This is a genomic window from Lederbergia citrisecunda (assembly GCF_018343695.1).
GTDB classification, from domain to species: Bacteria; Bacillota; Bacilli; order Bacillales; family Bacillaceae_C; genus Lederbergia; species Lederbergia citrisecunda.
On sequence record NZ_JAGYPJ010000001.1, the window covers coordinates 4,221,641 to 4,452,326 of the forward strand.

The 230,686-nt window shown below is 38.1% G+C and carries 195 protein-coding genes, 1 pseudogene, 2 riboswitches and 2 other annotated features (1 of these 200 only partly in view); of the genes and pseudogenes, 150 read left to right on the top strand and 46 right to left on the bottom strand.

Annotated elements, in window-relative coordinates:
* Positions 1 to 652 precede the first annotated feature (652 nt).
* Positions 653 to 2,548, top strand: a complete 1,896-nt coding sequence (locus KHA93_RS20725) for a family 43 glycosylhydrolase (protein ID WP_213112454.1) — start codon at positions 653 to 655, stop codon at positions 2,546 to 2,548.
* 47 nt (positions 2,549 to 2,595) lie between these two features.
* Here KHA93_RS20725 and KHA93_RS20730 read toward each other — a convergent pair whose 3' ends face one another.
* Positions 2,596 to 3,615: a YeiH family protein gene (locus KHA93_RS20730; RefSeq protein WP_213112455.1), complete on the bottom strand. Its 1,020-nt coding sequence runs from the start codon at positions 3,613 to 3,615 to the stop codon at positions 2,596 to 2,598.
* 114 nt (positions 3,616 to 3,729) lie between these two features.
* Between KHA93_RS20730 and KHA93_RS20735 the strand changes: the two genes are divergently transcribed.
* The 17 genes from KHA93_RS20735 to proS all read left to right on the top strand — a co-directional run bounded on the left by KHA93_RS20735 (position 3,730) and on the right by proS (position 23,483).
* A complete protein-coding gene (locus KHA93_RS20735; RefSeq protein WP_213113062.1) occupies positions 3,730 to 4,653 on the top strand; it encodes a LysR family transcriptional regulator in 924 nt (307 codons plus the stop codon).
* Between the two features lie 343 nt (positions 4,654 to 4,996).
* Positions 4,997 to 5,539 carry a helix-turn-helix domain-containing protein gene (locus tag KHA93_RS20740; protein WP_213112456.1) on the top strand — a complete coding sequence of 181 codons (543 nt, stop codon included), beginning with the start codon at positions 4,997 to 4,999 and terminating at the stop codon, positions 5,537 to 5,539.
* A gap of 41 nt (positions 5,540 to 5,580) precedes the next feature.
* Positions 5,581 to 6,684, top strand: a complete 1,104-nt coding sequence (locus tag KHA93_RS20745) for an ABC transporter ATP-binding protein (protein ID WP_213112457.1) — start codon at positions 5,581 to 5,583, stop codon at positions 6,682 to 6,684.
* Complete coding sequence (locus KHA93_RS20750; protein ID WP_213112458.1) at positions 6,674 to 7,480, top strand: ABC transporter permease; 807 nt, start codon at positions 6,674 to 6,676, stop codon at positions 7,478 to 7,480. Before KHA93_RS20745 ends, KHA93_RS20750 begins: the two co-directional genes overlap by 11 nt.
* Positions 7,477 to 8,283 carry an ABC transporter permease gene (locus tag KHA93_RS20755; protein ID WP_213112459.1) on the top strand — a complete coding sequence of 269 codons (807 nt, stop codon included), beginning with the start codon at positions 7,477 to 7,479 and terminating at the stop codon, positions 8,281 to 8,283. Before KHA93_RS20750 ends, KHA93_RS20755 begins: the two co-directional genes overlap by 4 nt.
* A complete protein-coding gene (locus KHA93_RS20760) occupies positions 8,280 to 9,353 on the top strand; it encodes an ABC transporter substrate-binding protein (RefSeq protein WP_213112460.1) in 1,074 nt (357 codons plus the stop codon). Before KHA93_RS20755 ends, KHA93_RS20760 begins: the two co-directional genes overlap by 4 nt.
* Positions 9,354 to 9,749: 396 nt before the next feature.
* The gene (locus tag KHA93_RS20765; RefSeq protein WP_213112461.1) at positions 9,750 to 9,917 is read left to right on the top strand and encodes a hypothetical protein; all 168 of its coding nucleotides are present in this window, start codon (positions 9,750 to 9,752) and stop codon (positions 9,915 to 9,917) included.
* Positions 9,918 to 10,255: 338 nt separating this feature from the next.
* Positions 10,256 to 11,155 (top strand): branched-chain-amino-acid transaminase, encoded by a 900-nt coding sequence (gene ilvE, locus KHA93_RS20770; RefSeq protein ID WP_213112462.1) that lies wholly within the window; start codon positions 10,256 to 10,258, stop codon positions 11,153 to 11,155.
* 19 nt (positions 11,156 to 11,174) lie between these two features.
* Positions 11,175 to 12,839 carry a dihydroxy-acid dehydratase gene (gene ilvD, locus KHA93_RS20775; RefSeq protein ID WP_213112463.1) on the top strand — a complete coding sequence of 555 codons (1,665 nt, stop codon included), beginning with the start codon at positions 11,175 to 11,177 and terminating at the stop codon, positions 12,837 to 12,839.
* A gap of 39 nt (positions 12,840 to 12,878) precedes the next feature.
* Positions 12,879 to 13,127: a binding site (T-box leader), on the top strand.
* Between the two features lie 238 nt (positions 13,128 to 13,365).
* Positions 13,366 to 15,090 carry an acetolactate synthase large subunit gene (gene ilvB / locus KHA93_RS20780; protein WP_213113063.1) on the top strand — a complete coding sequence of 575 codons (1,725 nt, stop codon included), beginning with the start codon at positions 13,366 to 13,368 and terminating at the stop codon, positions 15,088 to 15,090.
* Positions 15,087 to 15,605, top strand: a complete 519-nt coding sequence (gene ilvN / locus KHA93_RS20785) for an acetolactate synthase small subunit (RefSeq protein WP_213112464.1) — start codon at positions 15,087 to 15,089, stop codon at positions 15,603 to 15,605. The genes ilvB and ilvN overlap by 4 nt, the downstream gene beginning before the upstream one ends.
* A 17-nt stretch (positions 15,606 to 15,622) precedes the next feature.
* Positions 15,623 to 16,657: a ketol-acid reductoisomerase gene (gene ilvC / locus KHA93_RS20790; RefSeq protein ID WP_213112465.1), complete on the top strand. Its 1,035-nt coding sequence runs from the start codon at positions 15,623 to 15,625 to the stop codon at positions 16,655 to 16,657.
* Positions 16,644 to 18,185, top strand: coding sequence for a 2-isopropylmalate synthase (locus tag KHA93_RS20795; RefSeq protein WP_213112466.1), 1,542 nt, complete (start codon positions 16,644 to 16,646; stop codon positions 18,183 to 18,185). The genes ilvC and KHA93_RS20795 overlap by 14 nt, the downstream gene beginning before the upstream one ends.
* 24 nt (positions 18,186 to 18,209) lie before the next feature.
* Positions 18,210 to 19,274 (top strand): 3-isopropylmalate dehydrogenase, encoded by a 1,065-nt coding sequence (leuB, locus tag KHA93_RS20800; protein WP_213112467.1) that lies wholly within the window; start codon positions 18,210 to 18,212, stop codon positions 19,272 to 19,274.
* A gap of 11 nt (positions 19,275 to 19,285) precedes the next feature.
* Entirely contained in the window at positions 19,286 to 20,701 is a 1,416-nt protein-coding gene (gene leuC, locus KHA93_RS20805) for a 3-isopropylmalate dehydratase large subunit (protein ID WP_213112468.1), read from the top strand.
* Positions 20,698 to 21,276 carry a 3-isopropylmalate dehydratase small subunit gene (leuD, locus tag KHA93_RS20810; protein ID WP_213112469.1) on the top strand — a complete coding sequence of 193 codons (579 nt, stop codon included), beginning with the start codon at positions 20,698 to 20,700 and terminating at the stop codon, positions 21,274 to 21,276. The genes leuC and leuD overlap by 4 nt, the downstream gene beginning before the upstream one ends.
* Positions 21,277 to 21,568: 292 nt before the next feature.
* Positions 21,569 to 21,786, top strand: a binding site (T-box leader).
* Between the two features lie 260 nt (positions 21,787 to 22,046).
* Positions 22,047 to 23,483, top strand: coding sequence for a proline--tRNA ligase (gene proS, locus KHA93_RS20815; protein WP_213112470.1), 1,437 nt, complete (start codon positions 22,047 to 22,049; stop codon positions 23,481 to 23,483).
* A gap of 195 nt (positions 23,484 to 23,678) precedes the next feature.
* Here the strand turns inward: proS and KHA93_RS20820 are convergent, their stop codons facing one another.
* From KHA93_RS20820 to KHA93_RS20830, 3 genes are read right to left on the bottom strand one after another with little or no spacing between them, the layout of a single operon-like run.
* Positions 23,679 to 24,362: a hypothetical protein gene (locus KHA93_RS20820; RefSeq protein WP_213112471.1), complete on the bottom strand. Its 684-nt coding sequence runs from the start codon at positions 24,360 to 24,362 to the stop codon at positions 23,679 to 23,681.
* Positions 24,359 to 25,243 (bottom strand): ABC transporter ATP-binding protein, encoded by an 885-nt coding sequence (locus KHA93_RS20825; protein ID WP_213112472.1) that lies wholly within the window; start codon positions 25,241 to 25,243, stop codon positions 24,359 to 24,361. The genes KHA93_RS20820 and KHA93_RS20825 overlap by 4 nt, the downstream gene beginning before the upstream one ends.
* Positions 25,240 to 25,611, bottom strand: a complete 372-nt coding sequence (locus KHA93_RS20830; RefSeq protein WP_213112473.1) for a GntR family transcriptional regulator — start codon at positions 25,609 to 25,611, stop codon at positions 25,240 to 25,242. The genes KHA93_RS20825 and KHA93_RS20830 overlap by 4 nt, the downstream gene beginning before the upstream one ends.
* 140 nt (positions 25,612 to 25,751) lie before the next feature.
* Here KHA93_RS20830 and KHA93_RS20835 point away from each other — a divergent pair, with 140 nt between their 5' ends.
* The 6 genes from KHA93_RS20835 (at position 25,752) to KHA93_RS20860 (ending at position 33,420) form a co-directional block, all read left to right on the top strand.
* A complete protein-coding gene (locus KHA93_RS20835; protein WP_213112474.1) occupies positions 25,752 to 26,531 on the top strand; it encodes an AAC(3) family N-acetyltransferase in 780 nt (259 codons plus the stop codon).
* A 274-nt stretch (positions 26,532 to 26,805) separates the two neighbouring features.
* Positions 26,806 to 28,197: a VanZ family protein gene (locus KHA93_RS20840; RefSeq protein ID WP_213112475.1), complete on the top strand. Its 1,392-nt coding sequence runs from the start codon at positions 26,806 to 26,808 to the stop codon at positions 28,195 to 28,197.
* 140 nt (positions 28,198 to 28,337) lie between these two features.
* Entirely contained in the window at positions 28,338 to 30,545 is a 2,208-nt protein-coding gene (locus KHA93_RS20845) for an MMPL family transporter (protein ID WP_213112476.1), read from the top strand.
* A gap of 37 nt (positions 30,546 to 30,582) precedes the next feature.
* Positions 30,583 to 31,320 (top strand): cytochrome c oxidase assembly protein, encoded by a 738-nt coding sequence (locus KHA93_RS20850; RefSeq protein WP_213112477.1) that lies wholly within the window; start codon positions 30,583 to 30,585, stop codon positions 31,318 to 31,320.
* A gap of 49 nt (positions 31,321 to 31,369) precedes the next feature.
* Positions 31,370 to 32,050, top strand: coding sequence for a response regulator transcription factor (locus tag KHA93_RS20855; protein WP_213112478.1), 681 nt, complete (start codon positions 31,370 to 31,372; stop codon positions 32,048 to 32,050).
* Complete coding sequence (locus KHA93_RS20860) at positions 32,047 to 33,420, top strand: sensor histidine kinase (RefSeq protein WP_213112479.1); 1,374 nt, start codon at positions 32,047 to 32,049, stop codon at positions 33,418 to 33,420. The genes KHA93_RS20855 and KHA93_RS20860 overlap by 4 nt, the downstream gene beginning before the upstream one ends.
* A 49-nt stretch (positions 33,421 to 33,469) precedes the next feature.
* Here the strand turns inward: KHA93_RS20860 and KHA93_RS20865 are convergent, their stop codons facing one another.
* Positions 33,470 to 33,931: a hypothetical protein gene (locus tag KHA93_RS20865; protein ID WP_213112480.1), complete on the bottom strand. Its 462-nt coding sequence runs from the start codon at positions 33,929 to 33,931 to the stop codon at positions 33,470 to 33,472.
* A gap of 356 nt (positions 33,932 to 34,287) precedes the next feature.
* Between KHA93_RS20865 and KHA93_RS20870 the strand changes: the two genes are divergently transcribed.
* From KHA93_RS20870 to KHA93_RS20900, 7 genes are all read left to right on the top strand, one after another.
* Positions 34,288 to 35,676 (top strand): TldD/PmbA family protein, encoded by a 1,389-nt coding sequence (locus tag KHA93_RS20870; RefSeq protein WP_213112481.1) that lies wholly within the window; start codon positions 34,288 to 34,290, stop codon positions 35,674 to 35,676.
* Positions 35,677 to 35,679: 3 nt separating this feature from the next.
* The gene (locus KHA93_RS20875; protein ID WP_213112482.1) at positions 35,680 to 37,023 is read left to right on the top strand and encodes a TldD/PmbA family protein; all 1,344 of its coding nucleotides are present in this window, start codon (positions 35,680 to 35,682) and stop codon (positions 37,021 to 37,023) included.
* 226 nt (positions 37,024 to 37,249) lie between these two features.
* Entirely contained in the window at positions 37,250 to 38,776 is a 1,527-nt protein-coding gene (locus KHA93_RS20880; RefSeq protein ID WP_213112483.1) for a glycoside hydrolase family 31 protein, read from the top strand.
* Between the two features lie 397 nt (positions 38,777 to 39,173).
* Positions 39,174 to 39,938 carry a helix-turn-helix domain-containing protein gene (locus tag KHA93_RS20885; RefSeq protein WP_233711614.1) on the top strand — a complete coding sequence of 255 codons (765 nt, stop codon included), beginning with the start codon at positions 39,174 to 39,176 and terminating at the stop codon, positions 39,936 to 39,938.
* A gap of 109 nt (positions 39,939 to 40,047) precedes the next feature.
* Entirely contained in the window at positions 40,048 to 40,857 is an 810-nt protein-coding gene (locus KHA93_RS20890; RefSeq protein ID WP_213112485.1) for a VOC family protein, read from the top strand.
* A 171-nt stretch (positions 40,858 to 41,028) separates the two neighbouring features.
* Positions 41,029 to 42,384 (top strand): MATE family efflux transporter, encoded by a 1,356-nt coding sequence (locus KHA93_RS20895; protein WP_213112486.1) that lies wholly within the window; start codon positions 41,029 to 41,031, stop codon positions 42,382 to 42,384.
* Positions 42,385 to 43,024: 640 nt separating this feature from the next.
* Positions 43,025 to 43,720 carry a thermonuclease family protein gene (locus KHA93_RS20900; RefSeq protein WP_213112487.1) on the top strand — a complete coding sequence of 232 codons (696 nt, stop codon included), beginning with the start codon at positions 43,025 to 43,027 and terminating at the stop codon, positions 43,718 to 43,720.
* Positions 43,721 to 44,143: 423 nt separating this feature from the next.
* Here KHA93_RS20900 and KHA93_RS20905 read toward each other — a convergent pair whose 3' ends face one another.
* Both KHA93_RS20905 and KHA93_RS20910 read right to left on the bottom strand, forming a co-directional pair.
* The gene (locus KHA93_RS20905) at positions 44,144 to 44,689 is read right to left on the bottom strand and encodes a TetR/AcrR family transcriptional regulator (protein ID WP_213112488.1); all 546 of its coding nucleotides are present in this window, start codon (positions 44,687 to 44,689) and stop codon (positions 44,144 to 44,146) included.
* Between the two features lie 144 nt (positions 44,690 to 44,833).
* A complete protein-coding gene (locus KHA93_RS20910; RefSeq protein ID WP_213112489.1) occupies positions 44,834 to 45,751 on the bottom strand; it encodes an AraC family transcriptional regulator in 918 nt (305 codons plus the stop codon).
* A 294-nt stretch (positions 45,752 to 46,045) separates the two neighbouring features.
* Here KHA93_RS20910 and KHA93_RS20915 point away from each other — a divergent pair.
* The 4 genes and pseudogenes from KHA93_RS20915 (at position 46,046) to KHA93_RS20930 (ending at position 50,570) form a co-directional block, all read left to right on the top strand.
* Positions 46,046 to 46,965 (top strand): annotated as a pseudogene (locus tag KHA93_RS20915) (aldo/keto reductase).
* A gap of 24 nt (positions 46,966 to 46,989) precedes the next feature.
* Entirely contained in the window at positions 46,990 to 48,180 is a 1,191-nt protein-coding gene (locus KHA93_RS20920) for an MFS transporter (protein WP_349772326.1), read from the top strand.
* Between the two features lie 58 nt (positions 48,181 to 48,238).
* Entirely contained in the window at positions 48,239 to 49,219 is a 981-nt protein-coding gene (locus tag KHA93_RS20925) for an aldo/keto reductase (protein ID WP_213112491.1), read from the top strand.
* A 130-nt stretch (positions 49,220 to 49,349) separates the two neighbouring features.
* Positions 49,350 to 50,570 carry a sugar efflux transporter gene (locus tag KHA93_RS20930; RefSeq protein WP_213112492.1) on the top strand — a complete coding sequence of 407 codons (1,221 nt, stop codon included), beginning with the start codon at positions 49,350 to 49,352 and terminating at the stop codon, positions 50,568 to 50,570.
* 86 nt (positions 50,571 to 50,656) lie between these two features.
* On the opposite strand, the gene KHA93_RS20935 is transcribed toward KHA93_RS20930, so the two are convergent.
* A complete protein-coding gene (locus KHA93_RS20935; RefSeq protein ID WP_213112493.1) occupies positions 50,657 to 51,853 on the bottom strand; it encodes a helix-turn-helix domain-containing protein in 1,197 nt (398 codons plus the stop codon).
* 299 nt (positions 51,854 to 52,152) lie between these two features.
* On the opposite strand from KHA93_RS20935, the gene KHA93_RS20940 reads away from it, so the two are divergent.
* The 5 genes from KHA93_RS20940 (at position 52,153) to KHA93_RS20960 (ending at position 57,251) form a co-directional block, all read left to right on the top strand.
* Entirely contained in the window at positions 52,153 to 54,441 is a 2,289-nt protein-coding gene (locus tag KHA93_RS20940; RefSeq protein WP_213112494.1) for a beta-glucosidase family protein, read from the top strand.
* A gap of 211 nt (positions 54,442 to 54,652) precedes the next feature.
* Positions 54,653 to 55,468: a formate/nitrite transporter family protein gene (locus KHA93_RS20945; protein WP_213113064.1), complete on the top strand. Its 816-nt coding sequence runs from the start codon at positions 54,653 to 54,655 to the stop codon at positions 55,466 to 55,468.
* A gap of 94 nt (positions 55,469 to 55,562) precedes the next feature.
* Positions 55,563 to 55,841, top strand: a complete 279-nt coding sequence (locus KHA93_RS20950) for a hypothetical protein (RefSeq protein WP_213112495.1) — start codon at positions 55,563 to 55,565, stop codon at positions 55,839 to 55,841.
* Positions 55,842 to 55,915: 74 nt separating this feature from the next.
* Positions 55,916 to 56,632 carry a membrane protein insertase YidC gene (yidC, locus tag KHA93_RS20955; RefSeq protein WP_213113065.1) on the top strand — a complete coding sequence of 239 codons (717 nt, stop codon included), beginning with the start codon at positions 55,916 to 55,918 and terminating at the stop codon, positions 56,630 to 56,632.
* A gap of 211 nt (positions 56,633 to 56,843) precedes the next feature.
* Positions 56,844 to 57,251, top strand: coding sequence for a VOC family protein (locus KHA93_RS20960; protein ID WP_213113066.1), 408 nt, complete (start codon positions 56,844 to 56,846; stop codon positions 57,249 to 57,251).
* Between the two features lie 161 nt (positions 57,252 to 57,412).
* Here the strand turns inward: KHA93_RS20960 and KHA93_RS20965 are convergent, their stop codons facing one another.
* The 3 genes from KHA93_RS20965 to KHA93_RS20975 all read right to left on the bottom strand — a co-directional run bounded on the left by KHA93_RS20965 (position 57,413) and on the right by KHA93_RS20975 (position 60,878).
* A complete protein-coding gene (locus tag KHA93_RS20965) occupies positions 57,413 to 58,330 on the bottom strand; it encodes a DUF3895 domain-containing protein (RefSeq protein ID WP_213112496.1) in 918 nt (305 codons plus the stop codon).
* 80 nt (positions 58,331 to 58,410) lie between these two features.
* A complete protein-coding gene (gene ilvA, locus KHA93_RS20970; RefSeq protein WP_213112497.1) occupies positions 58,411 to 59,679 on the bottom strand; it encodes a threonine ammonia-lyase IlvA in 1,269 nt (422 codons plus the stop codon).
* Positions 59,680 to 60,209: 530 nt separating this feature from the next.
* Positions 60,210 to 60,878, bottom strand: a complete 669-nt coding sequence (locus KHA93_RS20975; protein WP_213112498.1) for an SIMPL domain-containing protein — start codon at positions 60,876 to 60,878, stop codon at positions 60,210 to 60,212.
* Between the two features lie 302 nt (positions 60,879 to 61,180).
* Here KHA93_RS20975 and ertB point away from each other — a divergent pair, with 302 nt between their 5' ends.
* The 15 genes from ertB (at position 61,181) to KHA93_RS21050 (ending at position 79,367) form a co-directional block, all read left to right on the top strand.
* Positions 61,181 to 62,839, top strand: coding sequence for a thiourocanate hydratase (ertB, locus tag KHA93_RS20980; protein ID WP_213112499.1), 1,659 nt, complete (start codon positions 61,181 to 61,183; stop codon positions 62,837 to 62,839).
* 33 nt (positions 62,840 to 62,872) lie between these two features.
* The gene (ertC, locus tag KHA93_RS20985) at positions 62,873 to 63,964 is read left to right on the top strand and encodes a thiohydantoin desulfurase (protein ID WP_233711254.1); all 1,092 of its coding nucleotides are present in this window, start codon (positions 62,873 to 62,875) and stop codon (positions 63,962 to 63,964) included.
* Between the two features lie 205 nt (positions 63,965 to 64,169).
* Positions 64,170 to 64,817, top strand: coding sequence for an ABC transporter permease (locus tag KHA93_RS20990; RefSeq protein ID WP_213112500.1), 648 nt, complete (start codon positions 64,170 to 64,172; stop codon positions 64,815 to 64,817).
* A 31-nt stretch (positions 64,818 to 64,848) separates the two neighbouring features.
* Entirely contained in the window at positions 64,849 to 65,736 is an 888-nt protein-coding gene (locus KHA93_RS20995) for a glycine betaine ABC transporter substrate-binding protein (RefSeq protein ID WP_213112501.1), read from the top strand.
* Between the two features lie 79 nt (positions 65,737 to 65,815).
* Positions 65,816 to 66,790 (top strand): ABC transporter ATP-binding protein, encoded by a 975-nt coding sequence (locus KHA93_RS21000; RefSeq protein WP_349772366.1) that lies wholly within the window; start codon positions 65,816 to 65,818, stop codon positions 66,788 to 66,790.
* Between the two features lie 291 nt (positions 66,791 to 67,081).
* On the top strand, positions 67,082 to 67,723 hold the full coding sequence (locus tag KHA93_RS21005) for an ABC transporter permease (protein ID WP_213113069.1): 642 nt from the start codon (positions 67,082 to 67,084) through the stop codon (positions 67,721 to 67,723).
* Positions 67,704 to 68,504 (top strand): IclR family transcriptional regulator, encoded by an 801-nt coding sequence (locus KHA93_RS21010; RefSeq protein WP_349772327.1) that lies wholly within the window; start codon positions 67,704 to 67,706, stop codon positions 68,502 to 68,504. The genes KHA93_RS21005 and KHA93_RS21010 overlap by 20 nt, the downstream gene beginning before the upstream one ends.
* Positions 68,505 to 68,846: 342 nt before the next feature.
* Positions 68,847 to 70,226: a dihydroorotase gene (locus KHA93_RS21015; protein ID WP_213112502.1), complete on the top strand. Its 1,380-nt coding sequence runs from the start codon at positions 68,847 to 68,849 to the stop codon at positions 70,224 to 70,226.
* Between the two features lie 5 nt (positions 70,227 to 70,231).
* The gene (gene ertE, locus KHA93_RS21020) at positions 70,232 to 71,485 is read left to right on the top strand and encodes an N-carbamyl-l-glutamate amidohydrolase ErtE (protein ID WP_233711256.1); all 1,254 of its coding nucleotides are present in this window, start codon (positions 70,232 to 70,234) and stop codon (positions 71,483 to 71,485) included.
* Positions 71,486 to 71,523: 38 nt separating this feature from the next.
* The gene (locus KHA93_RS21025; protein ID WP_213112503.1) at positions 71,524 to 73,122 is read left to right on the top strand and encodes an HAL/PAL/TAL family ammonia-lyase; all 1,599 of its coding nucleotides are present in this window, start codon (positions 71,524 to 71,526) and stop codon (positions 73,120 to 73,122) included.
* A gap of 203 nt (positions 73,123 to 73,325) precedes the next feature.
* Positions 73,326 to 75,512, top strand: a complete 2,187-nt coding sequence (locus KHA93_RS23760) for a BglG family transcription antiterminator (protein ID WP_213112504.1) — start codon at positions 73,326 to 73,328, stop codon at positions 75,510 to 75,512.
* A 15-nt stretch (positions 75,513 to 75,527) separates the two neighbouring features.
* Positions 75,528 to 76,259, top strand: coding sequence for a sugar isomerase domain-containing protein (locus KHA93_RS21035; RefSeq protein ID WP_213112505.1), 732 nt, complete (start codon positions 75,528 to 75,530; stop codon positions 76,257 to 76,259).
* Positions 76,260 to 76,274: 15 nt separating this feature from the next.
* Positions 76,275 to 76,550 (top strand): PTS sugar transporter subunit IIB, encoded by a 276-nt coding sequence (locus tag KHA93_RS21040; RefSeq protein WP_213112506.1) that lies wholly within the window; start codon positions 76,275 to 76,277, stop codon positions 76,548 to 76,550.
* Between the two features lie 10 nt (positions 76,551 to 76,560).
* Positions 76,561 to 77,928, top strand: coding sequence for a PTS ascorbate transporter subunit IIC (gene ulaA / locus KHA93_RS21045; RefSeq protein ID WP_213112507.1), 1,368 nt, complete (start codon positions 76,561 to 76,563; stop codon positions 77,926 to 77,928).
* Positions 77,929 to 78,005: 77 nt separating this feature from the next.
* Entirely contained in the window at positions 78,006 to 79,367 is a 1,362-nt protein-coding gene (locus KHA93_RS21050; protein WP_213112508.1) for a hypothetical protein, read from the top strand.
* Between the two features lie 53 nt (positions 79,368 to 79,420).
* Here the strand turns inward: KHA93_RS21050 and KHA93_RS21055 are convergent, their stop codons facing one another.
* The 6 genes from KHA93_RS21055 to KHA93_RS21080 form a co-directional block, all read right to left on the bottom strand.
* Positions 79,421 to 80,533, bottom strand: coding sequence for a GerAB/ArcD/ProY family transporter (locus tag KHA93_RS21055; RefSeq protein WP_213112509.1), 1,113 nt, complete (start codon positions 80,531 to 80,533; stop codon positions 79,421 to 79,423).
* 79 nt (positions 80,534 to 80,612) lie between these two features.
* On the bottom strand, positions 80,613 to 81,734 hold the full coding sequence (locus KHA93_RS21060) for a GerAB/ArcD/ProY family transporter (protein WP_213112510.1): 1,122 nt from the start codon (positions 81,732 to 81,734) through the stop codon (positions 80,613 to 80,615).
* 36 nt (positions 81,735 to 81,770) lie between these two features.
* Positions 81,771 to 81,995 carry a hypothetical protein gene (locus tag KHA93_RS21065; RefSeq protein WP_213112511.1) on the bottom strand — a complete coding sequence of 75 codons (225 nt, stop codon included), beginning with the start codon at positions 81,993 to 81,995 and terminating at the stop codon, positions 81,771 to 81,773.
* A gap of 2 nt (positions 81,996 to 81,997) precedes the next feature.
* Positions 81,998 to 83,206 (bottom strand): Ger(x)C family spore germination protein, encoded by a 1,209-nt coding sequence (locus KHA93_RS21070; protein ID WP_213112512.1) that lies wholly within the window; start codon positions 83,204 to 83,206, stop codon positions 81,998 to 82,000.
* A complete protein-coding gene (locus tag KHA93_RS21075) occupies positions 83,203 to 84,792 on the bottom strand; it encodes a spore germination protein (RefSeq protein WP_432806357.1) in 1,590 nt (529 codons plus the stop codon). The genes KHA93_RS21070 and KHA93_RS21075 overlap by 4 nt, the downstream gene beginning before the upstream one ends.
* A gap of 47 nt (positions 84,793 to 84,839) precedes the next feature.
* Positions 84,840 to 85,580 carry a YqjF family protein gene (locus KHA93_RS21080; protein WP_213112513.1) on the bottom strand — a complete coding sequence of 247 codons (741 nt, stop codon included), beginning with the start codon at positions 85,578 to 85,580 and terminating at the stop codon, positions 84,840 to 84,842.
* 317 nt (positions 85,581 to 85,897) lie between these two features.
* On the opposite strand from KHA93_RS21080, the gene KHA93_RS21085 reads away from it, so the two are divergent.
* Positions 85,898 to 87,310: an FMN-binding glutamate synthase family protein gene (locus tag KHA93_RS21085; RefSeq protein WP_213112514.1), complete on the top strand. Its 1,413-nt coding sequence runs from the start codon at positions 85,898 to 85,900 to the stop codon at positions 87,308 to 87,310.
* 11 nt (positions 87,311 to 87,321) lie between these two features.
* Here KHA93_RS21085 and KHA93_RS21090 read toward each other — a convergent pair whose 3' ends face one another.
* From KHA93_RS21090 to KHA93_RS21100, 3 genes are all read right to left on the bottom strand, one after another.
* Positions 87,322 to 88,521 carry an MFS transporter gene (locus KHA93_RS21090; RefSeq protein ID WP_213112515.1) on the bottom strand — a complete coding sequence of 400 codons (1,200 nt, stop codon included), beginning with the start codon at positions 88,519 to 88,521 and terminating at the stop codon, positions 87,322 to 87,324.
* Between the two features lie 343 nt (positions 88,522 to 88,864).
* Positions 88,865 to 89,545, bottom strand: coding sequence for an HAD family hydrolase (locus KHA93_RS21095; protein ID WP_213112516.1), 681 nt, complete (start codon positions 89,543 to 89,545; stop codon positions 88,865 to 88,867).
* A gap of 44 nt (positions 89,546 to 89,589) precedes the next feature.
* Positions 89,590 to 90,732: a cation:proton antiporter gene (locus KHA93_RS21100; RefSeq protein WP_213113073.1), complete on the bottom strand. Its 1,143-nt coding sequence runs from the start codon at positions 90,730 to 90,732 to the stop codon at positions 89,590 to 89,592.
* 181 nt (positions 90,733 to 90,913) lie between these two features.
* Between KHA93_RS21100 and KHA93_RS21105 the strand changes: the two genes are divergently transcribed.
* Positions 90,914 to 92,284, top strand: coding sequence for an RsmF rRNA methyltransferase first C-terminal domain-containing protein (locus tag KHA93_RS21105; protein ID WP_213112517.1), 1,371 nt, complete (start codon positions 90,914 to 90,916; stop codon positions 92,282 to 92,284).
* A gap of 106 nt (positions 92,285 to 92,390) precedes the next feature.
* Here the strand turns inward: KHA93_RS21105 and pcp are convergent, their stop codons facing one another.
* Positions 92,391 to 93,038 carry a pyroglutamyl-peptidase I gene (gene pcp / locus KHA93_RS21110; RefSeq protein ID WP_213112518.1) on the bottom strand — a complete coding sequence of 216 codons (648 nt, stop codon included), beginning with the start codon at positions 93,036 to 93,038 and terminating at the stop codon, positions 92,391 to 92,393.
* An 85-nt stretch (positions 93,039 to 93,123) separates the two neighbouring features.
* Here pcp and KHA93_RS21115 point away from each other — a divergent pair, with 85 nt between their 5' ends.
* The 30 genes from KHA93_RS21115 (at position 93,124) to KHA93_RS21260 (ending at position 138,103) form a co-directional block, all read left to right on the top strand.
* Complete coding sequence (locus KHA93_RS21115) at positions 93,124 to 93,345, top strand: gamma-type small acid-soluble spore protein (RefSeq protein ID WP_213112519.1); 222 nt, start codon at positions 93,124 to 93,126, stop codon at positions 93,343 to 93,345.
* Between the two features lie 449 nt (positions 93,346 to 93,794).
* A complete protein-coding gene (locus KHA93_RS21120; protein ID WP_213112520.1) occupies positions 93,795 to 96,647 on the top strand; it encodes a WD40/YVTN/BNR-like repeat-containing protein in 2,853 nt (950 codons plus the stop codon).
* A gap of 156 nt (positions 96,648 to 96,803) precedes the next feature.
* Entirely contained in the window at positions 96,804 to 99,728 is a 2,925-nt protein-coding gene (locus KHA93_RS21125; RefSeq protein ID WP_213112521.1) for a sialidase family protein, read from the top strand.
* A 197-nt stretch (positions 99,729 to 99,925) separates the two neighbouring features.
* On the top strand, positions 99,926 to 103,981 hold the full coding sequence (locus KHA93_RS21130; RefSeq protein WP_213112522.1) for a cadherin-like beta sandwich domain-containing protein: 4,056 nt from the start codon (positions 99,926 to 99,928) through the stop codon (positions 103,979 to 103,981).
* 153 nt (positions 103,982 to 104,134) lie between these two features.
* Positions 104,135 to 105,655: a purple acid phosphatase family protein gene (locus KHA93_RS21135; protein WP_213112523.1), complete on the top strand. Its 1,521-nt coding sequence runs from the start codon at positions 104,135 to 104,137 to the stop codon at positions 105,653 to 105,655.
* A 552-nt stretch (positions 105,656 to 106,207) separates the two neighbouring features.
* Complete coding sequence (locus tag KHA93_RS21140) at positions 106,208 to 109,201, top strand: WD40/YVTN/BNR-like repeat-containing protein (protein ID WP_213112524.1); 2,994 nt, start codon at positions 106,208 to 106,210, stop codon at positions 109,199 to 109,201.
* A gap of 227 nt (positions 109,202 to 109,428) precedes the next feature.
* A complete protein-coding gene (locus KHA93_RS21145; protein ID WP_213112525.1) occupies positions 109,429 to 111,450 on the top strand; it encodes a metallophosphoesterase in 2,022 nt (673 codons plus the stop codon).
* Between the two features lie 96 nt (positions 111,451 to 111,546).
* Positions 111,547 to 113,187 (top strand): cadherin-like beta sandwich domain-containing protein, encoded by a 1,641-nt coding sequence (locus KHA93_RS21150; protein WP_213112526.1) that lies wholly within the window; start codon positions 111,547 to 111,549, stop codon positions 113,185 to 113,187.
* A gap of 223 nt (positions 113,188 to 113,410) precedes the next feature.
* The gene (locus KHA93_RS21155; protein WP_213112527.1) at positions 113,411 to 114,190 is read left to right on the top strand and encodes an IclR family transcriptional regulator; all 780 of its coding nucleotides are present in this window, start codon (positions 113,411 to 113,413) and stop codon (positions 114,188 to 114,190) included.
* A 217-nt stretch (positions 114,191 to 114,407) separates the two neighbouring features.
* Positions 114,408 to 116,294 carry a beta-N-acetylhexosaminidase gene (locus tag KHA93_RS21160; RefSeq protein WP_213112528.1) on the top strand — a complete coding sequence of 629 codons (1,887 nt, stop codon included), beginning with the start codon at positions 114,408 to 114,410 and terminating at the stop codon, positions 116,292 to 116,294.
* Between the two features lie 53 nt (positions 116,295 to 116,347).
* Positions 116,348 to 118,351, top strand: coding sequence for an alpha/beta hydrolase family protein (locus KHA93_RS21165; RefSeq protein ID WP_213112529.1), 2,004 nt, complete (start codon positions 116,348 to 116,350; stop codon positions 118,349 to 118,351).
* Positions 118,352 to 118,374: 23 nt separating this feature from the next.
* A complete protein-coding gene (locus tag KHA93_RS21170) occupies positions 118,375 to 119,682 on the top strand; it encodes a Gfo/Idh/MocA family protein (protein ID WP_213113074.1) in 1,308 nt (435 codons plus the stop codon).
* 64 nt (positions 119,683 to 119,746) lie between these two features.
* Positions 119,747 to 121,354, top strand: a complete 1,608-nt coding sequence (locus tag KHA93_RS21175; protein ID WP_213112530.1) for an extracellular solute-binding protein — start codon at positions 119,747 to 119,749, stop codon at positions 121,352 to 121,354.
* 249 nt (positions 121,355 to 121,603) lie between these two features.
* Entirely contained in the window at positions 121,604 to 123,193 is a 1,590-nt protein-coding gene (locus tag KHA93_RS21180) for an extracellular solute-binding protein (protein WP_213112531.1), read from the top strand.
* 211 nt (positions 123,194 to 123,404) lie between these two features.
* Positions 123,405 to 124,259, top strand: a complete 855-nt coding sequence (locus tag KHA93_RS21185; protein ID WP_213113075.1) for an ABC transporter permease — start codon at positions 123,405 to 123,407, stop codon at positions 124,257 to 124,259.
* Between the two features lie 23 nt (positions 124,260 to 124,282).
* On the top strand, positions 124,283 to 125,167 hold the full coding sequence (locus KHA93_RS21190) for a carbohydrate ABC transporter permease (RefSeq protein WP_213112532.1): 885 nt from the start codon (positions 124,283 to 124,285) through the stop codon (positions 125,165 to 125,167).
* 30 nt (positions 125,168 to 125,197) lie between these two features.
* Positions 125,198 to 126,544: an alpha-galactosidase gene (melA, locus tag KHA93_RS21195; RefSeq protein ID WP_213112533.1), complete on the top strand. Its 1,347-nt coding sequence runs from the start codon at positions 125,198 to 125,200 to the stop codon at positions 126,542 to 126,544.
* Entirely contained in the window at positions 126,541 to 127,545 is a 1,005-nt protein-coding gene (locus tag KHA93_RS21200; RefSeq protein ID WP_349772328.1) for a galactitol-1-phosphate 5-dehydrogenase, read from the top strand. The genes melA and KHA93_RS21200 overlap by 4 nt, the downstream gene beginning before the upstream one ends.
* Before the next feature lie 22 nt (positions 127,546 to 127,567).
* Positions 127,568 to 128,428, top strand: coding sequence for a fumarylacetoacetate hydrolase family protein (locus tag KHA93_RS21205; protein ID WP_213112534.1), 861 nt, complete (start codon positions 127,568 to 127,570; stop codon positions 128,426 to 128,428).
* Positions 128,429 to 128,583: 155 nt separating this feature from the next.
* Entirely contained in the window at positions 128,584 to 129,876 is a 1,293-nt protein-coding gene (locus KHA93_RS21210) for a M20/M25/M40 family metallo-hydrolase (RefSeq protein ID WP_213112535.1), read from the top strand.
* 220 nt (positions 129,877 to 130,096) lie between these two features.
* Positions 130,097 to 130,480, top strand: a complete 384-nt coding sequence (locus KHA93_RS21215) for a Rid family detoxifying hydrolase (protein ID WP_213112536.1) — start codon at positions 130,097 to 130,099, stop codon at positions 130,478 to 130,480.
* Between the two features lie 11 nt (positions 130,481 to 130,491).
* The gene (locus tag KHA93_RS21220; protein ID WP_213112537.1) at positions 130,492 to 131,595 is read left to right on the top strand and encodes an alanine racemase; all 1,104 of its coding nucleotides are present in this window, start codon (positions 130,492 to 130,494) and stop codon (positions 131,593 to 131,595) included.
* Between the two features lie 37 nt (positions 131,596 to 131,632).
* On the top strand, positions 131,633 to 132,523 hold the full coding sequence (locus tag KHA93_RS21225; RefSeq protein ID WP_213112538.1) for a dihydrodipicolinate synthase family protein: 891 nt from the start codon (positions 131,633 to 131,635) through the stop codon (positions 132,521 to 132,523).
* A 95-nt stretch (positions 132,524 to 132,618) separates the two neighbouring features.
* Positions 132,619 to 133,371 (top strand): SDR family NAD(P)-dependent oxidoreductase, encoded by a 753-nt coding sequence (locus KHA93_RS21230; protein WP_213112539.1) that lies wholly within the window; start codon positions 132,619 to 132,621, stop codon positions 133,369 to 133,371.
* Between the two features lie 21 nt (positions 133,372 to 133,392).
* Positions 133,393 to 134,058, top strand: a complete 666-nt coding sequence (locus tag KHA93_RS21235) for a cyclase family protein (RefSeq protein WP_213112540.1) — start codon at positions 133,393 to 133,395, stop codon at positions 134,056 to 134,058.
* Between the two features lie 15 nt (positions 134,059 to 134,073).
* Positions 134,074 to 134,724, top strand: a complete 651-nt coding sequence (locus tag KHA93_RS21240; RefSeq protein WP_213112541.1) for a histidine phosphatase family protein — start codon at positions 134,074 to 134,076, stop codon at positions 134,722 to 134,724.
* 16 nt (positions 134,725 to 134,740) lie between these two features.
* On the top strand, positions 134,741 to 135,382 hold the full coding sequence (locus tag KHA93_RS21245; protein ID WP_213112542.1) for a histidine phosphatase family protein: 642 nt from the start codon (positions 134,741 to 134,743) through the stop codon (positions 135,380 to 135,382).
* A 15-nt stretch (positions 135,383 to 135,397) separates the two neighbouring features.
* Positions 135,398 to 136,477, top strand: coding sequence for a hypothetical protein (locus KHA93_RS21250; protein ID WP_213112543.1), 1,080 nt, complete (start codon positions 135,398 to 135,400; stop codon positions 136,475 to 136,477).
* A 214-nt stretch (positions 136,478 to 136,691) separates the two neighbouring features.
* Positions 136,692 to 137,642 (top strand): GNAT family N-acetyltransferase, encoded by a 951-nt coding sequence (locus tag KHA93_RS21255; RefSeq protein WP_213112544.1) that lies wholly within the window; start codon positions 136,692 to 136,694, stop codon positions 137,640 to 137,642.
* 94 nt (positions 137,643 to 137,736) lie between these two features.
* Positions 137,737 to 137,842: riboswitch (SAM riboswitch) on the top strand.
* A gap of 63 nt (positions 137,843 to 137,905) precedes the next feature.
* Entirely contained in the window at positions 137,906 to 138,103 is a 198-nt protein-coding gene (locus KHA93_RS21260) for a hypothetical protein (protein WP_213112545.1), read from the top strand.
* A gap of 83 nt (positions 138,104 to 138,186) precedes the next feature.
* Here the strand turns inward: KHA93_RS21260 and phnE (KHA93_RS21265) are convergent, their stop codons facing one another.
* The 4 genes from phnE (KHA93_RS21265) to KHA93_RS21280 all read right to left on the bottom strand — a co-directional run bounded on the left by phnE (KHA93_RS21265) (position 138,187) and on the right by KHA93_RS21280 (position 141,558).
* On the bottom strand, positions 138,187 to 138,990 hold the full coding sequence (phnE, locus tag KHA93_RS21265; protein WP_213112546.1) for a phosphonate ABC transporter, permease protein PhnE: 804 nt from the start codon (positions 138,988 to 138,990) through the stop codon (positions 138,187 to 138,189).
* Positions 138,987 to 139,778 (bottom strand): phosphonate ABC transporter, permease protein PhnE, encoded by a 792-nt coding sequence (phnE, locus tag KHA93_RS21270; RefSeq protein ID WP_213112547.1) that lies wholly within the window; start codon positions 139,776 to 139,778, stop codon positions 138,987 to 138,989. The genes phnE (KHA93_RS21265) and phnE (KHA93_RS21270) overlap by 4 nt, the downstream gene beginning before the upstream one ends.
* The gene (gene phnC, locus KHA93_RS21275) at positions 139,775 to 140,545 is read right to left on the bottom strand and encodes a phosphonate ABC transporter ATP-binding protein (RefSeq protein WP_213112548.1); all 771 of its coding nucleotides are present in this window, start codon (positions 140,543 to 140,545) and stop codon (positions 139,775 to 139,777) included. Before phnC ends, phnE (KHA93_RS21270) begins: the two co-directional genes overlap by 4 nt.
* Positions 140,546 to 140,640: 95 nt before the next feature.
* A complete protein-coding gene (locus tag KHA93_RS21280) occupies positions 140,641 to 141,558 on the bottom strand; it encodes a phosphate/phosphite/phosphonate ABC transporter substrate-binding protein (RefSeq protein WP_213112549.1) in 918 nt (305 codons plus the stop codon).
* 353 nt (positions 141,559 to 141,911) lie between these two features.
* Here KHA93_RS21280 and KHA93_RS21285 point away from each other — a divergent pair, with 353 nt between their 5' ends.
* The 4 genes from KHA93_RS21285 to KHA93_RS21300 all read left to right on the top strand — a co-directional run bounded on the left by KHA93_RS21285 (position 141,912) and on the right by KHA93_RS21300 (position 146,805).
* Complete coding sequence (locus KHA93_RS21285; RefSeq protein WP_213112550.1) at positions 141,912 to 143,498, top strand: bifunctional metallophosphatase/5'-nucleotidase; 1,587 nt, start codon at positions 141,912 to 141,914, stop codon at positions 143,496 to 143,498.
* 328 nt (positions 143,499 to 143,826) lie between these two features.
* Positions 143,827 to 144,315 carry a DUF4871 domain-containing protein gene (locus KHA93_RS21290; RefSeq protein ID WP_349772367.1) on the top strand — a complete coding sequence of 163 codons (489 nt, stop codon included), beginning with the start codon at positions 143,827 to 143,829 and terminating at the stop codon, positions 144,313 to 144,315.
* Positions 144,316 to 144,396: 81 nt separating this feature from the next.
* Positions 144,397 to 145,473 carry an NAD(P)H-dependent flavin oxidoreductase gene (locus KHA93_RS21295; protein WP_213112552.1) on the top strand — a complete coding sequence of 359 codons (1,077 nt, stop codon included), beginning with the start codon at positions 144,397 to 144,399 and terminating at the stop codon, positions 145,471 to 145,473.
* A gap of 57 nt (positions 145,474 to 145,530) precedes the next feature.
* Entirely contained in the window at positions 145,531 to 146,805 is a 1,275-nt protein-coding gene (locus tag KHA93_RS21300) for an AAA family ATPase (RefSeq protein ID WP_233711262.1), read from the top strand.
* A 21-nt stretch (positions 146,806 to 146,826) separates the two neighbouring features.
* On the opposite strand, the gene KHA93_RS21305 is transcribed toward KHA93_RS21300, so the two are convergent.
* The gene (locus KHA93_RS21305; protein ID WP_213112553.1) at positions 146,827 to 147,381 is read right to left on the bottom strand and encodes a GNAT family N-acetyltransferase; all 555 of its coding nucleotides are present in this window, start codon (positions 147,379 to 147,381) and stop codon (positions 146,827 to 146,829) included.
* A gap of 190 nt (positions 147,382 to 147,571) precedes the next feature.
* Positions 147,572 to 147,874, bottom strand: coding sequence for a hypothetical protein (locus tag KHA93_RS21310; RefSeq protein WP_213112554.1), 303 nt, complete (start codon positions 147,872 to 147,874; stop codon positions 147,572 to 147,574).
* A gap of 123 nt (positions 147,875 to 147,997) precedes the next feature.
* Here KHA93_RS21310 and KHA93_RS23400 point away from each other — a divergent pair, with 123 nt between their 5' ends.
* Complete coding sequence (locus KHA93_RS23400; protein WP_233711263.1) at positions 147,998 to 148,237, top strand: hypothetical protein; 240 nt, start codon at positions 147,998 to 148,000, stop codon at positions 148,235 to 148,237.
* Positions 148,188 to 148,919 carry a hypothetical protein gene (locus KHA93_RS21315; RefSeq protein ID WP_233711264.1) on the top strand — a complete coding sequence of 244 codons (732 nt, stop codon included), beginning with the start codon at positions 148,188 to 148,190 and terminating at the stop codon, positions 148,917 to 148,919. The genes KHA93_RS23400 and KHA93_RS21315 overlap by 50 nt, the downstream gene beginning before the upstream one ends.
* Positions 148,920 to 148,960: 41 nt before the next feature.
* On the opposite strand, the gene KHA93_RS21320 is transcribed toward KHA93_RS21315, so the two are convergent.
* Positions 148,961 to 149,428 (bottom strand): DUF2269 family protein, encoded by a 468-nt coding sequence (locus KHA93_RS21320; RefSeq protein WP_213112555.1) that lies wholly within the window; start codon positions 149,426 to 149,428, stop codon positions 148,961 to 148,963.
* 217 nt (positions 149,429 to 149,645) lie between these two features.
* On the opposite strand from KHA93_RS21320, the gene KHA93_RS21325 reads away from it, so the two are divergent.
* The 5 genes from KHA93_RS21325 to KHA93_RS21345 all read left to right on the top strand — a co-directional run bounded on the left by KHA93_RS21325 (position 149,646) and on the right by KHA93_RS21345 (position 152,497).
* Positions 149,646 to 150,509 (top strand): gamma-glutamylcyclotransferase family protein, encoded by an 864-nt coding sequence (locus tag KHA93_RS21325; RefSeq protein ID WP_213112556.1) that lies wholly within the window; start codon positions 149,646 to 149,648, stop codon positions 150,507 to 150,509.
* 219 nt (positions 150,510 to 150,728) lie between these two features.
* A complete protein-coding gene (gene lepB / locus KHA93_RS21330; RefSeq protein WP_213112557.1) occupies positions 150,729 to 151,352 on the top strand; it encodes a signal peptidase I in 624 nt (207 codons plus the stop codon).
* Between the two features lie 448 nt (positions 151,353 to 151,800).
* Positions 151,801 to 152,019, top strand: coding sequence for a DUF1659 domain-containing protein (locus KHA93_RS21335; RefSeq protein WP_213112558.1), 219 nt, complete (start codon positions 151,801 to 151,803; stop codon positions 152,017 to 152,019).
* Positions 152,020 to 152,054: 35 nt separating this feature from the next.
* On the top strand, positions 152,055 to 152,279 hold the full coding sequence (locus tag KHA93_RS21340) for a DUF2922 domain-containing protein (RefSeq protein WP_213112559.1): 225 nt from the start codon (positions 152,055 to 152,057) through the stop codon (positions 152,277 to 152,279).
* A 50-nt stretch (positions 152,280 to 152,329) separates the two neighbouring features.
* On the top strand, positions 152,330 to 152,497 hold the full coding sequence (locus tag KHA93_RS21345) for a YvrJ family protein (RefSeq protein WP_233711266.1): 168 nt from the start codon (positions 152,330 to 152,332) through the stop codon (positions 152,495 to 152,497).
* Between the two features lie 163 nt (positions 152,498 to 152,660).
* Here KHA93_RS21345 and KHA93_RS21350 read toward each other — a convergent pair whose 3' ends face one another.
* Together KHA93_RS21350 and KHA93_RS21355 are read right to left on the bottom strand one after the other, a co-directional pair.
* Positions 152,661 to 153,122 carry a VOC family protein gene (locus KHA93_RS21350; protein ID WP_213112560.1) on the bottom strand — a complete coding sequence of 154 codons (462 nt, stop codon included), beginning with the start codon at positions 153,120 to 153,122 and terminating at the stop codon, positions 152,661 to 152,663.
* A gap of 784 nt (positions 153,123 to 153,906) precedes the next feature.
* Positions 153,907 to 154,233, bottom strand: coding sequence for a nucleoside triphosphate pyrophosphohydrolase (locus KHA93_RS21355; protein ID WP_213112561.1), 327 nt, complete (start codon positions 154,231 to 154,233; stop codon positions 153,907 to 153,909).
* 171 nt (positions 154,234 to 154,404) lie between these two features.
* Here KHA93_RS21355 and KHA93_RS21360 point away from each other — a divergent pair, with 171 nt between their 5' ends.
* From KHA93_RS21360 to clpP, 9 genes are all read left to right on the top strand, one after another.
* On the top strand, positions 154,405 to 154,686 hold the full coding sequence (locus tag KHA93_RS21360) for a hypothetical protein (protein WP_213112562.1): 282 nt from the start codon (positions 154,405 to 154,407) through the stop codon (positions 154,684 to 154,686).
* A gap of 22 nt (positions 154,687 to 154,708) precedes the next feature.
* Positions 154,709 to 155,110 carry a (deoxy)nucleoside triphosphate pyrophosphohydrolase gene (locus KHA93_RS21365; RefSeq protein ID WP_213112563.1) on the top strand — a complete coding sequence of 134 codons (402 nt, stop codon included), beginning with the start codon at positions 154,709 to 154,711 and terminating at the stop codon, positions 155,108 to 155,110.
* A 31-nt stretch (positions 155,111 to 155,141) separates the two neighbouring features.
* Complete coding sequence (locus KHA93_RS21370) at positions 155,142 to 155,672, top strand: tubby C-terminal domain-like protein (protein ID WP_213112564.1); 531 nt, start codon at positions 155,142 to 155,144, stop codon at positions 155,670 to 155,672.
* A 491-nt stretch (positions 155,673 to 156,163) separates the two neighbouring features.
* Positions 156,164 to 157,927 (top strand): family 43 glycosylhydrolase, encoded by a 1,764-nt coding sequence (locus KHA93_RS23765; RefSeq protein ID WP_213112565.1) that lies wholly within the window; start codon positions 156,164 to 156,166, stop codon positions 157,925 to 157,927.
* A 500-nt stretch (positions 157,928 to 158,427) separates the two neighbouring features.
* Positions 158,428 to 159,726 carry a phytoene desaturase family protein gene (locus KHA93_RS21380; protein WP_213112566.1) on the top strand — a complete coding sequence of 433 codons (1,299 nt, stop codon included), beginning with the start codon at positions 158,428 to 158,430 and terminating at the stop codon, positions 159,724 to 159,726.
* A 5-nt stretch (positions 159,727 to 159,731) separates the two neighbouring features.
* Entirely contained in the window at positions 159,732 to 160,607 is an 876-nt protein-coding gene (locus KHA93_RS21385) for an RNA polymerase sigma-70 factor (RefSeq protein WP_213112567.1), read from the top strand.
* Between the two features lie 44 nt (positions 160,608 to 160,651).
* Positions 160,652 to 161,839, top strand: coding sequence for a DHH family phosphoesterase (locus tag KHA93_RS21390; RefSeq protein WP_213112568.1), 1,188 nt, complete (start codon positions 160,652 to 160,654; stop codon positions 161,837 to 161,839).
* Between the two features lie 281 nt (positions 161,840 to 162,120).
* Positions 162,121 to 162,849, top strand: coding sequence for a sigma factor-like helix-turn-helix DNA-binding protein (locus tag KHA93_RS21395; RefSeq protein WP_213112569.1), 729 nt, complete (start codon positions 162,121 to 162,123; stop codon positions 162,847 to 162,849).
* A 24-nt stretch (positions 162,850 to 162,873) separates the two neighbouring features.
* On the top strand, positions 162,874 to 163,458 hold the full coding sequence (clpP, locus tag KHA93_RS21400) for an ATP-dependent Clp endopeptidase proteolytic subunit ClpP (RefSeq protein WP_213112570.1): 585 nt from the start codon (positions 162,874 to 162,876) through the stop codon (positions 163,456 to 163,458).
* A 305-nt stretch (positions 163,459 to 163,763) separates the two neighbouring features.
* Here clpP and sspO read toward each other — a convergent pair whose 3' ends face one another.
* Positions 163,764 to 163,916: a small acid-soluble spore protein SspO gene (gene sspO / locus KHA93_RS21405; RefSeq protein WP_213112571.1), complete on the bottom strand. Its 153-nt coding sequence runs from the start codon at positions 163,914 to 163,916 to the stop codon at positions 163,764 to 163,766.
* 89 nt (positions 163,917 to 164,005) lie between these two features.
* On the opposite strand from sspO, the gene KHA93_RS21410 reads away from it, so the two are divergent.
* Entirely contained in the window at positions 164,006 to 164,896 is an 891-nt protein-coding gene (locus KHA93_RS21410; RefSeq protein WP_213112572.1) for a sugar phosphate isomerase/epimerase family protein, read from the top strand.
* 178 nt (positions 164,897 to 165,074) lie between these two features.
* Here the strand turns inward: KHA93_RS21410 and KHA93_RS21415 are convergent, their stop codons facing one another.
* Positions 165,075 to 166,121, bottom strand: coding sequence for a P-loop NTPase family protein (locus KHA93_RS21415; protein ID WP_213112573.1), 1,047 nt, complete (start codon positions 166,119 to 166,121; stop codon positions 165,075 to 165,077).
* A 760-nt stretch (positions 166,122 to 166,881) separates the two neighbouring features.
* Between KHA93_RS21415 and KHA93_RS21420 the strand changes: the two genes are divergently transcribed.
* The 6 genes from KHA93_RS21420 (at position 166,882) to KHA93_RS21445 (ending at position 174,135) form a co-directional block, all read left to right on the top strand.
* On the top strand, positions 166,882 to 167,469 hold the full coding sequence (locus tag KHA93_RS21420; protein ID WP_213112574.1) for a TetR/AcrR family transcriptional regulator: 588 nt from the start codon (positions 166,882 to 166,884) through the stop codon (positions 167,467 to 167,469).
* Between the two features lie 26 nt (positions 167,470 to 167,495).
* The gene (locus tag KHA93_RS21425) at positions 167,496 to 169,436 is read left to right on the top strand and encodes a serine hydrolase domain-containing protein (RefSeq protein ID WP_213112575.1); all 1,941 of its coding nucleotides are present in this window, start codon (positions 167,496 to 167,498) and stop codon (positions 169,434 to 169,436) included.
* A gap of 246 nt (positions 169,437 to 169,682) precedes the next feature.
* A complete protein-coding gene (locus tag KHA93_RS21430) occupies positions 169,683 to 170,747 on the top strand; it encodes a serine hydrolase domain-containing protein (protein WP_233711268.1) in 1,065 nt (354 codons plus the stop codon).
* A 141-nt stretch (positions 170,748 to 170,888) separates the two neighbouring features.
* Positions 170,889 to 172,766 carry a serine hydrolase domain-containing protein gene (locus KHA93_RS21435; protein WP_213112576.1) on the top strand — a complete coding sequence of 626 codons (1,878 nt, stop codon included), beginning with the start codon at positions 170,889 to 170,891 and terminating at the stop codon, positions 172,764 to 172,766.
* 183 nt (positions 172,767 to 172,949) lie between these two features.
* Positions 172,950 to 173,309 (top strand): YciI family protein, encoded by a 360-nt coding sequence (locus KHA93_RS21440; RefSeq protein ID WP_213112577.1) that lies wholly within the window; start codon positions 172,950 to 172,952, stop codon positions 173,307 to 173,309.
* A gap of 130 nt (positions 173,310 to 173,439) precedes the next feature.
* Entirely contained in the window at positions 173,440 to 174,135 is a 696-nt protein-coding gene (locus tag KHA93_RS21445) for an SGNH/GDSL hydrolase family protein (RefSeq protein ID WP_213112578.1), read from the top strand.
* Between the two features lie 195 nt (positions 174,136 to 174,330).
* On the opposite strand, the gene KHA93_RS21450 is transcribed toward KHA93_RS21445, so the two are convergent.
* The gene (locus KHA93_RS21450; protein ID WP_213112579.1) at positions 174,331 to 174,510 is read right to left on the bottom strand and encodes an H-type small acid-soluble spore protein; all 180 of its coding nucleotides are present in this window, start codon (positions 174,508 to 174,510) and stop codon (positions 174,331 to 174,333) included.
* 18 nt (positions 174,511 to 174,528) lie between these two features.
* Positions 174,529 to 174,714 carry an H-type small acid-soluble spore protein gene (locus KHA93_RS21455; RefSeq protein ID WP_213112580.1) on the bottom strand — a complete coding sequence of 62 codons (186 nt, stop codon included), beginning with the start codon at positions 174,712 to 174,714 and terminating at the stop codon, positions 174,529 to 174,531.
* Positions 174,715 to 174,879: 165 nt separating this feature from the next.
* On the opposite strand from KHA93_RS21455, the gene KHA93_RS21460 reads away from it, so the two are divergent.
* On the top strand, positions 174,880 to 175,338 hold the full coding sequence (locus tag KHA93_RS21460) for a YoqH family protein (RefSeq protein ID WP_213112581.1): 459 nt from the start codon (positions 174,880 to 174,882) through the stop codon (positions 175,336 to 175,338).
* Between the two features lie 41 nt (positions 175,339 to 175,379).
* Here KHA93_RS21460 and KHA93_RS21465 read toward each other — a convergent pair whose 3' ends face one another.
* Complete coding sequence (locus tag KHA93_RS21465) at positions 175,380 to 176,918, bottom strand: solute symporter family protein (RefSeq protein ID WP_213112582.1); 1,539 nt, start codon at positions 176,916 to 176,918, stop codon at positions 175,380 to 175,382.
* The gene (locus tag KHA93_RS21470) at positions 176,915 to 177,262 is read right to left on the bottom strand and encodes a DUF485 domain-containing protein (RefSeq protein ID WP_213112583.1); all 348 of its coding nucleotides are present in this window, start codon (positions 177,260 to 177,262) and stop codon (positions 176,915 to 176,917) included. The genes KHA93_RS21465 and KHA93_RS21470 overlap by 4 nt, the downstream gene beginning before the upstream one ends.
* A gap of 373 nt (positions 177,263 to 177,635) precedes the next feature.
* Between KHA93_RS21470 and KHA93_RS21475 the strand changes: the two genes are divergently transcribed.
* The 16 genes from KHA93_RS21475 to KHA93_RS21550 all read left to right on the top strand — a co-directional run bounded on the left by KHA93_RS21475 (position 177,636) and on the right by KHA93_RS21550 (position 197,589).
* Positions 177,636 to 180,611, top strand: coding sequence for a chitobiase/beta-hexosaminidase C-terminal domain-containing protein (locus tag KHA93_RS21475; RefSeq protein ID WP_213112584.1), 2,976 nt, complete (start codon positions 177,636 to 177,638; stop codon positions 180,609 to 180,611).
* A 237-nt stretch (positions 180,612 to 180,848) separates the two neighbouring features.
* Positions 180,849 to 182,045, top strand: coding sequence for an NAD(P)/FAD-dependent oxidoreductase (locus KHA93_RS21480; RefSeq protein WP_233711270.1), 1,197 nt, complete (start codon positions 180,849 to 180,851; stop codon positions 182,043 to 182,045).
* A 55-nt stretch (positions 182,046 to 182,100) separates the two neighbouring features.
* The gene (gene sigJ / locus KHA93_RS21485; RefSeq protein ID WP_213112585.1) at positions 182,101 to 182,964 is read left to right on the top strand and encodes an RNA polymerase sigma factor SigJ; all 864 of its coding nucleotides are present in this window, start codon (positions 182,101 to 182,103) and stop codon (positions 182,962 to 182,964) included.
* Positions 182,965 to 183,337: 373 nt separating this feature from the next.
* Positions 183,338 to 184,534 (top strand): NAD(P)/FAD-dependent oxidoreductase, encoded by a 1,197-nt coding sequence (locus tag KHA93_RS21490; protein ID WP_213113081.1) that lies wholly within the window; start codon positions 183,338 to 183,340, stop codon positions 184,532 to 184,534.
* A 55-nt stretch (positions 184,535 to 184,589) separates the two neighbouring features.
* Positions 184,590 to 185,453, top strand: a complete 864-nt coding sequence (gene sigJ, locus KHA93_RS21495) for an RNA polymerase sigma factor SigJ (RefSeq protein WP_213112586.1) — start codon at positions 184,590 to 184,592, stop codon at positions 185,451 to 185,453.
* A 463-nt stretch (positions 185,454 to 185,916) separates the two neighbouring features.
* The gene (locus KHA93_RS21500; protein ID WP_213112587.1) at positions 185,917 to 187,197 is read left to right on the top strand and encodes an SH3 domain-containing protein; all 1,281 of its coding nucleotides are present in this window, start codon (positions 185,917 to 185,919) and stop codon (positions 187,195 to 187,197) included.
* 168 nt (positions 187,198 to 187,365) lie between these two features.
* Complete coding sequence (locus KHA93_RS21505) at positions 187,366 to 189,327, top strand: PrsW family glutamic-type intramembrane protease (RefSeq protein WP_213112588.1); 1,962 nt, start codon at positions 187,366 to 187,368, stop codon at positions 189,325 to 189,327.
* A gap of 68 nt (positions 189,328 to 189,395) precedes the next feature.
* Positions 189,396 to 190,094: a hypothetical protein gene (locus KHA93_RS21510; protein WP_213112589.1), complete on the top strand. Its 699-nt coding sequence runs from the start codon at positions 189,396 to 189,398 to the stop codon at positions 190,092 to 190,094.
* A 98-nt stretch (positions 190,095 to 190,192) separates the two neighbouring features.
* The gene (locus KHA93_RS21515; RefSeq protein WP_213112590.1) at positions 190,193 to 190,681 is read left to right on the top strand and encodes a DUF3995 domain-containing protein; all 489 of its coding nucleotides are present in this window, start codon (positions 190,193 to 190,195) and stop codon (positions 190,679 to 190,681) included.
* 17 nt (positions 190,682 to 190,698) lie between these two features.
* A complete protein-coding gene (locus KHA93_RS21520; RefSeq protein ID WP_213112591.1) occupies positions 190,699 to 191,082 on the top strand; it encodes a hypothetical protein in 384 nt (127 codons plus the stop codon).
* 145 nt (positions 191,083 to 191,227) lie between these two features.
* Positions 191,228 to 191,336: riboswitch (TPP riboswitch) on the top strand.
* 282 nt (positions 191,337 to 191,618) lie between these two features.
* On the top strand, positions 191,619 to 192,218 hold the full coding sequence (locus tag KHA93_RS21525; RefSeq protein WP_432806331.1) for a YkoF family thiamine/hydroxymethylpyrimidine-binding protein: 600 nt from the start codon (positions 191,619 to 191,621) through the stop codon (positions 192,216 to 192,218).
* Between the two features lie 187 nt (positions 192,219 to 192,405).
* Positions 192,406 to 192,984, top strand: a complete 579-nt coding sequence (locus KHA93_RS21530; protein ID WP_213112593.1) for an ECF transporter S component — start codon at positions 192,406 to 192,408, stop codon at positions 192,982 to 192,984.
* Positions 192,981 to 194,630: an ABC transporter ATP-binding protein gene (locus tag KHA93_RS21535; RefSeq protein WP_213112594.1), complete on the top strand. Its 1,650-nt coding sequence runs from the start codon at positions 192,981 to 192,983 to the stop codon at positions 194,628 to 194,630. The genes KHA93_RS21530 and KHA93_RS21535 overlap by 4 nt, the downstream gene beginning before the upstream one ends.
* Positions 194,602 to 195,393: an energy-coupling factor transporter transmembrane component T family protein gene (locus tag KHA93_RS21540; RefSeq protein ID WP_213112595.1), complete on the top strand. Its 792-nt coding sequence runs from the start codon at positions 194,602 to 194,604 to the stop codon at positions 195,391 to 195,393. Before KHA93_RS21535 ends, KHA93_RS21540 begins: the two co-directional genes overlap by 29 nt.
* Positions 195,394 to 195,630: 237 nt before the next feature.
* Positions 195,631 to 196,119, top strand: coding sequence for a DinB family protein (locus tag KHA93_RS21545; RefSeq protein ID WP_213112596.1), 489 nt, complete (start codon positions 195,631 to 195,633; stop codon positions 196,117 to 196,119).
* A 255-nt stretch (positions 196,120 to 196,374) separates the two neighbouring features.
* Positions 196,375 to 197,589 (top strand): MFS transporter, encoded by a 1,215-nt coding sequence (locus tag KHA93_RS21550; protein WP_213112597.1) that lies wholly within the window; start codon positions 196,375 to 196,377, stop codon positions 197,587 to 197,589.
* Positions 197,590 to 197,733: 144 nt separating this feature from the next.
* Here KHA93_RS21550 and KHA93_RS21555 read toward each other — a convergent pair whose 3' ends face one another.
* Complete coding sequence (locus KHA93_RS21555; RefSeq protein WP_213112598.1) at positions 197,734 to 198,240, bottom strand: VOC family protein; 507 nt, start codon at positions 198,238 to 198,240, stop codon at positions 197,734 to 197,736.
* A gap of 519 nt (positions 198,241 to 198,759) precedes the next feature.
* Here KHA93_RS21555 and KHA93_RS21560 point away from each other — a divergent pair.
* A complete protein-coding gene (locus tag KHA93_RS21560; RefSeq protein ID WP_213112599.1) occupies positions 198,760 to 199,506 on the top strand; it encodes a hypothetical protein in 747 nt (248 codons plus the stop codon).
* 76 nt (positions 199,507 to 199,582) lie between these two features.
* On the opposite strand, the gene KHA93_RS21565 is transcribed toward KHA93_RS21560, so the two are convergent.
* The gene (locus KHA93_RS21565; RefSeq protein WP_213112600.1) at positions 199,583 to 199,738 is read right to left on the bottom strand and encodes a hypothetical protein; all 156 of its coding nucleotides are present in this window, start codon (positions 199,736 to 199,738) and stop codon (positions 199,583 to 199,585) included.
* A gap of 594 nt (positions 199,739 to 200,332) precedes the next feature.
* Here KHA93_RS21565 and KHA93_RS21570 point away from each other — a divergent pair.
* The 3 genes from KHA93_RS21570 to KHA93_RS21580 all read left to right on the top strand — a co-directional run bounded on the left by KHA93_RS21570 (position 200,333) and on the right by KHA93_RS21580 (position 203,532).
* Positions 200,333 to 201,328, top strand: a complete 996-nt coding sequence (locus tag KHA93_RS21570) for an ABC transporter substrate-binding protein (RefSeq protein WP_213112601.1) — start codon at positions 200,333 to 200,335, stop codon at positions 201,326 to 201,328.
* A 117-nt stretch (positions 201,329 to 201,445) separates the two neighbouring features.
* Positions 201,446 to 202,309 (top strand): ABC transporter permease, encoded by an 864-nt coding sequence (locus KHA93_RS21575; protein ID WP_349772329.1) that lies wholly within the window; start codon positions 201,446 to 201,448, stop codon positions 202,307 to 202,309.
* Positions 202,306 to 203,532 carry a quaternary amine ABC transporter ATP-binding protein gene (locus KHA93_RS21580; RefSeq protein WP_213112602.1) on the top strand — a complete coding sequence of 409 codons (1,227 nt, stop codon included), beginning with the start codon at positions 202,306 to 202,308 and terminating at the stop codon, positions 203,530 to 203,532. The genes KHA93_RS21575 and KHA93_RS21580 overlap by 4 nt, the downstream gene beginning before the upstream one ends.
* Before the next feature lie 298 nt (positions 203,533 to 203,830).
* On the opposite strand, the gene KHA93_RS21585 is transcribed toward KHA93_RS21580, so the two are convergent.
* The 5 genes from KHA93_RS21585 to KHA93_RS21605 form a co-directional block, all read right to left on the bottom strand.
* Positions 203,831 to 204,427, bottom strand: a complete 597-nt coding sequence (locus tag KHA93_RS21585; RefSeq protein WP_213112603.1) for an AAA family ATPase — start codon at positions 204,425 to 204,427, stop codon at positions 203,831 to 203,833.
* A 50-nt stretch (positions 204,428 to 204,477) separates the two neighbouring features.
* Positions 204,478 to 206,442 (bottom strand): LTA synthase family protein, encoded by a 1,965-nt coding sequence (locus KHA93_RS21590; RefSeq protein WP_213112604.1) that lies wholly within the window; start codon positions 206,440 to 206,442, stop codon positions 204,478 to 204,480.
* A 641-nt stretch (positions 206,443 to 207,083) separates the two neighbouring features.
* Complete coding sequence (locus KHA93_RS21595; protein ID WP_213113105.1) at positions 207,084 to 207,290, bottom strand: hypothetical protein; 207 nt, start codon at positions 207,288 to 207,290, stop codon at positions 207,084 to 207,086.
* A 59-nt stretch (positions 207,291 to 207,349) separates the two neighbouring features.
* The gene (locus tag KHA93_RS21600; protein WP_213112605.1) at positions 207,350 to 208,069 is read right to left on the bottom strand and encodes a FadR/GntR family transcriptional regulator; all 720 of its coding nucleotides are present in this window, start codon (positions 208,067 to 208,069) and stop codon (positions 207,350 to 207,352) included.
* Complete coding sequence (locus KHA93_RS21605) at positions 208,057 to 208,746, bottom strand: FadR/GntR family transcriptional regulator (protein WP_213112606.1); 690 nt, start codon at positions 208,744 to 208,746, stop codon at positions 208,057 to 208,059. Before KHA93_RS21605 ends, KHA93_RS21600 begins: the two co-directional genes overlap by 13 nt.
* A 595-nt stretch (positions 208,747 to 209,341) precedes the next feature.
* Between KHA93_RS21605 and KHA93_RS21610 the strand changes: the two genes are divergently transcribed.
* The 10 genes from KHA93_RS21610 (at position 209,342) to KHA93_RS21655 (ending at position 221,397) form a co-directional block, all read left to right on the top strand.
* Positions 209,342 to 210,256, top strand: coding sequence for a dihydrodipicolinate synthase family protein (locus KHA93_RS21610; RefSeq protein WP_213112607.1), 915 nt, complete (start codon positions 209,342 to 209,344; stop codon positions 210,254 to 210,256).
* A gap of 32 nt (positions 210,257 to 210,288) precedes the next feature.
* Positions 210,289 to 211,245: an ABC transporter permease gene (locus KHA93_RS21615; RefSeq protein ID WP_213112608.1), complete on the top strand. Its 957-nt coding sequence runs from the start codon at positions 210,289 to 210,291 to the stop codon at positions 211,243 to 211,245.
* A 17-nt stretch (positions 211,246 to 211,262) separates the two neighbouring features.
* Positions 211,263 to 212,144 carry a carbohydrate ABC transporter permease gene (locus KHA93_RS21620; protein ID WP_213112609.1) on the top strand — a complete coding sequence of 294 codons (882 nt, stop codon included), beginning with the start codon at positions 211,263 to 211,265 and terminating at the stop codon, positions 212,142 to 212,144.
* Between the two features lie 24 nt (positions 212,145 to 212,168).
* A complete protein-coding gene (locus tag KHA93_RS21625; RefSeq protein WP_213112610.1) occupies positions 212,169 to 213,875 on the top strand; it encodes a type 2 periplasmic-binding domain-containing protein in 1,707 nt (568 codons plus the stop codon).
* A gap of 239 nt (positions 213,876 to 214,114) precedes the next feature.
* Complete coding sequence (locus KHA93_RS21630) at positions 214,115 to 215,455, top strand: sialidase family protein (protein ID WP_213112611.1); 1,341 nt, start codon at positions 214,115 to 214,117, stop codon at positions 215,453 to 215,455.
* Between the two features lie 77 nt (positions 215,456 to 215,532).
* The gene (locus KHA93_RS21635) at positions 215,533 to 216,522 is read left to right on the top strand and encodes an SGNH/GDSL hydrolase family protein (RefSeq protein ID WP_213112612.1); all 990 of its coding nucleotides are present in this window, start codon (positions 215,533 to 215,535) and stop codon (positions 216,520 to 216,522) included.
* A gap of 205 nt (positions 216,523 to 216,727) precedes the next feature.
* Positions 216,728 to 217,414 carry an N-acetylmannosamine-6-phosphate 2-epimerase gene (locus KHA93_RS21640; RefSeq protein WP_213112613.1) on the top strand — a complete coding sequence of 229 codons (687 nt, stop codon included), beginning with the start codon at positions 216,728 to 216,730 and terminating at the stop codon, positions 217,412 to 217,414.
* The gene (locus KHA93_RS21645) at positions 217,411 to 218,289 is read left to right on the top strand and encodes an ROK family protein (protein WP_213112614.1); all 879 of its coding nucleotides are present in this window, start codon (positions 217,411 to 217,413) and stop codon (positions 218,287 to 218,289) included. Before KHA93_RS21640 ends, KHA93_RS21645 begins: the two co-directional genes overlap by 4 nt.
* Before the next feature lie 203 nt (positions 218,290 to 218,492).
* Entirely contained in the window at positions 218,493 to 219,671 is a 1,179-nt protein-coding gene (locus KHA93_RS21650) for a Gfo/Idh/MocA family protein (protein WP_213112615.1), read from the top strand.
* A complete protein-coding gene (locus KHA93_RS21655) occupies positions 219,652 to 221,397 on the top strand; it encodes a glycoside hydrolase family 35 protein (protein WP_213112616.1) in 1,746 nt (581 codons plus the stop codon). The genes KHA93_RS21650 and KHA93_RS21655 overlap by 20 nt, the downstream gene beginning before the upstream one ends.
* A 136-nt stretch (positions 221,398 to 221,533) precedes the next feature.
* On the opposite strand, the gene KHA93_RS21660 is transcribed toward KHA93_RS21655, so the two are convergent.
* From KHA93_RS21660 to KHA93_RS21670, 3 genes are read right to left on the bottom strand one after another with little or no spacing between them, the layout of a single operon-like run.
* Entirely contained in the window at positions 221,534 to 223,186 is a 1,653-nt protein-coding gene (locus KHA93_RS21660) for a b(o/a)3-type cytochrome-c oxidase subunit 1 (protein WP_213112617.1), read from the bottom strand.
* Positions 223,183 to 223,656 (bottom strand): cytochrome c oxidase subunit II, encoded by a 474-nt coding sequence (locus KHA93_RS21665; RefSeq protein ID WP_213112618.1) that lies wholly within the window; start codon positions 223,654 to 223,656, stop codon positions 223,183 to 223,185. The genes KHA93_RS21660 and KHA93_RS21665 overlap by 4 nt, the downstream gene beginning before the upstream one ends.
* Positions 223,657 to 223,677: 21 nt before the next feature.
* A complete protein-coding gene (locus tag KHA93_RS21670) occupies positions 223,678 to 223,800 on the bottom strand; it encodes a cytochrome C oxidase subunit II (protein ID WP_213112619.1) in 123 nt (40 codons plus the stop codon).
* Positions 223,801 to 224,327: 527 nt separating this feature from the next.
* On the opposite strand from KHA93_RS21670, the gene KHA93_RS21675 reads away from it, so the two are divergent.
* The 5 genes from KHA93_RS21675 to KHA93_RS21695 all read left to right on the top strand — a co-directional run.
* The gene (locus KHA93_RS21675) at positions 224,328 to 225,311 is read left to right on the top strand and encodes a sugar-binding protein (protein ID WP_213112620.1); all 984 of its coding nucleotides are present in this window, start codon (positions 224,328 to 224,330) and stop codon (positions 225,309 to 225,311) included.
* Positions 225,304 to 226,731, top strand: a complete 1,428-nt coding sequence (locus tag KHA93_RS21680) for a sensor histidine kinase (RefSeq protein ID WP_213112621.1) — start codon at positions 225,304 to 225,306, stop codon at positions 226,729 to 226,731. The genes KHA93_RS21675 and KHA93_RS21680 overlap by 8 nt, the downstream gene beginning before the upstream one ends.
* Entirely contained in the window at positions 226,731 to 228,287 is a 1,557-nt protein-coding gene (locus KHA93_RS21685; RefSeq protein WP_213112622.1) for a response regulator, read from the top strand. Before KHA93_RS21680 ends, KHA93_RS21685 begins: the two co-directional genes overlap by 1 nt.
* Before the next feature lie 231 nt (positions 228,288 to 228,518).
* A complete protein-coding gene (locus tag KHA93_RS21690) occupies positions 228,519 to 229,796 on the top strand; it encodes an ABC transporter substrate-binding protein (protein WP_213113083.1) in 1,278 nt (425 codons plus the stop codon).
* 108 nt (positions 229,797 to 229,904) lie between these two features.
* Positions 229,905 to 230,686: the 5' portion of a carbohydrate ABC transporter permease gene (locus tag KHA93_RS21695; protein WP_432806358.1), read on the top strand. 166 nt of this gene lie beyond the right edge of the window; the window shows 782 of its 948 coding nt (coding positions 1–782); its start codon is at positions 229,905 to 229,907; its stop codon lies off the right edge, out of view.

The following is a 230,686-nucleotide window of genomic DNA, read 5'->3' on the forward strand; positions in this document are numbered from 1 at the left end:
CACAGGATGTGGGTCCGTCGACGTCGCCACAGGACGTGGCGATTTTAGTCGACGTTCCTTTTTCGGACTTCGACTGAGATAAAGGAAACACGCGAAACGAAGTGGAGCGATGTTGACTTATCGTAGGCGCTGAAGCTGGACACCAAAAACGGCACTTCCCATTTTAAGGGGGTGCCGTTTTTCAGTTTAAGAAATTGCAGCTCATCTTGCCCCAACCAGTGATTTTAATGTGCAGTAGGTCACGATAGAAAGTTCAATGTTCACTCAATCCATTATTTAAGACTTAAAGATAACGATGAATCGTTCATAGTGTTATGGATTCTTAGTCACAATAAGTAATTCAATATTATCGCTATCTCAAGGTCATATTGGCCATTTCATCTAACTAATACTAATAGTTACAGGTTTACTGTATACCAAGGGTGTGTCATTAATTACACCTTTTAAAAGTCCAACACTTCGCAAACAAGTTTTACTACAAAATCTAGTTCTAAAGTGACACTAATCACCATTTTCATGATGCATTCCCTAGGTATAAATGATTGTTTTTTTTATCCCTTCACAATCCTAAAGGATTTAGTGGAAATCCACAGAAGTATTAATGAAAAAAGCTCTCGTAATCCTGTGGGTAAAGGACAAATTTTTAGAAGGGATGATGAAAAAGATGATTGGTAGGTTGATTGTCGTTTTGATAGCAGTTGTATTATTATTCTCCATTACTATAAATTTCACTGGATCCACTTTTGCTTCAAATGGCCCATTAGAAACTTCTAACAAGAATAGCCCTCCCGCTGTTAACAAGAAAGAACCCTTTGCAATATTTGAAAATCCTGTTTTGGGAGATGGGGCAGATCCTTGGGTTGTGAAACATTCTGATGGATATTATTATTACACCCATACTACAGGTAGAGATATTACCATATGGAAGTCGAAAACATTAACTGGTTTAGCGAACGCTCCCAAAAAGGTTGTTTATACACCTAGCGATAATGGTCCACATAGTCAAAGCATATGGGCGCCAGAGCTTCATTTTATTGATGGCAAATGGTACATCTATTTTGCTGCTTCAGGAAACACCGGCAGTCATCGTATGTATGTCCTACAATCTGAAGGCTCAGATCCATTTGGTTCTTATTCATTTCCAGAGAGAACGGAATATGGGAAAATTTCAGACCCTACGGATAAATGGGCTATTGATGGAACGGTATTGGAATATAAAAATAAACTATATTTTATTTGGTCGGGATGGGAAGGCGATGTTAATGTAAGCCAGCATCTATATATCGCACCAATGTCGAACCCATGGACAATAAGCGGGGAACGAGTAGAAATCTCCAGACCAGAGCTTACATGGGAGAAAAACGGTTTTCCACTGATTAATGAAGGACCGCAAGTCTTGAAAAATAAGCAAGGTAAAGTATTTATTATTTATTCGGCTAGTGGCAGTTGGACGAATGATTATTGCTTAGGGATGTTAAGTTTCGGGGGGAAGAATCCGCTTGATGCTTCCTCTTGGACGAAAAATCCAACACCAGTTTTCGAAACAAATACAGAGGCGGATGTATATGGACCAGGTCATAGTAGCTTTGTAAAATCACCAGACGGCAAGGAAGATTGGATTGTTTACCATGCAGCCAAATTCAAAGATGGAGGCTGGACTAGAAATGTAAGAATGCAGAAGTTTTCATGGAACAAGGATGGATCTCCTAACTTCGGCAAACCAGTTGGAACCCAAACCCTATTACGTGTGCCATCCGGAGAAACAGAAGGAGCATTCACACCAAGTTTACCTGGAGAGGTTTATCAATACGAGGCTGAAGATGCAACAGTTAATAATGCAATAATTCATGTTAATACAAGTGCATCTCGCCATAAAAAGGTAGGACATATTGATTTTAGTGACAGTTATGTAGAATTTAATGTAGATGTACCATCGGGAGATTATACATTGGTCGTAAGGTATGGAAATGGAATGGGGCAGCAATCGACGCACCATGTTACTGTAAATGGTGAATCATATGGAGAAATAGCATATGAGAGTTATGGATGGGAAAATTGGAAGGATGCTAGCCTAAATATTCATCTAAATTCGGAACAAAACACAATTAGGATTTCTAAAGGGCATTTATATGCTGAAATTGATTATATTCAATTGATCCCAAAAGAAACCAATGTTTATCAATACGAAGCGGAATTTGCAAATCTTCATAAAGCAAATATTATAAATGATTCTGCTTCATCAAATGGCCAAAAGATAGGCGGTATGGATGAGAATGGCAGCTTCGCCCGATTTGAAATCAATGTACCAAGTTCAGGCACATACGAAATGAAGATTAAGTATGTAAACGGTACAGCTGCTATAAGCTCCCATAAGTTGACTGTAAATGATGATGTTATTGGAACCATATCTTATGAAAATATGGGTTGGAATAATTGGCAGTATGCAACCGTAGTAGTGCCATTTAAAAAGGGTAAAAATACGATTATGTTAAAGAAGGATACTGGCTATGCTGACATCGACTTTTTTACCATTGAGAGAATAGAATAAGAAATTAAACACGGCACTTCCAATTTTATGAGAGTGCCGTTTTGCATTTATATGATAAAGAATACCAATACCGATAAAGCCAATGATGTAATAACCATGGCGATGAGAGGTTTTAACGCTTTTGATTTTAAATCTGCGAGGCTAACGTTTAATCCAAGGCCAACCATAGCAGCTGTCAATAACCAACTAGTGACCGATGAAACAAAGCTTTTTACTCCTTCAGGATATGGAACAGCATGTCCTAAAACATAGCTTCCGATAATGCTCATAATAATAAAACCGATTAAAAACCAAGGAAATTCAATTTTAGTATCTGTACTATCTCCTGTAGACTTTCTTTTCATCCAATACATAAAAAGAAAGCAAAGGGGTATAAGCAAGAATACGCGACCTAATTTTGCAAGCAAACCAATGGCCAATGCATCTTCACCGCCAACATCTGCGGCAAGTATGACTTGGGCGATTTCATGAAGACTCATTCCCGACCAAATGCCGAATTCGATATCTGTAAGAGGTAGAATCGGGCGTATGAGAGTATAGGCTATCGCGAATACAGTTCCAACGAGAGCGATGATCCCCACGCTTATTGCTGTGTCCTCATCTTTAGATTTAATTATTGGTGCGACGGCGGCAATTGCTGCAGCACCACAAACCCCAGTTCCGACACCAAGCAATAATGAAATAGTCGGATTTGCCTTCAAACGCTTAGCTAGCCAAACTGTTGCGAAAATCGCGAAAATAATGACGCCGACATCACGAACAAGCAAGCCAAGTCCATCTTGAAGAACGACCGCAATATCCAATTTTAAACCATATAAAATGATAGCTGCCCGTAATAATTTTTTTGATGAGAAAGCAATACCTGGGCGAATCGCTTCAGGGTAACCGAAGATTTGCCGAAAAATAATGGCGATAATGATTGCACATGCGAGCTGTCCTACCATATTGAAACCTGGAACTTTTGCTAGCCAAAAGCCGAGAAATGCAATCAAAAATGTAAAGGCAATTCCACCTGCCATTGAAGTGCCAGCTGATTGCGGTTTTTTCCTTTCTAGTTGTTTTTCCATAAACTAACCTCCAAAAATAATGTCCTATTACAGAATAATACTTATTATCGTATAAGGAAAATAAATCATTATAATAGTAATGATAAGTAAATGCTTATAGTAGGTGATGAAAAGATGGAACAACAATTGGAAGTATTCGTAAAAGTCGCGGAAAAGGAGAGTTTTTCGCGAGCAGCTGAAGAACTACACATGACTCAGCCAGCTGTTAGTCAATACATTCAACAATTTGAGCGGGAAATGGGGACAAAGCTATTAGAACGGAGTAATAAGTACGTCCGATTAAATAAAGCGGGTGAAATCGTTTATCATCATGCAAAAGAAATCATTGGCCTCTATACAAAAATGCAACGTTTAGTTGATGATGTTACGAATAAAACAAGCGGACCCTTATCAATTGGTGCCAGCTACACATTTGGTGAGTATGTACTCCCACATATCATAGCGCTTACTCTTGAAAAATATCCGCTTGTTAAACCAACAATCACAATTGGAAACACAAAAGAAATTGCGGAACTTGTTACAAGTCACCAATTAGATATCGGTATTATTGAAGGTGGATTAAAAAACGCGAAATTAAACATCGAGCCTTTTTCTAAGGATGAAATGTATGTTTTTATTTCTTCAAAACATCAATTGGCTAGTAGGAATGGGGAGATACAAGTTTCTGAACTAGAAGATGAAACATGGATTGTTAGGGAAAATGGTTCCGGAACGCGCGAAGCCAGCGATGAAGTCTTCCGTATATTTAATTTAGCTCCTCCAAAAATAATGGAGTTTGGAAGCAACCAACTTATTAAAGAATCCGTTGAAGCTAGTCTTGGAATAAGTTTACTATCTCATTGGGCTATACGGAAGGAAGTTGAGATTGGGACACTTAAAATATTAAAGATAAAAGGCTTGCCCTACACTCGACAGTTTTCTGCGATTGTCCAAACCCCTTTCCATACAAAAGCGATGGATAGTTTTCTTAACTTATTAAGGGAAGAGGAACTTCTTTACAACATTGGAAATAAAGGTCCTCAACATTTTCAATCCTAAAGAGCTTACTAAGTTCATTGGTGTCGCTCAGTTGATTAGAGCGAAAGGTGGGAGACTCCTGCGGGAAAAACGGGTAACGGGATATCCCACAGGCGCTGAGCGCCGAGGAGGCTCTTCGAACCGCATGGAACGGAAATCAGCACCAATGCCAGTACAGCATTAAGCGAGCACCTGGAGAGGAAATCAATAAACAAAATTGGCATAACAAAATAGGAAAAAAGTATTGAAGTATCTACATATTTAGGTATAATAATGTGAGGTTTAAAGTAAACTTAAAGTTTGGTATAACTAAACTTTATTCACTTATAGTTTACTAATATTAAACACGATTGAGGTCATATTGATGCTAATCGGAAACAAAATTAAGAATTTACGATTGAAGAAAGGGTTGACGCAAGAGGAGTTAGGGGAACGCACTGATTTAAGTAAAGGCTATATTTCACAGTTAGAAAGAGATTTAAGCTCTCCTTCAATCGATACTTTCTTTAACATACTAGAAGTGCTTGGCTGCACTCCAAAACAGTTTTTTGACGAAGAAGAGCGGGAACAAAAAGTAGTGTATACGGAAGAAGATCAAACAGAATACAAAGATGATGAAAAGGGATATGAGATTAAATGGTTAGTTCCAGAATCCAATGAAATGGAAATGGAACCAATCTGGCTTACGTTAGAAGAAAATGGAGAGTTCAAGCAATTTGAACCTTCTTTGTCGGAAACCTTCGCATACGTAATAAAGGGGCATATCATGATTCAATTAGGCAAACATACGTATTATGCAAAAGCTGGTGAATCTATATATTTTCATTCATCTCATCAACATCAAATAAGCAACATGCATAAAGGGATATCGGAACTGATTTTAGTTGCGACTGATTCGTATTTGTAAACATAGGTCGCAATAATGTTACGAAAAATGGAGGGACAACAATGACTGAAAATACTATTATTCGTTTTGAAAATGTATCAAAACAATATGATGATGAATTAGTTTTGGACGATGTAAGCTTTGAAATTGAGCGTGGAAAATTTTATACCCTTCTTGGTCCCTCTGGCTGCGGGAAGACGACGATTCTCCGTTTGATTGCTGGATTCATCGAACCTTCAAAAGGGGCAATCTATTTTAATGGGAAAAAAGTAAATAAAATTCCAGCTAACGAACGCCAAGTAAATACAGTATTTCAAGATTACGCCTTATTTCCACATTTAAATGTTTTTGAAAATGTGGCATTTGGTTTGCGAATAAAAAAGAAGAAAAAGACAGAAATTGAGCAAAAAGTCACGGAAGCTCTTAAGTTCGTAAACTTGGCTGGATATGAAAATCGTGAGATCAATGAAATGTCTGGAGGCCAGCGTCAACGTGTTGCGATTGCGCGTGCAATTGTAAATGAACCTGAAGTGATATTACTTGACGAGCCGCTATCTGCACTCGACTTGAAATTAAGAACCGAAATGCAATACGAGCTCCGTGAATTGCAGCAAAGACTTGGTATTACGTTTATTTTTGTCACACATGACCAGGAAGAAGCACTTGCGATGTCTGACGAAATTTTTGTCATTAATAAAGGGAAAATTCAACAAAGTGGTACCCCAATTGATATTTACGATGAGCCGATCAACCGTTTTGTCGCAGATTTTATAGGTGAATCAAATATTATCCCTGGAAAAATGATTAAAGATTTCCTAGTTGAGTTTAATGGCAAACAATATGAATGTGTCGATCAAGGATTTAATCCAAATGAGTCAATTGAAATAGTCATTAGGCCTGAAGATTTGGAGATTACGTCAAGAGATTCGGATAATCTGCATGTTAGAGTAGATTCTCAGTTATTCCGAGGTGTGCATTACGAAATCTGTTGCTACGACGAAGCTGGAAATGAGTGGCTTGTCCATTCTACTAAAAAAGCAGCAGCTGGGGATGAAGTAGGACTTCGATTTGATCCCGAAGCTATACATGTTATGCGTTTTGGAGAAACAGAAGAAGAATTTGATAAACGCTTGGAAGCGTATGATGAGGTAAGCCATGCAAAATAAGATGCGCAACTTTTATCTCGTTCCATACGTTTTATGGATTGCATTATTCGTAGTGACCCCTATTTTGCTCGTGGTTTATTATTCTTTTTTCGATATTGAGGGTAATTTTACAGTAACCAACTATCAAAAGTTTTTCACACCAGTATATTTAAAAATGACACTTAGTTCTTTTTGGTATGCCTTTTTAATAACAGCTTTTTCAATCATAGTAGCTTATCCTACAGCTTATTTCCTTACGAAAGCAAAGCATAGACAACTATGGTTACTGCTTATCATATTGCCTTCTTGGATCAATTTACTCTTAAAAGCCTATGCATTCCTTGGAATTTTCGGAGCATATGGACCTGCTAATATGTTCTTAGATGCAATTGGGATCGGTTCAAAACAAATATTATTTACTGACTTTAGCTTTATATTTGTTTCTGTATATATATTTATTCCATTCATGATTCTTCCGATCTACAATGCCCTTGAAAAGATGAATCCGTCTTTAGTCGATGCTGCAAGTGATCTAGGAGCTTCTACATGGACAACTTTTAGAAGGGTTATTTTTCCGCTAACCTTGGATGGAGTTAAATCAGGTTGTCAAGCAGTATTTATTCCGGCTCTTTCCTTGTTTATGATTACGAGACTAATCTCTGGGAATCGAGTCATTACTCTAGGTACAGCAATTGAACAACATTTCCTTGTTACACAAGATTGGGGAATGGGCGCGACCATTGCAGTATTCTTAATTATCGCAATGGCGATTATCATGATTTTAACTGGCAATAGAAAACGGGGTGATCTCATATGAATGGGAAAAGCAAATTTGCACGCATATATTTGGTTATTGTTTTTTTCATTTTGTATGCCCCGATCCTTTATTTAATGTATTATTCGTTTAATAGTGGTGGGACAATGCGTGACTTTGAAGGCTTTACGCTTGAGTGGTACTCGGAAGTTTTCCAAGATACGAGGCTTATTATCATTGCCTTAAATACGTTAATCATTGCATTACTATCAGCAGCCATATCAACGATTCTTGGCGTTGTCGGGGCACTTGCGATTACGTATGTAAAGAAACTACGGTATAAAAATACACTTCAAACATTGAATAACGTCTTGATTGTTAGCCCAGACGTTATAATCGGGGCTTCTTTCCTAATTATGTTTACGATGATTGGGATTAAGCTAGGTTTTACATCCGTCTTATTATCCCATATTGCATTTAGTGTACCAATTGTTGTCATTATGGTGTTGCCTAAACTTCAAGAAATGAGATCTTCCCTCATTGACGCTGCGCGGGATCTTGGTGCTACGAACTGGGATATATTATCAAAGGTTATTTTACCTTATATTACACCTGGTATTTTTGCAGGCTTTTTTATGGCTTTAACCTATTCGCTAGATGATTTTGCCGTTACGTTTTTTGTAACAGGTAATGGTTTTTCAACGTTATCAGTCGAAATATATTCACGTGCTCGACAAGGTATTTCATTAGAAATTAATGCATTATCAACACTGATCTTTTTAGTGACTCTTGTACTAGTCATTGGATATTATTTCGTTAATCAGCGCAACGTGAGACCTCAAGCTGCGGGGGTGAGGAAATCATGAGTAAATTAGTACGTTTGTTTTCTCTTATCTTTATTATTTCCTTTGCCTTAATGTACCTGACTTCTAACATGAATTCTTCTCAAGGATATACGAGTGGAAATGTTCTGAATGTCTATAATTGGGGAGATTATATTGATCCGGATTTAATTAAGAAGTTCGAGAAAGAAACAGGAATGAAAGTGATTTACGAAACGTTTGATTCTAATGAAGCAATGATGACAAAAATATCACAAGGCGGTACATCTTATGATATTTCAGTCCCTTCGGAATATGCGATTAGCAAAATGAAAGAGGAAGGTTTACTTCTTCCACTAGATCATAGTAAATTGCCCAACTTGAAATATATTGATAAGCGATTTATGGATTTATCCTTTGATCCAAAAAATCAATATTCCATACCATATTTTTGGGGTACAGTTGGAATCGTCTATAATCCGAAAATGCTTGGTGGGAAAAAGATTACGAGCTGGAATGATTTATGGGATCCAGATTTAAAAAATCAAATCTTTCTTGTCGATGGTGCCCGTGAGGTAATCGGAATGGGTCTGAACAGTTTGCATTATTCATTAAATGAGACGAATGAAGAACGTCTATTGGAAGCAAGAAGTAAACTCGATAAGCTTACTCCAAATATTAAGGCGATCATTGGAGATGAGATAAAATTACTCGTAGCCAATGAAGAAGCTGCTATCGGAGTAACGTGGTCTGGAGAAGCGGCTGACATAATGAGCGAAAACGAAGACTTGGATTATGTTGTGCCAGAGGAAGGGTCAAATTTGTGGTTTGATAATATGGTCATCCCGAAATCAGCTCAAAATGTGGAAGGTGCCCATAAATTTATTAATTTCATGCTAGATCCTGAAAATGCCGCTCAAAATGCTGAATATATTGGATATTCAACCCCAAATGCTAAAGCATTAGAATATATGCCAGAAGAAATAACAAGTGATCAGCGTTTTTATCCTTCTCCAGAGTTAACTGAAAGACTTGAAGTGTATGATAACTTAGGAAAGAAAATGTTGGCTCACTATAATGATCTATTTTTGGAATTTAAAATGTATCGTAAATAATGATTTTTAGTTGTCTAGCTCCAGGCGCCTTCCGCTTTTCCAACCTCGCCGTGTTTCCTTTATCTCAGTCGAAGGCCAAGAGAGGAACGTCGACTAAAACCGCCACGTCCTGTGGCACCGTCGACGGACCCGCATCCTGCGGGCCTGTACGTCGATGAGCAAGGCGCTTACGCTTTTCTAAGGGCTGCCGAATCTATGGGCAGCCTACCTTTATTTATGGACTAATAGTATACTGGATTCATGTAGGCGGAAAAAATGGAAATGGGTAAAGAAATTATGGGTATGCTTCATGAGATAAAGATATATTGAATGGCATAACACGATTTTAAAAGAGCACAGCCAAAAATTGGACATGCATAGTGACACATTATAAGTGGGCTAAGAAATGGACAAGAAATGCTAAAAGCTGAGTTAAGCGAAATGCGGCTTCAAAATGCAAAAGAGTTTGGAGAAATTAAAGAACAAATGAAAGACATGGGAGATAGCAACGATTTCCTCAAAGATGACACATGGCATATTAAAAAAGATATCCTACGAATAAAAAAAACAATGGGAATGTCATGAATATACTTACCATTAGAACACCTACACATAAAAGCCTCAGAAACCTCATAAAAATGAATTCCGTATTAAAACAGCTACGTATTATTTTTCTTAAAAAGGTAGATAAGCTCGTAGCTGTTTTTTATTATTTTTTGATTTTAAAAATTCATAAATAGTACAAATTTTTGAAACCTTGGTGCAAAAACAATGAAAACGGATACAAAATAAATGGACTTTTTCCAACTGATAAAACATTCTGAAAATGTACTTGACCTTTCTGCAATACCGCGGTATCATTGGAACAATTTAATAAATCTAAACAACCTGAAAATAATTACTACAGAGAGGGGCGAATAGCGATGAGTGAACAATTGATCTTCCTTGACGGCAAATTCGTGAAAAAAGAAGATGCTGTCGTGTCAGTGTATGATCATGGATTTCTCTATGGAGATGGTATCTTTGAGGGAATTCGTGCATACTCTGGGAATGTGTTTCGCTTAGACGAGCACTTAACAAGACTTTATGACTCAGCGAAATCAATCATGTTAACCATTCCATACACGAAAGAGGAGATGGCTCATATTGTTGCCGAAACACTCCGCAAAAATGATTTAACAAATGGATATGTTCGCCTCGTTGTTTCACGTGGGGTTGGTGACTTAGGTTTAAGTCCATACTCCTGTAAAAATGCAACAGTGCTTGTCATTGCTGAACCGTTACGTATTTATTCAAAAGAATTATATGAAACAGGTCTTGATATCGTAACAGTTGCGACGAGACGGAATCGTTCAGATGTATTAAATCCAATGGTAAAATCTTTAAACTACTTAAATAATGTTCTTGTAAAAATAGAAGCAACACTTGCTGGAGTTCCTGAAGCATTAATGCTTAATGATCAAGGGTATGTAGCGGAAGGATCAGCGGACAACATCTTTATCATAAGAGATAAAAAAATACTGACACCTCCGGGACATGTCGGTGCACTTGTTGGTATTACAAGAAATGCCATTATAGATATAGCACGTGTAAAAGGTTATGAAGTAGAGGAAGCTGTTTTTACACGCCATGATGTATATACAGCTGATGAAGTCTTTTTAACTGGAACTGCTGCGGAAGTTATAGCGGTTAAAACAGTTGATGGACGCATTATTGGCGACGGGAAGCCAGGTCCTATCACGAATGAGTTGCTCGAAAGCTTTCGTGAACTGACACTCACAGACGGATACAAATTATACGATGAGTTACATGTAGCGAATTAATGAAACAGGAGATGTCATAATGAGAAGCGATATGATAAAGAAGGGGATTGATCGTGCCCCACACCGCAGCTTATTATATGCCACAGGTGTAAAAACAAGAGATTTAGAGAAACCTTTTATTGGTGTATGTAATTCATATATTGATATTATTCCTGGCCACAAACACCTTAGAGAATTTGCAGATGTTGTAAAAGAAGCTATTTGGGAAGCCGGTGGAGTTCCGTTTGAATTTAACACTATCGGAGTAGATGACGGAATCGCAATGGGCCACATCGGTATGCGATACTCTTTACCAAGTAGAGAGCTTATCGCCGACGCAGCAGAGACCGTGATTAATGCACACTGGTTTGATGGCGTATTTTACATCCCTAACTGTGACAAAATCACACCGGGTATGTTGATGGCTGCGTATAGAACGAATGTCCCATCGATTTTTGTTTCAGGTGGTCCAATGGAAGGTGGAGTTTCTTCTGAAGGTGAGCCTTTAACATTGACTTCTGTTTTTGAAGGGGTCGGAGCTTATCATGCGGGGAAAATGTCTGCTGAAAAACTTCTAGATATCGAACAAAACGCTTGCCCGACTTGTGGGTCATGTTCAGGAATGTTTACAGCAAACTCTATGAACTCATTGATGGAAATGCTTGGTGTAGCCTTACCTGGAAATGGTACAATTGTAGCAACTTCAAATGAGCGTCACAGATTAATTAAAGAAGCTGCTCATCATTTAGTTAGAATGGTAAAAGAAAACATTAAGCCTCGTGATTTAATTAGCGAACAAACAATTGATGATGCATTTGCACTAGATATGGCTATGGGTGGATCAACAAATACAGTTCTTCACACATTAGCTATTGCGCATGAAGCAGATATCGAATACGATTTATCTCGTATAAACGAAGTAGCAAAACGCGTTCCTTACTTATCAAAAATTGCTCCTGCATCAGACTATACGATGCAAGATGTACATGATGCTGGTGGAGTCAGTGCCATTATACGTGAATTATGTGAAATGGGTGCAATTGAGAGGGATAGAATGACGGTAACTGGTAAAACTGTCTATGAAAATGTAAAAGACCATGTTATTACAAATCCAAAAGTTATAAGGCCAAGTGAAGATCCATATAGCCCAGTCGGCGGACTTTCAATACTATTTGGAAACATAGCTCCAGACGGAGGAGTCATTAAAGTAGGTGCGGTTGACCCGTCCATCAAAACATTCCTTGGTAAAGCAATTGTTTTCGAATCTCAAGAAGATGCTCAACAAGGAATCAACGATGGTACTGTAAAAGAAGGTCACGTAGTAGTTATCCGTTATGAAGGACCTAAAGGCGGACCGGGAATGCCGGAAATGCTCGCACCAACAGCAGCGATTGCAGGTAGAGGTCTTGGAACAAAGGTTGCCCTTATCACAGACGGTCGTTTTTCAGGAGCGTCGAGAGGTATTTCAATCGGACATATTTCTCCGGAAGCAGCAGAAGGCGGTCCTATCGCTCTTGTTGAGGATGGAGATGAAATCTTCATCGATTTAACAAATCGTACGATTGAATTGAAAGTTTCAGATGATGTTTTAGCTGAGCGTAAAGCGAATTTAAAACCATTTGAGCCAAAAATTAAAAAGGGTTATCTAGCTAGATACTCTAAGCTCGTTACATCTGCCAGCACAGGCGGAGTAATGAAAATATGACAAAAAATTGAATTCATGATATAACTGAATGAACAATCGACAAAAGCCATGAAGAGGTAAAAATAAATGGAGTTCTGTATTACCAGAGAGCCGGAACTGCTGGAAACCGGCATTACAGCCATTTGTGACATCGCCTTGGAGCGGGAACCCGGAAAGTAAATTGCGAGTAGGGGTTCACGGGGATAAAATAAAGTTCCCGTTATCAATGAGTGACATAAAGTCGCTCCAGAGTCAGTGATTTACACTGAAAAGTAGGGTGGTACCATGAAAAGTTTTTTCATCCCTGCATAAAAGGTTCTCCTTTTTTGTGGGCTGAAAAGGCTTTTTTTATTTTTTATCGAAAAGCGCAAGCGCCTTTTCATCGACGTAGGGAAGAGTCCTAAAGTCCACTAGTCGATAGGCGCTGTAGCTAGTCAAAGAAAAACTGTTATTTTATAGATTTAATGCATTAAATGATTGAAATGCGATATGTTTTAAAAAAATAAAAAATGAAAGGAAGGCGCTAGAGGTGAGTATGGGTATCCCGATGGGAGCGAGTGATCAAACATCTGACACGGCAACTAAAGTACAAGTGAAAACAGGGGCAGACCTTTTTATCGAGGCTCTTCAAAAAGAGAACGTTGAGATTATGTTCGGTTATCCTGGAGGAGCTGCACTGCCAATATATGATGCATTGCACAAAAATCCAATTAAGCATGTATTGACTAGACACGAACAAGGCGCTATACATGCTGCGGAAGGCTATGCAAGGGTAACGGGAAAACCAGGAGTTGTTATTGCAACCTCTGGACCTGGCGCTACTAACTTAGTAACTGGAATCGCGGATGCCATGATGGATTCATTGCCACTCGTTGTGTTTACTGGTCAGGTTGCTAGCTCAGCACTTGGAACAGATGCTTTCCAAGAATCCGATATTGTTGGTATTACAATGCCAATTACAAAACATAATTATCAAATAAAAAAGATTGAAGACCTAGGAAGAATCATAAAAGAAGCTTTTTATATAGCGTCTACAGGACGTCCGGGACCGGTTCTAATTGATATTCCAAAAGATATTGCTTCACAAGAAGTAACAGAGGTATTTCCTGATGCTACAATAAATCTACCAGGCTACCAACCAACAACAAAGCCAAATTATTTGCAACTGCAAAAACTTGTAAGTGTTATAGCTAATGCGAAAAAGCCACTAATTCTTGCAGGTGCCGGGGTACAATTCGCAAAAGCGTCAGATTATTTAAAAGAATTCGTAGAAAAAACTGGTTTTCCAATAACAAACACACTTCTTGGATTAGGTACAATCCCTGGGGATCATCCACAATTTTTAGGAATGGCGGGAATGCACGGAACTTATACATCCAATATGGCCATTACGGATTGCGATTTGCTAATTAATATTGGAGCTCGTTTCGATGACCGACTAACTGGTAATTTGAAGCATTTTGCTCCAAATGCAACAGTTGCTCATATTGACATTGACCCAGCTGAGATTGGCAAAAATGTTCCAACTGCAATTCCAATTGTTGGAGATGCGAAGATTGTTTTGGAAGAGTTACTGAATATGGAATTAACGATTCCGGATATCTCAGAGTGGACGGATGTAATACAAGAAAGTAAAGAAAAATATCCGTATAAAACTCCAGCTTCACCAGAAGATTCTCTTTCTTCACCACACGTTATAAAAATGATTCACGACATTACTGGTGGAGATGCCATTGTTACCACAGACGTTGGTCAGCATCAAATGTGGGCAGCACAATATTACGGATTAAATGGTCCGAATAATTGGGTTACTTCAGGTGGACTTGGAACGATGGGCTTTGGATTCCCTTCAGCGATTGGAGCACAATTAGCTGATCCTAGTAAAACTGTTGTAGCAGTTACGGGAGATGGCGGTTTCCAAATGACATTGCAAGAACTTTCTGTCATAAAAGAGCTGAACCTTCCTGTAAAAATTGTAATCCTTAATAACAAGTGTCTTGGAATGGTTCGACAATGGCAACAAACGTTTTATGAAGAACGTTATTCACATTCCTTAATTCCAAACCAGCCGGATTTTATAAAGCTTGCTGAAGCTTATGGAATTAAAGGATATATAGCTACTACAGAGGAAGAAGCAAAAGCTGTATTTGAAGAAGCCTTCAGTATCCCAGAGCCTGTATTAATCGATTGCCGAGTAATCCAAACTGAAAATGTTTATCCGATGGTTGCTCCAGGCAAAGGGCTTCATGAAATGATAGGGGTGGGAGAATGAAACGAGTTGTTACTGTAACAGTCAACAATAACCCTGGTGTATTAAATCGTATTACTGGATTATTTGCTAAAAGGCAATTTAATATCGAAAGCATTACAGTCGGCCCTACTAGCAATCCAGCCATTTCTAAAATGACCTTCATCGTTCCGATGGAAGATCCAGCAAAAATGGAGCAATTGTTAAAGCAGCTGCAAAAACAAATCGATGTAATAAAAGTATCGGATATTACCGATAAATCGATTGTTACTCGCGAATTGGCACTTATTAAAGTGCAGAGCCCACCAGCATTGAGAAGCGAGGTTTATAGCATTATTGAACCTTTTAGGGCAACTGTTATTGATATGGGGAAAAATAATATTACCGTGCAAGTAACAGGAGAACCAGATAAGGTTGACGCGTTTATTGAGTTGTTAAAGCCATATGGCATTAAAGATATATCGAGAACAGGTGTAACCGCATTTGTTCGAGAGCATCAAAAAACAGAAACACAACAACTATCAATTTTACAACTTTAAGAGGAGATGGAGAAAAAATGGCAAAAGTATATTACAATAACGAAATCAATGAACAAGAATTACAAGGAAAGAAAATCGCAATCTTAGGATATGGATCACAAGGTCATGCACATGCAAGCAATTTAAAAGATAGCGGTTTTGACGTTATTGTTGGTGTAAGACCAGGTAAATCATTTGATCAAGCGGTTGAAGATGGACATGACGTATATTCTGTTAAAGAAGCTAGTGCTCAAGCTGATATCATCATGATCTTGCTTCCAGACGAAAGACAAACAGCTGTGTATGAAAACGAAGTGAAACCAGAACTTTCAGCTGGTAAATCGTTAGTATTTGCTCATGGTTTTAATGTTCATTTTAATCAAATTGTTCCTCCTTCTGATGTGGACGTATTCCTTGTTGCTCCAAAAGGACCAGGACATCTAGTGCGTCGTACATTTGAACAAGGTGCAGGTGTACCAGCATTGTTTGCCATTTACCAAGATGCAACTGGTAAAGCAAGAGAAACTGCATTAGCATATTCAAAAGGAATTGGAAGTGCACGTGCCGGCGTATTGGAAACTACATTCCAAGAAGAAACGGAAACAGATCTATTCGGAGAGCAAGCAGTACTATGTGGTGGAACAACTGCTCTTGTAAAAGCAGGATTCGAAACACTTGTAGAAGCTGGTTACCAACCAGAGGTTGCGTACTTCGAGTGTTTGCATGAACTTAAATTAATCGTTGACCTAATGTACGAAGATGGTCTAGCTGGAATGCGCTATTCCATTTCTGATACAGCACAATGGGGAGACTTCGTTTCTGGACCACGTGTTGTAAATGCAGATACAAAAGCTCGTATGAAAGATATTTTGGATGATATCCAAACAGGAAAATTTGCAAAAGGTTGGTTGCTTGAAAATCAATTAAATCGTCCAGAATTTAATGCAATTAACCGTCGTGAAAGCGAGCATTTAATTGAGAAAGTAGGTCAAGAGCTTCGCGAAATGATGCCATTTGTAAAAGCGGGTAAGAAGAAAGCCGCTAAGGAAGTGGTTGCAAGTGCGAAAAATTGACATTTTTGATACAACGTTACGTGATGGAGAGCAATCGGCAGGAGTTAACCTAAATACGGCCGAAAAACTCGAGATCGCGAAACAGCTTGAAAAATTCGGAGTGGATGTTATGGAGGCGGGGTTTCCCGCCGCCTCTCCGGGTGATTTAGATGCTGTTAAAAAAATTGCCTCCACTATTAAAGACTCATCTGTCACAGGCCTGGCGCGTTCAGTCAAATCAGATATTGATCATGCATGGGAAGCGTTGAAAGTGGCGGAATGCCCTAGGCTCCACGTTTTCATTGCTACTTCTCCAATACACATGACGTATAAATTAAAACAAACTCCTGAACAGGTAGTACAAACAACCATTGATACAATTAAATATGCGAAACAATTTTTTCCTATTGTTCAATGGTCAGCTGAAGACGCGTTCCGATCAGATCGAGCTTTCCTTGCTCAAATCGTAGAGCAAGCCATAAAAGCTGGAGCATCTGTAATCAATATCCCAGATACGGTAGGTTACGCCACCCCGCAAGAATACGGAGCATTATTCAAATATTTAAAAGAGAATGTTCCGAATATTGAGGAAGCTAAACTTTCAGCTCATTGTCATAATGACCTTGGAATGGCAGTTGCCAATACTCTGGCTGCAATCCAAAACGGTGCTGATCAAATTGAAGGTACTATCAATGGGATTGGCGAAAGAGCCGGAAATGTCGCTTTGGAAGAAGTTGGAGTCGCCTTATATACGAGAAAAGATTTTTATCAAATCGGAACAAACTTAACGTTGAATGAAATAAAACGTACAAGCCAACTAGTGAGTAAATTAACAGGAATGGCTGTTCAAGCGAATAAAGCGGTTGTAGGTAAAAATGCTTTTGCTCACGAATCAGGCATTCATCAAGACGGCGTGTTAAAAGAACCAACAACGTATGAAATTATTACTCCAGAACTTATCGGAGAAACTTCTAATAATTTAGTGCTAGGCAAACATTCAGGGAGACACGCTTTCCAAGATCGTGCTAAATCTATGGGTTTTGAACTAGATAGTGAATCTTTGAATCAAGCATTTATACAATTTAAGAAACTAGCCGATCGCAAGAAAGAAATTACAGATGAGGATTTATGGACTATTTTAACGAATGAACAGTTGAAAGATTCAGAGACTGCTGTATACGAACTTGAAACTGTCGGCGTTCAATATAAATCAGCGCAAGATCCATTTGCTACTGTAAGAGTAAAAACGCCTGCAGGAAAAATCGTGGAAGAAACAACAAGTGGAGCAGGAAGCGTGGAAGCTATTTTCAATGCGCTTGAGAAGATAGTTGAAGGGAAAGTCCATGTATTGGATTACCGAGTTTCATCCATTGGAAAAGGCAGAGACGCTCTTGCCGAAGCAGTCATTAACTTAACGTTTAACGAAGATGATCTTGTCGGAAGAGATTCTGCACAGGATGTATTAGAGGCGTCAGCTAAGGCATATTTAAATGCGGTGAATCGTATATTGCTTCAATCGCAAATGAAGCAATTATTGATAACAGTTTAGGAATTTTTGGGGAGGAAGATGGGTTTGAAGAAACGAGTAGCGGTATTACGAGGTGACGGAATAGGTAAAGAAGTAACAGATGCTGCCATATCTGTATTAGAAGCGATTGGGCGTCGTTTTCATCATGAATTTGAATGGGTATACGGTTTACTTGGTGGAGAAGCCATTGACACAGTTGGCCAGCCATTACCTGATGAAACAATCCGAATTTGTGAAGAAAGTGATGCGATTATTCTCGGAGCAGTCGGCGGACCAAAATGGGATAATCATCCGTCTCATCTTCGACCTGAAAAAGGGCTTCTTCAAATTCGTAAACACTTTGAATTAAGTGTAAATCTTCGGCCGGTTCAAGCATTCAAAAGCCTGCTCTCTGTTTCTCCTTTGAAGGAAGAAGTTGCTGAAGGTGTAGATATGATGATTGTCAGGGAACTAACTGGTGGTTTATATTTCGGTGAGCCAAGTTTCCATGATAATGATAAGGCTGTTGACACTTTAGTTTATGGTCGTGATGAAATCGAGCGCGTTGTCGTTCACGCATTTGAATTGGCAAAGCAGCGCAGGAACAAAGTGACTTCAGTTGATAAAGCAAATGTACTTGAATCAAGCAAACTATGGAGAAAAATAGTAGAAGAAGTTGCTGCTAGATACCCAGAAGTAGAGTACGATCATATGCTTGTTGATGCTGCGGCGATGAAACTAATCACGTATCCATCTGCATTCGATGTTATTGTAACTGAAAATATGTTTGGAGATATTTTAAGTGACGAAGCTTCTGTTATTACAGGATCATTAGGCATGTTGCCTTCTGCTAGTCTTCGTGTGGATGGCTTTGGATTATACGAACCAATCCATGGGTCAGCACCAGATATAGCCGGGAAAAATATCGCCAATCCAATTGGAGCCATTTTATCAACAGCCATGATGCTTCGTAGTTCATTTAGTATGTTGGAAGAAGCGAATACATTAGAGACAGCTGTTAAAAATGTTCTAGAAGCAGGTTTCTGTACAAGTGAATTCAAAAATATCGGTAGACAAATTTTATCTACAACTGAAATGACAGAAAAAATCATTAGTGAAATAGAACGGTGAGGTGAAGAAAGATGGGCAAAACAATCATTGAAAAGATTTGGGAGAAGCACGTCGTTCATCGAGAAGAAGGGAAACCAGATTTGCTATATATCGATCTTCATCTCGTGCATGAAGTAACTTCTCCGCAAGCGTTTGAAGGCTTGCGAATGAATGGAAGAAAAGTACGTAGACCAGATTTAACATTTGCTACGATGGATCATAACGTACCAACTCGTTTGAATGAAGCAATTACAGATCCAATTTCCGAAAAGCAAATGACGACGCTTGAAAAAAACTGTGTCGAATTTGGCGTTCCTTTAGCTGGAATGGGTCATCCAGATCAAGGGATTGTTCACGTTATTGGGCCTGAATTAGGATTAACTCAGCCTGGTAAAACGATTGTTTGTGGAGATAGCCATACATCCACACATGGTGCATTTGGTGCATTGGCGTTCGGGATAGGTACGAGTGAAGTGGAGCACGTTCTTTCAACTCAAACTTTGTGGCAGGCAAAACCGAAAACGATGCAAGTACAAGTGAACGGTGAACTAGGTAAAGGGGTAACTTCAAAAGACTTAATTTTGGCGATTATTGCAAAATACGGTATCAACGTTGGAACAGGCCATATTTTTGAATATACAGGCGAAGCCATCAGAAAATTAACGATGGAACAACGGATGACGGTTTGCAATATGTCCATTGAAGCTGGTGCAAAAGCTGGATTAATCAGTCCTGACGAAACAACATTTGCTTATTTGGAAGGCCGCACTCATGTTCCTGCTAGTGAAGAATTTGAAAAATTAAAAGCAGAATGGCTAGAGCTTGCAACTGATCCAGATGCTACGTATGATGCTGTCATTGAAATTGATGCTTCTGAAATAGAACCCGTCGTAACATGGGGTACAAACCCTGGGATGGGCGTTGGTGTAAATGGATCTGTTCCACGACCTGAAGATGGAAAAACGGATGCGGAAAAAGCGGAAATTGAAAAAGCACTTGAATATATGGGACTTGAAGGCGGAACAAAAATGACAGATATTGAAATTCAATATGTGTTCATCGGTTCTTGTACGAATTCTCGAATTGAAGACCTTCGTGCGGCTTCTGAAATTGTTACTGGTAAGAAAGTGAAAAGTTCCGTGAATGCAATTGTCGTGCCTGGATCACATTCAGTTAAGAGACAAGCGGAAGCGGAAGGGTTAGATAAAATTTTTATTGATGCTGGATTCGAATGGCGTGAATCTGGATGCAGTATGTGTCTTGCAATGAACGCTGACCAAGTTCCTGCAGGTATGAGATGTGCCTCTACATCAAATCGTAACTTTGAAGGTCGCCAAGGAAATGGCTCTCGTACACACTTAGTAAGCCCTGCAATGGCAGCAGCTGCAGCGATTGCTGGACGTTTCGTCGACGTTCGTACATTTTCACAAGAGGAGGCGCTTGTATGAAGCCGATTAAAGAAGTAACGAGCGTACTTGCGCCGTTAGATCGTTCGAATGTAGATACAGACCAAATCATCCCTAAGCAATTTTTAAAAAGAATTGAGCGTACTGGTTTCGGGAAATATTTGTTCTATCATTGGCGTTATGATGATAATGGAGTAGAAAGAGCGGACTTCGAGTTGAATAAACCTGAGTACGCAGGCAGTGAAATTTTAATCGCAAGGGAAAACTTTGGCTGTGGTTCTTCCCGTGAACATGCTCCTTGGGCACTGGACGATTATGGATTTCGTGTCATTATCGCGATAAACTTTGCCGATATCTTTTATAACAACAGCTTTAAAAACGGACTTCTTCCGATACAGCTTTCCGAAGCGGAAGTGGAAGATTTATTGAAGAAGTCGCAAGAAAAGCCATTGAAAATCACCGTTTCACTTGAAACCGAAACGATTGTTACGGAAGATGGCGACACGTATTCATTTAAAGTCGACCCATACCGCCGTCAAGTGTTATTAAACGGTTGGGACGATATTGCATTAACACTGTTACATGAAGATAAAATTTCAGCGTATGAGAATCGCTGAAGGTAAAATTAAGCTACTCATTCCCTATCTAATCTTGATTTTGAGGGAGTGAGTGGCTTATTTTTAGATTATAATAAAGTTGTTAAAAATATCAGACGTGTTATTCCGTTGGTAAGGATTACACTAACAGGCAAGTTAATTCAATAAGCAAAAATTAAAGTATTTCTTTTTATTATTATAAGAAGGAGTAAATACTTAAAGGTTTCCATCACTTTTATTTGCTCATTTATTTTGTCTGTGTTACAGAAATAGTTGAATTACTTTTAGCAAGTTGATATATTAATTTCTAAATATGTAATCAATGACGTGATCAAGTAAATAAGGATTGTGAAACAGAAAATATAGCCTTGGCTGAAAGCTATATCACCTCTTCTTATTGAACCCTACCACTGAGATGTTAGATAAAAACTGACCGAGTCGTTTCGTTACAAACGTTTAGAGGACTTAATATTTATTATTAATGTCGAACTAAGGTGGTACCACGTCTATTAGCGTAAAGGCGTCCTTTTTTGAGGACTCTTTATGCTTTTTTTATTTTGGCTGTTTCGTAAAAATTTGTTGTTTTTGTAAAAGCCCAAAAGCCGGCTTTTACCCCCTAAAAGGTGAATTTAGCGGTTCTTATGAAGGACGAAGCTATTTTCTCAGCGGAATGACCACGTTTTGAGTTCCAATTTATTTTTATTATTAAAATTAATAAACAATAGCAACAATGTTTAAGAAAAGAGCGTTTATTTTTTAAAGTTATTTCATTTTCTCAGGAGGAAAAGACGATGTCTCAAAAAACAAATGATTTTTCAAAATGGTATATTGATACGATTCAAAAAGCTGATTTAATGGATTATACTCCAGTTCGTGGTTGTATTGCATTTAAGCCAGATGGCTATGAATTATGGGAACATATTCAAGAAGAGATGGATAAACGGTTTAAAGAAACCGGTCATCGTAATGCATACTTCCCAATGTTAATTCCCGAATCCTTCTTACAAAAGGAAAAGGATCATATTGAAGGGTTCTCACCGGAGCTTCCATGGGTAACAGAAGCTGCAGGAGAGAAATTAGAAGAACGTTTAGCACTTCGTCCAACTTCAGAAACAATGATTGGACATTTGTATTCAAACTGGATTAAAAGTTATCGAGATCTCCCGGTTTTAATTAATCAATGGGCAAATGTATTCCGTTGGGAAAAGAAAACTCTTCCATTTATACGTACCTCTGAATTTTTATGGCAAGAAGGTCATACTGCTCATGTGGACGAAGAAGATGCGCGTAAGGAAACAATGCAAATGCTAACTATTTATAAAGAAGTCGTAGAAGGATTACTTGCGATTCCAGTTTATGATGGACAAAAGACACCATTAGAACGCTTTGCTGGTGCGGTTGATACATTCTCCATTGAAGCAATGATGAAAGATGGAAAAGCCGTGCAAGCAGGCACTTCACACTACTTAGGTACAAAATTTTCGGAAGCATTTGATATAAAATATCTAACAAAAGATAATAAACACGCATATGTTCATACAACGTCTTGGGGAACGTCCACACGTTTAATTGGTTCGGTCATCATGGTTCATGGTGATGAACAAGGTCTTGTCTTACCACCAAAAATAGCACCGACTCAAGTTATTTTGATTCCAGTAGGTCCATGGAAAAAGAACCATGCAATTATGGAGAAATTAGATGAAATCTTTGCAGCTTTAAAAGAGAAAGGAATTCGTGTTCGTCTTGATGATTCTGATCAATCACCAGGCTATAAATTTAATGAATGGGAGTTAAAAGGTGTACCTGTACGTATTGAACTTGGTCCACGTGATTTAGAAAATAATCAAGTTTTAATGAAAGCCCGTGATGAAGTGGAAAAAGTTTCTGTACCTTTAGAATCAATTATTGAAGGTATAAAAAAAGAACTTGAAACAATGCAAACTCGTCTATTCGAAAAAGCAAAAACTTTCCGTACGAAAAATTCGCACACTCATATCAATACGATGGAACAGTTAAACCAACATCTAGCAGAATCCGAACAAAATGGAACAATTCCTGGTTGGATATTAGCTGGTTGGTGCGGAGACGATGCTTGTGAAGAAAATGTAAAAGAAAAAACAAAATTCACAACACAAAACATTCCATTTAACCCACCGATAACAAAGCAGACATGCGTTTATTGTAGTAAAGAAGCAAAACATACGGTTTGGTTTGCTCGCGCTTACTAATCTACGATTGTTAACTATTATACTTAAACTATCGGGTGTTTTAGTTCCACAAGGAATTAAACATAGCATAAAATAAGAGCAGTGGTGAAAAGGAACCACTGCTCTTATCACTATTTCGATAAAAATTTAATATTTGCTATTTTGGACATAGAAAACGACTTGCGATACATCGATCTAGCATCGCAAGTCGTTTTTTTATACCGTTGCTCTTCTCAAGAAAAGGTACGAAAAGACAACGTAAAACAAGGTAGGGATAATGAGCCAATATGCAAGTTGGACGGCAGTGTGTTCAATAATCCAATGAATGATATCCATCCAATGTTCATAATAGGTGATGAGTAGTGCTGCGATACTTGCAATCAATAAGGAAGATATAGTTGCATAAGCCATTCCTTTTTTTCCAAAACGGCGGGCAAAGCTAGAAATCATCAACCCAAGGAAAAATAGATTAATCAACAGGATGAAATAGATGGCGATTTGTTCTAATAGTGTTCCATTATTTAAATATGGAAAGTGGAAGAAATGAAATTTTCCACCCCAGCCATTTGTCCAATTTTCTACTATTGAACAAATCAATAATAGCACTCCATAGGAGAAGTTCATAATAGCCCCCATGACAACGGTACCGAAAAAGTAATCGGTTCTTCTAACAGACATGCTAACTGCATATGAAAATGTTTGTGTTACAACTAATATTCCCGCTACTAACATGTATACAAAGATATATGATACTCCACCTGTATAATACATTTCTTTTGGAGTAATGAATAGACTAACAATTAAATTAACTATAAAAATTGAAAAAAGTATGATATTCGGAATTAAAAACCAACCCCATTTGTCGCGAACATGCATTTTTAAAACACTTCGAATATTCATTTCGCCATCACTCCTTGTTTATCGGAATTCCCTTTCGTTAAATGAACAATTAATTGCTGCAAGGAAACCGGGGATATTTCAAGTCCCGGAATATGGACTTTATCATTTGCGCGACCTATTACAGTTGCTGAAAGCAACCCGCCAAATGGTTCGCGATGGATTACTTCTTTTCCAGTAATAAATGACTCTACTTTTGCTGTTTGCCCTGTTACTGTAAAAGCCTTTCCTCTTAAATTCTCAGCATCCTCATCGATAATTAAGCTTCCCTTGTCAACTACTAAAATGTGTTCTAACAAATTACTAACTTCATCAATGAGATGAGTAGATAATATGACAGTCCGAGGATGTTCCGTGTAATCCTCCATTAAACGGTTATAAAATAATTCACGAGAAACAGCATCCAGCCCTAAATACGGTTCATCAAAAATAGTTAACGGAGCTCTGCTTGCAAGCCCAATAACGATTCCAAGCGCGGAGTGCATTCCTCGGGAAAGCCCCTTATTTTTCTTCTTTAAAGGAAGATTGAAATCCTTTACCAATGAATAGGCATACTTCTCATCCCAATTTGGAAAAAACGACTTTGACACTTCCAAAATATCACGAACAGTAAAATTATCAGGATATTTCTGACTTTCTTTAATGAAACAAATTTGATTCAATATTTTAGAATTTTCATAAGGCTCCTCACCGAAAACCAATAATTCCCCGCTAGTTGGAAAAATCTGTGCCGTGATCATTTTCATTAACGTTGTTTTACCGGCACCATTTCTACCGAGAAGGCCATATATTTTATTTTCCTCAATTGAAAAGCTAATATCTTGGATTGCTTTATGGTCATCGTACAGCTTATTTAACCGACTTATTTTTATTACTTCTTTCATCGTCTTCCCTCTCCTTTCCGAATCATATCCATTAATTGTTCCGTCGTAATTCCTAATTTTTCAGCTTCCTGAATCATCGTCACTATAAATTGCTCGAAAAATTGTTCCTTTCGCTTCTCAATGACTTTTATACGTGCACCTTCAGCAACAAACATTCCGATCCCTCGCTTTTTATATAAGATGCCTTCATCCACAAGTAAATTTACTCCTTTAGCAGCTGTGGCAGGATTAATTTTATAAAAGTGAGCGAACTGATTCGTAGATGGAACTTGAGATTCTTCTGGCAAGCCGCCTTCGATAATGTCATCTTCGATACGTTCTGCAATTTGGATGAAGATTGGCCTTCCATCATCAATTAAGTGCTTCATTTGGTTCACCACCATGTTGGTTAGTTACTTATGTAATTAACCATATAGCGATTAGAAATTATTGTCAACAGTTTTTGGAAATCTTTTCATAATTGGGCGCAAATAATATAATGGGGAAAACGACAATTTGGGGTGGGGACATGCTTACAAAAAAGCAATTAATAGAAGATTTTAAAAGAGTTGGAATAAAAGAGGGCATGGTTCTTGTCGTACATACATCACTACGAAATATAGGCTACATCGAGGGCGGCCCGGAAGTGGTTATTGAAAGTTTACTAGAGATTTTAGGGGATGAAGGGACACTCGTCATGCCATCAATGACAAGTGGAGATGAGTTATTTGATCCAAAAACGACACCTACAGAGGGTATGGGGATTGTTGCTGAAACATTTTGGAGAATGCCTAGTGTCCTAAGAAGTGTTCATCCTAATAGTGCCTTTGCGGCTTACGGGAAGTATGCAAGTGAAATTGTTGCTGAACATCCAATCGATCAACCAGAAGGAATTAAAAGTCCGATCGGTAAGGTGTATCAGCTTGATGGAAGGATACTTCTGCTTGGTGTTTCCCATGATTCCAATACGACGATCCATTTGGCGGAATCTTTAAATGATGTACCATATAGAACTTATTCTACAGTGTTAATTTCTAACAACGGAAAGATTGAGAAAATAGAAGTTCCGATTATCAATCATTGCTGTCAAAATTTCAAAAAAATGGAATCACTCCTTAAAGAAGAGGGTTATCTTACTGTGGGAACAATTGGAAACGGTGTATGTCAGTTCATGAAAGCGAGAGATGTCGTTGAGGTGGCAAGCACGCAGTTAAAGAAAAATCCGTATTACTTTTTATGTGAAGATGAATGCGAAGAGTGTACAGAGGCTAGGGAGTATGTGATTTCTCAAAACGGAAAGAAAGTGTAGAAATTTTAGGTCATAATGTTGAGGGATAATAAAGGTGATACTAAATAGTTGTATTAAAAATTCTCTCCTCTTATTTCTTTAAAGGGCCATATTCTTGAAAAATATAGTGAAATAAAAATAATAAACCTGTTCCATAATCGGGCGCTTATCCGCAGTATGGGTGAGCGTCTTTGTTTGCAGAATAAATATTGAGTAGAATCACAGTTTTTGAAATAATTAGTTTTATAATACATCACTAGGGAGCTATCCACGAAATTCATGAAGGAGATAAAAAATGAGATTACAAGAAATTATGAGTATAGTTAAGGAGTATTTTTTACTAGCATTAATAGCAGTAATGGTTTTAGGTTTTATTTTCTTTTTAGGGTATTTCATTGTGTATAGAAAACTCCTTGGAGGGAAGAGAAGACTTTCCAGAAAGCATTTACTATTGGGTGGATTGTTTACTGGATATGTAATCATGGTTATTGGGGTAACCTTTTTGAACAGAGATTCATCTTATCCGGGTGGGATTAATGTATCTTTTCTTAGTTCGTATAGAGAAGCTTGGTATAGTTTTAGTGTAAGGAATTGGCAGTTCGTGTATTTAAATATATTCATGTTTGTGCCATTCGGTATTCTTTTCCCGTTATTGCATACACGGTTTCAAAAAACAGTATGGACAATTGGGATAGCAGCTCTATTTACACTTTCCATTGAATGTGTCCAACTGATAACAGGATACGGTGTTTTTGAAGTTGACGATTTAATTAATAATCTACTTGGCGCCATCATTGGATATGGCATCATCATGGGCTCCATTACAATCAGAAAAAAGGGAATCAAACGATCCTTTGTTTACTTCTCACCTTTATTGCTAGTTGTTATCCTATCCGGTAGCATGTTTGCATACTACTATTTGAAGGATTTTGGGAATCTCTCCATCATGCCAAATTATAAAATCAATATGGAAAATACAACAATAACTATTGATGTACAGCTTGATGATCATAGGAGAAAGGTTCCGGTTTATAAGGCACCAGGCTATACAAAGGGTTCTGCTGATGAATTTGTCACAGATTTTTTTAAAAGAATGAATATCGACGCAATGAATAAGGAGGTTATTTCCTATCCGGATGAAGGTGTTTATTGGATTAGAGATGAGATATCTTATAATATATGGTTCCGATTCTTAGATGGTAGTTACAGCTATAGCGATTTTTCAAGCTTTGACGAGGATAAAGAGCTAAAAGATGTAGATGAAGAAACCTTAAAAGAAAACTTAGCAAAATTCGGCATAGATGTTCCACAAGACTCGCTTTTTCAAAAAGTCGATACTGGTATTTATGAGTGGACGTTAGATAAAAAGGTAATAGAAAATCAGCTAATAGATGGTTCTTTAACTGTAGATTATTATAACGATGATACAGTGAAGAGACTTGATAATCATTTAATAACATATAACAAAGTAAAAGATGTTCAAATAAAAAGCGAACAAGAAGCATATAAGGAAATTTTAGATGGAAAATTTAAATATTACCCTGAAAATAATATGATAGAAACCTTACATATCGATAAAGTAGAAGTAAGCTACTATTTAGATTCCAAAGGATATTATCAACCTGTGTATGCTTTCCATAGTACCGTAGATGGAAGAGAGATGACTATCTTCATTTCGGGACTCTAGAAATCTATATTGCCAGTCTCCGCATCCCTAAAAGTACGTAGACGGGCAAAACGCCATGCTAAAAGAAATCTGCTATTCATATTCCGTTCATATTCATTTCCTACAATGAGCGTGACCTTAAATTGTAGGAGATGAATGATATGCTTCGACCATTTAGAAAGCTAGTAAAATTCGCAAGCAGCCCAAGGGGAGCAAAAATCACCCTAGTTTCATGGCTTCTTGTGGTTTTGTTATTCAGTTTATTTGCGCCAGGTGCAAAAGAATTTGCTGTGAATAGCAAGGAAGCGAGTGTAGGAGGAGACAGACCTTCCGAAATTGCCGATCATGTATTGAAAGAGCAATTTTCCAATAATGACGGTATGCCGGCTCTTCTTGTTTTTCATCGGGATGGAAAAATCACAAATGAAGATCGTGTGAAAATAGCTAAACTAAGCGAGTGGCTAGCCTCCGATGAAAAACCTAAACACATTATAAGCGCATTACCTTTTCATCAATTTCCGGAAAATGTTCAAGATGAGATGTTTTCCGATGACGGATCGACTCTCCTTTTTAACCTTTCATTGGAGTCTGATTTAGATTCAGACATTACCCTTAAAACCTTAGATCAGGTAAGGGAAAAAGTCGATGCGATTGGTCTAGAGGGAATACAGTTTGAAATCACTGGCCCTGCAGGAATATCAGCCGATACAATATCTTTATTTAAAAATGCAGACATCGTATTGATGCTTGCAACTATAGGATTAATTTTTATTATCTTAATCCTCATTTATCGCTCTCCCTTGCTTGCGATTACACCACTTTTAATTGCTGGAATTGTATATGGAGTGGTAGACCGTGTTTTAGGGTTAGCTGGAAAATACGATTGGTTCACAGTAGATCGTTCTTCGATATCAATTATGCTCGTGTTGTTATTTGCTGTTTTAACTGATTACAGCTTGTTCGTTTTTTCGAGATATCGTGAGGAATTAAAAAAGCAGGAATCTAAATACACTGCAATGGGGGAAGCCATCTATCACGTTTCCGAGCCTATCGTATTTAGTGGCGGAACTGTATTTCTTGCCATGCTAACGCTATTTGTTACAATATTCCAACCATATAATCATTTCGCGCCTGTTTTTTCTGTTGCGGTATTGGTGATTCTGTTTGCAGGATTAACTTTAATACCGAGCATTTTCGCCTTAATGGGTCGAAAAGCGTTTTGGCCATTTGTTCCAAAGGTTGAAAGTGCAAATAAGGCAAAGGGAGGAATTTGGAATAAAATCAGCCATCTTGTCATGAAGCGACCAGCAGTCCTAGCTGGAATTTTGCTCATCGTTTTACTAGTTGGTGCCTTTAACTTTTCATCAATGAAGTACTCTTTTAACCTATTAAAATCATTTCCAGAAGATATGCCTTCAAGGCAAGGATATGAGCTTCTAGAGAAAAACTATCCTGCTGGGCAATTAGCTCCTGTGGATATCGTGCTACAATCAAGCAAAGAATTTGCATTAAATGATGAGTTTTTCACAAACGTAAACAGTCTTGTTGAAAAACTAGAAGATCAAAAAGGAGTTAGTTCTGTTACTCCTGTTATAAAGGATCAGACTAATCTGCCTAGAAACTTTTTATCTAAATCGGAAAAAGCGGTTCGTATCCAGTTGGTTTTGAACGATAATCCATATGATGCAGCAGCACTCGACACTGTTCAAAAGCTGCGAGATTCAGCAGATACATTTTTAAAAGACAGTGGTTTTTCGACAAAAGATGTAAAGATGCATATCGCAGGACAAACAGCACAACAAGCTGATGTAAGGCAAATGAACAATCGAGACATGATTGTATTGTTCTCGCTTGTAACGATATTACTCACTTTTGTCCTAGGCTTTCAAACACAATCCGTGCTAATGCCAATCTTAATGATGTCGACAATACTGTTATCTTATTTTTCGTCACTCGGTTTTAGTTGGTGGATTTTCCATCATTTGATGGGCTTTGAGGCGATTAGCTATCGACTCCCAGTGTATACATTTGTATTTATGGTTGCACTCGGAATCGATTATAATATCATGCTCGTCTCTCGAATTCGTGAAGAGGCACAAAGCCTTCCTTGGAAAGAGGCTGTTGGAAAAGGTGTTGCGTTAACAGGTGGGGTTATTTCCTCGGCAGGACTGATTTTAGCTGCAACATTTGCGGTCTTAATGACTCAACCATTACAAGAGCTATTTTTATTTGGATTTACGATGGCGATGGGGATTTTGCTTGATACATTTATAATTCGTGGAATTTTCTTGCCGTCCATCTTGATTTTGACACATAAGGACAAGAAGCGAATGAAATTTAAAGAAATAAACATTAATGCTGAATCATAAAATGAATAAATTCGTGCTCATCTAAAGGAGGGGGAGCATGTTCAATAGTATATTGCTTGAAGGACAACTAGAGTGGAATTTCTCATTATTATTCATTCTCGCAATCATTGCTATTTTATATGCTCTCTCACTTAAGCATTTTACGAATATAAAAATCTACGATGTAAGACCGGTACTTTTTTTCATTAGTATCAGCTTGTTTTTCCTTGTAATCGGGAGTCCATTGTCTGTTATCAGCCATCTCTCTTTTAGTTTTCATATGATGCAAATGAGCATTCTTTATTTTATAGTGCCTCCATTATTGTTACTTGGAATCCCAGAAAAATTCATAAAATACAATTTTCAATCTCTCGCTAGTTTTGCTCTCGTCTCATTCGCAGTCTTGTTTTTTCTCTATCATATGCCGTTTGTATTACAAACCCTCTACCAATTCTCCTTTTTACACAGAGGGTATACGTCATTGCTATTTGTTCTGGCTGTCTTCATGTGGTGGCCGATTGTAATGAGGAGAAATAAACGTTTTGCTTTATTAAGTGGTCTACTTTTAACTCCAGCTTGCTTATTGTTTATTATAAATGGCATCATGGGAGGAATATCGAACCCTTTTTTACAAGGGCTTTCATTGAATCTTTGTTTACCAGAACATATGAATGTGGCGGATTTACTCCCTATTTCAATCAATCCGAGATTTGATCAGATTGCAGGTGGAATTGTCATGATGGGGTTGCATAAATTTGGACTCATGCTTATATCCAACATTAGTCATCACCTTTGAATTCTTTACTAATAATCATGTACATTAAAAAGAAAAAGGATGTCCTGTCATGCATACACATATTTTAATCGTAGATGATGATCCGCATATTCGAGAATTGTTGCGGCTATATTTACTGAAGGAGCGTTTCGCGGTTGTAGAAGCTGCAGATGGAAATGAAGGCTCCAAGCTACTTGAAACGGAACAAATTCACTTGGCCATTGTTGATGTGATGATGCCTGGTAAAAATGGCTGGGAATTATGTGAGGAAATCCGTGAATATTACGATATTCCTGTGATTTTACTTACAGCTAGGGGCGAAATGGAAGATAAGGCCAAAGGCTTTTTATCTGGTACAGATGACTACGTTGTAAAACCATTTGAACCAGAAGAACTCCTTTTCCGGATTCGCGCCTTGCTTCGTAGATATCAAATAGTATCTGATAATATTATTACGATGAATAATACGGTGATTGACCGTAATAATTACGAAGTGAAAGTTAAAGGCCAGAGCTTTGTATTGCCTCTTAAGGAATTTCAATTACTCGCCCAGCTTGCAAGCCAACCAGACCGGATGTATACGAGGGACCAACTTATACAGCTAATATGGGGAACTGATTTTGAAGGTGATAGTAGGACAGTCGATGTTCACATTAAAAGACTTCGTGAGCGTTTTCGTGATGTAACGGATGATTTTCAGATTATCACTGTCCGCGGTCTAGGCTATAAATTAGAGGTTAAAGGCGTATGAAAACTCTTTATGTAAGAATCATTTTAACCTTTATGTTGGTCGCGCTAGTTAGCGGTATCATTGCATTTTTATTTTCGAATCTTTATTATCACGCGAAGCTTAAAGAATATAATGAGGAAAAAATAAAAGAAATTGCAAATGAAATTGTATATCTATATGAAAACTCTAACGGAATGGACATTCATGAATTTTTAACGAGTGTAGCGAATATGAATTTTCAACTATATTTGGTTGATCAAAATATGGTTGGGCAGCAATTCGGGGATCCATTTCGTCAATATGAGTTGGATGAGTCGATCATTCAATCTGTTTTAGACGGACATACGTACCACGGGATTAGTAAATTTAAGAGTAATCTTTTTGTCACAGGCTTTTTCAAAGATGACTTAAAAAACAGTATTGGTGTTCCAGTTAAAGTAGATGGAGTGAACGAGGCGTTATTTGTCCGTCCTAATGTAGAAAAACAGTTTGGAGAAATGCGGATTATTTTTAGCTTAATATTGGGATTAACGTTTTTCATTAGTATGGTTTTAATTGTTGTTTTCGCCACTTTTCTTGTTCGACCTATTAAAAGATTAACGAAAGCGACGAGGAAAATTGCAAGTGGAAACTATGAATTTACTCTCGATAGTCATCGTTCAGATGAAATCGGTGCATTGGCAAAGGATTTCGAGCGGATGGCAAAATCACTAAAAAAATTGGATGAGATGCGGCAAGAATTCGTTTCGAATGTATCGCATGAAATCCAATCACCACTCACGTCTATAAAAGGATTTACAAAAGCAATTCGTTCAAAGATGGTGAGTGAAGAAGAAGCCGATCATTACTTAGCGATCATCGAAAAAGAGACAAGCAGGCTATCCTCTCTTAGTAAACAACTGTTAATGCTGTCCTCTCTCGATAAAGAGGTGAAGGCTGTCAATAAATCTTCATTTCGTCTTGATGAGCAAATTAGGGAAGTCGTATTGCTCACAGAATGGGAATGGAGTAAGAAAAGCATAAAGATTGAATTAGATCTTCCTGAACTTGTAATTAAGGCAGATAAACAATTACTTTTTCAAGTATGGATGAACTTGCTTACAAATAGTATTAAATTCACAGAAGAGGATGGTTCGATTTATATCAATGCAACAGTGGATGAAGATATTATTGTAACCGTTCGTGATACGGGAATCGGAATATCGGAAGAAGAGTTGTCACAAATATTTGACCGATTTTATATGGGAGACAAATCTAGAAATCGAACAAAATCAGGTAGTGGTCTAGGGTTATCCGTCGTGAAAAAGATAGTCGATCTTCATGAAGGATCCATTAGTGTGACAAGTGAGATTGGAAGCGGCACGGAATTTTCGGTAAGATTGCCAAGATAGCAATAAAAAACGAAAGACTTCATGATCGAGGTCTTTCGTTTTATTATATTTAAAACCTAAAGCTCACAACAAAGATGACAGCTAAAACTAATAAAACTGAAATCAGCATCATCGTAATGTACGTATTGATACTACCTGGATGAATGATGACACTTCCTTCTTTTTCAAGTGTGTTGAATTTTTTGACGACCCTGCGCCCAAAGATACTGACGGCAATAATCGTAAAGAGGACTGTCACTCCGCCAATTCGTTCCATAAATTCTAAATAAAATGGTTTTGGTGTATCTCCAAAATTCATTGAGATAATCATAAATATCCCACTAAGTAATACGAAAAAGGCGCTCGGATGAACGAGAGTATTTACCACTCTTGTCATTTTTTTAACGATTGTTGATAATTCCTTTGATCCAAGATGTTTTTTCATCATGATCAATATTATGGTCACGGCCAAAAGGGATCCAACCCAAATCGAAATCCCTGCGAAGTGTAAGAATAACCAATATTTAAACATTCATATCTCCTCCTCAATAAGAGTATAGGAATCTTATATGAACTACAGATGAACGGTTGTTTACAAAATTAGTTCGATTCGATAATGATGGAGGGAAGATTTTTAATATGTACGGATAATTGAATATCGCTTCAGAACATGGCCACCAGGCATATTGGAGATTCCAATCGGACACGCCACCGTCATTTCAATGTTCATCGGGTACATTTGGAATTAGAATTAAGGAGCGTTGCGCGAGAAGTATTGATCAGCCTTCAAAATAAATGAGAAAGTTTTATCTCATAAGGTAAAAAATTCAAATTATTATAGTAAACTATTAATAAGTATTGAAAACTTGCAAGGAGGGAAAGAGCTACATGTTAAGTAAATCAGTAGTAGAAGATGTTATATCCGCTGCATTATCAACTGGTGGTGATTTTGCTGAAGTGTTTGTAGAAGACCGATTTTCAAATTCGCTAGTTCTACAAGACGGAAAAATTGAAAAGAGCAATTCCGGTCGGGATGCTGGGGTTGGAATTCGTGTCTTTAGCGGTCTGCAAAGTGTTTACGCGTATACGACTGACTTCTCGAAAGAAGGACTTATTAAAGCCGCTAAAAATGCAGCTCATGCGATAAAGAGTGAAGTTAGGCATATTCCAGCTGTGCTTCAACAGGAAGCAATAGAGCCATTACATAAAATCATTCAAATGCCACAATCGGTTGAAAATGCTCGCAAAGTAGCGGTCATGAAAAAAACATACGATATAGCAAAAAACTATCATTCCAGTATTGCGCAAGCGACCGTTAGCCTACTTGATCATGAACAAAATGTTTTAATCGCCAATTCCGAAGGGAAATTTGTAGAAGATAAACGGGTAAGAAGCCGTCTTGCCATTCAAGCAATCGCTTCTGATGGAACGCAGATGCAGCCAGGATTCTATGGCCCAGGGGCTTACAAAGGGTTTGAATTTTTCGAAGGACTGGATCTTGAGCATTATGCCGGAGAAGCCGCACGAATTGCTGTTACGATGCTTCATGCTGAAGAGTGTCCTAGTGGGAAATTCCCTGTCATTATCGATAACGAATTCGGTGGCGTTATTTTTCACGAAGCATGCGGACACGGATTGGAAGCGACGTCTGTTGCGAAAAATAATTCAGTTTTTGCAAATCGGATTGGAGAGAAAGTGGCACCTGATATTGTCACCTATATCGATGATGGAACACTTGCTAATGAGTGGGGTTCTCTTAATATTGATGACGAAGGGGAAAGAGCTCGTAAAAATGTTCTCATTGAAAATGGTATTTTAAAGGGGTACTTGATCGATAAATTCAATGGACGTCGCATGGGTATGGAAGCTACAGGTTCCAGCAGACGTGAGTCTTATCGATTTAATCCAACGTCTAGAATGACCAACACATTTATTGCACCTGGAAAGTCTACTCCTGAAGAAATTATTTCTTCTACGGAGCACGGTCTTTACGCGAAATATATGGGCGGTGGTTCGGTAAATACCGCAACGGGAGACTATAACTTTGCGATCATGGAAGCGTATCTAGTGGAAAATGGAAAGATTGGTGCACCTGTAAAAGGAGCCACATTAATTGGAAATGGACCGAAAACCCTACAGCTAGTTGATATGGTCGGCAATAATTTGGCTCATGGAGCTGGTATGTGTGGATCTGTAAGTGGAAGTCTTCCAGTTAATGTTGGCCAGCCAATGATTCGTGTCAGTGAAATAACCGTTGGCGGTACGAAGGGAGAGTAAATCATGAAGATTGAAAAGTTCCAGGAAAGACTGTTGGAAAATGGGCTTGCACTCGGTTTTGAAGACATGGAAATATTCTATGAAAAATCAAGACGGTTTGCTTGTGATGTATATAAAGGTGAACTAGATCACTATGAAATGGCTGAAGATGGCGGGTTATCGTTTAGAGGAAAATTCGATGGAAAAATGGGATACGCCTATACGGAAAAAATTGACCAAGATTCGATTTCATTTTTACTTGAAAGAGCAAAAGCTAATGCTGAAGTGATTGAAGAGGAAGAACAGGACGATATTTTTGAAGGCAGTGAAGAATATGAAGAAAAAGATTTTTATTCAGAAAGCCTAGATGAAGTGTCGATTCCTGATAAAATTGAATTTTTAAAGCAAGTTGAGCATAAAGTATCCAGCTATGATCCACGAATCGCTTCCCTTAATTATTGTAAACTGATCGAGCAATCAAAGGAGAGGCTGCTTGCCAACAGTAAAGGCTTAGTACTTCATGACCGCATGAATTATCTTGGTGTCGTATTGTCTGTAGTTGTAAAACAGGAGGATGAAACGAAAAGTGGATTTACAGTTAAGATAACAAGAGATTTTTCTAAGCTGAATGTAGATGAAATTGCAAAAGAAGCTGCAGAAGAAGCACTTTCATATTTAGGGGAACAATCCATTCCAAGTAAAAGGTACCCAATCATCTTACGTAAAGATGCAGCGGCAGATCTTCTTGATACATTCACCTCTGTATTTTCTGCAGAAGTTGCTCAAAAAGGTCGTTCACTCTTAAAAGACAAAGTTGGGGAAACAATTGCGGCTGAAAAGGTGTCAATCGTTGATGATCCTTTTTATGAAGAAGGCTTTTCAAGTCGTAACTTTGATGGAGAAGGTGTTGCATCAAAATTATGTACAGTTATTAAAAATGGTACATTAAATACACTACTACACAACCGGAAAACGGCGAAAAAGGCTGGGGTGGAAACGACGGGGCATGCCTACAAGGCTTCATATAAAGGAACACTTGTTATTTCCCCATCGAATTTTTATATTCAGCCAGGTGAAAAAGCTTATGATGAATTAATCGGATCCCAAAGCGAAGCGATAATCGTGACAAAACTATCTGGCTTACATTCTGGAACCGATACTGTTTCTGGTGATTTCTCTGTTGCCGCTAATGGTTTTTATGTGAAGGACGGAAAAGTTGAAACACCTGTTAAACAAATGACGATTGCCGGAAACTTTTTCGAGCTGCTCAAGAAAATCCAAGAAATTGGTTCAGATTTATATGTATCGTCGAGCGGGATTGGTTCACCTTCCTTGTTGTTGAAGGACTTGTCTGTGACGGTGGAATAAAAACAAGATACTTAGATTTTTTACAAATAAGGATACGAAATCGTATAGTTTTCGTATCCTTATTTGCGGTTAATTTAGTATCAAATAGATTTTTTAAAAATAATAGTCTTATTATGAACCTAATCTTGATTTAAAGCTTTATGAGAAATTGTTTATCCATATGTCTAATGGCATTTGTTCATGGGACAATATTTCCTGAAAGTATGTAAAGACTAGGAGTGAAGTTATGAATAAGCAGATTAGTATAGAATTGCTAGAAAATGAATATTGGTGGGGAGGGACAGTCTCTGATGGAGTTTCAATGCCATTTGGGGAAAAAAAGTTTAAAAGAAAGCTGAATCCAGTCAATACTCCAAACCAAGCAAACCCAATTCTTCTATCAAATAAGGGAAGATATATTTGGTCTGAACAACCATTTGATTTTGAATTTACGGAAGGACTTTTGAAAATTTATAACTGTTCAGGTGAGATAATGAAAGCTGAGGGTTATCAGGATTTAAGAGAAGCCTACGCTGCTGCGCAAATATATTTCCCACCTGACGGCAATATACCTGAACCATTAATGTTTACTGCACCTCAATATAATACATGGATTGAGTTGATGTACGATCAAGAGGAGGAAAAAATTCTTGAATATGCCGAAGCGATTATTAATAACGGCATGTCTCCTGGAATTTTAATGATAGACGATAATTGGCAAGAGGATTATGGTGTATGGCAATTCCATCCGCAACGTTTTAAAAATCCGAAAAAAATGGTGGATAGACTACATGAGCTTGGCTTCAAGGTAATGTTGTGGACTTGTCCTTTTGTTAGTCCTGATAGTTCTACCTACCGCTACTTAGCTAAAGAAGGCCTCTTAATCAAAAACAAGGAAGGAAGCCCTGCGATTCGAGAATGGTGGAACGGTTACAGTGCTATTCTTGATCTCACCAATCCTGATACAATCGCTTGGTATAAAGAGCAGCTCGATACTTTGATGAATGAATATCAAATTGACGGTTTTAAATTTGATGCTGGTGATTCAGTGTATTATCGGAATGATGATCTATGTGCAGAATCTATACATGCCAATGAACATGCAGAGTATTTTGCAAGATTTGGTCTCCAATATTCTCTAAATGAATTTCGGGCTTGTTGGAAAATGGCGGGTAAAGCAATCGGACAAAGATTATGTGATAAAGCACATAGTTGGGGCGAAGGCGGTTTGGGATCATTGATTCCAAACGGACTAGCCCAAGGCTTAATGGGCTATTCATTTACCTGCCCAGATATGATTGGTGGAGGGGAATATCAAAACTTTCTAGCCAACTCTGAAAACTTGGATCAAGAGTTATTTGTTCGATATGCCCAATGTTCTGCATTGTTCCCGATGATGCAATTTTCAGCAGCACCTTGGCGTGTATTAGATCAAGAACATTTCCAATACTGTTTAGAAGCCGCCAATCTTCATCATCAATTTGGCGAAGAAATTCTAGCCTTGGCAAATCATGCAGCGGAGACTGGTGAGCCAATGATTCGCTATATGGAATATAGTTTTCCAAATCAAGGATTAACGAATATAAAAGATCAATTTATGCTCGGAAACGATATATTAGTTGCTCCTGTTGTTAAGAAGGGAATGACAAAGCGACTTATTCATTTTCCAGTAGGTTCATGGAAAGGTGATGATGGTAGTGTTGTGGAAGGACCATGTGAAAGGGAGGTTGACGCCCCACTTTCTAGATTGCCTTGGTATCGAAAGATGTCATAAGAAGTATTGCATTATAATACAATCCGAAATTTATGATAGAAAGAAATTTAGCAAGAACCACGCTCAAGTGACTGGGTCTCCATAAGGGGGGCAATTTCCGTTAGGCGGGATCAATTCCTGTTCAGGAGGGTTCTATTCCCGTTCAGGTGGAATCAATTACCGTTCAATTGGGTCCAATTCCCGTTCAGCGGGTTCTATTGCGTAGATGTTTCTAAAACATTGAAAAGGCAATTCCTAAGTCAATAAGACTATGGAATGCCCTTTTTATTTATTTTTTAAATGATAATAGCCATCTTTTATTTTTATTGATCTTCTTTTATAGTAGCATTTATAATAACTAAATATTTCGAACGTTTATTGAAGTGGATGCAATAGAAGGAAGGTGGCGTTCCGATTGATGACAATTAAAGAGTTTTCTCAAAAATCTGGTCTTCCTCCAAGTACGCTTCGTTATTATGAAGCCAATGGGTTATTAGTACCTAATGCACGTTTAGATAATGGTTATCGAGTTTACACAGAGTCACAAATAGAGGAAGCAAGGCTCATAAATAGTTTGCGTCAGGCGGGGGTTAGTATTTCACACATTGTTGAGTTTTTATCTGCAACAGCTAGTAAACGTGAAAAGCTTCTTCATGAATGGCGTAGGGAGGTTGCTACCAAGTTGCTTTCCATACAAGTGGCTAATCAATTTTTAAACGGATTTGAGATGGAAAAGAATAGAGTCCATCTTATTAATTGGGAAACCTCAGTCTATATAGCGTGGTTTTCGGTAAAGGTTCCGAGAGGGATTATGCCGTTTAGACATGCGATTAAAGAAAAGCTACAAAAATTACAAGATATGAAAATTAATATCTTATCTGGAAGTTATGTAAGAGTAGATGATGTCATTGGTGGAGAGCTGATTGGAGACGTTGGGTTCATTGTGATGGAGAAGAATGCACAGAAGCTGTACCCTCTTGATGAAAATATAAAAGTGGAGCATTATCCCGCTACATTATTTGTATCTATGGAAATTGCCGCTGAAGGTAGATTAAGTTGTAAACCAATCTATCATCAAATAAAAAAATTTGGATTTGAACCAAATGGCAAGCAATTACTTCGATACATGCCAGACCACAACGATTCCTATTTACTCATGGTTCCGGTCGTACAAATAAAATAAAAGTCCTAAAATCAGTTGACCTTAAAGCTACTTGAACCTTTACACTATAGTTAAACAGCATGATACATAAGGAAATGTCTTGGCAAATAACAAAAGGGAGTGATGGGTAATGAATGGCTTCAAAAGGTTTGACGGCGGTGTCATTAAAATTAGCGGTGATCGGAAAAAAGCAACGGAATGGTATTGTCAGCATTTTGGGTTAAAAGTTGGTTGGGATTCTCCGGAAGAAGGGATGACGGTTCTTTGTTATCCAAGTGGCTTTGCCATGACATTGGAAAATATGAGTCCTAAAGAAAAACTAGAAAGTGAGAGCAATATCCGGTTTTGCTTTGAAACGGCCGATATAATAGAAGCACATACATATTTGGTCAATAATGGAATAGAAACGTCTAGTATTTATACAAATATCGCTGGGATCTCTACATTTGATTTTTACGACTTAGAAGGAACAAAGCTTTGCGCAGTGGAGGCAAGGCCACAGTTAGTAGCTTCTGTTCCTCATTCTAGATTTCTATTTTTCTATTTACATATAGGAGTGAGGGACGTTTCAAATTCAGTAGAATGGTATAAAAACCATTTAAAACTAAAAGTAGTAGAGGAAAATCCAACGAAAAAATATGCTATTTTAGAATGTGGGGAACAGGAGGAGTTTGCTGGGAACATTTTGTACCCTTGGCCGATCTATCTTGAAGAGATATCTGACGAGCATTTTAGTAAAAGAAAAGACTCTAAGACATTGCCTTATTTTGTACCGGAGACGGTGGAAGACTTTAGAGACGCATACAAATACTTCAAAGCAAATAATATTGAGACTTCAGAATTAGTTGGAGATCTTGATAATATTCATTTACAAGTAAGTGATTTTCATATATATGATCCTGACGGGAATAGGTTGAATTTCTGGATTTATGGTGAATGAATGTAAAAAAGCGAGTTGCCAGTTTTAAAAAGGCAGCTCGCTCGTTTTTTTATCCTAAGTTAAGTATATCACACAAATAATAAAATTTTCAGACTGTTTTTATAAAAATTTGACCATTAAAATAAGAGCACATGTTAAAAAATGGATGTGTAGACCACAGAGGAGGGTTTTATGGAAAGTAAAAAGGCTCAAACGTTAACTTTATTTGCCCTTGCTTGGCCGATTTTGATTGAAATCATGATGTTGAGATTAATGGGAATTGCCGATACGTTTATGCTAAGTCATTATTCGGACAATGCTGTTGCGGCCGTCGGCTTTTCCGATCAAATCCTTTCGATGACCATTATGCTTTGTAGCATGGTGACCATTGGTACAACGATTTTGGTCTCGCGATACGTGGGGGCAAAAGACGATCATAGTGTATCAGAAATTACTCGAGTTTCCATTTCGCTGAATTTCTTGTTTGGTTTAATAATCAGTCTGATTTTAATCTTATTTGCTTCGGATATTTTACGAATAATGGGGTTGCCTGCTGAACTAATGAAAGATGCGACCATCTATATGGTCATTATCGGTGGATTTACTTTTATTCAATCATTGATGCTAACGGTATCAGCGGTCATTAAAGGACACGGTCTAACAAAGCAAGTCATGTACGTTATGACGGGAGCCAACATCCTCAATATAATCGGAAACTATTTATTTATTTTTGGTCCATTCGGCATTCCAGTCCTTGGAGTAAAAGGTGTGGCGATTGCAACAGTTGCAAGTCGTTTCATCGGTACAATTGTCCTTTTCGTCATATTAAAAAAATGGATTGGCGAGTCCATTCCATTAACCAAACTTTTCCGTTTACAAAAACAACATGTTAAAAATCTTCTTAAAATTGGAGTTCCTTCATCAGTCGACTCAATCGCATGGAACTTACAAATGGTTGTCATCACTATTTTTATTGCCATGATTGGCACTACGGCATTAACTACTAATGTATATACGACCAATTTAAGAGCATTTATCACAATGTTTTCAGGCGCTCTCGGCCAAGGTACGTTAATTCTCATTTCCCGAAAAATTGGTGCGAGAAAAATGGAAGATGCATATGCGCAAAGTATGCACATTTATAAAATAGCTGCTTTAGTAGCGTTTTGTGTAGCAGGGATATTTTTTCTGTTTTCCAAGCCTCTTCTTAAAATCTTTACAAACAGCCCAGACATCTTAGTACTCGGATCTACTATCATTCTATTAACTTTATTACTTGAACCTGGTCGCGCTTTTAATCTTGTATTTAATAATTCGCTAAAAGCTGCTGGGGACGTAAATTTCCCTGTATTAATCGCTATTTTGGGAATGTGGTTCATAAGTGTTCCTATTGCTTATATACTCGGCATTCATTTAGGATTAGGGTTAATTGGCGTATGGATAGGTTTTGTTGTGGATGAATGGGTGAGGGGAATTATCTTAATGAGACGATGGCGATCGAGAGTATGGGAAGATAAAGCAGAAGAATTGGAAGCAGCAAAGTCATAATTCATCCAGTCGGCAGGCGGTGTTACTATAACACCGCCTAATACGTTGTAAAATACTGTAACTTCTGCATGTATAAACCACTCTTTGAATAGTAGTAAGCGGATTTTGATACTCCTCAGGTCTAGAGTAAACTCTCCATCTCTAATATGCCATTGACGATCCAATACTCGTCCATCTCTTTGGCAAGACGGGAGTCGGCTTTCGCTGCAATCTTAACATTCGTTTCTAAGGTTGTAATCATCCATATTTCGCTGGTTGGGACTCCCACGGCGGCTTTCCGTGCCACTCCATTTTTGTCCTCACTTTCATCCCACCCATAAAGGAGGTACTATCGTACCGTAGTGGGCTTTCTCATTAGGAAAATCTGTATATAGTGAACCTCTCTTTCGTAAGAGACTCCTTTGGCAATGGCTTATTCTCATGATAGTAGATGGTTCCTATATAAAGGCTTAAGAATAATAGAAGGCATGCTATTAATATCCCTTATTAATACTTTTTCAATATACGACTTCCCCTCTCTAGTATTCGTGTTATTCCCGAATAATCATTTTGAAAAATAAAGAAGGGGCTTATATTGTTTTATTTACTGTGGATTGTTACTATGATTAATTGGATAATAGTGATAAAGAGAGGTTTATTTATGTCTAGATTTTTATCTTCCATATTAATCTTTTTTTTAATTTTTACTATGGTAGGATGCTCCCCAAAAACTAACAATAGGGTTCAAGTTACGTTGGCAAAGCCAATCGATGGCGATACGATTGCCGTAATGTATAATGGCAGTGAGCAAAAGGTAAGATTTCTACTAGTGGATAGTCCTGAAACATCACATCCCCGTCTAGGTGAACAACCTTTTGGACAAGAAGCGAAAGAATTTACAAGTAGTTTAGTAGAAAACGCTAAAAAAATTGAGTTAGAATTTGATATCGGACCGAATCTGGATAAATATGGGCGATTGTTAGCCTATGTGTATGTGGATGGAAAAATGATTCAAGAGGAATTGCTAAAGAAAGGTCTTGCAAGAGTAGCATACATATACCCGCCGAATACACGCTATGTTGATCAATTTGATGCTATTCAAAAGAAGGCGCAAAAAGAAGAGGTGGGGATTTGGGAAATTGAGAACTATGCCCAAGAGGACGGTTTTCACCCTGAAATAATGGATTCCAGTTCAAAAACGAGTGATTCTAAAGAGTGTCTAATCAAAGGAAACATCGGTCGTGAAAAAATTTATCATACCCCCGACTCTCCGTGGTATGAAAAAACAAAGGCAGAAGTGATGTTTTGTACAGAAAAGGAAGCGGTGAAGGCGGGATTTCGTCCTCCTAAACGATAAGCTTGATTGCCTTGTGGTTTAGATAGAATTAAAGATACTAAACCACAAGGACTGTTATTTAAATAGTGTAAATATTTACTTGGGAATAGATTAGAAAGGTTATATCTGTTTGATAATTTGTTAAAATATACGTCTTCTAAATCAGAACACGAAGAAGAAAGCGATTGCGAAAAATGGGATGAATACTACTGTAAATGCAGAACGTAAAAAGACTCCACGTGACGAGAATCCGATATATTAAGAAAAGTTTATCTTTACCACGTCAAAACGCGGGTATCATAAAATAAATCCGCGTTTTGCTTGGTGTAGCCCTTAGTGTTTCTATTTTGGAGCAGTGTGTGCTTATTCCTTCTGTTTTTTTAAATAAATAGACTAAGACAACTAAGCAAGCTAACAATGATCAAAATAATAATCGATTCAGGATTATAGATTCCTTTCAAATAAAATCCCCACTTGTTCTGCCATAACATTAGGTGGATAAGGCATTTCATTCTTGACCCACCACTCCACTATCCCAACATATGATGTAACTAAAAATTGAAGAATAATCTCTTTATTTAATCCTCGATTATTTCCCATATGAACTTTGATTTCATTTTGAAATTCTTCCGTTAGAAACTCGAGGAACCGGTTATGAAAATAAGGCTCTCCTTTACTTGCTAACATCGTCGAGAAGAATAAATAATTACTCTCGATGTATTCAAACCAGATTTGATTTGCGTCTATATAATCCAATTCTGCAATGGATTCGCAAAATTCCTGCATTTCGTTCATATGCTCCTCAATAAGCTTTTCTAGCAGATCAAATTTATCTATGTAATGAGAATAGATCGTGCCTCGACTTACATTTGCTCTATCGGAAATATCTTGTATCGTAATCTCATCAAAGTTTTTTTCGGATATCAACTCAATAACTGAATTTTTAATCGCTTCTTGTGATTTTAGTCTTCTTCTATCAAGCTTAGACATTTAAAAAGTTTTCACATCCTCAATATAATAGTTTGTGTAACAATGAACAAAGTGATTTGTTACAAGCCGCAAAAGCTATTTTCTTCGCTCTTGTGGCTTTTAAACGAAACTACTTTTACTGAGTACCTCTTTATATGAAGTACTTCAGGCGTTTAATCTTTGGTCAAATTTCTCCTTAAGGCGCTTGATATCTTCTCTAGGTGGATAACCAAACATGCGGGAATATTCACGGCTGAATTGAGATGGACTTTCATAACCTACTCGGAATGCGACATCGGCAGCATCTGTTGACTCAGATAATAAAAGGCGTCGTGCTTCCTGCAGTCTCAGTTGTTTTTGGAACTGTAGAGGGCTCATGGCAGTTACCTCTTTAAAGTGCCTATGCAGCGAAGAAACACTCATGCTAGCTATTTCCGCCAGATACTCAATGCGTATTGGTTTATCATAGTTATTTTTGATTTGTTCTATAACGTCTCCAATTCGATGGGTATAACTTTCTTCTATTGCAATCTGTCCCAATCTAACCCCATACGGTCCTTGTAGAATCCTATAAAGAATTTCTTTCGTAAATAGAGGAGCTAGTATGGTGATATCTTTAGGATTGTCTAGCAAACGAACTAACCTGATGACCGCATCCAAAATGGAAGACTCTATTTTACTGACAAACATACCTCGCTTCGTTTTTTCCTTCGTACTAACATCAATTTCGGTATCACTTATTATTTCTAATATTTGACTCGGAGTAAATTCAAGTTTGATACATAAATACGGAGCGTCCGAAGCTGCCTTGATTACTTTGCCAGTAACGGGCAAGTCAACCGATGAAACGAGGTAATCGCCGGGACTATACGTAAAGCGTTCCTGCCCAAGAAATACTTCCTTTGCTCCTTGCAGGATAATGCATATGGAAGGTTTATAAACCCCGTGTTTTGGTTCAGTAACATTAGATTCACGTATGAAAAATAGTGATGGAATAGCTGTTGAATGAACACCATCTTGCCCAGAATAATGCTCGATTATAGCAGTAAGCTCGTTGTGCTCTTTATATATATATTTAGACATGTCAACCTCCTTGTTTGTTCAATCTTGGTGATTCCATTATAATGTATATTTTTTTGTTGAGTAAGTGCTGTGAGAGAATTAGGCAATCAATTGGGAGGAATGCGATATCTGTCACTTTTTCCTATCTGTCATAATAATGAGGCGGGCAACTCTGTAAAAGTAAGAATTGAAAATGCTTTCTTTCTATCTATAACGATAGGAAATTGCAATTATAGGAAAGTGAGGAACAATCAAATGTAATATGTGAAATTTGGAAATAACAGTTTGGATGTATCTCGGCTTTGCCTTGGATGTATGAGCTTTGGTGTACCAGAGAGAGGAATTGCACCATGGTCGCTTAATGAAGAGGAAAGCCGGCCAATCATTAAAAAAGCACTTGAGTCAGGAATCAATTTTTTTGATACAGCAAATATTTACTCAGACGGCACAAGTGAGGAAATTGTCGGACGTGCTCTAAAGGATTATGCAAATCGAGAGAAATCGTTCTAGCGACAAAAGTTTATTTTCGTATGCATGACGGACAAAATGGTGCCGGGCTTTTACGCAAAGCAATTATGAGCGAAATTGATAAAAGTCTTAAAAGACTCGGAACGGATTATGTAGATCTATACCAAATTCACCGCTGGGATTACACAACCCCTATTGAAGAAACGATGGAAGCGTTGCACGATGTGGTGAAGGCTAGAAAGGTAAGATACATTGGTGCTTCTTCGATGTATGCATGGCAGTTTCTAAAAGCATTGCACGTAGCAGAGAAAAACGGATGGACTCGATTTGTTTCAATGCAGAATCAAATCAATCTTTTATATCGTGAAGAAGAAAGGGAAATGCTACCTCTTTGTAAGGAAGAAAAAATTGCTGTGATTCCATGGAGTCCGCTTGCAAAAGGTAGATTAACTCGTGATTGGGAGGAAAGAACGCATCGATCCGAAAATGATGAAACCGCGAAAAGGTTTTACGATCCTACAGCCAAGGCAGATGGCAAAGTAGTAGAACTAGTCGCAGAAGTGGCAGAAAAACATGCTGTGCCAAGAGCTCAAATTGCGCTTGCGTGGGTATAACAGAAGGAGCCAATTACTTCTCCAATCGTTGGTACGACGAAAATTTCTCATCTTGATGATGCAGTTACGGCACTTTCTATTTCACTATCGCCAGATGAAATTGCGTATTTGGAAGAACCTTATGTACCCCATTCTATCGTTGGTTTTGAGTAATGATAGTTTAAAAGAAATCAAAACTTGAGATTTTCACCTGAGGAGGATGGCACCATGGAACGACTATGGACGAAGTCATTTATTCTAATGGCAGTCGCAATGCTTTTTCTATTCACGGGATTTTATATGTTGTACCCAACGTTGCCGCTATATATTAAACACATAGGTGGAAATGAATCGCACGTCGGTTTAGCTATGGGTATGTTTATGCTGTCAGCTGTTATTCTTCGCCCGATTATCGGTGGATTACTGGACCGTTTCGGTAGGCGTTCATTTATCGTTTGGGGGCTCCTTTTATTCGCTGTAGTGATGTATATGTATGAATGGACCTCAGTAATTGTCATTTTGATGGCGCTTAGAATATTGCACGGGATGAGCTGGGGTGTTACCACAACTTCCATGCTTACGGCGATTACGGATATGATTCCATCCACCCGGCGTGGAGAAGGGCTGGGATGGTCCGGGATGGCCATGACACTGGCTATGGCAATCGGCCCGTTTTTCGGTATTTGGATTTCGGAAAACCTATCCTATCACGCTCTATTTCTATTCGCTACAATTTTTTCGATTGTGGCGTTGTTGTTGACTTTTGGAGCAAAAATGCCTTTTCAGCCGCAGTCAGGTTCTAGAAAAATTGAAATTTTCGAAAAATCGGTCTTGCCTGTCACGGCATCGGTCTTTTTTCTATTTATTGCCTATGGCAGTATTACGACCTTTGTACCGCTATTCGCAGCCTCGATTCATGTTAATTCCGGTACATTCTTTCTTGTCTATGCAGCAACACTTTTTCTCGCTCGTCCCATTGCTGGCAAATTATCGGATCGATACGGTGAAACATTTATTATCGTACCTGCACTTGCCATTACAATTTTGGCTTTGGTTTCCTTAGGTTTTTCTACTGGATATTTCGGCGTGCTCGTTTCAGCTGTTCTATTTGGTATTGGTTTCGGTTCCGCTCAGCCTGCTCTTCAGGCAGCAACAATCAGGCTTGTTCGACCAGAACGTATTGGGGTAGCTAATGCTTCTTTTGGGACTGCTACCGATCTTGGAATTGGGCTAGGTGCAATTATGTTGGGTTGGGTTTCACAATACTCGAGTTATCAGGCGTTATTCACGGTTAGTGCCGTGGCCGTATCTGTATCTCTATTTCTATTTTCTTTTTTTGTTATACGTTTGTTGAAAAGGAATAGTTTGCAAGTTAGCAAATCGGGTTAAAAATGATTTTTTCTATAATTATTAAAAAATTCAAACATAGGAAAGTGGGGATTATCAAATGGAATATGTAAAACTCGGAAATACTGGTTTAGATGTATCTCGAATTTGTCTTGGCACAATGGGATTTGGTGATGTAAATAGTGGATTTCATCAGTGGGTGCTTGATGAGGAAAATAGTCGCCCTGTTATTAAAAAAGCACTTGAAATGGGTATCAACTTTTTTGATACTGCAAATGTATATTCGAATGGAACAAGTGAGGAATACCTTGGTCGTGCTTTAAAGGATTATGCCAATCGAGATGAAATTGTACTCGCGACAAAAGTTCATTTCCGTATGCATGACGGCCCAAATGGGGCGGGGCTTTCTCGAAAGGCGATCATGAGTGAAATTGATAAAAGTCTCAAGAGACTGGGAACGGATTATGTTGATCTCTACCAGATTCACCGTTGGGATTACGATACACCAATTGAAGAAACAATGGAAGCGTTGCATGATGTCGTAAAGGCTGGTAAGGCAAGATACATTGGAGCATCTGCCATGTATGCTTGGCAGTTTCTAAAAGCTTTGCATGTAGCCGAGAAAAATGGATGGACTCGGTTTGTATCAATGCAGAATCATTACAACCTCATGTACCGTGAAGAAGAGAGGGAAATGCTGCCGCTCTGTAAAGAAGAAAAAATTGGCGTAATCCCTTACAGTCCACTAGCATCAGGAAGATTGACAAGGGATTGGAAGGAATCAACACAACGTTCGGAAACGGACCGAGCTCAAAAAGCTAAATACGATGCGACGGCTGACGCCGATCGATTTGTTATTGAACGTGTGGCGGAAATAGCAGAAAAACGCGGAGTTCCTCGTGTTCATATCGCCCTTGCATGGTTGTTGCATAAAGAACCGGTAACAGCTCCTATTGTAGGTGCGACAAAAATATCACATCTTGAAAATGCGGTAGAGGCACTATCAGTTAAGCTTACTGCCGAAGAAATTGCGTTCCTAGAGGAGCCGTATGTACCGCATCCCATCATCGGGTTTAGTTAATAATAATCCAACGATATTTTGTATGTTGCATATTTAATGTAAGGAAACAGAGATACCGTTAATTTTCATTTCGGTATTTCTGTTTTTATATTAAATGAAAAAATAAGAGATCTTCTAAGGAGGACAAAAGTTGTTTATACGATTTAAAAATCTGTTTTCCATTAAAGGCTATAGCGTATTAGTTATTTGTATGCTGATGATTGGTATTGGTATTTCTATTACATCGCCATACATTCCTCTGTTTTTAACAAAAGATTTTGGAATGAGTGCGGGAGCTTTTGGAATCTTCATGGCGATCAGCTCATTAAGCGGAGTGGTCGTGAACTCGCTTATTGCTAAACATTCGGATAATGGAATGGATCGAAAATGGATTGTTATTTTTGCCGCAATTTCTGCTTCGTTAGGGTATGCTTCATATCTTGTATTCAATAACTTTTTTATTCTACTGATCGTTGTCACCCTTTTTAATGGATTAGCTGCACCAGTCATGCCGCAAATCTATGCATATGCACATGAATCGGCAAATGCAAGCAAGTCCGAAGACAAGACTTTTGCGATGTCTACATTACGTTCTCTTATTTCTCTTGGATTCCTGATAGGACCTTTATGTGGAACATTAATACTTGGACTCGCTGGATACAAGGGAATCTTTCTTGGAACATCCATCCTTTATATTACAGTTGCGTCTCTTGTATTCCTATTTTTACATAGACGGAAAGCGGCTAAAAGCAATGCGAAAAAGAAGAAAAGCAAAGGTACCCCTTGGATCAAAAACAGGCAGATTAGGCTACCTCTTATCGCCTTTTTATTCCTGTTTGCTATCAATACAATTCATTTGATCATTACGCCTTTGTTTATTGTGAATGAACTGCATGGGACGTATAAGGATGTCGGATTGGTTGTTAGTATTTGTGCTGGTTTGGAAATTCCGATTATGCTTGGACTTGGTGCACTAGGAAAAAAGATATCAAATCATACACTGATGATTTATGGCTGCGTTATCTTGGTAATCTATTACACCATTTTAAGTGTAGCGACACATGCTTGGCAGTTGATCCCGGCACAGCTTCTTCAGGCAACGTTTGTAGCAATCGTTATGGGCAACGGACTAAGTTATTTTACAGAGCGACTACCTAATTCACCAGGACTTGCTACAACCATCTATTCCAACGGATCTACGATTGGAAGGTTAGTAGGAAGTCTTGGCGGAGGATTCATTGCACAGATTTTAGGATTTCGTCATGTTTATTGGGTGTGTCTGTTACTTGCGGTTCTTGCGTTCTTTATATTATGGAGATCAAGACCTCATGAGGAAATGGAGGTACAGGTAACGCGTACTAGGTCGGTTTAGTCTCCAATCATTACTGATAAAATCGAATTGCAAATATGGAAGAAAAAATACAAAAGCCATGATTATCGCAATCATGGCTTTCTCCATCAATCAATCTCGGCAATTGAATGCTTTTCACGATACTGCTTCGGTGTCATCCCACTATATTTCTTAAACACTTTTGAAAAATGGCTTTGGTCATAAAAATTTAGCAAGGAATAGATTTCCGTAATGGAATAATCCGTTAAAGCGAGTAACTTCTCGGCTTCTTCCACTTTGGAACGGAGAATATATTCGTTTAGGCTGGTTCCAACTTCCTTTTTAAACAACTGAGACAAATAACTGGCATTCATTTTGACGAGGCTTGAGAGCTTTCCGAGTGTAATGTCTTCATATAAGTGTTTTTGAATATATCTTTGACATACAAGTATCGGTTTGGAATAGATGTGATTTTTATACTTCGAAACCCGTTTTGTGAAATCTAGAATGGCATCATTTCTCAATTGTAAAATCGCATTTATATCATTTAACTCTTCAAGCCTCTGAATATACATATCACTTACAGTATACGCCTCTTCAGACGGAACTCCTCCATCAAGGACGGCCCTTGTGGCGAGAGTGATGGCAGCAATAAATAAATTTTTCTCACTTCTAATCACGCTTTTTTTCGATAGAGTCCCAAACCTACCATTGTGTGGTGGAATCGTTGTCGCTTGTAGTAATCCTTCAATATTTCCTTCTTTAATGAACTGTAAAAGTCTTTTCTCGTAAAAATATGAGTAATGAAAGGACATTTCCTGCTTTGTCTTTGAAATTAATACATCGAGGTTCTCGATAGAGTGGCTTGGCATCACGTCATCAGTTTCAAGTTTTTGTTCATATATAAAATAATAGAGAAGAGATCCGACATATTTTAATCTCTCTTTTATCATAACTGGAACAGAATGCAGGTAATCAAACAGTTCTTGCTTTTTATGAAACTGGATTTGGAAGTCGTTCATAATCCCATTGATCATTTCAAAGGATATTGACTTCTCTAATGTAGGTCCCAAAAGAATCGCACCTGTATCCATTTTTAGATGAAAATAATTTTCCGCTAGAGGGGAAGAGGTTATAATGCAAGATTCCTCTTTAGTAGAAAAGATCTCTAACCTTCTGATCGGATCTTCATACAGAGGGTGTTTTTTTATATTCGAAGCGAATTGTAACACTACTTCAACTTCCTCATTGATAAAATAAATAGGAACTCCAACCGATTCAAACAGAAGTTTGCAAAAGTATTCGATTTCTTCGAGTTTCTTCATGTAAAAACTCCCTTTGTAACCTGCATACTGGTGAAACACGGTCCGTATAGTTAGTAACGAATATTTATAAACTTTGTAAAGCCTTCGCGATTCCTAAATAATTATGAAAAATGAATGGAACGGATAAACATAGCAGGAATAGTTGTCTTAATGGAGTAATCCGTACTTTATGTAAAACACTTAATGTAACCGTTTAAATTTATATAAAAATTGTACCTAAAATATAAAAATAATACAATAAACCAACTCATTTTTAAAATAGATTCATAGATAAATATACGAAATAGGAGGCGTCAAACATGGAAAGAGATATTAAAAAGCTCATTTCAGAAATGACATTGGAAGAAAAAGCTGGATTATGCTCAGGACAAGACTTTTGGACAACGAAAGCTATTGAACGTTTAGGAATCCCTTCAATCATGATGACGGATGGTCCCCACGGATTGAGAAAGCAAATGTCATCCTCCAATGTGGATAATTTGGGGATTTTTAATAGTGTTCCGTCCACATGTTTTCCTTCTGCTGTCGGCCTTGCAAGTACTTGGGATCGCAATTTAATTCATGAAGTCGGAGTTGCATTAGGAAAAGAGTGTCAAGCAGAAGACGTAGCTATTTTGTTGGGACCTGGTGTGAACATTAAACGATCTCCTCTATGCGGAAGGAATTTCGAATATTTTTCAGAAGATCCATACTTAACATCAGAGCTCGCTTCTAGCCATATTGATGGTGTTCAAAGTCAAGGAGTGGGGACATCCTTAAAGCATTTTGCAGCTAATAACCAAGAACATCGCCGGATTACTTCCAATTCTGTTGTAGATGAACGAACTCTTCGAGAGATTTATCTGGCTAGCTTCGAAAACGTTGTGAAAAAATCACAGCCTTGGACAGTGATGTGCTCCTACAATAAAGTGAATGGTGTGTACGCTTCTGAAAATAAACGCTTATTGACAGAGATTTTAAAAGAAGAGTGGGGCCACGAAGGCTTTGTCGTTTCCGACTGGGGTGCGGTAAACGAAAGGGAAGCTGGAGTTGAAGCGGGTCTTGAGCTTGAAATGCCATCTTCAGGTGGAGTGGGAGATCGGAGAGTTATAGAAGCAGTGCAAAACGGTACGTTGTCTGAAGAATCGTTGGATAAAGCAGTGGAACGCTATTTAAATGTGCTTTTTAAAGCAGTTGATAGCAAAAAAGAAAATGCAACATACAACCAAGATGAACATCATCGATTGGCAAGAAAAGTTTCAAGTGAATCCATCGTTCTTTTAAAAAATGAAACAGGAATTCTTCCACTTAAAAAAGAGGGGGCAATTGCAGTCATTGGTGCATTTGCACAAAGTCCACGATTCCAAGGTGGAGGAAGCTCCCATGTTACACCAACAAAGCTTGATCAACCAATAGAAGAAATTCAAAAATTGGCACCTCAAGCTATTATCACTTTTGCTGAAGGTTATAAGCTTGATTCTACGGAAATTGATGAAGCGTTGATGAGTGAAGCAAAAATGGTTGCGAGTGAGGCAGATGTAGCTGTTCTATTTGTGGGACTCCCTGATAGCTTTGAATCAGAAGGATATGACAGAACTCATTTAAGCATACCTGAAAATCACCAAAAACTAATTGAAGCTGTTGTAGAAATCCAAAAAAATGTAGTAGTTGTCTTAAGTAATGGATCTCCTATCGAAATGCCATGGCATGATCGTGTTAGCGCTGTTCTAGAAGGATATTTAGGAGGACAAGCGTTTGGTGGTGGAATTGCAGATGTCTTATTTGGTGAAGCGAATCCTTCAGGTAAATTAGCTGAAACATTCCCATTGGAATTAAGCCATAATCCATCCTACTTAAACTTCCCTGGTGAAGGAGATATGGTTGAATACAAAGAAGGTATTTTTGTCGGATATCGCTATTATGAAAAGAAAAACATTCAACCGCTTTTCCCATTCGGATTTGGGCTTAGCTATACAACGTTTGAATATACAGATGTCACTTTAAGCTCTGATAAAATTCTAGATACTGAAACGGTCGATGTTCATATTAAGGTAAAAAATACAGGATCTATAGCTGGAAAAGAAATCATTCAAGTGTATGTACGTGATAACGGTGATAAAGTGATTCGTCCTGAAAAAGAATTAAAAGGATTTGCAAAAGTTGATCTTGAACCGGGAGAGGAAAAGGAGATCACGATTACATTAGATAAGCGTTCATTTGCTTACTATAACCTGGAATTAAAGGATTGGCACGTTCAAAGTGGTGATTTTGATATTTTAGTAGGAGGATCATCAGATCGTATCGCCCATGTGAAAACGGTCCACGTAGATTCTACAACCGTTATCAGAAAAAAAGCACATCGTAATACGACATTGGGAGAGTTAATGGAGGATCCTGCAACAGCAGCGATTGTTCAACAAATTATGACGAAAATGGCTGAGCAAAGTGGAATCGCTAGTGCTATGCAAGAAGAACCAAATGATATGATGCTTGCTATGATGAAATACATGCCGCTACGCACTCTTGTTAACTTTAGCGGAGGTGGATTTACAGAAGAAATGATGGAAGGCCTACTCGCACAAATCAATTCAACACAACTAATGAAATAATTGGAAAAAACATTCATTATAAAGTAAAATTAAGTTAGATAAGAATAGGGGAGTTTCTCAAGCAGGGGGCTCTCCTAATTAACAACCTCATTTGTGAAAAAGTACACAAACGAGAAATGTAATATACACAAATTATCTTTATATCTGCTAGTAAATATGTGAAGTTTTTAACAAATTTCGTTTTTAGAAAGGACGAGTGAAATTGGCGGCCATGGAAAGGAATGCACTTGAAACGTTAAGGAATAAGGCACAAGGGTCCGCTCTTATGGTACAAAATCGCCCATATGAATATTTGATTAGGGCGATGCTTGCTGGAATCTACCTCGGGTTTGCGACCATTTTCTGCTTGAAAACAGTTAATGGCATGTACATGAACGAAGAGCCATTGGCTGGTTTTGTTGCAGCTATACTATTCGGTGTGGCTCTTGTCATGATTGTGTACGGAGGTGCCGAACTCTTTACTGGGAATACAATGTATTTTGCAATATCTACCTTAAGAGGATATACATCAGTTAAAATGACCATTTGTGTGTGGACGATTTGTTTTATTGGAAATGCATTAGGAGGATTGTTTTTTGCGTTGCTAATGGCGCCAACTGGAATTATTCAAGAACTCGGGATGGAAAATTGGTTATTTACACTAGTTGAAGGGAAAATGAACCATACAGCAATTGAAATCTTTTTCAGGGCCATTTTATGTAATTGGATGGTATGTATGGCAATCTTTTTACCAAAAACATTGAAAAATGAATTTGCACAAATCTTTACACTCATGTTGCTTGTATCTGTATTTTTTGTATCAAGCTTTGAACACGTTATTGCTAATTTAGTATCATTTTCGCTCGTATTAGTCATTCCTCACCCTGAAACCATTACAATTGGTAAAGCCATTCATAATTTAATTCCTGCCACAATCGGAAATATCATTGGTGGTGCTTTATTTATGGGTGCGCTATACACATGGTTAAATACAAAAAAGTCAACGGACACGAAAGTTACAAGATTAAGTACAAAAAGATCAATGTAAAAATAAATATGGTAAATGCATGTAGTTTAATAAAAATCTTTTACATTCGTTAAAAATACGACTATACTTTCTGTATTGATAAGAAATAGGTGGTATGATGTTTGAACTTCTTTTTCAAGATTCATATACAGAATGGGTAGTTCCATTAACGCTAGCCATTACATGGCTTCTTAGCTGGCAAATATTTTTATTGTCCCATCCTGTTCAAGCAAATAGGAAAGGGAAAATAGATACAGCTTTTCATATAAATCATTTTTCGATTCCAGTTCCTCCAAAAGAGTGTCTTGTTTTCAATATAACTCGATTTATAAAAACAGTTAAAAGAAAAGAAGCTCCGGACGATATGGAAGGGCCACATCTTCTATTTTTATAGACAAATTCTAAAATAGAAGGGTGAAATCATTGAAAAAAAACACAGCAGTATTTTCAATCATTATCTTTGCATCTATGTTCCTTGGGGGATGTTCGGGTGTACAAAACCAAACAGGGTTCTTTTACAACACATTCGTTCGTCCATTTGCGTTTCTTATTCATGAAATCGGATCTTTCTTTGGCGGTAACTTCGGTCTGGCCATCATCATAATTACGCTTCTCATTCGATTGGTGCTTATGCCGTTTATGTTAAAAACATATAAGAATCAACAATTGATGAAAGTCAATATGGAAAAAATGAAGCCGGAAATGGAAGAAATTCAAAAGCGTACGAAAGAAGCAAAAACGCCTGAAGAAAAGCAAAAAGCTCAGCAAGAAATGATGCAATTATATCAAAAGCACAATGTTAACCCGCTCAATATGGGATGTTTACCAATGCTGATCCAAATGCCGATATTAATGGGGCTTTATTACGCGATTCGTGGTTCAGAAGAAATTGCGACCCATTCATTTTTATGGTTTGATTTAGGTCAAAGGGATATACCATTAATGCTCATTGCGGGCGTGGTATACTTTATTCAATCAAAAGTTTCCATGGCGACCGTACCTGAAGCACAGAAAAAGCAAATGCAAATGTTTTCCTTTCTTTCTCCGGCCATGATCATGTTCATTTCATTTTCCGCTCCTGCAGCTTTGCCTTTATATTGGGTAGTTGGTGGAACGTTCTTAATCATTCAGACATGGATTGGGCATAAATATTATAGGCAGCATCCGGAAAAAGCAAAAGAATAGATGGAAAAGATAGCCTTCGATAAGGGGGCTATTTTTTTGCACTTAGGGACATGATGAATCCAGGTGAGTTTTTTTATTTCTTTTTACTTAATGGCAGGTATGCTTTGTAGATAAGCAGAATTTATGATCATAAGGTAAAAGGAATTCGAAGGAAATATTGATTTTTGGCTTTAATTTTATTAAATATTAATAAGAAAGAGGGGAACTAATGATGGCAAAACAATTTTGGATTAATCTCCCGGTAAAAGATGTCGCTAAATCAAAAGAGTTTTTTACAAAGCTTGGATTCACTTGTAGTACAAAACATGGAAACTTTGCAGAATTAATCATAGGTGATAACAATGTCCAAGTAATGTTATTTCCAGAAAGTACATTCATGAATTTTACAAGTAATGAAATAACAGACACGGCAAAATCGACCGAGGTATTGTTCTCTATTGATGCCGAGAGCAGAGAAGAGGTAGATGAAATGGCTCGAAAGGCAGAGGACGCAGGTGGAACCATTTTTGGTAAACCTGGAGAAAGTCAAGAATGGATGTATGGGTGTGGTTTCGCTGATTTGGATGGACATCGTTGGAACGTGCTGTATATGGACATGGACAAAATGCCTAAAGCATAGCAATCTGAATCAAATAATCATTAATTATTATAGACTTTACTTTTTTTCAGTTTATCTCGCAATTAAGATGAAGGACAGGAACCTCTCAATTTTCCGATTCCTGTCCCAATTATCTATAATCTTCCAATTAGGGGAGCAAGTTTTGAGACAAATGTTCCCTATTATTTACGGTAATACCGATCATCACTCCCGAGTATTTTTCCTCGTTTTAACACATCTCGTGCAACAAGTGACTCCAAAAACATGCAAACGGGTCCATAGATTTTTGGTTTTCCAGTAATATATCTTTCCATATTCGCATAACCGTGCTTTATCAATAATTCACAAATGATTCTTGTACTGGATACACCGCTTTCCAAAAACTCTAGTGTTTTGTCTTTGCTAAATGATTCTGGATCTTTGCGAAAAGTATCCTGGAAAATGTAATCTTCAATATCAAAATTTGTTTGAGAGTGTGTAGCGTGGGTTTCCGTATTATCGAATGTTCGCTGTTCTCTCGATTGTTCCATGTGTTCTCGAATAAGATGTTTAAGTACTTCAATTTGTTTATCCAGTAAAGGGAGGCCTATATCCAAAAATGTCTGGAACGCTATTGGCATCTCGAAATTATCTGGTAAATAGGGGATTTCTTCTCTAAGATCCCAATGGTTTTGAAATTTAAATAGAAGTTCATCCATTTCATAATCTACAACGTTAAAACCTTTTCTAATTTCATTGATAATTTCAGATGAAAAACCTGTATGTTCTTTAAAATGTTCAATTCCAAATCTTCTAGTCTCATTCGTAACTTTATGTTTGACGATGTACTGATGTCGGAGTGGTCTTCCACATTCGCAAGGAGTCTCCGGATTTACGAATCCATTGTCGATATATTCTTCTAAAATCCACTCATCGAGCAACATTTCAACTTCTTCCATTTCAGCATGTTCAGGAATGACGATTCCTTTATCAACAGCAAGTACATTGGCAAAAGCTGTTTTTTTACCTCTTTTAACATGATGTTCAATGAAATCTTTCTGTTCAGGGGTAAGGGAGTTAAGGATGGAGTCTTTTTCGTTTCTCGACAAAACTATTTTCATTTGTATCCTCCGTTTCCTAAGAACAAAAATGTATGAAAAAAAACGAGGTGATAACCTCGTTCGTTCATTATAGACAAAGTTCAAATCAAGAGATGGAACAAAGTGCTATCTTTATTTACTTCGGTAAAAGGAAACCCTTTTTGACGCATACGCTCGATTAGACCTTCATAGTCTTCTTTTCGTTTCAATTCAATCCCAACAAGTCCGGGACCACTTTCTTTGTTGTTTTTCTTTGTATACTCAAATGTAGTGATGTCGTCATCAGGACCGAGTACACCGTCTAAGAATTCACGCAAGGCACCTGCGCGTTGTGGGAAATTGATAATGAAATAATAGAGAAGTCCTTCGTAAATCAAGGATTTTTCTTTAATTTCCTGCATTCTGCCAATATCATTATTTCCACCGCTGATTACACAAATAACGGACTTTCCTTTAATTTCTTCCTTGTAAAAGTCAAGTGCGGCAATAGGCAAGGCACCAGCAGGTTCAGCAATAATTGCGTGTTGATTATATAAATCAAGGATAGTCGTACATACTTTTCCTTCCGGAACAGGAATGATATCGTCTACATATTGTTGGCAAATTTCAAACGTTTTTTGACCAGCGCATTTTACAGCAGCACCATCAACAAACTTATCGATGGATTCGAGTGGAGCAACATGGTTATTCTGTATTGCTGTCTTCATGCATTGGGCCCCTTCTGGTTCTACCCCAATGATCCGCGTATGTGGAGATACATTTTTAATATACGTGCTTAAACCGGAAACTAATCCGCCTCCGCCAATGCCTGCAAATACAAAATCAACCGGCTCTTCAATATCATTCATAATCTCAACGGCAACAGTTCCTTGTCCGGCAATGATATCAAGATCATCAAAAGGATGTATGAAAATTTTATTTTCCTTATTGGCGTATTCCATTGCACTTTCGGATGAGTCATCAAATGTGTCGCCAACTAATATGATTTCTACAAAATCACGACCAAACATTCTAACTTGATCAATTTTTTGTTTTGGTGTCGTTTGTGGCATAAATATTTTTCCGGAAATACGGAGTTGAGAGCATGCAAAAGCAACACCTTGAGCGTGATTGCCTGCACTCGCACAGACAATTCCTTTTTCTCGTGCTTCATTTTCAATTGACTTAATCTTATAGTAAGCACCACGTAATTTAAACGAACGTACGTGTTGCAAATCTTCTCTTTTTACGTAAACGTGACAGCCATATTTTTCAGATAAACGCTCATTTTTTTGCAAAGGGGTATGTGCTACCACATCTTTTAAGCGCTGATATGCTATGAGAATATCTTCCACATGTACTGTCTTTGATTTTTCTTTCGTCGGATTCATCGCGCTATACACTTCCTTCGCTAACTTTTGAATATTTGTACATTATACCATGTTCAAAGCGTAATGAACATACGAATATTCACAATATTTCGTGAAAGCGTTGTCAATTGTAAATATTTCTTGTATGTATTGTGAACAGAGAATATGGTGATTTCCGCACCAATCAACTAAAAAATTTTGAAATGAAGGGGGTGTAACCAATCTGGATACTATTTATGGACAATTTTCAAATTTTAAAACAGGGTTTGTCCAATAAAGATGTATTGGTGGAAAAACCATTAGGTTCACAGTGAACTTTGTCCATTATAGATGCTATGAAGGACAAACCGACAAGTAGCAAGGAAGTTTTGTCCAATATAGATGTTATGATGGACAAACTCCATGTTAGAACAGTAGGTTTTGTCCAATATAGATACTTTGATAGACAAACCGACAGGTGGCACCGGATGTTTTGTCTATGATAAATGCTTTGAAAGAAATCACCAACTAGAGAGCTTTGTACCATCGGAAATGGTTTGCCCGAAAAAGTGTCAATGAAATTGAAATTCAGCGTTTACCGTACTAGTTATTTCCATTGTCCCAGGCTGGATGGGAGTTGTGGCAGCACTTTTAACAAAAGCCGTGGTCTCTAAAGGAATCGGTCCACCTTGCTTCTTTGGGTTTTCTACTATTAGAGTAGGGGTTTTATTTAATTGAACCTTTAACGTGTTAGCAATCGTCTCGGCCTTTTCAATTGCATTGGTCAATGCCAGCGACAACGCTTTTTTGTAGTATTGGTCATAATTGGATATTTCAAACTTCATTCCTGAAATCGTATTAGCACCATGTTGGACAGCCGTATCGACGACTAAACCGGTGTTCTCAATCTGGAGTTCACTTATTTGCAGTAAATGTTCAACTTTATAGGTTCGAAATTCCTGTTTTCCCTCAACATAATCATATTGTGGATAAATGGAGTAATCTTTCGTCTGGATTTGTTTATCGGTTATTCCCATTTTATTTAATGCTTTTTTAATTTCAGAAATAATCTTTGTATTTTCTTCTTGTGCTGGACGTAATTCTTTATTCTCTGTTGAAGCCCCTAACGTAACATTAGCATAATCAGGTTGAACAGTAATTTTTCCTTCACCTATTACCTTAATAAGATCCCTCGTCTTTTCAGAGCCCGCTCCAAGTTCTCGATAAGATTGATAATGCAAATTTCTCCCTACTTTCATTTGTTTAGTAATATGGACGAAAAAAAGATGAGAAAGATACAGCGCTTAATAAAAAAATTTTGATTATGAATAGTAGATGATTCACTTAGGTATTATGTACTGATTAATTTGACACTATTACTCAGTGATGCTAGCATGTTAAGAAATAAATACAACTAATCCTATCGGAATTATAAAAAGTTTTATAGATTATGAGTTTGCGTGTTGACTGTTTACATAATTTTATGTAGAATTCGAATAAACTGATAATATATTATCATTTATTAATAACTAATTATCTATATATGATAATAGGAGGGGTGAAATTGGAGCAGATAACAGCATTTCGTGGTACACAATTAAGATGCAAAGGATGGCGTCAAGAAGCCTTGCTCCGTATGCTTGAAAATGTTTTAGAAAACGGAGAAAACCAAAAAGAATTGGTTGTATACGCTGCACTCGGGAAGGCAGCGAGAAATTGGGATGCTTATCACGGTATTGTTGAAGCCCTTAGAAATATTGAAGAAGATGAGACTTTAGTCATACAATCAGGAAAACCGATTGGAATCCTGAAAACGCACGCATTTGCGCCTCTTGTTATCATGGCCAACTGCAATATAGTTGGTAAATGGGCTACTAGTGATTATTTTTATGAATTACAGGAAAAAGGTCTCATTATGTGGGGAGGATTAACAGCCGCTGCTTGGCAATACATCGGTTCTCAAGGAGTTATTCAAGGGACATATGAAATATTTGCTGCGATTGCTGAGAAGCATTTCAACGGTAGTTTAGCTGGTAAATTTATTTTAACTGCGGGACTAGGTGGAATGGGAGGCGCACAACCTTTAGCAGGTGTGATGGTGGATGCTGCAATTCTTGTAGTTGAGATGGATGAAGCACGAGTGGATAAGAGAATTTCGGATGGTTATTTACAAAAGAAAACTCATGATCTTGATGAGGCATTAGCCTGGATTGAAGAAGCAGCTTCAAAAGGAGAGAGTGTAAGTGTTGGCTTAGTAGGGAATGCTGCTGATATTTATCCAGAGCTTGTAAAAAGAGACATCACCCCGGATATTGTAACAGATCAAACCTCTGCGCATGATTTGTTATATGGTTACATTCCGTCCAACTATACACTTGACGACGTTAAACGGGTTCGTGACATCCATCCTAACAAATTAGAACAAGATGCCCGGGCGTCCATTGCTTTGGAAGTTGCAGCAATGCTTACATTTAAAAATCGCGGGGCTATTGTTTTTGATAATGGGAATAACATTAGGACCCAAGCATATGAATATGGAGTTAAAAATGCTTTTGAGATTGATATTTTTACAGAAGCATATTTAAGACCACTTTTCAGCAGGGCAATTGGTCCATTTCGTTGGGTGGCATTAACTGGTGATGAAAATGATATTCATACGATTGATAAATACATAATAGATCATTTTAAAGATAATAAAATAGCTTCGAATTGGATTTCATTGGCGAATAAATATGTACCTTTTCAAGGGCTGCCTGCACGAATAGGCTGGTTTGGACATGGAGAGAGAACTCAACTTGCTTTAGCTGTAAATGAAATGGTGAGAAATGGCACTTTAAGTGGCCCAATTGCATTCTCTAGAGATCACTTAGATGCAGGGGCGATGACCCATCCAAACATTATGACTGAACGAATGAAGGACGGAAGTGATGCAATTTCTGATTGGCCACTTCTAAATGCGATGTTAAGTTGTTCGTCCATGGCGGATTTAGCTACTATTCACTCTGGTGGTGGAGGGTATTCAGGGTATATGACAAGTGCCGGAATTACACTTGTGGCAGATGGTACGGTTGAAGCTGATATTCGTTTGAAACATGCGTTAGATAACGATACGAGCCTAGGTGTCCTAAGATACGCAGATGCGGGATATGAAGAATCACTGGATGAAATTGAGAAAAAAGGAATTCGGCGAATTGAATTGTAAATTTTGAATATGAAGAGAGAGAGGAGAAATTATATGCGTGTGCTTACGATGGATGATGTTAAAGCTGCTGTTGCAGGAGGTTCAGTTTATGCATCTGGAGGCGGTGGATGGGTAGATCACGGATTGGAAATTGGTGGTGCTGCCGCTACGATTGGGCAACCAAAATTAGTTTCTGTCGATGAACTCCCCGATGATGCGATCATTATTACATGTACAGCCATTGGCGCCCCTGCCGGTAAGACAGACTGGCAAATGTTAGGTGTAGATTATATTAAAGCGGTTAAATTACTTATGGAGAATTACGAAGGAAAAGTCGTGGGGGTCATGACACCGCAAAACGGGATGTCTAGTTCCATCAATGGCTGGTTACCTGCTGCCATGCTCGACTTGGTCGTTGTCGATGCAACGGGTGATATTCGTGCTCACCCAACTGGGAAGATGGGGCAAATGGGAGTGGCTGCAGATCCAAAATTTGAAACAATCCAAGTGGTTGTAGGGGGAAAAAAGGAAACAGGATCATATATCGAACTTGTCGTAAAAGGAACGCCAGCCAAAACCTCCAATGTTTTGCGTACCGCGTCTGATATGTCAGGTGGGTTTATTGCCTCTGCAAGACTACCTCTACCGGCGAGCTATATTAAAAAGCATGCAGCTATTGGTGGTATATCCATCGCCATTGATCTTGGAAAAGCCATAATCGAAGCTGAGCCAAAAGGAGCGGAAGCGGTAATTCAAACCATATGTGAACATACAAAAGGTGAGATTTTGGGGAGAGGGAAAGTAATATCAACTAGTGTTGAATACTCCGGGGCCTTTGATATTGGGCAAGTGGTTGTCGACGTGGAAGACAAATCTTTAACTATGCATGTGATGAATGAATTTATGGCAGTGGATGACTCATTAGGTAATCGTCTGACAACGTATCCAGATGTCATTACAGCAATTTCAACCGAAACAGGTAAACCGTTGAGTGCCGGGGCTCTAGAGCCTGGTATGGAAATTGCAGTATTCCGTATTCATAAAAACTATATTCCACTAAGCTCTAGTGTTAAGGATGCATCAGTATATCCTGAGGTTGAAGCTGCTTTAGGTATTCAAATAGCAGACTACGCATTAAGTGAGTAAGTCTATCAAGCTAGTAAAAAAGTTATGTGTTGATTGAAGCGGAAGGCACGAGACTCCTGCGGGAAAAACAGTAAACGTGAGACACCGTAGCTAGACAACAAGTTAAGCGCCGAGGAGGCTCACGAACTGCCCTCAGATAGCGAGTGTTCGGAGCGCAAATCAACATTCAAATTTAGTAAAGCCAAAATAAGGAAGGAGGAATCGGATGGAGTTATTAATGAAAGCATATGATTATTTAATCGAAAACCATGTGCGATTTTTAGAGGAGCTTCAAGTTCATATTTTATTAAGTTTGTCTGCTCTATGCCTTGGTTTAGTCATATGTGTTCCATTAGGTATATGGTGTGCAAAAAATCCAAAAGTTGCAGCACCCATCATGAATACGATCAATTCGATTCGAGTCATTCCGAGTTTAGCAATTCTTGTTATTATGCTTCCCATAATTGGAACCGGTTTTTGGCCAGCATTAGTAGCATTGACTGTACTCGCATGCCCTCCGATTCTCATTAATACTTTTCTAGGGTTTCGAGGAATTGATCCTGCCATACTTGAATCGGCCCATGGGATGGGAATGGGTCCGAAAGCAGTTCTTAGAAAAATTGAATTTCCACTTGCGATGCCACTAATGATTGCAGGTGCTAAAACAGCCAGTGTCGAAGTTCTCGCCAGTGCTTCACTTGCAGCTTTTATTGGGGGAGGAGGACTTGGAACCTTTATCATAAACGGTTTGAGCATGTATAAGTTTCAAGTTTTACTCGTTGGAGCTATACCAATCGCACTCTTAACCATTTTTTCTGAAGTGATATTTTCATTTATTGAAAGAATGACAACAAGGTATCAAAGAGATTTATAGATTGATTTATTTAAATTTAGGGGGAATTAAATTGAAAAGAAAATCATTTCTTATTTTGTCGATTGTGCTTGTTTTATCCTTGCTTCTAAGTGCATGTAGTGGTTCTTCAAAAATTAAGGTAGGGTCCAAGAACTTTACTGAGTCATTAATTTTAGGAGAAATGTATTCATTGGCTTTGGAGGATGCTGGTTTTAAAGTAGAACGAAAACTAAATCTAAATGGTACCCTTGTGGCACATGAAGCCCTTAAAAGTGGAGATATTGATGTGTACCCTGAGTATACGGGCACTGGGCTTTTAAACATTATGGAAGAAGAGCCAATCTCTGATCCACAGCAAGTATATGATATGGTCTCAGATTTTTATAAAGAGAAATTTAATCTTGTATGGTTGACACCATCGAATGCTAACAATACCCAAGCGATCGCTGTTTCTAAAAAAGCTTCTGATGAATATGGAATCAAAACACTTTCAGACCTTCAAAAACATGCAGGAAACATTGATTTTGCAGCTGTCCCAGAATTTGAGGAACGTGAAGACGGGTTACTCGGAATGAATAGAGTGTATGGTGATTTTAAGTTTAAAAGCATAAAGCTTTATGACTATGGTGTAAAATACCGCGCCGTATTAAACGATGAAGTGCAAGGTACAGTGGCTTTTGGAACTGATGGTGATTTAACGAACCCTGATCTTGTTCTTTTGGAAGATGATAAGCACTTGTGGCCGCCTTATTTCGTTGCTCCTGTTATCCGTCAAGAAACATTAGATAAGGATGAGAAGATCAGACAGAAGTTAGATGAAATATCTGCAAAGCTAGATAATGAAACGATGCAGAAACTAAATGCCGAGGTGGATTTAAATCAGCGTGAATATGCCGATGTAGCAAAAGAATTTTTGAAAAATGAAGGAATTATTAAGTAAGATAGGAAAATGAATAATGACATAATTACTTTTCCCGATATAATGTCGGGAAAAGTCTATTTATTCGACAGAATTGAAGGTGAATGGTTTGACGAAGAACGCCATTGTTTTCGAAGATGTAACTAAACAGTTTCCAAATGCGCCAAAACCTTCGGTGAATTCTACGAATCTCACAATAGAGGAAGGTAGCTTTGTCACCATTCTTGGTGCATCTGGTTGTGGAAAAACAACATTGCTGAAGATGGTTAACCGTATTTATGATATGACTTCCGGTAGGATATTGGTTCATGGGCAGGATATTACAAAGATGCCTGTAACGGAACTTAGACGGAATATAGGCTACGTCATACAGCAAATTGGTTTATTTCCTCATATGACGATAGCTGAAAATATTGCAACTGTACCGAAAGAGTTAGGATGGGAATCGAAGAAGATTGAAGAGAGAATTGATTTTTTACTTGAATTGGTTCAGTTGCCTCCTAAAGACTATCGAAACCGTTACCCAAGGCAGCTATCTGGTGGTCAGCAGCAGAGGATTGGGTTGGCGCGTGCATTAGCTGGTAATCCGTCTATCATGTTAATGGACGAACCATTTGGAGCCATTGATGCTATTACTAGAAGTACTTTGCAGGATGAAATGATACGAATTCAACGGAAACTCAATAAAACGATTTTGTTTGTTACTCATGATATTGATGAAGCACTGAAATTAGGCGATAAAATTGTGATTATGAATGAAGGTGTCATTCAACAATTCGACACTCCTTTAAATATAATTACGAATCCGGCCAATTCATTTGTTAGTCAACTTGTACACTCAGATGATATTGTGCAGCATCTTAGTCTGTTAAGAGCAGACCATGTAATGGCACCTCTTATAGATGAACCAGAATTTGACGAGATAAAGGTGAAGCGTGCCGAGAATTTAAAAAATGTGTTAACACATATCTTACAAGGACATGGCGATTCTGTCGTTGTAACAGATGATGAAGAAACCCCAATAGGAAGAATTACATTGACCGGTTTAAAAAGCTATATTGCAGGGATTGGTTGATGATCGATTCTGCTTCTTAAAGAGGATGTTAAAAAAATCCGGTAAAAATGACACTATCAAATTCTTCGTAGGCTTGTTTCTCCGCTCCTTGAAACTGCGCCACCTAGTAATTCCGACGTACAGGATGTACTAGTGCGGGCGGTGCGACAGGACGTAGCAGCTTGAGCCCGCCGACGCACAGGACGCGTACTAGTGTCGGTGTTGCTGACAGGACGTCAGCGTTTTTAGCCGACTTGGTCATTTTTATCCTACTTTTTGAACACGCACTTAAAGCGGAGGTGAGGCTTGAACATGTTTTCATTTTTAATTAACTATTACGATCGTATATTAATCTTATTTTTTCAACATCTTATGCTTACGGTTGTCTCTTTAAGCTTAGCGTTGTTGATCGCATTACCAATTGGAGTATTCTTATCAAGATATAAAAGAATTTCCGTTCCGGTGTTATCGATTCTTGGAATTATTTATTCCATCCCAAGCTTAGCGATGTTTGCGTTCCTTATACCATTTGTGGGATTAGGGTTAAAACCTGCGATTATCGCCTTAATTGCCTATAGCCAACTAATCCTCGTTCGTAATGTGATGGTAGGTTTTCAATCCATTGATCCTTCTATTATTGAGGCCGGAAAAGGGATGGGATTAGGGCCATTTCGATTATTTTGGAAAATTGAACTTCCACTTGCTTTACCTGTCATTTTAGGTGGTGTCCGGATTGCTACCATTTCTATTATAGGTATTGCAACGATTGCAGCATGGATTAATGCTGGTGGACTGGGAGTCATTTTATTCGAAGGACTGTACCAAAATCATACTCCTAAAATGATTTGGGGCACTATTTTTGTATCCTTGCTTGCCATTATTTCCAATCAGTTATTATTACGTTTAGAGAAGAGATCAGCGTTGAAAGTAAGAGGTGAACTCGCAGCTAAATAAACTGATCATTTTACATCAAGTGAGGGAGATAGAAGTGACCGTTAACAAAAATCAGACTATCGAGAGAGCATTAGACATTATTTTTTCACTATCTGATGCAGAGAAGAATTTGACAGTAGGAGAAATTGCAGCGAAAGTCGCGATTCCGGAAAGTACTGCATATCGACTCATTCAAACATTAGAACAATATGGGATGGTCGAAAGGCAATCAGTAGGACAAATTAGATTAGGTGTCCGTGTTTTAGAGTTGGCCAGAAGCTTACAGCAGCAAATGGATCGTGAATTAATCAGCATCTCTCGACCGATTATGGAACAATTAACTGAAAAGGTTAATGAGACTTCGATTCTTTGTGTGAGATCAGCATCACAAGTAATATGTGTGCAAAGTGTTGAAACACATAGGATGCTGCGCTTATCAGTGGAAATTGGAAAAATAATGCCGCTCGATCGTGGAGCTTCCGGGAAAGCCATTTTAGCTTTTGAACAAAAGCAAACAATGGATCAGCTAATCAAAACAATACCAGATGATAAGGTAAGAAAAAGCATAGATAAAGAAATTGAAATAATAAGAGAGCAAGGCTATTGTTTAACTTTTGGCGAAGTAGATACAAATATTTTTGGATTGGCTGTTCCGATTTGTGATATCAACAAGCGTGTAATGGCTTCTTTGACAGTAGCTGGACCGACTGAGCGTTGGGATCAGGAAAACGGTGAGGAATTTATCAAAACAGTCGTTTCTTCAGCGAATGAGATTACGAAGAAACTAGGCTCTATTTCCTAGATGAGGATGTTCAAAAAGTCCGGTAAAAATGACACATCTATCTGTGTTTCTAGTTGGCTTGTTCTCCGCTGCTTGGAAAAGAGAATCTTCTACGTCGCCCACATTTTGTGGGCAACGCAGAAGTCAGCACACACGAGCAAGTCCGCTGCTCAAAACTGCGCCGCCCCGAACTTCCGACGTACAGTGCGTACTAGTGCGGGCGATGCGACAGGACGTCGCTGCTCGAGCCCGCCGACGCACAGGATTGCTAGTGTCGGCATTGCTGACAGGATGTTAGCGAAATTAGCCGACTTGGTCCTTTTTATCTGCCTTTTTGAACACGCAATAGATGGAGGAGAATGAATGGAAACACTTCATAATGATTTGCTTGTGAAAGGTAATGTAGTTTTGCCTGATCGCATTGTTTATGATGCAACAATAGCTATATCAAATGGAAAAATAAGCGCCATTTATGAAAAGAACAGTGAGTTGCCTGAAAAAGAAATAGTAGATGCTACTGGGTCTTATATCCTTCCCGGTGCAATTGATGCGCATGTTCATTGTTTTAGTTCTCTTGAAGAAGGCTTTACAAATGCTGGGTTATCCGCTGCAGCGGGGGGAGTTACGACAATAATTGAAATGCCTTATGATGCGACAGGCATGGTTTGCAATGAAAAAATGTTTCTAGAAAAAGTAGAGCGTTTGGAAAAGGAGTCCATTGTCGATACAGCTCTTTTAGCAACCATTCAAAAAGAAAATGGATTAGATGAAATCACAAAACTCGCTGAAGCTGGTGCATGTGGATTTAAAGTATCGATGTTTAATACAGACTCGTTCCGCTTTCCAAGAATTGATGAAGGTCAATTGCTTGATGCCTTTTCAGTCATTGCGCAAACGGGTTGTCCCGTTGGTGTTCATGCTGAAAATGATGATATTGTTAGACGTTATATTCATAAATATGAACATCAAGGCAAAGAGGATCCACGTACACATGCATATAGTCGTCCGAAGGTGGCGGAATCTGTTGCAGCTTTAACGGCGATGGAGTTGGCTTTTTATACAGGAGTAAAATTGCATTTATATCATAGTACTTTTCAACGTGTATTCGATTTGGTCGACTTTTATCGTTCTCAAGGTGTTCAAGTGACGGCAGAAACATGTACACACTATTTAACGTTAAGTGAAGACGATATGTTAGAGCTTGGTGCTAGAGGAAAAATAAACCCACCGCTCCGTAGTAAAGATGACATAGAAGATCTATGGAATCTACTTGCCCAAGGAAGAATTGATATGGTGACTTCGGACCATGCGCCTTGGACACTCGATCGAAAAGCAAATGAAGATATTTTTAAAAATGCTTCAGGAGCACCTGGGGTTGAAACCTTATTGCCCATCATGTATAGCGAAGGTGTCGCTACAGGCAAAATTACGATTTTCGATCTAGTCAGAATCCTTTCCGAAAATCCAGCCTATACATTTGGTTTGGATCATTGCAAAGGTCGTATAGAAGTTGGAATGGATGCAGATTTTGTGATACTAGATCCGAACAGGTCATATACGCTTGATGAAACTACTTTGCATTCTACTGCGCAATGGAGTCCATATCATAATCGTAAAATGGAAGGGAAAATCACTCATACTTATGTTCGTGGACAACAAGTTTATAGAGAAGAAGGACAGCTGTTAGGTACACCTGGTACGGGGCGATTCGTAAAATCTATGCATAAAGTAACTAAGGGGTGAATGGTTTGAAGAACGAATTTCACTTACATCCCAACAAGGAAAGAATTCAGAATTATATAGAAACACTAGCGTCTATGGTAGATCCGTCGAAACCAGGCTGGACGAGAAGACCGTTTACACCATGGTATCAGGAAGGACGATCATGGCTAGAACAACAGATGGAGCAATCTGGATTGCAAGTTAGTACGGATGCTGGCGGTAATTTAATTGGAAAAATTGAAGGCAGCAAAGCGCATCTAAAACCAATCATGATTGGATCACACACAGATACAGTCATAGGTGGCGGCAGGTTTGATGGTATTATTGGTGTCATTGCCGGCATTGAAATTGCCCGTCGCTTACAAGAAACAGGAACGACCCTGAATCATTCTCTGGAAATTGTGGACTTTACCGCTGAAGAACCGAGCGAGTTCGGTATATCTACAATTGGAAGTCGAGCGATGGTTGGAAATTTGTCTCCTGAGATGTTAAAACGTACGGACCCAACCGGATTAGTGTTGGAAGATGGAATACGAATGATTGGTGGAAATCCAGACAAGATTGAAGAACTTGCCCGAAGAAAAGGGGACGTCAGCTTATATTTGGAATTACATATTGAACAAGGTCCTGTTTTGGAGCAGAACAAAAAGCAACTCGGAGTTGTAACGGGTATAGTCGGTATCCATCGTTACCGGGTCACAGTAGAAGGGAAACCAAATCATGCAGGAACGACTCCGATGGATATGCGATTTGATGCATTAACAGGGGCGTCGGAACTAGTATTGGAACTAGAAAGATTATGTAAGGAATCTTATTCTGATCCTGTAGTAGGGACTGTTGGGAAATTCATCAATGAACCAAATGGTGCAAATGTCATTCCAGGGCTTGTAACATTTGAGTTAGAAGTTAGATCGATAGATTCGAAGATTATAGAAATGATAATGAAAAAATTTGCTGATTTTTCTAACCGTGTTGCGACTGAGCGTTCACTCTGCATCACCTTGGATAATCTATCAAAGTCTGATGCTATTCGAGTACTTCCTGATATACAAGAAATAGTTGCAGATGCTTGTGGAATAGTTGGAGAATCGCAATATTTACCGAGCGGTGCCGGCCATGATGCCAATCAACTCGCAACCATTGCACCGGTAGGAATGATTTTTGTTCCTAGTCGGGACGGAAGAAGTCATTGTCCTGAAGAGTGGACTGATTTTGAAGACGTCACTAGGGGTGTAGAGGCTTTAGCTAGGGCAATAATGAATTTTGATCATAGTATATAACATATTTAGTAACTTTAATTGATAGAAGGTGAAAGCCGGTGACTTTCGAAACTAAGAACATCATTATTGACGGGTATTCCTTATCATTTGAGAATATCGTAGAGTTTATACAATATCCAAACATAAAAGTCACTTTGTCAGCGGCTGCAATAGAGAGAGTAAAACATTATCGTGCTGCTGTTGACCAATGGTTGCTTGAAGATAAGAAGGCCATCTATGGGGTAACAACTGGGTTGGGGAAGTTGAAGGATTATGTCATTGATGAACATGACCAAAATGCGTTTCAACAAAATATTTTTCTTTCCCACGCTGTTGGACTCGGTCCTGATTTCCCTGAACCTGTCGTTCGACTAGCCATGCTATTAAGGGCAAATGTACTTGCTCGTGGTCATTCCGGAGTAAGAGTGGAGATGATTGAGCGTCTGCTATTATTGTTGAACAAAGGTGTAATTCCGTGTGTTCCGCAAATTGGATCTTTAGGTGTAGGGGATTTACAGCCAATGGCACATATCGGTTTATGTATGGTTGGAGCTCCGGAAGGAAGGGCTAGATACAATGGGGAAGAAGGAAAAAGTAATACTCTTTTAGAAAAGGCCAATATCGTTCCAGTTCAATTTAATTTGAAAGCAAAAGAAGCTCTGGCATTAATCGATGGAAGTACGATGGTATTGGCATCATCTTTATTTGCATATTATCAAACCGAGCAGCTTTGTCGAACTGCGGATATGGCTGCTGCTATGACGATTGAAGCAACAAGAGGAGAATTGGATGCGCTTGATCCACGTATTCATGAAGCTAATAATCTTTATACTGAGCAGGAAACAGCCCGGATAATATATGAGTTTTTAAAAGGTTCTCAGTGGTGCACAGCAGAAGGAAGACAGCGTTTAGGAGAATTTTCACCTAGAGTTCAAGATGCTGTAAGCATTCGCTCAACCGCCCAAGTTCACGGAGCTATTAAAGATGTTTTACTTTATGTGAAATCAATTTTGGTAAGAGAGATGAACGCTTCGAAAGATAATCCGCTTATTTTTTCAGATGGAGCTAAGTTTGAGAGTTTAAGTGGAGGGAACTATCATGGTGCCCACCTTTCATATGCACTAGACTTTATGGGGATTGTCATTACTGACATGGCCATTATATCGGAAAGAAGATCGGCACGTTTACTTGACCCCATTATGAGTTATGGTTTGCCTGCTAATTTAATTGCTGTAGCCGGGCTAAACACAGGATTTGCGCTTGTTCACGCAAATGCGACTGCTATAGTTAGCGAGATGAGAATATTAGCTACCCCTGCGAGCGTAGGGTCAGTGCCTTCCAAAGGAAACCAAGAAGACCATAATAGTATGGCGATGACTGGAGTTCGCAAGCTTATGAAAATGATTGATCATGCTCAACAAGTTTTATCAATCGAACTTCTTTTATCTGCTCAAGCCATTGATTTAATTACTGAAAATATGGATGGTTTAGCAATGGGGAAAGGAACCAATTCTCTCCATCAATGGATTAGGCAGTCAATTAATCCGATGTGGGAAGACCGATATATTTTAAGAGACTTACAAAAAATGATTGGTTTAGTGGAAAGTGGAGAAATATTAGATCAATTTCCACCTATAAAATTATTTCCAATTCAATAGAAAAAATGAAAAGCATTCAGTGCAATTTTGCCAAGAATGCTTTTTGTTATATAGAGTGGTTTGTATGACTAAAATCATTATTTAGTGCTAACTTGAATTATTATCGTCACCTCTTATGTTTTTGAGTGAAAAAATTAACGGTAATTACTGGTTGTTTATTTCATGTTCTTTGCATTAGACTTTAAATAATAGGAACAAAGGATGTGATTATCATTAAACGGCGTGTCGTCCATCTACTACAATTCCTTATAAAACAAAATAAATGTTTACCAACTCACAAAATAGCCTCTATTTTTAATGTCAATATACGTACTATTCAGCAGGATATAGCGGATTTAAATGACTTGTTTAAAGAACATAAGTGGAATGCCTCAATTATCCGCACAGAAGGTTCAAAGGTCTTTTTAAAAGTGGCTGACAAAGAAAAAATACAAATGACTAAGTTTGTACATGAACAAAATCCATTAGTGAAAGTTTATAGTCCTGAGGAACGTCGTTACTTAATTTTGATGCACTTATTTAAGAAGGATGAACCTATAATCATTAAAGAAATGGAGATTGAATTTTTTGTTAGTGAATCCACAATCTTACGAGATTTAAATCATGTGCAAAAATGGATTGAACAAAAAGGGTTAGTTTTGATTCGTAAGCAAAATTATGGCATTCAAATAGTCGGTTCAGAAATTCTTTGGAGATTAGCGACTTTTGATCTAATAAAGGAATATTTGATTACAGTAAATCGAATAAGCTTGCCCTACTTATTTGTGCACCTTCAATATAATTATCCTGCCATTGACTACATAAATAATAATTACTTCATTATATTAGATTGGTTGTTAGGGGAAGAAGACTTTTACTTACTTAACCAACTGATCCGTAATATCCTACCACTTGAAAACTATAGAGTTACTGATGATACAATAGCCTCTCTTGTCATTCATATTGCCATTATTATTTATAGAAATAAAAGAAGGAAAATGATTAGGATTAATGACGAACATCTTAATTATATTTCTAGTTTATCTGCATATAGAACTGCCGAAGAAATATTCGGAGTTTTGCAACAAAAACTTAAGGAAATTAACTTTTCTGACGAGGAGATATCATATCTTGCTATGCACATAGCAAGTTCTCGATTTATGAATCCAGTGGAAAGACTATACTTTGAATCTAAATCAGAAACTGAAAAGATTGTAGAAAGTTTTGTAAGGACACTAGAAGTTTTTACTCGACTTGATTTAAGAAGCGATCAACAATTTATGATTGGTTTATACAGTCATATTAAGCCTATGTTAGAGAGATTAAAGTTTGGTATCCCTATCCAAAATGAATTATTAAGGGAAGTTCAGGAAAAGTACCCTGAAATATATACCGCTACAAAGTTAGCAGTACTTTCAGTAGAATCCTTCCTACCTTCGTTAGTACCAGAAGATGAAATAGGTTATTTAACATTGCATGTAAGTGCAGTACTTGAACGTATGCAAAGTGTAAAACATGTTCAAAAGAAACGAGTCATATTAGTCTGTGGTCACGGAATTGGAACTTCAAACCTCTTACAAATTCAACTAGCACGAGAATTCGCGGAAATAGTGGTTGTGGGAAATAAAAATTTTTACGAGGCTCAATATCTAGATCCTAATGAAGTTGACTTAATCATTTCAACGATTGAAATTAATCATCCAATAATACCTACTATATGTATTAATCCAATTCTAAACGGGCCTGAAATTGATAGATTGCGTCTTGAAATTAACAAAAGTGGTCACTCCTCTACTCATTGGGAGTTTGTTATTGAGGAGATTGTTCAAGAAGCCAAGAAAAGTGGTCTTGAAAATCCATCTGACTTTCGCGAAAGCATCAGGAATATTTTTTATCAACATATATATACAAAACCAATGCAGGGGATGAAAAAGTTGAAGGAGGATATAAGACCAATGCTACAAGATTTACTAAATGAAAATACAATACAGGTTCATAAAGATTGTAAGGATTGGGAAGAAGCTGTATATATTGCTGGAAAAATATTATTAGAAGAGAAATGTATTGAAGAAAGATATATTAATGCAATGGTGGAAGTTATAAAGAATCATGGTCCGTATGTTGTGATTGCTCCAGGTGTTGCCCTTTTGCATGCGCGTCCTGAAGACGGGGTTTCGAAAGTATGTATGAGTTTAATAGTTTGTCAAGGAGGTGTTTCTTTTGGAAATGAAGAGAAGGATCCTGTACACCTTGTCTTTGCCTTCGGTGCTGTGGATAATACTATGCATTTAAGAGCATTATCTCAAATGATGACCCTGTTAAATGATGAAGAAGCAATACTGAACTTAAAAAATGCACTGTCTGTTGAAGATGCTGTGTCCACTTTAAGTAAAAGTATTGGAATTTCATAAAAAGAGGTGTTTATTATGTTAGCAATTAATTTTATTGAAAAAGTAGAGGAATTAATAGAACAAACAAGACAGCAATTGCCAATGATTGAAAAAGGAGCTCAACTGGTCGCTAATTCTATTAAAAATGATGGAATTTTGCATGTATTCGGTTGTGGGCATTCTCAAATGTATGCAGAAGAAATTTTTTATAGAGCTGGTGGTTTAGTTCCTGTCAATCCTATTTTAGAACCTAGCCTTTCTCTTCGACCTTCTGCTCCCAAGAGTACATGGTTTGAGAGATTAGAAGGATACGCATCAATAATATGGGGTAATCAGGAAACTCGTTCGGAGGAAGTTGTTTTGATCGCATCCACTTCAGGACGTAATGCGGTACCTATTGAAATGGCTTTAGAGGCTAAAAAGAGAGGATTATTTGTAATTGCACTTACATCAAAGGCTTTTTCAGATGGAGTAGAATCTCGTCATCCGAGCGGCAAAAAATTAATCGATATTGCAGATGTGATACTCGACGGAAATGCACCAAAAGGTGATGCTGTAATGGAACTGTCAGATATCCAGACTAAATTTGGACCAGTTTCTTCTATAGTTGGTTTTACACTCATTCAAGCACTTATTGTGGAGGTGGTAAATAAACTTGCTCAGGACGGAGTGACTCCACCCATATGGGTAAGTTCTAACGTGGATGGAGGTGATGAAATTAACCGTGAACATATTAAAAAGTATAAAAAGAGAATTTCATGTTTATAGGGGAGGAGGTCAATTATGAAAATTGTAACCGTTTGCGGAATGGGATTTGGCACTAGCTTAATGGTGAAAATGACAATCGATGATATCCTGAGTGAAATCGGATACAAAGCAGAAGTGGAAGCATCAGATATAGGGTCAATAATGGGTAAGGAAGTGGACTTAATAGTAACTGCTTCTGATATGGAGAGTCAGATTTCTGGAGTGAATGCTGATGTCATATACCTGAAGTTTATGACCAACAAACAAGAGATAAGAGAAAAGCTATTGGAGTACTTGAATAATAAAAATTAGGGGTGAGAAGGTGTTAAATGTAATTATTGAATTATTAACTACACCTGCGATAACTCTAGGGTTAGTAGCACTTGCAGGATTACTAGTTCAGAAAAAGTCTTTTTCCGACACGATAAGAGGGACACTAAAAACGATACTTGGCCTACTTATTTTGACTGCGGGTGCAGGAGTTATTGTAAGTTATTTAACTCCGTTTAGTGATATGTTTACAAAAGGATTTGGATTAACTGGTGTTGTGCCTTTTGATGAGGCAGTGATAGGTGCTCTTTCTGAAAAAGTTCCTGTTATTGCTCGAACTACTTCAATAATATTAGCTCTTGGATTTTTAATCAATGTATTATTAGCTCGCTTTACTCCCTATAAGTATATTTTTTTAACAGGCCATATGATGTGGATTATGGCAGGTGGATTGTCGTGGGCTTTTTATGATCTAGGAGTAACTGAATGGGAAACAATCATGTATGGATCTATTATTCAAGGAATGACACTAACAATTCTCCCTGCAATAGCGCAACCAATAATGAAGAAAGTGACGGGGACAGATGATTTAGCATATGGTCACTTAACTACAACAGGTGTAGTTTTATCCGCTTGGATTGGAAAAACTGTAGGAAACCCCCAAAAAAATAGTGAAGACGTAAATTTACCAAAGGGTATGGATTTCTTCAGGGATACTGCAATATCTATTTCAATTGTAATGCTTGTAATTTATATCGTAACCGCTATAGCTGCAGGACCCACCTTCATGCAAACATTAAGTGGTGATCAAGGCTGGCTTACTTTTACAATTATACAAGGTTTAGGATTCGCTGCAGGTGTCTTAATATTACTCCAAGGAGTTAGGATGTTTTTAGGAGAAATTGTTCCTGCATTTCGTGGAATAGCACTGAAGCTAGTACCTGGTGCAAAACCGGCACTAGATTGTCCTATCGTGTTTCCTTATGCGCCAACTGCATTAATGCTAGGTTTTCTTTTTGCAATTGTAGGTATGGTTGTAGGAATGCTTGTATCTAATGTATTTAACACTGTAATTCCTCTACCATCTATTATTGGAGGGTTTTTCACAGGCGGTGTTGCAGGGATATTTGGAAATGCTCTTGGTGGACGAAGAGGTGCGATGGTATCAGGATTTATATATGGATTAGTCTTAACAATTCCTGTAGCTTTATTTTATCCTTTATTCGGATTAGAAACTTATGGTGTAACAGGTATCGCTTTTCTAGTACCAGATGGAATTATTGTGTTAACCATTGTTAGTCTTTTTGTTAAAGCAGGTCTTAAAATACTACTCTTTATACCACTAATTGCACTTCTTGCTTATGGATTCTGGCATTCTTATAAAACAAACATTAAACCACCTCATACGAAAGCTGGATAATTAAACATTTCTATACAACTAAACAATTAAGTCTTTAGGTTTCATAGAGTTGAACTTTAATAGAAGGAAGTGTAGAAATGCTGCGAAATAAAGCGTTAAAACTGATCCTTGTTTCAAGTTTGGCAATTGTGATACCTATTGGTTATGGTATTGGCAGCCCAAATACAATATATAAAGTCTTTGCAAAGAATACAAATATTGATCTAGCCGATACAAAAAAAATCAATAGCGATGAAAAATCAAAAAAAGAGAAGAAACCTAAAAAGGAAAAGAAAGAAAAAGAGATAAAGTGGAAATTAATTTATCATGAAAAATTCAATAAACCTTTTAACGAACCTGAAGAGTGGATTGAAGATACTTATGGTGAAGATAGTCCTTACCATGTCGGTCCATTTGATGAAGATGGTGAATTTTTCATGGAAAAGGGTGGCCAGGATTTTATCGATGGTCTTAATCAGTTTAGATCTTTCCGTAAATCCTACAAGTATGGAAAAAATGATTGGTTAACGATTGAACTATATGGTAGAGACTCTGATAAGGATGGAGTTCCTGAGACTGGAGGAACTTTTATCAATGATAAAGGCAAGGCGAAACTTATATCAACACGTCACTATGATGGAGGTATTATCCGTTCAACAAATCCTTTGCCTGAAAAATATAGAGTAGAAGTAACAGTATCAAATATTAACTTTGGGGGAGAAAAGGACGGTAGTTGGGAGCATAATGGAAAGTTTAATGGTTATGATGGCGATGAGGTAGCCGATCCATGGCGTTTTTCAGATAGAAGTACAACGCCAGTTCCTGCAGTAAATGAAAATGGAGTATATTTTTTATCCATTACGGATTACCCTAACCCTGCTCCACATAATAATGTTTTTATACACCATCACCGTAAAGTCGTTATGGATACCGACAATAATAATTATGATGGGTCATCTTGGTCCAAAGTTTGGAACCCCAATACAGGTAAGGCAGAGGAAGATGGATCACATTATATTAGTATGATATGGCTACAAGGAAACGATTTTGGAAGTAACTGGACAGGAAATGAATTTTCCTCATATACACCAGATGGCTTTAAAAATGGACCAATCTTCGTTGATAAGTATCTCGATAATGAAGAATATGTTTTTGCAATTGAGAGGGATGGGGAAAGTTATACAATGTCAGTGTCAGGTAATTTTTACTATGGTGGTCAAACAACTTACAAAGCTTCAAGGAAATTTAGAGAAGATCCTTTGACATGGCACTATAATCAAACACCAGAAGAATACACTGAACCACATTATAATCAATTGAAAACGTTTAACGGAAAAACTTATGAAACTTGGCCAGAAGGTTCTGCTTACCCGGATTATTTCTTTTTTGGTGACCCACATATAAATTATTATGAAGGTACTGCTTTATTTGACGATGTAAAGTTATATTTACCAAAATAAATAAAGATACACCAGCTTTAAATTACTAGCTGGTGTATCTTTATTCTTAGATTTCAACCAGTTCGTGTTTTAGATTTCGTCTTCTTTTTCTTCCTATTCCTAAACAATGCAATAATCAGCAAGATGAGAGGAAGGATGGTTTGAATAAAGATTGCATTTGGTGGAAAAGCGACGATTTCTGTCACGGAAAATTCCATGGCATTAGGGATGGACCAGAAACTGAATTCTACAAGTAAAATCCCGATTGGCCATATGATGGGCTTATAATCAGAAAGGTTAAGCCACTGTGCTGTTCCTAAAACAATGGCATAATAAAACACGGAAATTTTAATAAAAGCACCAACTATCCATACAGCCATAATTACGGATTCCAAGTTTTCGAAGAAATCGGCATAGCTAATATATCTTCCTACGTTCATTAACGGGTATATCTTAGAGGCGGTCGTAATTCCAAGTACAAATAGAACTGTGAGATTTACCATTACTAAAGTGACCATGATGGAAAAAACATTAAATAAACTGTATTTTAATCTCTTTTTGTCATCTTTTACAAAAGGAAGAAGAAAAATAATAAGAAAAAATTCCGAAAACCATCCACCAAGTACAATGGAACCTTTAAGAGGTGGTCCAATACCCTTTTCTAATATAGGGAGCATATTTCCTACATCAAAATTAGGAGTTAATAGGATAATTAAAAAGAAGATTGGAAGTACAAAAAGAGGAAAGAACAATTGCGCTAGTCTGCCTAATACTTCTATGCCTGCCCGAACAGCTATGGCGCAAAGAAGTACCATTGTTCCCGTAATTACAACCATTGGGGTTTTAAACAAGAAAGATCCGACGATAAATTCACTATAATCCCTAATAATTTCCCCGGTCGTTTGTATATAGAAAAATAAGATGATAAAACTAATTATTTTACCTAGAATCTTACCAGTTATTTTTTCAACGAATTGGATGACCGTTTCCTTTGGATATAGCTTATAGAGCTTATAAGCAACTAGAACCGTTACAAAGCCGATTAAAGAAGAAAAAATAGGTGAAATCCATAAGTCATGTGGAGCGTATATTGCTGTAAAGCTAGGAACTGAAAGGATAGCGGTAGCAACGATGGTTGGATACATAAGCATAGCCATCTGAAGTGAGGAAATTCTTCCTTTTTCCATTACCATTTCTCCTTCCTGTTTAAAAAAAATTGTAGGATGACTTATTTTTTTCTTGAACTTTTCTAAGGTTTTAAGCCATTTATGTGCTCTTGCTAGTGTTAGATGTTGTTTTCGTCTTCTTTTTCTTCCTATTCCTAAACAATGCAATTAGCAGTAAAAAGAAAGGAAGAATCGTTTGCATAGAAATTGCAAGGGGTACATAAACGATGGTGTCAATCATGTAAGTCTTCATTGAGCTTGGGAGGGACCAGAAGCTAAATTCTATAATTAATATCGCGATTGGCCATATGATGAGCTTGTAATCAGAAAGATTCAGCCACTGTGCTGTTCCTAATACAACGGCATAGTAAGCAACAGATATTTTAATAAAAGCACCGACAATCCATACGGCCATAATAACGGATTCTAAGTTTTCGAAGAAATCAGCGTAGCTAATATAACGTCCACCGTTCATTAACGGGTATACTTTAGACGCAGTTGTTATTCCGAGTACAAAAAGAACTGTTAGATTCACCAAAACTAACGTAACCATGATAACAAGGACATTCGTAAAACTGTGTTTTAATATCTTTTTTTCATCTTTCAAAAAGGGAAGAAAAAAAATCATAAGAAAAAATTCCGAAAACCAACCACCCAGTACGATGGAACCTTTAAGTGGAGGGCCAATGCCATGTTCTAAAATTGGAAATATATTCCCTACATCATAATTAGGAATTAATAATAGAAATAATATGAAAAGAGGTATTACAAACAACGGAAAAAACAATTGTGCTAGTCTTCCCAAAACTTCCACACCCGCATGGACAGTTGTTGCACAAAGCAGAACCATCGTCCCAATGATTACAACCATCGGTGTTTTAAACAAGAAAGATCCAACGATGAATTCACTGTATTCTCTTATTATTTCTCCAGTAGTCATTATGTAAAAAAACAAAATAAAAAAACCGGTTATTTTCCCAGGGATCTTTCCGATTATTTTTTCTACGGATTGGATGATCGTTTCTTTCGGATAAAGTTTATAAAGTTTATATGCAGTGAATACCGTGACGAAGCCGACTACGGAAGAAAAAATGGGTGACATCCATAAGTCGTGTGGAGCATAGTTTGCTGTAATGCTTGGAACTGAAAGGATAGCGGTGGCTACGATTGTTGGATATATAAGCATAGCCATTTGAAGAGACGAAATCCTTCCTTTCTCCATCACCATTTCTCCTTCCGTTTTAAAAATTTAAAAGACTCATTTTTTCATGAATTTTCCAAATGTCGGGTCTAGAAGTTTTTTAAGTATTGAATTTGGTCCCTCAATGTATTGCAAGTCAAATAAAGATAATCCCAAAGCAATGAAAAGTAGAATTAAAAACGCCCATTTGTCTTTCTTCGGAGTTTGTTTCATTTTCGGCCATTTGATTAGGAGAATAGCAGTAATGATTCCTGCTACTCCAAAGAAAGCACCCCATTTCACTATTATTCACTCTTCTTTCTTCCAGCTGTATTATTTATATAGCCCTGTCTTTTTACATGTGCTTCCACATCAATCACAACTTCTACCTCAGAAAATTTATTACTCCAGTGTTTTTCTACACTTCTCCATTCTTTTGGATATTTCCGATAGAACTTTTGGGCAAAATCCGTAATGTCCGCGTTATACTTATCTTGTAACAGATCCATGGCTAATTTTACTCGTTCATGAATTTTCTTTCTGTACGCTTTTTCGATTCTGTTGACTGTTTTTGAACTAGTAATTTCAAAATCCGTTGTATTTAGCACTATAGATCCTTCAGTTTTTATTTTGACGATCATTTTCCAGTTATTATTGTGGATTTTAGGAATCATGTTAATCTCAGCTGATACTGGATTTAAAGAAATTTCTCCGTCGTGATTTTCAACTTGAAGGGTAACTGTGTAATCCTTTAATTCATCCCGGAGCCATAGTAGTCCTCTCGTTTCCCTTTCTGACATTTTTCCAATCATTTTGTCATTTTTAAACACGGCAGTCCCGTATATATGAGCAACTTTCTTGGTTTGTTCATCCATTTCCCTATCTTGTGATATTTGTAAGTATGGGATGGCAGCTGCATTGGATTTTCCTGTCAACATCTCATCTAAATCTTGTAAAGTAACTTTAATGCCAGTCGTTAAGCTTGCTTGTTCCTTAATTCCTTCTGAAGAAAAACGTTCTAGGATAGCCGGCATTTCAAGGACATTTTTTGCTTTCTTCGCCACAAACATTAAAGCCCTTTCTCTTGGTTCAGGTTGGCGTAGCAGATAGTCGATATGATTTTGTATCCCATCTTTAGCTAAATCTTCACCAAAGATGAATACCTTACATTGTCCCCAAAAAAGTTTACGTGAAAGTTTTCCTTGAACCTTTGATAATGCATCTGCAATGTTATCTCCTTTCTGGGATGTATTAAATGTTACTGGCCCGGAACTTCCTGGCCCTCCCTGACCTCCGGCAGAAAAGGATTTTGGTATAAAAATCTGCAATGAGAGTTCTATTTGTCCATCTTCGTCTTTGTCTAGGGCTGTTGCTGTTATAATGGCTTGATCATTGATTTCAACTTTATCCCAACAGCCTGTTAATAAAACGAGTATTGCGAAATAACTAATTGAATGTAATATTATTCTCATATCCTTCAATCCTTTACGGATTTTCTCACAATACGAATTCAAGAATCTCCTCCCTTATTAGGGCCAGGTTTCAGATTTGGCGATTGCCGATATTTATTATAGTTTCCTGTAAAATGTGGACGCGTATCCATCATCCAAAAAGGAGATCTCCATAATACAGATTTCACCTCTCTTTTTTGTATCGGGGCAAGAGGTGAAAGGTAAGGGACTCCAAGTGAACGGAGACTGCATAGATGAATAGCAATTGCAATAATCCCCAACATAATTCCGAGCAAACCCAACGTTCCCCCTAGTAAAATGATTGGAAAACGGAGCATTCTAATGGCAATTCCAGCAATATATCTAGGAATTAGAAAGGAAGCAATCCCTGTAATGGCTACCACTATAACCATGGGAGTTGATACTAATCCAGCTTGAACAGCAGCCTGTCCAATTACGAGTGCTCCAACAATACTAATAGCTGAACCAATCTGTTTCGGTAAACGAATCCCTGCCTCACGTAACGCTTCAAAAGTTATTTCCATTAAGAAAACTTCGACCAACGCAGGGAAAGGGACTGTTTCTCTTGCGGCAGCAATGCTGAACAACAAAGTTCCCGGAATCATCTCTTGGTGAAAAGTAGTAATAGCTACATATACAGAGGGAAGAAAAAGAGAGATTCCTGCAAACGTATAGCGAAGCCAACGGATTAATGTACTAATCATATATCTTTGATAATAATCCTCTTGTGTTTGCATCAAAGAGAAGAACGTAATAGGAGCAATTATTGTAAATGGGGTGCCTTCAACTAAAATGCCAACACGCCCCTCCAATAAATTAGCGCATACTACATCAGGTCTTTCTGTTGAGAGAAACTGAGGGAAAGGTGAAAATGGGTTATCTTCTATTAGTTCCTCAATGTATTCACTCTCTAGAATCCCGTCTATGTTAATTCGATTTAGTCGATTTTTAACTTCTGTAATTAATGTTTTATCAACAAGCCCTTCTACATAGGTAATTGCCACTGTCGTCTTTGTATATGTACCGATTTTCATAGTTTGAATTTTTAGTGCTGGACTTTTAATAATGCGTCTTATTAAAGATGTATTAATGCCGAGAGATTCAACAAAACCTTCCCGTGGCCCCTTAATGGAAGACTCACCTTCAGGTTCCTCTATACTACGTTTTTCCCATTTAGCTAAACCTAAAGAAAACGCATAATTTTCCCCATCAATAAGAAGAATGGGGTTGCCGCTAGAAATGGATTCAATACAGTCAGCAAACAATTGTACTTTTTTTATTTTGCTGACAGCTAGTTTATTGTAAAGCAGTTCTTCAATTGGCTGTTGTTGATTAGCTTGATTTTTCATCAGTGGGGTCAATACGTATTCTTCAATCCCCTCTAGATCAGAAAGACCATCAATATATATAATTATGGCAAGTTTTTTTTCAAAAAGAAGAAAGGAGCGGAATACAACGTCAAAGCAGTTATCATAGATGGAACGAAACTTTTCAATGTTTTCATCCATATTATTTTGAAGAACATCCTGCGGCTTGGAAGGTTGCTGTTTTTCTTTTTTTGATGCTTTAAATAATTTATTTACATTGCGAATCAAGCAAATCCCCCCATATCGATAAATCATTTCCATTTTTATCATTCTTCATAAAGGGATTTTTATGCAGGGATGAAAAAAATTCACAATTTCTTTATGTTCCAGATAAGTGCTTCAACACCTTGGGAAAAGTGAAGAATAGGCTTCTCATCCTCAAGGTGAAAGCTAAAAGGTTTAAAAAGATCATTTTTTTTTATGACAGCATCTGCCTTTTGTAATGGCCATGGATGATGATGGATGTCCAAACAATACATATTGGAGCGTTGATCGTTACTAAAAAAGCAATATCGCTCAGATAGCCAATGGTCGATTGTATCACTATTTGGGTGAAAAATATTTGATTGAGGAGTAAAAGATCCTTTACACACAATAGGGGTATTCGAACTTCCCATTCTTAGACTTTCATAATGAAAAGTGTCCACGTTTTTTTGAATGGATATCTTTGCAGGATGATATGGTACGTTAAGCCATCTCTTTGCAAGAGTATAGGAAGTCCAGTCGTCAACATCTAAGGACAAAAAATAAATTCCTGGTTTATTGTCGCATTTTACGTAGGTTCGTAGATTGATTTCTGGAAATGCAGGACGAAAGGAAACAGGCGGAAATCCACGTAAATATATGCCATCTATGTTAAAAATAATTACACCTAACCAAGCAAAACCATCATATGTATCAACTTCAATAGAGGAAGGGATGTATGGTTGTAATAGTTCGGGTTGGATGGGCCAATGCATGAAAAATACATTGCTCCATTTTTGCCGCATAATCCATTTCTTTGATGGTATTGGGTAGGGACGATGGTTCGTTTCTTGTAAGACATACATAAAGATGAACTCCTTTTTTCTCGTTGAGGAACTTTAATTGGCAGTTTTGTGCGATTAATATGAGACGGTCTCTAACTAGCGCAAGTAAGTGTCGACTATCATAACACCTTGTACTCTACGATTAGTCAACGTCAATTCATCTGTGGTTCAACGTATTTCATTTATCGTAAGTCTAAGGCCATGAAAATTATACGTTGTTGTATAGGTGCTGATACTTTTGATATTATTCTTTCTCTCACGTTCGTTTTCATACAATGTAGACATATTTTTCCCTTTACCGGAAATAATAGGAGAAATAACATTGTGGGGAAAAAACGATGAATACCATTTTACTGTTTGTGATATTAGGACTAGTTACGATCATGTTTTTGTTTTTTCTTTTTATGCTTTTCGGTTGGCGCTGGTTTATGAAAAAAATGGTCGGGAAAATCGGGAAAATCATTTTATCCGATAGCTACCAAGAAAATATTATTGAAATGATTCCAGGATTTCGACATATCGGCATCCAAAATATACTTGAAAACAACTTGCGTTCGGCATCGGGAGATTTACTTCACCGCCCTTTAGGATCTTCAAAAAAATGGCCTCAATTTGATGCGATTACATTTATACCAGCACAGACGTCACCATTTGCGGTTGATGGGGAAGAAGAGGTCGATTTGAAAGTAACGATTGGTCCGAATGCAAAAAAGCCGATGGACATAAAAATTCCACTTATGATCAGTGGAATGGGCTATGGGGTTGCGTTAAGTGAAGAGGTGCGCCTTTCACTGGCAGAAGCAGCAAGCAATGTCGGAACAGCTATTAATTCCGGCGAAGGCGGCGTTATGCCGGAAGAACTAGAGAAAGCAGGGAAGTACATATTACAATTTGGGAAAACAGAATGGTCTAAAGAAGAAGATTTAATTAAGCAAGCCGATATGGTTGAAATTAAACTAGGTCAAGGCGCTATGATGGCGATGGGATTGAAGATTTCCCCAGAAAACTTAACTGGGAATTCCCGTAAAGTGATGGGATTGAAGGAAAATGAAACAGCAGTCATTCATGAGCATTTTTTCGAAAACCAGACATTAAAGGATATTAAGGAACTTGTGGATGAGCTCCGAAAAATAACTGGTGGAGTCCCGATTGGAGCGAAAATGGGAGCCGGTGGAAAAATTGAAGAAGACATCGACCATTTGATTGAGATGGGTGTCGATTTCATTGCGATTGATGGGGCACAAGCAGCTACACTCGGCGCGGCGCCTATTATATCGGATGATTTTGGGATTCCAACAATACATGCCGTCATTCGGGCAGTAAATCATTTAGAAAAAAGAAAAATGAAAGGGAAAATTAGTTTAATTGTGTCAGGAGGATTGTTTGTTCCAGGACATTTTTTAAAAGTGTTGGCGTTAGGCGCAGATGCTGTCTATGTGGGATCAGCTATTTTGTTCGCTGTAGCACACGATCAAGTTTTTCATTCGGTTCCTTTTGAACCACCAACACAAGTTGTGTGGAATGAAGGGAAATTCAAGGATGAGTTTAAAATAGAAGATGGGGTGAAAGCGGCAGAAAAATTCCTGACAGCTTGTACGGAAGAAATCAAAACGGCCTTAAGGGCAATGGGGAAAAGATCTTTAAAAGAATTATCGAAGAAAGACTTAGTTTCTTATGATGAAGCGGTTGCCAAATATGTTGGTGTCCCGTTTTCATTTGAGCCATGGACGGATAAAACGAAAAATAAATAATAAGCCAGCTCTCAAGCTGGCTTACCTACGCTACTTTTCATTAAAATATATAAATATAAAAGAATGGAGCATAGTACAGATATAGCAGCTACGATATAAATTGAGCTGTAACCCAACCAATGACCGATTTGTCCAAAAACGATAGCCCCAATTCCGACGCCTAAATCGAAGAATGAGAAAAATGTAGCATTCGCCATCCCTCGTCGATTTGGAAGTGATTCTTTAACAGACCAAGCCTGTAGAGCCGGTTGCACTGTTCCAAATCCTAATCCGTACAGAACGGCAGCAGTGTAAAGAATCATACTGTTTGGAAGCCAAGAAAGTAGCAGCATAGATATAAGAATTAACAATGTCCCAGGGATAAATACTGCTTTATGTCCTCTTTCGTCGTACAATTTTCCAGCAAAAGTACGTGTAAGCATTAATGCTGCCGCATAAAGCAGAAAGTACCATTGAATTCCTTCAATACCTTTTTGAGTTGAATAAAGGGGCAAAAAGGAAGCAATCCCTCCGAATGTTACTGTAATGAAGAATAACAATAATGATGGAGGCAGTGCACTTTTTTCGTAAAAGTCCCATTTTTTAACTTGTGGAGCAGCTTTAGCTTCCACTTGTTTATAGCGTATTTTTGATGAAAGCAAAATGGCCAATATTCCAAGAGCCGCGCATATTAAAAATAATTGTGTGTAAGAAATTACGCCTACTAAAGCGAGACCTAAGGATGGTCCAAAGGCAAGTGCTATATTCCCCGAAAGTCCATAAAACCCCATACCTTCTCCACGCTTATTTGCTGGTATTAGGTCAGTGGCAATCGTACCGGAAGCGGTCGTTGAAAAGCCCCAACCTAATCCTTGGATAATTCTCATAATAAATAAGAAAAGTAGACTTTTTACAAACCCGAAAGAACCAACTGAAAATACGAAAATCCCCAATCCTGTTAAAAATACAAACCCTCTTCCTTTCGTTTCCAATGCGTGTCCAGCACTGGGGCGAATGAGAAGAGCAGAAAAAGTGAAGATTCCAACAACGATGCCTATAAGTTGATCATTCCCACCAAGCTTTTCAACAAACAATGGAAGAGTGGGTAATGTCATTTGAAATCCAAGAAAAACGAAAAAATTTGACAGACATATCAAAATAAAATCTCGTGTCCATATTTTATCGGAACTCACACTCTGACGAGGAGCTTCCTTGATGAGTGGATTACCCAATACTATCTCCTCCTAATATTTAGACTCCCGAAACATAATTATTATTCTACACGAATTTACTTGAAAATTCTAACTGTAGATTGTTTATTTCTTTTATTTTTCATGATTTGGCAAGTAAATATACATTTTAGAACTTCTATTCTGCACAGGTAATTCTATTGGTGTTCGGGAAGCTTCTTCTGTCTTAGGAGCATGTTCAATTGGCGTTAGAGCGGCCTCTATTGACGTTGAAGTAGATACAATTGCCGTTCAAGAGGTTTCTATTGTCGTTGAAGTATGTTCTATTGCCGTTGGAGTATGTTCTATATATCATTCAAGCAAATTCAAAGAAGAGCAATCGATATTATGATTGCTCCATGAGTTTAGCTGTCCAAGTATCTTTATTTAAATATTGATCACAATCAAATTCAGCATAAGACTGAATCAATTTCGCATTTTCGTGGAAGGTTAAGGATTTTGTAACGTCATTTGGGATGATGAGACAGTTGATTCCAGCACGAATAGCTGCCAAAGAACCATTTACTGAATCTTCAACTGCGATCGCTTCGTCTGGCTCGATTCCTAAAGCTTCAATAGTTTTAATATATAGAGCTGGATTCGGTTTTACTTCTTCGACATCCTCTGCGGAACGAATAATCGGAAAATATTCCGTCAGGTTGTACTTGTCAAGAAATCCAACAATCCATTCACGGCGAGAACTGCTAGCGATGGCAAGCTTAAGGCCATTATCCTGAATGCGATGTAAAGTATCCAAAAATCCATCCCTTAATGGAAGATCGTCTTTAATTTTTAAATAGTGTTCATGAGTTTTCTCTTTAAAATGAAGACGATCCATTGGCTCATCTAGTGTTTGATCAATTAAATCGAATAAGGAGCCATTCGTAGTCCCTACAATTTTTACGAATTCCTCTAACGTTAAATCGAAATGATAATCTTCTTTTAATACAGTCCGATAAATGTCAAACCAAGGGGTTTCGGTATCAATGATCGTTCCATCAAAATCGAATATAACAGCTTTAATCAATTTATTTCTCCTTTACAATGATTTTCTTCTTTAAGTGTAACACATCAACCTTTCGCAGAGTCATTTGTCTTAAAAATCATTTTCATCATTGGAGGGGTTACGATCGTTGTCACTAAAATGACGACTACGACTACAGCAAACATATCTTCAGTTAATAACATGGCATCGAGACCAATGGATGCCAGTATCAATGCTACTTCACCACGTGAAATCATAGCGGAACCGATTCCTAACGAACTTCTCCAACCAAAGCCGGACAATTTCGCACCCAATGCGGCACCAACTAATTTTGTTAAAATTGCTATGATACTAAGCAAAACAATTAATCCTAAATTTTTTGTAATTCCATTGAATTGGGCCATTACACCAATTGAGGTGAAAAAGATAGGCACAAAAATGGAATAACTGATCGTTTCTACTTTTTCAAAAATCTCCTGCTTAAATTTGGTTACACTAATAGAAACTCCAGCAATATAAGCTCCTATGATAGCAGCAACGCCAGTATATTCTGCAAAATACGCAAACACAAAACAAATGATAAGAGCGGAAGAAATGACGGTTTCGGTTACTTTTAATTTTGAAAATTTATTTAAGAACCATGGAACAACCTTCCAGCCGACAAGAATGGCACCTGCAAAAAATAATACTTTCTTCAAAATAACCATCGATATATTTACGTCTCCACCCGCAAAACTCATTAGGAATGCCAGCGCTATAATGACAACAACGTCATCAATGACGGCTGCACCTAAAATCGTTGTTCCTTCTCGGCTTTTCAGCTTATTCATTTCTTTAAGCGCTTGTACAGAAATACTAACACTTGTTGCAGATAGTAGGAGACCTAAAAACAAAGATTCAAATACATCAAGACCTAGAGCGAAGCCAGCCGCATATCCAAGTGCAAGTGGGGCGATGATACCACCAAATCCTACGAACGTAGCTGCTTTTCCAGTTCGTTTAAATTCATCAATATCTGTTTCTAAGCCCGCAATAAACATAAGTAGAATAACACCAATTTGGCTAAGTGCTTGTAATGTATCGGTTTCATTTACTAAACCTAATACAGAAGGACCTAATACAATTCCAATAAGGAGCTTTCCTAATACGGCAGGTTGCCCCAGTCTTACACTTATACTACCTGCCACTTTGGAGGCTACTAAAATAATCGCAAGTTGAAGAATTAATATCATATTATTTCCACCTTCCTTTTTTAAAAAAACAAAAGGAGCCTGTCAACCAAGGGACATAGTAATCCCTTGGTGACAGACTCCTCCAAGAACATTTATATTTGTTTAAGAAAATCATAACATATTTTTTAGGTAATATGTTATTTTTTTAGAAAGTAACTTTGTATTTGAGGTGAAGACCATGAATTTACCTTCAGATTTTCTAGTGAAAATGAAGGATCTATTAAAAGATGAGTATGAAGATTTTTATAAAAGTTATCAAGATCCAAAGAAGCAAGGATTACGTGTAAATACGTTAAAAGTTTCGATAGATCATTTCATAGAAATAAGCCCATTTGCTTTAGATAAAATCCCTTGGGTAAAGGAAGGTTTTTTCTATAAAGATGAAGAACGACCGGGGAAGCACCCTTATCATGAGGCTGGGTTGTATTACATACAGGAGCCGAGTGCCATGGCGGTGGGAGAGATGTTAGATGCACAACCTGGGGAGAAGGTGCTGGATTTATGTGCGGCTCCTGGTGGGAAAACAACGCATATCGCTGCAAAAATGAACCAAAGAGGATTCCTGCTTGCTAATGAAATTCATCCGGCACGTGCTAAAATTCTTTCGCAAAACATTGAACGGATGGGGATTAAAAATTGCGTTGTTACGAATGAAACGCCTGCACGATTAGCAGAAAGATTTCCAGCATATTTTGATCGAATTTTAGTCGATGCCCCGTGTTCAGGGGAGGGAATGTTTCGAAAAGATCCGAATGCTTGCGCTGAATGGAGCATGGAAAATGTTGCTTTATGCGTAAGTCGCCAACTTGATATTTTGAAGCATGCTGGAAATATGCTAAAACTAGGGGGAAGGCTCGTCTATTCCACTTGCACATTTTCGCCAGAAGAAAATGAAGGGGTTATCAGTCATTTTTTGAAGGAAGATTCAAGGTTTAAGATTGAAAGTGTTGTGGCCTATGAAGGTTTTGGAGAAGGGCGGGAGGACTGGGTTTCGGAAGGCGCTTTAGACATCGATAAAACGTTTCGTCTTTGGCCACATAAGTTACAGGGAGAAGGTCATTTTATCGCTGTTTTAACAAAAGTAGACGGAGATGAAGGATTTAAGAGGAAATACGTTGACGTTCTAAAGGATCAAAAGCTGTTAAAGGATTATGTTCAGTTTGCAAAAGAAACCTTTATCGAATCTCCAAAAGGTGATTTTATTTTGTTTGGCGACTCATTATATATGCTTCCGGGCGGCACACTCTCTTTGAAAAATTTGAAAGTGCTTCGTCCTGGATGGCATTTAGGGACGAATAAAAAGAACCGATTCGAACCATCCCACGCGCTAGCTTTGTCTTTAAAGGGAGAAGAAGTAAGGCATACTTGGTGTGTAGGTAAGGATTCTAATGAAATTGAATCCTATTTAAGAGGAGAATCCTTAGCGGTAAAAGGCTCAAAAGGATGGTACTTAGTAGAAGTGGACGGCTTCTCTGTTGGTTGGGGAAAGCTGGCAGGAGATGTATTGAAAAATCATTACCCGAAAGGTTTGAGGTGGGTAGGGAAGTAAAAAAGGTCTACAAGTTAGGATCGGTATTAAAGTATTGTTTTCGTTTATAGAGGTAGCAAATTTATAAGAAAAGGAGAGGTTCTATCACTTGAACCTCTCCTAAAATCTAATGTGTCGTCCCACCGATTTCGCGAATATCTTCTTTTTCCTTAGCCGCAATAACAGCAGCCGTTTTAAGGCCTTCCACGATTACTTCGAGGCTTAAACTAGGAGCGTTATTTTCAAGCGTTTGTTCCGGTATGAATGGAATATGGATAAATCCTCCTCGAATATTCGGTGCATTTTGTTCTAAATAATGCATAACTCCATAAAACAGATGATTGCATACGAATGTTCCCGCGGAATTAGAAACTGCTGCTGGAACTCCTGCTTTTTTCATTTCATGAACGATACGCTTAATAGGTAATGTCGTCCAATAAGCAGCTGGGCTATCTTCTTCAATAGGTTCATCTATCGGCTGGTTGCCTTGATTATCAGGAATCCGTGCATCGTCCATATTAATGGCGACACGTTCAGGAGTGACTTGAGTCCGACCGCCGGCTTGTCCAACACATATAACAACGTCAGGTTGGTGCTGCTTTATGGCATTATTGACGACTTTAATGGATTCATGAAACACAGTTGGCACTTCCTGTGCAATAATTTCTATATCTTCAATGAATGTACCATCTAATTGCTTAACTGCTTCAAGGGCGGGATTTATTTTTTCTCCACCAAATGGATCGAAGCCTGTGATTAAAACTTTTTTCCCCATTGTTCTCCCTCCGGATGATTAAACTAAGACTAAATCTCATTATATGGGAGAACATATTCTCAAACAACAATGAGGGGTGTCTAATATGAAGGAGAACTACAAAAGTAACCATCAAGATACATTCACTGTCGCTGGAACAAACATTGATGCTATAAAAAGGGCCAACGAGCGTTCAGGCATGTCTTATAATGAAGTAAAGGAATTACTCGCGAAAACAACTGGAGGACGTGGAACTTGGATTTACAGTGATACCAATATAGAAGAAGTTAAAAGGAAAAATCAGCAATCAAATCAAAGTGAAGAATAATATTAAAAGATGAATTTATAATAGTTCCTTAGGATACATTTCGACCGTTTATCTCATTAAATTAATTCTCCTATATTCTTCTCTGACATAATTATCAATGCTAAAAGCCCTTGATTGAAAAAGACAATCGAGGGCTTTTAGTTTTTTAAAGAAAAGGCTGAAGTTGTTTATTCTACAGAAAATAAATTCCAAATACCGATGAATAGGAATAAAGACCCTTGTTCGTTATTGCGCATTCGTGATATTTTTAAATATAGTTCTATATACAGAAAATATAGTCATCATACAAAACTTAAAATTGAATGCGTTTACATTTTATTTTTACAACATTGCCTATTCATAGAGGGGAGTGGTAGAAAATCATGAGCAAATATTGAAGTGCCGAGTTGGATTTGTATTTATGAACGTCGGGTCCTATCACAACTAAATAAAGGGTGGAGGGGAATTTGATGAGAACAAAGCGGTTTAGGGTTTCTGCTTTTCTACTTATTTTCGGCCTTATTTTTCAATTAATAGCAAGCTTTCCGGCAACTCCTTCTTCAGCACAATCAATTGAAGGTCAGGAACAAGATAAATGGAAGATGATTGAGCCTGGAGCGGGTGGAGCATTCATGACAATCGGAGCAGGTCCTACTGGAATTGCAGTAGCCGCAGGCGATTTGTCTGGTGTGTACATCAGCTATGACAACGGTAAAACATGGCATAATCGGGGACAAGCTGAGGGGATAACTCATAATGCTCATTTAAGTATGGTTGGATTTGATTCAGAAGATGAAAATCTTATTTATGTTGGTTCACAGTATGTGATGTACAAAAGTGATGATAAAGGCTATACATTTCATCCAATTTTGTCAAAGGATTGGAATAATTCAACAAAGACTGGAACATTTGAAGTTGTAAGGGGTTCAAAGGACGGTTATAAAGACCCGACTTCTTCTGCAAATAGGCTTTATTGGACGGCTATGACTTTTTCCAAATCGAATCCTAACATTGGATATGCGACAGCTCATAGCACTTATAATTCGGTGGATGCGATGATATTTAAGACAACGGATAGAGGAGAAACATGGGTTCCAGTTAAGGCTTTTGTCAATGAGGGAAGTGGCAATAGCTTAGTCATTAACGCGGACAAAAGAATCTTAAAAATCATTGTTGACTATCAGAATCCAGATAATGTGTATTTCCTTACTCAGGACGATCACTTTACATGGGGGAAACCTCAAACGGCGATTTATAAGTCGACTGATGGTGGAATGACGTGGCGTGTTCTAAATGGTGGGACAGATAACCTTGTAACTTATAGTGAAATTGATGAAGAAATGCCTAAGTTTGATGAAAATGGTTTACGGGTTGTTGAAAATGGTAGAGCCGCATCATACTCGGAAGGCTCTACTTTCAGTGAACCTGTGTTACAAAGACATGTAATGGACTTCGAGATAGACCCAGTGAATCCTAATGTTCTATATGCTACAAAAGGAGTGTACTGGGATTCTTCGATGTCAGGGTCTGGTACTTATAAAAGTACGGACGGTGGAGCAACTTGGGAGAAAATCAACGGTCAAATCGGTTTAATCAAAACAAAAGCGGTTAATAACGATGCAAGCAAGACCATTGTAAGATGTATCGTCATTGGTGGCTGGGAGGGTAATGATGAAGCTTCATTAGATGTAGAAAATAGAAATTACCCTCAAGTTTGGGAATCTGCTGATGCGGGAGACAATTGGGAAAAAGTAGCCGGTGCGACGAATTTTGAGTACGGTGCCATTATGCATTGGTACGATGCAAATGGCGGTTTCTCGAGAACTGTTGCCACATCTATGGCTGATCCGGATGTATACTATTGGGCAGATTATCAATGGGTATATATGTCCGATGACGGGGGCAGAAGTTTCCGATCAGCGGGATCGACCGTTCATCACGAGGATGAGGATGGAAAATGGTATACGACTACAGGGGTTAGTAATGTAGTCTCCTTTACTTTAAAAATCAGTGAAGCCGATCCAAATATCATTTTTACCGGAAATGCTGATATTGGTTTATGGAGAAGCTTGGATAACGGAAACTCTTGGCAGCATGCGAACCAGCCTGGGTTTTTAAGTGACTGGGGACATTATGGAGGTCAGGCACAGGCCATTGCACTTGATCCTGAACGCCCGAATGTCGTATGGGCTGGTCTTGGCGGATACTATGAAGATCAAGTTTTAGTCAAAAGTGAAGAATACGGGAAGCTAAACACTTGGGTTGAATCCCACAGTGGACTTCCAAAGGAGAAAAGATCCGATAGCTTTCAACCTGGTGCAGCATTACGTGGACTGTCTATCGATCGTACAAGCCCAAAGGATAATCGTACATTATATGTTGTAGCGGATGATAAAGTGTTCAAAAGTGTTAACGATGGTGCCAATTGGACAGAAGTATTAAATATGAGGGGGACACAACCTCCTTTTAACTACACTAATAGTTTATCTGCTGATCGTCAGGCTACAACAGAGGTCGATCCAACGGACGGGAATTTTGTCTATGCGGGAGGACCGGACGGTTTATTCCGTTCAACCAATGCAGGTGAAACTTGGGAGCAAATGGGACCAACTGGATTGAAAGGGATTCAGAAGATTGTCGTATCACGACAAAATTCTGAACATGTATATGTTGCAGCATATGGATCCAATCAAGGGTTATTTTTCAGTCCTGACCGCGGGGAAACTTGGACACAACTTTTAAAAGATAATTATTTGAGAGGTTTTGCTGTAAATCCTAAAGATGATCGTGTTATCATCGCAGGTTCTTCGAATGTGTTTATATCTGGAGGAGCTCCTAACTCAAGCGGTACATTGTTGTCAGTAGACGGGGGAGCCACTTGGACGCAAGTGAACGAAGGGTTGTCCTGGCCATGGGTGAGAGATGTTGAATTTAATCCACACGATCCTAGACAAGTATTTATTGTAACACCGGGAACTTCCTTCCATGTGAGAACTTTTGATTATCACAAGTATGGATTGCCGGAAGATCCAGTAGATCCTGAAGAACCACAAAATCCTAGTCCAGAAACATTGCTGCAGATGTTGAATGCATACGAATCGTCTGGGGACATAAAGCAACCGTTAATCTCTCCATTAAGAAACACTGCAGAACAAATAAAACATCATATGGAAAAAGGACAAATTAAGCAAGCGGTTAAAAGCTTGGATGATTTCCAGAAGATGTTAGATAACAAGACGAAGCAAAAAGAAATATCTCCAGAAGTAAAACAAGTTTTAATAGATTATATTCAGAGTCTAGTAAAACAGTTAGATTCAAAATAATAAATGTTTTAAACCATCTATGCCTATTGTGAAAAGGCATAGATGGTACAAAGTAAACGAGTAAGTACAAATAAGATATGTTAAACACTGAATATATTAATTCGAGTTTAATTAAAAAAACTAGTTAACTATAACTTTTTTAATGGAGGTAAAAAAGTGAATAAATATCCATTTAAGCTGACATCCTTCCTGCTTGTAATCGGATTGATGTTGCAGTTGGTCACAGGGGTTGCTTCAGCAGAGCCAGCTAAGGTCTCTTCGGATAATGATTTCCAAAAGCCTGATCAATGGAAGATGATTGAGCCAGGTGCTGGTGGAGCATTTTTTGCAGTTGGTGCAGGTCCTACAGGTATTGCTGTAGCAGCAGGAGATCTATCTGGACCGTATATTAGTTATGATAACGGAAAGTCATGGGAAACAAGGGGGACAGAGGAAGGAATAATTGGCCACACTCATTTTAGTATGGTTGGATTTGACCCTGAAGATGAAAATTCAATTTTCGTTGGCGCTGAAGACATGATGTACAAAAGTGATGATAAAGGGAAAACGTTCTATCCTATTTTATCAGAGGATTGGGACCCTTTTAAAAGAACCGGAACGTTTAAAGTGGTAAGAGATTTGAAACAAGGCGAGCTTGGTACTAAATATAAACATCCGCTTCAAAATGTTCATGACCGTTGGGCAGATGTTCCATTTGAAGATGGTGGTCTCCTTTATTTTACAGCGCTGACCTTTTCTAAATCTAATCCGAATATCGCATACGCTGCGGCTCACGGTGATTGGGAAGGTACGGATGCAATTATTTTAAAAACGACAGATAGAGGGGAAACTTGGTCACCGGTTAAAGCTTTTATTAATGAATATGATCAAGAAGGAAAGCTAATAAAATTTAATCAAGATAAGAGAGTTCAAAAAATAGTAGTGGATCATAAGAATCCTGATAACGTTTATATTCTTTCACAGACGGACGGTTTTACCGGATCAAGGGGTGCTGGAAGAGGACCGCAAAATGCGATTTATAAGTCGACGGACGGCGGAGTGACTTGGACTCTAGTTAGCGGGGATATGCTTACTTACAATATTACTAGCACAATTCCTCTATATAATAATGATGGTTCTGCGGTTTATACAGTGAGTAGTGCTGGACAGGCTGTAGCGACTACTAGGAATAGCGGTTCTATAACTGAACCAAGATTTGTTAGAAATATGCTGGATATCGAAATGGATCCCGTTGATCCTAATGTTCTATATGTCGTTAAAGGAGCTAGAGGTAGTACGAGCATTCCTGGAAATGGTGTATATAAAAGTACGGATGGTGGGGCAACTTGGAAGCTTTTAGATAGTAGAATCGGAGCTATTAAGTTGAAAGCAGTTGACAATGATCCGAATAAGACCATTGTTAGACGTATTATTTTCAATGGTTGGGAAGGAACGAGTGAAGCGAATACGAATCCAGAAAACCGATCCTATCCTCAAGTTTGGGAATCGACAGATGCTGGAGAAACATGGACACAAGTGGCATCACCAATCAATTTTACTTTTGGGGGAATTACTCACTGGTATTCTTCTATGAGTGCTTATTCTAAGACGATTGCCACATCATTGGCGGACCCAGATGTTTACTATTGGGGTGATGGTCAATGGGTATATATGTCTGATGATGGGGCTAGAAATTTTAGGTCAGCCGGTTCGATTGTTCATCACGAAGATAAGGATGGCAAGTGGTATACGACAACAGGAGTGAGTAACGTTGTTTCCTTCACATTAAAAGTTAGTGAAGCGGACCCGAACATTGTATTTATCGGAAACGCTGATATTGGTATGTGGAGGAGCCTTGATAACGGAAGATCATGGCAACATGCCAATGAGCATGGCTATATTGCTGATTGGGTTTATTATGGGGGACAAGCCCAGGCGATTGCACTCGATCCTGAACGCCCGAATGTAGTCTGGGCTGGACTAGGCGGAGCATATGTTGAACAACTCATGATTAAGAGTACTGACTATGGAAAACTTGGGACTTGGAAAAGTTCAGGTACAGGACTTCCTAAGGCAAACACGAGAGGAAGCCAAACTGGGGACGCGCTTCGAGGACTTTCAGTTGATAAAACAAGTCCGACGAACAACCGGACTCTGTATGTGGTAGCTAATGATATCGTCTTCAAAAGTGTTGATGATGGTGAAACTTGGTCGGAATCTTTAAATATGAGAGCTGTACTAGGCAAGACTCAGTATCCGTATCAGTCAGATTACCGAGCTGATCGTCAGGCATCCACAGCGGTTGATCATACGAACGGAAATTATGTGTACGCAGGTGGAGCAGATGGATTTTTCCGTTCAACTGATGCTGGAGCTACGTGGGAACAAATTGGGGGGGATGAATTTGCAGGAGTGCAAAAAATTGTCATCTCCAAACAAAATCCGGAGCATGTCTATGTAGCAATTGGACAGGTTTATGATGAGGACACATGGGAACTTATTAGTTCTCCGGGATTATATCGCAGTAGTGATAGAGGGGAACATTGGGAATTAATTTTGGAAGATGAATTCTTAAGAGGTTTTGATGTTAATCCACATGATGAGAACATCATTATGGCAGGTTCTAGCAATGTATGGATGTCCGGAGGTACGGCAGAATCAAAAGGAGCTTTACTAACGGTGGATGGAGGAAAAACGTGGCAACAAGTAAATGAAGGATTATCATGGCCATTTGTTAGAGATGTAGAGTTCAACCCGCATGATCCATCCCAAGTATTTATTGTTACGCCTGGTACGTCACACCATGTAAGATATTTTGATTTTAGTAAGTACAAGGTTGATGAGTTGCAGGCGATGCAAAAATTACTCGACCAATATATTGCTTCTGGAGAAGTGAATGGTCCATTGGTTAATCAATTGAGAAACAGTCTTGAGCAAGCCATTCACCAATTTAGCAAAGGTTCGAATAAGCAAGCTGTTAAGAAAATGGAAGACTTCTTAAAGCATTTGAATAATGCCCCACAACAAAAAAATGTATCTTCAGATGCCAAAGAAAAGCTTACAAAGGCTGCGGAAGAATTAATAATATCATGGTCAAAATAGAAAATTTGGCTATTCATCTATGAAAATATTAATCAGGGGAGAACCTAGTTTTAAAAAACGGGTTCTCCTACTTTACTCGTCCACATCAAGATCTTTACCAGATATTAGCAAAATATTAACAAATACCTGAAATGAAATTAATAATTTACTAGTAGAGTTTAGGCTAGAATGTATTAATTATGTGGAGGAGGATGTTCATGAAGAAGAACGTAGGTTTAATGATGTTCAGGATTTTTTTAATCACTCTTTTATTGACAAATCTACAAATCTTCGTACCATCTGGTGAACCTGAAGTAGCTTATGCTGCTGACGAAGCGGATCAAATTCATTACACGATAACAGGTCCGAACTCTGTAACTTTTAGCTGGCACAAAGGATCGGATGTTATTCGTTACGGAAAGACGAGTAAGTATGAACATGAAGTGAGGGCGGGAGAACCAGATATTATCCCGCGATCTTCACCTGGACCATGGAGAGAAGCTAAATTAATGAATTTGGAACCAGAAACTGAATATCATTACGCCATTGGAGATGGTCCGGATTACACATTTAAAACTGCACCATTACATGGAAGCTCCGGTTTCTCAATAGTTGCAACAGGGGATATCGGATCTTCAGCAAATTATGATTCAGCCGTACCAATGAATAAATTAATTAAGGATTTGCAGCCTGATATGTATATTGGTCTTGGTGATTATACATATGCGAATGCAGGGCCACCTGATTATTCACAAGAATCCGTTAATCAATATTTCAATGATGTAATGGAGTGGAGTCGAGAAATTCCGTTTATGCCAATATGGGGCAATCATGAATGGGATGTTCAGCAATGGGATGATCTACGAAATTATAAAGGGCGTTTCGATCTGCCCAACTCGAGAACGGAACCAACTGCACCACCTATTAGTTGTTGCGGAAAGGACTGGTATTGGTTCGACTATGGGAATACCCGTTTTATTGCTATGACGGAGCCATATGCGGGATCATCCACTTGGAACAATTGGAAAATGCATGCTGAACCACTATTTGAACAGGCTGAAAATGATCCGGATATTAATTTCATTGTCACATTAACGCATAGACAGGCGTGGTCAACGGGTTACCGTGATAGTGATATGAGTCTACAAAATATCATAAGGGACTTGGCGAATAAATATCCTAAATTTGTATTAAATTTAAGTGGTCACGATCACCATTATGAGCGAACAAATCAAGATTTAACCGACGGTGTAGTCACTATTATTTCTGGGGCAGGTGGTGCAGGTCTTCATATTCCAGGAAATGATGATTGTTTATGGAAAAAATGTCCCGCACCAGATTGGTCTGCAAAACGTTTCTTCCATTATGGGGTCGTGAAGCTAGACTTTAAGGAAAATGAAATTAAGGGGCAATTCGTGTGTGGACCTCCGGGTGGAGGAACGAATGATGTTAATTGCGAAATTGGGGAAGTCGTTGATAATTTCACAGTTAAAAGTAGAAACACCCAGAAAGACGACTCCACATCATTAAGTGACATTAGGGTGGACGGTAGGGCCGTCAATGGTTTCAAACCAAATCAGTTTGAATATAAGGTAAATGTACCGAGCACTACTACATCAGTAAACGTAACGGCAGCACTACAATCGAGTGAAAATGCAAAACTTGAAGTTCAAGGTGGGGACAACTTAGCGGAAGGGGATAATACAGTAACTTTGACTGTAACCTCACAAACTGGTAAACAGGAAGTCTATACAATTAATGTGCATCGTGCCTCGCCAAAATCAGGAGTTGACTTTGAAGGCACAGGAACTGTTATAGATCCTTATATCGTAATGACTGCAGAACAGCTTGATAAGATTAGAAATAATCTTACTGCACATTACCAGCTTGGAGCAAATATTGATTTAAGCAAGTTCGATGCTGGTGATGGACAAGGATGGAAGCCAATTGGCGACAGTAATAACATTTTTTCCGGGTCATTCGATGGTAATGGTTATGTTATAAAAGGATTAATGATTAATCGTGATCAGGATAATGTAGGGTTATTTGGTTTTGTGTCAAACCCAACCTTTAAAAATATCCGTTTAGAAAACGTAAATATTAAAGGTAAAAGCTATGTGGGGGCTATTGCCGGTCTTATGAATTCAAGTAGTGGCGGTTTGATAGAAAATAGTTACGCTACTGGAGAAGTGTCGGGATCGTCCAATGTTGGCGGATTAGTCGGAGATCTTCAACATTCAAGAGTCTTCAACAGTTACGCCATTGTAAATGTTAAAGGAACATCCAATGTAGGAGGATTGGTAGGAAGAACTTCCTCTTCTGCTGCGGCTGGAAATATTAAGTTCACTTATGCAGCTGGAGAAGTTTCTAATGGCGGCGGCTTAATTGGTTCAACTTCAACAGGTGCGGTTGTGAATTCATATTGGGACAATGAAAAAGGCCCTTCGAAGTCTGCTGGTGGAGAAGGTAAAACAACAAAGGACATGCAGCAACAAAAAACATTCGCAAACTGGGATTTTGGAATGGTTTGGGAAATTGACGAACTAAAAGACTATCCACGTCTCAAAGTTTTGCGTCTAGATTCCAAAGCAAATGAGCGTTTACTTAGCTTGCAGGTAAATGGTGAGCAAGTTAGTAATTTTAATCCAAACCAATTAGACTATGACATTACCGTTCGAAACAATGAAAATAAAGCAATAGTTTCTGCTATTCTACTAGCTGATCATAACAGTTCAGTAGAAATTATTGGTGCAGGAAAGTTAAATAATGGTGAAAATCTTGTTCAAATAAAGGTCATTTCGCGAGACGGAAATGAACTAGTATACAACGTATCTATCATCCGTGATGGTTCAGATGCATCTTCAAATCGATTTTTACGCGAACTAACAGTAGATGGAAAACAGGTGGAAGGTTTCTCACAAGAACGACTAAATTACACAGTACAAGTACCATACGAAACGACATCCTTATCTTTTTCTGCTATAAAAGATGACCCAAGTGCAACGTTAGAAACGAAAGCTTTAGGCAACGTCCAATTGGAAAACGGAATGTTGAAAAACCTTAGTGTAGGTGATAATACCGTTACTATGAGGGTTACTGCTGAAGATGGAACAAAACATCTATACATCCTTTTGATTGTTCGAGGTCCATATATTTTAAAACCCGAGGAAATTATGGAAGGTGACGGAACGAAAGATAATCCATATATCGTCATGACGCCAATTCATCTTGATGGGATTCGCCGAGATAAGGGAGCGTATTACAAGCTTGGAGCGGATATTGACCTTACAAATTATGATAAAGACAATGACGGAAAAGGATTTATGCCAATTTCCGATGGCACAAGCGGTGGAGCATTCATGGGGACCTTGGACGGCAATGGTTATAAGATAAAAGGGCTGACTATTAATCGTCCAGAGATGGACCACGTAGGTTTGTTCGGATATATCTATTATTCTGCGACTCTCTTAAATATTTTGTTAGAAGATGTAAATATAAAAGGTCGCAATTATGTAGGAGCGGTAACGTCGTATTTGAATCCGAGCTCAGGTCAAAGAGGGACATACGATAAGTGGTATGCTACGGGTACAGTTGAAGGAGCCAATAATGTAGGTGGACTAATAGGTGGTACACAAACATATGATCCGATAATTACGAATATAGCTGCTGCAGTGGATGTAAAAGGTACAGGTACTTCAGTTGGCGGTCTGATTGGAGCTCTTAATGGAGGTAAGCTTATTAATGCATACTCCGTAGGGAAAGTGTCGCCAATCGGTGGAGGATTAATCGGAACTGTTTCCAGATCTCCTGAGATCATTTCTTCCTATTGGGATATAGAGGCTTCCACTCTTAATCACAGTGCAGGTGGAATCGGTAAATCTACGGAAGAAATGAAAAAGCAGGAAACATATGTTGATTGGGATTTCGATAATGCATGGAAAATGGATGGAAAAACAGGATATCCAATTTTAATGCTTCAGAATGACGAAGATGGTGAAGAACCGGAAGAGGATATTCCAAGCATTCAAGCAATCCGAAATATGATGGAAGACTTTATCTCATCTGGTGATTTGGCAGGTCCGCTTGTAAATCAATTGAAAAATAAATTGGATCAGGCGGAGCATCAATTAAACAAGGGTTCTACTAATCTAGCTGCGAAGAAAATGCAAGATTTCCTAGAACACCTTAACAATCCAGCAATGAAAAAACATGGTTCCAATGAATCGAAGGAAAAATTAAATCAACAGGTAAATGAGTTGCTCAACACGTGGTAGAAAGCTGCGATTATAAAACAACGTAGATTAGAATTAATCTGCGTTGTTTTTCCCTATTCTTCAAAAATGAATCAATATATATAAGATGATATCACCATGATAAATGGACTTATTAAAGGGTATTTTTTAGAAACTTAGAAGGAGGTGAGTTTTATGAAAGTTTCGGTTTGCCCTATCCCTACATCAGTAACTTTCCTCTTTGGCATGACGGAAAATGGAGTAGTGAAGGCGCGATTCAACTGGGTGACCACAGATATGACAATTCATAACTCGGTACTTAATTATGCGAAAAAAGATGGCTTTAACGGTGCATTCACTTACACGATAATTGGTGACTCTACTCTGATTGATCAGCGAGACTTGTACAAGACTTTTACGGGTCAATATAAAAATGAAGTGCAACTCACACCTATCATTAGCCATAAGGCAGTATCTGGCGTTCTTGAACCGGACACAGAATACGTTTACTCCGTTGGAGATGGGGGTGTGAATGTCACTGATACGGTCAACCCACCAAGCTTCAGAACGCCTGCAGCAGATGTGAATGAATTCTCATTTCTCTGGATAACCGACTCACAGGGAAGTGGTATTGATGTTGAAACCGTTTATAGAAAGTACCAGCAATATACGGGACGAGCAGTAAAAACTGCCTTTAATAATCATCCAAATCTAGACTTCATTCTCAGTACAGGCGACAATGTAGACTACGGATTTGACACCAAGGAATGGGACGCTTACTACAACGCACTGCAGCCATACTTGTATAACACTCCATATTATTCTGCCACAGGTAATCACGAGTATGAAGGCAATCTACGAATAACCGGAAGCTGGGAATCGATTGACCCCTATATGATCACTGCCAAAGGCCGTATTAACGTACCAAAGAACGGACCGGCTTATCAGGGGGCGGGAACAAAAGGTTTGGAACCTATTGTAACAGGCGCAATTAAGCAACGCCTTGACGGTAACACATATTACTTTGAATACGGCAATGCTATCTTCTTCGTACTTGACTATTCAGACAACACAAGCAATATTGACGAAACAGGTGACAAAGGCTTTTCATTTTTCAGCGATAAAGCGATTAAAGCACAGCTTGACTGGATGAAGTCCGTACTGAAAATGAATGACAAAAAGTGGAGATTTGTCGCAATGCATCAGGGCCCATATATGGGAAGGTTTGCACAGCCACGATATTGGGAGACCGTTACTGACGCCTTTGACGAAAGTGGAATAGACGTTGTTCTTTCTGGACACGACCACCTCTATTTACGTACAAAACTTATGAATAACAATCAGGTGACAACCATTCCCGGAACAGGCACAACATACATTACCGGCGGAACAGCTGGCTATGAGTTCGGTACTCTATACGGACAATATAACAATGTTGCCGAAACATACACAGAAAAATATACCGACTGGGTTGTGAGCAGCTACCATGTTATAGATGTCAATGAGTCCGGTATATCAATCACTTCCAAAGGAATCAAGATGCTTCCTATAGATGGGGTAACAGAACAACAGGAAGATAATGAAGATGCATTCAAAGAAGATGAAAACGGCTATAGAGACCTTGACGTCTCTTCGAAAGTAGTCTTAACAAACACTCCACGCACAAAGAATCTTAGTTCATGGGAATATCCGAATTCCCCAGTGGAGAACGTATGATGCGGAAGAAATCCTGAATGAGATCCTGACGGCGGACTACACGTCGTCTGTATATCTCGAGGCTGGAGTTGGAAAGCTCTATAGGGCCAGAGAATTGTTTCCGACCATAGCAGCAGAAGCGTATCACACGACTTGGAAATGGTTTACAATAATGTCAGTGTAAAGCTGTTTAATAATATTGCTTAGTCTCATTTAGCAAAAAAATGAACAAGGACAGACTAACTAAGCGTTCGTTCATTCGGGGAGTAATCAGTGAAGTTTAAAAACGTAGATTACATTAATCTACGTTTTTTTGTTCGTTACGTAGAAGTGAAAATCTAAATATGAAAGAAACGGGACTATTTTACCATGATTACCGTATGATATTATGGTAATTTAAAGATGTATTCAATATAATGAATATTAAATTAATATATTGAACTTAGATATGAACGCGCTTACAAATAATAATACCTCTTTGTCTAGTTTAAAGGAGTGATGATGATTACATAAAAGGTTGGTTTATGAAAGGTTCAGTTAGATGAAGTTTAGCAAATGATAGGAGGGAAACAAATGAAGAAAAAGCTGTTAAAAGTAACTTCTTTCCTACTTGCAATTGGGCTAGTTGCTCAAGCTCATATACCCTTCGATTCGCATCCGGTTGCAGCGGAAGGAAAAAATTTTAGCACAGATTTTCAAAATCCAGATCAATGGCAAATGGTGGAGCCAGGTGCTGGTGGAGCGTTCTTCTCTGTGGGAGCGGGACCTGCAAGTGAAAAATATCCATATGGTATTGCAGTAGCGGCATCGGATTTATCAGGTCCATACCTTAGCTATGATAACGGGAAAACATGGGAAAACAGAGGCTTTTGGAATGGACTTGTATATCATAACCACACAAGTATGGTTGGCTTCATTCCAGATGATGCGAATGTCGTTTTCATCGGAGCGGAAGATATTATGTACAAGAGTGACGACGGCGGTCATCAGTTTTATCCAATTCTATCGGAAGATTGGGACCCTTGGAAGAGAACGGGGACGTTTAAAGTTGTTAGGGATTTAAAACCAGGTGAAATTGGAACGAAATACAAGGATCCACTTGGTGATGTGCATTACGAGTGGAGTGATGCAGAGGACGGCGCGTTGCTTTACTTTACGTCAATGACTTTCTCTAAATCAAATCCGAACATCGGATATGCGGCTGCTCATCATAACTGGGAAGGTACTGATGCTGTTATCTTCAAGACAACAGACAGAGGTGAAACGTGGAATCCTGTAAAAGTATTTCTAAATGAAAACGACAATGATGGAAAGCTAGTGAAATTTAATGAAAATATGCGTGTCCAAAAAATCGTAGTCGACTATACGAATCCAGATAATGTCTACATCCTTTCTCAACCTGATCAATTTACAGAAGAAAGCGGATTATATTATGAGGGACCGAAAAGTTCTATCTATCGATCTGTAAATGGTGGTAAGGATTGGAAGATTGTTGCTGGGGATATGCATTCATACGCAGCCTATGGTGGTGATAATGGTTTAGGATTACCATTATATGACACTGATGGGCAACAACAATTTTACTTGCATACAAACGGAGAATATAGAGCGACCTACCAAAAAGCCGGCACAATCGAAGAACCGCTATTTATGAGGTATGTATCGGACTTTGAAATGGATCCGGTCGATCCGAATGTAATTTATGTTTCGAAAGGAAATAGAAGAAACTTAAATCTCCCTGGCACAGGACTTTATAAAGGAACGTTCAGCGATGGCGCTTGGAGTTGGGAGAAGTTAACAAATACATTTGGGATCGTGAAAGTAAAAGAGGAAAAAGAAAATTCAGTCGTTAGATTGTTCGACATTCGTGGCTGGTCAGATACAAAGCCAATGGAACAAGAGAGAAATTACCCGAAAGTGTATGAGTACCATTCAGATAAGGCTGAGAATGGTTTTGAGCTTATTGCTGAGGCATCAACTCCTGGAACGTTTGAATTAGGTGCGATTCATCACTACTATTCTACTTCTCCAGCTTACGTCAAGACGATTGCAGCATCTATGGCAAATCCAGATTCATACTTCTGGGTCGATTCTCAGTGGGTATTTAGATCCGATGATGGAGCAAGAAGTTTTAAATCGGCAGCATCCACTTCACGCACAGATGAAGAAGGAAAATGGTATACGACAACAGGTGTAAGTAACGTCGTATCTTTTACGCTTAAAATTAGTGAAGCCAATCCAAATATTATTTATACAGGTAACGCAGATATCGGATTTTGGAGGAGTAAGGATAACGGTAGATCTTGGCAACACTCGAACCAAGATGGTTTTGTAAGCGATTGGAAAGGAATAGGTGGCCAAGCACAAGCGATCTTGCCAGATCCAGATCGTGAAAATGTTGTATGGGCTGGCCTTGGCGGTTACTATGTTGATCAAATTCTAGTAAAAAGTACTGATTACGGAGCTAATGGGAGTTGGGGTGAATCTCATGAAGGACTCCCTAAATCTGCTACACCAAGATGGAATAATTACCAAAATGGAGCGGCAATACGTGGGCTTTCACTAGATAAGACAAGCCCAGTGAATAACCGTACTTTATATGTTGTAGCGGATGATGTCGTTTATAAGAGTATTGATGATGGTGCAACATGGAACCCAGTTTTGGATATGAGAGAAGCTACAGGCAAAGAGCCTTATGAGTATGACGGAAATGAAACTTGGGATGTCAATCCTGACCGTACGGCTGCTACGGCGGTTGATCCTACAGATGGTAATTATGTGTATGCAGGTGGTTCTGATGGATTCTTCCGTTCCACTGATGCTGGTGCTACGTGGGAGCAAATCGGCGGAGTTGAATTTGAAGGAGTTCAGAAGATTGTCGTTTCAAAACAAAACCCTGAACACGTTTTTGTTGCGATTGGACCATACCAAAATGAGGACTGGGAAGCTTACAATTCGCCTGGACTTTACCGTAGTAAGGACCGCGGTGAAACATGGGAAAAAATCTTTGAAGACGAATTCATCAGAGGTTTTGATGTAAATCCACAAGATGAGAATATTATCATTGCTGGATCAGCAAATGTGTGGATCTCTGGAGGAGTTCCTGAATCAATTGGAGCATGGTTAACAGTTGACGGCGGTGATACGTGGCAGCAAGTAAATGAAGGTTTGTCATGGCCGTATGTGAGAGATGTAGAGATGAACCCACATGATCCATCACAAGTATTTATCGTAACACCTGGAACTTCACATCACGTAAGATATTTTGATTATAGTAAATACCGAGACGATGAGCCTCAAGTGTCTGAATTAGAAGCATTGCAGCAGCTACTAGATGGATATATTGATTCAGGTAAAGTGAATGGCCCGCTCGTAAATCAATTGAGCAATAGCCTTGATCAGGCAATTCATCAATATAACAAAGGTTCGAATAAACAGGCAGTTAAAAAGCTAGAGGATTTCGAAAAGCATTTGAATAATGCACCGAAAGAGAAGAACGTAGCTCTGAATGCTAAAGAAAGCCTTAATAAAGCTGTACAAGCTCTAATACAGGCCTGGTCGAAATAAACTTCATAAGTTATGAAACTAGTTGATTATCCCCAATTTCATGCTCGTTTTAATACGGGTATGATTGGGGATTTCTATCATACTTGTTCACTTCAACATTATCTTCAATCAAACCACAACGAGATATTAACCAAAAATTAACACCCTATTAATAGAGGTAAGAAAGCAAATTAATATTTTCCTAGTACAGTAAATGTTGGTACGTAATAATTTTCGGAGGTGTATAAATGAAGATTCGCTCTGTAAGATTTTTTGCATTAGTTGCTTTTATCTTTACGGTACTCGTTAACTTGCCAGGAATCGTTCAGACCAAACAAGTTCCTGAAGCCCAAGCAGCTGAGTTTCCACCAGCTGAACAAATTCACTACACGATAACGGGTCCTGACTCTGTAACATTTGATTGGGTAAACGGTCCAGATACGATTCGATTTAGTGAAACGGCCAATCATTACGATCAATCCGTAATAGCAGGGGATCCAATCGTAAGACCTAGAACGCCTGTAGACGGTCTTTTTCGAGAGGCAAAAATTACTGGGTTAAAACCGAATACGACTTATCACTATACGATCGATGACGGGAAGGATTACACATTTCATACTGCACCTGAGGCAGGAAGCTCAGGATTCTCAATCGTTACAACAGGAGATGTCGGTGCAGCAATTCGATTCAATAATGCTCAATTTGTAAATGAGCTCATCGCGTCTCTAAATGCTGATCTCTATTTAGGATTAGGAGATTTTACATATGGGGATCAAGAAGGACAAGATTCCGTTAATGCTCATTTCAATGATGTCATGGTTTGGAGTAAGGAAATACCATATATGCCTAACTGGGGAAATCATGAATGGCAAAGTGCTTTTGACGATTTAACGAATTATAAAGGACGCTTCGATTTACCAAATCCACAAGTGGATAAAGGGATGAACGACAATACTCCAACGAAAGGAATTCCAGGAGATTGGTATTGGTTCGATTATGGGAATACGAGATTTATTGCTTTCCCTGAACCTTTCGGAAGTTCGTCTTGGTCTAGCTGGGCAAAAGAAGCAGCAGTCATCATGGAACAGGCGGAAAGTGATAACAATATTAAATTTATCGTAACATTTGGTCATAGACCGACTTATTCCAGCGGCTATCACGGAAGTAATCCCGAACTTGCTGATCTCATGGATGGTTTGGCGAAAAAATATCCGAAATTTGTATTGAACTTAATCGCTCATGATCATCACTATGAACGCACCTTTCCTGAAAAAACTCACGGCGTTATGCATGTAGTTGTAGGGACTGGTGGTTCAACATTATCAATTGATAAAGACTCGGATTGTAAGTTTAAAAATTGCACACCGCCTACTTGGTCCGCTGAACGTTTTTATCATTTTGGCGCATTAAAACTTGATTTTAAAGATGATGAAATCGTTGGTAATTTTGTTTGCGGACCATCACATAAAGATGAAAGTTTTCAATGTAGTTCGGGAACTTCTGGAGACACTTTTACGATAAAATCAAGAATCTTAAAACCTGATCCGGGTGCAGTGATGGAGGGTTCTGGTACGGTAGAAGATCCTTACATTGTAATGACAGAGCAGGATCTCTATAATATTCGAAAAAATCCAGCTGCACAATACAAACTTGGGGCGAATTTGAACCTGACATTTTTTGATGCAGGGGACGGTAAAGGTTGGCTTCCTATTGATACGACGGGAAGTAACCGCTTTTCTGGAGGATTCGACGGTAATGGCTTCATCATTAACGGTCTTACGATAAAAAGACCAGATTCTGATCATTCCGCATTGTTTGGCTATACCGGTAATGAAGCGCAAATTAAAAACGTTGCATTAGAAAACGTTAATGTAGAAGGAAAAAATTATGTTGGTGCACTTGTATCTTATATGAGTGGAACAGGTTCTATCAAGTCTAGTTACTCGACAGGAACGGTAAAGGGAACGAGATATGTTGGAGGACTAGGCGGACAAATATCAAGGCCTGTATCCGATAGCTATACTCGAGTAGATGTAACTGGAAACAGTGACGTAGGCGGGCTCATTGGCCTTTATACGGGCTCTGCGACAAATACGTATTCCACAGGGAAAGTAACGGGTTCTACTAACGTTGGAGGTCTCATTGGAAATGACAATAATGGGGTAGGGGCTATTACAAATTCCTATTGGGATATGGATGCATCAGGTCAAACAAACAGTGCTGGTGGTATTGGGAAAACGACGGCACAAATGAAACAGCAAGCAACCTAAGAGAATTGGGATTTCAATTTTATATGGCAGATTGAAGAGGGGCAAGATTATCCGTTATTAAGTGGATCCGTTCCACCAGCATCGTCCAATGCTAATTTGAATGATCTTCAAATAAATGGAGATACAATAAGAGGATTCTCGCCAGGGACACATGTATATAACGTTAATGTACCTTATAGTGTAAGTGATGCGATTATCAGCGCGATTCCGATGGAGGAAAAATCAACAATAGAAATTACTGGTGAATCGGCATTAAAAGCAGGTGAAGTGAATTCCTTTGTCGTCACAGTTACGGCAGCCGATAAAGTAACAACTGCAAACTACACAATCAATATCTATCGTGAAGCCGCCCTTATGTCCGGTTCTGGTACAAAGGATGACCCTTACAAAATCAGGACAGCTGAAGAGCTTAATAAAATGCGACTTGATAAAACAGCATATTATGAATTATTAGCTGATATCGATTTAACGAATTTTAGTGAAGAAGATGGGAAGGGCTGGATGCCGATAGGGGTTGATAAATCAAGATTTATCGGTAATTTCAATGGAAACGGCCATGTTATAAACGGTTTGACAATTGATCGATCTGACACTGATTTTGCCAGTCTCTTCGGTTATGTAACATGGGGAGGATCGATAAAAAATATTGGTTTAACAAACGTCAATGTAAAAGGGAAAAACTATGTTGGTGCTCTGGCAGGCTACATGGATGGTGACGGGGAAATTCGTAATACCTTTGTGACTGGTGAAATCTATGGCTCAGGGAAAAACATCGGTGGGTTAGTCGGTGATACTCGCGTAAGTATTTATGATAGTTATGTACAAGCTAATGTTACTGGAAATAACGTAACGGGCGGATTTGTCGGTCGTATGCAAAGTAGTTCAAGTAGCATTCAACTTCAAATCAATAGAACGTATTTTACTGGAACGGTAAAAATTTTAACAACGACTAATCCAGTTTCAGGTGGGTTTATTTCAGAAATTGCAGCTGGTAAAGTCATCGACTCTTACTGGAACATCGATACTGCAGAACAAACACCAAAAGTTTGTGGATCTGGATTGGCTATTAACGATTGTGGAATTGGAAAAACAACGGTGGAATTAATGCAAAAAGCAACATTTACAGGCTGGGATTTCACTAATATATGGGAAATTGATGAAAATAATAGTTTCCCTGTCTTAAAGAAAGTGGAACAACTATCATCAAATGCTGACTTAAGTGACCTACAAGTAAATGGAGTTACAGTTGAAGGTTTTGATTCCAGCCAGCTTAGTTACAATGTAGCAGTGCCGAACGATATCACTTCGGTAACAGTCTCCTATACGAAAGCAGATGAGCATGCAACAGTCGTAGTGGAAGGTGGAGATAACTTAGTTGTTGGTCCGAATATCGTTACGATAACTGTAACAGCGGAAGATGGAGTGACAGAAAAAACATACACGATTAACGTTCACCGAGCCGCAGAGCCAAATCCAGAAACATTGCTTAAAATGTTGGCATTATACGAAACTTCTGGAGACATAAAACAACCTTTAATATCCCAACTACGAAATGCAGCCGAACAAATTCAACATCATCTTGCTAAAGGACAAAACAATCAAGCTATAAAAGCAGCTGATGATTTCATGAAAAAACTAGACAATAAGACAAAGCAAGATGATCTTTCATTTGAGGTAAAGCAAACATTAATGAATTACGTTCAGGATCTGAAAAAGATAGTAGTATCTAGTAAATAATTAAAGTATGCTAGGTTTTTTTAGCCTAGCATACTTTTTTTATAAAATACTTTGTAATCCTTTTACATATTAAATTGTTTGTAAACTTAATCGAATGGTAAAATATAGTATTATTATGCGTTGACGCTTGTTTAAACCGATGTTATATTTATATTATATTCAGCATACAGAACGGATATTTAATACTGTGAAAAGAATGTTAATTGGAGGCCAATGAACTGATATGAAGAAAAAAAAGGAGTACAATGTACCGGCATTGGAGAAAGGATTGCTGATTTTAGAAAAGCTTTCGAAATCAGAAGAGCCCCTACGAATTACAGATATCCATGAACAAATGGGTATACCTAAGACCTCCGTGTTTATGATGATGTCTACTCTTGAAACAATGGGGTACGTTGAGAAAGTAGATGATAGCCGGTATAGAGTAACGATGAAGTTATATAATATCGGAATTGAAACAAAGTCCAAATATGATATTCGTAGAGTTGCTCATCCTTTTATGGAAAAAATAGCCCAGCAGTTACGATTTACAGTTCACTTAGCTACCTTGAGTAATGGTAGAGCTGTTTACATCGAAAAGGTCAATGGCCCTACATTTGTTCAATTTGATACAAAGATTGGGCAATCAATGTTTATTCATTCATCAGCGGTAGGCAAAGTACTTGCTGCCTATATTGACGAAAAAGAGTTAGACGAGATTTTATTGAATAACCCTATGGTGCGAGCTACAGAAAATACTATTACTTCACCTGAATTGTTTAAGAAATTTCTTGTTAATGTTCGTGAAACGGGTTATGCAATTGAAGACGAAGAAGGCGAAGTAGGAGTTCGTTGTCTAGGGGCCCCCATTTTTAACGACAAAGGGAATGTTATAGCTGCTTTAAGTATTACTGGTGTCCGTAACGATCTTCATAGCATCCATTTTCAAGAGATTGGAGAATTTTTAAAAGAACAATGCAGGCTTATTTCTGAACAAATGGGCTTTACAGAAATAACAGTTTAATATTTTGAAAATAATAAAGTGCTGTCGAGATTATTCGGCAGTTTTTTTTCGTTTATAACATTTAAAATAACGGAAAATGAATTCAATTAAAAAAATTAAAATAATTCTTCAAGTTTTTATTGAAAAAGTAAAAAAATAGTGATAGGTTATAAATAAGAAATTCGTAATTATGAAGTTGTGTTCTAAACTACAAACAATTTTTGTTGGGGGAATGGAAATGAAACTTCGCTTAGTAGGAGATCTATCAGGATTAGAACAAGGAATTAACATACTTGCTGATAAATTTAACTTTAGTATAGAGGAAAATGGTTTCCCTATCAAGGTGAATAAAAATCAAGATGAAAAACTAAAAGTTACAATGTCGAAAGATGTCGGTTCGATCACGTATTCTGAGGATATTCACTTTTTTCGTGCGTTAGGATTATTTCTTGAAGCAAGTCAGGAAGAAGAAGAGTTTCATATTGTTGAAGAACCGCAATTTGATAAAAACGGTTTGTTTTTTGATGTTTCACAAGGAAATGCTGTAATGAACATTAATACAGTGAAAGAAATCTTGACTCGAATGTCGATTATGGGGCTAAACTGGTTAATTTTATATATGGAAGATAGTTTTGAAGTAAAAGATGAGCCTTTCTTTGGATATATGCGTGGAAAGTATACATATGAAGATTTGAAAGAGATTGACGATTATGCTTTTTCTTTAGGTATTGAAGTGATTCCTTGTATTCAAACGTTGGCGCATTTGCAAGAAGTGATGAAATGGCCGCGATTTAATCCAGTCAGGGAAGATGAAGCCACTTTGCTAGTTGGAGAACCACAAACATATGAACTAATTGAAACTCTTCTTTCAACTGTATCAGCTCCGTTTAGAAGTAAGCGGATTCATCTAGGACTGGATGAAGCGTGGAGGCTGGGATTAGGAGAATATTTAAATCGAAATGGTTTGAAAAGCAAGTTCGAAATAATGACCGAGCATATTAACCATATCGTTAAAATTACTGAAAAGCTTGGTTTAATTCCAATGATGTTCAGTGACATGTACTTCCGTACGCCAAGGCTGACGGGTTACGGGAACAATTTTGATGTTGAGGCACAAATTCCGGAAGAGATTGTAAGCGCTATACCAAAGGGGATGCAAATGAATTTCTGGGAATACAATCGGGACGATCAGCCGTTTTATGAAACGATTATTGATAAGCATCGTTCCTTGGATGCCCCAACTATCGTCTGTGGTGGAATTTATAGTTGCTTTGGATTTGGTGTTAACTATGGGATCGCCTTTAGGGCATCCAATGCGATATTGAATGCATGTAAAAAGAAGGAAATCAAAGAAGTGTTTCTAACTCATTGGGGGGATGATGGAACCGAGAGCCAAATTTTTACAACGATGCTCGGTTGGCAGCTATATGCTGAGCATGGATATTCCCGAGAGTTAGACATGGAGAAGTTAAAAAGAAGATTTGAATTCTGTACAGGTGGAAATTTCGATGACTATAACACGATAAAGTATTTAGATGAAGTGCCAGGTACTTCAGAAGATAACACTTATATGTGCAACCCTTCAAAATATTTATTATGGCAAAACATTTTAGCTGGTTTATTTGATAAAAACATTGAAGGGTTAAATCTTGGGGAGCATTACGAGAAATTAGCTGATCATATGCGTGAAAGTATTGGGCGTAACGGTGAGTTTGGGTATGTTTTTACTCTACTTGAAAAAGTATCCTCAGTATTGGCGATAAAAGCGGAAATCGGCCTTCAAATAACGAGTGCCTATAAGGACAAAAAGCTTGAAGAATTACAAAGATTAAGTAACGAAACATTGAAAGATCTTAAAGGTAGGGTTGAAGACTTAAGACTTTACCACCGTGATATTTGGTTTAAAACGAACAAACCGTTTGGTTGGGAAATTATTGACCTTAGATACGGTGCTTTATTAGCAAATATCGATACGACTATAAAAAGAATCACTGATTATGTAAGTGGAAAGATAGCCAAAATCGAGGAGCTGGAAGAAGAAAGACTTATCCACCCATCCACCCCCGATCTACCTTTAATAACAGGATATAAAGGTATGCCATCCGCAAGTAGGCTGTCACAATAAATATCCGTCTGACTTCGAACAATAATCTAATGAATAGCGGAGGTTTGGCGCGAATGAGAACTGATTTGCTTGATGGAGTAAAACTAGAAAACAAGTTACGGACAATCGTTCAAGACAGTAGATTATCTGAAGTATATCATCACAATTATACATTTGAATTACCTCGATATGAGAACCTTGAAGAGTGGAAAAATAGATGCAATCAGTTAAAAGAAACGATTTTGGTAAGTGCCGGGCTTTGGCCCTTCCCTGATAAATGCGAATTACAGGCGAAAATTTTCGATAAGACCGAATTTGATGATTTTACAGTTGAAAAGGTGTTGTTTGAAAGTTATCCGGGTTTTTATGTGACTGGAAACTTATATCGCCCTCGGGAGCAAAAAGGTCCGTTCCCAGCTATCCTTAATCCCCATGGGCATTGGGAAAAGGGAAGATTGGAAATGAGTGAATTGACGGAAATTCCGACTCGTTGTGCCAACTTTGCCAAAATGGGATTTATCGCATTTTCATACGATATGGTTGGCTATGTAGATAGTAAGCAAATTGATCATGAATATTCTGGTTTTGAACAAGAACTTTGGGGTGTAAGTCTTCTTGGTTTGCAACTATGGAATAGTATTCGTTCCATCGACTTTTTACAGTCGCTTCCAGATGTTGATCCAGAAAAAATCGGATGTACAGGTGCATCTGGAGGCGCAACGCAAACCTTTTTACTAGGAGCGATTGATGGAAGGCTAAAGGTTGCAGCACCTGTTAGTATGATTTCTTCTCATATGCAAGGTGGATGTAAATGTGAAAATGCACCGTATTTACGGATGGAAGGGATGACAAATGTTGAATTTGCTGCGATGTTCGCCCCCCGTCCAATGCTGATGACTGGAAATACAGGAGATTGGACGAACGACATTCCCAATCTAGAATTCCCTTACATCCAGAGCATCTATCGATTATTTGACTCGGTCGAAAAGACGGAATATTTTTACATAAAAGCTGACCATAATTTCAACAAAGCGACTAGGGAAACAGTTTATAACTGGTTTAGATTTCACTTCCAAGGAAACTCGATTACTTGGGAGGAAGTGAAAGTTGATTTTGGCAGTGTAGATCAATTTCGAATTTTTCCTTCGTCTGAATCGATTTATGAACTGAAAGATGCTGAAGAAATTATCACTTATTTAAAGCAAGAAAAAATAAACAAGGCCGAGGCAACAAGAAATGCTGCAGATCGAGAGTCGACAAAACCTTATTATAAAACACTTCAGTTTTTAATGGGCTTGAATGATAACTTAGGTTACAAGCAGGCGATCAAACCAGAGGATGTTTATTATGGAAAACAATATCAGGATGCAGACACAGAACAAATTGCGATTGAGCAGTATGTCATCAAGCTTGGAAAACAGGACGTAAACATCCCATTATCGATTCTAAAAAATAAATCATTTCCTATTAATAATGAAATTGTTTTATTTATTCATCCGGACGGATCGAAAGGTATAATGGAGGATTTAGAAAGTAGAAAAATAGTGAATGATTGGTTAAATGCTGGTTATCAAGTGGCGACTTTTGATCCGTTTCTAACAGGGGCATATTTGAAGCCGTTTGGTCAATCAGGAAGGAACACTAACCTAGATCAATATTTTACAACCTACAATTATACAGATTCTGTTTATAGGGTGCAGGATATCGTACATGTTTATCAGTTTTTACTGGATTGCCAGTATGACAGATTCCATATTGTAGGGCTTTATGATGCGGGATTATGGGTTTCAGCTGCATTGCCGTTTTTAAAAAATGTACATTCAGCAACTGTTGATATGAACAACTTTAATATCGAATCTGATGCTGATTATATCGATAAATTTTTCGTACCACATTTTAGAACTGTAGGTGGATTTGAATCTTGCTTTCAACTGGCAACACCAAGTGTGTTGAAGTTATATAATATTTCTCCAAGCGTAAAAGATTCAGTTTTAAAAGTAGTTGATCAACGAAAAACGAATGTGCGTATGTTCGAAACATTGGTCGAGGCATTCGATTTAGGCCTATATAAAAAGTGACCAAAATTGTATAAGAGGTGCAGATAATGAAGAAAAAATATGCGGTAGTTGGTGTAGGAGGAAGAGCAAGGTTTTTTTATGAAGCAATGGTAAGAGACTTCCGGGATACTTCTGAGCTTGTTGGATTTTGCGACGTGAATCAAACACGAATGGACTATGCGAATTCAGTTTTGGAAGAGCGCCTCGATTACCATAAGGTGAACACATATAAAGCAAATGATTTCGAACTCATGATAGAAAAAGAGAAACCGGATGTCATCATAGTGACATCCATTGACCGCACACACCATAACTATATCATTCGAGCGATGGAGTTAGGTTGTGATGTTATCACGGAAAAACCGATGACCATCGACGAAGAGAAATGTCAGGCGATATTGGATACAGTTGAAAGAACCGGTCGCAAATTAAGGGTCACATTCAATTACCGATACGCTCCTCATAATACGAAAATAAAAGAATTAATCATGAGTGGAATTATTGGAGACGTTATTTCAGTTCATTTTGAATGGCTCTTAAATACAGAACATGGTGCCGATTATTTTAGAAGATGGCACCGTGATAAACGAAATAGTGGTGGATTATTAGTCCATAAATCTACACATCACTTTGACCTCGTTAATTTTTGGCTAGGGACGACTCCAGATACCGTTTTTGCAATGGGAGACTTAAGGTTTTACGGTCGCGAAAACGCAGAAAATAGGGGGATCGAGAAATTTTATTCACGTTCACATGGGAGCGAGGCAGCAAAAGAGGATCCATTCGGACTTGATATGGTTAGCAGTCCATATATGAAGGCAATGTATTTAGATGCCGAGAAGGAAGATGGCTATATCCGAGATCAAAGCGTTTTTGGAGACGGCATTAGCATCGAGGACACGATGGGACTACTAGTCAAGTATAAAAATAAAGCGATCATGACGTATTCTCTCAATACGTTCCTCCCATGGGAAGGGTATAATATTGCCTTCAACGGAACGAAAGGAAGAATGGAAGTGAAAATTGTTGAAATGTCTTACGTTAACGCAGGAGGAGAAGCTTCCTTAGAAGGAGCATTACAAGAGTCAAGCATTCATGTCTTTCCAATGTTTGATGCCCCTTATAAAGTTGACTTTGAAGAAGGCGAGGGCGGTCATGGTGGAGGTGACCCTGTGTTGCTGCGAGATATATTCTTAGAACCTGAGAATGATATCTATAACCGTGCGGCCTCCCATATTGACGGTGCATTATCGATCTTAACCGGAATTGCAGGGAATAAATCACTACGAACTGGAATGCCTGTACGTGTAGACGACCTAGTGCGATTTAGCAAGACTAAGAGATTTTTGTAAGGAGGTGCTAACTATTTACTTTGTACGTTCTACTTTTAAATGAATAAATGAAAGGGGGATGAAAATGAAAAGGGGAAAATATCTATTAGGTATTGTACTCATCTCAATCTTAGTTGCAGGATGCAATAAAAATACAGCCACTCCGAATAATTCACCTTCAGAGCCAGCCAACAAAGTGGATGGTAAATATGATCCACCAATTGAAATGACCTTCGCAGTCGGAAGAGTAGACTCCGACGTAAACTTCCCTGATGGCCAGACTACAAAAGATAATCTATGGACTAGAAAAGTTGAAGAAGAACTTGGTATTAAACTGGATGTTACACTTGCTATGAAAAGCGGTGATGAATACAACCAAAAATTAAACGCACTAATCGTGACGAACGATCTTCCAGATTTATTTACGGTTTACGGTGGTGCAATAAACCAGGTAGACCAAATTATTGAAGCAGATTTAGCTGAAGATTTGACAGAAGCTTTTGAAAAATACGCATCACCTTTAGTAAAAAAGCTGTTGCCTGACGAAGCACTTGAACCTTTGAAAAGGGATGGGAAATTATATTTTCTTCCTGCGGTACAAGATCCTGCTGAGGAAGGATTTATGACTTGGATTAGAACGGATTGGCTAAAGAAACTCAATTTGCCAGAACCGAAAACATTCCAGGACGTTATCGCAATTGCCGAAGCTTTTAAAGCGATGAACCCGGACCAAAATTATGGATTTGAGGCAGGGACTGCGGACTGGAATATGTACAGTTTAAGTGGATTATTCTCCGCTTATCATGCTTACCCTAACGCTTGGCTTAAAGATGCCGATGGGAATCTCGTCAATGGAACAATTCTTCCTGAAATGAAAGACGCACTTCAAAGTTTACAAGACCTAAAGAAAAAAGGACTCATTCACCAAGAATGGACCGTCAGCGATGATGGCGAAAGATCACGCGAGGACCTAATAAACGGAAGACTCGGAATTCATTTTGGTCAATGGTGGGCTCCGGAATGGCCATTACAGCTTGTAAAAGACCACGATCCAGAATCTGAATGGAAGGCATTTCCTTTTATGTCCGCTGATGACAAGCCATCCTTACATTTAAGACAAACTGTACAGGTTAATAGTTTCTACGTTCTTAAGAAAGGATTTGCACATCCAGAAGCGTTTTTCGATATGGTCAATCTAGTTGCTGAACATTATTGGGGTGAAACGGCAGTAGCAGACCCGCCTGCAAGTGAATTATGGAAAATCGCTCCTGCAGATGTCCAACTTTGGGGTAAAAATATCGTGTTCCAAGAATCGGTAGAGGATGCATTTAAATCTGATGATACTTCGAAATTACGTCCGACTGAACTACAGCTTTATGAAAGAATTGTAGATTATAAAGATGGAGCCAACGAAAACTGGGGAGTCGCCATTGAATATGGAGAAGGCGGTTCACTCGGAATTTATGACACATATACCCAAAACAACACTTGGATAAACAATGAGTTTTATGGAGCTCCAACGCCATCAATGACAACGAAACAAGCAAACTTAGATAAATTATTCCTTGAAACATTTATTGACATTGTCAACGGAGGAGACATCAACAAATTTGATACTTTCGTTGAACAATGGAAAAAACAAGGCGGAGACGATATTACGAAAGAAGTAAATGAGTGGTATAAATCGAAGTGATTTTTGTAGTCATTGATGATACACGTTCCTTATTGCACTTCGTTGATTGGAGCGGAAGGCGCGTAGACTCCTGCGGGAGAACGGGGCAGGGGAGACCCCACAGGCGCTCGCGCCGAGGAGGCTCCCCGTACCGCCCGCGGAAAGCGAAGCGCCTGGAGCGGAAATCAACAGTTTAAAGCAGGATTTTTTCAAAAAATGAAAACGGTTACCCTGAAAAATAGATTTTTCAAATATGAAAGGGAGATGGGAATGAAGAAATTTAAGAGTTTAATGGCAATCGTCCTTATTATGCTATTGATTGTTGGTTGCTCAAAAAACACAGATTCATCATCAAAAAAGCCTCAAGGTGAAAAAGCTGGTGAAGATGAAAATTCGCCTATCACAATGACTTTTGCAGTTGGTAGAGTGGACTCGGACGTAAACTTCCCTGATGGTCAATCCACGAAAGACAACAAGTGGACAAGAATTGTTGAAGAAGAGTTGGGGATCAAGCTAGATGTAACTCTTGCGATGAAAAGTGGCGACGAGTACACCCAAAAATTAAATGCGCTTATTGTAACGAATGACCTACCTGATTTATTTACGGTAAGAGGCGAAGACATTATCCAATTGGATCAAATCATTGAAGCTGATCTTGCAGAAGATCTCACAGACGTTTGGGAACAACATGCATCTCCATTATTGAAGGAGCTTATTCCAGAAGACGCCCTTGAACCATTAAGGAGAGATGGCAAGTTATACTTTATTCCTGATTTACAGAAACCTGCCGAAGATGGATCCATGATGTGGATTAGATCCGATTGGCTCAAAAAGTTGAATTTGCCAGATCCTAAAACATTTCAAGATGTGATAGCGATTGCGGAGGCTTTTAAAGCGATGAATCCAAAACAAAACTATGGATTCGAAGCTGGTACTAGTTCCTACGGAATGTACGGCTTAAGCGGATTATTCGCAGCTTATCACGCCTACCCTGACACTTGGATTAAAGATGCAGACGGAAATATTGTGAATGGAAACATTCAACCTGAAATGAAGGAAGCGCTGAAAAGCCTTCAGGATCTTAAGAAAAATGGTCTTATCCACAATGAATGGACGGTTGAAGATGATGGGGAGAGATCACGTCAAGATTATATCAATGGTAAGCTCGGCATCCATTTTGGAAAATGGTGGGCTCCAGAATGGCCTCTTCAGCTCATAAAAGATAATGACCCAGATTCAGAGTGGAAAGCATTTCCGTTTATGTCCATGGATGATCAACCTGCACTACATGTAAAAGAAACGGTTCAATCGAATAGTTACTATGTTCTTAAAAAAGGATATCCTCATCCAGAAAAGTATATTGAAATGGTGAACCTTGTAGCGGAGCATTACTGGGGAGAAAATCCGCAAACTGATCCTGAAGCAAGTGAATTATGGAAAGTGGCACCTGCCCATATGCAGCCTTGGGGTAAAAATATTGTGTTCCAACAGTCGATAGAAGAAGCTTTTAAATCTGGAGATGATTCAAAACTTCATCCGGGCGAGAAGCAGCTTTACGATCGCATTCAAGAATATAAAGACGGAAATGACGAGAATTGGGGAGTAGCTCTTGAATATGGAGAAGGTGGATCACTCGGACTCTATGACTCTTTCAATTATATAAACAACGAGTTTTATGGGGCTCCTACTCCTTCCATGGTTTCTAAACAAGCAAACTTAGATAAGTTATTCCTTGAAACCTTTATTGAAATCGTCAATGGTGCTGACATTAATAAATTTGACAAGTTCGTAGAACAATGGAAAAAACAAGGTGGAGACGATATTACGAAAGAAGTTAATGAGTGGTATCAATCTAAATAAACATATGTAACTGCTTTATATTTTTCCCAATATTCCACTCTCTTCATAAGAAGATGGGTGGAAATTGGGATTTCAGAGGTGAGAGATAGTGCTTTCTTCAAAAAAAGTGATAGGCTCAGATACTCAAGTAGTTGATCTTTCTCCTAGAGTTAGAAGTGAAAAGAAAGTTTTTCTTTCTCCTAGGACAAAGAGGGAAATTCCGCTTTATATCATGTTACTTCCTGCAGTTGTGTTGGTAGGGATTTTTTCGTACGGTCCAATGCTTGGTATTGTAATGGCATTTCAAAACTTTATACCTGCCAAAGGTTTTTTTGAATCCTCATTTGTCGGAATGGATCATTTCCGTTACATGTTCCAGCTGCCTGATTTTAGGCAAGTATTGTGGAATACATTGTTTATTGCGATGATGAAAATCGCTGCAGGGCTTGTATTTCCAGTTGTTGTCGCACTTCTATTGAATGAAGTTATGAAAGACTGGTACAAAAGATTTGTTCAAGTCGTTATATACGCCCCATATTTCCTTTCTTGGGTTATTTTAGGTGGGATTTTATTCCAACTATTATCGGCAGATGGTATTGTCAATCAGTTTTTGGGTGTCTTCGGAATCGAGCCGATTCTCTTTTTAAATAGCGCCCCCATTTTCCCATATGTGTTAGTAGGTTCTGATATTTGGAAAAACGTGGGATTCAGTACCATTGTTTTTCTCGCAGCCATTACGAATGTAGATCCTACATTATATGAGGCAGCCTCAATTGATGGAGCCAACCGTTGGAAACAAACTTGGAATGTGACACTACCGGGTATGCTTCCGATTATCATTCTTGTAGCAACCTTAAGCTTGGGTGATGTACTGAATGCAGGTTTTGAGCAAGTGTTAATGCTTTACGGTCCAGCTCTTTATAAAACTGGGGATATTATTGACACTTACGTTTATAGAATAGGTTTGATTGATGCTCAGTACTCATTTGCAGCGGCCGTCGGGTTGTTCAAATCACTTATTTCATTAATTATGGTTTCATTCTCATATTTCCTTGCCTACCGCTTGGCAAATTATCGAATCTTCTAGAAATTGGAAAGGAGTAGGATAAGATGGTCGCTGATAAATCGATTGGATATCGAATTTTTAAAATTTGTAACTATACCGCTTTATCATTACTTGCATTAACGTGTATTTTTCCACTTATTCACGTATTAGCCATTTCGTTAAGTTCCAAAGCAGCCGTTTCAGCAGGCGTGGTAAAGTTTCTGCCTGTTGATTTTACACTTGCATCTTATAAGTTGGTTTTAACTAAACCGCAATTTATTACATCTATGCTGATTACAGTGAAACGAGTCATTCTCGGTGTTGGTATTAATATGATCTTGGTTGTCCTAACGGCATATCCATTATCAAAAGAAGTTAAAACATTCCGATCAAGGACACTTTTTTCATGGTTTTTCGTGTTTACGATCTTTTTTGGCGGAGGACTTATTCCGAGCTATATTATCGTGAAGTCGGTAGGAATCATTGACACGATCTGGGCACTTGTATTGCCAGGAGCGGTACAAGTTTTCAGTGTTGTTCTTTTGTTAAATTTCTTTCGAGGAATTCCAAAAGAACTCGAAGAATCAGCTTTTATGGATGGGGCAGGGCATTTTTCCATTTTATTTAAAATTTTCCTACCCGCATCTCTGCCGGCATTAGCTACATTAACATTATTTTCACTCGTTTATCATTGGAATAGTTGGTTTGATGGGTTAATTTATATGAACTCGCCAGAAAACTATCCATTACAAAGTTATATGCAGACAATTATCGTAAAAATGGACCAGCAATTTATGAGAGGCGCGAGTAAGGAGCTAATTAGATCGCTCAATGAACAAACGCTAAAATCCGCGCAAGTTTTCCTTGGTTCACTACCAATTTTATTAGTTTATCCTTTCCTACAAAAATATTTTGTAAAAGGAATCGTTTTAGGGAGTGTAAAAGGTTAAAAAAATTTTGGAATGATGGAGGAGTTAGTAATGGCAAAGTTTACATTTATTGGAGCTGGAAGTCTTGGATTTACTAGAAAACTAGTAACGGATATTTTATCTTTTCCTTCACTTGCTGATAGCACAATTGCTTTGATGGACATCGATGAGGAAAGGTTGGATGTCGTTAAAAAAGTGATTGAACGCATCATTGAAAAAGGGAATTTCCCTGCGAAAGTAGAAGCTACGACAAACCGAGCAGAAGCTTTAACAGGGGCAGATGCGGTCATTTGTACTATTCTTGTCGGCGGGGTTCAAATTTTCCGCCACGATATCGAAATACCTAAAAAATACGGAGTCGATATTAATGTTGGCGATACACGTGGTCCTGCAGGAATTTTCCGTGCATTAAGAACAATACCAGTCATGGTTGATATTGCAAAAGATATCGAGAAATACTGTCCTAATGCTTATTTCTTAAATTATACAAATCCAATGACAATGCTAAGTAAAGCAGTTCAAGATACTACAAACGTTAAGTATGTAGGATTGTGTCATAGTGTACAACATACGGCTGAAATGCTGGCACGTTGGTTAGGTGCACCGATGGATGAGATTACTTATACTTGTTCAGGAATTAATCATTTGGCCTTTTATTCGGAATTCAAGTGGAATGGGGAGGATGCCTATCCACGTTTGAGAGAATTGATGGAGGATCCTCAAATTTATAATGAAGAACAAGTTAGAAACGAAATGTTCCTTCATTTAGATTATTACGTGACTGAGTCGAGCGGACATAACTCTGAGTATAATGCTTGGTTTAGGAAACGCCCAGACTTAATAGAAAAATACTGTACGCACGGAACTGGCTGGAATCCTGGAGAATACGCCTATATTTTAAATGAATATCTTGATCAGGAACAGACGTGGAAAGCGGAGCTTCGAGCTTCATTGGAACAACCAGTCGATTTGACGAGAAGTACGGAATACGCTTCCTCTATCTTAAATGCGATTATGGGAGATGGAACGCTCTTTACGTTCAACGGAAATATTGAAAATCAAGGATATATTGACAATCTACCAGATGGAAGCTGCGTAGAGATACCTATTTTAGCTTCAAAACGTGGTTTCGATCCGATCAAAGTAGGTAGTATGCCGGAACATTTGGCTGTCCTTGCTAATACTCACGCTCGCTGCGAAAGCTTGGCAGTTGAAGCAGCACTTACTGGTGACAAAAGAAAAGTGTTCCAAGCGATCTGCATGGATCCATTGACCTCTGCTGTTTTAAGTTTAGCGGAAATTAAGAGTATGGTAGATGAGCTATTTGAAATAAATAAAGATTGGCTTCCTACTTTTAATCAGGATAGTAAAGTCGAATCTGGAGGCGTGACAGCGTGAGTGAGAATACGATGAAAGCACTTGTTTATGAAGGACCTAAAATGATGAATATGAGGGAACTATCAGTCCCTTCAATACAGTCAGATGAAGTGCTGATTCGTGTTGAACGTGTAGGGATTTGCGGTTCGGAATTAAGTGGCTTTTTAGGCCACAATTCCCTCCGCAAGCCCCCTCTTATTATGGGGCATGAGTTTTCTGGTGTCGTTGAAAAAATAGGTAATATGGTTTCGAGATTACAGACGGGTGACCGAGTAACGGTTAATCCGTTAATTACTTGTGGGGAATGTCGTTACTGTACAACGGGATTCTCTCAATTATGTGCGGAAAGAAAATTACTTGGGGCACACCTTCCAGGAGCATTCGCCGAATATTTGGCTGTTCCAGAGAAAAACGTGTACCTGCTCGAGGACCATGTTTCTTTTGACGAAGGAGCATTAGTAGAACCATTTGCTGTTGCTGTTCACTTATGCCGACTTCTAAAACTTGATCCGACAAATCGCTTGCTTGTTATGGGTGCAGGTCCGATTGGGCTTTTTACATTGCAAGTCGCGCAAGTTTATGGTCTTAAGAATATTGTTGTGGTCGATCTAAATGAAGAACGATTGGATATTGCGAAAGAGCTTGGAGGAATTGTTGCTACCAATCTAGAAGATGTTGAAAAGGGTTCCTTTGACGCGGCGGTTGATGCGGTCGGTATCGGAATAACCCGTTTACATTGCGTAGAATACGTTAAACCGGGAGGCAGCGTTGTTTTTTCAGGTCTTCACCAGAATGAATCGAGTTTGCCTATTAATGATGTCATTAGAAACGAGATTAAGATGTTCGGTGCATTTTCCAATAATCCAATCGATTTTGAAACGGCCTTACAATGGATCACTGAAGGCAGAGTGAATATAATGCCTTGGACTATTCACGCCCCTCTTGAGGACGGCTCTGCTTGTTTTGAGAAACTTATATCTGATCCAGGGAAAATAGCTAAAATTATGCTGACATTAAGATAAACATAAGGAGTGCTAGAAAACAATGAAACTAATTCAATTCATGGACAAACAGGATGATTCAAAAAAAATAAGATTAGGTGCTTTAGTTGGAGAAAACTATTATGTAGAAGTTCAAGCAGAAGGAACGATGCGAGATCTGATTAGGAAGATTGGTAGTTCCAAGGATGTGAAGCTTGAAGTGGAAAAACAAATTGAAGAAGGTAAAAAAGAACATGTGGAGCAAATACATATCCTTTCTCCACTAACTGATCCAGAAAAAATTATTTGCATTGGATTAAATTATCATGACCATGCGAAGGAATCGAATATGGCTGTTCCAGAGGTTCCGGTTTTATTCCCTAAATATCCTAATTGCATCATTGGTCATGAAGAGGATGTCATCATCCCACAAGAGGTGCAGCAATGTGACTATGAAGTTGAATTGGCATTTATCGTAGGAAAGACAGCAAAGCATGTATCAAAAGAAGATGCGATGGATTATGTGTTCGGATATACCATTGTAAATGATGTAAGTGCTAGAGACATTCAATTAAGCGAAGCACAATGGACACGCGGAAAAACAATCGATACATTTGCTCCAACGGGACCTTGTATCGTAACAGCAGATGAGATAGGTGATCCGCATAATTTGGATATTTCTCTTAAATTAAACGGAGAAAAGATGCAACATTCAAATACTCGAGAACTTATTTTTAATATCCCAACTTTACTTTCATTCTTATCTAAAACAATCACATTGCAGCCTGGAGACATTATCAGTACCGGAACTCCACATGGTGTGGGAATGGGAAGAAGTCCCCAAGTCTGGCTTAAAGCAGGCGATGTAACAGAAGCGATAATTGAAGGAATCGGTGTTTTGAGAAACCGGTTCGTTTCAGAATAACATAAATCAAATGGGTACAAATATAATAATCTAGAAAACTATTTAAGTGATTGACGATTCATTTTTGCAATGATATAGTTGAGTTAAATTTGAAATATAGAACATTTATTTTAAATACAGAACAAATAAAAATCCGTTTGTAGGAGGGTTGCTATTTGGAAGAACTAAAGCAGGCTGTAAGGTCGTGGGTTGAAAACAATGAAAACGATGTCATTAAACTTATTCAGGATCTCGTTTCTCATAATACAGTCAACCAAGTATTGACGGGAACCGAGAAAGGAGCGCAACTATTTCTTTCCGAGGTTTTAAATAATATGGGACTAGAAGTAGATGTGTTTACACCTGAAGATGTTCCCGGATTAAAGGAACATCCGGCGTATTTTCCAGGAAAGGATTATTCGGAAAGACCGAATGTTGTAGCGACTATGAAAGGGAGTGGGGGTGGAAAGTCACTCATTTTTTCCAGTCATATGGATACAACGGTTGCAGCTTCGGGATGGGAAAAGGATCCGTGGACACCAGTTATAGAGAATGGAAAATTATACGGATTAGGTACCTTTGATATGAAGGGCGGACTTGTTGCATCCATAATGGCTATTAGATGTATACAGGAATTAGGCCTTCAAGTAAAAGGAGATCTTTTAGTTGAATCAGTTGTAGATGAGGAGTTCGGCGGGGCGAACGGAACGTTGGCTAGTCGAGTAAAAGGGTATAACCCAGATGCAGCGATTATTCCTGAACCGACAAATATGGTTGTATGTCCCGGAACTCATGGCGGAGCTTTGTGGCGAGTAACGTTTACCGGAAATACGGGAATGTCTTTTAGCGGGGAAACAATCTTGAACCCCGTAAATATAGCTGCCAAGTTCATTGTATTTTTAGAAGAATACGAGAAGGAACGCCAGCAAAAAGGCGGACCAGCACCTTATTTTGAAGACGACCATATCCTTCCTGTTATGGTAACCCGTTTGGAAGCTGGCGATATGACGGCGCCATTATGTGATTCAGGCCCTACAGAATGTTATGTAGATATTTGGGTAGAATGCCATCCGCGTGTTTCCGAAGAAGAATTGAAGAAGGAAATTTTAGACGGATTTCGTGCAAAATATGAACAGGAGTATGACAGCTGGAATGAACTAGTTTTCACAAAAGTAATCCGCTTTTTACCAGGTTCAGAGGTTGAGCCGGACTTTCCATTAGTCAACCTATTATCCGAGATTACGAAGGAAGTAACAGATCAAAAATATGGCGATGTTACAGGTGCGCCTTTTGCGTGCGATGCATTTATGTTCAATGAATATACAGATACACCAGCAATCGTAATGGGACCGGTTGGTGCAAATGCACATGCTCCAGATGAACACTTAGATATTCCTGAGCTACTAAAGCTGGTTGAGGTTTACACCCTTACTGCCTTGCAATGGTGTGGATATGTAAGAAATGCGTAAGCGCCTTGCTCATCGACGTACAAACTTCACGGCCTTCGACTGAGATAAAGGAAACACGATGAGCCTGCAAGGCGAATCGATGTTGACTTACGCAAAAGAGAAGGACAAGAAGTTTGCTAGTCGATAGGCGCTATAGCTGGACAGCGAAAGTCTAGGTTCAAAAATATAGACTTATAAAAACTTATACTTTCTTTACTTGTAAAAAAGGATGTGCATGCATATGAGAAAAGCAATTAGTACCCCCGAAGCGTCAGCTGGTAATGGTCCGTACTCTCAAGCAATAGTAGCAGGTGATTTCGTATATGTGTCAGGACAAGGTCCACTCGATCCAAAGACAGGTGATATAGTCGGCAACACAATTGAGGAGCAAACTGAACTAACCCTTAATAATATTCATAATATTTTGAAGGCAGCAGGATGCACAATGGACGATGTCGTTAAGGTCAATGTTTTTCTAGCGGATATAAAAGATTTTGATCGCTTTAACAGCGTATACATACAATTTTTTAATCGGCCGATGCCGGCAAGAACTTGTGTAGAGGCTGGACTTGATAATATTCTCGTTGAAATAGATGCAATTGCGCTATTACCTGGAAAAGAGTGAAACCGAAGGCGATGAACAAAAGCGATTTGGATACTCCGTATGTGTTGATAGACGTGGATAAGGTTGAGAAAAACATTTTTTCCATGCAAGACAGGGCAAAAAAGTCCGGAATTAAATTAAGACCGCATGCTAAAACGCATAAGTTACCTATATTGGCTAAAAAACAAATTGAGGCCGGGGCCATCGGTATAACGGTTGCTAAATTAGGTGAAGCCGAAGTTATGGTGGCCGAAGGAATTTCAAACATCTTAATTGCATACCCGATTGTAGGTACCCAAAAAATTGAGCGGCTTTTTAAGCTTGCTAAGCAGGCGGATATTACAGTTGCAGTCGATCGATATGAAACCGCTAAAATGATATCTAATCGTTTTAATGAAGATCCAGCATTGTCTGTCGGAATCATTGTAGAAATTGATAGCGGATTCAAACGAGTAGGCATATTACCCGGTGAACCAACACTGGATTTAGCTTTGAAAATATCGAAACTGCCTGGTTTGGAATTCCGCGGCCTAATGACATTTGCTGGGCAATCGTATAATGCTGCTGATATTGAAGGCATTAAGCAAGTTGCCATGCATGAAGGTAGTATAGCTGTTGAAACGGGTAAGATGCTTCAAAAGCATGGTTTAAACACGGAAATCATTAGTGTAGGTTCGACACCGACCTCACGTTTTGTATCGAGTGTAACTGGTGTAACCGACGTCAGGCCAGGAACGTATATTTTTGGTGATTTAACTCAAGTAAGTATTGGGGTCCATCATCTAAATGACTGTGCTTTGACGGTAAAGGTGACGATTGTGAGTCGACCTTCACCTGATCGAGCAGTCATAGACGCAGGAACAAAAGTGTTTACGATGGATGGTTCTGAATCTCCTATCGGAACAGGGAGAGGGTATGTAATAGGTCATCCAAATATACAAGTATCCTGGTTTACAGAGGAACATGGGATGTTGCAGCTCACTTCGGAAGACCAATACTTAACAGTTGGCGATACACTTGAAATCGTGCCAGTCCATTGCTGCGCAGTTATAAATATGTTTGACGAAGTAGCTGCGGTCCGCGATAACGAAGTGGAAGCAATTTGGCCAGTTTTAGGAAGAGGAAAAGTTCGATAATACAAAATATAAAGAGAAGAATTCGGAGGAATTGACAATGGCTCTTAAAGGGAACATTCCGGTTATTCCAACCCCTTTTTTAAACGGTAAATTACATTTAAGTGATTTTGATCATTTACTTAGCAAAACAATCGATCATTTAGATGGTTATGTAGTTTGTGGAAGTACGGGGGAAGCACCAGCTTTGTCCAAAGAGGAAAGAATGGAAGTCGTTGATTATCTTGTGAAATTAATGCCAAAGGATAAGCACATCGTTGTAGGATTAGGCGACACTAATTTGAATCAAGCCGTAGAAATAGGTGTACATGCAGCAGAAGCCGGTGTAAGGACTGCTTTAATTCCGAGTCCATATTATTTTCCAAATTCATTAAATATGGTGATCGAATATGTAGGGAAAATTGCCGAACTTACCGGATTGGATATCGCATTTTATGATAACCCAGTAACAACGAATACACGCTTTACAGCAAATGATTTAATTCAACTAGCCGAGGCAGTGCCTAATGTCAAACATATTAAAATGACAGACCACTCATTTTCGAAGATTCGTACATTAAAAGAGAAAACCAACTTAACAGTTTTTGGTGGAGACGATATCATTTGCTATCGTGCATTTGAAGCTGGAGTAGATGGAAGCATGATTATCACTCCTTCCGTATTCCCTGCCGAGTTCCGTGAGTGTTGGGAAGCTTATAAAAATGGTGATCGCGAAAAGAGCTTCGATATATACACAAAGGTTTTACTTCCTTTTATTAGTATGTTTGGTCCTGGAGACGAGATTCCAACAACGAAAGCATTATTCCATCATCTTGGGATATTTACAAGCAGTGAAACTCGCCTTCCGCTTCTAAAAGCAGATGAGAAAAGATTTAAAGAAGTTATTTTAGGTTATAAAACAGGCTTAAGCGGTAGTACATTACAAGTTTAGTAGAGAGAAACGAAAATAAGGATAAGTGGCATTTGCCGATTTGTCCTTATTTTTTCGAAATTTTGTAATCTACGATTCTGTTAGGAGGAGTGAACATGAAACGGTTTGCGAACAAAGTTGCGTTTGTGACAGGTGCGTCACGTGGAATTGGTAAAGCCATCGCTGAAAGATTTGCCTCTGAAGGAGCAAAAGTAGCTTTGATTTCCAATCATAATGATGATTTGAATGAAACTGTTGGAGAGTTCCAGGGGTTGGGTTATGAAGTTTTACCTATATTAGCTGATGTTTCTGATGCAAATCAAGTAGAAGAAGCTGTTAACCATACCGTTGCCGAGTGGGGCAGAATTGATATTCTAGCCAATAATGCAGGCATCGCGTGGGAGGAAGATTTTTTAGAAATAAAGGATGATAATTGGCGTAAAATGCTTGATGTTAATTTAAACGGTATGTTTTATACGGCTCAGCGTGTTTCCCGCCAAATGGTGAAGCAAGGTGAAGGTGCGATTATTAATATGGCATCGACAAACGGTCTCGTTGGGGAAGTTAAATTTGCTCATTATAACGCCTCAAAAGGTGGAATCGTTCTATTAACAAAGACGATGGCTCTCGAACTTGGTCGTCATAATATTCGAGTCAATTCCGTTTGTCCCGGCTATATTCAAACACCGATGTCCGAGGCAATTGATGATGAGGCATTCGTTCAAGAATATATTAGTACAAAAATTTCTATCGGTAGGGTTGGAAAGCCGGAAGACGTTGCAGGGGTTTTTGCCTTTTTAGCTTCTGAGGATGCAGCTTTTATAACTGGAACTGAAATTGTCGTCGATGGTGGACAACTCGCTCAATAAAATGATAGGTAGGTGATAATTATGAAGGTTTACGATTTAACGGGACCAATCGAAAGTGGAATGTGGGGGTATGGTGAACCTTTTCCGAGTGTGAAAATTCAACCAATCGCCACGATTGAAAAAGACGGTTTTAGCTCTCATAGTTTTCAAATTCATTCCCTTTCGGGGACGTATGTTGAAAATGGCAATCATCTTTTAGTTGAAACAGAGTCAATTGATCAATTACCAGTTGATCGTTTCATCAAAACGGCTTGGGTAGCACAATTGAATGATAAAGAAGCACTTGAACCTGTCAGTGCGGATGAGCTAGAGGCAGCGGTCGGGGAGCATGTGAAACCAGGGGATGCATTGTTAGTAAGTACGGGCTGGGATAAAAATTGGAATAAACCAGGTTACGTTGAAAAAAATCCATTCTTTCTTCCAGAAGCTATGGACTGGGCTGTTGAAAAACAAATTAGCATCCTAGGTACAGACCTTACACATATCCAAGATCCACGTGACGATGATGGATCGCTCTTGAAAAATCTATATAAGCACGACGGTCTTTTAATTGCACCGGTAGTAAATTTAAGGAAGGTGGAAGGCAGCGGACCTTTTACGCTAATCGCACTACCATTGCTAATACCTGGAGTAAATAGTACACCTTGTCGTGTAATTTTGATGGATTCATCCAACGCAAACTCTTAGGAAGGAGAATGAGAAATGGATAAAATTTTTCTCTTGCGGCACGGAATGAGGCTGGATTTGGAAGACGAAGCTTATTGGCGCCACTATGCGAAGCGTGTGGATGATACTCCGCTTTCTGCAAACGGAATTAATCAAGCGCAGGAAACCGCAGAGTTACTTAAGGACGAAGGAATAAAACATATTTTTGCTTCTCCATTTTTTCGCACCTTGCAAACAGCCAATATCATTGCTGAAAAATTAGATCTAAAAGTAAATATTGAATATGGATTTATGGAACAGCTTGCAGAAATATGGTTTAGTGATTTTCCTGAAATCATTACCAAGGAAGAGGCTTTTGAAATTTTTCCAAGCATAAACAAAGATTACAAATCATTTGTAATGCCTAAGTTTCCGGAAAATGTATCAAAAGTAGATGTGTTCGAACGAGTTGGTAAAACTTTGGAGCATGTATTTGAGCACTATCATGAACCAATCCTTATTGTCGGGCACGGTGCTTCCGTTTGGGAAACGACAAGGAATTTATGGGAAAAGGGAAGAGCCACGGAATACCCTCCTAAAGAATATAATCAGAAAATGTGTGCGCTACATAAATTCACTTTACAAGATGGAAAATGGGAGTTGGCCTTATCTACTACTGAACATTTAAGCTATGTAGATACATGGTAAATAGGTGGTGAGCATTGTGGTTAATGAAGTATTTGTTTTACGTCATGGTATAAGGCTTGATATTGATGATAAAGCGTATTGGAGGCATTACCTCAAAAGGAAAGACGATGTACCTTTATCAAACAGAGGAATTATTCAAGCTCAGGAGACGGGGGAGTTTTTAAAAAAGGAAAATATCAAACATATTTTTAGTTCACCTTTTTTCCGAACGTTGCAAACAGCTCAGGCTGTAGCGACGAAATTAAACCTACCAATCAATGTTGAGTATGGGTTTATCGAAATGCTTAATCCTGATTGGTTCCCTGCCTACCCTGAACTTTTATCCAAAGAGGAAGCAGCCTCCATTTTTCCGAGTATAAATCGTGACTATGAATCTATCGTTCGACCGGAATATCCTGAAACGGATTATGAGGGCGTTGTGTTACATAGGGTAAAAAAGGCGTTGGATGAAATCATTACGACCTACGATGGATCTATTTTAATCGTAGGTCATGGGGCATCGACTGAATCGGCTGCAAAGGCATTGATGTTGCCCGATTCTTGGGAAGGTTTTAACGGAAAAATGTGCGCGTTAAACAAATACGTTTATGATGACGAGAAATGGTCTTTTGCTTATGGAACAACCGAACATTTAAGTGCAGAATCAATCCTAAATTAGGAGGAGAGATATTTTATGGCAAAACTAGAAAAGCTACGTTTAGGAGTCGCCTATCATGGAAATCGAATCCTTAAGCATGTGGACAGCGATTTAAGAAATATCATTGATCATAATTTTAACATGATTCTTCATACGTTTTCCCATAACGACTGGGATAGACACCGAAATGTCATGAAAGAAATCATTCAAATGAGCGAAGGGTATGGCTTAGAAGTTTGGGTCAATAATTGGGGGCTAGCAGGACCTCCTGGAGATAAATCTCATTTCTTAGGATATTCGCCGGATAGCCACCAAATATATTCAGATGGGTCAATGGATCCTGTTCGAGTTTGTTTGAATAGTCCTGAATTTCGAAGTTTTACAAAAGAGTGGATTGATGTAATCAAAGAAGCAGGGGCTAAAAAAGTGTTTTGGGATGAACCGCATTTGGGTGCTAAAACGGTAGATAATAATGGAAAGCCCATTATTTATAGTTGTATGTGTAAGCGTTGTCAAAAGCTTTTCAAAGAAAGGTACCAGCATGATATGCCAGTAGAATTTACGAAGGAAGTAGAAGAATTTAGGAGCTGGACAATTCGTGATTATTTTAGTGAGGTAACTCAGTACAGTAATCAAAAATCGATGGATAACATAATATGTGTCATGCTTGAGGAACAACATGGGATTAATTTGAGGGCTCTAGATTATATCGCTGAAATGGATACGATGGATAATATCGGGGCCACCCCATACTGGCAATTAAACCCGGATGTTTATATTGAACCTTATGAATATGTTTATAATGCGACCAAATTAAATATGGACATATGCAGCCGCCATAATAAGGACCATAATATTTGGATACAAGGATGGAATACACCTGCAGGAAGAGAAGAAGAAATTATTTATGCCTCAGAAGCTGCATATGATGCTGGGGCGAGAACGATACTTGTATGGGGATATCGCGGTTGTGAATCGAATGACTATGGGTCGAAAAATCCTGATTTAACTTGGAAAGTAGTTGGTGATGCCATGACGAGATTAAAAAATAGGCATCGTGATGAACAGCTTGCTACATTAAGAGAAAAAGGTCAACAGCAATTGGTAACTAAATAGAATACAAGCATTGTATAAGGCTTTTCCCTTTGGTTGTTTTTGTGTTCGCTAAAGGGAAAAGCCCTTTACTAGAATTAAAGAAAGCATAAGTTTTTAAAAGTTTATACTTTTAACTAAAGCTTTCGTTGTCTAGCTCCAGGTGCCATTGGCTCAGAACATTTGCTAGTCGAAGGTAGCGTGCGCCTTGTGCCTTTCTAAAGAAGGAGGTAAATACATGCAAAACATTCAAATTCAAACGCTAGAAGACTATCCAGGGGATACAAAGAAATTAACACAATTTTGGAATGAAAATCTAGCAGATTCATTTCCGATTAAAGAAAGTTTATTTGAAAGAAGTTTATTAAAAAACACTTGGATTGATCGCCAAAATTCATATATTGCCTTAGATGGAGATCAAGTAATTGGTCTACTGATTTCAAAAAAAGGCAAGGAACAAGGACTTTGGCAGGAACAAGTGTGGATAAGTGCATTCCTTGTCAACAAATGCTATCGCAAAAACGGAATTGGTAGCAGATTAATACAGCTGTTTGAGGATAAAATTCAAAAAGGAATGGATATTACTGTGGGATCAGACCCATACCATCTATTTCCTGGTATTCCTTCCGAACAAGTTGAGGCAATAAGCTTCTTTGAGAAGCGTGGATATGACGTAACTGATAAAACATATGATCTTCGAGCTGATATATCTGAACATAAGGAGCAGTATCCATTAGATCCTATGTATTCAGTTAGAAGATTAAAAGAAGGGGAACAGGAAGAGCTTATTTTCCTATTCGCAAAGGATTTTGGCGAACGTTGGGTTTATGATTTAACAGAAGGATATGGGAATAACGAAAGAAAAATTGATGGTACGATTGGATTGTTTAAAGACAATACACTCATAGGCTTCGCGAATGTAAACACCTTTAATGATGGGTATTTGGCGCCGAATGTCTTTTGGAAAGATCTCTTACATAATCATTATTCAGGACTGGGACCAATCGGAGTAGCGGAGGAATACCGAGGTAAAGGCCTAGGTATCGCCTTATTGGAAAAAGCTGTTTTGCAGCTCCAAAAAGAAGGCGTTAAGGAAATGGTTGTAGACTGGACTGTTTTTGTGAATTATTACGGGAAAGTTGGATGTAAACCATGGAAAGAATATGTACATACGGCTAAATCAAATTAATATAATAATTTAACTTTAAATTGGAAAAAATGGAAATACAAAAGGATAATTATTGAAAAAAATGTAAAATCAGCATAAAATAAATTTAATTAAATAGTTATCTAGAGTGGCTTAGAGATCTGGCTCGAGGACGCCACAGCAACCTGCTTAAAAAAGTAAGGTGCTAATACCAGCAAAGCAATCGCTTTGGATGATAAAACGGAGTAGAACCCTTTTGTATCCAATGCAAAAGGGTTCTTTTTAGTCCGAAAGGAGGAGCATCAATGGAAAACATCAACATGAAAAATGAAAAAGCAAAACAAGTAATAAATGATGGGTACGAAACACCACCGGTCACTGAGGTCATAAAAGAAATGACTCCAGAAGAATTAGAAGCGTTCAAGAGGGAGAGGTATCAGAAGTTTATAAAACCGTTCTTGGATCAAAATGATACCCAGATCAAAAAGAAAAATAAGACGTAGTCTTTGTTGCAATAAAAAAATAAAGTCACGCCCTAAATTTAGAAATTCAATTTAGGGCGTGCATCTTTCCATTTTTCTTTTGATTATACAATCTTCTTCCTTATATATCCCGACAACAGATCAATGACTGAAACCATCATAATAATGCCTATTAAGATAATCCCGACACGTTCCCAATCTCTCGACGTAAGTGCAAAGATTAACGGAGTTCCGATACCGCCAGCTCCAATCATACCGAGAATGGCTGCAGAGCGAACATTGATTTCAAAACGATACAAAGTATACGAGATAAAACCAGGCATCACTTGTGGAAGGACTGCAAACCAGAGTATTTGCAAACGATTTGCCCCTGTTGCTGTCAATGCTTCAGCTGGCCCCGGATCGACACTTTCAATTTCCTCAGAAAAAAGCTTTCCTAACATGCCGATGGAGTGCAAACCTAAAGCGAGTACTCCGGCAAATGAACCGGGTCCGACCGCTTTAATGAACATAATCGCCATGACGATTTCCGGAAATGTCCGGATCAAACTGAGAAGGAATTTCCCTGTATTTGTAGTAGCCTTCCCTTTACTCATATTTGATGCTGCCCAAAAAGCAAATGGAATACAAAGGAAGGCAGAAATAAATGTGCCCAGTACTGAGATGGCTATCGTATCAAGGAGTCCACGTAATAAATCTTCTCCATCAGGCAAGTACACATAATCCCAATCAGGACTAAAAATGCCAGAAAAAATTGCTTTTGATATTTGGCCAGCCGTTTCTTTTACACCTGTAATCGGCATCCCAGAAAACGCCCAAATATAAATGAGGGCAAGAGCTATATAAATCACCCATAGACGGTTATTTTTTTTTCGTGGTTTGATGTATGTTACTTGTGCATTGTTCATAAGAGTTTCTCCCGTAAAGTGGTGCTGATGTAATCGACAAGTAAAACTACGACTAATGTAAAAATGATAATGGAACTTGTTTTATCATATTCAAAGAATCCAAGAGTACGGTCGTAATAAAGTCCAATCCCACCTGCACCGACTAATCCTAAAACAGCAGCAGCCCGAATATTAACCTCAAACGTGTAAAGAACGTATGAAATATAATGTGCTAACACTTGTGGAATGACTCCGAAAAAAATCCACTGTACTTTATTTGCTCCGACTGCTGTCATTGCCTCTAATGGCCCAGGATCAATTGCTTCAATAGCTTCATACGTTAATTTGGCAACTAGTCCTATTGAAAAAATCGTTAAAGCAAGAATTCCGGGCAAAGGACCTAATCCAAAAATAGCAACAAAAATGGCGGCTAACAGCAGGTCAGGAATGGTCCGAATTAAATTTAGAACAGCTCTTACAGGGTAATGTAGCCAAGTACTTTTTATGATATTGCTCGCAGAAAAAATCGCAATTGGAATGGCGATAATAGCTCCAAATGTTGTCCCCAATAGAGCCATTCGTATCGTATCAAGCATGGCTGGGATAATTTTTATAAAGTAAGACCAATTAGGCGGAAACATTTGCACGAGCAAATCAAGCATATTTGGAATGCCAATCATTAGTTCTGTCAATGAAGAACTTGTTTTTATGGCACTACCAAAAAACAGAACAATCATCAATAGTACTGTTAAATACAATTTCTGCTTGCTCTGAGGAGTGGGTATTATTTTCTCCTGTTGTTTTATCATGCTTCTACTCCTAATAGCTCTTCTTTTTTAATAGGTCGTCCGTATATTTCCGAAAATACCTCATCTGTCGCTTTTTCCACTGGTCCATCAAAAACAACTTCACCAGCTCGGAGCCCAATAATTCTCGTTGCATATTCTCTTGCCAAATCAATAAAGTGAAGGTTAACAATCGTTGTAATTCCTAGCTCCTGATTGATTCTTTTCAAATCATCCATTACTTGTTTTGTAGTTAAAGGATCGAGAGAGGCTACCGGTTCATCCGCCAAGATGATTTTTGCCTCTTGTGCAAGAGCACGAGCAATGGATACACGCTGTTGCTGACCTCCTGAAAGCTCAGTCGCTCTGGAATAAGCTTTTTCAAGGATGTTTACTCGATGCAGGGCATCAAATGCTAGGTTCATATCTTCCTTTGGGAATAAACCTAAAATCGTTCGCCAAGTAGAATGATAGCCAACACGACCAGACAGTACGTTACGCAAAACGGATGAACGCTTTACAAGATTAAAGCTTTGAAAAATCATTCCAATATCTCTGCGTAGTCTTCTTAATTGTGCCCCTTTTGCCTCAGTAATCGATTTTCCATTAATAATGATATTCCCGCTAGAAATTTCAATTAATCGATTGATGGAGCGCAAAAGAGTGGATTTTCCTGCTCCAGATAGACCAACAATTACGACAAACTCACCTTTTTCGATGGTGAGATTTATATTATTTAACCCTTTCACACCATTAGGATATGTTTTTGAAACATTAGCAAATTCTATCACTACAATTCCACCTTCTTTTATGATTAAAAAATGCCAAACCAGTTAACCTGGCTGGCATTATATAATAAATGGGGGGGTAAAGGATATCAAAAAAATTACTCGGTTTTTACTCTTTTAGCATAATCACGAACGATATCGAACACTTTATCTTCTGATGTTACATAACCTTCATGTGAATAAATATCTTTAATAATTGCATGTCCTTCTTCATCTTTCCCGATGTCAATGAATGCTTGTTGAATCTTCTTCACCCATTCCTCGCTCATATCTGAACGAATCGAAATGGTATCATTAGGGATTGCTTCGGTAAAATGTATGACTTTCGTGTCTTCAAAAACGGAAGGATAGTCACCTTTTACAATATTACGTGCATCTTGGAAAATGACTGCCGCATCGACATCACCATTTAACAATGCAATCACTGCTTGATCGTGACCTTTTACTGTGATTCCTTCAACATCCGTAAGCGGGTCAATTTTTTTATCCATTAAAGCAGCTGCTGGCCACACATATCCAGCTGAAGAAGTAACATCTTGGAAGGCAATTTTCTTACCTTTTAAATCTTCTATTTTATTAATATTAGAATCCTTTTTTACGATAAACATAGATTTGTAAAAGTCTACGAGCTTATCATTAGGCTGGCCGGTTTCATCGTCAACACCAAAGCGTTGTGCTTGAAGGATGACTTTGGCAGCACCTTTTTCATGGGCTTGTACATACGCGGTTGGAGGCAAGAAACCAACATCTACTTTCTTTGATGCCATTGCTTCTACGATAGTATTGTAGTTTGTCGATACGCTAACAGTCACCGGAATACCGAGCTTTTCCTTTAATAATCCTTCTAAAGGTTTTGCTTTCGCTTCTAATGTATCAGCATTTTGCGATGGTACAAATTGAACTGTCAGACTCTCAGGTACATAATCTCCACCTGATGCTTTCGTGGAGCCACATCCACTTAAAATGCCGACAGCTATTGCTGATGACAGTCCAATTGCTGCCAATTTCTTAAACATAAGGTTACCTCCAGATGAGTAATAATTTTACTTACAAATCGAATTATAACAATGAAATTTCGTGATTCTGTTAATAACAGGTTAAGTTATGTAAAGGATATGTATAGATTTTGTGTGATCACTTTTCCAATATAAAAACAGGTCTATAATTACAATAAGAAAAACGCAAGGCGCCCGCCTATCGGCGACAAGCAAATGTTCTGAGACATAAAAAGTCTTTTCTCTGACTTTTAGCGTCTTTGACCCCGAGCCGATGGCGCCTGGTGCTAAAACAGCAAAAGGATAAGTTCCGAAACATAGAGCTTATTAAAAACTTATGCTTTCTTTACTTTCAAGTGAAAAGGGTGGGGCGAATGCAGGAAAAATATGAACAATGTACCTTAGTGATTCTTGAAACGAGCGATCTTCATGGACATGTTTTTCCAAAACATTATCGAAATCGTGAAGAAGTGAATGGTGGGTTAGCGAAACTGGCTTCCATCATTAAGGGTGAACGTGAAAGAAGTAGCTATTCACTATTAATTGATAATGGGGATGTTATCCAAGGGACACCACTAACGTACTATTATGCAAAGTTTATGAATGAGGAAAAAAATCCGCTCATTACCATTATGAATAAATTAGAATACGACTGTGCTGTAATAGGAAATCATGAATTTAATTATGGAAGAGAACTATTACAAAGAGCCGTTAATGAATCGAAGTTCTCTTGGTTATCAGCCAATATATTAGAGGAATCATCAATGGGACCTGCTTTTGGTCATCCTTATATCGTTAAGGAATTTAATAATGGGCTAAGAGTGATTGTATTAGGAGTAACAACACATTTTATCCCGAACTGGGAGCATCCAGGGAATATAACGGGACTATCATTTGAAGATGCATTATTAAGTACAAAAAAGTGGATTGAATACATTCAAACGCATGAAAAATATGATTTATTAGTTGTCTCTTATCACGGCGGATTCGAACGAGATTTCCATTCTGGAGAAGAAACTGAAATGTTGACAGGTGAGAACCAGGCATATGCAATGTGCCATGAATTGAAGGGAATAGATATATTGCTCACAGGACATCAGCATCGAATGATTGTGGATAAAGTTAATGGCGTTACGATTATTCAACCTGGATGTCACGGGGAAGCAATAGGGAAAGTTGCCGTTACTTTTGAAAAAGTGAATGGGAAATGGGGCGTTAAAGAAAGCTCTCCTCAGTTATTGAAAGTAATGGATGAGGTAAAAGCAGATCCACATATTATGAAACTGACGGAAGGATATGAAGAAGCAACTCAAACCTGGTTAGACCAACCAATCTGTACCATTAAAGGAGATATGACTATAACAGATCCATTGGAGGTTAGAGTCAGTGATCATCCACTTATTGAATTTCTCAACGAAGTGCAAATGGATGCTTCTGGAGCAAAGATATCTTGTACCGCACTTTTTGATAATCAATCACGGGGCTTTTCAGAGCATGTAACAATGAGGGATATTGTATCCAATTACATATATCCAAATACGTTAAAGGTTATTCGAATCTCTGGTCAGGCTATGAAGGATGCCCTAGAGAAAAGCGCATCCTATTTCATGACGAATGAAAACGGGGATATCTACGTAAATCAAGAGTTTACCGACCCTAAACCACAGCACTATAACTACGATATGTGGGAAGGCATTGACTATCTTTTAGATATAAGGAAACCTGTTGGTTCGCGGGTTGTTTATTTAAAGATAGGAGAGAACGATGTACAGATGGACGCTGAATATGAAGTCGTCATGAATAATTACCGTGCAGCAGGGGGCGGAGGTTACACTATGTTCAGTAATAGACCCGTCATCAAAGAAATTCAAATCGACATGAGGGAGCTAATCGCAAATTACATGTTAAAGAGGAAAACGATACGCGCTAGTTGTAATGGGAATTGGAAGGTTATTTGGTAAAAGTTTTAAAGGCATGGAACCGAAGGAAGGTTTCGTGCCTTTATCATTTATGTTCGTGCCCTTGGTCTCGAAAAAAACAGGGTGAAGGTAACGCACGCTAATTTTACTAGAAATAGAAAAGGAGTCTATCACATTAAAAAGCTACTTTCTTTGATTTTAGAAGGAATTAGAGTCATAAACGGCGTACATTAATATAATAGTTATAAACATTAAAGAATTTCATATGCTAGTGTTTTTTGAATACAATTGGCAATGAAAGAATACGTCTTGCCGCTGGTTTGCAATAATGCTGACATCTATGTTATTTGGAAAAACATACATATTGGGGGTGGATGTTTTGAAAAGACTGGCGTTGTTGGTGGTTGTATGTAGTATGTTTTTTGTAGTTACTGCCTGCGCCTCAAACAAAATCGTTTTGTCTGATAATATTCCTGATTTTGTCCAGGAAAGTGATTTCGAAAACATTAATTGGGAAAATAAAGCTGTAAAATTTGGCGACGACGGAAAAATCATTGGAAATGAAAACAAATCTGGTGTTATTGGTGCGGATATGCCAAGTCTAAACGGTCAAAAGTGGATGTGGCATCTATGGGGTGTTGATGAAGCTGAACTTACAGTCATTGGACTGCATAAAAAAACCAATACAGTTCACCAAATATTAACGGATGGCTGGACAAAGCATGTAAGTGGTGCAAATAATGGTGCCGATTCACATGCACCGTCTTCGGTTAAAATTCCAAAGCCAGGAGAATGGGCGATATTACTTTATACAAATGGAGAGTTTTTTGATACTTTAATTTATGAGATTAATGAGTAGTAGTTAGAAAGGCTACTTTGGTAGTCTTTTTTCTGTTTTCGTTATTTTAATCCAATCTATTGCATGAAAAGAGGTATAAGAATGTTAGCTAATGAACTTACAGACCTTTTACAAATTGACTATCCCATTATTCAAGCGCCTATGGCTGGTGGAATATCTACAACAAAACTAGTGTCTTCTGTTTCCAATCATGGAGGTCTTGGAATGATTGGAGCCGGGTATTTGAATCCTCCTCAAACTCGTGAACAAATAAGGGAAGTAAGGCAATCAACGGGCAATAATTTTGGAGTGAATCTATTTGTCCCAACTTCTTTTCAGCGTTCAGATGAAAAAGTACGTCTAGCTAATGATTTATTAGGTCCGATACATGATCTACTAGAAATCGAAAAAAATGAGATTTCCTCTCCAACTAATGAAAGTCTTGTAGAATCATTCAATGCACAAGTGGCTGTGGTTATTGAAGAAAAAGTGCCGACTTGTTCTTTTACGTTTGGAATACCGAGTATAGAAATTATCGATACGTTAAAAAAACATAATATTATTGTGATCGGGACAGCCACAACTGTTAAAGAAGCTATGGAGATTGAAAAAGCGGGAATGGACATGGTTGTCGTTCAAGGAAGTGAGGCTGGCGGACACCGTGGAACGTTCATTAATGGTTATCATGAAAGCTTAGTCGGTTTAATGTCACTGATTCCACAAGTCGTTGATAATGTTAAGATCCCAGTAATTGCCGCTGGAGGAATTATGGACGGCAGAGGATTAATGGCTTCGCTCTGTTTAGGTGCAAAAGGAGTTCAAATGGGGACTGCTTTTTTGACTTGCGTGGAAAGTGGAGCACATGAAATGCATAAAGATGCTATCCTTCATTCAACAGAAGACCAAACGGTTTTAACTCGTGCATTTTCAGGTAAGTGGGCGAGGGGTATTAAGAATAAATTTATCGCGGATTTACAGGAACACGAAACATCATTTCCAGACTTTCCAATACAAAATTCTTTAACCAAAGATATTAGAAAAGCTGCTTCAGTACAAAACAATCCGGAATTTATGTCATTATGGTCTGGTCAAAGTCTGAGATTAGCTAAAAAACAAACTGTCGAAACATTAATGAAAAAGATGATTGATGAAGCTGCCAAAATAATGAATAACTTTTAGGTTAATGATAGTGATATACTTGCTGAAACAATATCTAGGGGAATAAGGGAGAATACATTGAAAGAGACATCATTTTTAATTCGAATTAGTGAGAATAGTAGAGACGTTTTACCTAATTATCATGACTATGGCATCGTCCTAGAAAAAATAACACAATTAATTTCAGCACAAACAGATATCTCAATGAAGATTTATATAGATAATGAAAATCAAGAAGAATTATGGAATGTGTTAGAAGAAGACGTTGCAGCAGGTCACGCAAAATTACTTTCAAACATATATGATTATGTTGAAACAGGCTCAATTACCTTTAAAAATAGTGGAGCGCAACAGGGCTTTGTGATTAAGCCAGCTATTAATAATTCTGTCTATTTCTATCCAGACTATCATGTTGCCTTCGTGAGATTGCCAATTTATCAAAGTTATACTGATTATGAGCGCCAATTTATTTTTGCTGAAAATGATCAATGCTTATTGGCCTTTATCAAGTATGCTTATGAACGTCAAAGGGAAATGATGAATAACAGTATAAGTGTATTTACATACACGGAAGATGGAGTTGAAAGGACTCATGAAGAGATTACCCAGCAAGTATCGAGGGATGATGTTCTTTTAGAGGAAGAGTTAAAAAATGAGATTTACCGATCGATTGATCAGTTCTTCAACGAAAGCGGCGATTTTTTTAAGACTTATCATATTCCATATAAACGTGGTATTCTTCTTTATGGCCATCCTGGAAATGGAAAAACGACGCTTGTTAAATCAATAGCAGGTAGTGTTTCTGCACCTGTTGCCTATTGGCAAATAACAGAATATACAACGAGTTACTCGATTAAAGAGGTTTTTTCCATCGTAGCGAAAATGGCACCAATGATATTGGTAATAGAGGATATTGACTCTATGCCGGAATCAGCCCGTTCTGTCTTTTTAAATACGTTGGACGGAGCTACATCTAAAGAAGGTATTTTCTTAATTGGGACAACGAATTATCCTGAAAGAATTGATCCAGCATTAATGAATCGCGCAGGACGCTTCGACAGGGCGTATGAAATAAAGAATCCAAACTACGATTTACGTTTGCAATATTTGTACTCAAAAAAAATGGATCGGTTTATCAATGAAACAGATATGATGTATATCGCTGAAAGAACAGAGAAGTTTTCTGTGGCACAATTAAATGAACTATATACTTCTGCTGCTCTTCAGTGGCATTATGAGCACTCGATTGATATCGAAAACTTAATAAAAAACCTCGAAACGGCTAATAAGAAAGCGCGCAATCAAGAATGGAATATGGATGATCATTCATCTAAAGTAGGTTTTGGATTATAGGGATTGCTGATGCAGTCCCTTTTATAGTTTTTTGACTAAATAATGATAAAAATGCTGGTTGATCGAAATGGTTTTTTTATAGGAAAAACCAAGACGTTCGTACAGCCTACGTGCTTTATGATTCGATTCTTCTACATTCAAAGAAAAAGTGGGATATCCTTGTTCTTTTGCATAAGTAATCATCGATTGGATTAGTTCCGTTCCAAACCCTTGTCCTCCAAATTGTGAATTCACACTTAAGGTATCTAAATAGAAATCTGTTTCATCCGTTTCTTGATCAAAAAATGGTTCTTTTCCTGTTTTTTCCTTCACATGTGCACGTATAGGTTCATCAAGCTCGTAGGCAACCTTCCCATGGTAGGCAACGATTATGCCAACGGGGATACCATCAACAGTTTTAACTAGACAATTTTGATAACTTAATCGATTTTTTTCTTGAGTAAAATATAGTCCCAATTGTTCTAGAACTTTCTCCTTTTCGTGTTCTCCGGTCAATGCATTGGCTATATCGTGAATGGCGTCATAAATAAGGATGGCTGCTTGATGATAATCTTGTTTTTGTGCCTGTCTAATCATGGTGGGTACACTTCCTTTATCTACTATCGAATAGTTTCATTATATCTAAATTCCGTGAAAAATGCCGAAAGCTCGATTTAACAGCAAAAATTAAAAAGCTATCAGCGAGCGGCCGACAGATTAATTTTCGTCTATCCGTCGAAAATAACAAAATTCAATAGGGAAATTTCTAGAGGTCATTTATAGAGGGTTAAGTAGTAATGTTTCGCAGTTTTCGTTCATGTTGTAAGTTCTTGCTTGCTAAGAAGTCGACTGTTTCTTGAGTCTCCTGTAATTCTATTCGAAAGACGTCTAGCTTTTTTTCTAAGCGATCGAATCGTTCTTCAAATTTAGCTTCCATTTTGTCCATACGACTATTCAATCCAAGTAGCTCATTGTCCATTTTGTCCATTCGCCCGTTTATTTCATCCTTAAAATCGTTTATCTTTCCATCAATTTGTTCTGAATAAAGTTTTAACGCATTTAAAATTTCTTGGATTCCTGCCTTTTCCACTTAATTCACCACCTTTCGCATTATGGATATTATACCATAGGGCTTGTACGAAAAGTTCGACTTAAAGGATTTCCATTACTTTTATTGAATATATACATATCATTAAACGGAAGGTTGAGATCCATGAAACATACATTTCAAAAAGCGGCAGCTTGGATAAAACGAAATGCACGTCCTCTGGAAGTGGCGAGATGGGAATATATATTTAAGAATGGTTCCCGTGACAATGTTGTTCGTTATTTAGCTGCCTATCAAAACGAAGATGGTGGTTTCGGACACGGAATTGAACCTTTGGCTGCCATCCTCTTCTCCAATGGCTACCTGGGCAGCTGGACAAATTTTATTGGAAATCGGAGCAAGTGAAAAGGAAGAAATCGTTGAAAAAATGCTCAATTATTTAACAAATACGGTTGATCTCGAAACTGGGATGTGGCCATCGGCACTACCAGAAACTAATCAACACCCACATGCTCCATGGTGGCATTGGAATGAAGGGGTCCAAGAGAATTGGATGTTTAATCCAGGAGTTGAATTGGCGGCGTTTCTCGTCCATTGGACGTCTGATCATAACGAAGCGGCTCAGATTGGATGGTCTTCCATTGAGAAAGCCGTAAATCGGTTAATGAATGCGAATGAAATGGACAGGCATGAAATTAATAATTACCAACAATTTTTAAACATTATGCAATCTCATAAGGAGAGATTTGAAGAAAAGATAGATTATGGGCTGGATGTAGTTTCGGATAAAATCATGTTGCTTGCCGCTAGTTGTATAGAGCGTGATGTTGCGGAATGGTCGGCAGGTTATAAAGTTCTCCCATTAGATATAATCGGTAGCCCTGAACATCCACTGTATTCGGAATTTAGTACCTTGGTGGAGCAGAACTTACATTTTTTCATGGAAGAGGTTTCTGTTGAAGGGATATGGGATAACCCATGGAGTTGGGGGAGTAATCCAGAAGAATTTCCGATTGCAAGAAGATACTGGCAAGGGATACTTGCGGTAAATAGATATAAAACTTTGAAGAAGTTTGAATATATTTAACACCCCCTCCTTTTCTAGAAAGAAGGGGGATTTTCTCCACTTTAAAAGAATTTCGTTAGCGCGAGAATCAAATTGATCAATACGCCAATATGCATAATATCAAATAATATAATGATATGATTAAATTGGGAACGGATTTCATCGTTCACTCCTTTGCCTTCTGCTAAATTACTATTTAACTGTTTGCCAATTTTATTCATGCGTGGACCGATATAGAAGAAAAAGCCCAGTAGCACAATAAGCATGATATATTGTTTTAAACCAATCCATGACCAACTAAGGAAAGTATAATGATGCATAATCGTCATGATGATTCCCGTTACGAGAATCGTAAAAACCGACGTTAGAAAGAATGGAACAGTACTTAACATCAATTTTAACATCGTTGCTTCTAACTCAGTACCTTTGGCTTTCAAAACCCCCCCTACTGTAAAAAAGCGTTCATATAATGCTCCTCCAAGCCAACAACAAACTGCAATTAAATGAAGAATTAATAATAACGTAAACATAGGTCTTCCCTCCTATTATGAATAAACATTATTTATATATGAAGGGTTTGGGAAGATTAGAAGGGATAAGAACCATATATGATAAATATATTTGAGGATGCTTTGTAAGGTATTCTAGAGTGGACGAGAGAATTTCTTTGGGAAAAGCAAGAGCTGCTCGGAATCGTAAGACGCATACAGCAAGAGAAATGATAAGCCTACAAAGGAGTAGATTAATATGAGAAACCTTGTATTTGTTTACGGAACATTGAGAAGGAGTGAAAGAAACCATCATTTATTGTATGGGGCCACTCGTATCGCTGAGCAAGCTTGGACAAATGGGGCCTTGTTTAATACAGAAAGTGGATATCCCATTTTGAAAAATACCGCCGACAGAGACGTTGTGTATGGTGAACTGTATGAAGTGAGTGAAAGCCAACTAGCTAGATTAGACGAATTGGAAGGTTATTACGGAGAGGGTAAAAATAACTTTTATGATAGAGTTGTAAATACCATTTTTACAGATAAAGAGATTTACCATGCATTCGTTTATGTCATGACCGAGCAACAGACCGATTTGCTCCATGGCAAAGTAGAGAATGAAGACTGGAAAGTACAGCACTTTATCAAGCAAAATCACTTTCTATATTTTGCTTACGGAAGCTGTATGGATCATGAACGTTTTAAAATAGCTGGGGCAGATCATTATTTTCAAAAACTTGTAGGTCGTGGCGTGTTAGCTGGGTATACTCTAGGGTTTACAGTCCAGCTTCCAGACGGAGGGCGGGCTGATATTATTGAAATGGGTGGCGTCGTTGAGGGAAAAGCATATGAAATCATCCCGGATGCCATTCCTTATCTTTTCCAAAGAGAAGGGGTTGGCGGCCGACTTTACCGTCCTGCCATCATAGAGATTAAAATTAATGGAGCGCTAAAAGAAGCATTAACTTTTATCGTCGTGAAAAAGGAAGAAGAACTGGCACCACCCGATCATTATTCTGAGGAGATTTTGCGTGGTGGTGAAGGTACGTTAAGTCCCGAATATTTGAAAAAGATAAAAGAAAAAATAGAAATACTTAAAGGTAAGGAAACGATTGTTTAACCTTTATCATATTAGCCAAAACCATTGGAACATAGCTCAATATCTATTGTTTTCGGCTTTTTTATTATCACATTTTGTCATTTCTAATATTTAGCTACCATTTTACTTCAAACAAAAGAAGGAGTATATAAGATTCAAAAAAGTATTCAGAAAATTGACACAAATAATTGTAAGTGTTTTCTATTTTTAAAGTATAATAAGTAAAAGGAGGCGATCTAATTGAGTAAACGAATACAAGGAACGTTTTTAGCATTTTTGTTACTAGTAACGGGCTGTTCTGGAAAAACTCTGACAGACCCAACTACCAAAATAGATGTAGAAGTCGTTTCAGACATTACTTCCGATATGATCGTCATCCATGCAATGAACGATGAAATGGACAGAGGCAATCTTGATTTCTTTGATAAAGATATTGTGGTGGAACCTAGGTATTATGATAAACATCCAATCAAAAGAGGCGAAATCATTACCTACAAAGGGGATTGGGATGAAGGAATTGATGGGATTACCCGCGTGATAGCTTTTGAGGGTGATAACGTTAAGATTTCAACGGCACAATTTTATATAAACGGAAAAAAGTTGGATACATTTTATGGTAGAGCACATAGGTTAGGAAAGGATTTAAATCAATTGAAAAATGAGTTGGAGAAAGGGGATTTTGAGGCATCTCATATAGAACAGAATGTGGAAAACATGGTTGAATATTTTCAGGATATAAGCGAAGAAGAAATTACGGTTCCAGAAGGATTTGTCTATGTTACGGGCGATGATTGGTTTAGAAGTGGCACAATGGGAGTCTTACCTATAGAAAATATTACAGGAAAATTAATAGGATACAAATAGAATCTTAAAAAAGTAATCTCTCTTGCTTGCTGAATGAAAACTTTACCGAGAACTGGTATTAATATCAATAAACATCTACTGTATATAATTGGCGATCTAATTTCTATTTTAGAATCAATAATTAATACGTCATTTCAATATAAATATTCACCAATGAATATAAAAGAGCAATTCCATTTTGATCAATCATTTTTCAAAATGGAGTTTTTTATTTGTAATGTGATTTTGAAATAATTAAACAGTCGTACGCCGAAATTCACGGAAACCCTATTCCACCAACGGTTTGGACGGTGCGTCCACGATACGTGGACAAAAAGAAAAAGAAAAAGAAAAAGAAAACTACTACTATGTAGTCGGCGTGGCCAGTGATTGATTTTAATCATTTTTCAACAGGGTGTCCTTTTTGGCGTCTACCTCCTATATAGAAGGTGAAAGGGAGGTGAAGCAAATGGCACAGGGGATTTTAAAGTCAAGCAATTTGAAAGTTGTTTTTGACTACGGAGTGGACGAGCACAACAAGCCAATCTTCAAAACGAAGACGTTCAATCGTATTCGCCGAGATTCAACTGCGGATGAGCTTTACAGCGCGGCTATTGCAATTGGTTCCTTATCTCAAGAGCCAGTTTGGGCAATTGAACGAAATGATAGTTACGAGATTGGTGAGTAAAAAACAGAATTTCGCAGAAAGGGAGGTGAGAAGGAATGAAAGTATTAGAGCTAAACTTTTTAACGGAAGAGGGAAAAACATCGAAATTGACCATTGATCAGCCACTTGAGCCAGTGGATCCTGCTCAAGTGAAAGCTGCAATGGAAAACATCATCGCTTCCAACGTTTTCCTCGACACGGATGGGAACCGATTTGTCGAAGCCAAGTCAGCACGACTCGTCGAAAGAAATGTTGAGGAAATAGACATAGATCTTGAATAACGAAAATAGGCTGACTCCAGTCCGGGTCAGCCTATTTTGTTTATCGAAAAATGAAAGGAGTTGACCCAAAAGTGGAACAAATTCTCCCATTCCTAAGTGAGGTTGGTTTTCCGGCACTCGTAACCTTCTACTTACTGTACCGGATCGAAACAAAACTGGATGCCGTCCTTCAGTCCCTGCAAAGTTTGCCAGAGCGAATGCAGAAAATGAGGGAGTGAGTAGTTGGGAAAGAACAGCCTGCCGTGGTGTAGGGCAGGCTGTAAATACTTTATAATAGAGTCGAATTAGAAAATGGAAAAATTTTCAAAAAAGTATGGGCTTAGCTGAGATAGATGAATAAATAGATCATAGGCTTACGTTTTTTCAAAATAGCATTAACAATTAAGGTTGCCAGACTTCCCACACGTTCCCATCAGGGTCGGCGAATGTTATATTTGGACCGCAAGTCACCCGTTCACCAATAATATTCACTCCATTTTCCTTAAAACGTTCGAAAAGTTCTTGGATATGTGGGGTTATGAAACAGCCAACGGCGTGTCGTTTACCTCCGTCCTGTGTCCATGAAAAGCCTAAACGACCGCCTTCTTCCGCCGACTTGTGAAGGAACAAAGCAGGAATAGTACATGTAGCTGGGTCTGAAGTGGTTCCGTCAGCTTCGAAAAACCTCAAGATGGACATTTCCATCCCAGGCTCAACTTTATGGTTGTCTGCAGGTTGGCATCCTAGGTTTTTCTGATACCATTTAACGGACTCATAGACATCATTGACTGGAACATAAATACAAGTCATTCCAGTTATATCTCTTAATCTTTTTTCCACTTTGGTTTCTTCATTTGTTTGCATACTCCATCTCCTCTCCGTAATGTGATAAATAATCTATAATTATCTTCTATTTCCAAAAAACGTTTTCCTGCTATTTTTTTAAAAAATAGCGGATTACTGTGAGTTGTCTTAAGTATAATTCTTTACAATCTTTTATCCGTGTTAACATATATCTAATTTCAATAAAAAGTACCGAAAAAGGGTCGTTATTTATAAAACAGAACCTTCTTTTAACTTCCCAAACTACTAGTTGTATAATCGGAAATATATGTTCCTTTTTTATTGCATCCTTCATTTTATTATTCGTCAAATGTAGTAATAAAAATGGTCCATCAAAAATGCTTTTACCATTGCACTCTGTCGAAAGAACAATCCAATAGAAATGATTGGATTATCACTATCTTATGTGGTGAGTGAACTGAAAGAAGGTATTTACGAGGAATGAATTGAAAATGGAATAACTTCAGTGTGGGACGGAGTTAACACTATTTTAATGTATTCTAGTTTAAAACAAGAAATACATGAAGTATTACAAGCGAAATATGAAATGTTAGATTTCGTTGAAATTAAATAGGAATTTCATTTTGAGAATCCTTTACGGAACAGAGCAAGTGCTATCTGTATTTGGGTATAATAATGATGAGAAATGTTCGTTTCATGAAGGCGCGAAATATTTTGGGATGAAAAAATTGAATATCTTTTTGATCCAGATAATTTCGAAAAAGAAGTTAAAATATATATTTTTACTGCTTCCTTTGCAAGCATGGTGATCGAATCTAATAGATTCGATGTAATGAGTTGAAGCTTAGTTATCTTTTACCTCAATCAAATATATCTTCTTTTCAAAACTACCCCGCTTTTCAGCTTTTTCTTGCCGAATTTTTTCTATTGCATTGAAATCTGCCCCGTGTATGGTAGCTGCAGCATTAATTAACTCTAATAAATCTGCTAGTTCTTCCAAGGCGTCATCATCGCTTTCTGTAGATTCGTATTCTTTTAATTCTTCATGCATTTTTTTTAGAAGTTCTGTATGGAATTCATGATCTTCAAGAATTCGACTTTTTGACCATTTTCCATTTGCTTTAATAATTTCCGGAATCCGGTCACGAACGAGTTTGTTATATATAGGCATATAGCTTATATCTCCTTTAATGTTGTTAATATTATTCTACCAAATTCACAAATATTCTGTAATATAAAGAAACCTATAAATTCAATGGTTATGGGTAAATAGACGTTAAAGGATTTATACTATATTCTAAAAGGAGATTTTAGAAATAACTGGATAAAGGAGAAACCAGCTATGCCTAATCCAAATGAAAATGAAATAAAAGGAATCCAAAAAGCCTATAAACCTGACCTGGTTGTGCCTATTTTTACAACTCTTATTTGCAGTGCACCATACTTTCATCTACTTTTGGATATCGTCGATAAAGATTACAGTAGGTTACTATTTTTAGCTATTATATCTGCGCCACTGATTGCTTATATTAGCATTATTTGGACAAGATACTTTTATAATATGAGCAAGTATAGAGATGAGGTTCATTCTTATCTTCAAGATCCTGAAAAGTACGTTTGGTAACGAAAAGTTGATGGAGGTTACGATGAAAAAAGACATACATGTTGTTGGGGCAGTCATCGTTGATAACGGGAAAATCTTGTGTGCACAAAGAGGTGCTAGTAAAATCCTTCCGCTAAAATGGGAGTTTCCAGGTGGGAAAATTGAAAAAGGAGAAACACCGCAGGATGCTTTGAAGCGAGAAATCAAAGAGGAGATGCACTGTGAAATCGAAGTAGGGGAGCAAATGGAACATACTGTTTATGAATATCATTTTGGTATTGTTCATTTAACAACATATATTTGTAAGCTTATAGATGGGAAACCAAAATTAACGGAACATGTGGCGATCCAATGGCTGTTACCAGATGAACTACAAACATTGGACTGGGCACCTGCCGATATTCCAACTATTAAAAAGCTAATTAGTTTAGCCACGCATAAATGAAATATAGTGTTTATAATGAGGGAGTGCATTCATGACTTTATATACATATAAATTCCCATTTTATAAAGGGAGTACCAAATCAATTGATATATTCGATGAACAGCAAGTTAAGGTTGGTTCATTTAAGAGATTCTACGGCGGTATTTTCCAAAAAACGATTGACCGAGTAATGAGTTCAGATTTTGTCATAAATGTTCGCGCTGAAGATACCAGTTCCGAATTATTTTGTGAACTGAAGGAAAATATGGATTGGAGGTCGTGGTTACGTAGTAGCTGGAGCGGCCAATCTAGTAATCTAGGCGATTTTGCACTCATCGATAAATCCAAAATTAAAACCGAACCTCGAATGGAAATACATACAAGTCAAGGAAATAAGTATTTTATCTATAAACATTTTGGCGACAGGAGAACGTTTATTGTTAATGAAACAAGAGTGACATTAGCTGAAATTTCATATGATAAACTGCTGCCTCCTCAGACAATCAATATTGATTTATCTTCCCAAGAATTGCATGTTCTTGAGGTTGCTACCATGTATTATCTATTCACTATGAAGTATTGAAAAGATTATTTGCAAATGATTTACTGTCATAAATTCCTTTGTTATAAAACAACATATAGGGGGATATTTAACGCATTACAAGTTCAATAAGGTACACACGAAGTCACCTAAAAGTGAATTCGTGTGTACCTTTTCTTATGGAAGCCACGACTAAAATCCTGAAATAAACAACTAACCTTAGTTATAAATGCCTAAATTGATAATTTCTAAAGGTAAATAAAATGGAAAAATGGAATCTAAATATAACAGTTTTTGTAAGAGGGGGGTGTTTATTACTTAAAGCAATCGAGACGATACAAAATTTTAAATAAAATAATTTGAGAGGGGTTGGATTTCAAAAAATGCGGAATAAAGTGAAGTTTCTCTGGATTACTACAATTGTGCTGTTATATTCGCTGTTACTTACATCTTCATTTAGCGCTGAAAACATTACTGGGACATATCCCTTGGATTCATCTTCCAAGAGTATTAATTTAGGTAAGGTGAGGCAAATGAAAGCTAATTCTAGGACTGTTAGAAATATATCCACTTCTGAATTTATAAATCCTGTTAATACTGCAGGAGCAGATCCATACGTTATGCTACATTCAGATGGTTACTATTATTTTACCCGTACTTTAGGACATAGGCTTGATATATGGAAGTCAAGAACATTAACTGGAATTGACCTTGGCGAGCGCAAAACGGTATGGACCACTCCACCACATTTAAGAGACATTTGGGCGCCGGAAATTCATTATATTAATGGAAAATGGTATATCTACTATACGGCCAACACTGGATGTGGAGATGCATGCCGCGGGATTTACGTTCTAGAGAATTCTTCTGCAGATCCTTTAAAAGGGGAATGGGTTGATAAAGGCAAAGTTAATACGGAATACTCCGGACTTGATGGAACCGTATTTGAACATAATGGTCAAATGTATTTCGCGTACGCAGCATATGGAAACTGGTCTGGTCAACATGGAAGTGCTATAGCGATTGCTCAGATGTCTAATCCATGGACATTAAGTGGAGAAAATGCTATTTTGACTTATCCAGAATATGAATGGGAAAAGAAAGGTATGCACGTAAATGAAGGCGCTATCATCCTGAAACGAAATGATAAACTCTTCCTCATCTTTTCAGGAAGTGCCTGTTGGGAAGATGACTATGCCATCGGAATGTTAACAACTTCAGTGGATAGTAATCTAATAGAGCCTGATTCTTGGTCAAAATCACCAGAGCCATTATTTAGTAAATCTATCGAAAATGGTGTTTATGGTCCAGGGCATAATTCATTTGTTCAATCAAAAGATGGAAGTGAAGATTGGATTGTTTACCATGGTAACAGTGCACCTGGACAAGGATGTGGAGCTCGTCCAACAAGGATGCAAAAAATCACTTGGAATGATGATGGCACACCAGACTTTGGTGTTCCAACGAATGGTCCTTTAGAAGTTCCATCCGCTGAATATAAAATTGAAGCGGAACACGGCACTCTTCATAAAGTAAAATTAAATAGTAGAAAAGATGCTTCCAATCAAACAGTAGCCCTTAATAATGTGAATAGCTCCCTGCTCATTGAGGATATAAATGTTCCAGAGGCAGGAACGTATACCATGACGGTTACGTATTCCAATTATGCAGGGGCAGATGCGACAAACTACGTATCTGTTAATGGAAGATCTCAGTCTATTTTAACTTATCCAAGTACTGGCAATAACAATTTCAGTACAGTTACAATGGATGTTGATCTTAAAAAAGGATATAACAATACCATACAATTTATGAAAAAAAAACATTTGGTTGAAATTGATTATATTGAGATCTCCGGCGAAGTCAGCTTCTCAATTGATGCGGGTGCAACTTATAAACTAGTGAATCCTAATGGAAATAAAGTATTGCACGTCGATGAAAGGAATAATGTGTTAGCATGGGATGACTCGAATGGAGGAGCTTCTCAAACTTGGCAAATGGTTGAGTTGACAGATGGAAGTTATAAAGTTATTCATCCTGCCAATGGTAAAGTGCTTTCGCTAGATGGCAACCCTGCAGAGGCATGGGTAAATGTGAATGTTCAAGATTGGAATGGGGCTGATATACAAAAATGGAAATTAGTCCATGTAGGCAATGGATATTACAAATTACTCAATGTCGCTAGCGGAAAGGCACTAGATGTGGGTGGGGCAAGTATTGAAAATGAGAATGTAGGAACATGGGAGGACCTCCCGGGTGGAATTGCGCAAATGTGGTTATTTTACAAATTAGATTGATGATGTGAAAAATGAAAAATTTCTATAATGGGTGACTCAGGAATAATTGGAGGAAAAGTTATGTAATTAAAATCTAAAAGATTAGGAAGGGGCTGTCTAATAAGCTCTAAAATCAATTAAAAAAGCACATAATTGATATTGGTACAATGTTGATTGGAGCGGAAGGTGTGAGACTCCTGCGGAAATACGCGGCAGGGGAGATCCCGCAGGCGCTGGCGCCGAGGAAGCTCCCCGTACCGCCCGCGGAAAGCGAACAGCTGCAGCGGAAATCAACAATCCAGGTTAAGAGAGCAAATTAAATAAAAAGAGAGGACTCCCAAAAGTCAATTACTATGACTTTTTGGACACCCCCTTTGTGTAGGTATGAGGTGAAATATTTATTTTTTAATTAAATTTTTTTTTAGAAGGCCTTAAGGTTTTTTGATTTTCTAATATTAGCTGTCACAAAATCCTTTCCTTAATCGTTTTGATTACAGAACGATATTTAGGAGGGATTTTTTATGTTTAAATATGATGTTGCAGTCGTAGGTGGAGGTTTGGCTGGATTAACAGCAGCAAATTTTTTGGCTAGAGAAGGAAAAAAGGTCGTTGTTTTAGAAAAATCGAATCGTCCTGGTGGAAGAGCGATGACGAACGATAAAAATGGGGTCCTAATGAATTTGGGACCACATGGATTGTATCTTTCAGGAGATGCCATGACGATTTTAACTGAACTTGGAATATCCATTCCGGGTGGAAATGCTTCAAAGTCCGTACAAATTCATGGCATTCTCAATAACTCAGTTCAAGTCATTCCAACAGATTTTACATCGATCATGTCGTCCTCTCTTTTATCATGGAAATCTAAGTTTGTGTTCGGCAAATTAATGTTAAGGCTGATGAAATTAAATGTTAATTCTATTCCAGAAGTTAGCCTTAAGGAGTGGGCTGATGCAGAAATAAGCGATCCGATGATCAGGCATATATTTTATTCGATTTGCCGATTGACGACGTATACAAATGCACCGACCTTACAGCTTGCAAAGCCAGTATTAAAGCAAGTGCAACGTTCTTTAAAAGGCGGGGTTTTATATGTGGATGGAGGCTGGGAAACGATTATCCAAAAACTTAAGCAACAAGCAATAGCGTCTGGAGTCGATATATTTACAAATAAAAATGTCACAAACATTGAGCATCATGGGGACTATCAAAGCATACTATGTTCGGATGGGACGGTCTTTGACGTAGCTGATTGTATCGTTGCAGCTCCTCCAAAAGAAGCTATGAAAATGATTAAAGGAGCGGAACAAACCTCTCTACATCAATGGAATGAAAATGCAATTTCTGTTACGGCAAGCTGTATTGATTTAGGCCTGAAAAAGTTGCCTACCTCACGACACCAATTTGCGATAGGGCTCGACCAAGCTTTGTTTTTCACAAACCAATCAAGAGCAGCAAAGCTAAGTGAGGACGGGACACTAGTTGTAAGTTTAGTAAAATATCATAATCCTATTGAAGAAATTAACGTACATGCAGATAAGAAACAATTAGAATCAGTGATGGATTTGCTTCATCCAGGATGGAGACATGAAGTGGTTGTGCAACAATTTTTACCAAAACTAACGGTATCTTATGATTTCCCACACATGAAACGAAAAGAAAATCCGGGTCCGAGTATACCAGAAATGAGCGGAATTTATATAGCAGGAGATTGGGCGGGTCATGAAGAAGTATTAGCTGATGCCGCAGTTGCGAGCGGGAAGCGAGCGGCACATCAAATATTACAAACAAACAATATGATTTTTGCAAAGGAAGGATAATCGTTTTGGAAACTGAACAGTTATATGAAACGTATAAACCTTTGTTATTTTCGATCGCCTACCGAATGACGGGTAGTGTTGCGGATGCCGAAGATCTGGTACAAGAGGCATTCCTAACTTATAACAGTGTAAGCAGCGAAAAGGTCATTGAAAACAAAAAAGCGTATTTATGTAAGATTGTGATGAATAGTTCCATAGACAAATTACGTTCGGCTGCCAGTAAGCGCGAGGTGTATGTCGGAGAGTGGTTGCCTGAACCATTGGTAGATGAAGATAATGACCCTTCTCATACTTATTTGATGAAGGAATCTATCTCAACAGCTTATCTCTTGCTTTTGCAGCAGTTATCTGAAGATGAACGAGCTGTCTTTCTGTTACGAGAAGTTTTTCAGTATAGCTATGAAGAAATTGCAACTATTATTGAAAAATCATCTACTAATTGCAGGCAGATTTTTCACAGGGCTAAAAAAAGCATGGTAAACCGACCGGCAGCTCCTACATTGGATTTTCAATCTATGAGGAGCAGCGTAGAACAATTTGCGATGGCTCTCCAAAACGGAAATATCAATCAAATGTTAGCATTGTTAAAAACAGATGCAGTATATATTTCCGACGGAGGCGGCAAAGTGAAAGCTGCGCTAAATCCAATCTATACGCCAGAGCGAATCGTATTTTTATTTATAAGCATTATGAAAAAGATGCCTGAAAACTCGAGAATGGAATTCAAAGTTGTAAATGGATATCCAGGCGTCGTCATATCAATCAACGATTATGTCGCCTATGTGGTCTCGATAGAGTTCCTTGATGATAAGATTTCCCGTATTTATATGGTCGCTAATCCAGAAAAGCTTTCACACTTACAAGGAAAAGAACGTCAATAATTTTCACTCTTTGAACTCATACTATTTTCAGAGGTGAAAATAACATGTATAAACTATTGTCCCATACTGATTTGGATGGAGTTGGTTGTGGTATTTTAGCGAAGCTCGCTTTTGGCAAAGGGGTAAAAGTTCGCTATAATTCCGTTTCGGGTCTCAATCGTGAAGTAGAGTGGTTTTTTGAAAATGAGGACAGAAATACATTTCTGTTCATTACTGATTTGTCTGTTAATGAAGAAAACGAAAAAAGACTAGATGCTTTTTATCAAGCTGGAGGAAAGGTACAGCTGCTTGATCACCATATTACATCTGTTCATTTCAATGATTATGAGTGGGGGCGTGTCGTGGTTGAGGATGAAGATGGAAAATTAACGTCAGCAACTTCGTTATTTTATGAGTACCTTGTTACGAACCAGTTAATCGAACCATCTGTAGCCGTTGAGGAATTTGTAGAATTGGTCAGGCAATATGATACGTGGGAATGGGAGAAAAATGACAACCATCAAGCTCATCGGCTCAATGCTCTCTTTTTCTTAGTTTCGATTGAGGAATTTGAAGAAAAAATGATCAGCAGGCTTAAATCAAGCACACATTTCGATTTTAGCGAATTTGAAGAAAAAATTTTAGAAATGGAAGAACATAAAATCGAGCGCTATATTAGCCGGAAAAAACGAGAGATTGTTCAAACTAAAGTTGGCGGCCTTTATGCAGGAGTCGTTTATGCAGAATCCTATCATTCAGAACTAGGAAATGAACTAGGAAAAGAATACCCGCATCTTGATTATATCGCCATTTTAAATATGGGTGGAAAACGAGTAGGGTTTCGAACGATACATGACCACATTGATGTATCCGAGGTGGCTGGCCATTTCGGTGGAGGTGGGCATGCCAAGGCATCTGGTTGCTCTTTAGTGGAGGAAGCTTACAAGGAGTTTGTGCTGGGGACATTCCACCTAGAGTCATTGCGGGAAGATGCTAATCGAAATCGTTATAATGTCAAACGGTCTTTGTTCGGAACTTTTTATAAAAATCGAGGAGAGGAAATATTTCTTATATATCCTTTAAACGAATGCGACTGGGCCATTGATCATTATAAAACAAAAATGGATCAGACTTTTTCTAGCTTTGACGAAGCGGAAACATTTTTAAAAAGAAATTATGAAGCATGGCTTGTCAGAGATGATACTTTTGTAAATTATTTGATGGAGGAAGTAAAGAGTATGAGAAGCGAATAAGGTTTTATATTGTTGTCAAACTCTTGCTTTCTTTCTTGCTCTCAATCCAATCCTGATTAACATCTCTAAATAATTACTCGTACAACAGACCGGGAACTGTTTTTTGTTATGTATCGTTTTTCCATTAACTCGGTGTGGCCTAATGATGTTATACCTTCTCCATTTGATTAGTAATATCTTATAAATGAGATTATGGTGTGAAAAAATTTTTTAACCCCGTATCTTTTCATCCACCTTCATTCGTTTAAAAGGTAGAGAGGTGTTAAAAGGAGTGGAAATGAATGTACACCAAGCTTAGGGATAATAAAAAAGATGATTTTCCTATGGAAGACAAGATTGAACAGCTATACCCTGGGTTAGAACAATATTGTTATTTTCTTTCGCAAAATAAGTGGGACGGAGACGATATTGCCCAAGAATCGATGGTAAAAGCAATTCTGAAGTACGGACATACACAACACGAAATAACACCTGCATTATTAAAAAAAATTGCTTATCATTGTTGGGTTGATATGGTCAGGAAAAGAAAGCATGAGAAGCTTGGATCAGATAACGAGTTCATTGAAGTTGAATCATCAAACAACGCAGCACGGATTGAAAATAGTATTGATATCATTCAACAATTAAGAAAGCTACTTACTCCGAAACAAGCTGTCATCTTTTTGTTAAAAGAAGCGTTTCAATACCAAGCGAAAGAAATTGCAGAGGTATTAAATACGACAGAAATAGCGGTTAAGTCGGTTATTTCTCGAACAAAAAAACGATTAGAAAAAAGCAATCAAACGGAAGCTAGTTTTTCAGTTGAACCGTTTTGGTGTGAGGAGGAACAAGAATTACTATCTGATTTATTTTATCAAGCATTACATGCCCAAGATCCAAATGAGTTGATAAAAGCAATTCCGTCTTTCCATTCTCTAGAAAGTGAAGCTGTTATTCCGAAGCTGGTAGTAAGTACAAAACAACCACATTCCACACACTCTCCTTCAAGCCATTTTTGTATGGCTGCATAGTGAAAACGAATTGGAGGAGTATAGATGAATTCAATCCCTTATGTAATTGAACAATCCAGTCGTGGTGAGCGTTCTTATGACATTTATTCAAGGCTCCTAAAAGATCGGATTATTATAATAGGTGACGAAATAAATGATCAAGTAGCAAACAGTGTAGTAGCCCAATTGTTATTTTTAGCAGCGGACAATCCTGATAAAGACATCTCAATTTATATAAATAGTCCTGGAGGATCAACTTCTGCGGGTTTTGCGATTTTTGATACGATGGAATACATCAAGCCAGATGTGAGGACAATTTGTACTGGAATGGCAGCTTCTTTTGGGGCAATGCTGCTCCTAGCTGGGAAAAAAGGAAAACGGATGGCCCTGCCTAATAGTGAAATCATGATTCATCAACCACTAGGTGGCGCAAGGGGTCAAGCAACAGAAATCGAAATATCTGCAAAACGCATTCTAAAATTACGCGAGCATGTGAATAAAATTATCGCTGACAGAACGGGACAGTCTATAGAGAAGATAGAAAGAGACACTGACCGTGATTACTACATGAGTGCGGAAGAAGCGAAAGAATACGGAATTATCGACGAGATTATTTATCCAAATAAATAACTTGAAAAAGAGGAGACGGTGGATTCTCCTCTTTTTTTAATAAGCCTTATAAAAACAGTAACCATACCACTAACAACTAGCACAATTGAATCCCATAGTGTCCTTTGCTTTTAATCCAGTTATGGCAGTTTTGGCCATTGAAACATCAAGTGCTTTAGTTGTCTCCGATGAAGCGGTCCTCATTGAATCCACAATCTCCATACATGAAAACCTCTGTAAGCGCCTGTGAATGGTAGCCTATAATCCACTTTTTGCTGAGTAAATAAAGTAGGAGCAAAAGCTCTCGTCTCTTGCTCCTACTTCCCTCATTGTTTCTTCTTTCGTTTCTTATTGTTTTGTTTTTGAGCTGCTGTTAACGGTTCGGTCGCATATTCTTCATTCATGCCTGCCCCAAAACTTGGACCTTTTTCAGGATTCATGCCTGCAATATTGCTGGCTGTTCTTTTTGTTTTTGGCATTGTCTTCACCTCCATTATGTAGTTTTCCTTCAAATTATAAAAATATCCAAAGGAGGAAAATAAAAGAAATTAGAGTATTAATACAATAAATGATGGAAAGGGAAGTGGTTGCCATGTTAAAAGTAGGTATTCAGCTGTACTCTGTACGCAATTCGCTAAAAGTAGAACCCTTTAAAACTTTGGAAAAGATTTCTCAAGCTGGTTACAAGTATGTGGAAGCTGCCAACCATAACGCACTTGAAGATAATGGAGTAGGCTTCGGTCTTTCAGCAAAAGACATGAAAAAAGCGTTAGATAACTTAGGCTTGTCTATTATAGGCTGTCATATTAATCCGCTGAATCTAGAACGCCTTCCTGCTGTGTTAGACTACCATCAAGAATTAGGAAATAATCAAATCGGCTGTGATATTGAGTTTTTTCCATATGAAGATATGGATTATTTATTACGTAGATGTGAATTGTTTAATCAAGTAGGAGAACTGTGTAAGGAAAGAGGTATGCGCTTTTATTACCACAATCACTATCAAGAGTTTCAAAGGTTTGGTTCAAAAATGGTTTACGACTTAATCATGGAACATACGGATCCTAAATTGGTCTATGCTGAAATAGATACATATTGGATCATGCGAGGCGGGCAGGACCCTTTAAAGTTAATTGAAAAATATCGTGATCGACTCATTCTTCTTCATCAGAAAGATTTTCCTAAAAATGCACCCCAGCCGGTGAAAATGTTTGATGGAATCATTGATGACAAAGAGTCAATAACCTTCACACTATTCGAAGATACAATAAATACCAATTGTTTTACCGAAATTGGAACAGGAATGATGCCAATCCAAGATATCATCAATGCTGCTTTAATTGCGCCTAATCTAGAATATATTATTTTAGAACAAGATCATACAAAGCTAAATGAAATAGATTCAATCCAGGTGAGCATGGAGGCATTCCGAAAATATTCTGGAACTGAGTGGGATTAGTATAAGGATAAAGAAGAATTGTTGGAAAGGAACACCACTAAGGTTATATTAGATGAGGTTGTCAAAAAATTGTATCCTTATATTTGTTTAAAAAATATTAATCAAAAAATCGTCACTTCTATCTAAAATGAAAGTTACACCAACATTTTACGAAGTGACGATTTTTCATAATTCTTTCTTATTGTATCTTACCAATATAAAGTAAACTTTCTACAGGTACAATATCCATACTTCCACTGACAATGGATTGGACATCTTTTAGAGTATCTGCAATGCTGACGGTTTCGCCTTTCTGACCTGTGAAAGACTCCGCGACAAAAAATGGTTGTGTGAGATAAGCCTCTAGGCGCTCGCCGCGATGAAATGTTTGTAATTCAGTAGCTGGGATTCCTTCCATTTCTTTTACACTAACCAAGGAACGTAGCTCCCGGTATCTACGTAACAGTTTTTGTGCTCGTTGTTGGATACTTACATGAAACTCCTCCAGATAAACTCCTTCTAAAACAGTAGATGTTGAATATATCGGATTGACAGCTGGGTATTTTTGTCTTGCAACAAGGTCTGCATCAAAATACCATAATGTTTCAAGAGGGCCGTATGGAATATTTTCATCTACGACTTCTCCTTTTAGATCGACAAGAAAAGTTGTTACATTATAAATCCCTTCTTCTTGTAATTTTTCTTGAAGGTCAAAGATTTCCCCCGTTAATACATGTTCTCGATCCGTCGCAAAGACGATATCTTTTTGTTGGTCGGCTTCTTTCACTTTTTCATACGTTTCTTTAATTGAATGCGTTACGATATCAACTTCTTCAATTACTTCTTTTAATCCGGGATATTCGCCTTCAGGCTTTAAGAGCATCGTAACATAGCCTTCTTTTTTCAGGTTGCGGAATAATTCATTTAAAATAACGAGCTGCCCCATACTTGGCCTTGCGACTAAACCTACAGTACCACCTTTGGCAATTGGCGCAAATAAATCCAATACTTTAATCTTCGTTTCGATCATTTCTACGGATTCACCTCTTAATATTAGTTCATCTAAACTACATTTTGCTAAAGAGGCAAGCGCGACAATCGTCTTAACCTCTGCACGTCCTACGGGGATTTTTCCAGTACATAAATTTGAAACAGTTGCAGGTCGTAACCCAACATCACGAGCTGCACTTGTAAGGTTTGGAACTCTCTTTTTTAATAAAGATACGTTAAGTCGTAAATTTTCCATATTGAACACCCTCTTATAATGATTTTTGAATTTCGATGGATATAAGAATTCTAATGTCTAATAATTTCCTCGCTGATACTAGCTTGGTTTTTTCGTGTCTGATGTGCTTATTCTTGGATAGCATCCAAGCTTGATCAGATGTTCGTTGTCTTTCTCTCTCTACTTGCTTCATCTTTTTTTTCCACTGAATACAGGCCAATCAATTTTGATTTCCCAATGATTTTTTACTGTTTACAAGGGAATTATAGATTGGAACTTTGTGGATAACTTTTATGAAGGTAGTTCCCGTCTAGCTTCAGCGCCTAGCGACTAGCAAACTTTTGGTTTCTTCCTACGATAAGTCAACATCGGTTCGCCAAGGCTTACAGTGTTTCCTTTATCTCGTCAGAACCCTAAAATGTTTGTACGTCGCATAACAGGCGCTTGCGTATTTGTTCTTGCTTGCCCAAGCTTTTCCCCATCATAGGTCTAATCAAGGAGTGTTCGAAAGTAGTTGTTGATGAGGTCTTATTTCAGCGGTAAGTCCTATCTTCACCATGCTTACACAGTGATTAATTGGGTCTTCATTTTCTTTTGTTACTTTATACAGTAATAAAATTTACTCTATATGTCAATAAGCATTTTACGTCAAAGAGTAAAAAAAATTACGATGTATTTTTGGTTGTTTTTTACTAATAGGCTTTACAAAAATTTGGTAATCATTTATGATATGAATCATATGATATGTAACAGGTGATATATATTAAAAGGAGAATCCAAAATGGCACCCAAGAAGAAATTTTCTAAAGAACAAATCATTGATGCAGCATTTGAAATAGCTAAAAAAGAAGGAATGGAAACCATATCAATTCGTAAAGTTGCCGAAAAATTGGGGAGTTCGATTGCTCCGATATATGTGAATTTTAGCGATGTTGATGAGCTCAAGAAGGAGGTTATGAAAAAAATCATTGAATTAAGTAATCAGCTGTTAAGTGAACAAAATTCTGGCCACCCATTTCGCGATATTGGTGTAGCAAGTCTTCGCTTTGCAAGTGAGTACAGTGTTCTATTTCGTGATCTTGTCATGAAGCAAACCGAATACATGGAAAACTATGACGAGGATATAGGTCACGGACTTGTTGAATTAATGAAAGGCGATTCAAACTTGGAAGGATTTTCGGAGGAAGAACTAATGACCATTTTTTTCAAAATGAGGGTGTTCACCGTCGGATTATCTGTTATGGTAGCAAACGGCTTGCTTCCGAAAGAATTTAGTGAAGAACGAGGGATAGAACTTTTAAACAGTACAGCTACCGATGTCATTACTTCTGCTCGCCTAAGTAAAGGAATGGTTGATGAACCACATTAAAAATAACATGAGGGGATAAAACACGTATGAAAATATATAAATGGGTGTTTATTATAAGCTTGTTTACTAGCTTAATGATGGGTTTCAGGCCGTCATCTTTTGCAGCTAGTTCTACAGACTTTACTGATATAGAAACATTTATGGATAAAGTAGTTCAGGAAAAGATGGAAGAATCTCATATTCCAAATGCAACGATTTCGGTTGTATCAGATGGTGAGGTTATTTTTGAAAAAGGATACGGTTATGCAAATATAGATGAAAAAAAAGAAGTTGATGCTAAGAATACGATGTTTAGGATTGGCTCCGCTTCAAAGCTTTTTACATGGACAGCAATCATGCAGCTTGTCGAACAAGGAAAGCTTGATTTAAGTACTGATATTAATCAATATTTAGATTTTGAGATTCCTGCCAAACTTGCAAGAGGTTCCAATAATGCTGAACCAGAACCAATTACCCTTACACATTTAATGACCCATACACCTGGGTTCGAAGATTACGCGGATTCCATTTTTAGACTTTCTTCTGATAAAGCACTTCCGCTTGATCAATATGTACGTCAGTATTTACCTGCCAGAGTATTTCCAGCGGGTGAGGTTGTGGCATACTCGAATTATGGAACCGCTTTGGCCGGTTATATCGTTGAACAAGTTTCAGGAGTGCCTTTTTCAGAATATGTAGAACAGAATATATATAAGCCCCTTGAAATGGGGCATAGTACCTTCCGCCAGCCATTACCAGCGGAGTTGTCCAATAATTTGGCACATGGCTATCGATATGTTAATGGAGAATTTCATGAGGGGAAATTCGAATATGTTCCAGAGGCAGCTGGAAGTATGAGTAGTACTGCATCAGATATGGCAAAGTTTATGAATGCTTATCTAAAATCTGGAAATTTGAATGGGAATAGAATCCTTAAAGAGGAAACGGTTCAGAAAATGTTTCAGCAACAATTTTCGCATCATCCTAGTTTAGATGGGATGGCACTAGGTTTTATTGAAAAAACAGCTAATGGACAACGGATTCTTTTCCATGGTGGAAGCACCACACTTTTTGATTCAGGATTGTATTTAATACCAGAAAAAAATCTAGGATTTTTCATTTCATATACTGGAAATAATTTTTTAACTCACACAGAAATTTTTCAGGAATTACTAGATCACTATTTTCCAACAACAGCAACATTTACTTCTTCCATCCCGGAGGGTGCTAAGGAACGTGCTGAACAATATGCCGGTGAGTATCATCAAAACCGCAGAAGCTTTACGACTTCCGAAAGCTTAGTAAGCTTGACGATGGGATTGATTCAAGTTGGTGTGGATGAAGATGGTTATTTAGAAGTTACTCTTAATGGAGAAAAAAATCGTTTTGTAGAAACAGAACCAGGTATTTATCACAATCTCCGTGAAGGTAGATCTCCAGATGCATATGGAGAATTCCGAACTATAGCCTTTAACAAGGATCCATTTGGTAATACTATGCTTGCGACTGATGGACCAATGACGTATTCAAAAGCATCTTGGTATTCTTCTAGTGGTTTTACATTTCTATCAATTATTATAGTTGTTCTGTTATTTTTAGGGAGTCTAATGTATTGGGGATTAAGAGGTCTTATTCGTTTCGTCAAACATAGAAAAACTCAATATTCCAAAGCGGCGCTTACTGCAAAATGGGTTGCAATATCGTACGGTATTTTAACGATAGGTTTAATAATTGGAGTAGGCTCAGCAGGTGCGTTGGATCCGGTATATGGATTGCCAAAAGCAGCCTTAGGGATGCTGCCTCCATGGAGCCCTATTACTGACTTAATCCCAGTAGCGATGTCCATTTTAGGTATAGCAATGCTTGTATTTGCAATAATCTTATGGTGGAAAAAGCAGTGGAGAGTAAGAGGGCGTGTTCATTATACTCTTTTGACGATTGTAACGTTGAATCTTTTATGGATATTCGGATATTGGAATTTGTATTGATGTAGTAATTTGAAATGATCCAGATTTGAGCTTCCAAAAATAATTCATTATATTCAATGGGCGCTGGTTCGAAACCAGTCGCCCAAAACCACAAAAGCAACTCAAGGGCCTTGAAGCTTAAATAGGATTGTGATGTCAAACAACTAGCTAAAGATATCAATATAGAACTTGCCACGAAAAGGGAAGAAATAACTAAGTGAGATAATTAAAGAAAATCTATAGGAGGGGTTCCAAATCTTAAAGACATTGGAGAAGTCTTTTGTTGATCAGTCGTTATTGAATCAAACAGTTAAGCAAATGGTGAAAGAGAAAAACAATTTCGGTGCTGTGTTATGTGTGGAACATGAAAATAATTTTTCATGGGTTGGTTCAGCAGGAAACCTTAACGTTGATGATCAGTTTTTTATTACCAGTGTCACGAAATTATTTGTTACAGCCGTCATTTTAAAATTAAGAGCAGAAAAGAAGTTACAATTGGAGGATAACATATCCATTCATCTTTCCAATGACATAATGAATGGATTACACGTATTAAATAGCGTGGACTATTCAAATGAAATCACCATTCAACATCTTATTTCCAACACCTCAGGTATTGCGGACTATTTTTTTCAAAAGCAAGCTAATGGTAAATCAGGAGGTTCAGATCTCTTTAATGGTCAGGATGAAGCATGGCCATTAGAGAAGACGCTAGAAAGCATTAAGCAAATCAAACCACAATTTAAACCTGGTCAAAAAGCTAGCTATTGCGGTACAAACTATCAACTTTTAGGAAGAATCATAGAAAATATTACAGGAATGAGTATCAAGGAAGTCTTTCAATCTTATATTTTTAATGAACTTAACTTGTCCAAAACATATGTTTATGAAAATGAACATGATACGAGACCCGTTTCGCTCTACTACAAATCTCAGCATTTTCATGCTCCTAAATTCATCTCATGTCCTTCTTTTACTCCTGAAGGGGGCATTGTCTCCACAGCTCAAGAAATGATGACTTTTCTTAAGGCTTTTTTCAATGGCCGTTTATTTCAAAAAGAGGAAATCGAGACTTTAAAAAAATGGAACTTTATTTTCCGTCCATCACAATTCTACTATGGGATTGGCCTAGAGAAGTTATGGGTTCCTAGAATTGTATCTCCATTTAAACCTATTGGGGACATCCTTGGTTTTTGGGGGCAATCAGGTGCTTTTGCATTCTGTTACCCTGAACGGGACCTATACTTTACAGGTACCGTTAACCAAGCCAGTGGGAAGTCCCACAACTTGGCTTATAACGCTATGATTAAGATTATCAAAGCAGTAGGTTAAAACTGTCTACAGATACTGGAATTTAGATTGAAAGATTAAAAACCTTAGAGAAATGATTATTCTTTGAGGTTTTTTTAGTTATATACAATATGATGTATATAAACGTAACTTTATTCTGTTTAAGGGAGGGGTGGGATTTAATTGTTTGAAAAGATTTTGATTGTAATCATCGTGCTTGGCGTACTCACGTTTCCGTTGCATATATCAGCCGCAGAAGATACTACCCCTTCAGGAATTTCTTTAACTAACTTAGAAGCTTTCGTTGACGATTATGCGGAGGATTATATTGGGAAAACGACAGCTGGAGCATCGATTGCCGTATTGAAAAATAATGAAATAGTTTTGTCCAAGGGATACGGATTTGCTGATATTGAGAAGGAACAACCAATGAATCCATCGACAACCGTGTTAGAGTGGGGGTCGATTACGAAGCTTTTTGTTTGGGTATCCGTCATGCAACTAGTGGAAGAAAATGAGCTTGATTTGCATGCAAATATTTCAGATTATTTGCCAGATGGTTTCCTGCTTAATCTGAAATATGATGCCCCCATTACGATGCTCGATTTAATGAATCATCAAGCTGGATTTGAGGATTATGTGTTTGATTTAGGATATCCCAATCCTAAAGATGTGAGATCCTTGGAAGAAGGATTAAAAATAGCTGAACCAAAACAAGTGTATAAACCAGGCGAAGTTGTATCTTATTCCAATTATTCAACTTCTCTAGCAGCATTGATTGTTGAAAACATTACAGGGGAACAATTTTATGATTATGTTTCGAACCATATTTTAAAAAGGCTTGAAATGAATCATTCTTCTATTCATCCTACACTTCATGATCATCAAAATTTAGTGGAAAATAAAGCAACAGGATACAAACTAGTTAAACCTGCAACGTTTGAAGCATCGAGTTGGTTTTATATGTCCATGTATCCAAGTGGTGGTTTGAATGGGACGGCAGAGGACTTGGCGAAATTTGCAGCGGCCTTAATGCCAAAAGAAGGAGAAACTTCACCATTATTTAAGAGCAATGATACGTTGGTAGAGATGTTGTCACAAAGCTATTCACCCCATCAAAACATGATGGATATTGCCCATGGTTTTTGGGAATATGATGGTGTATCGAGAGGATTAACGCATGGAGGAAATACCGCTTCCTTTTCAAGCAATTTTCAAATTGTCCCAGAAGAACAATTTGCTGTAATAGTGTTAACAAACCAAGCTTCCGAAGTTGAGATGAGTTACGGTTTAATCAAAGAACTAGTCGGACTAGGTGAAATCACACCAACTGTTGAAAAAATGCCAGACTCAAAGGAACTTGAAGGTACTTATATTACTGCTCGCAGGATGCATAATGGCTTTTTGAATCTTTATTACTATTTGATCCCTTACAAAATTACAGTAGAAAGTGAAAATAAGATAAAAGTAAGTATTGCAGGGCAATCAGCCCAGTACCTTCAAACTAGTCCCTATCTTTATAGACTCATAGACGGACATTCGTTATTTGAAGCAAATCATATGATGTATTTTCATGTAGAAAATGGAAAGGTCCAGCAGGTCTCTACAGCGATCTCAGATTATATGCCATTACCAAAAGGAAAGGGAACCCTGATACTTATTTTCCACTTGGTACTTGCCATAGTTTGTATCGGATACTTACTTGTTTCACTCATCGTATTGCTAATTCATAATCTTAAAATGAGGAAAAAAGAGAGAAAAGCTTCATCAACAACTAGAGGAAATTTCACACTGCATCTTGCTGGTGTAGCTATGATCATTAATATATTTATATTGATTTATAGATTACTGTCTAATAGCTATCGTGCCTATTCGGAGCTTGTTATTCATATTATATTTAACTACTTGTTCACAGCGATTGCGATCTTTTCAATCATTTGGATGATCATCAAATGGCGGAAGTCTAACTTAATAAAAATACAAAAATACTTCTATTCATTTTCTATAGTGAGTGTCATCATTTTCATTTATTTACTCGTAACTTGGCAATTTTTTGCCTAGAAACCTTTGATAATGAGTTGGCAATAGGTTAATAGAATTTATATTGATGGATTTAAACCTTGAAGGATAAATAGTTCCTTCAGGGTTTTTCTATTCTCAAATTTCAAGTGATTGTAAAGTACTGGGAACTAATGTATGGTTTGATTGTAAAGATAATTCAAATAATAATGGAGGGTAATGAAAATGAGATTTTTGATTTTGTTAGCTCCAGGTCAAAATTGGAGAGAGGATGTCATTTTTCATAATCAACCTTTTATGCCAGAACACGCGGTATATGTTCAAGAAGCTTTTAATCATGGAAAGGTTATTTTAGCAGGTCCATACGCTGATCTAACTGGTGGAGCAATTGTCATTGATGCTGAAAATGAAGATGAGATACAAACTTTTATTGAACATGATCCTACAGTCAAAAATAGAATTTTTACGTATCAAATAAAACGTTGGGGAGAAGGTATGAGCAAATTTGAAAATATCAGTCCTAATTTTGACCAAGGATATATTGACTATAAACATAAAGTGCAGAAAGAGTTGAAAATTATATGAATTCAATAACATTTAGAAAAGGAAGCTTTTGAGAAATTGACAAATACGTAAGAATTACGTTCATTGAAACTACTTCTTACACATACAAAATATTTTTCTAGGAGCAGTGAGATAATCAAGGAGGATCACAATGAAAATTGCACTTATTGGAGATAGTTTAACAGAAGGAAGGCCCGGAGTATCATTTGCCCATATTCTCCAACAAAAATATGAAAATATGACATTTAAAAATCTTGGAAAACCAGGAGAAACGGTTAAAAGCTTGTATAAAAGACTAACTGAGACAGAGATAGAAGAGACATATGACCTGACTTTTCTATGGATTGGAGTAAATGATGTTTTTTCAAAATTGCTAAAAGTTCAAGCTCAGCCAGTCGTCGAAAATAATGAAGAATTTCAAGATTGCTATGAGAATGTTCTAGAATTAGTACTTAATTTTTCGAAACAGGTAGTTGTCGTATCACCTGCGCTAGTAGGAGAAAATCCAAGGAGTACCACTAATAATAAATTGAAAGAGTTGACAGATATTATTAAAACTTTAGCAAGAAAGCATTCCAATGTCACGTTCTTGAATATGCAATCCATATTTTTAATGGAACTCGATACAGTTGAAAGTTCGGACTACATTGGTACGAGTGTGATGAAAATGATGGTTGAAACTCTTTTTTATAAATCACACTCCAAGATTGATGATTTATCTGAAAAGCGAGGATTGCACTTTACATTGGATGGGGTTCATTTCAATAGTACAGGAGCTAATATAGTAGCAGATGAGTATTCATCAATCATAGAAGTTACATCAAAGAATCTAGTTGAAGGGAAATGATGACGGAAGCATTTAAGGTAAGTAGGCAGTCAATGATAAGATAATACAAGAGGAGTATGGAGAGAACCGTTTCCACATTAAGATTTTATTGTGACGTGGTATTTCTTTTTTGAAGTAAAACTACTTACACGGGGTGTTCCATCATTTAATCATTTATGAGCAGAGGACCTATATGCCCCTGCTCATTTGCTATCCTTATTTTTCTAACAAATTAGTCACTAACACATCAAACTCATTTCCTGGATCATCCAAGTGAAAAACGCGCGCTGTATCGTTTTGATTATCGACACGCTGAATATAAACTGATTTTCCATTATAAGTCACATGTTTCATATCAGGTGATTCCGCGATCTCAGCTGCTCTTTGCTTGTTCATTTATGTAACCTCCTTTTTTTATGGACCTAATTCAACTAAACCTTCTATATCTACAACCTGTTTATTTTCCATTTCATCAAGAGGAAAAATCGTTACAGTATTATTTTGAGTATTAACTTCTTGGAGATAAACGGGTATTCCACGATAATTTACATTGGTCATCGTTGGTGAATTAATAATTTCTTGAACTCGTTTAATGTCCAAATTCCATACCTCCTTTCAAGTAATATTTTTACTAAATCCGTTTTATTTATACTTTGTCCCAGATGGAAAAGACAATTGAACGAATCTTAACTCATATTCTCTTCATTATTTTTAAAATAAAAATCCCTACAATAGAGAAACTAACGAAAAACAATGGAGGCAGCCATGAAACATATTCTTTTCGTTACTTTTCTTTTTGCTATTTTTGGAAGTTTTGCTACTATTGTCGAAGCGACTACAGCCCCTATATTACCATGCAGTTTAGTATTGGAACCGGTACACAAACAGGATCGCAACGCCAAAGGAGTAGCACTTCTCTATAAAGTTAAATTGACACCGAGTTTTCCACGAACGAGCATCAGCGTCCATGCCCTCCATTTACCAGAGCCATCATCATTCGGAAAGTATGATACGTACGAAGGATTTGCTTTTATCAAAAATGAAATAAGTTGGCGTTTCAAGCTTTATCCAACACCGGAACTTGATAGTCCAACTTGGGCAGGGAGATTTGACGATATTACAGCCATCATGAAAGGTGCGGAAGTACAAGTAAGACCTTCTAACTCCAAAATAGAAAAATTAGGACCACCCATTTTAAGTAATCCAATAAATAAATGTAAGTAAAAATTGGCTGCTGATCCTTGCTTTCAGCAGCCAATAGATTTTTAACTGATATGATTGCGATAACCAGTGTTTGCTTTTACTTTTACTTCTGCATAACGTTTTGCATCCTGACTACTAGATAAAAGGGTTCCGATTGCTCCTCCAATGAAGCCGATTGGAACTGAAAGTAGTGCAGGGTTCGTCAATGGGAAAATCGGATCTCCTGTGAAAAAGGCAGCACCCTCTACCTGGGAAATCACATTAGGACTAATGGCAACAAGAATGAGAGATGACAGTAATCCTGCTAACATTCCGGTCATCGCACCGGTTGTGTTAAAGCGCTTCCAATAAATTGTGTAAATAATGACAGGAAGGTTCGCGCTTGCGGCAACACAAAAAGCTAATGAAACGAGAAAGGCCACGTTTAAATTTTGGGCAAATAATGCGAGCAAAATAGATAGAACGGAAACACCGAGTGCAGCATATTTAGCAGCCTTCATTTGTTGCTTCTCGGATGCTTTTCCTTTTTTGATGATTTGGCCATAAATATCATGTGCGAAAGCGGAAGCCCCAGATAATACAAGTCCTGCCACAACAGCTAGAATGGTGGCAAAAGCAACCGCTGAGACAAAGGACATTAACACATCACCGCCAAGTACTTGTGCAAGGAGCGGTGCAGCCATATTTCCTGCAGCATTACTGCTTTTAATCGATTCAGCGCCAACAAAAGCGGCAGCACCAAATCCAAGGAATATCGTCATCACGTAAAAAATACCAACAATCCAAGTTGCCCATATAACGGAACTACGAGCTGTTTTTGCATCTTTTACAGTGAAAAATCTCATCAAAATATGAGGTAAACCCGCTGTACCAAGAAGAAGTGCAATCATAAGTGAAATGGTATCCAATGGGACTGTATATTTAACTCCTGGATTTAAATAAGCTTCTCCTAAGGGAGTTGCGTTTTTCATCGTGCTGAACATTTCTAAAATATTAAAATGAAAGCGTGAAAGGACTAAAAATGAAATAATAATCGTACCGAGCATCAGTAAAACAGCTTTAATAATTTGTACCCAGCTCGTTGCTGTCATCCCGCCGAACATGACATAAATCGTCATCATGACGCCGACGATTAAAACGGCGATCCAGTAATCAATTTTAAATAATAATTGAATTAGGGCACCTGCTCCAACTAATTGCGCAATCATATAAAAAATAACAATTGTAACCGTATTCAATGCGGCGGTTGCCCTTACTTTTTTTGCATCAAAACGTGAATTAATCATATCGGCAAGCGTGTACTTGCCAAGATTACGAAGTGGCTCAGCAACAATGAACATGACGACGAGATAAGCAACAAGATAACCAATACTAAATAAAAAGCCGTCAAATCCAGTGAGTGCTATCGCTCCAGCAATTCCTAGAAAAGATGCTGCTGATAAATAGTCACCCGCGATTGCTAGTCCATTTTGATACCCCTTTAAACCACCACCTGCTGTATAAAATTCATTCGCAGTATTTGTTCTTTTTGCGGCGTAGTACGTTATCCAAAGTGTCATGGCAACAATGATTAGAAATAAGACTATGACTGTTGGATTCATTGTGCTTTCCTCCCCTCATTTGTTTCTTCCCACACTTCCTCAACCATGCTGTCGAATTTTACAGCCTTTTTCATGTAAATAGTAGCTAAGGTCCAAGTCATCACAAATAGAAGCAACGCATAAATCCATGCCCAAGAAATATCCCCGATTGCCGGTCTGTCCATAATATCGGTATAGGAAATCAGTATGGGAAAGAGTAAATAGAATGTAATGAAAAGTATGATGGATGGAACTAGAAATTTCCTTTTCGCCTTTAGTAATTCTTGAAACGGAGCACTCCTTTCAATCATTTCAAAGTCTTCCACTTTCTTCGGTTTATTTCCTTCAAAAGATTTGCTGGCCATTTTTGCATCCTCCTTTTTTCGGGTATTTCAAAATAATGTAAATACAACTAAAACTTAATGGTTGTGATTGTGACTGTCAATTTGATTTTAAAAATTGGTGCTTTAGTCATTTGGCGGTACAAATCTTAAATATTGTAAAATGTATCATCAATCTTTGATTGACAATAAACATCAGCATATTAGTAAGTAAATCTCTTTAGGAAAAAGGATCAGTAAGTAATAGTTCGAAAGTTCTGATTGATAGGAATCATCAAATAATGATCCTGTAACACGATTTTCATATGTTATAATCCAGATTAGTAGATTCACATTTTTTAATATTGTAAGCGCTTAATTTTCTATACATAAAAATTATTGAAAAGGTGGAATAGTGATGGGGAAATATGCAAAAGTATTTTCAGTTGTCGTTATCATGGCTATGATGCTAACACTTTTGCCGAATCAACAGTATGCAAAAATTCCTGATGACGCAATCTTATTTCAAGACTTTGAAGGAGCTGATGCGATGTTTACAGCAGCTCAAGGTGCAACTGGTGCGTTATCTACAAACGAGGTGTATGAAGGAAGGCAATCCCTTAAGTATGAAGTACTATCTAGCGGGGACCCAAGTGTAAGCAAAGCGAGTATTAGTATCAAATCAAAAGGGCAACCAGTTGATGCGACTGGTATGGAGTATTTTGTATTTTACATTAAAGATACACAAGGGAATAATACGATAAAAATTTCCTTAACCGATAGTAGTGGAAAATCGACAGACTTAGGCTGGAAGGCGATGAGTACGAAGAAAAATGAGTGGGTACGATATGAAGTGCCGATGAGTAGTTTTTCAGGAATCGATTTTTCGAAGATTAGTGAAGTCAGAATAGGGCAATGGAATGAAGGTATCTACTATATTGACCAACTATTTTTTGCGAAAAATCTTCCACCAATTCCGCCAGATCAACCGACGGCTTATCATCCATCAGGGGAATACGATAATTTTGTCGTTGTTGAACTGCGTACGTATTCCGTTGGTGCAGACATTTATTATTCAACAGATGGAACCGTTCCAACTAAAGAGTCTTCACTTTATAAAGGTCCTTTAAGACTGGAGTCCAGTACGAACCTTAAAGCCGTAGCGTACAACCCGAAAGGCGATATTTATAGTGAAGTAAGCACGTTTGAATATATCATTCACCAGAAAGCAGATTTGGCTAAAACGAAAGCATCCCCAGCCGCGGGAACGTATGCGGTGGTCCAATCCATTGAGCTTTCTGCTTCCGAGGGTGCAACGATTTATTATACGACGGATGGGAAAAATCCTACTACTTCGTCAAAAAAATATTCACAACCAATAAAAGTTTCCAAAGATACGGTAATAAAAGCGATTGCCATAAAGGGGCAAGTTCAAAGTGAAATCGCTGTTCATGAATATAAGATCGATAAAAATCCGACTCCGTTTTTAAAAGCAGATGGAAAGAAAATGCGTAGTGATTATGGTTCAGGAGATGAAGTGCTTCTCCGCGGTACGAACGCAGGTGGCTGGTTAGTTATGGAAAGTTGGATGTCACCAACGAATTCACCAGATCAGAAAACAACAATCAAAACATTGACGGATCGATTTGGAGAAAAGACTGCTTGGGAGCTTATCAATCTGTACCAAGACAATTATTGGACAGGAGCCGATTTTGATAATATCAAGCAGGATGGAATGAATGTCGTTCGCTTACCATTTTCATACTTTGAAATGCTTAACGATGATGGCAGCTTAAAGGCTACAGCTTTTGAACGAATGGATTGGTTTATTGAAGAAGCTGCTAAAAGAGAGTTGTATGTCATTTTAGACATGCATGGAGCCCCTGGTTCTCAAAATGGTAAAGACCATTCAGGAGATACGACCCGCCCAGATAAGGGCAGCTTGTTTGGAAATAAAGAAAATATGGACAAAACCGTCTTCCTTTGGGAACAAATAGCGGAAAGATATAAGGACGAAAAATGGCTGGCGGGTTATGACTTGTTAAATGAGCCAGGCGGCGCTACTGGAATTGAGCAATTTGATTTTTATGATCAGCTCTATAAAGCTGTGAGAGCGAAAGATAAAAATCATATGATGTTTATTGAAGCGATATGGGAACCGTATCATTTGCCAAAGCCTGACTTATACGGTTGGGAAAATGTTGTATATTCCTATCATTTTTATGGCTGGGATAATATAGATAGTTTCCCTTCGCAAAAGAGATTTACAGATTCGAAAATTCCTATGGTCAATGAGATGACAAATTATAATGTTCCTTTGTTGGTTGGGGAATTTACGTTGTTTAATAATCTACAAAGCTGGGATTATGCTCTGAAAGTTTACGAGGAACAAGGTTGGAGTTTTACAACTTGGTCTTATAAGGTTACGGGAGATGGTAGTAGTTGGGGGATGTATACTGGAAATCCTTCAAAAGTAAATATTCAAAGAGACAGCGAAGAGGAAATCCGTAGTAAATGGAGTCAAGTTGGGACAGATACTTCTTTTAAGCGGAACGATTATTTTGTAGATACAATCCGTAATTACGCAAATCCAGATTTTAGAAACTCTGATGTAAGAACATGGGTTGCGAATTTTGAAGGACTTGATGAAGGTGCTACATTTGAAACGGGAAGCCTGGCAACTGCGTCATTGGATTTTGAGAATAAAGCTAATGGCGATGCCTCGCTTAAATTGATCGTAGATAACAAGGGAAATAAAGATGTCAATCAGCAATACGTAAGTATAAAGGCTTCTGTTAATTTAGCTGATGAAACAAACGACTATCCAAAATATCTTCTATTCGATGTATTTAATGCAACTGGAAAAGAGAACAATGTAACGGTGACATTGATTGATAAAGACGGAAAGAAAGCTACCGCGAAAACCCATGCTGCTACAAAAGCGTTGACGAATGCATGGTCCAGAGTTCCCTTGTTATTAAAATCAATTAGTGGTGATATTGACAAGTCATCGATTGTTGAAATACGTCTAGCGATGGAAGATCCCGGGACATACAATTTCGATAACATTTTCGTAGGTCAGTCCTTTTCGAATGATTTGCCGGCGGAATTAGACCTTCATGCAGTAAGGAGTTTGGTGGAAAAAGCTGATATCCAACCTGCAGGAATACGGAATGCGTTGCTCGTACAGTTAGATAATGCTGAGCGGGACTTTGAAAAGGCAAATGCTTTTACGCGAGAAGGGAAAGAAAAACAGGCCGAGCAAGCCAGAAAAAATGGTTACAAAACTCTTGAAAGTCTAATAGATTTTGTATCCAAACATTCGGGCAAGCATATTCGTGAAGAAGATGCCGAAAAAATCATTTGGGCACTAGAACATGGGTATTTTTATTAAGAAACTCGTGCTGCTACTTAAAGCGTTTGAATACCAAAAATCATTATATTTTTAAATAATCAAAACCATAGGGTGTACATTTTTATTGCCACATGCTCACAAGGTATGTGGCATGCTTGATGCTGGAGAGCATTAATAGTCATCCGCCCCATGCAAGGATTCTCATTCATCGTTTCCGATGTCACAAATCAGAGTCATACATTGTTATATGTATGAAACGTAAAAAGGAGCTGAGGAATGATGAACGACTTGACATGCATAATCATTGGAGGCGGCTATGTAGGACTTGCCGCGCTCAAAGCAATAAAGGAAAAGAGCAAAGGCATGGCGAATGGGCGGCAGATTAGGTTTGTTCTGATCGACAAGGAGCCCGGTCATTTGCGCAAATTTAGGTTATTTCGCCCGACTACGGTTGAGGAAGAAATTATGATTCCTTGGAAAGATTTAGTTTTAGATGGATTCGAATTTGTGCAAGGCACAGTTACCTCCGTATATAGTGGGGAAAAACGGATTCGATATAAGGATGCGCAAGGAAATGATGCTCAAATTCATTACGACCTTTTAGTCGTGGCGGTAGGCAGCATCGTAAGGAGACCCGAGCCCAATCAAGGCGGCATCGCCTTGATCGATCCGCAAGCTGCGGCGGACATCCGGAAGCGCTGGCGTGCCAATCTGCGAAAGGCGGCTCAAGAGACGAACCCCGAAGAACGAAAGCGGCTGACAACAATCGCGATTGTGGGAGCGGGAATCAGTGGCATTGAGACGTCCGCAGAACTAGCTCTCGCCATGAAGAAGGAAGCAACGGCACTCGGACTGAATTCATCCGATACCTCTGTCTATTTACTGAATTCACAGGAACGCCTGCTCCCGGAAGTGTCGGAGAAATATAGACGGAAGCTGGTTCAGGAGCTCAGTAAATGTGGAGTGACAGTGCTTAACAATCGCAAGGTGTTACGGGAGGAAGCAGGAGTAGTATTGTTTAGCGATGGCGACAGTCTGCCAGTCGGCATCTGTATATGGATGATTGGTCTGATACCGAATCCGGGCCTGTCCGGCATGAGCTTGCCGCTGACTTCTGATGGTCGAGTACTGGTAGATGGATCTTATCGCGTCAAAGGAGCATCGAGCGTATACAGTATTGGCGACTGTGCGAGAATTGTCGATCCGAAAACCGGCGAGGAGGACCAGATGACGTGCTTTGAAGGTTCGTTTCAGGCGCTTCGACTGGCGAAAATCATGATGGCCGATCTGGAGGGCCGTCCCGCGCCAATTCACCAATCGTCCAAACCGAATATGGATAATGCCTTCAATATAGGTCTGGGACAAGAAGGGGTGTTTTGGATACGTAAATGGGGACTTGACATAGTCATGACAGGAAAGCTTCCGGGTAAAATCAAGAAGTTCGTAGAGGACAAAACCAGTATGCTTCGATAGAAATGAAGAGAGAAAGATGTAATAGTTCTAACAGCCCAGAAAAGGAGATATAGCGATGGAAGAACTATATGATCAATATAAAGCGCTACTATTTACGCTGGCTTATCAGTTGACGGGCTCTATTGCAGACGCGGAAGATGTTGTACAGGATGTATTTTTTAAGGCCTACGAAGTACATGTCGAACTTTTGGAGGAGCCAAAGGCATATTTGTGCAAAATGGTAACCAATCACTGTCTCAATCTGCATAAGTCGGCACGAAAAAGGAGGGAAATATACGTCGGTCCATGGCTACCCGAACCGTTTAGGACGCCGGAGGAGGATACGATTGAGACGACGGTCGTCCACCGCGATCTGTTGTCTTACGCTATGCTCGTATTGATGGAAAGGCTAACACCGACAGAGCGGGCAGTTTTCGTCCTACGTGAGGCGCTAGACTTCGATTACACCGAAATAGCCGAACTGCTCGACAAGCGAGAGGCGAATTGCCGCAAGCTGATGAGCCGTGCAAAAAGCAAGATAGGACTATCGGAGGAGGATATGGTCGCGACTGAAGCGGTCGAATTGGAATGGGTTAGCCGGTTCCTTACATCCCTTGAGCAAGGTAACTTAGATCTTATACTGTCTCTGCTGACTGAAGACGCCCTGCTTGTCTCTGACGGAGGCGGAAAAGTAAAAGCGCTTAAGCGTTCGATACAAACACGCGATCACGTGGCCCGAGTCCTCCTCATCGGAATTGGAAAGATCGCGGCCAATTATAAGGAAAATCTTCGCTTCGATGTTACCCCTCTTAACGGTGAGACCGGTATAGTACTCCGTTCTGGTGATGAACCAATAGCTGCTATATTTGTACAACTCCAAGGCGGAAAGTTTGCCAGAATCTACATCGTACAAAATCCGGATAAGCTTACTAGAGTTTAGGAAGTCGACTACATGTCTTGAACGTGGATGTGGATTAATACCTATTAAACGATGTTCCAGTATGGACGATCGAGAACTGCTTAACCAACTTGTACCCGAACTGAACCAAATATATCAGCATTGAGATGACAAGTAATATTTTTTAGGGAAGTCTATTTGAATGCTAAAAATCATGAAGCTTTTAAATAGACAAAACCATAGGGTGTACATTTTTATTGCCACATGCCGCACAAGGTATGTGGCATGATTGATGCTGGATGGCGTTGATAGTCATCCGCCCCATGCAAGGTATTCTCATTCAGCGTTTCCGATGTCACAAATCAGAGCCTTACATTGTTATATGTATGAAACGTAATAAAGGAGCTGAGGAATGATGAACGACTTGACATGTATAATTATTGGAGGCGGCCATGCAGGGCTTGGAGCGCTCAAAGCAATAAAGGAAAAGACACGGAGAATAGCGAACGGACGGCAGATTCGGTTTGTCCTGATCGACAAGCAGCCCGGTCATATGCGCAAAGTACTGTTGTTCCGGCCTGCCGTGGGTGAGGAAGAGATTATGATTCCCTGGACACATTATGAGTTTTCAGAAGGAGTAGAATTCGTGCAAGGTATGGTTACGTTCGTGGATAGTGGGGAAAAACAGATTCGATATACAGATGCGCAAGGAAATGATGTCCGAATTCATTATGACCTTTTAGTTGTAACTGTCGGTAGCGTCGTTAGGCAACCGGATCCTAATCAGGGTGGCATTTCTTTAACCGATCTGCAATCCGCAGCAGTCATCCGGGAGTGCTGGCGCGCCAATCTACGGCAAGCTGTTGGTGAGACAAATCCTAAGGAACGAAATCGCCTGATGACAGTCGCAGTTGCGGGGGCGGGCATCAGTGGCGTCGAGACATCCGCCGAGTTGGCACTTGAGATGCAGAAGGAAGCATCAGCACTAGGACTGAACCCGTCCGAAATCTCTGTCTATTTATTGAATGGACAGGAACGATTGTTCCTGGAAGGACCCAAAAAAGTTGGAAGAAAATTAAATCAGATACTTGGTGAATGTGGAGTGACAGTGCTTTACAACTGTAAGGCTATGTGGGAAGAAGCAGGAGTGGTGATGTTGAACAATGGAGATCGTCTGCCGGTTGGTCTATGCATATGGACGATTGGTCTGATTCCGAATCCAGCTCTTCGCACTATGGGCTTGCCACTTACTCCTGATGGGCAAGTGCTGGTGGATGAATCTTACCGCGTCCAAGGGGCACCGGGCGTATACAGCATTGGTGACTGTACAAGAATTGTCGATCCGAAAACCGGCAAGGCAGATGGGATGAGGTGCGCAGATTGTGGGCTACAGGCAGATCGACTGGGAAAAATCGTAATAGCCGATCTGGAGGGCCGCACTGCGCCGGTTCACAAATCTTCTTCCTCGATTATGGATCTCTTCTGTATCGGCCTGGGGGAAAATCGCGGATTGGTATGGGGACGCAAATGGGGACTGAATATGGTTATAACGGGAAAACCTGCGTGGAAATTCAGGAATATTGCATGGAAAGCAGGCAGTAAGCTTCTATAAAAACAAAGAGACCAAGATTGCAATATTTCTTACAGCCAGAAAAGGAGAAATAGCGATGGAAGAGCTATATGACCAATATAAAGCGCTACTGTTTACGCTGGCTTATCAGTTGACAGGCTCAGTTGCAGAGGCGGAAGATGCGGTACAAGACGTATTTTTTAAAGCGTACGAAGTACATGTCGAACGTTTGGAGGAGCCAAAGGCATATTTGTGCAAAATGGTAACCAATCGCTGTCTCAATCTCCAGAAGTCGGCACGAAAGATGAGGGAAGTATACGTCGGTCCATGGCTCCCCGAACCGATTCGGACGCCGGAGGAGGATACGATCGAGATGACGGTCGTCCGTCGCGATATGCTGTCTTACGCCATGCTCGTCCTGTTGGAGAGGCTGACACCGACAGAGCGGACGGTTTTTGTCCTACGGGAGGCGTTAGGCTTCGATTACTCTGAAATAGCAGAGCTTCTCGACAAGCGAGAGGCGAATTGCCGTAAGCTGATGAGCCGCGCAAGAAGTAAGATGGAAATAACTGTGGAGGAGACGGTTGCAACCAAAGCGGTCGAAGTGGAATGGGCCAGCAGGTTCATCACATCCCTCGAGCAAGGCAACATCGATCATGTGCTCTCTCTGCTGACCGAAGATGTCATGTACGTCGCCGATGGTGGCGGAAAAGTATTCGCGGCACGGCGTCCGATTCAATCGCGAGATCAAGTGGCCCGAATCCTGGCCGGCGCTTTCGGCAGAATAAAGCACTATTATCAGGGAGGTCTTCAATCCGAGGTTGCTTCTCTGAACGGTGAGACTGGTATCATATTCCGTTCGGGTGACGAAACAGTGGCAGCTATATTTATACAACTCCGCCGAGAAAAGCTTGCCAGATTCTACATCGTAGTAAACCCAGATAAGCTTACCCGAGTTTAGATAGTCGATTATGTGCCTTTAACGTGTATGTGGATCTATACCTTTTAAACTTTGATCCAGTATGGACGATCGAGAACTGATTAACCAACTTGTACCCGAACCTAATATTTCAGCATTGAGATAACAAGGGAAGTCTTTGTTGAGTAAATATAGTGAAAAGAGCTTGGGACCCCAAGCTCTTTTAATGTGAATTGATATAAGAATTAATTTGTTAGATTTTTGTGATTTACTCTGTTTTTTGATTGTAATTTACAGTTTTTGCACTTCAAAAGTTCCCCCATTAGGTAGCCAATAACAAAGGTGGGTTTTTCGTTAATGTACCTTTTCGAGTGGGAAGTGGTTGTTTTTGCCCAAATTTTAGATTTATAGTATCAAAACGTTTTTTCTCTCGTCTAATTTATAGTAAGAAGAGTTGTATATTCATAGGGACTATGGACAAATACATTCATAAGGTGGGAAAAAATTGTTTACGAAAAGGATATTCATTTTCCTTGCTGCGTTGTTGCTAGCGTTGATGCCTTTAGGATATGAGTCATTTAATTTAAATGGTTCCAGTGTAGTTTTCGCTGCAAATGAAAGCTACCAAACGACGGCCAATCTAAATTTGCGAACCGGTGCTGGAACAACGTACAAAGTAATAATGGTAATACCGAAAGGAAAACAAGTAACTCTCATCTCCAAACATGGAATATGGTTCAAAGTCAGCTATTCAGGTAAAACAGGATATGTCAGTTCAACCTATTTAAAACAACTCACATCAACCTCTGCAGCAAAAACAAATCCACAAACTGTAAAATATGCTACAACCGACAACTTAAATATGCGAACGGGTGCGGGAACAACGTACAAAGTAGTAACGGTCATCCCGAAAGGAAAGCAAGTGACTCTCCTCTCAAAACACGGAACATGGTACAAAGTCACGTATTCAGGAAAAACTGGATTTGTCAGTTCTGCCTATTTAAAACAAGTCACATCAACCACAACACCAAAAGAAAATCCACAAACTGTAAAATATGCCACAACCGACAACTTAAATTTGCGAACCGGTGCAGGAACCACATACAAAGTGATAACGATAATTCCAAAAGGAAAAGAAGTAACGCTTATTTCGAAACATGGCACTTGGTATAAGGTGAATTATGCAGGGAAAACAGGGTACGTAAACTCACAATATTTAAAGCTACTAACAAGTGATAATCCTAAATTAACCGTTAAAAATGGGATCACGTACGTTGACGGAATTATTGTTGTCAATAAACGCTATGCACTACCATCAACGTATAATCCGGGTGAAAGCAAAGAGGCAAGAGCTGCATTCAACAAAATGCTTACCGATGCCAAAAAGAAAAATATTACCTTCCAAGTGATCAGCGGCTTTCGCTCATATGAATATCAGAAAAACTTATATAACCGCTATGTAAAAACTTACGGGGAAGCAGAAGCATCAAGATTCAGTGCGAAAGCTGGACATAGTGAACATCAAACAGGTCTCACATTTGATATTGGAGGACCGAATCAAGCTCATTGGCTAACGGAGTCATTTGATAAAACAGCGGAAGGAAAATGGTTAGCGGCAAACGCCCATCGCTTCGGATTCATCATGCGCTATCCAAAAGGAAAGGAATCCGTAACAGGCTATATGTATGAACCATGGCATTTTCGCTATGTCGGAGTAGAGCGGGCAACAAAAATCTTTAATAGTGGGAAAACTATGGAGGAGTATTACGGTTTTTTAGGACAATAGATTAAGAGATGCTCCTACCTATGTCATATGTAAAATATGAAAAATTCGACCTATTTCAATGCATTACGTTATACGGTATAGTATGAAACCATATACAGATGATTCTGGAAATTTATGTCTATTAATCTAAAAAGTGGTCATCAAACTCGTATAACGGGGTGAAGAAGTATGACGAGTAGGATCGAAAAAATTAGATTAAACATAAGAGGAATATTTGAGTCCACTCATCAAACTTTGAAGGAGTGGACTCAAAAACATCCATCTGTTGTATTTATTTATACTATTTTTTCTTGGGTTTCTTTAATTATCTTTGTTCTCAGCTTATTTTTCATGGAAGACTCACGTAAAATATTCGTCCAGTATTTTTGGTCATTTTATGTGATTTTACAATTTTGGTTGCTATGTCGCAGTAAAACATTATCTTGGAAACAATATACATATTTTTTTCTGGCAACGGGTTGGTTGATCGTACCGTTGAATTCATTCATTGTCCTAGCGATTACGTGGGTTTTCGGTGGGCAAGCCTCAAATGTATGGAGTCAAGCTTTTTTAACACCTATTGCTGAAGAAGTATTAAAATTAATTCCGCTCGCAGTCTATCTATTTTTATCTCGACGGGCTTCAGCTTTAAGCTTAAGTGACTTTGCCCTTATCGGTGCTGCTTCAGGAGCTGGTTTTCAATTTGTAGAGGAAGTAACGAGAAGATTAATTTCTGGTAGTCATTATGGTGTAACATTACTCGGTGGAAAAGTTCTGCATTGGGATTTATTTACATTATTTCCTGGTTATTTCGAAGAAAGTATTTTTCCAACTCAAATGACTTCGGGACATGCGTTATTAACTGCAATGGTGACATTGGGAATCGGAATAGCGATTAGATATAAACAAAAATTTATGAATTATTTCTACATTTTTCCCGGATTCCTTTTATTTATGGCCGTTTATGATCATATTTTATGGAATGCTAGTTATCAAGCTCCTAAATTATTACAAAGTATTCATAAAATACTAGGGAGCGGTTATGCCGCGAAACCATTATTCTTATTAATGCTCACTGCTGCTTTACTTATTGATTATTGGGAATTGAATCGAGTTCGTGAAAAAATACCTTTGCTTGAATACGAAAAAATAATAAATCCTTTTACCGAACTCTGGAATCTGATAGTAGCATTACTAAAGGATAGACAACGATTCGGTTATTTATTATTTTTTTATCGTGAACGCAGGGAACTGGCTTTTACATTCATACACGGTAATGCAGAAGCAAAGGACCGTATACCTTTATTGAAGACAAACGTTCAGAAGTATTATGGAGTGTTAACGATTATTGCTATAACGGTATTGGTTGCACTTGTTATTGGTGGATGGGAAAGTATATACAGCAACTATGAAACTTGCTTTGCCTGTTTATTTGATTCCTTGCAAAATTGGTGGGACAGATTATCTGGATGGGAGAAGGGAATTATTATTGCTGGAGCATTTGCCTTATCTGTCCCATTCTTAGGAATCTGGTCGGCTATTGGTGCTGTTTCAATGGGTATGGGAGTTGTGGCAAGCGGACATCAAATATCGGACATTCTCAGAAATCCCAAAAAACTACTTACACCTGAATATGCAGCAGCAGCCATTTTTACACTTGGATTAAGACGTTTTCCATTTGGTAAGATTGTTTCAGCAAAAGTTTTAAAAACTGCAAAAGGGTTCACAAGACATGAGTTTACAACGAAAGGCGGACTAACTTATCGAACAACGCATGGGAGTATGGGGGAACTACGCTCTGTTTTTGCTAAGATAAGTCATCTTAAAAAGGGGACAGCTACAAATGACGCTTCAAGAAGATACGCACGATCTCTTGGTAAACAAACAGACGATGCCGGTCATGGAATTGGTAACAATCTTGGCGGTCTAGGTTCAAGGTTCTCGGGCAATATATTTCCGCAAAACTTGAGCATTAATAGAGGGAAATTCGCGCAATTTGAAGGAATGATTGCAGATGAAGTTCAAGCAGGTAAAACTGTTTTTGTTCGTGTTGTGCCGAAATATGCGAGTGGTTCAACAAGACCTTATGAAGTGGTATATAATGTAAGAATTGATGGTCAGACAATCACAAGAGTTTTTCAGAATCCGTAAATGGATGAACATGCTAGGCATTGAATGGAAAAGTAAGTTTGTAATTCTGAACGGGGAGATGAAAAGAAATGGAGTCTAGCTATGTTTTAGAGGTTGATTCAGTCGATACAAAACAAAACGAAAATGATTCATCTTTTATTGGTGGCCAACCTTGTATTCCTGAGTCAATGGAAATCCCAGTCTGCCAATTATGCGGCGCAAAACAAACTTTCTATTTTCAAATTGCATTTCCGCAGGAACATTTTTGGCATGGTTTTACGATGGCTGTGTTTGCCTGTACTTCTTGTGCACATGAAGAACATCTTATTCCGGAAATGCTGCAAGAGGTTTTGCCAGGAATAAATATTCCAAAAGGCTTTCTTGAAGCTTATCAGAAAAACTTTAAAATAAATATTTTTGAAACAAAAGAAGGTGTCATGAGAAAAGATTATAAAGAGAGAGTTCGGTTTAAACGCTGGAACCTTATACCTACATCAGATATCCATCTTGGTCATAATAAACTAGGTGGTAATCCTAGATGGTTATTGGACGATGAAGCACCGGCAACTTACATGAATTCAATTCCCATGTTTTTTCTTATGCAGATGATGGAAGGGATGAAATTTGAAATTGTAGAGGATGCTCCCCTACAAACTATAATAAGCTTAAGAGGGAAACCGGAGCCTTCGAAGCATCGTTATTATGAGCTTTTTCTAGCAAATTATTTATATTTTTTTGGGACAAAAGATCGTTCAAATCCACTTGTATATATTCTTACACAGATTTAGACCAGCTAAATGGTGGTACGGTAAATGGAGTATAAGGTACAAGTTTAATAAATATAAATTAGATGAAGTCCTTATCAAAATGTTTGGTTGTGATTGTAATGATTCAAAGGAAAAAACTCTATGTCTATTCCGGATTCATTTGGTGTGTTCTTTTTGGGTTAATGAGCTTTTATTGGGCACTAGGAGGGATGGTAGGAGTAAAATCATTAGGCGGTTCAATCTATCAGCATGCATTGAAGAGGGAAGCGAGTTTTATAGTAATTGTTTGGTTAACCGGATTTATGAAGCTAGGTGGAGGACTATTTTTGCTTTTACTTTTAAAGGATTGGTCGATTAAAGTGCATCGCATACTATATTACATAGCTTTAATCGGAGGAGTTTTTTTGTTTTTGTACGGTCTTGCAAACTTTGTATCTCTTTCCCTTGCTTTTACTGGACTATTGTCAATGCAGATTGAAGGCTATGCTCTTAAGTGGAGACTCTTTTTCTGGGAGCCGTTTTGGATGCTAGGAGGGGTTTTGTTTATTTTATCTAGCATAAAGTTTAATAAAGAGAAAAATACTTCAGCTGACTACAGACAAAATTAATGCTAGGAGCTGAAACTATGAAGATTAATATTTTTCGAGTATCAGAATTACTGCTCGGTTTGATCTTTTTATGTGCTGGGCTGAATGGGTATATCGTTTTGTTCGGATTCAATCCTCTTTTTCCAACTAGTCCAAAGGCCATGGAGTTTCTGGGAACAGGTTATTTACTCGCTATGGAAAAAACACCGGAAATTGTTTGTGGAATCCTTCTAATAATTCGCCGTTTGGTACCTTTAGCATTAACGATTTTAGCACCAATCATCATTAATATTCTAGCGTTTCATATTTTTGTAGATCATGCACTTCTTCCGCTAGCTTTAATACTCTTTTTGCTTGAGGTCATATTAATTTGGAGATACAGGAAAAGTTTTATGGGCTTACTGAGCACTGCAGATGAGTAAAAAAGGATTTTTATAAAATAATTAAGCAATCGGCTCGTTTTAAATAAATATGGATAGCAAGACTTATTTCATAGGTACTTGGGAATATTTACTTTTTCAAATTTACCAGCTACCATAAGGGTCGACAATAAAAACTGCATAATTTATGTTGCACTAGGGGAGCCGCAAAGGCTGAGAAGAACGAGGAGGAGCGTTCTAATCCCTTATTACCCGATCTGGATAATGCCAGCGTGGGGAAGTGCGGCTTTATGACGGTTATCTTTTCGATATTCCGTGTATTGCTGCATCTTCCATTAAGATGCAGTTTTTTTATTGTAAAGGCTCTTTTCCAAAACAATATTGTATTTAGATGTAAATCTCAATTACGAGAAATAAATTTTATCCTTGGAACTGATATTAAAATGGGAAAAGAGCTACCGGCTTAATAAGAACCGTTAAACTTCCTTATTAGGCGTAAAAGCCGGATCTTGGGCTTTTACAAAAACAACAAGCCTTAAGAAAATAGCCATTGTAAAAAAACAAAACAGGAGGTATGTGTGTTGTCACAATCTATTTGCGGTAAAAGTCGTATTGTTGGTTTCAGGTTCTCACTCTACCCAATGAGTGACCAGTTTGTCGATGTAATCAAGGGTGCTTTAAACGAGACGGACACATCGAAAGTATGGTTGAAAACGGATGATATTAGTACGTGTATTCGCGGGAAGGCGGTCCATGTATTCGATGTTGCGAAGTGTGTCTACCTGCACGCGGCGAAAACAGGGTTACACGTTGTCTTGAACGGGACTTTTTCAATTGGCTGTCCCGGAGATTCAGAAGGGGATTCGTATATGATGGTAGATGATGTGCGCAGCAACGAAGCAGATTTGTTTGAGTTAAAAATAGAAGCGCCGACACAGTTTGCACTGTACCCTATGAATAATTCAGGCTATATGGATTTAATTGCAGATGTGGTAGAGATTGCAAAGGTAAAGGGAACATTTTCGGGAGGCATTCACTACGCGAGCAGGCTTGATGGGAACGCACATGATGTTTTTGCGACATTGGAAGATTCATTTATGGCCACTCAGGAAAAAGTAAGCCATGTCACGATGACTGTTAATATTGCCGCGAATAGTCCGTCCAGAAAGAAAGCATAAAGAGGATGTTCAAAAAGTCCGGTAAAAATGACACTGCGATTTTCTTCGTTGGCTTGTTTCTCCGCTGCTCATGTATCTAAAAGCATACATTCCGCTGCTCGAAACTGCACCGCCTAGAAAATCTTGGTCCTTTTTATCCTCCTTTTTGAACACGCATTTAGAGTACGTCAGATTAGGAGGAGTGAACATGTTTAAATGGAACTTGCGTGAAATTGTTGTCATGTCAACATTGGCCGTAGTCTTTGCCATTGTCTATTTATTGTTTTTCCAAGTCGGAAATATCATGGTTGGCTTCATGGGACCGATTGGGTATGAGCCGATTTTTGGAATATGGTTTATTGTTTCCATCATCTCAGCCTATATAATCCGAAAACCAGGCGCTGCATTTCTTTCCGAAACCATTGCTGCTTTTGTTGAGGTATTAATAGGAAACGTCAATGGACCGAGATTGATACTTTCTGGAATGATTCAAGGGTTGGGTGCGGAACTCATTTTTGCGGCCACAGGGTGGAAAAGATATTCCGTCTGGGTTTTAATGGCAGCTGGAATGGGGTCCTCCGTTTTCAGTTTTGCGTGGGGCTATTTCCTCTCCGGGTTTGCAGCACTTTCACCGCAATATGTATTATGGATGTTTATCATTAGGATAGTATCTGGAGCTTTGTTAGCGGGATTATTAGGGAAATATATAAGTGATACATTAGCAAAGACAGGAGTACTAAATGGAATGGCACTTGGAAAAGAAAGGAATAGGAGAAAGGCGGCATGAAACATTTACTGGAGGTAAGTCACTTTTCCTTTTCTTATGCTGAATCAGAAACTCCTATCCTGAACGACATTTCTTTTTCAATGAAAACAGGTGAAACGATCTTGTTGTTGGGTCCTAGTGGATCTGGGAAAAGTTCACTTGCACTATGTATCAATGGGCTTTTTCCTAGATCGATTGATGGAATAAGTTCAGGTGATATTTATTTTCTTGGCAAAAAAATAGAAGAGTACTTACCTGGGGAAGTTAATCAATATGTTGGAGTTGTTTTCCAAGACCCGGAAACCCAATTCTGTATGATGACAGTTGAGGATGAGATTGCTTTTGGATTGGAAAATATCAATTTGCCTCGGGCTGAAATGGACGAGAGGGTTAAATGGGCAGCGAGGTTAATGGGAATAGAAAACTATTTGTCTGCTAATATAGCTACCCTTTCTGGAGGATTGAAACAAAAAGTAGCCTTGGCCTGTGTCTTGGCGATGAAACCGAAGTTAATTATTTTAGATGAACCGACTGCCCTTCTCGATCCTTTGTCGACAAAAGATTTTGCAAATACCATTCAGCGTCTGCAAAAAGAATTACAGTTTTCCCTTATCATTATGGAGCATAAGCTCGATCATTGGATTAACTTTACTGATCGTTGTTTAATTCTTACTGATTCCGGGGAAATCATGTTTGACGGGCATCCTCGAAGCTGCTTCCGTTCTCATTTGCAACAGCTAAAAGAGCTGGGAATCTGGTTGCCGCAAACTTTATTATTCAAGGAACAATTCTTAACTTCGAATATAGTCCCTTTTACCGTCGAGGAACTTATTGAGACTATGGACGAAGTGCAAGAGATGATTGAAACATCAAGTCCGCATAAAGAAAGCATACTTGAAGCAAGAAATATCTCTTTCTCACGGAAGAAGATTCCTATTTTGCAAAACATTAATTTTAACATTCCAGAAGGTGCCCTTACGGCGATTGTAGGTCACAATGGTGCCGGAAAAACGACACTTTCCTATTTATTGAGCGGACTGGAAAAGCCGACTTCTGGAGAAGTTTTATTGAAAAACCGAAATCTCACTGCCTATTCAGAATTGGAGCTTAGTAAAAATATAGGGTATGTTTTTCAGAACCCGGAACATCAATTTATTACTGAATCGGTCTACAGTGAAGTGGCTTTTTCTCTGAAAATGCAAGGAATGGATGAAAAACGAATGGACGAGATAATTGAGAGAGTGCTCGCCTCGTTCAGGTTAAAGCATGTGGAACATCATCATCCCTTCTCGTTAAGCCAAGGTCAGAAAAGGAGATTAAGCGTAGCAACGATGCTTGTAGATGAACAATCTTTTATTATTTTTGATGAGCCTACATATGGACAAGATGCCAATACGACAAAAGAGTTAATGAATATGATTGAGAGCCGGATTCAATCTGGGGTTTCAGCCCTGATGATCACCCACGATATGGAGCTTTTAGATTCATATGCTGATCATGTCATTGTGTTAGTCGATGGGGAAGTCATTTTTCAAGGAACTCCGTATCAACTATTCTCGGGACCGAAAGAAGTGCTGGAAAAAGCTCAGCTCCAGCTGCCGTTAAGATATGAAGTTTTGAAACAATGGAAGCTACGGAGTGAACGTTTTGCAACTTCAATCCATTAACCCAAGCATAAAGGCATTGGCGGTCATTATTCTTGTGTTATGTCTTTCATTTGTATTTGATCCTGTGACGCCATTCATATTATGGATCTTTATTTTGACCGTTACTTTTATTTTTGGAAGGGTAAACCTGAAAAGATGGTTGCTCTTTTTTCTCCCTTTCTTTATATTGGCATTCGGTTATATATGGACAACAGCTGTATTTTTCCATCCCCCTGCGGAAATAAAGCCAGTCTCTTTAATTACGTTGAGAACTGTCGTCATCACAGACTATGGTCTATACACCGGATTGGCCCTTGGATTGCGGGTATTGTGCTTTTCTTGTTTGTCTCTTCTTTTCATTATGACAACCGATCCGATTAAATTTATTTTAAGTCTTGTCCAGCAATGTAAAATGCCCCCAAAACTGGCTTATGGTATCCTTGCAGGCTATCATTTTTTGCCTCTTTTAAATGATGAATTAAAAATTATCCGTCATGCTCACAAAGTTAGAGGTGTCAATCGTATGCAAGGGGTGCGTGGAAAACTAGCTGCAAAGATAAAATGCATGATTCCTTTACTTGCGAGCGCAATCCGGAAGGCAGAACGCGCAGCGATTGCTATGGAATCAAAAGGATTTACCGGGTCACGCAATCGGACATTTTTTCACAAAATGACAGTTTGCCATCACGATTGGATATTCTTGTGTATAATGGTTGGCTTATTTTTTGTCAGCTTGTTCATTTCCGTCTTGCTTGGAACGTTTCGGGGAATTGGTGTTATATAAAAAAAGAAAATATTTTACGACCGATATTCTTTATAAACAGTAAGCGCCATGTTTATTCTCATGTAAATGGGGCTTCTTTTTATGAAAAACTTAGATATAAAGAATTTGCAATCGTCTTGAAACATATGAATTTTGAAGTAGATATATAGAGGTTAAGCTCCGGATAAATTTTAAAAAGCTGTGTTTTTTTTAAAAATATTTTATCGTATTAATTGAAGTCTAAATGGAGGGATCGGTATGCAAACTTTTTTTCGTTATAATTGGCAGGTCAGAGAAGATTGGTATCGTTGGTGTGAAGAAGTAGCTGAAGAAGAACTGCTTCTGAACAGGACAGGTGGAGTAGGGGGAATTTTGGAAACGCTTTTCCACATTGTTGATGTTGAATGGAGTTGGATCCGAGTTCTTCAAGGAAAATCTGATTTTCAGGAGGATTTTGAGGAGTACAAAAGCTTAAAAAGAGTACGGGAGCTTGAGGCAAAATTTAAAGCAGAAGTTGAAGAATTTGTTCTAAATTGGAATGAGAGCATGGAGAATAATCTATTTCAAGATACAATGCCAGATGGACGAGTTGTCACTGACACATGGGGTGAGGTAATGAGACATGTGATTGCTCATGAAATTCACCATATTGGCCAATTGTCCATTTGGGCAAGAGAATTAGGGAAAAAACCCGTATCCGCCAACCTGATTGGGAGAGGTCTTGCACCAATTCCACAAAAAAAGTAAAGTTTTATCGAAAATAATTAAATGAAGGGGGCCAACTGCCCTTTTTTTATTTATATCAAAAGTAATATATTTTTTGTTAAAAACTTCACGTTCTCAGGGTTGTTGGAAAACTAGGAAATACCAAGGGTGGGGGCCTTTTAGTAATCAACTATCAAAGTAGAGAATAATAATTCCTATTGCCACATTGTTTTTATAGGTGTATATTCTTTTGTGAGGATATTAATTTACATGTGTAAAGACAGAGGGGTATGAACAATGGGAAAGTTAATAAAATCTCATTCTACTATTTCACGTAATAAATTGCTTGGGATTGCCGGTCTTGGGTGGGCATTTGATGCAATGGATGTCGGAATCCTATCATTTGTTATTGCTGCACTTGCGGTAGAATGGAATTTGACGCCTGGGCAAATGGGCTGGATTGGCAGCATCAATTCAATCGGAATGGTAGTAGGTGCGTTTGTATTTGGATTGACTGCTGATAGGATAGGACGTAAAAATGTCTTCATGCTAACGTTGGTCTTATTTTCGCTCGCAAGTGGATTGTCTGCATTAACAACGACATTGACAGCATTTATGATCTTGCGTTTCTTCGTCGGGGCTGGGCTTGGAGGAGAACTTCCAGTTGCATCGACGTTAGTTTCTGAAAGTGTTGAAGCAAAGGAGCGCGGACGTGTTGTTGTTCTTTTAGAAAGTTTCTGGGCTGTGGGCTGGCTAGTTGCTGCTCTTATCTCGTATTTCGTCATCCCTTCATACGGCTGGAGGATCGCACTCATTTTAACAGCTTTGCCAGCATTTTATGCCATTTATTTGCGCTTAAAGCTACCTGATTCACCGCAGTTTTCAGCAAAGAAAGAAATGGCCCAATCGATTGGACAAAACATCCGTAATGTATGGTCCAAAAAATATGTAAAAGCTACTATTATGTTATGGATTGTTTGGTTTATGGTTGTATTTTCGTATTACGGCATGTTTCTTTGGCTGCCAAGTGTAATGGTTATGAAAGGTTTCAGTCTCATTAAGAGTTTTGAATATGTTCTCATTATGACCATTGCACAGCTACCAGGCTACTTTACAGCTGCTTGGTTTATAGAAAGATTGGGGCGGAAATTTGTACTAGCCACGTATATGCTTGGTACTGCTATCAGCGCCATTATCTTTGGGAATGCTGACACAACCGTGATGCTCCTCATCTCAGGAATTCTTCTGTCATTCTTTAATTTAGGGGCATGGGGCGCATTGTATGCATATACACCAGAGCAATATCCGACAATTATCCGCGCAACTGGAACAGGAATGGCTGCGGCTGCCGGTCGTGTTGGTGGTGTATTAGGTCCACTTTTAGTTGGTTCCCTTGTGGCAGCAAAATATGACATCGGGTACGTTTTTGGGATTTTCTGTATCGCCATTGTCATTGGTGTACTTGCGGTATTGTTCCTAGGAAAAGAAACGAAACAAATTGAATTAGAATAGTTTTTGGTACTTGGTACGGTTCATTTGAAAAAGCCTAAAGCTCATAACTTTAGGCTTTTTGCAGTTTATCCCGCCTGCAGGATTTTGTTTTGGTTTCCCACAAGTATGTTTTAAAAAGGCAGTAAAGATGGAATATGTACTTGTTTATTCGGTTCTAGCCTTTATGGCGCCCCACTCTTTCGGATCTACATCTGCGATAGTTTGGGAAAATGTCCAACGATGTCCGCCAAGATCCTCAACCGTATATTGTCTTTCTCCAAACATACAATCTTTAGGTTTTCGTAGAATCCGCGCACCGCGACTGTGAGCATTTTTATAATGTTTATTCACGTCTTTGACATTTACGAGAATCTCGTGCTTAACTTCTTTCGATCGTGGGGACAGAAACTCAGCATCATCGGGTGAGTCGAATTCTTGACCTGAACGACTATCGCTCAGCATGATGGCGCCATCCCCGATGGTAAGTTGGGCATGGTGTTTTCCCGCCCGCAAACGTTCTGTGAATCCAAAAGTGCGGCAGAGCCATTCTATCGCGTCAGCCACATCATCATAGATGAGTACAGGAATGACTGTGCATGATTGCAAAGAACGGTTTGCCATTGCTGGTCTGAACATTTCTTTATCTTCCGTATGTCTGCTTATTTCGTCCATACTCAATTCTCCTTATTTTTAACAATTCTTCTTGAAAAAGGATCATTTCCTACATAATATTGATTTTATCATAAACTAAGTGAATTTTCGAAAAAGACCAAAATATTCTAATGAAAAATAACAGGGTGATTCAGCTAGCGGATGCTCTTTAACAACAATGCACCAAATACAGTCAGTCAGCAGTTTATTGATCTTCTTATTGCCAGTCCTTGATAGGAGAGAATACCATCCAAGGCATGGGACTATAAGCTCGCTCAGGGCACCACCAGGATATGTACGATATGAGGCTAGAGGGCAATGAAAAAATGCATTCAAGGAAAATCCATTTTTTCATCTTTAGTGATATTGAAAATCCAATTCTTCAAATAATTAGGTGCCATGCACTCAAACATCTCACATGTGATTCAGAATTGAACGGGGCGCCTTGCACAATTCCCACTTGAAATCCCAACTATTGTACCCCCTACATACAACCAGGCATAGGATATTACAATCAATACAGTTAGGGGTGAAAACGGAATGGGGTTATTTATTAACAATAATGACCATCCTGAAGTTTTTAAGAATAAGAAAAAAATCAATACGTCTAATCAAAAGATTTTTACAATAGACTACTTGTCGGAATTGATCGTGCAGCAAAGAGAAGCGAATGAAGTATTAACTCATTCCTTTCTCGATTTAAAAATTTTATACGAACAGCAGGAAAAAACACATTTAGAACAGTGGGCTGAAGTTGGAAATCATTTGGATGAATTGCGGGATATTCATTTAAAGCACGAAAAGTTCGAAGGAGAAGTGATTGAATGGCTTTCGAAACTGAATGATGAAAGTGCTAAAGAGAAAGAAGAAGAACTTGCTTTAAAACAAGCATGGCTTGAACAAATGACAAAATTAAATGAAACGAATTCCGAAATCGTTTACCGCTTGAAAAAGTCCGAGTCAGCCAATGAACAACTGACGTTAAAGTTGAAGGAACAGATGGATTTACAAAAGCAGATGAAAGAAGAAATTACTGAGCAAAAAGAGATACAGGAACAAGTATCTAGCAGATTGGACAATCAAGAGGCATTAACGGAGAAAATATTAAGAGAAGTTAATCATCTTCGCTCAGTGCTATTCGAACGTGCTAGCTTTTTAGCTGAGAAAATTGAAAACGGATTTAAGCTGACGTCCGCTTATGTGTATAAGTTAATGAATGGAAATGACCAATCATTAACATTGTTGATGAAACCCGAAAAAAAAGAATCCAATAAACAAGAAAGGTGATGCGTAATTCCAGCATCACCTGTTTGTTATGGTCGAGCGTAAGCAACCTTCGAATACGAGGCTTAGTACATCTATATTATTTTAAAATATCTTTATTGGAAAGGGGCAACGAAATCACTTTTCCGCCGATTTGGACATGAATATTATCTTTGAAAATAGCTTTCACGATTCCTTTTAAGGAGATGGATGAATTAACAGTTATCGTTTGTTTATCCAGATTTTCTGCCGTCATACCATTTCACGCCTTCCTTATTATCTTTGTAATAGTTACAAGCAAAAATCTTATAAAAAGCTTATGACTTTCGTGGGAAAAACATAAAGATTTTTAATTATTATAACATGAAACACAATGTAAGTTTCCAAATTTGCTTAAAAATTTCATATTAAAATTTGGAAAGGCTTTGCTCTTTTTGTTTTACCATCGTAACTATGAACTTAGCACAAGTATAGACAAAAATATAAACAAGAATACATAAAAATGGAAATGTTTGATTGCATTTATTGATGAAAAATGAATGTTTAAATATTGTTATTGGTGGTATACAACAGGAAAAACAATGATAACAGAGGATATGGCAGTAATATTATTAAAAAGTCTATGTAACATGGTGAGAGATTACTCAATGAAGGCATACACGTTTATTCATGTAGTAAACCCATTTGTAATGATGGCAAAATCCACGTACCATTATTTATAGGCGTTTATCTACTCCAGAGTTCAAACCATTCTCTTTAGATTCTTCCTACCTCAATCTGTTATATTCTACTCTAACAAACAGCCTGCTTACATGTTGAACAAAATAAGAAAAAAGGAGTTTTATTTGCTATGCGTAAATTTTATTTGATCGTGTTTACTAGTATGCTACTTCTACTTACTGCATGCAGTAGTGGAGCAAGTAAAGATAGCATAAAAGTAATAAAGTTTGCCGATGCGGGTTGGGATAGTATTCGTATTCATAATAGCATTGCGCAATTTATTATCGAAGAAGGATATGGGTACGACACGGATGTTACTGTTGGAACAACAGCCGCAACACTGCAAGCGTTAGAACAAGGTGATATTAACGTTTATATGGAATTATGGACAGATAATATTAAGGAAGTTTATGAAAAAGCAATTGAAAAAGGTAGCATCATTAAAGCTGCAACCAATTTTAATGACAATGCCCAAGGTTTATACGTTCCTACGTATGTAATTGAAGGAGATAAAAAACGAGGAATTGAACCAGTTGCTCCAGATTTAAAAACCGTAGAAGACTTAGCAAAATATCCCGAGCTTTTTAAAGATCCAGAAGATCCAAGTAAGGGGCGGATTATTGGAGCACCTTCAAGCTGGGTAGTTAGTGAACATTTGGAGACGAAAATAAAAACATACGGATTAGATGAATCATACAATTACTTGGCTCCAGGATCAGATTCGGCTATTGTTGCGTCATTAGCAGGGGCATATAAAAAAGGTGAACCTTGGGTTGGATATTACTGGTCGCCTACATGGGTAACTGCAGGATACGACTTAACACTCTTAGAAGATCATCCGTATGATGAAGCAGTGTGGGAGGAAAATAAAGGGACAGAATTCCCACCAAACGATGTGGTTGTTGCCGTTCATAAAGATTTTCCTACACAAGCAAAGGATGTGTATGAATTTCTAAAAAATTATAAAACGAGTAACGAATTAACTGAGGAAGCACTCAATTTTATGGAAGAAAATGAAGCAGAAGCAGATGAAGCAGCAAAGTGGTGGATGAAAGAGCATGAAGATATTTGGACCGGATGGGTGCCAGAAGATGTGGCCGAGAAGGTGAAGAAAGCGTTGAATTAATACATTCGTAGTTTGGGAGGATAGAACTGCATGAGCTTGCAGTTCTCCTCTTTTTAAAGGCTGCATTTTAAATTTTAATAGGAAAGGTGTTGGAGTGGCTGTTTTTTACAGCCCGAAATGATGAGTGAATTTCCTGATATACGCATACCAATTGGTCAAGGCGTAGAAAAGTTTATAGATTTTTTAGCTGAACATTTTGAAGCGTTTTTTGATTTTATTTTTGCGATAGCATCAAGCTCGATTAAAGGACTTGAGACAGCTTTACTAGCATTACCATGGTGGGTTTTCATTATTATCATTTTTTTACTTGGATGGTATTTTACAAATGTATATGGCGGATTACTATTCTCATTTTTTATGTTTTTAGTTGGCACGTTTAATTTATGGCCGGAAATGATGACTACGATAGCGATCATATTAATCTCCGTTTTACTCTCTCTAATCATCGGAATCCCACTTGGAATTATCATGGCATTTAATAAAGTACTATCGACAGCCATGCGTCCAATATTGGATGCGATGCAGACGATGCCAAGTTTTGTATATTTAATACCTGTTATCTTCTTTTTCCCACTTGGAAATGTTCCGGCCGTGATTGCGACGGTTATTTATGCCCTGCCACCAGTTAGTCGATTAACGGAGCTCGGCATTCGAAATGTGAACAAGGAAGTCATAGAATCTGCACAGTCATTTGGATCGTCAACGATGCAGATGTTAGTAAAAGTTCAGCTTCCTCAAGCATTGCCAACGATGATGGCCGGAATTAACCAAACGACTATGATGGCACTGGCAATGGCAGTCGTCGGTTCAATGGTTGGAGCACAGGGACTTGGTGAACGAGTGTTATATGCAATAAATCGTATTGATATTGCTTTAGGTTTTGAGGCGGGAATCAGTATCGTATTCCTAGCGATCATCATTGACCGTATTACCGGGGGAATTGCTGAACGTCTTCAGAAGCATAGGAGGGAAGACAAATGACGTTAAAAATGAAACTTGAAAATGTATCCAAAATCTTTGGGAAAAGAGCGAAAAAAGTCATCCCTTTAATTGAAAAGGGAGTATCGAAAAGTGAGATTTTAGCAAAAACAGGTCATACAGTTGGTGTTTACAATGCATCGATGGAAATTATGGAAGGGGAAACCTTTGTCATCATGGGACTCTCAGGCAGCGGAAAATCAACATTAATTCGCTGCTTGAATATGTTGAATCGTCCTACAACTGGGGCAATTTATGTTGATGGTGAAGACATCGTTAAATATAATACGCAACAGTTAAAAAACTATCGGCAAAAGAAAATTGCGATGGTATTCCAGCATTTTGGCTTATTTAGTCATCGTACTGTTTTGAGTAATATTGAATATGGGTTGGAAATTCAAGGGGTGCCGAAAGCGGAACGTCGTAATATTGCCCAAAATCATTTGGAAGTAGTTGGGTTAAAAGGGTATGAGGATAAATATCCTGATGAGCTATCTGGTGGAATGCAGCAACGTGTTGGAATCGCCCGCGCTTTGGCGAATGATCCTGATATTTTATTAATGGATGAGCCATTCAGTGCACTTGATCCATTAATTCGGAGAGAAATGCAACTGGAGCTTCTTGATATTCAAAATAGATTAAAGAAAACGATCATTTTTATTACCCATGACGTAAACGAAGCATTTAAAATTGGTGACCGCGTTGCAGTCATGAAAGATGGGGTTGTCGAACAAATCGGAACTCCAGAAGAAATTCTAGAGGAACCTGCGAATGAATATATTTCCGAGTTTATAAAAGACATCGATCGCTCAAAAATTTTACAGGCAGAACATATAATGGTGAAGCCATACGGATTAGTTTCGTTGAAAGACGGATTGAATGTAGCCGTTAAAGTGATGCGTGAAAACGGGACATCTAGCGCCTTTGTCGTCGATCGGGAAAGGCGGCTGCAAGGCCTAGTAACCATCGACCGCGCAATAGAAGGATTGAAACAAAAGAAAACACTTCAAGAAGTATTGGACAGAGATATCAATACGGTAAAACGTGATGAATATGTGCAAGATATTATCCCGAAAGCCCTTGAAACAAAATATCCGATTGTAGTAGTAGACGAGGAAAGTCACATCAAAGGGATTATATTGAGAGTTCATGTGCTGGCGAGTTTGATAGGTGATAATGGCAATGGTGATGTGAGTATGGACGAAACAGAAAATGTCATCGTGTAGAAGGTCGAAATAATGAGGATTTGAAACAACCTTTCAATGTGCCCGTTATGATGTTTTTTTCGTTGGAGTGGTCACAATGAGCGTGTCAAAGTGCCCCTCTGATGTATTTTTCGATGGAGTGGTCACGATGAACGCATCAAAGTGCCCGCTCCGATGTTTTTTAGATGAAGAGGTCACGATGAACACATCAAAGTGCCCTCTCGGATTTTTTTAAAATGGAGCGGTCACGATTGACGTGTCAAGGATGTAACATTCACCTAGTTCCCGTTTCGACTTCATTCACAATGCGAACATTCTCCTATTTAAATATCCCAAACTCCTTTATCCCGGTTGACAGTCTGTCCATTGTTTTCTTTATTTTTGTTCGCCGATCTGGAAGTAATGTAATTTTCGACTTGTGAGCAATTGTTTCAACGACTTCATCAATTGACATAGAATCTGTATGTATGTGCTCCTGAAATGTATCTTTCGATAAATTTACTAGTCGACCTTCCATTTGTTTATAAGCCCAGGAATTTTTTCCTTCAAGTCTCTTTTTAAGTCGTTTTTCAATTGTTTCTTTTGATGCGTATAGTGTAAAATGCTTAATTTCAATTCCATCTAATCTTAAACGACCTATGATTTGGTTAAAATATACTTCATTCGTAAGGGTCATCGGAACAATTAAGATTCCCGGATATTGTTCGGCGACTTGCTTTAATAGTTTATAGTTTGCTTCTCGCCACAACGGATAATCTTGAAAATCACCCTTCGCTATCTCTCTAGGAACATTTCTCATCAAAACATATCCAAATCTTTCTGGATCGTATACATGTGAATCCTTTATTCTACGTTGCAATTCATAGGCTGTTGTCGATTTCCCGGATCCAAACGTCCCATTAATCCATATAATCAAAAATGCCACTCCTTTTTGCCAGGGACCAGGATTGTACTGGTACCTGGCAATCATTCAATTTTGCTATAGTAATCTTTTTCGAGTATTTTGGTTGAGTAATAGAATTTCGATTCTACGATGGAGGACATATACTTTACATAGTCTTTGTCGACTTGTTCCCCATTATTTGCTGTGAATGTCCGAGTAGCTGAATTATACTTGCCCTTATCGGTTATAAAGCTTTTATTCAGAAAAGGGACGAGGGGTTCAGCATCGGAAAAAATATCTCTGCCCATCAGGAGCCTTGAATCATATTCTAGGCCTAGCAAATTAGAAAGAGTCGGTAAAATATCTAAACTTGAAGCAGGTTTTGTAATGACTTCTGGTTTCATTCCTTTTGTATATAAAATAAACGTATTTTGATAAAGTTCAAAGTTTCTTTCAACGGGATGGCCTGCTAGTTCATCGATTGTACCATCATCGAGGCCGTATGGGTAATGGTCAGCACTCAAAGCGATTAATGTTCTCTCCGCAATTCCCGCCTCTTCCAATTCACCTAATAAGTGTTCCAAGGCACGGTCTAGTTCAAGTTGTGCTGCTATATAAGCTTTGGCTTGGTCAGAGTACGGCAAATGCTCAACATATTTTTTGTTTTTCCATGAAATATAATTTCCGGTAAAAGAGTATTGCATATGGCCGCTTACAGTCATGTAATACGTATGAAATGGCTCATCATGAATGTATTCAGGTACGGTTTTCTCCATCATTTCCAAGTCGGATTCTGGCCATGTCTCTTTTACATCAAGCCCCTTTCCCAACCCTTTATATGAATATCCTAAATTAGGATGGGATATATGTCTTCCATAATAGGTGTACGTATGATTATGATAAGCCCGAGTTGAATAATCTAGTTTTTTTAGTTGATTTCCAATGACAAAAGGAAGACTATTTTTACCTGATTCCCGAAAGCTCCATACTCCACTTTTTGGTATTAAGCCTTGTAAGGCCACATATTCACCATCTGAAGTACTGACTTGCCAAATAGGGGTATAAAAATTCTTAAATTGATATCCTTCATGGGCAAGTTTATATAAAGTAGGCGTTACATTTTGATCGATTGCAAAAGGTGAAAAACCCTCTGCTGTAATGAGAATAAGATTATAGCCTTTAAATTTACCAGTGTAATCATTTTTTTTCGTAGGTTGAACGTTTGCAAAATATTGATGCATGTCTTTTACTACTTGATCCTTTTCTTCTGAAATAAGTTTGGAAAAATCAATATCCAGCACATTGTATTCCACTTTTTTTTCTTCTTCTTGCTTATCTTCTGGTATTTCTTTGGAGGGCTTACGTTCAATATTATCAAGCTCGCTTATAACTGGAGCCTTTACATCAGGAGACCATTTCGTAACTAATCTTTGGAAATCCAGTCGCATTGTAGTAAGTAATCCAAGATGTTGAACTGAAAGTAGGGGAGCGCTATTTTTATAATACAAGTCATAGGCAGAGTTCAGCTCTTTACCGCTTGCATATACCGATATCATGCCAGTGGAATAACATAGTAAAAATAAACAGAATAATACACCGCGTTTAATCCAACTGATTTTATTTAAACGAAACATTTTTTTGCCAAAAGCAATAAACATGACGATAGGAAAAAATAAAATGAGGGCAACGATAAAATGGTCGAGTAAATATTGGACAACATCCTTCCAAAATTCAAAAATCTGAGCGCTTTTTCCTAAAGAATACATACTATAAAAGGTTCGGAAAAATTGAAAATAAATCAGTTGAGAAACATATATAAAAAAAACAAGGATAAATAGAAAACTAGAAAGTATTAATCTCGCAGTACCTTGAACGAAGCTGCATATTAAATATATAGCTAATGAGTAGGAAATGAGAAAATAAAAGGATATGACGATATCCGTGTACGTAAACGTATTGAGCGTTGATATTCTAAAGATAACATCGATAAAACAAATCGAAAGAAAAAAATATATTAATAGTAATTCTTCTTTTAACAAAGCAGACACTACTTCACCTCCATACTTTTGGTGAAAAACAAATTTTGGTTGATTATTGATTTAGACGGATATTGTAAATGAAGAGTTACATTACGAAATAAAATGATCCTCCTTAAATAAAATGTATGAAAAAATGGAAAATGTATGAAGGCTTGACTCATCATCTTCAAAATATTCAAGAAAAAAATGTTTAGGATTTGGAGGGAAATAAGTTTAATGTATGGGAAGATCCAATTAGCGAATAAAACTAATTAACACCGTCCTATAAAAGGACGGTGTTAATTTATTTAGTAAAGGTTAAACTTGTATGTGGATCTCCACTTCAGGGCTCCCTTTTCGCCTCCTGGAATTTTCCCCCACAGGGGTCTGGTTCCTTCCGCTCCAATCGTGGTTAAGTTAACAACTTGCTTTAACAAGGTATAGTAAAAAATATTACAAACCCATCTTATGGTTCGCAAATTCCTTTTGGGTACGAATCAGCAAATTCCTTGGCAATGTTTGTTGCTCTCTTATTCAGCTACTTTACTCTTGCAAAAATATTTTAACTCTCGTAAAAGGTCTCATCATTCTCGCATAGCCAACGGTAACTCATGCATAATCCTTTTGATTAAGGATTCAGGCACAATCCATTTTTTAAAAATAACCAAGCATTAAGGCATTTCGTCTTCCTTAACTCGATTTTTAAAGGCTTCATGGGTGGCGATGTCTTCCATTTGTTCTGTTTGACGGGTGTGTTCTTTTTCTTTACTAAAACTATTTTTTGGAAAGTTACCTGGATGTCCTTTTTCTTTATGGTTAAAATCTTTGCCACGACTCATTTTTTTCGCTCCTTTCAATTTTTCTTTTTTAGTTTGCACGATTGCAAGGAATTTATTAGAAAAAAACCTCCTCTCGTTTGATTGAGAGGAGGTTAGCTTTAAGACACTGAAGACTGATTCAACGAATACTGTAAATGATCATTTAAAAGTTGAACGGCGAGATTTTTATTTTTTTCTTTAATCGCATCCAATATTAATTTGTGCTCTGTTATAGTTTTGTTTCTATTCTCTTCATCCATCACACGGGACACGCCTGAAAAATATTGAACGATAACATCGGTTAATTGCGTAAAGAGCTCATTATTTGTTGCTTTAATTAACTCTTTATGAAACTCGATATCTAGTTCTTTGAACGTTTCGGAATCCGTTGTTCGAGTCATTTCAAAGATAATCGTTTCCAATCCTACTAAGTGCTTTGTATCTGAGTTGGTAATTATCTGTTCAATTGCTGTTTTTTCGAGCAACTTTCTTAGTTCATAAAGCTCTTCAATCCGTTCATTATTCATTTTCCAGAAAAAAAGTAAATGATTAAAAATCACACTAGTATCATCCGTATTGACGAAAGCGCCTTCTCCGTGACGTATCACAATAATTCCAGTTGACTCCAATGCTCGTAATGCTTCCCTTACAATAACCCTGCTAACATTGAGCATCACAGCTAAATCACGTTCAGAAGGGAGTTTATCACCTGTTTTTAATTGGTGATCAATAATATACTGTCTTAAATTTTCACTAACGATTTTACTTAAAGTAAATCGTTCCTTATCTTCAATCCGTTTCAACAAAATCACAGCCTTAAATTGAATTATTCTTCCCAATCATCGAGTAAATCATACAAATGATGTAAGTGCGTCTCCATAGATTGCTTTGCTTTATCCACGTCTTTTTTAAGAATGCTATCAATGACAGATTGATGTTCTTTATATGAAGCGACGTACTGCTCTAGATCCACAATTTCTTCCAGATGATTCATATTAAAATATTCAGTAATAATGGAGGACAACTGTATAAATGTTTCGTTTCCAGTTGCATTCATTAACGAACGATGAAAATTTAAATCTTCTTTTTTAGGTTTCTCGCCAACTTTTGCTTTTTCTAAAAGAGCCTCATTCCAAAAGGACATTTGCTTAATTTTTTCTATATCGTAATGATTAATCGCAAGATCGATTGCACCGAGTTCTAAAATTATTCGACTTTCAATAACCTCTTTAAATTTTATCTTGTCGATCGTTAGGAAAGGGGATATCTTTCGCAAGATGCTTTGAATCTTAATTTCTTTTACAAATATGCCTAACCCCTGTTTAATTTCAATAATGCCCTGTGATTGCAAGGTTTTTAACGCTTCCCTTACAATGGTTCTGCTTACCCCAAGCATTTCTATTATTTCTTTTTCCGTAGGCAAGCGATCACCAGGCAGGCATTTGTTTTCGGAAATATATGATTTGATTCTTTCACTCACAACTTCAGATAATGTCTGTTTACGTTGTATTAACATTTTCGTTCGCCCCTGTCAAATTCAAGTGGAATTAGGGAATTCTTACTATCTATTATAACGATTGTGCAACAAGTGTAACTACCAAAATATTTTTTATTTTGAAAAGTGGAAGCCCCATGCCCACCTATATACTGGTCCGTGGGATGTATATCCATTGACAAAGACATAAGGACAAGGTGATATTAGTCTACATCCCTCTTCAGCCTCTGACTAGGACAAAGGAAACACGATGTGTCCGGTAGGACGAATCGATGTTGACTATCATAGGGAAGAGGAAAAGAAGTTTGCCGGGCGATAGGCGCTGGGGCTAGGCTGAAAAAGCCTATTTTCAAATCTATGCGTATTAAAAGTTTATACGTTCCTATCTTTTTTAAAAAAATGATTGACTTTTTTTGTGGAAGCGATTAATTTTATATTACAAGCTTCAAGTGGTCAGACCATATGATGAACCACAAGTTAATCTTACACGTTGGAAAAATTTTAATCAACTGGAAGATTCAAGTGGAAAAAATTATTTTCCGATTAACTGGTAAGACCATAGTATGATAGCTTCTGATACATACTATAACACAATAAATAGAAATGAGATGAATTTATGACAGCATGGGATTTGGACAAGTTTAAAGGTGTTTTTGTAGCGATGTATTCTGCTTACGATGATTCAGGAGAGGTTAGCCCGGATCGGGTAAAGAAGCTAGCTAGATATTATGTGAATTCTGGAGTTAAAGGATTATATGTCGGTGGAAGCTCTGGTGAAGGGATTTTACAAACGGCTGATGAAAGAAAAGCAGTTTTGAAAGCGGTTATGGATGAAGTTGGACAAGAACTGACAATCATTGTTCACGTTGGGGCCAACTCCACGAAAGAAAGTAAAGAATTAGCCATTCATGCAGAAGCTTTAGGCGCACATGCCATATCAGCGGTACCGGCAATTTATTATCGCTTATCTGAGAAAGCGGTTGAAAAACATTGGCAAGAAATGATCGATAGTTCATCGCTTCCTTTCATTATTTATAACATTCCTCAAACAACAGGCTTTAACTTGACGCAAAACTTGTTTAAGAAAATGGCTGCACTGGATAAGGTCATTGGAATTAAAATGTCGGGCGAAAGTGTATTTGAACTCCAGCAATTTAAAGCAAATAGTGGAAAAGAGTTCTTAGTATATAACGGGCCAGATGAGCAATATTTAGGTGGAAGAATCATGGGAGCAGACGGAGGAATTGGTGGTACGTACGGTGTTATGCCTGAATTATTCTGTCAATTGGAAACGTTCTACCAAAATGAGGCGATTGAAAAAGCTCAGGATCTGCAAAATAAAATTAACTCGATCATTACTAAACTACTAAGCTATCCTTCCTTGTACGGAGCTACTAAAGCAATTTTAAGCTTAAGGGGTATTGAGACAGGTTCACCTCGCTTGCCGCTATTACCAGTACAAGAAAATGATTGGGAAACATTGCGAGAGCTTAATCAAGAGATTGAAAGTTTAATCAAGATTTACGCATAATATTCTGATTTTTTTGCAAAGGAGGAGAATAAATGGAAGCGAAAACCAACATCGCAGAAAGAACAGTGGAGATAAAAAGTCCGAAAAAATCTACTTGGGAACAGATGAAAAGAATGAAATTGCTTTATATCATGCTTTTATTCCCAGCAATCATGTTATTTATTTTCAATTATCTCCCAATGTATGGAGTTATTATCGCCTTTAAGAAATTCTCACCGGGTCTTGGTATTTGGGATAGCCCCTGGAATGACTTTGACCACTTTAAAAGATTATTTACGGATTTTATGTTTTTAAGGGCATTAAAAAATACGTTACTTATTAGTATTTTGAAAATCGCCATTGCATTTCCAGCACCCATTATATTTGCTATTTTGCTAAATGAGATTCGTAATCAAAAGTTCTTAAAAGTGACGCAATCGATTTCCTACTTACCACATTTCATGTCTTGGGTAATTTTATCTGCGATGGTTATAGAGGTGTTTTCACCACAAAGAGGAATCATCAACTTTATCATTACGGCATTTGGTGGAGATCCAGTCAACTTCTTGGCTAGTAAAGTATTCTTTATTCCAGTCCTTTTATTAACAGATATTTGGAAAGAAATTGGGTATGGAGCCATTATTTATCTAGCAACGATTTCGTCCATTGATCCGGCGTTATATGAAGCTGCTGAAATGGATGGAGCAGGAAGATTTAAAAAGATGATTCACATTACACTGCCTTCGATTATGCCAATGGTCATTATCCTTTTTATCCTTCGACTTGGTGGAATCTTAAATGCAGGCTTTGACCAAATCTTGAACTTATATAATCCACTTGTCTATGAAGTGGCAGATATTATCGATACTTATGTTTACCGAAGTGGTTTAGAGCAATTTCAGTTTGATTATGCAACCGCAGTTGGCCTGTTTAAGAATGTAATTGGGATCATATTCATTTTGGGTGCAAATGCTATTATTCGCCGCAAAAGTGAACATGGAATTTGGTAGAAAGGGGGATGAAGTAAGTGAAGAAAAAGTTTTCTTTCTTTGAAATGTTTTTAGTAATAGGATTTGTTTTCTTTTCAATCTTAGTTTTATATCCTTTCTGGCAAACAATTGTCATCTCCTTTTCTGACCCGAAACAAGTTTCAGGTCTAGGAATGAATCTGTGGCCAGAAAGATGGATTACAGATGCTTACCAATTTGTGTTTACTTACGGAAACACGATGAAAGCATATGCCAATACAATTTTACGTACTGTATCCGGAACATTTTTAATTGTAGCTTTCACAATGTTGGCTGCCTATCCGTTATCCAAAAGAGATTTGCCGTTCCGAAATACGATCACTATCTTTTTCCTAATCGCCATGTTTTTTTCAGGCGGGATTATTCCAGATTATTTATTGGTTAAGAATTTAGGATTACTTGATACAAGATGGGCGTTAATTTTGCCATCTGCTGTAAACGTTTTTTATATCATTATTATGAGAAACTACTTCATGACCATTGATAAAGGAATTGAAGAATCCGCAATTATGGATGGGGCAGGATATTTTACGATTTTAACAAGAATTATTTTGCCATTATCCAAACCAGTAATCGCAACGATTGCATTATGGGCAGCTGTTTTCCATTGGAATGAATGGTTCCAAGCTTTGGTTTATATACAAGACGATGCCAAAAGTGTATTGCAAATTGTTGTTAGAAAAATGTTGACCGCGATGGATGTGTCACAATCTGAAAACGCGGCTGCCATTGGAGCAGGTGGCGGTTCATCCAAAAACTTGTTATTAGCTAATGTGCGTGCTGCTACGGTTATTATTTCAATCGGTCCGATTGTTCTGGTATATCCATTCGTTCAAAAATATTTTATAAAAGGGATTATGATTGGTTCCCTTAAAGGGTAACCAATCAAAAAAAGGAGGAAAAAAATGATGAAAATGAAAAAAGCTTTGATAGCAGGATTCATGGCAACAGCCCTAGTTGTTTCTGGCTGTGGTTCAAAATCTGGCAACGACAAATCGACTGAAAAAGTTGATGTTTCTACATTGCCTAAAGCTGGCGATTACTCAAAAGAATTAACATTAAAACTTTCTGGATCATTTACGAGAGGGAAAGCAGAAGATGAAAGTTATGTTCAAAAACGATTAGAAAAACAATTTAATGTAAAAATCGTTAATACTAAAGTAGATACATGGGATTCAGAACAAACAAATTTAATGGTTGCTTCAGGAGACCTTCCTGATACATTTGCTTTCACTGCAGGTGGACAAACAGCTCAAGAAATGTATGACTCAGGTTTAACTAGAACTATTCCAAAAGAAATGCTAGAAAAATATGCACCACATTATATGAAAATGTTGGAAGAAAATCAACCTGGTCCTATCATGAACTTGAAAAAGGGCACAGATAACGAATACTTACAATTAGTTGGACAATATGCACACGTAGATGGTATGGCTTGGGGCCCAACTTTACGTTTAGACTGGCTTGAAAAGTTAGGCTATGAAGTACCTGCAGATGCGAAACCAGTAGGTCCAAACGGCGGCCGTGAGAAAATTTTCTTCACAGAACATGGTTATACTTTAGATGAGTTAGAGAAAATTTTAAAAGATTTTACGTTTAAAGATCCAGATGGAAACGGAAAAAATGATACGTATGGTCTATTACCTTCTAACAACAACCTAAACTGGGCAGCTACACTACTAGGTGCTTTCCAATTAGGTAACGGCTACAACTTTATGGAAGACGGGAAATTAGTCCGTATGGAAGTATCTGAAAAGTATAAAGACTTCCTAAAGACTATGGCAAAATGGTATAAAGAAGGAATTATTGACCCTGAATTTACAACATTAGATGAAAAAATGACTTGGGAAAAATACAAAACTGGCAAAATTGGTTACTTTATTGCTCAACCTGCTTACCTTGCAATGGATGACTGGGCAAAAGGACGTGCTCCACAAAATATCGTAGAAAATGATGATTCTACAGCAAAAGTTCTTGCAACTGCACCTGAAATTGGACCAAATGGACAACAAGGTATTGCAGCATATTTACCAGTAGTTAACTTAGCAGATAGCTTCTATGTTTCTAAAAAAGTAACAGACGAGCAACTAGCACGTATTCTTCAAATCTTTGATTACATTAACTTTGACAATGATGCAAGATGGACATTATACGGAGAAATTGGTGAGCATTCAGATTGGGAAGGCGAGCCTAATAAATCAGCAATCAAAGTTCGCCCTGAGGTTACACCAGAAGAAGGCGATACTGGATTCTGGGCTTACAACTTCCGTACGTATGATAAAGAAAGAATGCAATGGTTTACTTCCGAGTACACATTAAAGTTAAAAGATGAATGGTATGCACGTGAAGATGTTAAAGAAAAAATGATCATCCGTCCTTACAAATGGGATCTTTTAAATCAAACAAATTTAAGAGAACTTGATCAACGTTACGGTGGACAACTTAAAACAATTGTTGACGAATTCAGAATGAAAGCTATTGTCGGTGAAGTTGATGTCGATAAAGAGTGGGATAAATACGTTGACAGCTGGATGAAAAATGGTGGTAAAGAAGTTCTTGAAGAATTAGATAAAGCACCATTAGTTACTGATCTTTTACAAGGTAAACAATAACAAAACTACCGTCCCGCGGTGCAAGTCACTAGCGGGACCTAGTTTTAATTGTAATGTAAATTTACTTAATAATAGATTGTGATGTCTATGCATGCTGTCGTCTAGCAAACTTCTTGTACTTTTCAAAAGATAATTTCAAAGGTCGTGAAAATTGTACATCGATGTGCTAGATACTTATGCTTTTTTGAAAAATCTAAGGCTCTTGACGCCAATTAAACAAATATAGGGAGATTTGCGACATGCCAAATATTCAAGCAGAAGCGATTTATTATCCAGGTTTTGCTGGGTCTAAAGCGTATCGAATTCCGTCAATGATTACGACAACGAAAGGAACAGTTATTGCTGGGATTGATGCGAGAATTGTGGACCAGACGGATAATCCAAACAAAATTGACATGACAATTCGTCGAAGTGAAGACAATGGAAAGACTTGGGGACCAGTACAGAAACTTGTTGCCTATGCTGGCGAAGGGTTAGATGGAGCAGCAGCTATTGATTCATCACTATTACAAGATGAAATAACTGGAACTATTTTTATGCTGTTTATGCATACACCAGGTGGCATTGGTTTATGGGCAAGTGAAGCAGGAATGGGCTTTGATTCAGAAGGTCGTAGAAAACTGTTTGATCAAGAAGGTAGTGTTTACATCCTTTTAGACAATGGAAAGGTTTTAGATTCTGAACAAAATGAAACGGACTATACTGTTGATGAAAAAGGGTACGTTTTTCAAAGCGGTGAAGCAAGAGGGAATATCTTTTTTAAAAAGGGTGTCGACCCAAATGAAAGCTTACTAGAAGCAAGAACATCTTTTTTACAAATTATTCAAAGTGATGATGATGGTCTTACTTGGTCTAAGCCACGAGAACTGAACCCGATGGTAAAAGAAGAATGGATGCGTTTTATTGGCTCAGGCCCAGGATGCGGAATTCAATTGAAGCATGGAGAGAAAGCAGGCAGACTCGTATTTCCAATTTATTTTTCAAATGAAGCTGGAAAATTATCTTGTGCTTGTATGTATAGTGATGATCACGGTGCTACTTGGAAGCGCGGCGAATCTCCGAACGATGGTAGAGAATTGGATGGAGAAATATTATCTGCTAAAACAATTTCCGAGGAGAAGCAATACTTAACTGAATCCCAAGTTATCGAATTGCCTACAGGGGAATTGAGATATTATCTTCGTAATCATTATGGTCTGCAAAGAACAGCTGTTACTACAAGTGCAGATGGTGGAGAAACATGGGGCGAAGTTACTTTCGACGAAACTCTTATCGATCCAATCTGCCAATCTAGTGTTGTTCTTTATCCTGACTTAGGTGATGGAAAAGTACGCGTCCTTTTCGCAAATCCAGCAGATGAAAAAACAAGAGTCAAAGGTACAGTGCGTTTGAGTGAAGACGGAGGAAAAACGTGGCCATATAGCAAAGTAATAGAAGATGGCTATTTCGGTTATTCCTGTTTAACTGTTCTTAAAAATGGTGAAATCGGTATTTTGTATGAGCGAGTCATTGATTATTCGGATTGGAATAGTATGGATATTCAATTTGGCACCTTTACTCTTGATTGGTTAAAATCATAAGCTTGAACCCCAAATTACAAAAGTATTCGTGCTTTTGTAATTTGGTATTTTTTTAGAAAAAAGTAGGTGGTTTATCCATGAATCCTATAATACTAAATTCACAAACAATATTAGGCGCCATCTCCCTTGAAAGAATCGGAGAATTTATTAAGCCATGGAGAATCTTTTATGAGGATCGTTATTTTTTTACTCCAGATATTCTAAATGGTCACGCAGAAGATCCCGCGGGAATTAGAATTACCTTTGAAACAAATTCGCCTAAAATAAAGGTAGAGTTTGCTCCAGCTCTAACAGAAATCGAGTTTGATGTTGTAATAGACGATCATCATTTACTCCAAACTGTAAAACTTGAGCAAGGTGAATCATCTTTTATATGTGAAAATCTATCGACGGAAAACAAAAAAGTAGAAATATATTTATCTCAACAAGAGCCAGTCTTATTGAAAAATGTATATATTGAGGAGAATGCAGAATGGAAAATCCATTCATCTTCTAAAAAGAAATGGCTCACATATGGAAGTTCAATTACTCAGTGCCATGCTGCACTGAGCCCTTCCCTAACTTGGCCTGCAATTACGGCAAAAGAATTGAACTTGAATTTAATATGCCTTGGCTTTAGCGGTCAATGTCAATATGAGCCAATGATAGCTCGTACAATTAGAGATACACCTGTAGACTTTATTTCACTATGTGCGGGCATCAATACGTATGGAGGCAATTGCTATAACAATCGTACATTCCAGGCTATTATCATTGGCTTTATTAAAATTATCCGTGAAAAGCATACTACAGTACCAATCGTTTTGAGTTCACCAATTTATGGAACGTTTAGAGAAAAAACTCCTAATCTAGTCGGATTTACCCTTATTGAAATGAGAAAACAAGTGAAAGAAATTGTAGATATTTTCAATAAAAATGGCGATGAACATATTTTCTATGTTGATGGACTAGATATTCTTGGGAGAAAATACGAGGACTTATTACCGGATGGTCTTCATCCGGATGCTGAAGGTTATAAGTTGATGGGAAACAACTTTTCCTCTGCCTTAAAACCTTATTTTCAGTGATCAATAATGAGAAAGATCATGAACAGAGGTAGTATGATGAAATTTAAAATTGATATTTTTCTGAGTCAAATTCCCAAGAGTAATGAAAATTATTTATAATGAACATATGTAAATAGATTGAATATTTGATATGCACGACCTTTACTTCCTGATGACCCTGAGGGCATAAATTTAAAACGTAATTATCAACGTAGGAGTTGAAGATATGAGCCAACAACCTTTTTTTCAAAAAATACATAAAAAATTGATCGTTTCCTGCCAAGCCCTTGAGAATGAACCGCTTCATGGATCAGAAATAATGGCGAAAATGGCTCAAGCGGCTAAAGAGGGTGGAGCAGTAGCAATCCGAAGTAACTCTGCCCAAGACGTGGCAGCGATAAAAAAACAAACTAGGCTTCCAGTGATTGGATTGGTCAAACGTGACTACCCAGATAGCGAAGTATTTATTACAGCAACTCTCAAAGAAGTAAAGGAATTGCTTGAAGTTGAACCAGATGTCATTGCACTCGATGCTACCATTCGCAATAGACCAAATGGGGAAAAGTTAGAAGATTTGGTACGCTATATTCATGATAATAGCAATACACTAGTGATGGCGGATATTGCTACAAAAAAAGATGCTGAATATGCGATTAGTTGTGGAGTGGATATGATTTCAACGACATTATCAGGCTATACAGCTGATAGTCCTAAACTAGAAGGACCTGATTTTGAATTATTGGAAGAACTTAGCAAGACTGCACCAATTCCTGTCATTGCCGAAGGCCGCATTAATACACCACAAGATGCAAAAAAGATGCTTGATTTAGGAGCATGGTCGATTGTTGTTGGAAGTGCGATTACAAGACCACAATTGATAACTAAATCATTTGCAGAAGGAATTGAAAAATGAATCAATATGTAGCATTTGATATTGGTGGAACACAAATTAAATATGGAATCGTCGATGAAGCAGGCAATATCATTTCTCACGGATTAATGGATACAGAAGCGCATAAGGGCGGTCTTTCCATTATTGAAAAAGTAATTGCTAAAGGGCAAAAAATCATCCAAGACTATTCTGTTGAGGGGATTGCGATTAGTACCGCTGGCCAAGTCGATTTCAATACAGGAACCATTGTCGGTGCTGGTGATACGATTCCGAATTATACGGGTGTAGAAATAAAAAAGCTCGTCACAGAGGCACTTGGGTTACCTGTTGAAGTAAGAAATGATGTGGATTGTGCTGCATTGGGAGAGCAATGGCTTGGTGGTCATGACGTAAATAATTTTATTGCACTAACCGTAGGAACTGGGATCGGCGGAGCGATTGTCATTGATGGGAATATGTATTCCGGGCACACGTTCAGCGCAGGTGAATGGGGATATATGTTAATCGAAGGAGAACCATTTGAAAAGGTCGCTTCAGTTTCCGGATTAATTAATCTTGCCCGGCAATTCAAGGAAGACCGTGAGTGGACAGGAAAAGAAATATTCGCATTGTACGATGAAGGTGATGCGGATATTAAACTAGCAGTCGATACATTTTTCAAACATTTAGCGATCGGCATCACAAACCTGATTTATATTTTCAATCCCCAAAAAGTAATCGTCGGCGGAGGGATAACCGCTCGTGGTGAGAGATTTTTAAAGGAAATTCAGCAGGAAGTCCAAAAGTATATACAACCATCTATTTATATAAATACTGAAATCGTCTTAGCGAAGTTATCAAATCATGCTGGAATGGTCGGTGCGGTTTATAACTTTATAAAAAGAAGACAATCGTAAAGCAATTGTTGACTTAAACTAGTAAAGTCGAGCGTACGGCTAGTAAACTCGAGTCAACGGCCAGTAAAGTCAAGCATCCGGTCAGTAAAGCTGTGCTGATGGCCAGTAAATTCGAAACATCAGCCAGTAAACCATGGTTTTTCTATTAGATTATATAAATAGGGTAAACAAAAATCTAAATTCATCAGTAAAGAGGTGCAGTCATGACGCAATTAAGAATGGGTATTATCGGAATTGGACTTAGAAGTAATATTGTGAAGTATTGGCATCAACCTGAAGGTAATTCCGTTGTCGTTGGTGCGGCGGATATTTCTGTAGCAGCACTTGATCGTTTTAAGCAAGAAATCAATGAAGAAGCTTTTGTGACAACAGATTACAAGGAATTACTAGCTAGAGAAGATATCGATGCTGTTGCTATTTTATCACCTGATTATTTGCATGAAGAACATGCTATTGCAGCGTTACGTGCTGGAAAACACGTATATTGTGAAAAGCCACTTGCGATTACTCCAGAAGGTTGTGATCGTATTCTTGATGAATGGAAACTTTCGGGAAAACATTTAATGATTGGCTTCAATATGCGTTATATGAGCATGTACCAAACAATGAAAGAAATCATTGATTCTGGTGTCATTGGTGATATAAAAGCTGTATGGGTCAGACATTTTGTCGGATTAGGTGGATATTATTATTACCATGATTGGCATGGTGCATCAAAAAATACGACATCTTTGCTATTGCAAAAGGCGTCTCATGACTTCGACGTCATTCATTGGTTAACTGGACAATATGCCAAAAAGGTATCTGCTTTTGGAAGCCTTGATTATTACGGTGGGGACAAGCCAAATGATTTATATTGCCCAGATTGTGATTTAAAAGATACATGCCCGGATGTAAGTTTAACAAAATTAACACAATGTGCTTTCCGTGAAGAAATTGATGTAGAAGATAATAATATGGTTATTATGGAGCTTGAAAATGGAATTAAAGCATCCTATATGCAATGCCATTTCACTCCTGAATATTCTCGAAACTACACCTTTATCGGTACGAAAGGCCGTATCGAAAATGATGATATTAACGATAAGGTATATGTCAAAACAAGAAAATCAGGCACTTGGCATGAAATGAGCGATATAGTATACGAAATGAAGCAAATGCCTGGAACACATAGTGGTGCAGACCCACGAATCTGTTCAGATTTTGTGAACTTAGTTTTATACAATAAGCAACCATTAACAACTCCTTTTGCTGGTCGCATGAGTGTGGCTGTAGGTTGTGCAGCGACTGAATCCATTCGTTCTGGAGGAAAAGTAATCAAGATCGATCAAGGAAGTCATCGTCCAATCGAGGAGGGGCAACATGCCAAAGTTAACGCATAATGAAAAATCCTTTTTGCTTGATGGCAAAGAAACGTTAATTTTAAGTGGTGCTATGCATTACTTCAGAACAGTTCCTGAATATTGGGAAGATCGACTTTTGAAATTAAAAGAATGTGGTCTCAATACTGTAGAAACATATGTTGCTTGGAATATCCATGAACCAGAGGAAGGGCAATTTGTATTCGAAGGAATTGCCGATATCGAGCGTTTTATTAAAACAGCTGAAAAAGTAGGGCTTCATGTTATTGTGAGACCGGGACCTTATATTTGTGCAGAATGGGAATTCGGTGGTTTTCCTTATTGGTTAATGACTGTACCAAATATTAAATTACGTTGCTTCAACAAGCCTTATTTAGAAAAAGTGGATGCTTATTTTGATGAACTATTTAAAAGGCTGAATCCACTTTTAAGTTCGAATGGCGGCCCAATCATTGCTATTCAGATTGAAAATGAATACGGTAGCTTTGGGAATGATCAAAAATATTTACAACATATGCGTGACAGCATACAAAAAAGAGTTAGAGATGAACTTCTCTTTACATCAGATGGTCCACTTCCAAGCATGCTGCATGGCGGGATGATTGAAAATGTACTCGAGACAGTGAATTTCGGCTCAAGAACGGAAGAGGCATTTGATGAATTAAAGAAATTGCAGCCCAATGCACCGCTTATGTGCATGGAGTTTTGGCATGGCTGGTTTGACCATTGGGGTGAGGAGCATCATACAAGGTCTGCTGATAGTGTTGTAGAAACATTGGAAGACATGCTAAAGCGTAATGGCTCAGTCAATTTCTACATGGCACATGGTGGAACGAACTTTGGATTCTATAATGGAGCAAATCATAATGAAGAAATCTATCAACCTACAGTTACAAGCTATGATTATGATGGATTGTTAACGGAATCCGGAGATGTGACAGATAAATTTTTTGAGGTTCGAAAAACATTTGAAAAATATGTTGATCTTCCAGAAAGGAAACTACCAGTTCCAACGCCGAAAAAACAATACGGAGAAGTTCAATTAACAGAGAGTGTTGCACTACTTGACTCATTTGAGCAACTTTCCACACCACAAAAAAGTGAAGCTCCTTTAACGATGGAAGAATACGGTCAAGGATACGGTTTTATCGTGTATGAGACCATTATTAAGGGAGCTTATGGCAAGCAAAGATTAACTGTTCAAGATGTTCATGACAGAGGACAAGTATATGTAAATGGCGAATATGTTGGATTAGTTGATAGAATTAGTGGAAAATCTAGTTTAGACGTAGATATTACCGAAGATGAAACGAAACTTCAAATCATTGTCGAGAATATGGGACGCATCAATTATGGGCCATTCCTCGTTGATTTTAAAGGAATCACAGAAGGGGTCAGATTGAACAATCAATTTTTATTTGATTGGACGGTGTACCCATTACCATTAAATGATGTAAGCCAATTATCATTCTCTAATGCAGAAACAAAAGAGAATCATCCGCATTTCCACCGTGGAACACTTACAATAGATGAAGTAGCTGATACGTTTATCGACATGTCCAAGTGGACGAAAGGCGTCGTCTTCGTAAACGGTCATAACCTTGGTCGTTATTGGGAGATTGGTCCTCAACAGACATTATATGTCCCAGCACCATTTTTACAAAAAGGCGACAATGAAATTATTATTTTCGAACTTCATAAGCATGAGCAAGCTGTATGTTTTGTTGATAAGCCCGTATTAGGGTGATGAAAAAAGCGTGGACCCAATCAGTCCACGCTTCTTCCTATTCTTCTTCAACTGTATTTACTTCAACGCAGATTACAGTAGTAGTTACAAGGACGATCAACATAGCTCCTACGGCTAAAAACATATTCATCATCTCCTACCAAGTGATATGGCCTCCGGATCCAGGAGGGGCGTGCTGAATCATGTGGCTTAACGGCAATGCGTATGCCATCAAAATAAGCACAACTGCTACACCAATCCAAATCCACCAGTTTTCTAAAAACTTAGGTGTATGTGATTTATCGCTTTCTGCAATTGGGAATTCCTCAAATTCTTCTTTCAACTTCGCTTCAGGTGCAACGAATAATAGATTGGCAACGATATAGACTAATAGCATCGCTGAAAGGAATAAAATCGTTCCACCAATCGCCATTGTGACATGGTTGGATAAAATTCCATCGAACCATTCCAATGCATTTACATTTCCGTTATAACCAGAGTATGCTGTTCTTCTTGGAGCACCGAGTAGTCCTAAGACATGTTGTGCGGTAGACATTAAAAGCATACCGACAGACCAAGATCCAATTTGGATAAAGGCAAGCTTTTGTAATCGTTTTGTGAATTTTCTTCCTGTAAGATAAGGAATGAGCCAGAATGTAATTCCCATAAATGTCATGGCGACTGGAGTACCGACGGTAATATGGAAATGTCCAACAATCCACAGTGTATTGTGCACAAGTTCATTCAATTGGAAGCTTGCGTTAATGATTCCGCCAGCACCACCAGGGATGAAAAATGCCATTGCGATAAATATGGATGTAAAGCGAACATCTTTCCACGGAAGCTTTTTAAACCAGCCGAACAATCCTGTACCACCTTTTTTTCTACCAGAAATTTCAAATGTAGCAAACATCGAAAAGGCAGTCATTAGAGATGGAATAATAACCATGAATGTTAAAACAACCTGTAAAAACTTCCAGAAACTTGAGATTCCAGGCTCTGTTAACTGGTGATGGAACCCAACTGGAATAGAGAAAAGTAAAAACAGAACAAATGACAAACGAGCTAAAGAATCACTGAATACTTTTACCCCAAGAATTTTTGGAACGACTGTATACCATGCAATATAAGCAGGCAATAACCAGAAATAAACGAGCGGGTGTCCGAAATACCAGAATAAAGAGCGACTAAGTTCTACGTTAATTGTATCGACCCAACCAAATGCCCAAGGAATGTATTGGAACACAACGGTTGCAACTACACCTAGACATGCAATGAGCCATAAGATTAATGTAGCAACAGTCATGTATGCAAAGAGTGGACTTAACTGACCTTTGTTTCGTTTTTTCCACACGATATAATGACCGATTAGGGCAAAGCTGCTCAACCAAGTACCTACAATGACTAATGCAAGTCCAACGTAATACCATCCGCTAGCTTTCAGCGGTGCATAAAATGTATAAAGCACAGATGCTTTTCCTGAGATAATCATAACAGTTGCAAGTGCTGTTCCAATTGTCGTTACGATGAATCCTAACCAAGCGAATAAATTAACTTTCCGTCCAAAACCGCCTAATGTTTTACTCATTCCAGCAATTAAGAAAGCGAAGATGAAAAATGTTGTATAAATAAGTGCAAGTAATACTCCGTGTGCAGTTAATATTTGATAATAATTCAGCCATGTAGGAAGATCGAGTGAATTGTTTCGAACAAACACTTGAAGTAATCCACAGAAGGTTCCGATAATAAATGCAATGTAGGCAACTCCGATATTCCATAAGGCGAGCTTACGATCCTGAATTCCCATCATGGTTCATACACCTCAATCTCTGTTTGCATAAAATGGTGACCTGTACCGCAATACTCATTACATAAGACTAAATATTTTCCCGGTTTATCGAATGTGTAGCTTTTATGAGTGATTCTTCCAGGCACAACCATCATGTTCACTTTTGTATCTTTTATGGTGAAACTGTGAACAACGTCTGTACTAGTTAATGTAAAAATAATTTCTTTTCCAACAGGAACTCTGATGTTGGAAGGGTTATATCCGAAAGCCATTCCGACAATTGCCACTTCATACGTATTTTTATCAATTTGTCTGACACCAGGGTTATCAAATGGAGCTATTTCATTCACCTTTTCAGGATCAATGGTATCCATTCCTCCTGCTGGTGTGTGCCCTTGTCCAAAGGCAGTAATTCCGACAATGCTTAGAAAAATAGCTAATGATAAAATACCGAATACTAACCAAATTTTTTCATACTTATGAAAATCCATATTCTCACCTACTTTTCCTTGTTATTTGGAAACATAAAGACCGTAAACGGCAAACCACATAACTAAAATAATGATTCCAACGGTAAAAACACTAATGAGCGTTCCTTTAAGGTTTACGTCTGACCCATGCTTCTTTTTGGTCATTGGGCATCCTCCTATAATTGCTGGTTTATGATAAAATCGTACTTTCTTCAGACTCTCCTCACAGTGATAAAAGTCACACCACATGTTGAAAAATGCACAATGTTAAAAATTAGACAAAAAATAAAAAAGGACCATCCTTAATAGTTAGTGTCTAGCGCAGCAACCATTTACTAGTAAACTTCTTGCCCCTCTCCCTACGATAAGTCAACATCAATTCGTCCTATAGTCCTCATCGTGTTTCCTTTATCTCAGTCGATGGTCCTGAAGTTTGTACGTCGATGAACATGCGCTTCCGCTTTTCTTTGTCTAGCTCCAGCGCCAGTCGACAAGTAAACTTCTTGTCCTCATCCCTACGATAAGTCAACATCAATTCGTCCTGTGGACTCATTGTGTTTCCTTTATCTCAGTCAGAGGCCCTGAAGTTTGTACGTCGATGGACAGGCGCTTCCGCTTTTCTTTTACTCGACAAAAGTCGAGTAAGGCATTGTGTAGGATATGCTACAATGAGGTGGATGTGGGGTGATGATATGAAAAGGATTAATTTTCTGTATATCTTTCTCGGTTTATGTATTTGTTTATCATTAGGACTGGCCGCGTTTTTTTTATTTGAATCCTTTCAATACGAAGCTTCTTTTAATGGGAATGAATCGATTCCAAACTATGATTATCATTTTGTTTTAATAGGGCAAGAGAAAGATAATCCATACCATCGGAAAATTTATGAGGGTGCTACGGCAGCGGCGAAAGAGAAAAATATTTTCATAGAATATGTTGGACCGAGGCAGACGAATGTAGAAGAACATATAAAATTAATCGAAATGGCTACTGCCGCTAGGGTTGACGGCATTTTAACCCAAGGATTAACGAATCGAGAATTTAAGCCCGCGATCGATAATGCTATCAATCGTGGAGTGCCCGTAATTACGTTCGACACGGATCTTGAAGATAGCAAGCGTTTATCCTATATTGGGACGGATAATTATGAATCCGGTTACAAAATAGGCGAGGCTCTCATTGAAGATACAAATGGACAGGCTGTTGTAGGTATCATAACTGGGCTGCTCTATTCGAATAATCTTGTGTTAAGAGTACAAGGGTTTTTAGATGCAATTGAAAAAGCCCCTAATATCAAAGTTGTCGCGATTGAAAGCTCGAACATCAGCAAAAGCCAAGCTGCTGAAAAAGCACATCAAATGTTAAGAAAATATCCTGAAATTACTGCTTTTTTCGGTACAAGTGCTTTAGATGGAGCAGGGATTGCACAAGCGATTGATAAAATTAATCCAATTACACCTATTCTTGTGTACGCCTTTGATGATTTGAATGAAACGCTGGAATTAATAAAAGAAGATAAGATTCACGCAACAGTTAAACAAAATCAATATGAAATGGGGTATAAAGGTGTCTCCATGTTATATGAGGCAGTTAAAGGTGAGCGCATACCAAAAACATACCATACATCGACAAAAATACTTCGAAAAAAAGATATTGGGTTGAGCAACCATGAGTAAAATGAAAAATAAGTTAATGGTATTTTTTCTTGCACTATTTGTGCTCTTAAATGGTGTCTCTATTTTTCTATTTCTCAATCATAAACAAACGGTTGCCCAGTATGATCATCTGTTAGACCGCTTTTTATTGTTAAATGATATTTCCCAAATCTCACAGAACACCTACGATTCTATGAATTCCTTTCTTCTCCATAAGACACAAGATGATTTAACAGACTTTTATACATATAGGCGTCAGCTTAAAGAAAAACAGCGAGATTTAAAAAAGACGATAATGAATAACCACAATTATATTCCAGTTAAAAACTATGAAGTGATGATCGGAAGTTTAATAGAAGAAACAGATGTGACAATAGGTCTGTTTATGAGTGAACAAATAGAAAGTTATCCCGCAAGACAAGCAGAATCTTTAAAATTACTATCTTTTCTACAAGACCAAACCCTCCATCTATTAAATGAGGAATTAACTCAGTTTCAATCATATTATTTAGAAATGAGCGGTAGGAATCAAAACATGGAATATATGGGATTTGCTCTATTCTCGGCTACTTTATTCATGGTGCTTCTGTTCTCGTTGTTGTTTAGTAACAATATTACGAGACCCATTCAGCAATTGACAAATGCCGCCCATGAAATTGCGATTGGAAAACTAGATGGAGAAGAAATTATCTATCATAAAAAAGATGAATTAGGATTTTTGACCGCAACGTTTAACAAAATGAGAAGAGACGTAATCGATTTGTTTACGCAAATCCAAGAAAAATCAGAGCAGGAACAGCTGATTAAAGAAATGGAATTGAAAAGCTTACAGAGCCAAATCAATCCTCACTTTTTATTTAACACGCTGAATACGATTGGGAAGCTTGCTTATATTGAAGGATCAGAAAAAGTAAATCACTTGATTATGGCACTGTCCAAATTGTTGCGCTATAACTTGAGTAAGCTGGAGAAGCCCGTAAAGTTGAAGGACGAATTACAAACGGTTCAAGATTATTTTTTTATACAAAAAACAAGGTTTGGAGAAAGAGTTCATTTTAATCTTTTGGTAAATGAGGATTGTTTAGATTTAGAGATTCCTATCTTAACACTACAGCCAATCGTTGAAAATGCCTTTATCCATGGGATTGAATCATTGGAAGACGGAGGAACGATCAAAATAGAGGGTCATACAGAAGAAAACGACGTCATTATAAAAATTATGGATAATGGCGTTGGGATGAACGAGGAAACTAAGAATTCATTTTTTAATAACAGTGAAAAGAGGAAGCAAACTGGGACAGGGCACTCAACGGGATTAGGTCTAGAGAATGTCATTAGGAGATTACAACTTTTTTATCATCGAAAAGACATATTTTTAATCGAGTCGGAAATAGGAAATGGGACAATCGTTGAGCTACGATTGCCGAAAGGAGGATCATAATGTATCGCATATTACTTGTAGATGATGAATCCATTGAGAGAATGGCTTTAAAAAAGATAATCACAAGTTGGAGTGATGCAATCATCGAAGAAGCAGAAAATGGAAGAATGGCTATTGTGAAAGCAGCCGAATTTCGCCCCGATATCATTTTTATGGATATTAAAATGCCTGGGATTGATGGCATTGAAGCTGCAGAAGAAATCAAAAAAATGGACAACTCTGTAAAAGTAATCATGGTTACCGCCTTTGAAGCGTTTGAATATGCCAGGCATGCCGTACGCCTTGGTGTGAATGATTACTTATTAAAACCAAGCTCAGATCAAGAAATTATCGACGTCTTGAGGAAGGTTACAAATGAGATTGCGATTGAAAGGCATCATCGAAATGATCAATTAAATATAAGGGAACATTATAATAAGGCCTTATCAATCATTCAATCACGTGAAATTACGTCCTTAATTGTAGGAAATGATGTTTCTGAATCTGTTGACTTTGAAGGAAACTGGATAAGTGCTTATGAAAAGCCAAGTTGTGTTGTGGTAGTAGAATTTGGAGATACAGCAACTGGTGATGAGAAACAAAAAATTTCAGCTTTTATTAAGGACCAGCTAAGTATTTCCGATAGTCAGAGCTTTGTCGGAACTATTCATCTCAACCAGTTGCCAATCCTCATTCAGTTAACCGATAAAGAAAATGAATCAATCATGAGCCAATCTTTGAGGATAGGGAAGAATCTGATCGATAAAATTCAGCAAAAGTTCGCACGTACGAATGTGAAAATTGGAATCGGAAAATGTTATGACGACATTGAAGAATTTGTCCAATCGTATCATGAGGCGTTGTTTGCCTTAGCTAAGACGAATAGGCCCTTTACATGTACATATTTTAATCACTTGTTATCAGACATTACATCTATTAATCAATTATTTGAATTGGAAAAAACATTACTTGAACATATTTTTTTTGGCAAAATTGAGGAATCTACGAATTCTTTTAAAAAATACTTTGATGAACTAATCGTTACGTCTAATGGGAATATAGAAGTCATTAAAGAAAAATTGAATGAGTTTTTCGTTCTCCTTAATAGACAAATGTACGAGAAAAAAGTGGATATTACATATCATCTTAAATACAACCAAGTGAAATCGATGTATCAGCTGCAAGAACTTGTCATCGATAAAATAATCCAAACGACCAAAATGATTCACACGCTTCATTTTTCCGAAAATATCGATATGGTCTCTAAAGCAAAAAACTATATTGAGCAGCATTACGAAAAATCTATCACTCTAGAAGATGTAGCTGAGGTAGTTCAGCTTAGTCCGCATTATTTCAGTAAACTATTCAAAGAGCTTTGCGGAAAATCCTTTATAGATTATTTAACGGAGGTCAGAGTCAAACACGCGAAGGAATTAATGAAACAACAGGAAAAGAGCTTAAAGGAAATATGTTTTCAAGTGGGCTATAAGGATCCTAATTATTTCAGTAGGGTGTTTAAACGAGTTACTGGACTTTCTCCCTCAGAATATCGGAATCATCAGCTAAAGATTGGTTAAGAAGTAAACAAAAAAATGCTACTTAACATAAAAAAATGAAGGTTGAAAGTTGAAAAAAGGATTCCCGTTAGTGATAGCACAAAGATGTATAGAAAGAAGTAAAATCAGATAGCTATTGAATCAAAGAATCGTAGTCTTAAATCTATATAATATTGTTAGCGTTTACAACGAAATTAGGGGGAATTAATTTTGAGAAAAAGATGGTTTCTTTCTATATTGTTAAGTGCATTTATGATCATGCTTGCTGCATGTAGCGGAAACGAAGCTGGAAGTGATCCAGTTGAACCTGCTGAAAAAAACGATCCTCCAGCAGAAAAACCTGTTGAAAAAGAAGATGAAAAGGCGTCATTAGAAATTTTCAGTTGGTGGACGGGTGCTGGTGAGGAGGAAGGGCTACTAGCATTAATCGATGTATTTAATCAAAAACACCCTGAAATTGAAGTGATAAATGCTGCTGTTGCAGGTGGTGCTGGAACAAATGCAAAAGCAGTGTTAGTGAGCCGCATGCAAGGTGGAGACCCTCCATCTACATTCCAAGTTCATGGTGGAGCGGAGTTGAATGAGAGCTGGGTGGCAGCCGGGAAAATGACACCATTGAATGATTTCTTTGATGCGGAAGGACTTAATGATAAGTTTCCACAAGAGTTGATTGATTTAGTAAGTAAGGACGGTAACATTTACTCTGTCCCGGTAAACATTCACCGTGGAAATGTTCTATGGTATAACCAGAAAGTATTTGATGAATTGAATCTAAAAGCACCAACTACTTTTGATGAGTTTTTCAAAGTAGCTGATACGTTGAAGGAAAAAGGGATAACGCCATTGGCACTAGGGGATAAAGAAGCTTGGACAGCTACTCACCTTTATGAAAGTGTCCTTTTAGGTCATTTAGGAGCAGCTGATTATGGAAAGCTATGGACAGGTGACTTATCATTTGATGACGCGAAGGTGAAAGAAGCAACGGAAATTTTTGCGAAAATGCTTGATTATGTAAATGAAGATCATAGCGCTCGAAATTGGCAAGACGCTGCTCAGCTTGTTGCTGACGGTGAAGCAGCGATGAACGTAATGGGTGATTGGGCGAAAGGATATTTTGACGGACGTGGCTTAAAAGTTGGAACTGATTATGGATGGGCGCCTACACCAAATAGTAATGGAATGTTTGTCGTTATAACAGATACATTCGGGTTGCCGAATGAAATCGATAATCCTGAAACCGTGAAAGAATTCCTAGCTGTTCTTGCATCAGTCGAAGGGCAAGATGCATTTAATCCGAAGAAAGGATCTATCCCTGCACGGGTTGATGCGGATGTTGAAAAATATGATGAGTATGGAAAAGCAGCAATGGAGGATTTTAAAACGAATGATTTAGGACCTAGTCTTGCCCATGGTTCAGCGGCAAATGAAGGGTTTGTAACAAAAGTGAATGATGCAATGGTCATGTTCGTAACGCAAAAAAATGTTGATCATTTTATTGAACAATTAGTCGCTGCAGCAAAAGATCTTTAATGTCTAACAATGAGGAAGGGAAGAGTACTCTTCCCTTCCTTTCTATATATGTATCATTGATTCAGCTTAGGGGAGATGGTTGCGATGAATGTCAATAAAGAGGTCAATATGGGCATTTCCACACCGATAAAAAAAACCACAAAGAAAAAAATAACGACAGATCGTGTCTTATCTTTTTTGTTTATCTTGCCTTCAGTTATTTTAATCGCGGTCTTTGTTTATGGTTTTATTGGTTGGAGCGGGTATGTATCATTAAGTAACTGGAATTCAATCGTAAAAGATTTATCATTTGCAGGGTTTAAAAACTATGCTTATTTATTTGATAATTTCAGATTTCAAGCCGATTTGCGGAATACGTTTTTCTTTACAATTCTCTTTATTGGGGCGGTTATAGTCCTTGGGCAACTTCTCGCTATTTTAATTGATCAAAATATTAAAGGTGAATCTTTATTTCGCAATATTTTCTTCTTTCCAATGTCCTTATCGTTTATCGTAACGGGTGTCGTGTGGCAATGGTTATTGAATCCGACTACAGGAGTTAATATATTTTTACAAAAGTTCGGCATAAAGCCGATGTGGTATGTGGATACAACGATTATTCCAGCATGGAAATGGGGGCATATTGAATTCGGAATACCAGTAGCGATCATTGCTCTCGTTATTGCGGCCACTTGGCAATTGACGGGTTTTGCATTGGCCATGTATTTAGCAGGATTGCGGGCGATACCAGAAGATATTAGAGAAGCAGCTCGTGTCGATGGAGCAACAGAGTTTCAGTTATATCGAAAGGTCATTTTTCCATTATTAGCGCCTATTACCGTAAGTGTCATTATTATTATGGCTCACATCTCTTTGAAAATATTTGACCTCGTTTATGCAATGACAGGGTC

What these genes read in the sequence shown, in the direction of transcription:
- KHA93_RS20725 (WP_213112454.1), top strand. Translation starts at nt 653, where the DNA reads ATGATGAAAAAGATGATTGGTAGGTTGATTGTCGTTTTGATAGCAGTT.
- KHA93_RS20730 (WP_213112455.1), bottom strand. Translation starts at nt 3,615, where the DNA reads ATGGAAAAACAACTAGAAAGGAAAAAACCGCAATCAGCTGGCACTTCA.
- KHA93_RS20735 (WP_213113062.1), top strand. Translation starts at nt 3,730, where the DNA reads ATGGAACAACAATTGGAAGTATTCGTAAAAGTCGCGGAAAAGGAGAGT.
- KHA93_RS20740 (WP_213112456.1), top strand. Translation starts at nt 4,997, where the DNA reads ATGCTAATCGGAAACAAAATTAAGAATTTACGATTGAAGAAAGGGTTG.
- KHA93_RS20745 (WP_213112457.1), top strand. Translation starts at nt 5,581, where the DNA reads ATGACTGAAAATACTATTATTCGTTTTGAAAATGTATCAAAACAATAT.
- KHA93_RS20750 (WP_213112458.1), top strand. Translation starts at nt 6,674, where the DNA reads ATGCAAAATAAGATGCGCAACTTTTATCTCGTTCCATACGTTTTATGG.
- KHA93_RS20755 (WP_213112459.1), top strand. Translation starts at nt 7,477, where the DNA reads ATGAATGGGAAAAGCAAATTTGCACGCATATATTTGGTTATTGTTTTT.
- KHA93_RS20760 (WP_213112460.1), top strand. Translation starts at nt 8,280, where the DNA reads ATGAGTAAATTAGTACGTTTGTTTTCTCTTATCTTTATTATTTCCTTT.
- KHA93_RS20765 (WP_213112461.1), top strand. Translation starts at nt 9,750, where the DNA reads ATGCTAAAAGCTGAGTTAAGCGAAATGCGGCTTCAAAATGCAAAAGAG.
- ilvE (WP_213112462.1), top strand. Translation starts at nt 10,256, where the DNA reads ATGAGTGAACAATTGATCTTCCTTGACGGCAAATTCGTGAAAAAAGAA.
- ilvD (WP_213112463.1), top strand. Translation starts at nt 11,175, where the DNA reads ATGAGAAGCGATATGATAAAGAAGGGGATTGATCGTGCCCCACACCGC.
- ilvB (WP_213113063.1), top strand. Translation starts at nt 13,366, where the DNA reads ATGGGAGCGAGTGATCAAACATCTGACACGGCAACTAAAGTACAAGTG.
- ilvN (WP_213112464.1), top strand. Translation starts at nt 15,087, where the DNA reads ATGAAACGAGTTGTTACTGTAACAGTCAACAATAACCCTGGTGTATTA.
- ilvC (WP_213112465.1), top strand. Translation starts at nt 15,623, where the DNA reads ATGGCAAAAGTATATTACAATAACGAAATCAATGAACAAGAATTACAA.
- leuC (WP_213112468.1), top strand. Translation starts at nt 19,286, where the DNA reads ATGGGCAAAACAATCATTGAAAAGATTTGGGAGAAGCACGTCGTTCAT.
- leuD (WP_213112469.1), top strand. Translation starts at nt 20,698, where the DNA reads ATGAAGCCGATTAAAGAAGTAACGAGCGTACTTGCGCCGTTAGATCGT.
- proS (WP_213112470.1), top strand. Translation starts at nt 22,047, where the DNA reads ATGTCTCAAAAAACAAATGATTTTTCAAAATGGTATATTGATACGATT.
- KHA93_RS20820 (WP_213112471.1), bottom strand. Translation starts at nt 24,362, where the DNA reads ATGAATATTCGAAGTGTTTTAAAAATGCATGTTCGCGACAAATGGGGT.
- KHA93_RS20825 (WP_213112472.1), bottom strand. Translation starts at nt 25,243, where the DNA reads ATGAAAGAAGTAATAAAAATAAGTCGGTTAAATAAGCTGTACGATGAC.
- KHA93_RS20830 (WP_213112473.1), bottom strand. Translation starts at nt 25,611, where the DNA reads ATGAAGCACTTAATTGATGATGGAAGGCCAATCTTCATCCAAATTGCA.
- KHA93_RS20835 (WP_213112474.1), top strand. Translation starts at nt 25,752, where the DNA reads ATGCTTACAAAAAAGCAATTAATAGAAGATTTTAAAAGAGTTGGAATA.
- KHA93_RS20840 (WP_213112475.1), top strand. Translation starts at nt 26,806, where the DNA reads ATGAGATTACAAGAAATTATGAGTATAGTTAAGGAGTATTTTTTACTA.
- KHA93_RS20845 (WP_213112476.1), top strand. Translation starts at nt 28,338, where the DNA reads ATGCTTCGACCATTTAGAAAGCTAGTAAAATTCGCAAGCAGCCCAAGG.
- KHA93_RS20850 (WP_213112477.1), top strand. Translation starts at nt 30,583, where the DNA reads ATGTTCAATAGTATATTGCTTGAAGGACAACTAGAGTGGAATTTCTCA.
- KHA93_RS20855 (WP_213112478.1), top strand. Translation starts at nt 31,370, where the DNA reads ATGCATACACATATTTTAATCGTAGATGATGATCCGCATATTCGAGAA.
- KHA93_RS20860 (WP_213112479.1), top strand. Translation starts at nt 32,047, where the DNA reads ATGAAAACTCTTTATGTAAGAATCATTTTAACCTTTATGTTGGTCGCG.
- KHA93_RS20865 (WP_213112480.1), bottom strand. Translation starts at nt 33,931, where the DNA reads ATGTTTAAATATTGGTTATTCTTACACTTCGCAGGGATTTCGATTTGG.
- KHA93_RS20870 (WP_213112481.1), top strand. Translation starts at nt 34,288, where the DNA reads ATGTTAAGTAAATCAGTAGTAGAAGATGTTATATCCGCTGCATTATCA.
- KHA93_RS20875 (WP_213112482.1), top strand. Translation starts at nt 35,680, where the DNA reads ATGAAGATTGAAAAGTTCCAGGAAAGACTGTTGGAAAATGGGCTTGCA.
- KHA93_RS20880 (WP_213112483.1), top strand. Translation starts at nt 37,250, where the DNA reads ATGAATAAGCAGATTAGTATAGAATTGCTAGAAAATGAATATTGGTGG.
- KHA93_RS20885 (WP_233711614.1), top strand. Translation starts at nt 39,174, where the DNA reads ATGACAATTAAAGAGTTTTCTCAAAAATCTGGTCTTCCTCCAAGTACG.
- KHA93_RS20890 (WP_213112485.1), top strand. Translation starts at nt 40,048, where the DNA reads ATGAATGGCTTCAAAAGGTTTGACGGCGGTGTCATTAAAATTAGCGGT.
- KHA93_RS20895 (WP_213112486.1), top strand. Translation starts at nt 41,029, where the DNA reads ATGGAAAGTAAAAAGGCTCAAACGTTAACTTTATTTGCCCTTGCTTGG.
- KHA93_RS20900 (WP_213112487.1), top strand. Translation starts at nt 43,025, where the DNA reads ATGTCTAGATTTTTATCTTCCATATTAATCTTTTTTTTAATTTTTACT.
- KHA93_RS20905 (WP_213112488.1), bottom strand. Translation starts at nt 44,689, where the DNA reads ATGTCTAAGCTTGATAGAAGAAGACTAAAATCACAAGAAGCGATTAAA.
- KHA93_RS20910 (WP_213112489.1), bottom strand. Translation starts at nt 45,751, where the DNA reads ATGTCTAAATATATATATAAAGAGCACAACGAGCTTACTGCTATAATC.
- KHA93_RS20925 (WP_213112491.1), top strand. Translation starts at nt 48,239, where the DNA reads ATGGAATATGTAAAACTCGGAAATACTGGTTTAGATGTATCTCGAATT.
- KHA93_RS20935 (WP_213112493.1), bottom strand. Translation starts at nt 51,853, where the DNA reads ATGAAGAAACTCGAAGAAATCGAATACTTTTGCAAACTTCTGTTTGAA.
- KHA93_RS20940 (WP_213112494.1), top strand. Translation starts at nt 52,153, where the DNA reads ATGGAAAGAGATATTAAAAAGCTCATTTCAGAAATGACATTGGAAGAA.
- KHA93_RS20945 (WP_213113064.1), top strand. Translation starts at nt 54,653, where the DNA reads ATGGAAAGGAATGCACTTGAAACGTTAAGGAATAAGGCACAAGGGTCC.
- KHA93_RS20950 (WP_213112495.1), top strand. Translation starts at nt 55,563, where the DNA reads ATGATGTTTGAACTTCTTTTTCAAGATTCATATACAGAATGGGTAGTT.
- yidC (WP_213113065.1), top strand. Translation starts at nt 55,916, where the DNA reads ATGTTCCTTGGGGGATGTTCGGGTGTACAAAACCAAACAGGGTTCTTT.
- KHA93_RS20960 (WP_213113066.1), top strand. Translation starts at nt 56,844, where the DNA reads ATGGCAAAACAATTTTGGATTAATCTCCCGGTAAAAGATGTCGCTAAA.
- KHA93_RS20965 (WP_213112496.1), bottom strand. Translation starts at nt 58,330, where the DNA reads ATGAAAATAGTTTTGTCGAGAAACGAAAAAGACTCCATCCTTAACTCC.
- ilvA (WP_213112497.1), bottom strand. Translation starts at nt 59,679, where the DNA reads ATGAATCCGACGAAAGAAAAATCAAAGACAGTACATGTGGAAGATATT.
- ertB (WP_213112499.1), top strand. Translation starts at nt 61,181, where the DNA reads ATGATAATAGGAGGGGTGAAATTGGAGCAGATAACAGCATTTCGTGGT.
- ertC (WP_233711254.1), top strand. Translation starts at nt 62,873, where the DNA reads ATGCGTGTGCTTACGATGGATGATGTTAAAGCTGCTGTTGCAGGAGGT.
- KHA93_RS20990 (WP_213112500.1), top strand. Translation starts at nt 64,170, where the DNA reads ATGGAGTTATTAATGAAAGCATATGATTATTTAATCGAAAACCATGTG.
- KHA93_RS21005 (WP_213113069.1), top strand. Translation starts at nt 67,082, where the DNA reads ATGTTTTCATTTTTAATTAACTATTACGATCGTATATTAATCTTATTT.
- KHA93_RS21015 (WP_213112502.1), top strand. Translation starts at nt 68,847, where the DNA reads ATGGAAACACTTCATAATGATTTGCTTGTGAAAGGTAATGTAGTTTTG.
- KHA93_RS21035 (WP_213112505.1), top strand. Translation starts at nt 75,528, where the DNA reads ATGTTAGCAATTAATTTTATTGAAAAAGTAGAGGAATTAATAGAACAA.
- KHA93_RS21040 (WP_213112506.1), top strand. Translation starts at nt 76,275, where the DNA reads ATGAAAATTGTAACCGTTTGCGGAATGGGATTTGGCACTAGCTTAATG.
- KHA93_RS21050 (WP_213112508.1), top strand. Translation starts at nt 78,006, where the DNA reads ATGCTGCGAAATAAAGCGTTAAAACTGATCCTTGTTTCAAGTTTGGCA.
- KHA93_RS21055 (WP_213112509.1), bottom strand. Translation starts at nt 80,533, where the DNA reads ATGGAAAAAGGAAGAATTTCCTCACTTCAGATGGCTATGCTTATGTAT.
- KHA93_RS21060 (WP_213112510.1), bottom strand. Translation starts at nt 81,734, where the DNA reads ATGGAGAAAGGAAGGATTTCGTCTCTTCAAATGGCTATGCTTATATAT.
- KHA93_RS21075 (WP_432806357.1), bottom strand. Translation starts at nt 84,792, where the DNA reads ATGGAAATGATTTATCGATATGGGGGGATTTGCTTGATTCGCAATGTA.
- KHA93_RS21080 (WP_213112513.1), bottom strand. Translation starts at nt 85,580, where the DNA reads ATGTATGTCTTACAAGAAACGAACCATCGTCCCTACCCAATACCATCA.
- KHA93_RS21085 (WP_213112514.1), top strand. Translation starts at nt 85,898, where the DNA reads ATGAATACCATTTTACTGTTTGTGATATTAGGACTAGTTACGATCATG.
- KHA93_RS21105 (WP_213112517.1), top strand. Translation starts at nt 90,914, where the DNA reads ATGAATTTACCTTCAGATTTTCTAGTGAAAATGAAGGATCTATTAAAA.
- pcp (WP_213112518.1), bottom strand. Translation starts at nt 93,038, where the DNA reads ATGGGGAAAAAAGTTTTAATCACAGGCTTCGATCCATTTGGTGGAGAA.
- KHA93_RS21115 (WP_213112519.1), top strand. Translation starts at nt 93,124, where the DNA reads ATGAAGGAGAACTACAAAAGTAACCATCAAGATACATTCACTGTCGCT.
- KHA93_RS21120 (WP_213112520.1), top strand. Translation starts at nt 93,795, where the DNA reads ATGAGAACAAAGCGGTTTAGGGTTTCTGCTTTTCTACTTATTTTCGGC.
- KHA93_RS21130 (WP_213112522.1), top strand. Translation starts at nt 99,926, where the DNA reads ATGAAGAAGAACGTAGGTTTAATGATGTTCAGGATTTTTTTAATCACT.
- KHA93_RS21135 (WP_213112523.1), top strand. Translation starts at nt 104,135, where the DNA reads ATGAAAGTTTCGGTTTGCCCTATCCCTACATCAGTAACTTTCCTCTTT.
- KHA93_RS21140 (WP_213112524.1), top strand. Translation starts at nt 106,208, where the DNA reads ATGAAGAAAAAGCTGTTAAAAGTAACTTCTTTCCTACTTGCAATTGGG.
- KHA93_RS21145 (WP_213112525.1), top strand. Translation starts at nt 109,429, where the DNA reads ATGAAGATTCGCTCTGTAAGATTTTTTGCATTAGTTGCTTTTATCTTT.
- KHA93_RS21155 (WP_213112527.1), top strand. Translation starts at nt 113,411, where the DNA reads ATGAAGAAAAAAAAGGAGTACAATGTACCGGCATTGGAGAAAGGATTG.
- KHA93_RS21160 (WP_213112528.1), top strand. Translation starts at nt 114,408, where the DNA reads ATGAAACTTCGCTTAGTAGGAGATCTATCAGGATTAGAACAAGGAATT.
- KHA93_RS21165 (WP_213112529.1), top strand. Translation starts at nt 116,348, where the DNA reads ATGAGAACTGATTTGCTTGATGGAGTAAAACTAGAAAACAAGTTACGG.
- KHA93_RS21175 (WP_213112530.1), top strand. Translation starts at nt 119,747, where the DNA reads ATGAAAAGGGGAAAATATCTATTAGGTATTGTACTCATCTCAATCTTA.
- KHA93_RS21180 (WP_213112531.1), top strand. Translation starts at nt 121,604, where the DNA reads ATGAAGAAATTTAAGAGTTTAATGGCAATCGTCCTTATTATGCTATTG.
- KHA93_RS21185 (WP_213113075.1), top strand. Translation starts at nt 123,405, where the DNA reads ATGTTACTTCCTGCAGTTGTGTTGGTAGGGATTTTTTCGTACGGTCCA.
- KHA93_RS21190 (WP_213112532.1), top strand. Translation starts at nt 124,283, where the DNA reads ATGGTCGCTGATAAATCGATTGGATATCGAATTTTTAAAATTTGTAAC.
- melA (WP_213112533.1), top strand. Translation starts at nt 125,198, where the DNA reads ATGGCAAAGTTTACATTTATTGGAGCTGGAAGTCTTGGATTTACTAGA.
- KHA93_RS21205 (WP_213112534.1), top strand. Translation starts at nt 127,568, where the DNA reads ATGAAACTAATTCAATTCATGGACAAACAGGATGATTCAAAAAAAATA.
- KHA93_RS21215 (WP_213112536.1), top strand. Translation starts at nt 130,097, where the DNA reads ATGAGAAAAGCAATTAGTACCCCCGAAGCGTCAGCTGGTAATGGTCCG.
- KHA93_RS21220 (WP_213112537.1), top strand. Translation starts at nt 130,492, where the DNA reads ATGAACAAAAGCGATTTGGATACTCCGTATGTGTTGATAGACGTGGAT.
- KHA93_RS21225 (WP_213112538.1), top strand. Translation starts at nt 131,633, where the DNA reads ATGGCTCTTAAAGGGAACATTCCGGTTATTCCAACCCCTTTTTTAAAC.
- KHA93_RS21230 (WP_213112539.1), top strand. Translation starts at nt 132,619, where the DNA reads ATGAAACGGTTTGCGAACAAAGTTGCGTTTGTGACAGGTGCGTCACGT.
- KHA93_RS21235 (WP_213112540.1), top strand. Translation starts at nt 133,393, where the DNA reads ATGAAGGTTTACGATTTAACGGGACCAATCGAAAGTGGAATGTGGGGG.
- KHA93_RS21240 (WP_213112541.1), top strand. Translation starts at nt 134,074, where the DNA reads ATGGATAAAATTTTTCTCTTGCGGCACGGAATGAGGCTGGATTTGGAA.
- KHA93_RS21250 (WP_213112543.1), top strand. Translation starts at nt 135,398, where the DNA reads ATGGCAAAACTAGAAAAGCTACGTTTAGGAGTCGCCTATCATGGAAAT.
- KHA93_RS21255 (WP_213112544.1), top strand. Translation starts at nt 136,692, where the DNA reads ATGCAAAACATTCAAATTCAAACGCTAGAAGACTATCCAGGGGATACA.
- KHA93_RS21260 (WP_213112545.1), top strand. Translation starts at nt 137,906, where the DNA reads ATGGAAAACATCAACATGAAAAATGAAAAAGCAAAACAAGTAATAAAT.
- phnE (WP_213112546.1), bottom strand. Translation starts at nt 138,990, where the DNA reads ATGAACAATGCACAAGTAACATACATCAAACCACGAAAAAAAAATAAC.
- phnE (WP_213112547.1), bottom strand. Translation starts at nt 139,778, where the DNA reads ATGATAAAACAACAGGAGAAAATAATACCCACTCCTCAGAGCAAGCAG.
- KHA93_RS21280 (WP_213112549.1), bottom strand. Translation starts at nt 141,558, where the DNA reads ATGTTTAAGAAATTGGCAGCAATTGGACTGTCATCAGCAATAGCTGTC.
- KHA93_RS21285 (WP_213112550.1), top strand. Translation starts at nt 141,912, where the DNA reads ATGCAGGAAAAATATGAACAATGTACCTTAGTGATTCTTGAAACGAGC.
- KHA93_RS21295 (WP_213112552.1), top strand. Translation starts at nt 144,397, where the DNA reads ATGTTAGCTAATGAACTTACAGACCTTTTACAAATTGACTATCCCATT.
- KHA93_RS21305 (WP_213112553.1), bottom strand. Translation starts at nt 147,381, where the DNA reads ATGATTAGACAGGCACAAAAACAAGATTATCATCAAGCAGCCATCCTT.
- KHA93_RS23400 (WP_233711263.1), top strand. Translation starts at nt 147,998, where the DNA reads ATGAAACATACATTTCAAAAAGCGGCAGCTTGGATAAAACGAAATGCA.
- KHA93_RS21315 (WP_233711264.1), top strand. Translation starts at nt 148,188, where the DNA reads ATGGCTACCTGGGCAGCTGGACAAATTTTATTGGAAATCGGAGCAAGT.
- KHA93_RS21320 (WP_213112555.1), bottom strand. Translation starts at nt 149,428, where the DNA reads ATGTTTACGTTATTATTAATTCTTCATTTAATTGCAGTTTGTTGTTGG.
- KHA93_RS21325 (WP_213112556.1), top strand. Translation starts at nt 149,646, where the DNA reads ATGAGAAACCTTGTATTTGTTTACGGAACATTGAGAAGGAGTGAAAGA.
- KHA93_RS21335 (WP_213112558.1), top strand. Translation starts at nt 151,801, where the DNA reads ATGGCACAGGGGATTTTAAAGTCAAGCAATTTGAAAGTTGTTTTTGAC.
- KHA93_RS21340 (WP_213112559.1), top strand. Translation starts at nt 152,055, where the DNA reads ATGAAAGTATTAGAGCTAAACTTTTTAACGGAAGAGGGAAAAACATCG.
- KHA93_RS21345 (WP_233711266.1), top strand. Translation starts at nt 152,330, where the DNA reads ATGAAAGGAGTTGACCCAAAAGTGGAACAAATTCTCCCATTCCTAAGT.
- KHA93_RS21350 (WP_213112560.1), bottom strand. Translation starts at nt 153,122, where the DNA reads ATGCAAACAAATGAAGAAACCAAAGTGGAAAAAAGATTAAGAGATATA.
- KHA93_RS21355 (WP_213112561.1), bottom strand. Translation starts at nt 154,233, where the DNA reads ATGCCTATATATAACAAACTCGTTCGTGACCGGATTCCGGAAATTATT.
- KHA93_RS21360 (WP_213112562.1), top strand. Translation starts at nt 154,405, where the DNA reads ATGCCTAATCCAAATGAAAATGAAATAAAAGGAATCCAAAAAGCCTAT.
- KHA93_RS21365 (WP_213112563.1), top strand. Translation starts at nt 154,709, where the DNA reads ATGAAAAAAGACATACATGTTGTTGGGGCAGTCATCGTTGATAACGGG.
- KHA93_RS21370 (WP_213112564.1), top strand. Translation starts at nt 155,142, where the DNA reads ATGACTTTATATACATATAAATTCCCATTTTATAAAGGGAGTACCAAA.
- KHA93_RS23765 (WP_213112565.1), top strand. Translation starts at nt 156,164, where the DNA reads ATGAAAGCTAATTCTAGGACTGTTAGAAATATATCCACTTCTGAATTT.
- KHA93_RS21380 (WP_213112566.1), top strand. Translation starts at nt 158,428, where the DNA reads ATGTTTAAATATGATGTTGCAGTCGTAGGTGGAGGTTTGGCTGGATTA.
- KHA93_RS21390 (WP_213112568.1), top strand. Translation starts at nt 160,652, where the DNA reads ATGTATAAACTATTGTCCCATACTGATTTGGATGGAGTTGGTTGTGGT.
- KHA93_RS21395 (WP_213112569.1), top strand. Translation starts at nt 162,121, where the DNA reads ATGTACACCAAGCTTAGGGATAATAAAAAAGATGATTTTCCTATGGAA.
- clpP (WP_213112570.1), top strand. Translation starts at nt 162,874, where the DNA reads ATGAATTCAATCCCTTATGTAATTGAACAATCCAGTCGTGGTGAGCGT.
- sspO (WP_213112571.1), bottom strand. Translation starts at nt 163,916, where the DNA reads ATGCCAAAAACAAAAAGAACAGCCAGCAATATTGCAGGCATGAATCCT.
- KHA93_RS21410 (WP_213112572.1), top strand. Translation starts at nt 164,006, where the DNA reads ATGATGGAAAGGGAAGTGGTTGCCATGTTAAAAGTAGGTATTCAGCTG.
- KHA93_RS21415 (WP_213112573.1), bottom strand. Translation starts at nt 166,121, where the DNA reads ATGGAAAATTTACGACTTAACGTATCTTTATTAAAAAAGAGAGTTCCA.
- KHA93_RS21420 (WP_213112574.1), top strand. Translation starts at nt 166,882, where the DNA reads ATGGCACCCAAGAAGAAATTTTCTAAAGAACAAATCATTGATGCAGCA.
- KHA93_RS21425 (WP_213112575.1), top strand. Translation starts at nt 167,496, where the DNA reads ATGAAAATATATAAATGGGTGTTTATTATAAGCTTGTTTACTAGCTTA.
- KHA93_RS21440 (WP_213112577.1), top strand. Translation starts at nt 172,950, where the DNA reads ATGAGATTTTTGATTTTGTTAGCTCCAGGTCAAAATTGGAGAGAGGAT.
- KHA93_RS21445 (WP_213112578.1), top strand. Translation starts at nt 173,440, where the DNA reads ATGAAAATTGCACTTATTGGAGATAGTTTAACAGAAGGAAGGCCCGGA.
- KHA93_RS21450 (WP_213112579.1), bottom strand. Translation starts at nt 174,510, where the DNA reads ATGAACAAGCAAAGAGCAGCTGAGATCGCGGAATCACCTGATATGAAA.
- KHA93_RS21460 (WP_213112581.1), top strand. Translation starts at nt 174,880, where the DNA reads ATGAAACATATTCTTTTCGTTACTTTTCTTTTTGCTATTTTTGGAAGT.
- KHA93_RS21465 (WP_213112582.1), bottom strand. Translation starts at nt 176,918, where the DNA reads ATGAATCCAACAGTCATAGTCTTATTTCTAATCATTGTTGCCATGACA.
- KHA93_RS21470 (WP_213112583.1), bottom strand. Translation starts at nt 177,262, where the DNA reads ATGGCCAGCAAATCTTTTGAAGGAAATAAACCGAAGAAAGTGGAAGAC.
- KHA93_RS21475 (WP_213112584.1), top strand. Translation starts at nt 177,636, where the DNA reads ATGGGGAAATATGCAAAAGTATTTTCAGTTGTCGTTATCATGGCTATG.
- KHA93_RS21480 (WP_233711270.1), top strand. Translation starts at nt 180,849, where the DNA reads ATGATGAACGACTTGACATGCATAATCATTGGAGGCGGCTATGTAGGA.
- sigJ (WP_213112585.1), top strand. Translation starts at nt 182,101, where the DNA reads ATGGAAGAACTATATGATCAATATAAAGCGCTACTATTTACGCTGGCT.
- KHA93_RS21490 (WP_213113081.1), top strand. Translation starts at nt 183,338, where the DNA reads ATGAACGACTTGACATGTATAATTATTGGAGGCGGCCATGCAGGGCTT.
- sigJ (WP_213112586.1), top strand. Translation starts at nt 184,590, where the DNA reads ATGGAAGAGCTATATGACCAATATAAAGCGCTACTGTTTACGCTGGCT.
- KHA93_RS21505 (WP_213112588.1), top strand. Translation starts at nt 187,366, where the DNA reads ATGACGAGTAGGATCGAAAAAATTAGATTAAACATAAGAGGAATATTT.
- KHA93_RS21510 (WP_213112589.1), top strand. Translation starts at nt 189,396, where the DNA reads ATGGAGTCTAGCTATGTTTTAGAGGTTGATTCAGTCGATACAAAACAA.
- KHA93_RS21515 (WP_213112590.1), top strand. Translation starts at nt 190,193, where the DNA reads ATGATTCAAAGGAAAAAACTCTATGTCTATTCCGGATTCATTTGGTGT.
- KHA93_RS21520 (WP_213112591.1), top strand. Translation starts at nt 190,699, where the DNA reads ATGAAGATTAATATTTTTCGAGTATCAGAATTACTGCTCGGTTTGATC.
- KHA93_RS21530 (WP_213112593.1), top strand. Translation starts at nt 192,406, where the DNA reads ATGTTTAAATGGAACTTGCGTGAAATTGTTGTCATGTCAACATTGGCC.
- KHA93_RS21535 (WP_213112594.1), top strand. Translation starts at nt 192,981, where the DNA reads ATGAAACATTTACTGGAGGTAAGTCACTTTTCCTTTTCTTATGCTGAA.
- KHA93_RS21545 (WP_213112596.1), top strand. Translation starts at nt 195,631, where the DNA reads ATGCAAACTTTTTTTCGTTATAATTGGCAGGTCAGAGAAGATTGGTAT.
- KHA93_RS21550 (WP_213112597.1), top strand. Translation starts at nt 196,375, where the DNA reads ATGGGAAAGTTAATAAAATCTCATTCTACTATTTCACGTAATAAATTG.
- KHA93_RS21555 (WP_213112598.1), bottom strand. Translation starts at nt 198,240, where the DNA reads ATGGACGAAATAAGCAGACATACGGAAGATAAAGAAATGTTCAGACCA.
- KHA93_RS21560 (WP_213112599.1), top strand. Translation starts at nt 198,760, where the DNA reads ATGGGGTTATTTATTAACAATAATGACCATCCTGAAGTTTTTAAGAAT.
- KHA93_RS21565 (WP_213112600.1), bottom strand. Translation starts at nt 199,738, where the DNA reads ATGACGGCAGAAAATCTGGATAAACAAACGATAACTGTTAATTCATCC.
- KHA93_RS21570 (WP_213112601.1), top strand. Translation starts at nt 200,333, where the DNA reads ATGCGTAAATTTTATTTGATCGTGTTTACTAGTATGCTACTTCTACTT.
- KHA93_RS21575 (WP_349772329.1), top strand. Translation starts at nt 201,446, where the DNA reads ATGATGAGTGAATTTCCTGATATACGCATACCAATTGGTCAAGGCGTA.
- KHA93_RS21580 (WP_213112602.1), top strand. Translation starts at nt 202,306, where the DNA reads ATGACGTTAAAAATGAAACTTGAAAATGTATCCAAAATCTTTGGGAAA.
- KHA93_RS21605 (WP_213112606.1), bottom strand. Translation starts at nt 208,746, where the DNA reads ATGTTAATACAACGTAAACAGACATTATCTGAAGTTGTGAGTGAAAGA.
- KHA93_RS21610 (WP_213112607.1), top strand. Translation starts at nt 209,342, where the DNA reads ATGACAGCATGGGATTTGGACAAGTTTAAAGGTGTTTTTGTAGCGATG.
- KHA93_RS21615 (WP_213112608.1), top strand. Translation starts at nt 210,289, where the DNA reads ATGGAAGCGAAAACCAACATCGCAGAAAGAACAGTGGAGATAAAAAGT.
- KHA93_RS21625 (WP_213112610.1), top strand. Translation starts at nt 212,169, where the DNA reads ATGATGAAAATGAAAAAAGCTTTGATAGCAGGATTCATGGCAACAGCC.
- KHA93_RS21630 (WP_213112611.1), top strand. Translation starts at nt 214,115, where the DNA reads ATGCCAAATATTCAAGCAGAAGCGATTTATTATCCAGGTTTTGCTGGG.
- KHA93_RS21635 (WP_213112612.1), top strand. Translation starts at nt 215,533, where the DNA reads ATGAATCCTATAATACTAAATTCACAAACAATATTAGGCGCCATCTCC.
- KHA93_RS21640 (WP_213112613.1), top strand. Translation starts at nt 216,728, where the DNA reads ATGAGCCAACAACCTTTTTTTCAAAAAATACATAAAAAATTGATCGTT.
- KHA93_RS21645 (WP_213112614.1), top strand. Translation starts at nt 217,411, where the DNA reads ATGAATCAATATGTAGCATTTGATATTGGTGGAACACAAATTAAATAT.
- KHA93_RS21650 (WP_213112615.1), top strand. Translation starts at nt 218,493, where the DNA reads ATGACGCAATTAAGAATGGGTATTATCGGAATTGGACTTAGAAGTAAT.
- KHA93_RS21655 (WP_213112616.1), top strand. Translation starts at nt 219,652, where the DNA reads ATGCCAAAGTTAACGCATAATGAAAAATCCTTTTTGCTTGATGGCAAA.
- KHA93_RS21660 (WP_213112617.1), bottom strand. Translation starts at nt 223,186, where the DNA reads ATGATGGGAATTCAGGATCGTAAGCTCGCCTTATGGAATATCGGAGTT.
- KHA93_RS21665 (WP_213112618.1), bottom strand. Translation starts at nt 223,656, where the DNA reads ATGGATTTTCATAAGTATGAAAAAATTTGGTTAGTATTCGGTATTTTA.
- KHA93_RS21670 (WP_213112619.1), bottom strand. Translation starts at nt 223,800, where the DNA reads ATGACCAAAAAGAAGCATGGGTCAGACGTAAACCTTAAAGGAACGCTC.
- KHA93_RS21675 (WP_213112620.1), top strand. Translation starts at nt 224,328, where the DNA reads ATGAAAAGGATTAATTTTCTGTATATCTTTCTCGGTTTATGTATTTGT.
- KHA93_RS21680 (WP_213112621.1), top strand. Translation starts at nt 225,304, where the DNA reads ATGAGTAAAATGAAAAATAAGTTAATGGTATTTTTTCTTGCACTATTT.
- KHA93_RS21685 (WP_213112622.1), top strand. Translation starts at nt 226,731, where the DNA reads ATGTATCGCATATTACTTGTAGATGATGAATCCATTGAGAGAATGGCT.
- KHA93_RS21690 (WP_213113083.1), top strand. Translation starts at nt 228,519, where the DNA reads ATGATCATGCTTGCTGCATGTAGCGGAAACGAAGCTGGAAGTGATCCA.